The sequence below is a fragment of the Rhizorhabdus sp. GW822-FHT03C02 genome (assembly GCF_058801765.1).
This window is the reverse complement of record NZ_JBXANN010000002.1, coordinates 132,018-354,370: the sequence shown is the minus strand read 5'-3', so window position 1 is coordinate 354,370 and position 222,353 is coordinate 132,018. Positions and strand designations below refer to the sequence as shown.

Genomic DNA, 222,353 nt, shown 5'->3' with positions numbered 1-222,353 from the left:
CGATCTTCTGCTCGACGCCGCCGCCATAGCTATAGCCCCAGCCATCCTTGTTGGCGTTGCGCACGGTCACCGTGTTGACGGTGTTCGAGGTCGCGAAGCTGTTGTTGATCCGGCCATAGGCAAGGCCGCCGGTCAGAAAAGCGAGCGTGCCGGTGTCGAACGCATAGCCGGCGCGGCCGCGCAGGCCGGCGGTTTCCTTGAGCTTGGCGCCCATGCGGTAGACCGCGGGCGTCGTGCTGTAGGCGGTGACGGTGCGGGCGATATAGGCGCGGCCGGCCTCGAGCACGCCGCCGACGACGATGCCCGATCCCTCGAACTGATAGTCGTAGCCGCCATGGAGCTTCCAGGTGAAGGCGTTCTTGTCGTCCTTGCAGCCATCGGCCGGGGTGCGGCCTTTCGGGGTGCCGCCGCAGAAGCCCGGCGCGAAATTGGCGAAGGCATCGCCGAAGTTGCCGTCGAGGTTGCGATCGAACGACACCGCTTCCTTGTTGTTCGACGGCGTGAAATTATAGCCGATCTGACCGCCGGCATAGAAACCGGTCCAGTTGGTGTCGCTCTCCTGCGCGGATGCCGCGCCGGCCGCGAAGATGGTGACGGTCAAGGCCGTGGCGGCCAGGATATGAAGACGCATCCTGCGTTCCCTTCTGCTGTTTTGTTTCTAGGGCGAAAATGGTGAACGCCCGCCCCGGGCAGATAGATTGTGACCAACCGTAACGATGTGACCGGCGTCACATGTTTGTTATTTTCACGCAATGAGACGACGCGCCGCTGTCAGCACCGCGGGCTCAGCCCTGCGCGAAAGCGATGATCATCCGCGCCAGCGCGTCTTCGATCTCCGCTTGCGCCGGCACCGCCATGCCCTCGCCCAGGATCATCGCCCGCATCACCCCGGCGAAGGCGTTGGTCAGCACGAAGGCCTCGGCATGGCTGAACGGCCGGTCGCGCGCCTCGCCATCGGGCGGGCCGTACGCGGTCAGGAACGCCACCAACTGCTCGAGCAGCGGCCCGAGCCGGCCGGCGCCCCGATGCAGCGAATGCTCCATCACCAGCCGGTGGACCTGCTGCCGCCCGCCATAGCCCGACGCGACCGCGGCGATGATGGCGGCGATCCGCGCGTCGGGCGGGATGTCGCCCGGCGCGGTCAGCGCGGCGAGCACGCGTTCGGACAGCTCGGCGGTCTCGCGCTCGGCCAGCGCGTCGAGGATCGCCTCCTTGTTGGCGAAATATTGGTAGAGGGTGCCGATGCTCACCCCCGCGGTCTCGGCGACGGCATTGGTGGTCAGCGCCGCCAGCCCGCCCTTGGCGAGCAGCCGCATCGCCGCCTCCAATATGAGTTCGACCTTGACCTGCGCGCGCTGCTGGCGCGGCTTGCGGGGCATAAGCTTCTGAACTTTAGGGTCTTTCATGCCATCCTTCGCGCCCCGCGAATGCGAGTTTGATAATGTGAGCATCACTCATATTAATGTCGGCATCGGCGGCTGCAAGGCCGTCATCGAGGACCGACCCATGACCAGCTATTCGCCATCGATCGACCTGTCCGGCCGCAAGGACTGGCGCGCGGCCTTCGCCGCGCTCGGCCGCCTGCTGTCGAACCCCGACGACACCGCCCAGGTCTTCCGGATCATGCGCGCGCTCAACGCCGGCGCCGCGCGGACCGGCTATGACCGGCTGCTGCGCACTTCCGAGGGCGGCCGCATCGCCTGCCGCGGGGTCGAACTGGCCGAGCTTCTGTCCGATCCCGTCTTCGTCGGCGGCTTCGCGCCGGGCAGCGTCGGCGCCGCATATGCCGCCTTCCTGCAGGCGACCGGCTATTCGGCGCAGGGCCTCGCCGCGGTGAGCCGCAGCGACGACGACGGCCGCGAGGGGCAGCATCCTTATGCCTGGTTCGGCCGGCGGACCCGCGACGTCCATGACATCTGGCACATCCTCACCGGCTATCAGGCCGACGATCCGCTCGGCGAGGCCTGCCTGACCGCCTTCTCCTACGCCCAGACCGGCGGGCTCGGCTGGGCGATGATCGCGGCGGGCGCCGCGGTGCGCGGCCTGCGCGCGGGTTCGCGCCAGGTGGTGAAGGCGATCTGGGAAGGCTATCGCCACGGCCGCCGCGCGGCCTGGCTGCTCGGCGAGGATTATGAGCGGCTGCTCGCCGAACCGCTCACCGCCGCCCGCGCTCGCCTCGGCATCGCCGATCCCGCCGCCTATCGCGCTGCCCTGGCATGATCAGGGCATCGCAAAAGCCGGAATATATGCCGAATTCCGCACATGCCCGTTTTTCCGCCCGGGTCCCCGCAGGGAAAATCAGATTTTGACGGAAAAGATGCTGGTGCTGCCGGTGAGGATTGAACTCACGACCTCAGCCTTACCAAGGATGCGCTCTACCACTGAGCTACGGCAGCATCGCCAGCATGTTGCAGGCGCCGCGAGCGCCGGAGCGCTGCGGGGTGGCGGCCCTATGGACAATGCGAAGGGCCACGTCAAGGCAACTTGCATCGAAGCCGACAGGCTGCCAGTCAAAGCCATGGCCGGCCCGACCCCGACACCCCCCGATCCCCGCGCCGAACGGCTCGCGCAGCAGCTCCGCGCCAATCTGCGCCGCCGCAAGGCCCAGAGCCGCGAACGCGACGATGCCGGCGAGGACAGGCCCGCGCCGGGCGACTCACCGGATCAATAAGGCTTTTCGCCGATCACGTTGCCGCCTTCGAGATAGCGGCAGACGAGGATTTCGTCTTCCTTGCTCGCGGCGATCGCGCAGCCGACCTCGGTCGTCGATTTCCAGATCAGCTGGGTATAATGGCCGACGTCGCGCCAGCGGCCGTTGGTCGCATTCTTCGGGAAGGGGCCGTTGACGAAGATCTTGCGCTCGTCGATCCACAGCCCGACCATCTGCTCGGGGGTGTAATAGCCCTTGGTGCCGCGCCACAGATTCTCGCCCTCGACCTCCTGGCCGTCGTCATAATCGGCGTCCTCGGCATGTTCGAGGCCGTCCATCGAGGTGAGTTCCTCGGCCCATTGCGCGGCGCGCGCGGCGAGCTTGGGGTTCCATTTGAGCGGCGGAATGCCGAGACGGGCGCGTTCGGCATTGTGCGCGGAAAGCAGGCGCGAATCGACGTCCGCCGGAGTCCAGAGCGGCGCCGCTCCGCCCAGCGCGACCCATGCCACCGGCCCCACCAGTGCACGAGCGACAATATGACGCCACCCCAACCGCATTCAGACCGATCCCGCCCCTGACGAGCGACCTGCACCGGGCCGGCCGCCTCTCTTCTCGTCGTGGAAGAACAACGCCTGACCCTGACTTGTTCCGTCAGTCCTAAGCCCGGCGCGGCGCTTCATCAACTGGACATACGGCGATCATAGCGGCGCGGTTGCGGTCCCGAGCCAGGCCAGCGCATCGCCGTCGAGCTGCGGCCCGACAATCGCGGAAACCTGCGCATGATAGCCGTCGATCCACCCGATCTCGTCGGCGGTCAGCATCGCCTTGTCGATCAGCGCGCGCTCATAGGGGGCGAAGGTCAATGTCTCGAATCCGAACATCTGCTTCTCGGCGCCCTCGATCGTAAGCGCGGTGGTCAGGATCAGATTCTCGATTCGGATCCCATATTCGCCGGTCTTGTAATAGCCGGGCTCGTTCGAAAGGATCATCCCCGCCGCCAGCGGCTCGTCGCCGCCACCATAGGTCGCGATCCGCTGCGGACCTTCATGGACCGACAAATAGCTGCCGACGCCGTGGCCGGTGCCATGGGCATAATCGAGCCCGGCCGCCCACAGATATTGCCGCGCGAGGATGTCGAGCTGGCCGCCGCGCGTCCCCTTGGGGAAGACCGCGCGCGCGATCGCGACATGGCCCTTGAGCACCCTCGTATAGCGGTCGCGCATCTCGGCGGTGGGCGTGCCGATCGCGACGGTGCGGGTCACGTCGGTGGTGCCGTCCTGATATTGCCCGCCCGAATCGACGAGGTAGAGCGACCCCGGCAGCAGCGGCCGGTTGGTCTCCTCGCTCGCGCGGTAATGGACCACCGCGCCATTGGGCCCGGCGCCCGAGATCGTGTCGAACGACAGGTCCTTGAGCAGCCCGGTCGCGGCGCGGAAGCCCTCGAGCTTGTCGGAAGCGATCAGCTCGGTGAGTTCGCCCTTGGGCGCCTCGACCGACAGCCAGTGGAGGAAGCGGCTGAGCGCGGCGCCGTCGCGCGCCTGCGCGGCCTTGTGACCGGCGATCTCGGTCTCGTTCTTGATCGCCTTGGGCAGCACCACCGGATCGCGGGTCTCGATCAGGGTCGCACCGCCCTTTTCGAGCGATTCGAAGATCGCCGCGACCGCGCGCTCGGGATCGGCGGCGATGGTCTTGCCCGAAAGCGCGCGCAGCGCCGGCTCGAAATCCTTGCGGTCGTGGAGACGTACCCCGTTGCCGAGATGCTGGCGCACCGCATCGTCGATCTTGTCGGGGGCGACATAGAGGTCGGCGGTGGCGTCGGCATGGACCAGCGCATAGGCCAGCGCGACCGGGGTCCGGTCGACATCGGCGCCGCGGATGTTGAAGGCCCAGGCGATCGAATCGAGCGCGGACAGCACCGCGGCGTCGGCGCCCTTGCTTTCGAGCCAGTCGGCGATCTCGGCGCGCTTGGCCGCCGATCCCTTGCCGGTCAGCGTGTCGGGCTGCACCACCAGCCGCGCCAGCGATGGCGCCGGCTTGTCGGGCCAGACCGCATCGATCGGGTTGGTGTCGACCGCGACCAGCTCGGCGCCCTTGGCCGCGAGCGCCTTCTTCGCCGCGGTCACCCAGCCCTTGGTGTGGAGCCACGGGTCGTAGCCGATGCGGCCGCCATCGGGGGCGTTGCGCTCGAGCCATTCGCTGGTGCTGGTCTGCGGCACCGACTGATAGGACCAATGCTGGCCGTCGACCTGCTCGCGCACCTGCAGCGTATAGCGTCCGTCGACGAAGATCGCCGCCTCGGCCGGCAGCACCACCGCCGCCCCCGCCGACCCCTGGAAGCCGGTCAGCCAAGCGAGCCGCTGGGCATAGGCGCCGACATATTCGCTCATATGTTCGTCGGTCAGCGGCACGACGAAACCGTCGAGCCGGCGGCGGGCCAGTTCCTCGCGCAGCGCCTTCAATCGATCTTCATAGGTGGACATCGCGGACTCGCCTTCTATCTCTGTGCCACCAAGATAAGCGCGCGCGTTCCCGCGCGCCAGCCGGAGCGCCCCGTGCCAGACAATCTGCCCCCTGTTCCCGCCCGTCCCCCCGTCGCCGAGCGCCGTCCCCACAGCTACGAGCGGCACGGCATCAGCGTCGAGGACCCCTATTTCTGGCTCAAGGACCAGAAATATCCGGTGATCGACGAGCCCGACGTGCTCGCCTATCTGCGCGAGGAAAATGGCTATTTCGAAGCGGCGATGGCGCCGCACGCCGATCTGGTCGACACGCTGTTCGCCGAGATGAAGGGGCGCCTCAAGGAGGACGATGCCAGCGTCCCGCAGAAGGACGGCGACTGGCTGTACTGGTGGGCGTTCAAGCCGGGCGGCCAATATCGCATCTGGTACCGCAAGCCCGTCGCAGGCGGCGAGCCCCGGGTTCTGCTCGACGAGCCCGCCGAGGCCGAGGGCCATGACTATTTCCGGCTGCAGGTGCTCAGCGTCAGCCCCGACGGCAAGCTCGCCGCCTGGTCGAGCGACACCAACGGTTCCGAACGTTTCGTGCTCAAGATCCGCGATCTCGCGACCGACACCGACATCGAGACGGTCAGCGCGATCACCAACGGCGCGGTCGCGTGGAGCGCCGATTCGGCGAGCATCGCCTATACCGAAGTCAACGAGAACTGGCGGACCTACCGCGCCCGGCTCCATGTCCTCGGCACCGATCCGGCCGGCGACCCGACCCTCTATGAGGAGGTCGACGACATTGGTTTCAACGTCGGGGTCGGCAAGACCCAGGACGACCAATGGATCGCCCTGTCGACCCACGACCATCAGACCAGCGAAATCCGGCTGGTGCCCGCCGCCGATCCGCTCGCCGCGCCGATCCTGATCGCGCCGCGCCGGGAGAAGCGCGAATATTCGGTCGATAGCGCCCACGGCAAATTGTGGATCCTGACCAACGACGATCATGTCAATTTCCGGATCGCGGTCGCCGACCCGGCCCGACCCGGCGAATGGGAAACCGTGATCGCCGGATCGGACCATGTCTATCTGCGCGGGCTGACCAGCTTCGCGCAGCATCTGGCGATCAGCGAGCGGGTCGATGGGCTCGATCAGATCAGGCTGCGCGCCTATGACGGCAGCGAGCATCGCATCGCCTTTCCCGAGGCGAGCTATACCGCCGCGCTCGGCAGCAATCCCGAATATGATCCGGCCGCCTATCGGCTCGGCTATGCGTCGATGGTCACCCCACAGACGGTCTATGATTACGACCCCGCCGCGCGGACGCTGACCACCCTCAAGGTCCAGGAGATCCCGTCGGGCTACGATCCCTCGCTCTATGCGACCGAGCGGCTGATGGTGACCGCGCGCGACGGCAAGCAGATTCCGGTGTCGGTGGTCTACCGCAAGGCCTTCCCCAAGGACGGCAGCGGCAAGCTGTTCCTCTATGCCTATGGCGCCTATGGCCATGCGATCCCGCCGGGCTTCTCGACGGTGCGGCTGTCGATGGTCGATCGCGGCTGGGCCTATGCGATCGCGCATATCCGCGGCGGCGACGATCTCGGCTATGACTGGTATCTCCAGGGCAAGGCCGAGCAGCGCTGGAACACCTTCCACGATTTCTCCGATGCGGCGAAGGGCCTGATCGACGCCGGCTTCACCCGCGCCGGCAGCATCGCGATCAACGGCGGATCGGCGGGCGGCGAGCTGATGGGGGTGGTTGCCAACACCGATCCCGAGCTGTGGGGGGCGGTGGTCGCCGACGTGCCGTTCGTCGACGTGCTCAACACGATGCAGGACGAGAGCCTGCCGCTGACCCCGGGCGAATGGCCCGAATGGGGCAACCCGATCACCGACAAGGCGGCGTTCGAACTGATCCACAGCTATTCGCCCTATGAGAATGTCGCGGCGAAGGCCTATCCGCCGATGCTGATCACCGGCGGGCTCAACGATCCGCGGGTGACCTATTGGGAGCCGGCGAAATGGGTCGCGGCGCTGCGCCACGCCAAGACCGACGACAATATATTGCTGCTCAAGATCAACATGGGCGCAGGGCATGGCGGCAAGTCGGGGCGCTACGACAGCCTGCGCGAGGATGCCGAGGCCTATGCCTTCGTGCTGACCGAGATGGCATGATCCGATGAAACCCTCGTTCGAGATGAACTTCACCGCGGCGCCCGAGGACATCGACGAACTCGGCCATGTCAACAATGCAGTGTGGGTGCGCTGGCTGCAGGACGTCGCGGTCGCGCACTGGTACGCCGCCGCCGATCCCGAGCATCACGCCGCCTATATGTGGGTCGTGAGCCGCCACGAGATCGACTATCGGCGCCCGCTCAAGGAAGGCGAGACCGTGGTCGCGCGCACCTGGGTCGCCGATCGCCCGACCGGCGCGCGCTTCGACCGCCACGCCGAATTCACCCGCGACGGCGTCGTCCATCTGCAATCGAAGACGAGCTGGGCGATGATCGAGCGGGCATCGGGCCGGCTGAAGCGGATCCCCGACGAGGTGGTCGCGCCGTTTTTGGGCTAATCGCGTGCGGCCCTGAGCGCCGCGCCGGCGGCGAACGGGGCCATCGCGGTCAGCAGCAATGCCGCCGCCGCGAGCAGCTTCAAGGCGCCCATGCCCTGGTCGCCGAGCGATCCGGCGCCGAAGATCAGCAGCGGCACCGCGAGCGGCAGCATCACCAGTCCGGCGAGCGCGCCCGCGCCGCGCAGGCCGAGGGTCAGCGCGCTGGTCATCAGCCCGAGTGCGGCCAGCGCCGGGGTGCCGATGGCGAGGCCGATCTCGAGCCGCAGCAGCACCGCACCGTCGAGCCGCAGCAGCGCCGCGGCGGGGAGCGCCGCGATCATCAGCGGCGGCCCGAAACTCAGCCAGTGGGCGAGGATCTTGGCGGCGGCGACCCCCTCGTCGGCGAGGCCGCGGACGACATATTGGTCGAGCACCCCCGCCTCGGCATCGGGCGCGATCAGCCGGTCGACCGGCAGCAGCGCGGCGAGCAGCGCCGCCATCCACAGCGCGCCGCCGCCGACCTTCGCCAGCAGCGGCCCATCGGGGCCGACCGCGAACGGGAACAGGGTCGCGACCAGCAGGAAGAAGACCAACGGCAGGAAGGTCCCGCCGCCCTGATAGGCGCCGCGCACGTCGCGCCAGACGATGGTGCCCCAGCCGCTCACAGCCCGATCTCGCGCGCATCGCCGAGCCCCAGCGGCTGGTGGGTCGCGGCCAGCACGATGCCGCCGGCCTGCCGGTGCGCCGCCATCGCCGCCGCGAGCCGGTCGAGCGAGGCGGCGTCGAGGCCGTTGCCGGGCTCGTCGAGCAGCCAGATCTTCGCGCGCCCCGCGATCACCCGCGCCAGCGCCGCGCGCTTGCGCTGGCCGGTCGACAGCATCCGCACCGGCACGTCGGCGAGCCCGGCGATCCCCATCGCGTCGAGCCCGCGCGCGACATCGCCGCCGTCGAGCCGCGCCCAGAAACCCAGCGCAGCGGCGAGCGTCTGCCGGACGTCGAGCGCCGCCGCCTCGCCGGCGAAGGCGATGCCGCCGTCCTGCTCGACCGCCCCCGCGGACGGGACCAGCAGCCCGGCCGCGATCCGCATCACGCTCGACTTGCCGGCGCCGTTGGGACCGGTCAGTAACGCCGCCTCGCCGGGTGCGAGCGCGAAGCTCATCGCCTCGAACAGCAGCCGGCCGCCGCGCAGGCAGGCCACGTCGCGCAATGCCAGCCGGGCGGCTTCGCTCAAGCCTGCGGCTCCTGCACCATATCCTCCAGCGCGTGCATGTCGGCGTCGGACAGGCCGAAATGATGGCCGATCTCGTGGATGACGACATGCGATACCAGCGCCTCGAGATCGACCCCGGTCTCGATCCATTCGAACAGGATCGGCACCCGGTAGAGGTCGATCATGTCGGGCATCGCCCCCGAATGGTCGACCGACTTCTCACCGATCGGGCGCCCGCGATAGAGGCCGGTCAGCTCGAGATCATTCTCGATCCCCATCTCCTCGAGGGTCGCATCCTCGGCCCATTCCTCGATCCGCAGCACGACGCCGTCGAGATGCTTCGCGAACGGTTCGGGCAGCCGCGCGATCGTCGCGCGGGCGATCGCCTCGATCGCGTCCGCATCGGGAGCCAATTGCCCTATTGAAGCTGTCTGATTGTCTGCCATTGTCACCCGACATAACCAGACAAACCAGACAGGGCCAGCGATGCCGATACCCCAGTTGAACGACGAAGAACGCGCCGACGCACTCGATGGCCTGCCCGACTGGGATTATGACGAGAGCCGCGACGCGATCAGCCGGCGCTTCACCTTCGCCGATTTCTCGGCCGCCTTCGCCTTCATGACCCGGGTCGCGCTGCTCGCCGAAAAGAGCGACCACCATCCCGAATGGTCGAACGTCTGGAACCGCGTCGACATATTGCTGACAACCCATGACGCGGGCGGCCTGTCGCACCGTGACGTGGCGATGGCCGAAGCGATCGAAGCGCTTGTAGACTAGCGGGCGGCGCAATGGCCGGGGTTTCTGGATTGCCGTAGCGTGTCGGCGCCTTAAGCTGGGCGCAAGACCTCACCTGGGAGCCTCATGTCCGAACGCAAGCTCAAGGCCTGGCACGAAGCGGGACTGATCGACGGCGAGACGGCAGGCCGTATTCGCGCCTGGGAAGCCGCCCATAGCCGCCCGCTCGGCCTTTGGGCCCTGATCGGACTTGGTGCGCTCGCGGTCGCGCTGGGGCTGGTTTCCGTGGTCGCCGCCAACTGGGACGCAATCCCCGGCGAGGTCCGCCTCGGTCTGCATTTCGCGTTGATGGCGGGCCTCGCGACCTACCTATGGTGGCGGAAGCCCAACCCCGACTACGCGCCCGACCATTTCAGCGACGCGCTGCTCTTCATCCTGGGCGTGCTCGGCCTCACATTCCTCGCGCATCTCGGACAGGTGTATCAGACGAGTTCGCCGCTATGGCAGCCTTTGCTGCTGTGGCTCGCGCTTTTCTCGCCGCTGCTGTTGTCGTTCGGGCGCGGATGGCCGGTCGCCGCACTCTGGATGGCGCTGACGTTGGGGACCCTCTGGAGCCATGCCGAAGAACATGGCGACAGCTGGTGGATGGGCGTGCGGCATGCGGCGCAGCTTTCGCATCCCGACCTCTATTGGGGCCTGATTCTCTGCCCGCCGATGCTGATCGCAGCGCTCGCGGCAGTCTTGCGCAGCCACAGCGCACGACCGATGTTCTGGCGGCTGATCGAGCAGTTGGCGATCGCGACGATCCTCACCTTACTGAGCATCCTGATCATCTCGTGGGGATGGGAAAGCCGCGCGATGTCCGCCCCCGCCAGCGTCGCCATCCAGAGCCTGGCGCTGCTCGGAGCCGCAGCGGCGACATGGTTCGCCCGGCGTACCGCCTCGGGCCGCGCCACCGCCGCCATACTCGGCGTGGCGTCCATTCTCCATTTCGGCGAGGCAGTGATACCGCATGGCCGGCCGTCGGGCGAGGCATGGGACGACGGCGGCTGGATCAACGCGCTGTTCTTCATCGCGCTGTGGGGCGCGGTTGCCGGTGCAGCGCTCCATGCCCGCTGGCGGCCGATCTTCCAGATCGCAATCGGCCTGATCGCCGTACGCGTGATCGTCCTGAGCTTTGAACTCAACAACGACCTGCTCGGCAGCGGCCTCGGCCTGATCGTTTCGGGACTGCTCGCGCTCGGCATCGCCTGGCTGACGGTCCGGATCTCGCACCGTTATGCCCCGCGCACGGAGTCCCCATCATGATCGCGCGGCTATCTGCCCGCACCCTGCTCGCAGCGGCGCTCGCGGTGCCGCTGGCCGCCTCGGCCCTCATCTGGGGCACGACCCGGCGCACCGCGCACCAGGGGCAAGACTGGCTCATTCCGATCAAGGGCTATGACCCCGCCGATCTGCTGCGCGGCCATTACATCCAATATCGTTACGACTGGCCGATCGAGCAGCCGGCGGCGACGGGGGTCGAAGAGGTCATGCAGCGGTTCGATCCCGCTTATGGCGCGCTGTGCATCGTCGGCGTCGCGCCCAACATCACCCAGGTCCGCGCGCTCGATGGCAATGCAGACGCACGCGGCTGCGCCATCGTCGCCCGCGCCACCCTCGGTGCACGGCGCGAGGTCCGCGGTCTCGACACCGGAATATTGTTCACCTCCCAGGCGCGAGCACTGGCGCTCGCGGCAAAACTGGCCGATCCAAAGCTTCAGGGCATGATCCGGGTAAGAATTCGCGACGACGGCGTGATGCGTCCGATCGACATCGCGTTCAGGCCGCGCGAACGAAGCTGACTCATACGCGATCTCGAAGATGCTCACGCATCCTCGATCGATCTGCTCAAGCGTCGCACGGGCTGATACCAGGTCTCGGTGAGTCAGACTCACCGAGACTTGGTATCAGCGACTCCACCGCGCGAAGATCGCGGTCGGCAGCAGCAGCCCGCGCGTTTCCTCGCGCACCGCCATCTCGCCGACCTCGACGGTGCCGCCGAGATCGGCCATTGCGTGTCGCAGCAGTTCGCCGATCGCGATCGCCGACATGCGGACGGCGTAGACGGTGAGGACGAGGAATTTGGATTTCTCGTCGAGCAAAGCGCGGCAATCGGCGATCAGCGCGGGCAGATGTTCTTCGAGCCGCCAGATCTCGCCGGTCGGGCCGCGGCCGAATTTGGGGGGATCGAGGAAGACGCCGTCGTAGCGGCGACCGCGCCGGACCTCGCGCGCGGTGAACTTGGCGGCGTCGTCGATCATCCAGCGGATCGGGCGGTCGACCATGTCGCTGAGGAAGGCGTTCGCCTTGCCGGCCTCGACCGACTTCTTCGACGCGTCGACATGGGTCATCCGCGCGCCCTTGGCGGCGAGCGCAAGGGTGCCGACCCCGGTGTAGCCGAACAGGTTCATCACCTCGTCGCCCTCGGCGGTGCGGTCGCGCATCCATTCCCATTGCGGCGCCATGTCAGGGAAGAAGGCGAGATGGCGGAACGGGGTGTTCTGCGCGGTGAAGCGGACCTCGTTCCATTTCATGTGCCAGCCGCCCCGGGGCACGTCGCGCGACAAATGCCATTTGCCGCCGCCTTCCTCGTCCGACGCGCCGATGAAATCGCCGTCCGATTCCCAGCGGTCGGAGGCCGGCGCCCACATCGCCTGCGGTTCGGGCCGCACGAAGCGGAAGCGGCCATAGCGTTCGAGCTTGCGGCCATGGCCCGAGTCGACGAGGCCGTAATCGTCCCATGGCTCGGTGATCAGGGTGATGAGGTTCCCGGCCTCCGCCGGGACGACGGATTTGTGGCTAGCCATCAAGCCGCCGCCTTCAGTTCGGTCCCCACTGTCACGAGCGTCTCGCGGCCGCCGAGCGTCTTGGCCGCCGCGGCGCGGACGCGGTCGAGGTCGCAGGCTTCGATGCGGGCGACGATCGTCGCGGGGTCGAGCGGGGCGCCATGGGCGAGGGTCTGGAAGCCGAGCCGGTCGGCGCGGCCCTGGACCGATTCGAGCGCCATCAGGATCGCCGCGCGGAGCTGCGCCTTGGCGCGCGCCAGCTCGACCTCGGTGAGCGTCGAGGCGGCATCGTGGAGGATGTCGCGGGCCAGGCTCGCGGCATGCGCGGCTTCGCGCCGCGCGGTCGCCAGATAGGTGGTGAGCATGCCGGTATCGCGCCAGCCCGCGACCGAGCTGCCGATCGAATAAGCGAGGCCGCGATCCTCGCGGACCGCCTGGAACAGCCGCGACGAGGAGCCCTCGCCCGCCGCCGACGAGAACAGCATCAGCGGATAATAATCGGGGTCGAAATAGCCGACGCCCTCATGGCCGAACAGGATATGCGCCGATTCGAGCTTGCGCTTGTCGGCGAAGCTGCCGCCGCGATAGGCGGCGAGTTCGACCACCGGCTCGGGCGCCTCGGCGAGGTCCCCGAAGCGGCGCTCGGCCAGTTCGACCAGCGCGTCGAAATCGACCTTGCCCGCCGCCGCCAGCACCATCGCCTGCGGACGATAATGGCGTGCGGTCCAGCTGTGGAGATCGTCGACGGTGATCTCGGCGAGGCTGGCTTCGTCGCCGAGCACCGGCCGACCGAACGCCTGGTCGGGCCAGGCGGTCGAGTGGAAATGGTCGTTGATGATGTCGTCGGGCTGGTCGCGGGCCTCGCCCAGTTCCTGCAGCACGACATCCTTTTCGCGCGCCAGATCGCCGCCGTCGAAATGCGGCTTGCGGACCAGATCGGCGATCAGTTCGACCCCGAGCCCGAGATCCTCGGCGAGCAGCCGCGCCTGGAAGGCGGTCTGGTCGCGCGAGGTGAAGGCGTTGAGATAGCCGCCGACATTCTCGACCGCCTCGGAGATTTCACGCGCACTGCGGCCGCCGGCGCCCTTGAACACCATATGCTCGAACAGATGGGCGAGGCCGTTGAGCCGGGCTTCCTCGTTGCGGGCGCCGCAATCGACATGGAGCCCGACCGCGATCGTCTCGACCCCGTCCATCGGGTCGGCGACGACGGTGAACCCGTTGGACAGGCGATGCAGCCGCGGCGGGTTCATGCGATCAGGCGTCCACCGTCGCCGCGGTCGCGCGCTCGGCGACATAGTCCTCGATCGCGCCGATCTCGGCGGGAAGCACCGCGTAGAGTTCCTCGCGCTCGAACAGGCCGGCGATCCGCGCGGGCAGCTCGGGGCGAAGCCCGGTGGCGCGCTCGACCGCATCGCCGAACTTGGCGGGATGCGCGGTGGCGAGGGTGACGATCGCGACGTCGGCAGGCAGGTCGGCGTCCTGCGCCGCGGCCAGGCCGATCGCGCTGTGCGGATCGATCAGCTCGCCGGCGCGGTCATGGCCCCAGCGCATCGCCCGCTGCATCCGGTCGGGATCGATCCGGGTGCTGACCAGCAGTTCGGCGGCCTCGCCCTGCATGCCCTGGCTGAGGTTGAAACGCTTGGTCGCCTCGAATCCCTTCATCGACGCGGCGAGCGCCGCGCCGTCGCGATCGTGGAGATCGAACAGCAGCCGTTCGAAATTCGAGCTGACCTGGATGTCCATCGACGGCGCCGCGGTCGGGGTCACCGACCCGACCGAATAATCGCCGGCCGACAGCGCGCGGTGGAGGATGTCGTTGACGTTGGTTGCGACGATCAGCTTGGCCACCGGCAGCCCCATCTTCGCCGCGACATAGCCCGCGAACACATCGCCGAAATTGCCGGTCGGCACCGAGAAGGCGACAGGGCGATCGGGCGCGCCGAGGCGGACCGCCGCATAGAAATAATAGACGATCTGGGCCATCAGCCGCGCCCAGTTGATCGAGTTGACCGCCGACAGGTTGAAGCGCGACGCGAAGCCGCGGTCGGCGAACATCGCCTTCACCAACGCCTGGGCATCGTCGAAGCTGCCCTCTATCGCGATATTGTGGACGTTGGGCGCGAGCACCGTCGTCATCTGGCGGCGCTGCACCTCGGACACCCGGCCCTTGGGGTGGAGCATGAAGATGTCGACCTTGGCGCGGCCCGCGAGCGCGTCGATCGCCGCCGAGCCGGTGTCGCCGCTGGTCGCGCCGATCACGGTCAGATGGGTGTCGCGGGTCGACAGGAAGCGTTCGAACAGCAGCCCGAGCAGCTGGAGCGCGACATCCTTGAAGGCGAGGGTCGGACCGTGGAACAGCTCCATCAGCCACTGGCGCTCGTCGAGCTGCTTGAGCGGCACGACCGCGGCATGCGAGAACCGGCCATAGGCCGCGGCGCACAGCTCCCTGAGCGCGGCGTCGTCGAGCGCGCCCGCGACGAACGGCCGCATCACCTCGACCGCGGTGTCGACATAGGACAGACCGCGCAGTTTCGCGATCTGCTCGCGCGACAGGCTCGGCCAGCTTTCGGGGACATAGAGCCCCCCATCGCTCGCGAGCCCCGCGAGGGTGACATCTTCGAATCCGAGGCGGGGGGCCGAGCCCCTGGTGCTGACATAATGCATGACCGGCGGGCCTTAGGCTTTGTCGGCGCGGCGGGCAAGGAAAACGGCTCTTAAAAGCCCCTCCCTGCTTGCAGGGAGGGGCTAAGAAGGGAGCGCCGCTTCCACCGCCGCCATCGCATGCAGCGTGGTGGTGTCGAACAGCGGCACCGCGCTGTCGTCGTCGCCGACCAGCAGCATGATCTCGGTGCAGCCAAGGATGATCGCCTGCGCGCCGCGGTCGATCAGGCGGGCGATGATCGCGCGGTAGGCGGCGCGCGATTCGGCGCGGACGATGCCCGAGACGAGTTCGTCGTAGATGATCCGGTGGACGGTCGCGCGATCCTCGTCGGACGGGACAATCACGTCGCCACCGATCCCCGCCGCGATCCGTTCGCAGTAGAAGGGCTTTTCCATCGTGAAGGCGGTGCCGAGCAGCCCGACCCGGGTAAGGCCGGCCGCGCGGATCGCCGCCGCGACGACATCGCCGATATGGAGCAGCGGAATGGCGATCGCCGCCTGCACCGCGTCGGCGGCGAAATGCATCGTGTTGGTGCAGATCAGCAGCATGTCGGCGCCGCCCGCCTCGACCCGCCGCGCCTCGGCGACCATCATGTCCGACAGCGCATCCCAGTCGCCGTCATGCTGGCGCGCGGCGATCTCGGCGAAGTCGACCGAGAGCATCAGCGTGCGCGCCGAATGATGGCCGCCCAGCCGGGTGCGAACCGCGCGGTTGAGGATGCGATAATATTCGGCCGAGCTCTCCCAGCTCATCCCGCCGATCAGGCCGATCGTCTTCACCGCAGCCGCCGCCGCAGCGCGATCGCGTAGATCACCAGCGCGGTCAGCGCGAAGATGAACCATTGCACCGCATAAGCGCGGTGGTTGTTGGGGATATCCTCGACGCTGGGCGGCACGCTCGGCTGGAGCCCGGTCACCGGGACCTCCATCACCACCAGCAGCGGCAGCGGTTTCGCCGTCGCCGCGCCGAGCACCCTGCCCGCCAGCACCGTGTCGGGGACCAGCACCCCCATCGCCTCGACCCGGCTACCGACCGGCGGCAGCGCAGGCTTCGCGCTGACCGGGCTCCAGCCGAGATCGGCCATCATCGTCCGGCCGTCGATCAGCCGGCAGCCGGTGATGTTGCGGAAGCCCGGTTGTCCGGCCTTGTTGGCGCCGCCGATCTGGAGCGGCGCGGTCGCGACCTCGCACAGGACATGGCTGCGGCGGAAGGCGACCGCATCGACGCTCGGGCCCTCGGGCAGGCCATAGAGCGGCGGCTCGCCGGCAGCGGCGCGATACTGGGCGAGCAGCGTCTCTTTCCAATGCGCGCGCTGGATCTGCCAGAGGCCGAGGCCGATCATCGTCAGCACGGCGATCAGCACCAGCAGGGTCGCAAGGATCGGGACACGCCGCATCAGGGGGTGTCAGGCGTTGCCGACGCACCAGGGATCGGGTTGCATGTCGACCGCGGGGCCGCCGAGGCCGGGGGCGGGAAAGCGCGCCTTGAAGGTGAAGGCGTGGCCGCTGGGGCCGAAGCGATCGATCATCCAGAGCCGCGACAGCCCTTCCTCGATCGTCGGCACGCTGCCGGCCTCGATCCACCACAAGGCCTGATAGGCGCCGGACTGCGGTTCGAACCAGCTGCGGCGCTGCGCCATGACCGGGGTGTGGGCGCTGCGATAGACATAGGCGAACAGAGCGTCGGCGTCGGTCCAGACCGACATGTTGACGATGAAGCGCGGGTCGGGGGTGGGCTGGATCGCGGTCGCGTTGCCCGCCTCGTCCTTCAATCGCCAGACGAAGCCCGGCGAAGCTTCGGCAAGCGCGTTGATCCGGTCGAGTTCGACGAAGAAACCGGCAACCTGCGGATCGCCCTGGGGAGCGGCGAGCCGCCCCACATTGATCTGCGCAAGTTGCCAATTCTCCATCAAAACATCCTGCTCACGGGTTCAGCCTGCGTGGACTGGTGCGCCCCAGCCGCCCCAGACATAGACGACGATGAACAGGAACAGCCAGACGACGTCGACGAAGTGCCAGTACCAGGCCGCCGCCTCGAAGCCGAAATGCTGCTTCGGGGTGAAGTCGCCCTTATAGGCGCGGATCAGGTTGACGATCAGGAAGATCGTCCCGACCAGCACGTGGAAGCCGTGAAAGCCGGTCGCCATGTAGAAGGCTGAGCTGTAGTTCAGGCCTTTGAACGCGAACGGCGCATGGGCATATTCGTAGAACTGGATGCACGAGAACAAGGCACCCAGGATGATCGTCAGCCACAGGCCCTTCTTGAGGCCGTCACGATCGCCATGGATCAGCGCGTGGTGCGCCCAGGTCACGGTGGTGCCCGAGCAGAGCAGGATCAGCGTGTTGAGCAGCGGGAAATGGAAGGCGTCGATGACCTCGAGGCCCTTGGGCGGCCACAGGCCGGCAGCATGGGTGATGCTGTTCGGCCCCTCGATGATCGAGATCGCGCCGTCAACGACCTGCATCGGCTGCGGGAACAGCGAGAAGTCGAACCAGGCCCAGAACCAGCCGACGAAGAACATCACCTCGGAGGCGATGAACAGGATCATGCCGTAACGCAGGTGAAGCTGGACGACCGGGGTATGGTCGCCGGCATGCGCCTCGGCGATGACGTCCTTCCACCAGAAGAACATCGTCGCGAGCACCATCGCCACGCCGAGCAGACCGACCTCGGCACCATAAGGAGCATTGTGCATCCACATCACGAACCCGCCGAACAGCAGGAACGCCGAAACGGCGCCCATCAGCGGCCATGGGCTGGGCGGTAGGATGTGGTAGTCGTGGCTCTTGGCTCCGGCCATGGTCTTGCCCCTAATTGCTCTAGTCTAGTGTCGGCTTAGCCGTTCCTTAACCGCCTGCCGCCGGCGAATCCACAGCGGATTTGTCGGGGAAGAAGGTGTAGGACAGCGTGATTTCGTTGAACTTCGATGCTTCCTTGTCGTCGAGGATCTTCGGATCGACATAATAGACCACCGGCATCCGGACTGTCTCGCCGGGTTTCAGGGTCTGGCTGGTGAAGCAGAAGCACTGGATCTTGGTGAAATAGGCGCCGGCGAGCTCGGGCGTGACGTTGAACGCCGCGGTGCCGGTGATCGGGTGATCCGAGAGATTCGTCGCGGTGAAGAACGCCATCTGGCGCGCGCCGATCGCGACGCGGGCGACCTTCTTCTCGGGCTCGAAGGTCCACGGCAGCGCCGGCGCGACATTGGCATCGAAGCGCACGTCGATGATCTTGCCGATCACCTCACCGGGCGCGATCCCGGTCGCGCTGCGCATCGTGGTGCCGCCGAAGCCGGTCGCCTGGCAGAACATCCGGTAAAGCGGGACCGCGGCATAGCCGAGCCCGAGCATGCCGATCGCGATCGCCAGCGCGGCCCAGCCGACCCGCTTGTTGCGCTTGTCCTGCCCGACCGCGTGCGCGGTCAAAACATCATCGCGCGCGCCGGCGGTCACAGCATCTTCGCGATCGAGATGGCGTAGAACAGGATCACCAGCGCGATCAGGATCACGCCCATGACGATCGAGCGCGACCGTTGCCGGCGGCGGATTTCGGCGAGTTCCTCGGGGGGCATCTGGTTCATGCGAGCAGCATCCGATCGGCAACGAGGAAACCGAACAGCGCGAACAGATAGATGATCGACCAGGCGAACAGATAGCGTTCGGCCTTCATCTTCGCCTGATCGGCTTCGGTGCTGAAACCGACGCGAACCGCCAGCACCAGGAAGATCGCCGACAACAGGCCGGCACCGATTCCATAGATCGCACCGGTCAGGCCGAGCGGCCAGGGCAGGACCGCCGACACCACCATCGGCAGCGTGTAGAGCAGCACCTGGATGCGGGTCACCCGCGCCCCGGCGACGACCGGCATCATCGGCACGCCCGCATTGGCGTAATCGGTCTTCACGAACAGCGCCAGCGCCCAGAAATGGGGCGGCGTCCACAGGAAGACGGTCGCGAACATCAGCACCGGCAGCAGTTCGACCCGGTTGGTCGCCGCCGCCCAGCCGATCATCACCGGGAAGGCACCGGCGGCGCCGCCGATGACGATGTTCTGCGGGGTCCGGCGCTTGAGCCAGACGGTGTAGATCATCACGTAGAACAGGATCGAGACGGTCAGGATCGCCGCCGACAGCAGGTTCACCGCGAGCCCCATCAGGATCACCGAGAAGAAGGCGAGCCCGACGCCGAAATGCAGCGCCGCCTGGCGGTCCATCCGTCCCGCCGGCAGCGGGCGGTTGGCGGTGCGCTTCATCAGCGCATCGAGATCGGCCTCATACCATTGGTTGAGCGCGCCCGCGGCGCCCGCGCCCAGCGCGATGCACAGCACCGCGGTGAAACCGAGGATCGGGTTGATCGACTGCGGCGCGGCCAGCAGCCCGCACAGGCCGGTGAAGACGACGAGGGTCAGGACCTTCGGCTTGGTGAGGGCCAGAAAGTCGCGCCAGTCCGCGGGGACTGCGCTTGCCGGGGTATAAGCCTTACTCGCCATATCGGTCTTTCATACCGACACCGCCGCCCGGTGATGCGAGATCATCGGACGGCGGCGCTTCGGTTGTCGTTTCGGTTTCAGTGGCCGTGTTCGTCGCCGATTTGCGGCAGCTGTTCGAACTGGTGGTACGGCGGCGGGCTCGACAGCGTCCATTCGAGGGTGGTCGCGCCTTCGCCCCAGTAATTGCCGCTGACCTTCTTGCCGGCGAACAGCGACCAGAAGATGTTGACGAAGAAGAAGATCATCGACGTCGCCATGATCATATAGCCGATCGTCGCGACGTGGTTCCACTTCTCGAACGCATCCGGATAATCCGGGATGCGGCGCGGCATGCCGTCGAGGCCGAGGAAGTGCATCGGGAAGAACAGCACATTCACGCCGACGAAGAACATCCAGAAATGGAGCTGGCCGAGCACTTCGTTATACTGGCGACCCGACATCTTGCCGAACCAGTAGTAGAAGCCGGCGAACAGCGAGAACACCGCGCCCAGCGACAGCACATAATGGAAGTGGGCGACGACATAATAGGTGTCGTGCATATAGTTGTCGACGCCGCCATTCGCGAGCACCACGCCGGTCACGCCGCCGACGGTGAACATGAACACGAAGCCGATCGCCCACAGCATCGGGGTCTTGAACGACAGCGAGCCGCCCCACATCGTCGCGATCCACGAGAAGATCTTGATGCCGGTCGGGACCGCGATCACCATAGTCGCCGCGGTGAAGTACATCTTGGTGTCGACCGACAGGCCGGTGGTGAACATGTGGTGCGCCCACACGACGAAGCCGACGACGCCGATCGCGACCATGGCGTAGGCCATGCCGAGATAGCCGAAGATCGGCTTCTTCGAGAAGGTCGAGAGCACCTGGCTGACGATGCCGAAGCCCGGCAGGATCATGATGTACACTTCGGGGTGACCGAAGAACCAGAACAGATGCTGATAGAGGATCGGATCGCCGCCGCCCGACGCGTCATAGAAGGTCGTGCCGAAGTTGCGGTCGGTGAGCAGCATGGTGATCGCCGCGGCGAGAACCGGCAGCGAGAGCAGCAGCAGGAAAGCGGTGACCAGCACCGACCAGACGAACAGCGGCATCTTGTGCAGGGTCATGCCCGGCGCGCGCATGTTGAAGATGGTGGTGATGAAGTTGACCGCGCCGAGGATCGACGAGGCGCCCGCGATGTGGAGCGCGAAGATGCCCATGTCGACCGCCGGGCCCGCCGAGCCGCTGGTCGACAGCGGTGCATAGACCGTCCAGCCGGTGCCGGCGCCATGCCCGGTGCCGCCCGAGACGAAGCTCGACCCCAGCAGCATCAGGAAGGCGGGGATCAGCAGCCAGAACGAGATGTTGTTCATCCGCGGGAAGGCCATGTCGGGCGCGCCGATCATGATCGGGACGAACCAGTTGCCGAAGCCGCCGATGATCGCGGGCATCACCATGAAGAACACCATGATCAGGCCGTGGGCGGTGATCAGCACGTTCCACATGTGGAGCGAGGTGTCGAAATCGGGCGCACCGCCCATCAGGTGGGTCCAGATGCCGAGATACTGGATGCCGGGATGGGCGAGCTCGGCGCGCATCAGACCCGAGATCCCGCCGCCGACGATGCCGGCGAAGATCGCGAAGATCAGATAGAGCGTGCCGATGTCCTTGTGGTTCGTCGACATGAACCAGCGCTGGAAGAAGGCCGGCTTGTGGTCGGCGTCATGATGATGCGCATGATCGTCATGCGCATGAAACTCAGCCGGATTTGCGGTGGTATCGATCATCTTCTCAGGCCTTAGTTCTGCGCGGTCGCAGGCTGGGACGTGACTGGCGAGGCAGGCGCGGCGGCATTGTCGCCGGCGGGGGTGGCAGGAACACCCTCCGCAGGCGCCGCGGCGGCAGCGACCGGAGCGGCGGCGGGCGCAGCGGCCGCCTCCTCACCCTTCAGCTTGCCACCCTTCGAGTGGACCCACTCGGCGAACCGGGCCGGGCTGACGACCTCGACCGCGATCGGCATGAAGCCGTGACGCGCGCCGCACAGTTCCGAACACTGGCCATAATAGACGCCCGGACGGTCGACCTTGAACCAGGTCTCGTTCAGGCGGCCGGGAACCGCGTCCATCTTGGTCCAGAAGGCGGGCACCGCGAAGCTGTGGATGACGTCGTTCGAGGTCACGATCAGCTTGACGACGGCGCCGGCCGGAACGACGACGCGTTCGTCGACCGCAAGCAGGCGCGGACCGTCGGCGGGCTTGCGCTTGTCCTCGGGCAGCATGTTCGAGACGAGCTCGAAATCGCCATTGTCCGGATATTGATAGGTCCAGTACCACTGGTTGCCGATCACCTTGATCGTCAGGTCGGCCTTGGGCTGGGCATATTGGTGCGCGAGCAGCCGGATCGAGGGCACCGCGATCACCAGCAGGATCAGCACCGGCGCCAGCGTCCAGATGATTTCGATCAGGGTGTTGTGCGAGGTCTTCGACGGAACCGGGTTCGCGGCGGCGCGGTAGCGAATCGCCACCCAGGCCAGCAGACCGAGCACGAACAGCGAGATCACGACGATGATCGGCATCAGCAGGGTGTTGTGGAACCACTGCGCGCCGCGACCGATGTCGGTGACCTGCGGCTGGATCTTGAAGCCGCCCGGGATCGGCTGACCGATGTCGGCGTCCGGCAGGGCATGCTCGAACGCAGGCGCCGCGGGCGTTGCCGCCGGCGCGGTCGCCGCTGCGGCCGGTGCCGCTGCAGCGTCCTGCGCGAAAGCCGCGGCGGGAGCCACGGCCAGCGAGAGCGCCATCATCATCGTCTTGAACGTCTTCATCTCACCCCCGTAAAGCGCGGCGAAACCCACGACTTCCTGTTATCTGGCCCGTCGAAACCGTGGGCCTTATAGGCGCGCAGCCCCGGCGTCTCAAGCACTGTAGGCCGCGGATTGCAAGCACAGGAAGCTTTGGTTGAAGCGATAATCGCATCGGACTATCTGGGCCGATGCTGCAAAGCGGCAACCGAAGAAGGGTGACATCCATGACCGAAGACGAGGTATTGGCCGAATTTCGAGCTGCCGAGGCGCTGCTGGAGGGCCATTTCATCCTCTCGTCCGGTCTGCGCAGTCCGCGTTACCTGCAATGCGCGCGGGTGCTCATGAACCCGGCGCGCGCCGCGCGGCTGGCCGAGGCGCTCGCCGCGCAGATCCCCGCCGCGATCCGCGAACGCCTCCAGGCGGTGGTGTCTCCGGCGATGGGCGGGGTGATCGCCGGCCATGAAATGGGCCGTGCGCTGGGGCTCGATGCGATGTTCGTCGAGCGGCCCGACGGGGTTTTCGGGCTGCGGCGCGGCTTCCGGCTCGATCCCGGCCAGACGGTGCTGCTGATGGAGGACGTCGTCACCACCGGCCTGTCGTCGCGCGAGGCGATCAAGGCGGTCGAGGCGGCGGGCGGCCAGGTGATCGCCGCGGCCTCGCTGGTCGACCGCTCGAACGGCAAGGCCGATCTGGGAGTGCCGTTCTTCCCGCTGATCCGGCTCGACGTGCCGACCTATGCCGCCGACGCGCTGCCGCCCGAACTGGCGGCGATCCCCGCGATCAAGCCCGGCAGCCGGCAGATGGCGGCGTGAACAGGCTGCGCCTCGGCGTCAATATCGACCATGTCGCGACGATCCGCAACGCGCGCGGCGGCGCCTATCCCGACCCGATTCGCGCCGCGATGGTCGCGCAGGAGGCTGGCGCCGACGGCATCACCGCGCATCTGCGCGAGGATCGCCGCCACATCATCGACGATGATATCGGCCGGCTGATCGGCGCGATCTCGCTGCCGCTCAACATGGAGCTGGCGGCGACCGAGGAGATGGTCGCGATCGCGCTGCGCCACCGGCCGCACGCCGCGTGCATCGTCCCCGAACGGCGCGCCGAGCGCACCACCGAGGGTGGGCTCGACGCCGCCGGCCAGCATAATCATCTGAAGCCCCTGATCACCCGGCTGCGCGAGGCCGGCATCCGGGTCAGCCTGTTCATCGAGCCCGATCCGCGCCAGATCGAGGCGGCGATCGCACTCGGCGCGCCGGTGGTCGAACTCCACACCGGCCGCTACGCGCATGTCGAGGGCGAGGAACGCAGCGCCGAACTGCGCCGGATCGCCGACGCCGCGGCGCTCGCCGCCAAGAACGGGCTCGAGCCGCATGCCGGGCATGGGCTGACCTTCGACAATGTCATTCCGATCGCGGCGATCCCGCAGCTGGCCGAGCTGAATATCGGCCATTTCCTGATCGGCGAGGCGATCTTCGACGGGCTGGCGCCGGTGGTGCAGCGCATGCGCGCGCTGATGGACGCGGCGCGGTGAAGGACCCCCTCTCCTCTCTTTCTCCCTCTCCCTGCAGGGGAGAGGGAAGGGGCCCGCGCCGCAGGCGTGGGAAGGGCGAGGGCACGGCGCATTCCTGTCGCGCCGGTCCGGCTAGTGCCACACGCGTGCCCAGCCGCGGCTGCTTCGCAGCCGGCTCCGCGCTCTTGCCATGCCCCCGGCATGGCGACGCACTGCGCCCCTCCCACCGCTGCGCGGCGGGCCCCTCCCTCTCCCCTGCAGGGAGAGGGGTGTTTTGATTCTCGGCATCGGTTCCGACCTCTGCAATATCGAGCGGATCCAGAATTCGCTCGACCGGTTCGGCGACCGTTTCGTCCGGCGGATCTTCACCGATGTCGAGCGCGCGCGGGCGGACGGGCGCCAGGCGACGCGGGCCGGGGTCTATGCCAAGCGCTTCGCCGCCAAGGAGGCGTTCGCCAAGGCGGTGGGCACCGGGCTGGCCGGCGGGGTGTCGTGGCGGGACGTCGGGGTCGAGAATGATGAAGCGGGCCGGCCGATGCTGGTTTTGACGGGTGGGGCAAAAGCCAGACTTGACGCGATCACGCCGCGGGGCCACGCGGTGGACGTACATTTGACGATGACCGACGATCATCCCTGGGCGCAGGCGTTCGTCATCCTGTATGCGCGCCCCATTTGAGGAGAGGATCGCTGTGAGCGATCAGCCTGCCGAGACCGTTTCCCCCGCCGTGACCGCCGCCGAGACCGACGAGAGCGCGACGCCCCCTGCCCAGCCCGCCAAGGCGAAGACCGACTGGTTCGCCGAGATCCGTGGGATAGTGTGGCTGGTGCTGGCGGTGCTCGGTTTCCACAGCTTCATCGCCAAGCCCTTCTACATCCCGTCGGAATCGATGATGCCGACCCTGATCACCGGCGACCGGCTGGTGGTGACCAAATATCCCTATGGCTGGTCCTATGTCTCGCCGAGCTTCCACGTGCTGCCGTTCATCCGCGGCCGGCTGTTCGGGCGCCTGCCCGAGCGTGGCGACATCGTCATCCTCAAGCCGCCCCAGGCCGACACCGATTTCATCAAGCGGGTGATCGGCCTGCCCGGCGACCGGCTCGAGGTGCGCGGCGGGACGGTGGTGCTCAATGGCGTGCCGGTGAAGCGCGTCGCCGAGAGCCCGGCGATGATCCCGGTCGACACCAATGTCCCGTGCGACCAGGAACAGGTCGCGCCGTTCAAGGTCACCGGCCCCGACGGCGTGCTCTATTGCGCGCTGCCGCGCTTCCGCGAGACTCTGCCCAACGGCCGCAGCTACGACACGATCGATCTCGGCTATTTCTCGGAAGTCGACGATTTCCCGGCGATCACGATCCCGCCCGACCATATCTTCGTGATGGGCGACAATCGCGACCAGTCGGCCGACAGCCGCGTGCCGGCATGGCGCAACGGCCTCGACGGCCCGGTGCCGTTCGAGAATATCGGCGGCCGCGCCGAGTTCATCACCTTCTCGCTCGACGGCACTTCGAAGATCTGGAACCCGATCAGCTGGTTCACCGCGCTGCGCACCGGCCGGGCGGGCACGAGCCTGCATCCCGAGCGCACCAAGGGCTGAGGTTCGAGGGGGAAGCGGGCGCTTCCCCCGTCTGCTTTTACATTGTCCGGCTGTCACGCGTCGGCTCCGTCGCCCCGGCGGAGGCCGGGGCCGCCCAAGCCGGGAGCGACCGGCCAAGGCCCCACCGGCGAGATAGTTGACGGCCCCTTCCCCATTCCCTTCGACTGCCTGCCAGGCAGACACTCGGGACACGCCTAGGGCGAGACACATTCCGCCACCGCGCGGTGTCTCGACTACGCTCGACACGAACGGGTTGGGATTCTCCCCGGCAAGGCAAGCATGGCTGCGGCAATCGCTTCGACGGTCGCGAAAGAGACGTGCGCGGTCCGGTCTCCGCCGGGGCGACCGCATCGGACTGCGCCCTCCCCGCCTCAACCGACGATCGCGCGTCCATCCCACAACGAAAAGGGGGCCGCATCGCTGCGGCCCCCTGTGTCTCACAAAGCTGACGTCCGGCGTCACATGCCGCCGTGGCCGGCCCCCATGCCCATGCCGCCCATCGCCTGCGGCGGGGCGATCGCCACCAGCTTGACGTCGAAGATGGTGATCGCGTTGGGCGGGATCTTGCCGTTGCCGGCGCCGCGTTCGCCATAAGCGAGCTGGGGCGGGATCCAGAAGCGGTATTTGGCGCCCTGATTCATCAGCTGCAGCCCCTCGGTCCAGCCGGGGATGATGCCGCCACCGACCGGAAGCGCCGCCGGGCCGCCCGAACGGGCGCTGGCGTCGAAGGTCTCGCCGCTGACCAGCTTGCCCTCATATTCGACCAGGACGACGTCGCTGGGGCCAGGCTTGGGGCCGCTGCCCTGCTCGAGCACTTCATATTGAAGCCCCGAGGCGGTGGTGATCACGCCGCTATGCTTGCCGTTCGCGGCAAGGAATTCCTCGGGCGTCTGCGCCATCAGCACCTGCTTCTGGGTGCCATAATAAGCGACGCCGATGCCCGCTGCCAGAACAAGGGCGACACCCGCCCACAGCTTGACAAGCGACCCCTTCGCGATCGGGCGGAGGGGTACGGCGGTCACTTCCGACATGGGCGGGCTCGCTATTGTGAGGTGAAGGCAATTCAAATCCGCCGCCCGATCGGGCGGCGGGGTAGCGCAGTCTTACCGAACGCCGTCGCGCTCCATCCGCTTGCGCTCCAGCTTGCGGGCGCGGCGGATGGCAGCGGCGCGCTCGCGCGCGCGCTTCTCGGACGGCTTCTCGTAATGACGGCGCAGCTTCATCTCGCGATAGACGCCTTCGCGCTGCAGCTTCTTCTTGAGCGCGCGGAGGGCCTGATCGACATTATTGTCGCGAACGATGATCTGCATAAAAAAAATGGTCTCCAAACATCACCCGAGAGCGAGCCGTCCGCGCCGCCGATCCGACGAGCGTCTTCCTGCTCCCGCGCAATAAAAGCATGTCGCCGCGGAAAACCTCCGCGTCGGGAAGCAGCGCCCCTATCAAGACAAGGTTGATTCTTCAACCCCATCGCGCGCTTTTTGGGGCGGAGCGACCATGGACCGCCACCATAGCCTCAAAGCCGACGCCGAGGAACAAAAGCGTGTGCCCTCGCCGACATGGCGTTATGAAGGCGCATGACCCGGTTCACCGTCAACGGCCAGCCCGTGCATTACAAGATGGACGCCGCCACCCCGCTGCTCTGGGCGTTGCGCGACGCGTCGAACCTGACCGGCACCAAATATGGCTGCGGACAGGGACTTTGCGGCGCCTGCACCGTCCATGTCGACGGCCAGCCGATGCGATCCTGCCAGGTGCCGATCGGCAGCATCGAGGGCAGTTTCGTCACCACGATCGAAGCCTTGTCGCGCGATCGCAGTCATCCGGTCCAGCAGGCCTGGGTCGCCGAGAATCTGCCCCAGTGCGGCTATTGCCAGTCGGGGATGATCATGGCCGCCGCCGCGCTGATCGAGAAGAATCGCGCGCCGACCGATGCCGACATCGACGCGGCGATGACCAATATCTGCCGTTGCGGCACCTATCCGCGAATCCGCGCCGCAGTTCGCCGCGCCGCGCGGGTGATGGCCGGCACCGAGAAGATCGCCGCCGCCCCGCCACCGGGGATCGATCCGGCCGACGCCGCCACCGCGATTCCGGCGTTGACGGTACCGAAGGGTTAAAAGCTTTCTGGTTGCTGACTGGCCGGTTCAGCATTTCATCAGCCGAGTCGTGCGATTCGAGCGATGAGGCTGGCAAGAGGCCGGCCTTGGAGCGGAGAGTTTGAAATGCGTAGCCTGTCGAAATCGATGATCGGTCTGCTGGTCGCAGCCACCGCGCTGACGCCGGTTGTGGCCGAGGCGCAGGATGCCGGACAACGCCGCCAATATGGCGGCGACCGCGGCGAGCGGCGCGGCGACCAGGGTAATCAGGGCCGGCAGAATGGCGGCGAAGCGCAGCGTCAGCCCGCGGCCCAGGCGCCCCAGGCCGCGCCGCCGCAGGCCGCCCCGCCGTCACAATATAATCGCGCCGATCGCGACCAGCGCGGCTTCGGCGGAGACCGCCAGCGCGAGCAGGCGGTCCCACAACCCGCGGCCACCCCGGCACCGGCCGCCGAACCCACCTATCGCCGGGTCCCGCCCCAGAACCGGGCCGGTTTCCAGGATCGCGGCGGCGATCGCCGCAATGGGGCGGACGCCCCGAATCAGGGTGGCCAGAATCAGAACTGGCAGGGCCGCAACGGGCAGGACGATCGCCGCGGTGACGACCGCAACCAGAACGACCGCCGTGACGACAGGCGCGATGATAATCGGCGCGACGACAGGCGCGATTGGCAGAACGGACGCGGCAATGCCCAGGACGGCCGCCGCGACGACGGGCGCGGCAACTGGCAGAATGGCGACCGTCGCGACGACCGGCGCGACTGGAATCGCGACTGGCGCAACGACCGCCGCTATGGCTGGCAGGATTACCGCAATCAGAACCGCAACATCTTCCGGGTGCCGCGTTATGTGAGTCCGCGCGGCTATGGCTACAGCTATCGCCGCTGGTCGCCGGGCTACCGGATCGATCCCTGGTTCTACAGCCAGAGCTACTGGATCAGCGATCCGGGTTTCTACCGCCTGCCGCCGGTCTGGGGCGATTATCGCTGGGTGCGCTATTATGACGACGTGCTGCTGGTCGATCTGCGCACCGGCCAGGTCGTCGACATCATCTATGACTTCTTCTGGCGATAATAGCACCTGAAATCAGGGACTTGAAGAAAGGCCCGGTGACCCAAGCGGTCGCCGGGCCTTTTTCGGTTCCAAAGCTTTCATTTCGCTGACCGCGCCATTCCGGACGAATTCAGGCGGGCTGTGCGAATCAGGAACCGTTGGCGCGCCCGGACATTATGCGCCGGCAACGAAACGAGAATCGAGGAGTAGTTCGATGCGTAAGACTCTGATCATGGCACTGATCGCCGCAGCGGCGATGCCGGCAATGGCGCAGGCCCAGTCGGCCGCCGAGGTCCGCCACGACAATCGCGAGGTCCGCGACGCCCAACGCGACCTCGCGCGCGCCCAGGCTTATGGCGATCATCGCGACGTGCGCGATGCCCGCAATGACCTGCGCAACGCCCGCCAGGAGCGTCGCGAGGATTGGCGCGACTATCGCCAGGCGCACCGCGACGTCTATCGCCGCCCGGCCTATGTCGGCCCGCGCGGCTATGCCTATCGGCCGGTCAATGTCGGCTATCGCTTCCAGCCGCATTATTACGGCTCGCAATATGTGATTGCCGATCCGTGGCGCTACCGCCTGGCTCGCCCGGCCGGCTATAATCGCTGGGTCCGTTACGGCAACGACGTGGTGCTGGTGAACATCCGCACCGGCCGCGTCCAGCAGGTCTATAACGGCTTCTTCTGGTAACGCACGATCGGTGGCCCCGGCGTCCAGGCGGATGCCGGGGCCGCTTGCACATGGTGTGTTAGAACAATAGGTCAGGAGGCATCACTTCGTTCGAGGATGACCTTCCCATGACCCTGCGCACCGCCTTGCTGGCGACAGCTGCCCTCGCCCTGGCGCCGACACTCGCTTCCGCAGCCACCCCGGCCGCCGCGACCGTCGAAACCCAGAGTGCCGAGGACAAGAAATTGCTTCAGATCTTCACCGACAGCGACGAGGCGTCGCTCAAGCGCAACCCGATCAGCGGCATGTTCCGCGGCGACATGCGCTATGCCGCGCATCTCGGCGATTATGTCTCCGATGCCTATTATGCCGGCGAACGCGCGGCCGGCGAGGCCGACCTGGCGGCGCTGAAGACGATCGACCGCGCCAAGCTCAACGCCACCGACCAGATCGCCTATGACGTGTTCCAATGGCAGACCGAGCTCGGCCTGCGCGGGCTGCAGCCCGATATGCTGGCGCTGACCGCGGTCCGCCCGGTCGACCATTTCTACGGCTTCCACACCTTCTATCCGGGCTTCGCCTCGGGCGAGGGCGCGGCCCCGTTCAAGACGGTCGCCGACTATGAGAACAACCTCCAGCGCCACCGCGAATATATCGCGATGATCGACGCCTGGATCGTCCGCTTCCGCGAGGGCATGAAGACCGGGGTCGTCCAGCCCAAGCTGGTCGTCAACAACGTCATCGACCAGATGAACCTGCAGATCGGCCAGGGGGTCGAGGGATCGACCTTCTACGGGCCGGTCAAGAGCTTCCCCGAGGGCATTTCCGCCGCCGACCAGGCGCGGCTCAAGGCCGACTATGCGGCGATCATCAGGGACGGGATCATCCCGGCCTATACGCGGCTGCGCGATTTCCTGAAGACCGACTATCTGCCGGTCGCGCGCGACAGTGTCGGCCTGTCGGGGATGAAGGGCGGCGACAAGCTCTACGCCTATATGATCGAATCGAACACGACCCTGCCGCTCAAGGCCGAGGAGGTGCACCAGCTCGGCCTGAGCGAGGTCGCGCGGATCACCAAGGAAATGGAGACGATCAAGACCCAGGTCGGCTACAAGGGCTCGCTCGCCGACTTCTTCGTCTATCTGCGCACCGATCCCAAATTCCAGCCGCCGAGCAAGGAATGGCTTCGCGACACCTATTTTGCGATCGGCAAGAAGGTCGACCAGCGCATCCCCGAACAGTTCGCGCTGATCCCCAAGAGCCCGCTCGAGATCAAGGCGGTCGAACCTTACCGCGAGAAGACCGACGCCGGCGGCAGCTATCAGCAGGGAACCCCCGACGGATCGCGGCCGGGCACCTTCTATTATAACAGCTACGACCTGCCGTCGCGCACCACCCCGGGCATGGAGACGCTCTATCTGCACGAGGCGGTGCCCGGGCATCATTTCCAGATCAGCCTGGCGCAGGAAAACACGGCGCTGCCGGCGTTCATGCGGTTCGGCGGCAACACCGCCTTCGTCGAGGGCTGGGCGCTCTATGCCGAGACGCTGTGGAAGGATCTGGGCATGGAGACCGATCCCTATCAGCGGTTCGGCGGCCTGAGCGACGAGATGCTGCGGGCGATGCGGCTGGTGGTCGACACCGGCATTCACGCCAAGGGTTGGAGCCGCGACCAGGCGATCGATTATATGCTGAGCCATTCGAACATCGGCAAGACCGATGCCACCGCGGAGGTCGAACGCTATATCGCCATCCCCGGCCAGGCGCTCGCCTACAAGATCGGCGCGCTCACCATCCTCAAGGAAAAAGCCAAGGCGCAGAAGATACTCGGCGCCAGGTTCGATCCGCGCGCGTTCCATGCGCAGATCCTCGACACCGGCGCGCTGCCGATGACGGTGCTCGAGGCCAAGCTCGACGGGTGGATCGAGGCCCAAAAGGGAAAATAGGCCGAAAGGCGTGGAGCGCGCGCCGGCAGCGCGCGCTCCCATTCATCCTCTTCTCGACGCAACGACGCGGCCTGCCTCCCGGCTGGCCGCGCCGCTATGCTGGACGGCGCGGCCGGCATGCGCGGACGCATGCCAGTCCGAAAGGGGATGGACCAAAGCCCGTAACGCCGCCGTGCCGATTTGTTTCCGCAGCTGCGAAAAGAATCTGGGAATCGCGAAAAAGCGGCCGGAAGGAGCTGGTGGGGCTCCCTCCTCCGCGATCCTTCATCGTCATCCCGGCGGAGGCCGGGATCTCAGGAGGCAAGGGCGCTCCCGATTCTCACGAGATTCCGGCTTTCGCCGGAATGACGAGATTTTGATACGGGAAAGGCCTTCAGCCCAGCGCCTCGGCGATCAGCCGGCGGCTGTTGGCGATTCCGTAGAGCGCGATGAAGCTGCCCATGCGCGGCCCCTGTTCGGCGCCGAGCAGGGTTTCGTAGAGCGCCTTGAACCAGTCGCGCAGCGAGGCGAAGCCATAGGCCTCGTCCTTGCCGATCGCATAGACCTCGTTCTGGATATCCTCGGCCGAGGCATCGGCGGGCATCGCCGCCAGCTTCGCATCGAGCGCGGCTAGCGCGGCGGCCTCGTTCGGTTCGGGGCGGCGGCGCTTGAGCGTCGGCGCGACGAAATCGCGGTGGAAGGCGAGCGCATAGTCGATCAGCCGGTCGAGCTCGGGATATTTCTCGGCCGAGGCCTCGGGCACATAGTTGCTCAGATAGCCCCAGACCTGCTCGCGCGAGGCGTCGCCCATCACCCCGACAAGGTTGAGCAGCAGCCCGAAGGTCACCGGCATCGTTCCCTCGGGCAGCTTGCCCTCATGGACATGGTGGACCGGATTGCCGAGCCGCTGTTCGACCGGCTGGCTGGGATAATTGGCGCGGAACTGCCAATAATCGTCGACCGCGCGCGGGATCAGCCCGAGGTGGAGCGACTTCGCCTTGCGCGGCTCGCGGTAGATGTAGAAGCCGAGGCTCTCGATCGGGCCATAGGTCAGCCATTGCTCGAACGACAGGCCATTGCCCTTCGACTTGGAGATCTTCTCGCCCTTTTCGTCGAGGAACATCTCGTAGTTGAAGCCCTCGGGCGGGCGGCCGCCGAGCACGCGGGCGATCTTGCCCGACTGGATCACCGAATCGATCAGGTCCTTGCCGGCCATTTCATAATCGACGTCGAGCGCGACCCAGCGCATCGCCCAGTCGACCTTCCATTGCAGCTTGGCGCCGCCGCCGAGGATCGACTGCTCGATCGTCTCGCCCTCGTCGACGAAGCGGACGAGCCCGGCCTCGGCGTCGATGACCTCGACCGGCACCTGCAGCACGATCCCGCTCTTCGGCGAGATCGGCAGCACCGGCGAATAGGTCGCGCGGCGCTCGGCGCGCAGGGTCGGCAGCATGATGTCCATGATCGCCTGATAGTTGCGCAGCACGCCGCGCAGCGCGTCGTCGAAGCGGCCCGACCTGTAATAGTCGGTCGAGCTGACGAACTCGTAATCGAAGCCGGCCTGGTCGAGGAAGCGGCGCAGCGTCGCATTGTTGTGGTGCGCGAAGCTGATATCGGTGCCGAATGGATCGGGGACCTTGGTCAGCGGCATGCCGAGATAGTTGGCGAGCATCTCGCGCTCGGGGACATTGTCGGGGACCTTGCGCAGCCCGTCCATATCGTCGCTGAACGCGACCAGCCGGGTCGGGATGTCGGACATCTCCTCGAACGCGCGGCGAACCATCGTCGTGCGCAGCACTTCGTTGAAGGTGCCGATATGCGGCAGGCCCGACGGGCCGTAACCGGTCTCGAACAGGACATGGCCCTTGGCCGGCGGCGCTTTCTCATAGCGCTTGAGCAGCTTGCGCGCCTCCTCATAGGGCCAGGCCTTGGAGACGAGCGCGGCTTCGCGCAGGGCGGCGGGGGTGATCGGTGCGTCCATGATGCCGCCCCTGTAGCGGCAAGCCGACCCGTTTTTAAAGGGCTTTCGCACAATTCGGTGACAGTGCACTTTTAGCAAAGGCTGCCGCTAAAAGTGCACTGTCACCGAATTAAAGAGCGCTTGGCGCCATTACCGGTCAGCGATCAGACTCGCACCGTCTGCGCCGCGACCTTACGTCCATTCGTGCGCAGCGCGGCGCCGACCAGGCCCAGCCCGAGGATCATCATCGCCCAGGTCGCGGGTTCGGGGACCGCGTCGCCATAGAGCGCGAACGAGACGCTGCGGCCCATATAGCTCATCGGCAGGCCCTGCCACACGCCGTCGACCTTGGCGAAGGAGGGATAGGTGGTGAAGCCCGGGCTCGCCGCCCCGGCCTGGGTCATCAGCGTCGCGACCCCAGGCCCGGGCGTCGCGACCAGTGCCCAGCTGCCCGGTTGGAGCACCGCGCTGATCGACACCGAATAGCTGCCGAATCCGCTGCTGCCCGAGGGTATCGTGACCGGCGTGCTGAAGATTTCCTGGTCGGGCAGCCCGCCGCTGGTCAACGAATAGATCGAGAAGGTACCGCTGCCCGATCCCGAAAAGGTGCCGGCGATCGCGGTGAGGTTGAAGATCTCGGTCGTCGTGAACTTGATGCCGGCGGCGTTGATCGTGTGGCCGAAGATCGTCGTGTTGAGCGGCACCGCGACGCAGCCGGTGTCGCAGACGCCGGCGTCGACGATCGCCGCCGCCGAGGCGGGGGCCGCGACCGGCAGCGATGCCGCCAGCCCGAGCGCGGCGAACAGGATATGGAAAAGCCCCAGTTTCATCATGCTTTCCCCCGAAAGCCGCCGGACAAAAATGGCCGGTTTCACCCGATTTTAACCGATCGTACCGGCGGCGTCACCGAAAATTGTGCGACGCGGCGCATGGCGACCGTTCCCCTATCGTTCCACCTCGCCTAAATGGGACGGATATGGCGATCGACCTGCCCTATCACGCGCTCTACGCGACCCATGGCGGCATCTGGATCGCGCGGCAGGTCGACGGGCAAGGCGAGGTGCGTGGCCTGGGTCGCGGCGAGGCCGCGGCGCGCGCCGCCGAGACGCCGATGATCATGCTCAACGCCGCGGTGACCGCGACCCGGCTGGGGGTCGCCGAACTGGCGGGGCTCGACCTGCTCGAACTCTATGCCTTCGTCTATCCGGCGCAGTTCGTGGTGCCGACCCCGGCCGGGCTCGCCCGCGCGCTGGGCATCGAACCGCCGAGGGACGAGGCGCGCGCGGCGATCTTCCTGATCGAGGCGACCCAGGCGCTGCTGGCGCGGATGGAAAGGCCCGACGGCTGGGCCGAACGCAGCGGTGCCTATGACGTCGCCCAGTCGCTCGGCCGGTTGCGCTGGCCCTGGTACAAGGCGGTCGACGCGGTGCTGGCGCGGCCCGAACGCAACGAACGCGGGCTGTTCGCGCGGCTGCCCGAATGGGACGAGGGCGCCGGGCGCCCGCCGCCGCGCAACATCGTGCTCGACGATGCCGATACGATCGAACGGCTGGCGGCGCTGCTCGGCGAGCGCGGCGACAGCCGCGAGGGGCAGCGGCTTTATGCGACCACCGGTGCGCGCGCGTTCGATCCGCGGATCGCCGAGGACCGGCCGAACATGGTGCTCGCCGAGGCCGGGACCGGGATCGGCAAGACGCTCGGCTATCTCGCCCCCGCCTCGCTGTGGGCCGAGCGCGCGGCCGGAACGGTGTGGATATCGACCTATACCAAGGCGCTCCAGCGCCAGCTCGACAAGGAGACCGCGCGGGTGTTCCCCGATCCGGTCGAGCGGCGGGCGCGGGTGGTGGTGCGCAAGGGCCGCGAAAATTATCTGTGCCTGCTGAACCTCGAGGATGCGATCCAGGGCGGATTCCAGAATCGCGCCGCGATCCTGGCGCAACTGGTCGCGCGCTGGGCGATGTACAGCCGCGACGGCGACATGGTCGGCGGCGACATGCCGGGCTGGCTGCCGACCCTGTTCCGCCGGGCGGGATCGACCGCGCTGACCGACCGGCGCGGCGAGTGCGTCTATGCCGGCTGCCCGCATTACCGCAAATGCTTCATCGAACGCGCCGCGCGCGCCTCCGAACAGGCCGACATCGTCATCGCCAACCATGCGCTGGTGATGATCCTGGCGCAGCGCCGCGCCGGCGAGGGCCATCCGCTGGGCCGGATCATCTTCGACGAGGGCCATCATCTGTTCGATGCCGCCGATTCGACCTTCGCGGCGGCGCTGACCGGCCAGGAGGCGATCGAGCTGCGCCGCTGGATCATCGGCCCCGAATCGAAGGCGCGCGGACGCCGGCGCGGGCTTTCGGCGCGGCTGTCCGACGTCGCGAGCTATGACGAGCAGGGTGCGCTCGCGGTCGAGGCGGCGTCGGCGGCGGCCGCCAAGCTGCCGTCGGACGGATGGCTCGGCCGGCTGGGCGAGGATGCGCCGAGCGGCCCGATCGAGGGGCTGCTGGCGGCGGTTCGCGCGGCGGCGCATGCCCGGGCGAGCGCGCAGGACGCCGGCTATGGGCTGGAGACCGACGTCGGCGAGCCCGACCCGCGGCTGATCGAAAGCGCGCAAAGCGCGATCGAGGCGCTCGAGGAGCTGCGCCGGCCGCTCGCCCGGCTGCGCCAGCGGCTGACCGCGGTGATCGAGGAAGGCCCCGACTGGCTCGACGGCCAGGCGCTCGCGCGGATCGAGGGCGCGGTCGCCGGGCTGATGCAGCGCGGCCAGCTGATCGCCGCCTGGGTGGCGATGCTCGCGCGGCTGGGCGGGCCGGTCGATCCCGATTTCGTCGACTGGCTGGCGGTCGACCGGGTCGAGGGGCGCGAATATGATATCGGCCTGCATCGCCATTGGCTCGACCCCGCGCGCCCGCTCGCCGACACCGTGCTCAAGCCCGCGCAGGGGGTGCTGGTGACCTCGGCGACCTTGCGCGACGGCGAGGACTGGACGCTGGCCGATTCGCAGAGCGGCGCCAGCCATATCGACGGGCGGCTCCACCATATCGCGGTGCCCAGCCCGTTCGACTATCCCAACCATGCCGAGGTGCTGATCGTCACCGACCTCAAGCGTGGCGACGTCGCCCAGCTGGGCCAGGCCTATGCCCGGCTGATCGCCGCGGCGCAGGGCGGGACGCTGGGGCTGTTCACCGCGATCTCGCGGCTGCGCGCGGTCCATGCCCGGATCGCCGACCGGCTAGCGCGCGACGGGCTGCCGCTCTACGCCCAGCATGTCGACCCGATCGACACCGGCACGCTGGTCGACATCTTCCGCGACGACCCGCACGCCTCGCTGCTCGGCACCGACGCGCTGCGCGACGGGGTCGACGTGCCCGGCGATTCGCTGCGGCTGGTGGTGATGGAGGGGATTCCCTGGCCGCGGCCGACGGTACTGCACGGCGCGCGGCGGGCGGCCAATGGCGGCAGCGCCTATGACGACCGCATCGTCCGCGCGCGATTGCGCCAGGCGTTCGGCCGGCTGATCCGCGGCGTCGGCGACCGCGGCCAGTTCGTGCTTCTGGGCGCGGCGACCCCGTCGCGGCTGCTCGACGCCTTCCCGGGCGGGGTCGGCGTCCACCGCGTCACCCTCGACGAAGCGGTCGCGCGGATCGCCGCGGGCCGAATTTCCGCGCCGAGTGACTTTTCTCCGTCGCAGCTTTCGGGCATCACCTGAGCGACGGGGTGGAGGATTGCCTGGCAATGAAGACGGTTACATTGCTGCGCCACGCCAAATCGGGCTGGGACGATCCGGTCGCGCGCGACTTCGATCGGCCGCTCAACGCCAAGGGCAAGCGCGCGGCGTTCAGGATCGGCGAATATCTGCGCGCCCAGCATCTCGAATTCGACCATATCGTCGCCTCCCCCGCCGCCCGCGTCGTCGAGACGCTCGAGCAGATCGCCGAGGGGCTGGGCGAGACGATCGCGCCGCAATGGGACAAGCGGGTCTATCTCGCCTCGGCGCCGTCGCTGCTCGACCTGATCCAGGAGAGCAATGACGGCTATGACCATCTGATGATCGCCGGGCATAATCCGGGGCTCGAGGAGCTGGTGCTGATGCTGGTCCCCGACGATCCCGACGATCTGGTGCGCGACGAGATCGAGGAGAAATTTCCGACCGCGAGCCTGGCGCTGATCCGGTTCGAGGTCGATCGCTGGGAGGATGTCGCCCCCAACAAGGGCGCGCTCGCGCAGTTCATCCGCCCGCGCGACCTCGATCCGACGCTCGGTCCCGACCGGGGCTGAGGAAAGCCGACCGCGATGTGCGTCCTTGCGCTGGCCTGGCAGGCGCATCCGCGCTGGCAGCTGATCGTCGCCGGCAATCGCGACGAATATCATGAACGCCCCGCCGCCCCGCTCGCGCGCTGGGACGATCATGACCATCTGCTCGCCGGGCGCGACCTGCGTTCGGGCGGGACCTGGCTGGGGGTGTCCGACGAGGGCCGCTTCACCGTCGTCACCAATTTGCGCGGCCATGGCGATCCCGCGCCCGATCGCCCGTCGCGCGGCGCGCTGGTCACCGACCTGCTGACCGCGTCGGGCGACCATGGCGATCCCGACAGGATCGACGTCGCGGCGTTCAATCCGGTCAACCTGATCCTCATCGATCGCGCCCGGGCGCTGTTCCTGTCGAACCGGCCGCAAGCGGTTCGCACCGCGCTCGCCCCCGGCCTCTATGGCCTGTCGAACGGGCGGCTCGACGAACCCTGGCCCAAGACGATGCGGCTCAAATCGATCCTGCTCGGCTGGATGATGGGTGACGCGACACAGCCCGAGGCGCTGCTGGCGGGGTTGCGCGAAGAGGTCGTGCCCGACATCGGTCTGGGGCCGGCGGTCGCGTCGGACGTGCCGCAGGAACCGCGCGATTCGGCGATCTTCATCCGCGATTCGGTCTACGGCACGCGCTGCAGTTCGGTGGTCGCGATCGACCGCGCGGGCGAAGGCGTCTTCATCGAGCGGCGTTATGATGCCGAGGCGCAGATGGCAGGCGAGACGGTGCTGCGGTTTCGCTGGCCGGTGTGAAGCAGTTCGGGCCGGACCGCGCCTTCAATCCATGTCCGCGGCGAGCGCATCGACCAGCGATTCGCGGATCGCGATCAGTTCGTGGCGGAGCGAAGCGGGCAGCGCGGGGTTGCTGACCACCAGCACCGGCTGGGGTGCGATCGGCTGGCGCGCGGGCGCCGGTTCCACGACCGGATCGGGATCGGGCGCCGGCGCCTTCTGGGTCAGCAGCTTCTGCACGCCCTTGATCGTATAGCCCTGTTCGTTGAGCAGACTGTGGATGCGGCGCACCAAAGCGGCATCGGCCGGGCGGTAATAGCGGCGATTGCCGGCGCGCTGGAGCGGCCGCAGCTGCGGAAAGCGCGTCTCCCAATAGCGCAATATATGCTGGGGGATGCCAAGCTCGTCCGAAAGCTCGCCGATCGTGCGGAATGCGTCTTCCGCCTTGTCACCACCCATCGCCATCGAAATATCTGCGCCTTAACCGCCGGTCACGATCCGATCGCGCAGCATCTGGCTTGCCCGGAAGGTAAGCACGCGACGCGGTGCGATCGGCACCTCAACGCCCGTCTTCGGATTTCGCCCAATCCGTTCGCCCTTTTCGCGCAGGACGAAGCTGCCGAAGCCCGAAATCTTGACGTTCTCGCCCTCGGACAGCGCCTTGCAGATATGTTCGAGCACCTGCTCGACGATGGAGGCCGATTCGGCCCTGGACAGTCCGATCTGCTGATGCACCTGCTCCGACAGATCCGCCCGCGTTAACGTACCGCTGTCCACCGCCATCCCCACTCCCCCGACATGCAAATGAGCACTCGTTACCTTATCGATCTCGCAGGATAAGGCAAAGACCGATTTACAAGGGTTTGAGGGCTTTAGACATCGGCGGGAAACATCGCGGGGCAAAGTTTACAATGTCGCCGCGAGCGGGCGAAAGCGCCGCGCAACTCCATCGGCCGAACCGGCCGGGGCTCAGTAACGGATCGCCGCCGCGCCCCAGGTGAAGCCACCGCCCATCGCCTCGAGCACGAGCAGGTCGCCGCGCTTGATTCGGCCGTCCCTGACCGCGACGTCGAGCGCCAGCGGCACCGACGCCGCCGACGTATTGGCGTGCTGGTCGACCGTCACCACCACCTTGTCGGGGCTGAGGCCGAGCTTGCGCGCGGTCGCGTCGAGAATGCGGCGATTGGCCTGGTGCGGGATCACCCAGTCGATGTCGGCGGCATCGAAGCCACCGAGCGCAGCCACTTCGGTGACGACATTGGCGAGGTTGACCACCGCATGGCGGAACACCTCCTGCCCCTTCATCCGAAGCTTGCCGACGGTGCCGGTGGTCGAGGGACCGCCATCGACATAGAGGAGTTGGTTGTGGCGGCCATCGGCATGGAGCTTGGTCGCGAGCACGCCGCGATCGCCGTCCTCGGCGCGCAGCACGACGGCGCCGGCGCCGTCGCCGAACAGCACGCAGGTGGTGCGGTCTTCCCAGTCCATGATCCGGCTGAAGGTTTCCGAACCGATCACCAGCGCGGTGTCGGCGGTGCCGGCGCGGATCATGCTTTCGGCAACCGACAGCGCGTAGAGAAAGCCCGAGCAGACCGCCTGGACGTCGAAGGCGACGCAGTCGTCGATGCCGAGCGCCGCCTGGACCTTGGTCGCGGTCGACGGAAAGGTCTGGTCGGGGGTGGCGGTGCCGAGCACGATCAGACCGACCTCGGAAGCGTCGATGCCGGCAGCCTCGAGCGCCCGGCGCGACGCGTCGATCGCCAGCGACCCGGTGGTCTCGTCGGGATCGGCGATGTGGCGCGCCTTGATGCCGGTGCGCTCGACGATCCATTCGTCCGAGGTCTCGATGCCGAAACGCGCCGCAAGCTCGCCGTTGGAGACACGGGTGCGGGGAAGAGCGGATCCGGTCCCGGCAATGACGGCGCTTCGCATCTTCTCTCCCAGATATTTTTTTGTCGCGTCCGCGGCGATCACGCTGCTTCTTCGGGCAGGTCGGTGCGACTGCGGAAGCTTTCGAGATCTTCGGTGATGCGGCGGGTGATGTCGTCGCGCGCGATCTTGACCGCGACGTCGATGGCGTTGGCGGTGCCGCGCGGATCGGCGCTTCCATGGCTCTTCACGACGAGGCCGTTGAGCCCGAGGAATACCGCGCCATTATGGTTGTTCGGATCGAGATGGCCGCCGAGCAGGGTGAAAGCCGGGCGCGACAGCAGGAAACCCGCTTTCGACCGCAGCGAACTCGAAAAGGCACGCTTGAGCAGGTCGGTGATGAAGCGCGCGGTGCCCTCGATCGATTTCAGGGCGATGTTGCCCGAGAAACCGTCGGAGACGACCACGTCGACCTCGCCGCGGCCGAGCCGGTCGGCCTCGACGAATCCTTCGAACTTCCACTGGCCGCTGGTCTGGGCGCGCAGCATCGCCGCGGCTTCCTTGAGCTCGCCGGTGCCCTTGAGTTCCTCGGTGCCGATGTTGAGCAGCCGAACCCGCGGGCAGGCGACGCCGACCGCGAGCCGCGAATAGGCAGCGCCCATCACCGCGAACTCGACGAGGTTGCGCGAGTCGCAGTCGGTGTTGGCGCCGAGATCGAGCATCACCACGTCATTGTCGCCGAGCGTCGGCAACAAGGCGGCCAGCGCCGGGCGATCGATGCCGTGCATCGTCCGCAGCGTCAGCTTGGCCATCGCCATCAGCGCGCCGGTGTTGCCCGCCGACAGCGTCGCCTGCGCCTCGCCGTCTTTCACGGCCAGGATCGCACGCCCCATCGACGTGGTCTTGGTGCGGCGAATCGCCTGGCTGGGCTTGTCGTCGCCGGTCACCACCTCGTCGCAATGGACGATCGGGCAATCGGCGAGCGCCGGATGCTTCGCCGCCTCGGCGCGCACCTGGCCCTCGTCACCGAAGAAGATGAACGAAATCGACGGGTCGCGACCACGCGCTATCGCCGCGCCCGCAACCATCGTCGCCGGCCCTATGTCACCGCCCATCGCATCAATGGCGATTCGCGGCCCCTGCCCCGTCATCATGTCTTCAGGCCCGATCAGGCCTCGACGGAGACGATCTCGCGGCCGTTATAATGGCCACAGGCGTTGCACAGATTGTGCGGACGCTTCAGTTCGCCGCAATTCGGGCATTCCTGGAACGATTCCACCGCCAGTGCATGGTGGCTGCGGCGCATGTTGCGCTTCGAGGGCGAGGTTTTTCTTTTGGGGACGGCCATGTCGGCACCTGTTCCTGTACAATAAATAAAGCGACGAGTTCCCCGTCACCATGTGCCGACGGCCTATCTGGCCGCGGACCATAGCGGCCGGGGCTCGTCGCGAGCGGGGCCGTCCTATAGCGATTTTGCTCCGCGTTGCAAGTATGGCCTCAGCCTGTAGGTTGGCCGCCACGACCAAAAGCCGCGCCGCCGCCCGCCGACGGGAGGGCGCGCCGCAACCAACGGGGAACGAGATGATCCTGCCTGTGACGCTCACGATTGCCGGCGCCGCCGCCATCGTCAATTTCTGGCTCGCGACCCGGGTGGCCGCGCTCCGGGTCAAGGGCAAGGTGCTGATCGGCGACGGCGGCAATCCGCGGATGCTCGCGCGCATGCGCGCGCATGCAAACTTCGTCGAATATACGCCGTTCGTGCTGATCCTGATCGCGCTGATCGAGCTGGCGCAGGGCACCAGCACCTGGCTGTGGGGCGCGGGCATCCTCTATATCCTCGCCCGGATCGCCCATCCGTTCGGGCTCGAGCGCGGCGACGCCAATGCGCTGCGCGCCGCCGGTATCCTGGTGACCTTCGTCGTCCTGCTCGGCCTCGCCGGCTATGCGCTGAGCATTCCCTATGTGACCAAGAACGGCACGATCACCACGGTGACGAGCGACTCGCTGGCGGCGCCGGCGAGATAGGCAAAAAAGCTCCGGGAGGGGCTTACCCCTTTTCCGTTCGTGTCGAGCGTAGTCGAGACACGCTCCACCAGCGCGGGGTGTCTCGACTACGCTCGACACGAACGGATCGGATAGGTGAGTTCAGCTCAGCACCGAGTCGGCGACGAAGCCGTTGGTCTGCCGCTCGCGGCCGAAGGTCGACATCGCGCCATGGCCGGGAACGAAGGCGGTCTGGTTGCCGAGCGGCCAGAGACGCAGGGTGATCGAATCGATCAGTTGCTGATGGTTACCGCGCGGGAAATCGGTGCGGCCGATCGATCCCTGGAAGATGACGTCTCCGACCAGCGCGACCTGCGATTCGGGCTGGTGGAAGACGATATGGCCGGGAGTGTGCCCCGGGCAGTGGACGACGTCGAACGCCAGTTCGCCGACGGTCACCCGGTCGCCCTGTTCGAGCCAGCGATCGGGTTCGAACGGCCGGCCCTCGATCCCATAGGCGCGGCCATCCTCTTCGAGCCGTTCGATCAGGAACAGATCGTCGCGATGCGGCCCCTCGATCGGCACACCGAGCCGTTCGGCGAGGATCCCCGCGGCGCCGCAATGGTCGATATGGCCATGGGTGACGAGCAGCTTCTCGATCGTCACGCCATGCTGGCGGGCGACGCCAACCAACTTGTCGAGCTCGCCGCCGGCATCGACGAAGGCGCCCTTCATCGTCTTCGTGCACCACAACAGAGTGCAATTCTGCTGGAGCGCGGTCACGGGGACGATCACCGCCTGCATCGGCGGGGTGGGCTTGGCGTCGGTCATCCGCCGGAGATGAGCAAAAGCGCGCCGACATTCAAGCGAATGACGCTTTCGCCTTGAGTATCGCGCACGCGGGTAGCATCGCGCGGCGATGATCGATGGATCGGCCCCCTTCGTGCTGCTCGACGATGCCCGTCCCGGCGGGCGGGGCGCGACGCTCTATGCGCGGCCGGTCGAGACGATCCGGGTCGACGACCCCGTCGATGTCCCCGTCGCATTCGAGCGGATCCGCCGGGCCACCCGCGACGGCCTGCACGCCGCGGGGCTGATCGCGTTCGAGGCCGGGCATGCGATCGAGCCGGCGCTCGCCGATCTCGCGCACCCGCAGAAGCGGCTGCTGTGGTTCGGGCTGTTCGCCGACGTCGAGACGATCGCCGCTGCCGATGTCCCGACGCTGCTGCCTTCGCCGGCCGCGGCCTGGGCGGGGGCCCCCGAACCGCGGATCGACCGGCTGCGCTATGACGCCGCCTTCGCGCGGGTCCAGGCCGCGATCGCCGCCGGCGACATCTACCAGGCCAATCTGACCTTCCCGGCATCGGTGCCGTTCGCCGGCCATCCGCTCGCGCTCTACGCCCGGCTGCGCGCCACCGCGCGCGCCGGCTGGGGCGGGATCGTCTTCGACGGCGACGACTGGCTGCTGAGTCTGTCGCCCGAGCTGTTCTTCACGCTGAAGGACGGCGCGCTGGCGGCGCGCCCGATGAAGGGCACCGCGATTCGCCATGCCGATCCCGCGACCGATGCCGCGGCGATCGAACGGCTGCGCCACGATCCCAAGCAGCGCGCCGAGAATCTGATGATCGTCGACCTGCTGCGCAACGATCTGGCGCGGGTCGCCGCGGCCGGGAGCGTCGAGGTGCCCGACCTGTTCACGATCGAGAGCTTCCCAACAATCCACCAGATGACGTCTGGGGTGACCGCGCGGCTGCGGCCCGGGCTCGACGCGGTCGACGCGCTGGCGGCGCTGTTCCCGTGCGGATCGATCACCGGCGCGCCCAAGATCCAGGCGACCCGCATTCTCGACGCGGTCGAAGCCGGCCCGCGTGCCGCCTATACCGGATCGATCGGCGCGATAAATTGTAACGGGGATGCAACTTTCAACGTCGCCATCCGTAGCTTGGCGATCGCGAGGGGTGAAAAAACCGCCATGATTGGGCTAGGGTCTGGAATAGTTGCCGATTCGGTTCGGGACGACGAGTGGCGCGAATGTCTCGCCAAGGGGGGGTTTGTAGCGATGTCGGGGCGACCCTTCGACCTGATCGAGACGATGCACTTCGATGCCGACGAGGGATTTATCGACCTCGACCGGCATCTTGCCCGAATGAAGGCAAGCGCGCTCGAACTGGGTTTCACCTTCAACCGGCACGATTGCCGCAACGACCTGCAGGCGGCGACCTTCCGCCTGCGCGACAGTGCGCGGATTCGGCTGCTGCTGTCGCGCAGCGGCGCGCTGGCGATCGAGGTCCGACCGCTGCCCGAGCCACAGGCGGGCCCGGTGACGGTCAAGCTGGCGCCGCTGCCGGTGCCGCGCGACGATATCCGCCTGCGCCACAAGACCAGCGACCGCGCCTTCCTCGACGATGCCCGCGCCGCCGCCGGGACCTTCGAGGTCGCGTTCGTCGACGATGACGGCTTCCTCACCGAGGGCAGCTTCACCAACGTCTTCGTCGAGAAGGAGGGACGGCTGGTCACCCCGCTGCTCGGCTGCCTGATGCCGGGCGTGCTGCGCAGCCGGCTGATCGACGAAGGCAAGGCGATCGAGGGCGATCTGCGGCCCGAGGATCTGGGCGGCGGCTTCTTCGTCGGCAATGCGCTACGCGGTCTAATGGCGGCGCGGCTCGCCTGAGCGCGCGCCATATCGATTTTAGCCCGCGACAAAGCAAAGCTGTGGTTGCCGCATCGGCGGACGGACGTTTATAGCGCGCGCGTTTCCTCCCGGTCCTGTCGGGCCCCTCCGGTCACGAAAGCGCAAAAATGAGCCTCATCTCCTCGGCCCTCAACCGCATCTCGCCGTCGCCGACGCTCGCCATGACGAGCCGGGTGCTCGAGCTGACCGCAAAGGGCGTCGACGTGATCGGGCTGTCCGCCGGCGAGCCCGACTTTCCGACCCCCGACCATGTCAAGCAGGCGGCGATCGACGCGATCAACGCCAACCAGACCAAATATACCAATGTCGACGGCACCGCCGCGCTGAAGGCCGCGATCGCCGCCAAGTTCAAGCGCGACAACGGCCTGACCTACGAAGCGTCGCAGATCAGCGTCAATGTCGGCGGCAAGCACACCTTGTTCAACGCGCTGGTCGCGACGGTCGAAGCCGGCGACGAGGTGATCATCCCGGCGCCTTACTGGGTGAGCTATCCCGACATCGTCCAATATGCCGGCGGCACCCCGGTGTTCATCCGCGCGGGCGCCGACCAGCTCTACAAGATCACCCCCGAGCAGGTCGAAGCCGCGATCACCCCGCAGACCAAGTGGATCCTGCTCAACTCGCCGTCGAACCCGTCGGGCGCGGCCTATTCGGCCGACGAGCTGAAGGCGATCGCCGAGGTGCTGCGCCGCCATCCGCATGTCTGGATCATGGCCGACGATATGTACGAGCATATCGTCTATGACGGATTCAAGTTCGCGACGATCGCCGAGGTCGCCCCCGACCTCTACGAGCGCACGCTGACGATCAACGGCTGTTCGAAGGCCTATTCGATGACCGGCTGGCGGATCGGCTTCGCTGGCGGCCCGACCCCGATCATCAAGGCGATGGCCAAACTCCAGTCGCAGTCGACCTCGAATCCCTGCTCGATCGCGCAGGCGGCGGCGGTGGCGGCGCTCAACGGTTCGCAGGAGCATCTCAAGGACCGCAACATCGCCTTCCAGAAGCGCCGCGACCTGGTCGTGTCGATGCTCAATCAGGTCAACGGCATCCACTGCCCGCGGCCCGAGGGTGCCTTCTACGTCTATCCCGACGTGTCGGGGCTGATCGGCAAGGCGACGCCGGCGGGCAAGACGATCGAGACCGACGCCGACCTGATCGACTATTTCCTCGACGACGCCCGAGTCGCGGCGGTCCATGGCGGCGCCTTCGGGCTCGAGCCGGCGTTCCGGGTGAGCTATGCGACCTCGGAAGAGATCCTCACCAAAGCTTGCGAGCGTATCCAGACGGCGGCGGCGGCGCTCCGCTAAGCATCTGAAAATCATCGCGCTTTACCGCTGCAGCCTTGTGCTGCGGCGGAGGCGGCCCATATCCTACCGCAATAAGTCGTCGACATGACGCATTTTACTGTGGCAGATTGGTCACACGATGAAAAAAAGGATGCCCATTTGATGGACGCTCCGCGCCGGCCGATCGCAGCCGGTTTGCTCGCCGGTCTGCTGCTGCTCGGTGCCGCCGGCACCATGGCCACCCGCAGCCCTGCCATTGCTCCCGCCCCACGCGTCGATGCCGGCCCGATCGTCAAGGTTCCCGCCGCCACGATCGATCCCGCCGATCCCGCCGCCAAGGCCAGCGCCGTGTTCGCCGGCGGATGCTTCTGGGGCGTGCAAGGCGTGTTCCAGCATGTGAACGGCGTCTCGGCAGCGGTATCGGGCTATTCGGGCGGTGCGCAGAGCAGCGCAGAATATGAGACGGTCGGCAGCGGCACCACCGGCCATGCCGAATCGGTCAAGGTCACCTATGATCCGCGGGTGGTGAGCTATGGCACGCTGCTGCGCATCTTCTTCGCGGTGGTCGCGGACCCGACGACGCTCAACCGCCAGGGTCCCGATCGCGGCACCCAATATCGCACAGCGATCTTCCCGACGACCCCGGCGCAGAAGCAGACCGCCCAGGCCTATATCGCCCAGCTGTCGGCATCGAAGCTGTGGAAGGCGCCGATCGTAACCAAGGTCGAGGCGTATAAGGGCTTCTTCCCGGCCGAGAAATATCATCAGGACTTCCTGACCCGGCAGCCCGATTATCCCTATATCGTCTATAACGACCTGCCCAAGGTCGAGGCGCTGCGGGTCGCCTTTCCCCAGCATTTCCGGAACAAGCCGGTCACGGTCTACCCGGTAGGATAAGCGCTCAGCTACGCCCGGCGACCCCGGCGGCGAACTGCTCGGGGGTCGGACTTTCGGGCCAATTCGCCACGCCGTCGGGCAGGGTCAGCCAGGGCTGTTTGCGCCGGGTCCAGATATGCGCCATCGGCTCGACCCGGTCGCTGGCATCGAGCGTGCCGACGCGCAGCACCACCATGCCGGGGATCGCCTTGCTATAGTTGAACAGCCTCGTGTGGCAGCGCTCGCAGCCATGGTGACGTCCCGTGCCCTCATGCGCATAAGCGAACAGCGCGCCATCGACCGCGAACAAGCCCTCGGGCACGAAGGCATGGAGCGCGAAGGCGCTACCGCTCCACGTCTGGCAATAGAGGCAATGGCAGGCATAGACCGGCGGCATCGCCTCGACCGCCAGGCTGTAGCGCACCTCGCCGCAGCGGCAGCCGCCTTCGATCGTCATCGGATGGTCCCTTCAATTACGCCGCGAGCGGAAAGTTGAGCAGACGCTGTTCGACCGGCACCAGCGCGCGCGCGTCGCGGCCGACCGCCTTCAGGATCGCCGGATCGGCGGCGTCCATTCCGCCGGTGAGCGTACCGAACGCCGGCAGGATCAGCTTCGAGCGGCCGGCGACGAAACAGGGTCGCGATACCCGTCGGCCCCGCACCGTCAGTTGCAGCTTGGGGTGATAATGGCCCGAAATCTCGGGCCGCGGATCGGCGGCATCGGCCTCGTGCCGCAGCGTCACCCCGCCCAGATCGACCTCGCCAGCGACCCGACCACCGAACGGGTCGCCGATCTCGCGGTCATGGTTGCCGACGATCCACACCCAGTCGACCGCCGCGGTCAGCCGCAGCAGCAGCGCGCGTGCGCCATCCTCGAGCCGGGCAACCCCGCCGCGGTCGTGAAAACTGTCACCGAGGCAATAGATCGTCCGCGCTCCGGTCTTCGCCACCAATGCCTCGATCCGCCGCAGCGTCTCGATCGAATCATAGGGCGGCAGCATCTGTCCGCGCGCCGCATAGCTCGATGCCTTTTCGAGGTGGAGATCGGCGAGCAGCAGCGCGCCATGAGCGGGCGCGAACGCCGCCCCCTCGGCCAGCGCCACCAGTTCGAGCGAGCAGAACGAAAAGGGAACCATGGCCCAGCTATAGCGCGGCCATATCATCAGGCAAGCGATGCTTCACGCCGCATGCCCCGTGGCGATGGACGGCCCCGGCAGGCTTGATTAGGGATCTGGGTTCGGGAGGCGGATGATGCACGGCTGGGACGATTTCGGCGATTACGACTATATCGTCGTCGGTGGCGGCAGCGCCGGCTGCGTGCTCGCCAACCGTCTGAGCGCCGACCCGCGCAACCGGGTGCTGCTGCTCGAGGCCGGCGGCAAGGACGACTATATCTGGATCAAGGTGCCGGTCGGCTATCTCTACTGCATGGGCAATCCGCGCACCGACTGGTGCTTCAAGACCGCGCCCGAACCCCATCTCAATGCGCGCGAACTCAGCTATCCGCGCGGTCGGGTGATCGGCGGCAGTTCGTCGATCAACGGCATGATCTATATGCGCGGCCAGGCGGCCGATTATGACGGCTGGCGCCAGGCGGGCAATGTCGGCTGGGGCTGGGACGATGTCCTGCCCTATTTCATGCGCGCCGAGGATCATGTCGCGGGTCCCGGCCCGGTGCATGGCGCCGGCGGCGAGATCCGGGTCGAGAAGCAGCGGCTGCGCTGGGAACTGCTCGAGGCGTTCCGCGCCGCCGCCAGCCAATATGGCGTCCCCGAAATCCACGACTTCAACGCCGGCGACAATGAGGGATCGGGCTATTTCGAGGTCACCCAGCGCCGCGGGCGCCGCTGGAGCGCCGCCGACGCCTTTCTGCGCCCGGTCGCCAAACGCGCCAATCTGCGAATCAAGACCGGCGCGCTGGTCGACCATCTGACGGTCGAACAGGGCCGGGTCACCGGGGTCGCGTTCGTCGCCGAGGGCCGTCAGTTCGTGGCGCGGGCGCGGGGCGAAACGCTGCTGGCGAGCGGCGCGATCGGATCGCCGGCGATCCTCCAGCGATCGGGAATCGGCGACGGCGACCGGCTGCGCGCGCTCGGCGTCGACCCGGTCCACCATCTGCCGGGGGTCGGCGAGAATTTGCAGGACCATCTGCAGATACGCTGCGCCTACCAGGTCGAGAAGGTGTCGACGCTCAACATTCGCGCGGCGACGATGATCGGCAAGGGGCTGATCGGCCTCGAATATCTGCTGCGCCGGTCGGGACCGATGGCAATGGCGCCGAGCCAGCTCGGCCTGTTCGTGCGCTCGCACGAGCGCTTCGCGACCGCCAATCTCGAATATCATGTCCAGCCGCTGAGCCTCGCGGCGTTCGGCGGTGCGCTCGACCCCTTCCCCGCCTTCACCGCGAGCGTGTGCAACCTGCGCCCGCAGAGCCGCGGCAGCGTGTGGATCGCCTCGCCCGACCGCGCCGAGCCGCCGCGAATCCAGCCGCATTATCTGTCCGATCCCGAAGATATGCGGGTCGCGATCGAGGCGGTGAAGATCACCCGCGCGATCGTCGCCCAGCCCGCGCTCGCCGGCTACCGCCCGATCGAATTCCGCCCCGGCCCCGAGATCGACAGCGACGCGGCGATCGCCGAGGCGGTCGGCCAGATCTCGACCAGCATCTTCCACCCGGTCGGCACCGCCGCGATGGGCACCGGCCCCCGCGCGGTCGTCGATCCGGAGCTGCGGGTGCATGGGCTGGCCGGGTTGCGGGTGATCGACGCCTCGGTGATGCCGCGGATCACGTCGGGCAACACCAACGCGCCGACGATGATGATCGCAGAAAAGGGCGCGGCGATGATCCTGGCGGCGGGCCGCTGAGGGATCCAACATCCCGCTCCGACACCCCGACACCATGGTCTTACAGGTGCCGTTCGACATCGCGCTTGTTGTGCAGGATGCGGATAACCTCGCCCCAGTCGCCATCGTCGCGAAAATAGATCATATGCGCGCCGGCGGGATGCTTGAAATAACCGGGCCGAATATCGACCGTCCTGCCCCGCTTCTCACCGGAGGCCAGCGCCTCGAACGCCGCGACCAGATCGTGATGATAGCTATCGGCTTGGTCCAGCGACCAGTGTTTCAGCGTGTATAACCAGATTTCCTCCAGATCGACTTCGGCCAGCGGCGAAAGCCGGTAGCCCCTAGTCGTCATGCGGGGATGCATATTTCGAGCGCATCCGGGTCAGGAATGCGTCGCTATCGAAAGGACGCGGATCCCCGGACTGCTCTCCAGCGATCAGCGCATCCTGCAGCGCCCGGACCTTGGCTTCATGCTCTTCCAGCAGACGCAGCCCTGCCCGCACGACGTCGCTTGCCGAACCATAACGCCCTGTCTGCACCTGCTCGCTGATGAAGCCGGCGAAGTGGTCGCCGATCGTCACGGACGTGTTGCGCGCCATGCACAGTTCCTCTTTCGATGCGATCCCAGATATACCAAAAAGTATTACATCACAACGAATGCGGAACGAGGCATCCGCGCTCTGCTCCATCTTAAGGCATCGGCACCGCCCGGCCATGCGGACCCAAAAACCGGCTGTGGCGTTGACCGCCGATGAGTACACATGTGACCGACCTGATGCTCGTTTGGGGTGTGCGCATCGCATCCGCTGCCGCCGTCCTGATCGTCGGCATATGGCTGGCCTTCTTCCTGTCGAAATTCGCCAAGGTCCAGGCGCAGAAGAATCCGCGCATCGACACGACCCTCGGGACGTTCCTGGCGCGCGCGATACGCTATGCGATCATCGCCATCGTACTGGTGGTCGTGTTGCAGATGTTCGGCGTGCAGACCGCCAGCCTGGTCGCTATCCTCGGTGCCAGCGCGCTGGCCATCGGCCTGGCACTGCAGGGCACGCTGAGCAACGTCGCCTCGGGCATCATGATCGCGCTGATCCGGCCTTATCACATCGGCGACTTCGTCGAATTGAACGGCAAGGAAGGCACCGTCACCGATCTCGATCTGTTCTTCACCGAAATCAGGACCTCCGAAAACAGGCGCGTCCTGATTCCGAACGGCCAGGCGATCTCGAACCCGATCACCAACTTCACCACGAGCGGCAACCGCTGCTGCGTCCTGCCGTTCGGGATCGGCTATGAAGACGATATCGACAAGGCGCTCGGCGTGCTCGAATCGGTCATGCTGGGCGATACCCGCGCGCTGACCAATTTGGAGCCGTGGTTCGGCGTCGTCAGCCTCGGCGACTTCGCGGTCAATCTCTCGGCCAGGGTCTGGGTGAAGAAGGCCGATCACAAGCGCTATCGGTCCGACATGCTCAAGCTGGTCAAGGAAGCCTTCGACCGCGAAGGCATCGAACTGCCCTATCCGCACTCGGTCGAGATCAGCAAAGGCGAGATCGAGCTGCGATCACCCACCATCAAGCCTTCGCCGCGCTGAATACGCGTCGCGCTGTCGCTCCAGCGAGGCCCCTAAAGGCGTCGACACGCTCTTATGCTGCAAGGATGAAGAGTGGTGCGGGCGGTCGGAATCGAACCGACACTCCTTGCGGAACCGGATTTTGAGTCCGGCGCGTCTACCAGTTCCACCACGCCCGCATCCGGGGTCGCCTTATAACCAGCAGCATCGGGGACGCAACCTCCACACCGGTTTTCTTGCGCCTTTCGCGCGCAAGCCCTGCGCAACCCAGCGAGACCGACCCTTTCGACATTCGCTGCGGCGATCACTATGCGTGCGTGGCGCACAGCGGTCGACTTCGCGCGCGCCCTCCCGCAGATTGCGCACTGCACGGGCTTCGCAGGGGATAACGATATGGCCAGGCTATCACCCGAGCCGACCCCCGAGACCGCCTTCTTCTGGGAGAAGGCGATGGCGCACGAGCTGTGGCTACCACGCTGCGTCGACACGGCACGCGTCTTCTTCCCGCCGCGCGCCTTTTCGCCCTTCACCGGCGGTGCGGTCGACTGGCAGCGCGCGAGCGGCCGGGCGCGGCTCGCCTCGTTCGTGATCTCGCACCGACCGGCGCCGGGGTATGAGGACAAGCTGCCCTATATCATCGCGCTCGCCGAGCTCGAGGAGGGGGTGCGGATGATGACCAACCTGCCGGGGTCGCCGCCCGATCCCGCCGCGCTGACGATCGGCGCCGCGCTGGAGCTGACCTTCGAGACCGAGGACGGCATCGCGCTGCCGCAGTTCCGGGTGATCGGCGCATGAAGGAGGTCGTCATCGTCGGCGCCGCCGAATCGGCCCGGCTGGGGGTGATCCCCGACCAGTCGGCGATGGCGCTCGCGATCGAACCCGCGCTCGCCGCGCTGGCGGAGGCGGGGCTGACGATCGCCGATGTCGACGGCATCGCCGGCACGCTGCCGGTGGTCGACCTGGCCTTCACGCTGGGCGCGCGGCCGCGCTGGCTCGACGGGACGATGGTCGGCGGCTGTTCCTATATGCTCCATGTCCGCCATGCGGTCGCGGCGATCCAGGCGGGCCAGGCCGAGGTGGTGGTGATCGCCCATGGCGAATCCGGCCGCTCGCGGGTCGGCGCGCCGGGCTGGGCCCGGGATGCGGCGAGCATGACCGGGCAGTTCGAGCTGCCTTATGGGGTGTTCGGCGCCTTTTCGAACTTCACCTTGCCGGTGATGGCCTATCTCCACAAATATGGCCTCGATCCCGCCGACCTCGCCGAGGTGCCGGTCGCGCAGTCGCGCTGGGCGAACCGCAATCCGCGCGCGACCCGGCCCGATTTGCTCAGCGTCGCCGACGTCCAGGCATCGCCGCTGATCGCCTGGCCGTTCCACCGGCTCGCATGCTGCCCGGTCAACGACGGCGGCGGCGCGCTGGTGCTGACCTCGCGCGAACGCGCCGCCGATCTCGACCTGCGCCACCGGCCAGTGGCGATCGTCGGATCGGGCGAGTCCTGCGAGGGGCCGGGCCCCGTGTTCATGGAGGATCTCACCAGCTTCCGTGCGTTTCGCGACGCATCGGCCGAGGCGATGCGCGGCGCCGGCTGGACGCATAGCGATGTCGACCATCTGATGATCTACGACGCCTTCGCGCATGTGCCGCTCTACGGGCTCGAGGATATCGGCTTCGTCGGCCGCGGCGAGGCGGTCGACTTCATCCGCAGCGGCGCGACCGGCCCGGGCGGGCGACTGCCGATGAACACCAACGGCGGCGGACTGCTCTACGCCCACACCGGAATGTACGGCATGTTCGCGCTGCTCGAGGCGGTCCGCCAGCTCCAGGGCCGCGCCGCCGCGCAGGTCGACAATGTCCGCACCAGCCTGGTGCTCGGCGCCGGCGGGATGTTCAGCGCGGGCGCCGCGGTCGCGCTGCGCAACTGAAGCTCAGTTGAGCGCGGTCTCGATGATCGCCGCATAGATATCGGTGAGCGCGTGGAGGTCGGGGATCGCGACCGCCTCGTCGAGCTTGTGCATCGTCGCGTTGCACAGGCCGAATTCGACCACCGGACAGATGCGCGACAGGAAGCGTGCGTCGGAGGTGCCGCCGGTTGTCGAGAATTCAGGGACGACCCCGGTGACTCCGGTGATCGCCGAGGCGACCAGCGCCGACAGCTCGCCGGGCGGGGTGATGAAGCTCTCCCCCGAGATCGTGGCGCGCACCGTCGCGTTCGGGGCATGGTCGGCGACGACCGCGCGGACCATGTCGACCAGCGTCGCGCCCGAATATTCGTCGTTGAAGCGGATGTTGATCCGCGCCGAGGCGCTGCCCGGGATCAGGTTGGTCGCGGGGTTGGCGACGTCGACCGTGGTGATCTCGAGGTTCGACGGCTGGAACCAGGCATTGCCGTCGTCGAGCTTCAGCCCCGCCAGCGCGTTCAGTGCGGCGATCAATGCGGGGACCGGATTGTCGGCGAGATGCGGATAGGCGACATGGCCTTGGGTGCCGGGATTGTCGATCCAGATGTTGACCGATCCGCGCCGGCCGATCTTGATCATATCGCCCAGGCGCTGCGACGAGGTCGGTTCGCCGACCAGGCACAGATCGGGGCGGATGCCGCGTTCGGCCATCCAGTCGATCAGCGCGACGGTGCCGTGGGTCGCCGGCCCTTCCTCGTCGCCGGTGATGATCAGGCTGAGGGTGCCGTCATGGTCGCGCACCCGCGCCGCCGCCGCGATGAACGCGCCGATCGCCCCCTTCATGTCGACCGCACCGCGGCCATAGAGCAGCTCGCCGCGGATCTGCCCCTCGAACGGATCGCCGCCCCAGCCGGCGCCCGGCGGCACCACGTCGCTATGCCCGGCAAAGGCGAAATGGCGGCCGCCCTGCCCGCGCACCGCGAACAGATTCTCGATCGGGCCGTCGGGCGGTCCGCCGGCGGCAAAGCGGTGGACCTCGAAGCCGATACCGGTCAACGCATCCGCGATCACCGCCATCGCCCCGGCATCGGCCGGGGTGACGCTGGGACAGGCGATCAGGCGCCGGGTGAGGTCTACGGGGTCGATTGTGCCGCTCATCGCGCCCGCCTACCCTCGCCGCCGCCGCTTGCAAAGGGGAAGCCATGCCGAAGATCGACATCGACGCGATCGCGCCGACCAACCGCACCGGCTATCCGGCGCCCTATGACGCGGCCGTGCAGGGGCGCTGGTATCGCCGGCTGGCGACGGCGGGCGGCCTGAGCGATTTCGGGATCAGCCATGTCGTGCTCCAGCCCGGCGCCGCCTCGTCGCAGCGCCACTGGCACGAGGGCGAGGACGAGTTCTGCGTGATCCTATCGGGCCATGCGGTGCTGATCGACGATCAAGGCCGCACCCCGATGGGGCCGGGCGACTGTGCGGCTTTCCCGAAAAACGACGGCAATGGCCACCAGCTGATCAACGAGAGCGACGCCGACTGTGTGCTTCTGGCGATCGGCGTCGCCGGCGATACGCCGTGCCATTATCCCGACATCGACGTCTATATCGATGCCGAGGGGCGCTATTGGCGCAAGGACGGGACGGCCTATTGAGTTACACCGTCGCACCAGCGTGCCTATGTCTAAGACGTCAAGCGATGCCGTTTGTGGACAGGGACATCGGCACCAGCCTTCGCTGGTGTGACGATGAGGAGTTGAGCGTCGGAAACGACCTCAGACCGCCTTTTCCGCTTCGCGCTCGAACTTGTCGATCACCCAGTTCTCGCCCGCGGCACCAGCGGTCCATTCGACGACGAAGGGATGTGCCTGCACCGCCGCGCAATAGTCGGCGGCGACCGAGGGGAGCGCGATCGAGTAAGTGCGGAAGCGGGTGACGACCGGCGCGAACATGATGTCGGCGGCGCCGAACGCGCCGAACAGATAATCGCCGCCCTGGCCGTAGCGGGTGCGCGCCTCGTCCCACAGCGAGGTGATCCGCTGAACGTCGGCGGCGACCTCGGGGGTCAGCGGCTCGGGCGGATAGACATGGCGGATGTTCATCGTGTGCTGCTGGCGCAGCGCCTGATAGCCGGCGTGCATCTCGGAGGCGATCGAGCGGGCGAAGGCGCGCGCCGCGGGATCGGTCGGCCAGAAACGATCGAGCCCGACCTTGTCGGCGAGATAGTCGACGATCGCCAGGCTCTCCCAGACCGCGGCGTCGCCGTCCCACAGGATCGGCACCTTGCCGTTCGACGGCGCGAATTCGGGCTGCTGCCGGGTATCGTCCCAGGCGTCGCCGTAGAGCGAGGCGACATGCTCCTCGAACGGCAGCCCCGACTGCTTGACCGCGAGCCAGCCGCGCATCGACCAGCTGCTGTAGACCTTGTTGCCGATATAGAGCCTGAGGGTCATGTCGTGCCTCCCTGATGAAGACCACCGGATTCACGCATCGGGTCGCGTCCTGCAGATCCTCCCCATCGCAGATGGGGAGGGGGACCGCGCAGCGGTGGAGGGGTCTGCGCAACGTCGACAGCGCGGAAAACCCCTCCACCATCCTGCGGATGGTCCCCCTCCCCACGCTACGCGCAGGGAGGATCGACAGCGGCACGGTCGACATCCCGACATGTGCATTCGATAGCTGTAAAGGGCGGCATAGCGCGGGCAGGTCGCGAGACAAGCCCGGTTGGGCTTGTCAGCTGATAAGGTCGGCTATTGAACCGCCTCGAGGATCGCGGCGCGCAGTTCGGCGATGCCCATGCCCTTCTCGCTCGACGTCACCAGCAGCGCCGGATGCGCGGCGACATGCTTGCGGGCCACCGCGGACGTGCTCTCGATCACCGCGTCGAGTTCGCTCGCCTTGATCTTGTCGGCCTTGGTCAGGACGAGATGATAGGTGACGGCTGCCTTGTCGAGCATCTCCATCACCTCCTGGTCGACCTCCTTCACGCCGTGGCGGCTGTCGATCAGCACCAGCGCGCGCTTGAGCACCACCCGCCCGCGCAGATAGTCGTTCACCAGGAAGCGCCATTTCTTGACGATATCCTTGGGCGCCTTGGCGAAACCATAGCCCGGCATGTCGACCAGCCGGATCGCCGGCGGTTCCTCTTCGCTGCCGCCGACGTCGAAGAAGTTGAGTTCCTGGGTGCGCCCCGGGGTGTTCGAGGTGCGCGCGAGGCCGTTCCGGTTGGTCAGCGCGTTGAGCAGCGACGACTTGCCGACGTTCGACCGGCCGGCGAAGGCGATTTCGGGCACGGTCGGATCGGGCAGGAAGTTGAGGCTGGGCGCCGACTTCAGGAAGGTGATCGGCCCCGCGAACAGCTTGCGCGCGGGCTCGATCCAGTCCGCATAAGGATTGGCGTCGTCGGGATCGATCCCGGGAGCGGGGCCGTCAGTCAGTTCTGGCACGCGCTGGCACTCACTTCTTGGCCGGGACCGCGGCGGGCGCGACCTTCATGCCGGGGTGGCGGCTGTAGAGATAGGCCTGCTGGGCGATCGTCAGGAAGTTCGAGGTGATCCAGTAGACCAGCAGCCCGGCCGCGAACGGCGCCATCACGAACATCATGATCCACGGCATCAGCGCGAAGATCTGCTTCTGCGAATCGTCCATCGGGGTCGGGTTCAGGCGGAACTGCAGGAACATCGAGATGCCGAGCAGCAGCGCCAGCACGCCGATGCCGAGGAACGCCGGCGGGGTGAAGTTGAGCAGCCCGAACAGGTTGAGGATGTGGAGCGGATCGGGCGCGGAGAGATCGCGGATCCACAGGATGAACGGCTGGTGCCGCATCTCGATCGTCAGCATCAGCACCTTGTAGAGCGCATAGAAGACCGGGATCTGGATCACGATCGGAAGGCAGCCGGCGAGCGGATTGACCTTCTCCTCCTGGTACAGCTTGAGCATCTCCTGCTGGAGGCGCGGCTTGTCGTCCTTATGCCGTTCCTGCAGTTCCTTCATCTTCGGCTGGACAACGCGCATGCCGGCCATCGAGCGGAACTGCTTCTGCGCGATCGGGAACATCAGGCCGCGGATCACGAAGGTCAGCAGGATGATCGACACGCCGAAATTGCCGACGAGCTTGAAAATCTGGTCGAGCACCCAGAAGATCGGCCGTTCGAACCAGTAGAACCAGCCCCAGTCGATCGCATGGTCGAAATGGACGATGCCGAGCGACTTTTCATAATGGTCGAGGAGCTTGACCTCCTTGGCGCCGGCGAAGAAATGCTGGGTGACCGAAGCGGTCTTGCCCGGCGCGATCACCACCGGCTTGCCGGTCTGGACCGCCTGGTAGACCTTGGCCGAGGGCGACAGGAAGCCGGCGTCGATCGTCGCCGCCGGATCCGGGATCAGCGCGGTCAGCCAATATTTGTCGCCGAATCCCAGCCAGCCGCCGGTCGTCGCGAAGCGGTTGCCCGCCTTGCCCGATTCGTCGAGGGTCTTGAAATCGATCTTGTAGTTGGCGCTGCCGTCGAACACCCCGATCGGACCGGTGTGGTTGGTCCAGCTCGACACGTCCTTCGACACGCCGTCGCGCGACACCAGACCATAAGGCCGGGCGGCGACCGCGCCGGTGCCGGTATTGGCCAGCTTCTGGGTGATCGTGAACATGAAGTCGGCATCGACCGCGATCACGGTCTGGAAGCGCTGGCCGCGGACATTGCTCCAGCTCAGCGTCACCGGCTTGGCCGGGGTCAGCACCGTCGCGTCGGCGGTCCACTGGCTGTTCGGGCCGGGGGCATCGACGCCGTCGCCGGTCCAGCCGAAGCCCGCGAAATAGGCGTCGGTGGTGCCGGCCGGCGACAGCAGCCGGATCGGCGCCGAATCCCTGGCGATCGTTTCCTTGTAGGTCTTGAGCACCAGATCGTCGATCCGCGCGCCCTTGAGGTTGATCGAGCCCGCGAGCTTCGGCGTGTCGATCGCGATCCGCGGCGTCTCCTTCATCACGACCGCGCGGTCGCGGATCGTGCCGGGGGTCTGCAGCACCGGCCCGGCCGCCGGATCGGCGACGACGGTTTCCTTGCCGCCCGCGATCCGGGTGACGGGGGGCTTGGCGACCGGAAAGAATCGGTCGCTCAGAGCAGTCCAGCCGAACAACACGATCGCAGACAAGACGATCGCGAGGATCAGATTACGCTGGTTATCCACAAAAACTCCCCGGTATCATGGGCTTGGTCACGGAACTGGATCATGGCCCGAGCCACCCCAAGGGTGGCACCGACAGATGCGGCGAACGGACAGCCACCCGCCCTTGAGCGCGCCATAGCGCGTCAGGGCCTGTATCGTATAGGCCGAACAAGAAGGGACGTAACGACAGGTCGGCGGCAGGATCAGCGATGGCCCCAACTGCCAGGCACGGGCGACGAGGATCAGCAGCCGGGCGATCATGACGATGCGCGGGCGCCGCGATCCGCCGGGGCGCCGCCGCCGCTGGCAATCCTGCCGAGCGCCTTGACCAGTTGCCGGCGCAGATCGTCGAAATCGCGCTCGATGCCGCCGGCCCGGCCGATGATCACATGATCGGCCCCCGCCACGCCATGATCGCCCATCAGCTCATGCGCAAGCGCACGAAAACGCCGTTTCATGCGGTTGCGCACGACGGCGTTGCCGATCTTCTTGGTGACGGTCAGGCCCAGGCGCATGACGGGATCATCGTCCCCGCGCGGCCGCACGAGCAGGACGAACCCCGGCATCGGGGCGCGCCTGCCCTGGTTGGCGGCCAGAAAATCCGCGCGGCGCGACAGCACCGCGTAGGACATCGGTTCAGGCAGACAGCTTGTTGCGGCCGCGCGAACGGCGAGCGGCAAGAACCTTGCGGCCACCCACGGTGGCGCTGCGCGAACGGAAGCCGTGGCGCCGCTTGCGGACCAGGTTGCTCGGCTGGAAAGTGCGCTTCATCGAAATTGCCTCAAATTCTAAACGTAAAAAGGCCACCGAACGGGCGGCGGCCACTGACGAAGGCGGCGCTTAGGCAAATCGGCCACGGGAGTCAACCATCGCCCGCCGATCCGCCGGCCCTGATCATCCTCGACGGCGCCGCGCAGGATTGGCATGATGCGACGCACGAAGGGGGAATAGCAGACGTGAACGACGCGATCGATGGCCTGGGCATGGCGGCGACCGGCGGCATCATCGCCCGCGAGGTCGAAGGCGCGCACGCCCATGGCCGGGGCACGCCGAAAGGTGGCGACGGCCATGATCCGAGCGACGCCTGCGCCAATTGCGGTGCGGCGCTGACCGGCCATTTCTGCGCCGACTGCGGCCAGCATGGCCATGTCCACCGGACGATCGGCGCGCTGGGCCATGATATCTTGCACGGGGTCTTCCATTTCGAGGGCAAGACCTGGAACACGCTGCCGCTGCTCGCCACCCGGCCCGGCGAGCTCACCCGCCGCTACGCGCAGGGTGAGCGCGCCAAGTTCATGTCGCCGATGGCGCTGTTCCTGTTCTCGGTTTTCCTGATGTTCGCGGTCGCCGCCTCGCTCGCCGAGAATTGGAGCTTCGGCGGCGGCCTCGACCGCTCGGACCCGCGCGAGGCGCTGGTCAGCGAATATCAATATCAAGCCGAGCGGCTCGCCAGGGCCGACAAGCGGCTGGCACGGCCGGTCGACGCCTCGGAGTCGGATGACGTCACCGATCGCGCCGACGCCACTGCCCGCCGCGACAAGGCCGGCGCCGAACTGGCGCGGATCGCCGCCGCCGCCAAGGCGCTGAACGTCGATCTCGCCAAGGAGACCAAGGCGAAGGCCGCCGAGGCCAAAAGCGGGTCGAGCTTCGAAAAGAGCGTGAAGCACGTCAAGGATAACCCCGGCCTGTTCGCCTACAAGGTCAAGACCTATGCCTATAAATATAGCTGGGCGCTGATCCCGATCTCGGTACCGTTCATCTGGCTGCTGTTCCCGCTGCGCCGCGACGTCGGGCTCTACGACCATGCGATCTTCGCGACCTACTCGCTGTCGTTCATGCTGCTGTTCGCGACCCTGCTCGCGGCGCTCTTCTATGCCGGGGTGCCGCAATGGATGCTGTGGACCGCGTTCGGGCTGGTGCCGCCGGTGCATATGTACCGGCAGCTGAAGGGCGCCTATCAGCTCGGCACGGCCGGCGCGCTGTGGCGGCTAGCGCTGCTGCTGACCTTCACCACGATCACCTCAAGCCTGTTCTTCGCGCTGCTTATGTATCTGGGCGGCGCGGAATAGATTCGCCGCCGTCGAACCTTCCCGAGCTGCGTGCGTTGATGCGACAGCGAAGGAACATGTGATGACCGAAACCGAACTGCTGATCCACGAACTCGAAGACGAGCGCGCCCGCGCGCGCAGCGTGAAGGCGCGGATCGCCCAGACGGTCGGCGGCCGGCGGCAACTGCTTGCCGAGCGGCTCGGCGAGCATGAGCGGCGGATCGCGCTGATCCTCCACCGCTTCTGGCATGGCGGCGCGCAAAGCGAACGCCGACCGTCGGGCGCCTGAACGTCTGCCGAGCGAATTGCGTCGCGCGGACACTGAAACGGAGACGCCCCGACGCATCTGCCTGAGAGGCCAGGACCCAGTCTAAGCTCTCGCGCCATAGATATCGAAGTCGATCTTGAGTCGGCGTGCACCCAAGTCCTGCATCGAATTTGTCGACAGGCTTATGCCCTCATTGCCCTCGTGCATGAAAATGCCGCAGAAAAAGGTCGGCCTTGAAGCGCCCGGCCAGATTCTCCCAAATCGACAGATCATCGCTGAGCGATTCGAGAAGTTGGGCAATCTGGCCATCGAGGTCGCCGGGCCGGCGACCGCCAGCGGCGAGCCGCCACGATCCGGTGCGGGCGACTTTTTCCGCCCCCAGTTTGGTGGTCCATTTAGCGCCCTTCCTAACCCCGACCGAAGGCGCTCGACCGAGGCGCGCGCTAATCTCGTCGGGATCAAGGTCATCGCCGAAGAACCGGAGGCCGATCTTCGTCTCATATATCTCGCTCATCCTCTCGCCATATCGGCGGAGTTGTTCGCGATCCATCCCAAGTCCGTCCAGCACAACCCCTTCGGCGTTCTGTCTCAGCGCCCGGAATCGCCCGCGCCAGATGCTGGCACCCCGCTCGCCACCTCTCGACATCGCCATCCCCCGCGTTAGAACAGGCCGGGAACATCGGGGGACGGTGAATGGTGGCGCACGTCGCGACGGTGGCGTTTCTGGGGTTGGAGGCGCGCGCGGTCGAGGTGCAGGTGCATGTGGCGCCTGGGCTGCCCGCCTTCGTCGTCGTCGGCCTGCCCGACAAGGCGATCGCCGAAAGCCGCGAACGGGTGCGCGCGGCGATCTCGGCGATCGGGCTGGCGCTGCCGCCCAAGCGGATCACCGTCAATCTTTCGCCAGCCGACCTGCCCAAGGAAGGATCGCATTACGACCTGCCGATCGCGCTCGGGCTGCTCGGGGCGATGGGGGTGATCGATGCCGAGACCCTCGCCGGCTATCTGGTGGTCGGCGAACTCGGCCTCGACGGCCGCACCGCGCCCTCGCCCGGGGTGCTGCTCGCCGCGCTCCACGCGTCGGAGCGCGGGCTCGGCCTGGTCTGCCCGGTCGCGCAGGGGCCTGAGGCCGCCTGGGCGGGCACGGTCGAAGTGATCGCCGCCCCCGATCTTCTCCAGCTGATCGGCCATTTCAAGGGCGGATCGCTGCTCCCCACCCCGCGCCCCGGATCGGTCGAGCTGCCGCCGCGGATGGCCGACCTCAAACAGGTCAAGGGTCAGGAGATCGCCAAGCGCGCGCTCGAGATCGCCGCGGCCGGCGCGCATAATCTGTTGATGTGCGGTCCGCCCGGTGCGGGCAAGTCGCTGCTCGCGTCATGCCTGCCGGGCATATTGCCCGAGCTGACCCCGGCCGAGGCGCTCGAAGTGTCGATGGTCGCCTCGGTCGCGGGCGAGTTGCAGGACGGGGCGCTGCGCCGGGCGCGGCCGTTCCGCGCGCCGCACCACTCGGCGTCGATGGCGGCGCTGGTCGGCGGCGGACTCAAGGTGCGCCCGGGCGAGGTCAGCCTCGCCCATCTGGGCGTGCTGTTCCTCGACGAACTGCCCGAATTCCAGCGCGGCGTGCTCGATTCGCTGCGTCAGCCGCTCGAGACCGGCAAGGTCTCGGTGGCGCGCGCCAACGCGCATGTCACCTTCCCGGCGCGGGTCCAGCTGATCGCGGCGATGAATCCGTGCCGCTGCGGCCATCTCGGCGACGCCGGCCTCGCCTGCTCGCGCGCGCCGAAATGCGCGACCGACTATCAGACCAAGGTGTCGGGGCCGCTGCTCGACCGGATCGACCTCCATATCGACGTCGCCGCGGTCAGCGCCGCCGACCTCGTATTGCCACCGCCCGCCGAAGGATCGGCCGAGGTCGCCGCCCGGGTCGCCGCCGCGCGCACCATCCAGACCGAGCGCTATGCCGGCCGGGGCGTACGCACCAATGCCGAGGCCGATGGCGACCTTCTCGCCGCGGTCGCGACGCCCGACGAGGCCGGACGCAAGCTGTTGGCGCAGGCCGCGGAAGCGATGCGACTGTCCGCGCGCGGCTATCACCGGGTGCTCAGGACGAGTAGAACAATAGCAGATTTGGCCGGTTCTGAGCAGGTCATACGCATTCATGTGGCGGAGGCGTTAAGCTACAGACGCCGTCCCCTAGTGAGTTGAGGGAGAGATGGTGGCTCATTTCAAAAGCGCCGCTCGCGGGTTCCTGCTGGCGCCGCTTCCTATATTTCTTATAACCTGCCTGGTGATCGTGAAGCCAAGCCTGGGCGTGAGCGACATGCTTATCAGCCTGACCATCGCTTTTGCGGGGAGCTATGGCATCATGGCGCTCGTGGGACTTCCCGCCGACTTCTTGCTGCGACGACAGTGTATAACTGGCATGGGAGCATACCAGACCGTCGCGGTGTTTTCGGTATGGTTGATTGTTTTCGCCGTTGCGTTATTCGAACCAGTACCACCGCCCGTTGGCGTTGGTGATAATAGCCCATTTGCTGGAGCATCTTTGGTTGAGATGCTATTTAGCGCTTTTGGATTTCTAATCGCGGGGGTGAGTGCGGTTGCCGCGGCGGTGACAGCTGGGCTGTTCTGGTTTCTGGCGGTGCGGCCGCGCATTTCAAACGATCCTGCGATCTGAAGCTGGTTGCTCACCTATACACATATGCTGCGGGTGGCGCGGACGATTGCCGATCTGGCGGGGGTGGACGGCGTCGGGCGGGTGCACGTGGCCGAGGCGTTGAGTTATCGGCAGAGGGCGGCGGTGGGTTGAAACATTCGCGATACGCATCAAGCTGGTTATCATGCCGATATCGTGCGATCGGTGGGGCTGTATGTCTCAGCGCTATTGCCGCTCTCGGCGCCGCGCTGATTTTCACCAATGGCGATAAGCCGGCGCCGCTGGCGAAGCCGGTCGCGCATTTTGCCCGGTCGCGCCTCCCCGTCGTGTATTTTGAAGGCCTGCCTCTCTCGGGTAACCGCCGCCTCGCCGATCGTGTGGGTTTCACCGAATGCAACCCGAAGAATAGCCCTTTGGGCGAACGCTGCCGCCATCGAGGCATCTCATTGCTGGGTGTGAAGGGCCTTGTTGCTGATGTCGATTTTTCGGTCCTCGGCACGCCAGACGGAGAGCCGTGGTTCGACCGGATCATGTTCTGGGCGGACGGCGATGGAGAAGAGAAGATCGACCAACTCAAACGGTCGTTCGAAACGGCCGGTTTCCTGCCTTGCGCTGCAGAAGGCGCGACCTATTTTTCGAAGCCGGACTCGCAGGTCGAGGCTGTCATCCAGGATTCAAACCCCTTCCACAGATTGGTCACCGTTACCGCCAACGGAATCAACGCTCCGTTAAGCTGCGCGCCCAGGCCGCGATAATGGGATCAGTCTGAGGTGCAGCGATCATCGGTGAGTTCCACCAACTGCCGACCGTGAGGATGATCACGGATTCCGCGAGAGTACTAGCCTAATGCTCCCTGACAATAAGGGAGTAAAACCATGATCGAGCGGGTCGAGCAGTCAGGTGGCAATATTAGCGTCTATGATCGGCACGGCGCGGTGCTCGCCACCGTCGCCGCCGACGACGGGCTGATCGCCTGGTCGCCGATGCAGGTGCGCATCCGCCGCGGCATCTACACCTTCGCCTATGACGCCACCGGCGCGATCCGCAGGATCGAGCGGACCGATGCGCCGATGGCGCGGCCCGAAGCGATCCGCTGGGCGGCCTGAGCCGCTTTCCCGCCGCCGATGCCGACGATCGGATTAGGTAATGACCGCAAATATTTTGCGCAGGTCAAACTTTTTTACAATTTGGTAGATATCTGAAATATAGGGTTTTTAGAAGGGCCGGGCGATCGGGGGGTGGTCGGCGAGCCTCGTGCGGGTCGCATATCCGTGAGCGTAGGTTGGCGCATGTGGCGCCATGTCTGATCAGGAAATCTCGATGGCCGCGTCTCCGTCTTCCGTGCCTGTGGCCGTCACCGCCGTCGGCGACGCGCTGGGCCGCGACGAGGACGCACTGGGCCGCAACCTGCCCGAGGGCACCTATATCGAGCTGGTGCGGTCGCTGTTCGTACCGGTGATCCCGACGATCATCATGACGCTCAACTTCGCCGCGGCGGGCTATTATCTGATCCGGGTCAGCGCCGACCAGCCGCTGGCCTGGCTCTACGCCCTCGGCCTGTTCGCCTCGGCGGTGCGCATCGCCGTCCTGCTCGGCTATCGCCGCCCGGCGCTGTCGGCGCCGATCAAGGCCGCCGAGGCCCGCCGCATCGAGCAACGCTATGCGATCGCCTATCTCGGCTTCGCGGTGATGTTCGGGCTGTTTTCGGCGCGCGCCTTCGCGATCGCCTCGCCTTCGGCGCATATCCTGCTGGTCGCGCTGATCTATGGCTATGCCGCCGGCGTCGCCACCGGCATCTCGCTGCGCCCCTGGATCTCGATCCCGAGCGTGCTGGTCGCGCTGGTGCCGACGATCCTGGTGAGCCTGACGATGCCGGGCGTGCCCAATTGGGGGGTCGGCGCGATCTCGATCCTGTTCCTGATCGGCGGGATCGAAAGCATGATCCGCCGCTACCGCGCGACCTCGAAGCAGATTTCGATGCACCGGCTGCTGGCGACGTTGGCGCGGCATGACGAACTGACCGGGCTGCCCAACCGGCTGAGCCTGCGCGAGCGATTCGAGCAGTTCGCCGGCACCGCCCAGGGCGGCGACCTGATCGCGATCCACCGGCTCGACCTCAACCGCTTCAAGCCGGTCAACGAAGGCTATGGCCAGCAGGTCGGCGACGCGGTGCTCAAGGCGGTCGCCGAACGGCTCAACCGGATCGTCCGCGGCGACAGCTTCGCGGTCCGGCTCGCCGCCGACGATTTCCTGATCGTCCAGAGCGGGGTCACGCTGCCGCGCGAGATCGACCTGCTCGCGCGCCAGATCGCGGCGACGATCGAGAAGAGCTATTGGGTCGCCGGCAACATGATCGATATCCCGGTCACCGTCGGCTATGCCTATGCGACCCAGCAGGGCGCCGATCTCGACCCGCTGCTGGCGCAAGCCGACGAGGCGATGCGCCGCGCCAAGCGCGAGGCGAGCGGGGTGGCGGGGCATAGCCCCTCGCGCTGGACAAATCACGCCGTTGGCTGAGGATTTGGATCAGGCCGGGCTGCAAATGGCGCCCTTCTTCGCTTCCGGTGCTCACGTGCATGAAGCACGCTGCGCGCCGGGTCTCGAAGGTCACCATTTTCGCCGCGGCCTGACTCCAAATCCGATGTCGTGCCATGGGTTTGCCTAAGATACCGCCCCAACAAATCGTCATCCCGGCGGAGGCCGGGATCTCGTGAGGATAACGCGCGCGCTGACCTCCTGAGATCCCGGCCTCCGCCGGGATGACGAATGTTTGAACGTTGGCACCTGATGACCAGCAATGCTCCTTCAGCACTCGACGACGTTCACCGCGAGGCCGCCGAGGCTGGTTTCCTTGTATTTCGAGCGCATGTCCTCGCCGGTCTGGCGCATCGTTTCGATCACCGCGTCGAGGCTGACGATGTGGCGGCCGTCGCCGTGGAGCGCGAGATAGGCGGCGTTGATTGCCTTGATCGCGCCCATCGTGTTGCGTTCGATGCAGGGGATCTGGACGAGCCCGCCGATCGGATCGCAGGTGAGGCCAAGATTATGCTCCATGCCGATCTCGGCGGCATTCTCGATCTGGGCGTTGTTGGCGCCGAGCGCCGCCGCCAGCCCCGCCGCCGCCATCGAGCAGGCGACCCCGACCTCGCCCTGGCAGCCCATCTCGGCGGCCGAGATCGACGCGCGCTTCTTGTAGAGGAAACCGATCGCCGCGGCGGTGGTGAGGAACAGCCGGCTGCCGGCCGCGGTCGGGCTGGCGGTGAACACCTCATAATATTTAAGCACCGCGGGCAGCACCCCGGCGGCGCCGTTGGTCGGGGCGGTCACCACCCGGCCGCCCGCGGCATTCTCCTCGTTCACCGCCAGCGCCCACAGGCTCACCCATTCGAACACCGCCGACGGATCGCTGCGCGGACCGCGATCGAGCAGCCGCTGGTGGAGTTCGCGCGCGCGACGGCGCACCTTGAGCCCACCGGGCAGTTCTCCCTCCCCCTTCAGCCCGCGCACGATGCAGGCGAGCATCGCGGTACGGACTTCGTCGAGAAAGCCCTGGGTCTCGGCCGCCGGACGCCAGGCGAGTTCGTTCGCCTCGACGATCGCACCGAAACCGAGGCCGGTCGCCTCGCCCTGGGCGAGCAGTTCGGCGCCCGAGGAGAAGGGATGCGGCAAAGTGAAGTTGACCAGCGGCGCGGGCTCGCCCTCGCGCAGGATCGCGCCGCCGCCGATCGAATAATAGACGGCATGTTCGAGCGCGCCGTCGGCGAATTCGGCGGTGAAGCGCATCGCATTGGCATGGCCGGCCAGGAACTTGCCGCGGCGGAACAGCAGGTCGTTGTCCTCGTCGAAGCCGATGGCGGCGCCGCCCGCGAACGGCAGCCGTTGGTCGCTGCGGATCGCCGCGACCTTCGCCGCCATCGCATCGGGATCGACGGTCTCGGGCGCCTCGCCGCTCAGGCCCAGCAGGACCGCGATATCGGTCGAATGGCCGAGACCGGTCAGCGCCAGCGATCCGAACAATTCGCACTGGACCCGCACCACCGCGCCGCGCCCGATCATCCGGTCGGCAAAGTCGCGCGCGGCACGCATCGGGCCGACGGTGTGCGAGCTCGATGGCCCGACCCCTATCGTGAACAGCTCGGTCACGCTGATCGCGCGGGCGCTGTCGGGTTTCTCGGTGCCGGGGGTCGCGTCGCTGATCATCATGACAGTCCTAACCCAGTCCGAGACGATAGCCCACCTCCACCGCACGACGCGTCCAACCCCTTGCGCAACGCAGCATAATATCGAACGATCGCCGCCGGGGGTGATCGACGATGGACGAACAGGCAGCCGAACTCTGGAACGCCGATCTGGCGCCGACCACCGCCGCGCAGCGGGCCTGGACCTGGTATCATTTCGCGGCGTTGTGGGTGGGGATGATCGTCGCGGTGCCGAGCTGGATGCTCGCCGCGGGACTGATCGAACAGGGCATGTCGGCGCTGCAGGCGACCGCGATCGTCCTCGCCGGCAATGTCGTCATCCTGATCCCGCTGCTGCTGATCGGCCATGCGGGCACCCGCTACGGCGTGCCCTATGCGGTGCTGTGTCGCGCGGCGTTCGGGACGCGCGGCGCGCGGCTGCCCGCGCTCGCCCGCGCGCTGGTCGCCTGCGGCTGGTACGGGATCCAGACCTGGATCGGCGGCGAGGCGCTGCTGACCCTGCTCGGGGTGCTGCTGAAGGCCGACCTGCGCGGCGCGCCGATCCCGCTGCTCGACATCGGCCCCGGGCAGCTCGCCGGCTTCGCGACCTTCTGGGCGCTGCAGCTGATCTTCGTGCGCAAGGGGCTGACGACGATCCGCCGGCTCGAGACCTGGACCGCACCGGTCAAGATTCTGATCTGCGCCGCCTTGGTGTGGTGGGCGATCGACAAGGCCGGCGGGATCGGCCCGATCTTCGCCGCCCCGTCCGCCTTCGCCCCCGGCGGCGCGAAGGAGGGACAGTTCTGGTCGGTGTTCCTGCCGTCGCTGACCGCGATGGTCGGCTTCTGGGGGACGCTGGCGCTCAACATCCCCGACTTCACCCGTTTCGCGCGCAGCCAGCGCGACCAGATGATCGGCCAGGCGATCGGGCTGCCGCCGACGATGGGGCTGATCACCCTCGCCAGCGTCATCACCACCTCGGCGACGGTGGTGATCTACGGCAAGGCGATGTGGGATCCGGTCGCGCTGGCGGGCACGTTGTCGGGGCCGTTCGTGCTGCTGGGCCTGCTGGCGATCAGCATCGACACGATCTCGTGCAACATCGCCGCCAACATGGTCTGCTCGGCCTATGATTTCTCGTCGCTATGGCCGGCGCGGATTTCCTATCGCACCGGCGGGCTGATCACCGCGACGATCGGGGTGCTGATCATGCCGTGGAAGCTGCTGGCGACGACCGACGGCTATATCTTCACCTGGCTGACCGGTTATGGCGCGCTGCTCGGACCGATCGCCGGGATATTGATCGCCGATTACTGGCTGATCCGCAGCACCCGGCTGCATGTCGAGGATCTCTACCGGTCGGCCGGCCGCTACAGCTATGGCAATGGCTGGAACGGCCGCGCGCTGATCGCCTTCGCGGCCGGGGTGCTGCCCAACCTGCCCGGCTTCCTCCACGCCGCGGCGCCGCAGGCCTTCGCCGGGATCGGGTCGCCCTGGACCGATATCTATGCCTATGCCTGGTTCGTCGGGCTGATCCTGGCGGCGGGCAGTTACTGGGCGATGATGCGCGGGACCGCCGAGGCGCAATAGGACCGGCATCGGCCGGCCGGGAAAACGATAAGGAGGATGACGATGCATACCCCGATCCTCGGCGCGGTGATCGCGCTGGTCCTGTGGTCGTTCGTGATGTGGACATGGCTTTATGCGATGCGCATCCCGGCGATCACGAAGCTCGGCATCACATATGATCGCAACCAGCCCAATTCGGCCTTCACCGAACGGATGCCGCCGCGGGCGCGCTGGGCGGCCGACAATTACAACCATCTGATGGAGCAGCCGACGATCTTCTACGCGACCGCGATCACGCTGTCGCTGCTCGGCGCCGGCGGCGGCATCCACGCGCTGCTCGCCTGGGCCTATGTCGCGGTGCGGGTGGTGCACAGCCTGGTCCATGCGCTGAGCAATGTGGTGATGGTGCGCTTCGCGGTGTTCACGATCGGCTCGCTGATCCTGCTGGCGATGGCGATCGACGCGGCGCTGATCCTGCTGAGCGGGCCGGCGGCCTGACGCCCAATTCGGGTGAGCACGGCTCACCGAGACCTGGTATCAGCCCGTGCGGCGCTTGAGCAAATCGATCGAGGATGCGTCAGCATCTTCGAGATCGCGTACAACATGCCACCATGATCTAGAACACAGCCGGCCGCTGCCGAACCGCCTATCCCGAGTCCCGACAAGGACAAGCAAGGAGATGATGGTGATCGCACGACTGGCAATGGCCGGCGCCCTGATCGCGCTGGCGGGATCGGCGCAGGCCGCGGGTATCAAGCCCGGCAAATGGCAGATCAGCTCGACGGTCAAGTCGCTCGACATGCCCAATGTGCCGCCGCAGGTGCGCCAGTCGATGATCGGCAAGACCACGACGGTCAGCGTCTGCATCTCGCCCGAGGACGCCGCCCGCGGTCCGCAGGATATGCTCAAGGCCAATCCGAGCTGCAAGTTCACCAAGCAGCTGGTGGTCGGCACGACGATGACGACCGAGATGGTCTGCAACCAGGGCGGCAGCCGGATGACGATCAAGTCGACCGGCAGCTTCACCCCGACCTCGTTCAGCTCGACCGGAAGCTCGACGATGACCGGGCCGATGACGATGTCGTCGAGCGCCACGAGCAGCGGCAAATGGGTCGGCGCCTGCAGGAAGTAGATACGCGCCGACGCTCTGCGCGGTCAGCGCGCACCGACATCGGTGAACAAAAGCATGGCCGTTATCGCCGTACCGGTCGCCGCCGTGACATAAGCGATCCATGAACCGCGCCCATTGGCGATCACGGCATCGGCATCGTTCGCGCGATTGACCGCGATCAGCATCGGCAGCAGGAACAGCGGCGCCAGCAGGCTGGCGAGAAGCCAGGCGGAATCATGCCCGCCGATCCGCGTCCCGGCATTGGTCACCACCTCCCACAGGAAATAGCCGATCGCACCGAGCAGCCCGATCCAGCCGGGCACGGGCGGCAGGGCCCTGTCATTGGCCCTGTCGAACAGCGATTTCACCCAGAATATGCCGAAAACGCTGCGCCAGAACGGCATGATCCGCTGCTGGTCGGTCGCGGCATATTGCTTCCAGCAACGATATTGCCAGTAAGCGGCATAGAAACCGAGTGTCGTCAGCGACAGGATGACGAACTTGCCGATCCGCACCGGATAGAAATGCTGCCCTTCGGCGGCAAGCCGCGTCCTGCGCCGGGCGCGTATGACGGCAAGGCAGAAAAGCACCAGCACGGCCAGGCAAAGTAGCAGATAGATGACAGCGGTCGTGTCGGTTGCCGGCTCGGCATCGAGATTGACATACCAGCTCACCGCGTCGTTGAGCGCGACCACGTCCGCCCGATGGGCCGCGACATCGCTGGCCGGGATTTCAGGCCGCTTGCCGAACATCCGATAATCGACCAGCAACGTATCGCCGTGCCGCTGGACATCCAGCCGATACCGGAGCCCGGGTCCGTCGCGATGACTCTCGGTCGGCGCCCCGACATAGGCACCGGGATGGGTGATCTCGATCTGGTGGATGCGGTTGACCGGGAACGGCAGCCCGAACGGATCGTGGCGCGGGCCATTGGCCGGTGTCTTGTAAAGATCGTCGAGCGCCCAGCCGGCGATCGGAAAGCGCGTGCGCAGATCGCCCTTGTCGAGCGCCGACAGCGGCAGTCGATAGCCCGCCCGAAGGATCACGACATTGCGCCGCCGGTCGTCACCGACCCGCATCGGACCGGCGCTTTCGAGCCCCGGATAGCGGTCGCGATAATAATCGAGATAATTTTGTTCGACCGCCGCCAGCGATTTGGATGCGATCCGCCGCCGCTGGATATCGGCTTCGTCCATCGTCATCACGACGCGCAGCCCCAGCGTCATGCCATCGGGCCCGATGCGATAGCTTTCCTTGACGAATTCGGTCGGCTGGCGCGAAGGCCGCCAGGCGATGGGCGCGAGCGCGGTCTGGCCTGCGCGGATCGGCAATGCCCACCGATAGGGCAGATCGGCCAGGGTGGAGAGCGTGCCGCCTTCGAGCGAACCGGTCGGATCGACCCAATGGACCCTGCCACCGATCTCGATCCGGGTGATGACATGATCGAACGCGGACGGGGACGGGATGCGACCGGCCAGCGCAGCGCCACGATCGATGTCGGTGAGCGCGGGCCACGCCGCGATGCCCATGCGCCGCAAAATCACCGACAGGATCTGCGCCTTGTCCTTGCAGTCGCCGAAACCCGATCGCCAGATCGTGGCGACCGGTCGGGGATGATAGGCGCCGCTGCCGATCGACAGGCTGGTATAGCGGATCTCGTCCTGCACCATCCGCAGCGCGGCCAACGCGCGTTGCGACGGATCGGCGGTCGAGGCGGCGATCGCCGCCACACGCCTGTCGAGTTCCGGCGGAATCTCCCCGGGATCGGCATAGAGCGGCAGCGCCCAGGCAACGACTTCGGCCCAGCTCGCCATCGTCGAAACCTGCACCCTGGGCCAGGAGGAATACCAGTCGGGCGTGCCGCCATCGCCGGGAATGGGATCGGGATCGACGACACGCCATTCATAGATGGTGCGCGGGCCGTCACGCACGACCGATGGCGGCTTTGCACCGCGCAGGGCACGGAACCGGATCGGCCTGGTACCGGCGTTGATCAGCCGGACGTGGGTCAGCGCGACCGGCACGCTCCATCCCAGCTCATAGCTGCCGAAACTGTGACCAGGCCAGTTGCGCTTGACCGACTCCCAGCTCCAGTCGACATCGACGATGTCGCCGACCTTGAGGCCGGGAACGTTGACGACCGTGGTCATCACACCGGTCCAGATATCGTCGTCCATATCGGACTCGCGCCGGATCGTTTCGATCCTGGCATCCGGGAAGGCATCGATGGTGCGGCCGGCACGAAGAATTCGGATGTTGTGGATAACCAGCCGCTCGACCGCCGGGTCGAAATCGATGCTGGTCTTCGCCGCGCCCTCGAGGCCATTGCGTCCGATCGCCTTGCGGACGCGCCGACGGTAGACCGTCTCGTCACGATCGGCCGTCAGGACCTGCGTATCGTCGAGCAGTTCGTCGACGCCGCCTTCGACCGCACGCTGGCGTGCCGGATTGGCGGCCGGGATCGCCACCGGCACCACGAAGGCCGGCAATTGTGGCCGATGTCCCGGCCCTGCGGCCATCGCCGTGGCCGGCGACATCAGCATCAGCAACGCGAGCAACAAGACCCGCCCATAGTCACGCATATAGGTTAGCAATCGCCCGTTCCCCCAAGCCGCCACCTTGGCCAGCCGCCGCCACAAACGCCACCGCTTTCATCCCCGGCGCCATTTAGGCCGGATGGACGCTTACAGCGTTCGGGGCGTCGCGGAAAACGAACGGCGACGGGAGTCATCTCCATTTCGGAGATATCGAATCTTCCCCGGAAATCCGGTTATCGACAGATCATGCGGCCATATCAGCGATCGGCGCGCACCGCGCCGATGTGCATCTCGCCGCGCGCCTTCGCGAGCCGCTCCTGCCGGTCGCGTTCGGCATAGCGGGCGCGATCGGCGTCGGTGCGATCGGCGTGGCAGGCGGGACAGGCGACCCCCTCCACATAAGCGGGATGCGCGCGGTCTTCGGCGTTCAGCGGCATGCGGCAGGCACGGCATGTGGTGTGGGTGCCGGGCTCGAGGCCATGGCCGACCGCGACCCGCTCATCGAACACGAAACATTCGCCGTCCCAGCGGCTTTCGCCGGCGGGCACCTGTTCGAGATAGGTCAGGATGCCGCCCTTGAGATGATAGACCTCGTCGAGCCCCTCAGCCTTCAGGAAGGCGGTCGCCTTTTCGCAGCGTATGCCGCCGGTGCAGAACATCGCGATCCGCGGCGCTTCGCGGCCCGCGAGCAGTTCGTCGCGATGGTCGCGGAACCAGGCGGGAAAATCGCTGAAACTTTTGGTGTGCGGGTCGATCGCGCCGCGGAAGCTGCCGACCTGCACCTCATAATCGTTGCGGGTATCGATCAGGATCGTGTCGGGATCGTCGATCAGCGCGTTCCAGTCGGCCGGATCGACATAGGTGCCGGGATCGGCGGGATCGATGTCGGGCTCGCCCATCGTCACGATCTCGCGCTTCAGCCGCACCTTCATCCGATGGAAGGGCATCGACGGCGCCCGCGATTCGCGGCGATCGAACGTCTCGCAGCCGGGCAGCGCGGCGATATGCGCCAGCACCGCCTCGATCGCCTCGTCGGGCCCGGCGATCGTGCCGTTGATCCCCTCGTGCGCGAGCAGCAGCGTCCCCTTCACCCCGAGCGAGCAGCAGAGCCGCGCCAGCGGATCGCGCAAGCCCGCGGGATCGGCGAAGGGCGTGAAGCGGTAGAGTCCGACCACGCGGATGGGGGGAATCGTCTCGGTCATGGGCGGCGGCGCGATAGCACCAGAATGCCGCAGAGAACAGGACGCCGCCTAGAAACGATATCCGGCCGACATCTGGATCACCTTCTGGTGCCGGTTGACCGCGCCGCCTGCAGTTTCGATCGGCAGGCGGACGATGCTCGATCCGCCCATCCGCGACCCGTGGAAGAGCATGCCGACATCGGCGCCGATCGCGAGGCCTTCGGCGACCTGTTCGGAATAGCCGACGGTCATCACCGGGGCATATTGGCGGGTGCTCTCAGCGGTGCCCGGCGCCATCCGGCCGGCCGGATCGACGTCGCGGATCATCGTCGATCCCATCGTCGTGCCGCGCAGCAGCCGGCGATTATCGTCCTCGCGCACCCCCGCCGAAACCCGCAGCCCGGTGCCGAGCGGATAGACATCGCCCATCAGCGCATAGCCGGGCAGCCGCGGCCGCAGCGCGCCGTCGGCGTCGCGGTCCGCGACCGGATCGACCAGCTTCGCCTCGAGGCGGCGCGAATGGACGGTGACGACCAGCCGGCCGCCGGTGGTCAGCACCGTGCCCGCGCCCTGCGACAGGCTGGCGATGTTGAACGCCAGCCGCACCGGCGCGCGGTTGAGCGTCATCGCCGCCTGCGCCGACGGCGCGAGCGCGAATGCGATGGCGGCCGCTATGATCTGCCTGAGAGCCATGAAACACCTGTCGTCGGGGACGGGGCGACCATGCAGCACCAGGCGCAAAGATAGGGTTAACGCGCCGCTAGCCATGTTTGACCGCACCGGCACATTGTGTATTATTACAGCAATACAGTTAAGAGGTATCGATGCTGACCCTGATGATGCTCGCCGCGGCCGCCGCCACTCCTGCCCCGGCGATCACACTGCCCGAGGGGCCGGCGCTGACGCAGGCGGTGACCGACGCCGATACGCACTTCTTCTCGACCTATTTCGAGAAATGCGAGCCCGCCAGGATCGACGCGATGCTCACCCCCGACTTCGAAATGTATCACGACCGCGGCGGCGTGGTCGCGACCGCATCGGCACCGTTCGTCGCCGATTATGCCAGACAGTGCGAGGAGAAGAAGAAGCCCGACGCCTGGCGGTCGCGGCGTGAGCTGGTCGCCGGCACGCTGGTCGTCTCACCGGTGCCGGGGTTCGGCGCGATCGAACAGGGCGAGCATGTCTTCTACGAACGCAAGGGCGACGGACCCGAGAAGAAGGTCGGCTGGGCGCGCTTCACCCAGTTGTGGAAGTTCGACGGCACGAGTTGGCGGCTGGCGCGGGTGTTCAGCTACGACCACAAGGCATTGGCCGGCGAATAGCCGGTACCAAGGGCCCCTGATACCAACCCGTTCGTGTCGGGCACAGTCGAGACACCGCGCGGTAGTGGAGCGTGTCTCGACTACGCTCGACACGAACGGAGGGGGGAGTCAGGGATTCCGTCCGCTGGTATCAGGCGGTCGCTACCGCGAGAACGCCGCCACCAGTTCGACATGGGTCGACCAGCGGAACTGGCCGACCGGGGTGATGCTCTCGATCCGCCAGCCGCCCTCGATCAGCATCCGCGCATCGCGGGCGAAGGTCGACGGGTTGCACGAGACATAGGCGATGCGATCGGCGGTCGAGGCGGCGAGCGCGGCCATCTGTTCCTTGGCGCCGGCGCGCGGCGGATCGAGCACCACCGCGGTGAAACGGTCGAGTTCGGCCTTGTCGAGCGGGCGGCGGAACAGGTCGCGATGTTCGACCGCGATCGGGCGCTGGCCCCGGCCCGCCGCGACCTTGAGCCCGAGCGCGGCGTCGCGCGCGCCCTCGACCGCGATCACCCGCGCCGTTTCCGACAGCGGCATCGCGAAGGTGCCGAGCCCGGCGAACAGATCGACGACCTCGGTCGCGTCGCCGACGATCGCCAGCACCGCCGCGGTCAACGCCGCCTCGCCCTCGGCGGTCGCCTGGAGGAAACCGCCGGCCGGAAAGCCGACCGGCACGCCGCCCAGGGTGACGGTCGCGCCTTCGGGTTCCCAGCGCGCCTCGGCGCCATAGCCTTCGTCGATCGACAACCGCGCCAGCTTGTGCGCCTGGGCGAAATCGTTGAGCGCCTCGACCGCGGCGAAGCCCTCGACCTCGACCTTTTCGAGCAGCAGGTCGACGCCCTGGTCGACCAGGGTCATGCGGATGCCCGCCGGCCGCCGGTCGCGCAGCATCGGGTGGAGCAGCTTGCGCAACGGATCGACCAGCGCGAACAGCCGGGGATGCAGGATCGAGCACATCCGCATGTCGACGACGCGGTGGCTCTCGCCCTCGTTGAAGCCGACCAGCATCCGCTTGCCCTGCTTTTCGGCCCGCAGCGAGGCGCGGCGGCGGGTGCGCGGCTGCGACAGCAGGGCCGGCGCCATCGGCGGCGGATCGATCTTCTGCTGGCCGAGCGCGCCGAGGATCCGCTGCGCGAGGAACTCGGCATAGCTTTCGTCGTCGACATGCTGGAGCTGGCAGCCGCCACATTTGGGGAAATGGCGGCATGGCGGATCGACATGATGGGGCCCGGGCACCAGCGTGCCGTCGAGCATCAGCAGGTCGCCCGGCGCCGAATAAGGCGAGTGGCGGCCATCGGCGGTGATGCCGTCGCCGCGGGCGGCGATCCGGACGATCGGTTCGGCGTCGGTCATGCGCAGCTTGCGAGCGCGGCGGACAGATGAAGCGGCAGATCGTCCGCGATCAGCCCTGGGCCGGCGCGCCGCGCCGCCTCGGCATGGAGCCACACGCCCGCACAGGCGGCGTCGAAGGCGGTCATGCCGCGTGCGAGGCAGGCGCCGATCGTCCCCGCCAATATGTCGCCGGTGCCGGCACTCGCCAGCCAGCCCGGGGCCGGCGCGGCGATCGCGGCGCGGCCGTCGGGGGCGGCGACGACCGTGTCGGGACCCTTGAGCACCACCGCCGCCCCCGACCGGAGCGCCGCCTCGCGGGCGCGGTCGATCCGGCTCCCCGGCAGGTCGCCGAACAGCCGGACGAATTCGCCTTCATGCGGGGTCAGCACCGGCGGACGATCGAGGTGGCGCAGCCGCGCCGCGTCGTCGGCGAGCAACGCCAGCGCATCGGCATCGAGCACCAACGGGCGGATGCTGGCGAGCGCCTGGTCGAGCTGGGCCTGCGCGGCCGGACCGCGGCCGAGCCCCGGCCCGATCACGATCGCGCCGACCCGGCGATCGGCGATCACCGTGGCGAGATCCTCGTCGCGGCGCACCAGCGATGCGGGGCCCTTCGCCCAGGCGCCGACCAGCGTGACATAGCCCGCGCCGCCGCGCTGCGCCGCGGTCGCCGCGAGCAGGGCGGCGCCGGGCATCGCGCCCTGGACGACGACGACATGGCCGCGGGTATATTTATGATCGCGCGGGCCCGGCGCCGGAAGATGCGGCCGCGCGACCTCGACGAGACTCGATGTCCCGCCGATATCGATATCGGCAACGACAATCCGCCCCATCCGCGCCACCGCCGGCTGCAGCCGGTGCGCGGGCTTGAGCGATCCCAGCGCAACGGTCAGGTCGTAATCGATCGCCGGCCCGAGCAGCGCGCCGTCGTCGGTGCCGATCCCGCTCGGCAGGTCGACCGCGATCCCGCAGCGCGCGGCGCGCGCCAGCCGCTCGAGCGGCTCGGCATATTCGGCGACGAGCGGCCGGGTGAGCCCGGTGCCGAACAGCGCGTCGATCAGCAGTGGCGCCGGTCCGGCGTCCTCGAGCCTCTCGATCGGGCGCGCCCAGCGCGCATGCATCGCCCAGGCCGCGTCGGTGCGCGGCTCGCCGCTCGCCGCGACCCGCACCTTGACCCCGCGTTCGGCCAGCGCGCGTGCGATCACATAGCCGTCGCCGCCATTATTGCCGGGGCCGCACAGCACCAGCACCGGCGGCGCGCCGGCATAGCGCCACACCGCCTCGGCGACCGCCTGGCCGGCACGTTCCATCAGGTCGACCACTTTGGTGCCGCCCGCGAACAGCCGCTCTTCGGCGGCACGGGTCTCGGCCGCGGTGAGGATGAAGCGTGGGCTCATGGCGTCACCGTCGCGGGCAGGCGATAGACGACGCCACCGGCCTCGACATCGATATGCTCCTTGTCGGCGGCCTCGACCCGCACCGGATCGACCCCGTCGGCCGCGACCACGCCGCGACCGTCCCTGACGATCAGCAGCCGGCGAAAACCGCCATCGGGCCGCCGCACCGTCACCACCGTGCCGTCGGGACTCGCCATCCGCTCGGCCGAACAGAGCGTCTCGAACCCCGCCTTGCCCGGCAGCCGGCAGCCGATCGTCACGGCGCCGGCGGGCTTGCCGTCGCCCTGCGCATGGCAGGCGCCGAGCGCGAGCGGGGTCAGCGCCCAGAGCGCGGACGGGCGGCCGGCGGGCCGCGGCATATCGAATGTTGGGGTCATCGGACCGTCCCTGTTGCGTCTGGCGCGATAGGCCCGCGAGGGTGCCGATGGCAATCCTTCACTTCACCCCTCCCTTGCAAGGGAGGGGTTTAGAAGAAAGCGGCCGCCACCTTGGCGATCACCGGCGCCAGCCGCTCGGCCCAGCGCGCCACGCCCGCATCGCCGCCGATCAGGTCCTGCCGCACCTCGAGCCCGAGATAGGGAATGCCGTTCGCCTCGGCATGCGCGTTCATCGTCGCGTTGAGCACCTTGCCCGAATAGGGCTCGTTGTCGCCCGTCGCGATGCCGGCCTCGCGCAGCGCGTCGATGCCGATGCGCGCGGCGCGATCGTCCTGGTTGTAGAGGACGCCGACCTCCCAGGGCCGCCGTTCCTCGGGCCGGCTGGCGAGGCGAGGGGTGAAGCTGTGGAGCGAGACGATCAGCCGGGGGCGATCGGCGGCGATGCTGTCGGCGATCATGCCGTGATAGGGATGCCAGAAGCGCGCGACCCTGGCGGCGCGGCCGTCGGCGTCGAGCAGCGCGTTGCCCGCGATCGCAAAACCGTCGCTCGCGACCGGGACCAGCCCGGCGGCATCCTCCTCGCGGTTGAGATCGATGACGAGCCGCGACACCCCGGCGAACAGCCCCGCCATATCGAGCCTTTCGCAAAGCAGGCGGCCGAGCGGTTCGACGCCGATGTCGATCGCCATATGCTGGGTCAGCAGCGCCGGATCGATGGCGAGGTCGATATCGGCGGGGACATGGTTCGACGCATGGTCGGCGATCAGCAGCAGGCCCGCGTTGCCCGCGACGCGATGGACGACCTCGCTCATGCGCGGAACTCCGGCGCGCGTCGTTCGCGGAAGGCGGTCACACCCTCGGCAAAGTCGGTACCGCCAAAGGCATTATCGAACAGCGCGTCCGACGCCGGATCGGCGGCGAGGATGCGCTTGAGGCCGGCGATGCTCGACGGTGCATTGGCGGCAATCCGCGCGGCGAGCGCCATCGCGCCGTCTTCGGCGCTGTCGACCTGCTCGTCGGCCAGACCGATACGGACCGCCTCGGCGGCGTCGATCGTCATTGCCGAATAGAGCAGCCGCGCGGCCTGCCCCGGGCCGACCAGCGCCTGGAGCCGGGCGACGTCGCTGCGCGGATAGGCAATGCCGATCTTCGCCGGGGTGATCGCGAACTGCGCGGCGGCACCGGCGATGCGGATGTCGCACGCCATCGCCAGCGCGACCCCGGCGCCGTAGCAGCCGCCATCGATCGCGGCGATCGTCGCCATCGGCAGCGCCCCGAGCGCCCCGATCGCGGCGGCCATGTCGGTCCGGAAGCGGCTGCGCAGCGCGGGCTCGGCGCGCAGCCGGTCAAGGTCGCCGATATCGGCGCCCGCGCTGAAGATGCCCGGCACCGCCGAGCGCAGCAACAACACCCGGGCATCGCTTCCGGCCACGGCCGCGATCGCCTCGGCGAGCGCGGTCCAGCTGCCGAGCGGCACCGCATTGCGTGCTTCGGGCCGGGCGAAGCTGATCCGCGCGATGCGGCCGGCAGAATCGATCTGGAACATGGGCGCGACTGTTGCCGTTGCTGCGCGGAAATGTCACCACCGCTGCGCCAGTCCATACGGGAATTCATCTTGCCCACCCAATTTTCGCGCCGCCAGGCCGCGCTGATGCTCGGCGGCGGGGCAGTCGCGACCGTTGCCGCGCCGCCGCTGTTCGACCCGGCGTTCGGCGCGATCCGCAAGGCCCCGCCCTGCCCGATCACCAACCCGCTCGACACGATCTGCGACCGGGTGCTCGAACAGACCCCCGAAATCGCCACCTATGGCGGGGTACCGGCCGCGCTGGGCGGCGGCCGGCTGGCGCGGCGGATGGACGATTATTCGCCCGAGGGCGAGGAACGCTGGCGCACGACGCTGGCCGAAGCCGGCATCGCGATCGAACAGATCGGCTGTTCGGGCGACACGTTGAGCGAATTGCGGCTCAAGATTTCCGCCGCGGTGATCGAGAACGGCACCCGCACCGCCGCGATCAGCTATGGCCGGCCCAATCCCTTCTGGTTCTCGGGGCATGAACCCTATCTGGTCAGCCAGATCTCCGGCCCGCACATCAACACCCCCAATGTGATGATCGCCCAGCAGGCGCTGAGTTCGCCGATCGAGGTCGACGCCTGGATCGCCAAGCTCGACAGCTTCGCGCCCGGCTTTGCCGGGGTCGTCGAGAAGGTGAAGGCCGACGAGGCGCATGGCTGTATCCCGCCGAGGATTCTGATCGAGAAGACGCTGCCGGTGCTCGACAGCTTCCTGAACGGCCCCGCCGATGCGCATCCGCTGATCGTCGGCCTGCGCGACCGGATGGCGACCGCGGGCCTCGACGGCCAGACCCGCGCCGCCGCCGAGAAGCGCGCGATCACCGCGCTCGACAAGCGCGCCCGCCCGGCGATCGCGAAGCTGCGCGCGCATATGGCCGACCTCGCCACCCGTGGCCGGGGCGAAGCCGGGGTCTGGGCGCAGCAGGACGGCGCCGCACTCTACGCCGCCAATATCGCCTCGGTCGGCGACAGCCATTTGCCGCCCGACGAGATCCACAGGATCGGGCTCGACCAGGTCAGGCTGGTGAGCAGCCGGATCGACACGCGGCTCAAGCAGATCGGGCTGAGCAAGGGGACGATCCGCGAGCGGCTCGACGCACTGACCGCCGATCCGCGCCAGCAGTTCGCCGACAGCGACGCCGGCCGGGCCGCGCTGCTAGGCTATCTGCGCAGCCTGATCGTCGGCATGGAGGCGCGCCAGCCGCAATTCCTGCCCGCGGCGATGATCCCGACCCAGCATATGGAGGTCCGCCCCGTCCCCGTCGCGACCCAGGACGGCGCGCCCGGCGGCTATTATGACGGGCCCTCGCTCGACGGCTCGCGCCCCGGCATCTACTGGATCAACCTGCGCGACATGAAGGGGCTGCCGCGCTACAAGTTGCCGACGCTCAGCTATCATGAAGGCGTGCCGGGCCATCACACCCAAGGCGCGACCTCGCTGTCGCTGCCGCAGGCGCCGCTGCTGCTGCGGATCGCCAGCTTCAACGCCTATCAGGAGGGGTGGGCGCTCTATGCCGAGCGGATGGCGGCCGATCTCGGCGCCTATAAGGACGACCCCGCCGGCGATATCGGACGACTCGCCGACGACCTGTTCCGCTGCGTGCGGCTGGTCGCCGACACCGGGCTGCACCATCTGCGCTGGAGCCGCGAGGCGACGATCGCCTATATGCAGGCCAATACCGGATCGGCGATGAGCGAGATCGTCGCCGAGGTCGAACGCTATATGGCGTGGCCCGGACAGGCGCTCGGCTACAAGCTCGGCCAGTTGCGGCTGATCGACCTGCGCGACCGCTTCGCGCGGCGGATGGGCCGCAAATATGACCTGCGCGAGTTCAACGCCCGGGTGCTCGCCAATGGCGCGATGCCGCTCGACCTGCTCGAGACGGTGGTGCTGCCGGTGGCCACGAAGCGGAAAGCTTAGCGCAGCACCGTCGCCAGCTGCCACCAGTCCCGCCGCGCCGATGCGATCGCGGCCGCGGCCGCATCGCGATCGGCCAGCCGGTCGAACAGCGCGAAGCAGGTCGCGCCCGATCCCGACATCCGCGCGAGCCTGACCCCCGCCTGGCGGTCGAGCAGCCCGACGACCTCGCCGATCGCCGGGCAGAGCGACCGCGCCGGCGGTTCGAGATCGTTGCGCCCGGCGATCGCCGCCGCGAGCGGGTCGCCGTCGCCGAGCGCCCCGCGATCGACGCCGTCCCACGCCCTGAACACCGGCCCGGTCGCCAGCGGCACCCGCGGATTGACCAGCAGCAGCGGCATATCCTTCAACCCGCTGGCCTCGATCGCCTGCAATGCGTCGCCCCGGCCGTCGCCGCGCACGGTCACCGAGGCGACGCAGGCCGGCACGTCGGCCCCCAGACTCGCCGCGACCTCGAAGAGCAGCGGATCGTCGGCAGCCACGCCGATCTCGGCCGCCATGAGCCGCAGCACCGCCGCGGCATCGGCCGAACCACCGCCGATCCCCGCCGCGACCGGCAGCCTTTTGTCGAGGCCGATCGCCGGGACATGCCCCCGCCCCGCGCGCCCGACGATAAGCCGCGCGGCCCGCAGCACCAGATTGTCGTCGTCGGCCTCCCCGGCGAGCGCACCGGCAAAAGGCCCACTCAGATCGAGTCCGGACGGTCGCGCGAAATCGGCGGCGATCGCATCGCCGTCGGCGGCGAAGGCGAAGATCGTCTCGATCTCATGATAGCCGTCGTCGCGCCGGCGCCGGACATGGAGCGCCAGGTTGATCTTGGCGTAAGCGGTTTCGATCATCGCAGGAACGGGCTCACTTGGCGGAGGCGAGCCCGTCGGCGAGCTTGTGGTTGATGCGGTCGAGATCGGTCTTCTCGGCGCCGACCAGCGCCGCGCGCCAGGCATAGCGCGCCTCGATCCGCCGCCCGGTCGCCCAATAGACGTCGCCGAGATGCTCGTGCATCACCGGCTCGCCCGGCGACGCCGCGATCGCGCGTTCGAGCGCGGCGATCGCGCCGGGATAATTGCCGCGCTTGTAATAGAGCCAGCCGAGCGAATCGCTGATCGCGGCGTCGCCCGGGTCGAGCGCGCTCGCGCGCTCGATATAGGCCTGCGCCTCGGCGAGATCCTCGCCATGCTCGAGCATGCCGTACCCCAGATAGTTGAGCACGATCGCCTGGCGCGGATCGAGGTCGTTGGCCTTGTGGAGCGCGACCTTCGCCGCGGTCCAGTCGCCGGCCTGGTCGAGCGCACCGCCGAGCAGGTAGAAGCGCGACCAGTTGGGCTTGGCGTCGGCCTCGTCGAGTTCGATCGCCCGGCGATAGGCCTTCACCGCTTCGGCCGACTTGTGCGCCTCGGCATAGATGCTGCCGAGCTCGACGAAATCGCCGGCATCGGCATCCTTGCGCGACGTGGCCTTGATCGCCTCGGCGAGCGCGGTCTCGGTGTCGCCCTTGGCGACGAGGATCGACGCCCGCTCCTGGCGCGCCGCCTCCGACAACGGGTTATCGGCCGGAACGGTCGCAAGCAGCGCGAGCGCGGCGTCGCGATAATCGGCGGCGGCCATCTGGTCGGCGGTGGCGATCACAGCCGCGGCGTTGTCGGGGTCGAGATAGGTCGCGAGCCGGGCGAGCTGGAGCGAAACCGGCGACTGGTTGTCGCCCTTGATGTCGATCGCGATCTGGATCAGCAGCTCGGACAAGCCCTTGGCGGCGCTGTCGACCGCTCCCGGCAACGCCTTGCCCGCCTGCAGCGTCGTGCGCGCCGACACCAGTTCGGGCTCGCGCCCGTCGAGCAGCGACAGCGCGGTCGTGCGGTCGCCACGCTTGGCATAGAGCGCCGCCGCCGCCAGCCGCAGCCTGAGCGCGCGCCCGTCATTCTTGGCGATCAGTTCGCGCAGTTCGGCGAGCGCCCGGTCGCGGCTGCCGTCCTTCGCGCCCGCGAGCAGGCCGATCAATATGCCATGGTCGCGGACATAGCCGCCCGACAGCGGCACCTTGGCGCTTTCGGCGAGGATATGCTGCGGGTCGGTCCCCGCGCCGACCGCGAGCCAGCCGCGGATCACCGGCAGCAGGAAGGCGAACACCTCCTCGCGCTGGATCCGGTCGCCGACCGCGCGGCCCCGCGCCCAGTCCTTGTCGCGCACCGCCTCGGCGAGCAGCAGCAGCGTGGCGTCGGCGGGCAGCGATCCCTGGCGGTCGAGCGTCTTGGCCGCCTGCACCGCGAGCCCGAAATTGCCCGCGGTCATCGCCTGGCGATAGGTGCGCATCGCCAGCCGCTTGTCGGCCGGGTCGGCGTTCATCAACCGCGCATAGCTCGACGCCGCGGCATCGGGCAGGCCCGCGGCATCGGACAGCCGGGCATGAACATATTGGCGCAGTTCGGCCTGCTGGCTCGCCAGCGTCGATGCCGGCGTGGTCACCGTCGCATGGGCGGCACCCGCGAGCGCTGCCAACAGCACGAGAGCCCTTTTGTCCATCATTGTCTCCGCCTCGATGACGTCTATCTATGACAGACCGCCGCGCATGCGCCAGTGCGTTTCACCACATGGCAGGACGCTGAACGGATCGACGATGACGGCCTCGACCATGGCACCGCTGATCCTCACCGCCGCGCTCGGCGACGCCGATTTCGCCTGGGCCGATGCGCTGCGCCGCGCGCATTTCCCGCCCGATCGCAATGTCGTGCCGGCGCATCTGACGCTGTTCCACCATCTGCCGCCGTCGCTCGAAGGCGAGCTGCTCGACCGGATGAAGCGCGCCTGCGCCGGCGCGGCGCCCGAGGCGCGGATCGCGCGGGTGCTGAACCTCGGCGGCGGGGTGGCGTTCGGCATCGACAGTCCGGACCTGATGGCGCTGCGCGACGATCTCGCCGGCGCCTTCGCGACTCTGCTGACCCCGCAGGACCGGGCGACGCCGCGGCTGCACATCACCGTCCAGAACAAGGTACCCGCGGCCGAGGCGAAGCGGCTGGCGGAGGAACTGGCGCGCGGCTTCCGGCCGACGCCGCTGCGGATCGCCGGGCTGTCGGCGTGGCGCTATCGGGACGGGCCGTGGGAGGCGGTGAAGACGGTGCGGTTCCGCGAAAAATAAAGCCCCTCCCTGAACAGGGAGGGGCTTAAAACTCACCTCACATATTCGGGTAGTTCGGTCCGCCGCCGCCCTCGGGGGTGACCCAGTTGATGTTCTGGGTCGGGTCCTTGATGTCGCAGGTCTTGCAGTGGACGCAGTTCTGCGCGTTGATCTGCAGCGCGGGCTTGCCGATGTCCTGGCCGACGATCTCATAGACCCCCGCCGGGCAGTAACGCTGTTCGGGCGCGGCGTAGAAGGGCAGGTTGATGTCCACCGGCACGCTCGGATCCTTGAGCTGCAGGTGGACCGGCTGGTCTTCCTCATGGTTGGTGTTCGACAGGAACACCGACGACAGCCGGTCGAAGCTGATCACCCCGTCGGGCTTGGGATAGGCGATCTTCGGCGCGATATCGGCACGCCACATATCCTCATTGTCCTTGTGGTGCTTGAGCGTGAACGGCAGGCCGATGCCGAGCACCCGCATCCACATGTCGGCGCCCGCCAGCAGCGTGCCCGTGAACGGCCCGCATTTGGCGATGAACGGCTCGGCGTTGCGGACGGTCTTCAGCTCCTTGGCGATCCAGCTCGCCTCGAGCGTCTCGGGATAGCTCGCCAGTTCGTCGCCCTCGCGGCCGCCGGCGATCGCCGCGAACGCCGCCTCGGCGGCAAGCATGCCCGACTTCATCGCGGTGTGGCTGCCCTTGATCCGCGGCACGTTGACGAAGCCCGCCGAACAGCCGATCAGCGCGCCGCCGGGGAAGGTCAGCTTCGGGATCGCCTGCCAGCCGCCCTCGTTGATCGCGCGCGCACCGTAGGAGACGCGGCGGCCGCCCTCGAGGATCGCGCGGATCGCCGGATGCTGCTTCCAGCGCTGGAATTCCTCGAACGGATAGACGTGCGGATTCTTGTAGCCGAGCCCGACGACGAAGCCGAGCGCGACCTGATTATTCGCCTGGTGATAGAGGAAGCCACCCCCGACCTCCTCGGTCAGCGGCCAGCCCTGGGTGTGGATCACCCGGCCCGGGACATGCTTGTCGGGATCGATGTCCCAGAGTTCCTTGATGCCGATGCCGAAGGTCTGCGGCTCGCAATCGGCCTCGAGGTCGAAACGGCCCTTGAGCATCTTCGACAGATGGCCGCGCACGCCTTCGGCGAAGAAGGTATATTTGCCGTGCAGCTCCATGCCGGGCTGGTAATCGGGCTTGTGGCTGCCGTCGCGGGCGATGCCCATGTCGCCGGTGGCGACGCCCTTCACCGATCCGTCGTCATTGTAGAGGATCTCGGCGGCGGCGAAGCCCGGGAAAATCTCGACGCCGAGATTTTCGGCATAGCCGGCGAGCCAGCGGCACAGATTGCCGAGCGAGACGGTGTAGGTGCCCTTGTTGCTCATGAAGGGCGGCTGGATGATGTGCGGCAGCGCGAACTGCTTGTTCTTGGTCAGCACCCAATGGAGATTCTCGGTGACCGGCACCGTCAGCGGGCTGTCGAGGTCGCGCCAGTCGGGGATCAGCTCGTCGAGCGCGATCGGGTCGACCACCGCACCCGACAGGATATGCGCGCCGACCTCGGATCCCTTTTCGAGGATGCAGACGCTCAGTTCGCTGCCCGCTTCGTTGGCGAGTTGCTTGAGCCGGATCGCCGCCGCCAGACCCGCTGGTCCGGCCCCCACGATCACGACGTCATACGGCATCGATTCGCGTTCCGACATGCTGCTCATCCCTCTTAACCCTGTCCCCAGCTATCCAGTCGTCGTGTCAGAAAAACGTCACGCCCGAAAGCCGCTGACCGGAATTTGACATGCTCGTCAACCCACTCCTTTACTGACGGGTATGGAGCTGGGGGGAATTACCGGCCCATCCGCGGAGATCGCCAGCCTTCTCACATGGTGGGAACAGGCCGGTGTCGATGTCTTCGTCGATGAGGCAACACGCGACTGGCTGGCGCCCGTCGAACGCAGGTCGGCGCCCGTTCCGGCACCGCAGAATCTCGCGCCCGCCGCCCCAACGGCGCCGCAGCCCGCCCGCCCCACCGACGCCCTGCCGGCCAGCCTCGATGCCTTCCAGGCTTGGCTCGCCGACCATGGCGAGCTGCCCGTCCCGCCCGCGCAGCGTATCGCCCCCGCCGGCGACGCCACTTCAGGGCTGATGCTGCTGGTCGACCAGCCCGAGGCCGACGACACCGACATGCTGATGGCGGGCGATATCGGTGCCCTGTTCGACCGGATGCTCGCCGCGATCGGCCGCGACCGCAGCTCGCTCTACCTGGCGGCAATGGCGCCCGGCCGCCCCGCCGGCGGCTATATCGACGCGAGGTCTGCCGACCTGTTCACCCGGCTCACCCGCCACCATGTCGCCCTCGCACAGCCGAAGCTGCTGCTGCTGATGGGCGAAGGCCCGTCGCGCGCGCTGCTCCGGATGGGCTTCGTCGAGGCACGCGGGCGCGTGCACGAAATCGATCTTCCCGGCGGCCCCTACAAGGCGATCGCCACCTTCCACCCCCGGACCCTGATTCAGCATCCCGCGCAGAAGGCGCGGGCCTGGGCCGACCTACGACTCCTGATGAAGACGCTTGAATCATGACGCTGCGCCACATCCTACTCGGCCTCACCTGCACCGCTCTGCCCGGCATCGCCCTGGCGCAGAGCGCGGTTCCTGCCGCCGCGACGCTGAGCGTGTCGACCGCCGCGGCGACCAATAGCGCACCGACGCTGGCCGCCGCGACCCAGCCGCTGGTGATCCCGGCCCAGCTGAGCGCCGACCAGCGCACCGCCTATCGCACGATCTTCGCCGCGATCCGCGCCGGCGACTGGGCCAATGCCGGCGCGCTGATCGACGCGCAGCCGCAGGGACCGATGGCCTCGGTCGCGCGCGCCGAGCTGATCCTCGCCAAGGGGTCGCCCAAAGCCAGCGACGAGCAGTTGCTCGCCCTGCTCGCCAGTGCCCCCGACATGCCGCAGGCGCCGGCGATCGCGAAGCTCGCGCTCGCCCGCGGCCTTTCGGTGCCGTCGATGCCGGTGTCGCGCGATCTCGTCCGCTACGCCGGCCCGTCGAAGCGCCTCGCCGCCCGCGCGCTGCGCAACGACCGCGCCGCCGCCCTATTGGCCCAGACCGCCACGCCCCTGCTCAAGGCCGACCAGCCGAGCGAGGCCGAGGCGATCGTGATGGCGCGCCTGCCCGATCTGTCGCCCGAAGCGCAGGCCGAATGGCTGCAGCGCACCGCCTGGGCCTATTATCTGACCGGCGACGATGCCAATGCGCTGCGTCTCGCGCAGCAGGCGCGCACCGGCGGCGGTGACTGGGCGGTCCAGGCCGACTGGGTCGCCGGGCTTGCCGCCTGGCGGCAGAAGGATTGCAACGCCGCCGCCACCGCTTTCGATGCCGTCGCGTCGCGCGCCCGCGACGGCGAGATGGTCGCTGCCGGCCTCTACTGGACCACTCGCGCCGACATGGCCTGCGGCCGGCCCGAGCGGGTCGAACCGCGGCTGCGCTCGGCCGCCCGGCTCGGCGAGACCTTCTACGGCCTGCTCGCCCAAGCCTCGCTCGGCATGACCGACGCCGCCGATCGCGGCATGAAGCTTACCGCCAACGATTGGGCGGCGATCGGCGCCAAGGCCAATGTCCTGCGCGCCGCCGCGCTCGCCGAGATCGGCGAGGATGGACTCGCCGATCAGGCGCTGCGCTATCAGGCGCGGATCGGCGCCGCCGCCGATCATGAATCGCTGATCCATCTCGCCGCCCGGCTCGACATGCCCGCGACCCAGATCTGGCTCGCCCAGAACGGCCCGTCGGGCACCCGCCTGTCGATCAGCGCGCGCTACCCGATGCCCGCCTGGACCCCGGCGAGCGGCTGGCAGGTCGACAAGGCGCTGGTGTTCGCCCACGCCCTCCAGGAATCGCAGTTCCGCACCGACGCCACCAGCTCGGCCGGCGCGCGCGGGGTGATGCAGTTGATGCCGGCGACCGCGCAGATGGTCGCCCGCCACCAAGGCCGGACGATCGATCCCGCGACGCTCGGCCAGCCGACGATGAGCATCGACCTGGGCCAGGCCTATCTGCGCGAGCTCGCCGACAGCGGCAGCACCGGCGGCCTGCTGCCCAAGGTGATCGCCGCCTATAATGCCGGCCCCGGATCGATCGCCAACTGGAACGCGCGCGGTCGCAATCTCGCCGATCCGCTGCTGTTCATCGAATCGATCCCGTTCGGCGAGACCCGCGCCTATGTCACGATCGTGCTGCGCAACTACTGGATGTATCAGCAGCAATCAGGGGCGAAGCCGGCGAGCCTGACCGCGATCGCCCAAGGCCTGTGGCCGCGCTTCCCCGGCCTGCCCGGCCAAGGCGCGGTGCGGCTGACCTCGCTCGGCGGCCTGGCGGCGGCGCAGTAGGCGGGTCGCGACCTTTCCACGTCACCCCAGCGAAGGCTGGGGTCCATGGCTGGTTCGGCATGAGAACAGGCCGGATAGAGCAGAGCTGGTTTACAACCTCACGGCTCCCGCCCAACGCACCAGCAATGGACCCCAGCCTTCGCTGGGGTGACGGTGGATATTTGAGGATATTATAAATCCTCACCGCTGCTGGCAGGGGAGACGGATGTGACCGCCAATGAATGCCGCCCGCTCGCGCTGATCGCCGGCGGCGGCTCGGGCATCGGCCTCGGCTGCGCGCGCCGGCTCGCCGCCACGCACCGCCTGATCCTGCTCGGCCGCGACCGCGCCAAGCTCGACACCGCGGTCACCGACATCGCGGGCGCCGGCGGCGACGCCCGGGCGTTCGAAGCCGATGTCCGCGACTGGGACCGGCTCGGCGAGATCGGCGCGCGGCTCGAACCCGACGGGCTCGACCTGCTGGTCAATTCGGCCGGCGGCCAGTTCGCCGCCCCGGCCGCGCAGATGTCGCGCAATGGCTGGCAGGCGGTGGTCGACACCAACCTGTCGGGCAGCTTCCATCTCTGCCGCCAATTCTACCCCGCGCTGCGCCGCCGCCGGGGCGCTGTGGTGATGGTGGTCGCCAATCTCTGGCAACGCCCCGCCGCCGAACTCGCCCATTCGGCGGCGGCGCGCGCCGGCATCGTCAATATGATGCGCAGCCTCGCGATCGAATGGGCCGCCGACGGCATCCGCCTCAACGCGGTCTCGCCCGGCCTTACCGCCACCCCGGCGCTGCTCGACCGCTACCAGGCGCTGGTCGACCGCGTGCCCCTGCAGCGGCTCGGCACCGTTGACGAGGTGGTCGACGCGATCCTCTATCTGGCGGGCGCCGCCTATGTGACCGGCGAGGTGCTGACGATCGACGGCGGGCTGCATCTGGTGTGAGCGGTGCATAGCCTTCAGCTCTCGATGCGCTGGACCAAAGCAAGATCGTGGAAGGCTTACGTCAATCGTCTAAGATCGCGGTCATGCCAAACAGCAAGCCAAATTTCGTCGTGGAATTCTCAGGCGCCAGCGAGGGCCACTGCGCATGCTGCGGCAATGCGAGCCGATCCGTTTGGGGCCTCGTGTTTCAAGAAGAGTCGGCAACCGCCGCCTATTGGATGCATTGGACCGTCGGACATATGAGAGACCTCGGAGCCAATCTCGATCTGATAATCGGCGATTGGGGAGACCAGACCAATGCCGAGGATCGCATGGCGGTCTCACTTGTGCATCGAGAACAACCGGACGGAACGCCGGCCGTCATGGTGATCGATTCATCGAACCGGCCAGTGGCCGCCAGCGACCTGGCGAAACATGCGCTGCGCCGAGATGAGGTGATCGGTACGCCACTAGCGACCCATATATTCGCTCTTGTCGATGCCATCTATCAGCAGGACCATCGCTTTTTTTAAGTTCGAAACAGCCGACTGTTCTTATCCGGCGCCCGAGCCATTCGCTCGTGACCTGAACGGAGTCCCCCCATGCCGATCAAGGAAGACCTGCCCTTTCACCCCGTCCGGATCGCGGTGCTCACCGTCTCGGACAGCCGCGGGCTGGCCGAGGACCGGTCGGGCGACACGCTGGCCGCGCGGCTGACCGGATCGGGGCATATCCTCGCCGACCGCGCGATCATCGTGGACGATGTCGAACGGATCGTCGCGCGGCTCCAGGACTGGATCGACGATCCGACGGTCGACTGCGTGATCACCACCGGCGGCACCGGCGTGACCGGCCGCGACGTCACCCCCGAGGCGTTGAAAGCGGTGTGGGACAAGGAGATTCCCGGCTTCGGCGAGCTGTTCCGCTGGCTGAGCTACGCCAAGATCGGCACCTCGACGATCCAGTCGCGCGCCACCGCCTGCGTCGCGCGCGGCACCTATATCTTCGCGCTCCCCGGATCGACCGGCGCGGTCAAGGATGGCTGGGACGACATCCTGCAATATCAGCTCGATAGCCGGCACATGCCGTGCAATTTCGTGGAACTGATGCCGCGCCTGCTCGAGAAATAGACTCCCTTACCGCGATTTTGTTCTTTATTTGTTCTCATGCCCGGCGTAATTTCCGGCTATGGCTCAACAGCGCAAATCCGACGGGCGCGGCGCCACCCGCAACGCCGCCAGCAGCCGCTTCGACGATCTCGGCCGTGAAGCCGACGGCGACTGGCTCGACGAACGCGAGGGCGTAGACGGCGCGCCGCCGGTGCTGCGGACCGAGGTGACGATCGAGACCCCGCGCACGATCATCACCCGCAACCAGTCGCCCGACATCGGCTTCGACCGCTCGATCAACGCCTATCGCGGCTGCGAGCATGGCTGCATCTACTGCTTCGCCCGGCCGACCCACGCCTATATGAACCTGTCGCCGGGGCGCGATTTCGAAAGCAAGCTGTTCGCCAAGCCCGAGGCCGGCACGCTGCTCCGCAAGGAACTGGCCGCGAAATCCTACAGCTGCCGGCCGATCGCGCTCGGCACCAACACCGATCCCTATCAGCCGATCGAGGCGCATTACCGGATCACCCGCGACATCCTCCAAATCCTGTCCGACCATGATCATCCGGTAACGATCACCACCAAATCGGCGCGGGTGGTGCGCGACATCGACCTGTTGGGCCCGATGGCCGAACGCGGGCTCGCCGCGGTGATGATGTCGGTGACGACACTCGATCCGCAGATCGCCTCGCGGCTCGAGCCGCGCGCCTCGGCGCCGGCCAAGCGCATCGCCGCGATCGGCGCGCTGACCGCCGCCGGCGTGCCGACCTTCCTGTCGCTGTCGCCGGTGATCCCGGCGATCACCGACCATGAGATCGAGCGCATCGTCGAGGCCGCGGCCGAGGCCGGCGCGATCGGCGGCTTCTCGCTGATGGTGCGGCTGCCGCACGAGGTCGCGCCGCTGTTCCGCGACTGGCTCGACGCCTATTTCCCCGACCGCAAGGACAAGGTGATGAACATCATCCGCGAGGCGCGCGGCGGGAAGGATAATGATCCGGGCTTCTTCACCCGCATGCAGCCCAAGGGCGCCTATGCCGCCATGCTGCAGGCGCGGTTCAAGGCGGCGCTCAAGCGGCACGGCATCGAGGCGAAGCGGATGGACCTGCGCACCGACCTGTTCCGCAAGCCCGGCGGCGCGCAGCTCTCGCTGTTTTGAAGTCCTGATATTCGGCAAGTAGGCCGGCGCCGTCGCGCAAATCCCGCTCCGCTTAGGAAAGCATGTCCCCTTGGCGTCTCTTGCTATATGACAGTCGACGACCGACGGTGAACGCGGCGCGGAGGGGCATAAGATGACCTATTGTATCGGAATCAATCTGAAAGCCGGATTGATCATGATCGCCGACACCCGGACCAATGCCGGGATCGACAATATCTCCACCTATCGCAAGCTCCACATCCTCGCCGACAGCGACGACCGGCTGATCGTCGCGGCGAGCGCGGGCAATTTGTCGGTGACCCAGTCGGTGCTCGGCATGCTTCACGAAGGGCTGCCGCCGCTCGGCGACGACGAGCGCCCGCGCCGGATCGACGATATGCCGACGATGTTCCGCGCCGCGCAACTGGTCGGCGAGGCGGTGATGGCGGCCGGTCGCGAACTCAAACCCGCGCTCTATGCCGCTGGGGTCAGTTCGGGCATCTCGCTGCTGCTCGCCGGGCGGATCGGCGACGGCCCGATCAAGCTGTTCCTGATCTACGACGCCGGCAACTTCATCGAATGCCAGCCCGACAGCCCCTTCTTCCAGATCGGCGCGACCCAATATGGCAAGCCGATCCTCGATCGCGCGATGAACTATGATTCGACCCTCGACGAGGCGGTCAAGGTCGGGCTGCTGTCGTTCGATTCGACGATCCGGTCGGACCTGTCGGTCGGGCTGCCGTTCGACGTACTGGTGATCCGCGCCGATCCGACCCAGCCGGTGATCCGACGCCGGATCGAGATCGACGACCCCTATTTCGTCAATCTGTCGCAGCGCTGGTCGCTGCTGCTCAACGAATCACGCGCGGCGATCCCCGATCCGCCGTTCATGGTCGAATCGGGCTATGCGGCGGGCACCATCCGGGCCGTCGAATAGCCACCGCGCGGCCTTGTCAGCCGCGCTTGTCCTTCTTTGCGGACGCCACCGTCTCGGCGCGCTTCTCGGCCTTCGGCTCGGGGGCTGCCGCCGAGGCGATCCGCACCGCCAGCAGGCTGGCGAGCTTGGCCTTGAACCGCGACAGCTCGGCACCCGCCAGCTGCTCGGTGGTGGTGAACTTCATCGAGGCCGGGTTGATCGCGCGGCCGCCCTGGAACACCTCATAATGGAGGTGCGGGCCGGTCGACAGGCCGGTCGATCCGACATAGCCGATCAGTTGGCCCTGGCGGACATGCTCACCGGCGCGCGCGACGATCCGGCTCATATGGGCATAGCCGGTCTGGATATTGCCGGCATGGCCGATCCGCACATAATTGCCATGGCCGCCATGTGGCCCTGCGAAGATCACATTGCCGTCGGTGGCGGCGACGATCGGCGATCCGAACGGCGCGCCGAAATCGAGGCCCTGGTGCATCCGCGAGAAGCCGAGCACCGGGTGGAAGCGCATGCCGAAGCTCGAGGTCAGATGGCCCATGACCGGGCGGCTCATCACCCCCTTGGTCTCGCCGACGCCATTCGCCTCGAACCATTTGTCCTGGCCGCCGACCGTCCATTTGAGCATCTGGGTCTTGCGGTTGCCCTGGATGATGCCGGCATAGAGAAGCTGGCCCATCTCGACCTCGCCGGTCTCGGCGCGGCGATGGGCGATGATCGCATCGAATCGCGCGTCCGAACCGATCTGGCGGATCGCCAGCGTCCGGGTGATCGCGCGCAGAAAGGCCTGGATGGCATCGCCGGGAACGCCGGCGGCGCGCGCCGAACTGTAGAGGCTCGATCCGACCCGGCCCTGGATGCGCAGCGGGGTGTTGTCGACCGCGATCGGGATCCGCTTCAGCCGCAGCGCGCCGTCGACCCGCTCGATCGCCAGCTTGAGATCGAATCGGGCGCGAAAGCCTAGGCTTTCGAGCGGACGCGGATCGCTCTTGCGCTCGCGGCGCCCGAGCACCAGGTCCATGCGGGTGCCGGCGTCGAGTTCGGACAACGGTACCGCCGCCGCCACCATCGACGCGATGCTGCCCGCCTCGCCCTTGGCGACGCCGGCGCGTTCGAGCACGCGGGCGAAGCCGTCGCCCTGGCCGATCGTCGCGGTCAGGTCGATGCGCGGACGCTCAGGGGTGTCGGCGAGACGCTCGACCTGGTCGTTGGCCGCCAGCCGGCGACCGGTGTCGGCGCCGAGGCCGAGCGGCGCGATCGCCAGCGCACGCGATTCTTCCCATTGCGCCTGGCTCATCGGGGCTTCGGTCGACAGGACGACCGGTTTGAAACTTGGGGCGAGGCTGCCCGCGGCGACGCACAGCGCGGTGCAGGTCGCAAGCCCCCGCCACCATTCGCGCGATCCGATGCGGGCGCCGAGATCGACGACGAGGTCGGTGGCGGCGAGACGATCGCCGACGCCTTGGCCGACCCGCCCAATCGCGCCCAGCCGTGCCGGACGGGTGAGCGTCAGCGCGCCGGCACCGCCGCCCTGGCCTTGATGATCGGCACCGAAGCCCTGTTGCCCGTCCTGGAACAAATCCACGCGTCCCCTGATATACCGCTATCTTGTTGCCCTGGAGCGGTTTTCGGCGCTGTGGGCAAGAGGACTGTGCCCGACCATGGTTAATGTCAAACTAATGCGGGTTCAGAATATGAACCAATGCGACGAACCGAGTCCTTTCGGCCGTGAGTCGAGTCGCCTTTGTTAGGAAGACGGCACCAGCCCGCTCCCCCGCCCAACCTCCCGATACAGCATGACGATGTCGGGAGATTGGGCGGGGGAGCGGGCTGGTGCCGTCTTGGAAAGCGCTCTTTCGCGCTTTCCCGAAAAACATCCGCTTGCGTTCGGCCCCCGGCCTGCCAATCTCTGTCCCATGTCTCGTTTCGCCGAGCAGCCGGTCGTCGCCGTGCTGGGCCCGACCAACACCGGCAAGACGCATCTCGCGATCGAGCGGATGTGCGGCCATTCGAGCGGCATGATCGGTTTCCCGCTGCGGCTGCTGGCACGCGAAGTCTATGACCGGGTGGTCGCGATCAAGGGCAAGGAACGGGTCGCGCTGATCACCGGCGAGGAGAAGATCCTGCCGCCCGACGCGCAATATTATCTGTGCACGGTCGAATCGATGCCGATCGGCGACAGCATCCGCGCCGGCGGCACCAACAAGGATGTCCGCGAATTCGCCTTCGTCGCGATCGACGAGGCGCAGCTCGCCAGCGATCCCGAACGCGGCCATGTCTTCACCGACCGGCTGCTGCGCGCGCGCGGCCGCGACGAGACGATGATCCTGGGATCCGACATGCTGCGGCCGATGCTGCGCGCGCTGGTCCCCGATGCCGAGATCATCGGCCGGCCGCGTTTCTCGACGCTCAGCTATGCCGGCGCGACCAAGCTGTCGCGGCTGCCGCCGCGATCGGCGATCGTCGCCTTCTCGGCCGAGGAGGTCTACGCTGTCGCCGAGATGCTGCGACGGATGCGCGGTGGCGCGGCGGTGGTGATGGGGGCATTGTCGCCCCGCACCCGCAACGCCCAGGTCGCGATGTTCCAGGCGGGCGAGGTCGATTATCTGGTCGCGACCGATGCGATCGGAATGGGGCTGAACATGGATGTCGCCCATGTCGCCTTCGCCTCGCTCAGGAAGTTCGACGGCCGCCGCTCGCGCCGGCTGACCATCCCCGAAATGGCGCAGATCGCCGGCCGCGCCGGCCGGCACCAGCGCGACGGCACTTTCGGCACGCTCGCGCTCGAGGGAACCCAGGGCGCACGCTTCGAGGATGAGGAGGTCGATGCGATCGAGGCGCATGTCTTCCGGCCGCTCGACCATCTCTACTGGCGCTGCGGCACCCCGACGCTCGACAGCCTCGACGGGCTGATCGGCGATCTCGAACGCCGCCCCGACAAGCAGGTGCTGCGCGCCGCGCCGCAGGCGATCGACCTGGCGGTGCTCAAGCGGCTTGCCGAGGAGGACTGGGTCCGCGAACGCGCGCGCGGCCCGCGAATGATCGGCCGACTCTGGGCGGCGTGCGGCCTGCCCGACTTCCGCAAGACCGGACCCGAGCCGCATGGCCGGCTGGTCGGGCGGGTATTCCGCCATCTCAGCGAAGGCGACGGCCATCTGCCGGTGCAGTGGTTCGCCGACGAGCTGGCGCGTCTCGACAGCGTCCAGGGCGATGTCGAGACGCTCGCCGACCGCATCGCCGGGGTCCGGACGTGGGCCTATATCGCCCATCGACCCGAATGGCTCGACGATCCCGAGAAATGGGCCGAGCGCACCCGCACGCTCGAGGAGAAGCTGTCCGACGCGCTCCACCAGCGGTTGACCCAGCGCTTCGTCGACCGGCGCACCTCGGTGCTGATGCGCGACCTCGGCGCCAAGGGCGGCGACCTGCTGCTGCCGGTCAAGGTCGACGAGGACGGCATCGTCACCGTCGACGGCGAACCGATCGGCCGGCTGATCGGCTTCCGCTTCAAGGCCGACCATCTCGCGCGCCATGGCGACATGAAACGGCTGATGGCCGCGGCCGAACGCCGCCTCGGCACCGAGCTTGCCGCACGCGCACGCCAGCTCGCCGCCGACGAGGACAGCCATTTCAGCCTCGCGACCGACGCCGGACGGCCGGTCGCGATCTTCTGGCGCGGCGATGTCGTCGCCCGGCTCGAAAAGGGCCGCCACCTGCTCAGCCCGCGCATCCGCCTCCACCGCGCGCTCGAAGTTCTCGGCAATGCCGATCGCGCCGGCGTCGAGAGCCGGCTTGCCGCCTGGCTCGACGCCCGGATCGAACGCGAGCTCAAGCCGCTGATGCGCTATTTCGAGGCGGCGCGCGATCCCGCCTGCCCGCCGTCGCTGCGCGCGCTGCTGTCCCCGCTGGCCGAGGCCGGCGGCATCATCGCCCGTGGCCAGATCGGATCGGCGATCGACCATCTCACACGTGAGGACCGGTCGCGCGCCGGCCGGCTCGACGTCAAGATCGGCACGCTCGACATCCATTCGCCGACCCTACTCAAGCCCGAGCCGACTCGCTGGCGGCTGGCGATGTTCGCCGCCGCCGAGGACCAGCCGATGCCCGAGCTGCCGGTACCCGGCGCGGTCTCGATGGCCACCCCGACCGATGTCGCGACCTGCGAGGCGATGGTGCGCGCCGGCTATCGCCCGCTCGGCGCACAGATGCTGCGGGTCGATCTGGTCGAGCGGCTCGCGCGGCTGGCGCATGACAGCCGCGAGGGGCGCGGAGCCTTCTGCCCCGATCCCGGGCTTGCCACCTCGCTGGGGCTGCGCGGCGCCAGCTTCGCGCAGCTGATGCTCGCGCTCGGCTTCCGCTTCGTCGCCGGCGAAGAGGCCGACAGCTGGGTGTGGAAGGGCAAGCGGCCGCCGAAGAAGGCGGTGGCGGCGCGACCGGGCAATGCATTCGGGGCGCTTGCCGATCTATGGCCCGCCGCGCAGGCCCCCTCGGCCGGACGGCGGTAACGACGGAACGCGGTCGATGCGGCTCGACAAATATCTGTGGTTCATCCGCCTCGTCAAAAGCCGCGGTCTCGCCCAGCAGATCGCCGAAACCGGCCATCTGCGCATCGACGGTCGCCCGGTCGATCGCTCGCATGTCGCGATCAGGATCGGCAACGTCCTGAGCTTTCCGCTCAACGATCGCGTCCGCGTCATCCGGGTCGAGGCGATCCCCGTCCGCCGCGGCCCCGCCCCCGAGGCCCGGGCCTGCTATACCGATCTTGCGCCGCCCTCCTTGGAAGCCGACAAGCAAGCATATGTTGACGGCGGCCCGGGCGCGACCTAGGGAGCCGCGGTTCCGCCCGAGGGAGTTGAAATGACCTACGTCGTCACCGACGCCTGCATCCGTTGCAAATATATGGACTGCGTCGAGGTCTGTCCGGTCGACTGCTTCTATGAGGGCGACAACATGCTCGTCATCAACCCGAGCGAATGCATCGACTGCGGCGTGTGCGAACCCGAATGCCCCGCCGAGGCGATCCTCCCCGACACCGAGTCGGGGCTCGAGCAGTGGCTCGAACTCAACAACACGTTCGGCAACCAGTGGCCGAACATCACCCGCAAGCGCGATGCGCCGGCCGACGCCGACGAGTTCAAAGGCGTCGAAGGCAAATATGAGAAGTTCTTCTCGCCGGAGCCCGGCCAGGGCGACTGAGCCGATGGCTGGCGGTTGATCGCCCTATTTTTCAGCTGTTTATTGTCGGGGATCGGTGATTTTTCCGGTGGATCGAGCCGGTCGTGGGCGCTCGCCCGTCGCAAAAGCCGCGGATCGACAATGTCGGATCGATCCGATCGGCCTGCCGCAACCATGCCAACGGTTGCGAATCGGCACCGTAACGATTGGGACAAATGACCGCCGCGGGGCCGAAAAGCCCATGATGCTGGCGTTTCGCCTGATATTATGTTACAGAGTCGCCGATGGGCGCGACTCCTGACACGCGCCTGCAAGAAGGAACTGTTGTTTAGCTCGCCAGGATTGCCGACGGCCGCAATAAGGGGATTGGCGGGACCGGACGGGACCAGGCGCGCATTCCAGAAGAAAGGTCTTACTACATGGCTGCTAAGGCGCTGAGCTTCGTCGTCGGCGATTATGTCGTTTATCCCAAGCATGGTGTCGGCCGGGTCGTCGAATTGCAAAGTCAGGAAATCGCGGGCGCCAAGCTCGAACTCTATGTGCTGCGTTTCGAAAAGGAGCGGATGACGCTCCGCGTGCCGACCAACAAGGCCGAAGCCGTCGGCATGCGCAAGCTGTCGTCGAACGTGACGATGACCGAAGCGCTCACCACGCTGAAGGGCAAGCCCAAGGTCAAGCGCACGATGTGGTCGCGCCGCGCACAGGAATATGAAGCGAAGATCAATTCGGGCGACCTCGTGTCGATTTCCGAAGTGGTCCGCGACCTGTTCCGTGCCGACGACCAGCCCGAGCAGAGCTATTCGGAGCGTCAGATCTTCGAAGCGGCGACCAGCCGCCTGGCCCGCGAACTCGCGGCGATGGAAGCGGTCGACGAGCCGACCGCGCAGGAGAAGATTCTGGATATCCTCCGCAAGGCGGCGGCGATCCACAACAAATAAGCCGCAGGCCTCCGGGCCGGGCTGAGAAAAGGGCGGTCCTTCGGGGCCGCCCTTTTCTTTTTTGGGACAGCCAGTTTGGCAAGATGCCCCGCATCCGCATCGCCGCGGGCTTGCACCGCTCGAGCAGGGCTGTATTATCATCACAATACAGACCTTCCGAAGGATCGCCCGATGCGCCGTTCGCTCCCCCTGCTCGCCGCCTGCGTCGCCCTGACCGCCTGCCTGCCCGCCACCGCCGCCACCCGCAGCTTCTCGGTGCCCGGCTTCGAGAAACTGCGTGTCGAGGGGCCGTGGACGGTGCGCGTCCACACCGGCCCGCGCGTCGCGGTGACCGCCAACGGCCCGCAGGCGCGGCTCGACCGGCTGATCGTCGAGAATCGCAGCGGCACCCTCGTCATCACCAGCGAGAAGAGCTGGAACTGGAGCGGGATCAGTTGGACCAAGAACGACAATGTCGTGATCGACGTCACCGTGCCGACGCTGAGCGCCGCCGAACTGACCGGGTCGGGTGAATTGACGATCGATCAGGTGAAGGGACCGGCGTTCGCCGCGACCCTGACCGGATCGGGCGACTTCACCGTCCCGCAGCTCCAGACCGGCAAGCTGACCGCCAGCATCACCGGTTCGGGCGACATGACCCTGGTCGGCCATGCCGAGAGCGCAACCGCGGCGGTGCGCGGGTCGGGCGATTTCCACGGCGGCGGCCTCACCGCGACCAGCGTCGACGTCTCGGTCACCGGATCGGGCGATCTCGCCATGGGCGCTGCCCGGGCCGCCAATGCCAGCGTCACCGGCTCGGGCGACATCAACATCGCCGGCCACCCGCGCTGCACCACCCGCAAGACCGGATCGGGCGATATACGCTGCGGTTGAAGATCGCGTCGGTAGGGCCGGAACGACCTGCTCTATAGCAACCCCAGGCCCGCAAGCTCGGCTTCGAGCCCGGCGGGCAGGCGTCCCTCGGCATCGGCGCCCTTCGGCACGTCGCGCGGCGCATCCTCGCCGGTCAGGTAACGCCAGCCCTGATGCGCGCGGCGCGGGCGCGGTTCGACCTCGACCATTTCGGGGTCGAGGCAGATCAGCCAGCGGCCCGCCTCGCCTTCCTCAAAGCCCGTGATCACCTGCCGCAGGCCGAAGCGGTGCTGCGATATCCAGTAGAGCGAGCCGCCGACGATCTCGTCGGCGCGCTTGGGCTTGTAGCGGGTCGACAGCCGGATCGGCTCGCCCCGCGCGGTGCGCCCCTCGATCCGCTCGCGCAGATCGTCGAAACTGGCACAGCCGAAGGCGATCTTGGTGAGATGGAGGGCGCTCATAGGTCCCATATCGGGTGTAGCATCGCGCGGATCAACGCCCTCGCCTAACTGTGGAGTCCCCACAAGGCGGCGAGTCCGAGGAACGAGAAGAACCCCATCACGTCGGTCGCCGTGGTCACGAACACCGCCGACGACACCGCCGGATCGGCGCCGGCCTTATCGAGCCCGACCGGCACGAGGATGCCGGCGAGCCCCGCGATGATGTTGTTGATGATCATCGCCAGGCAGATCACCATACCCAGATCGCGATTGCCGTAGAGCGTGCCGACCGCCAGGCCGATCAGCGCGCCGAGGCAGAAGCCATTGGTGATCGCGATCCGCAGCTCGCGCATGACCATCCGCGCGGTGTTCGAACTGGTGAGCTGGTTGAGCGCGAGTGCGCGCACCGCCACCGCCATCGTCTGGGTGCCGGCATTGCCGCCCATCCCCGAGACGATCGGCATCAGCACCGCGAGCACCACAAGCCGCGAGATCGTCCCCTGGAACAGCCCGACCACCGAGGCCGCGATGATCGCGGTGCCGAGGTTGACGATCAGCCAGGACAGCCGGACCTTGACGGTCTCGAAGATGGGTTCGTTGATGTCGCCGTCGCCGGCGCCCGACAGTTTGAGGATATCCTCGCCGGCTTCCTGCTGGATGATGTGGACGACGTCGTCGACGGTGATCATCCCGACCAGCCGCCCCGACATGTCGACCACCGCTGCCGAGATCAGCGCATATTTCTGGAAGCGCAGCGCGACCTCTTCCTGGTCCATGTCGGCCGGGATCAGCGTCTGTTCGCGCTGCATCACGTCGCCGACGGTGACGCTGCGCGGGGTGCGCATGATCCAGCTGAGCTTGCAGGTGCCGATCGGGTGATGGGCATGGTCGACGACGAAGATTTCCCAGAAATCAGTCGTCAGATCCTCGTTGCGGCGCAGATAGTCGAGAACGTCGCCGATCGTCCAATGTTCGGGCACCGCGATCAGGTCGCGCTGCATCAGGCGGCCGGCGGTTTCTTCCGGATAGCTGAGCGCTTCCTCGATCGCGGCACGATCGTCGGGCTCCATCGCGCGCAGCACCGCGCGCTGATCCTCCTCCTCGAGCTCTTCGATCAGCGCGACCGCATCGTCGGTGTCGAGCTGGGTCGCCATTTCGGCGACTTGGTGCGGATCGAGCTGCTCCATCAGCTCCTCGCGCACCCACTCGTTCATCTCCGACAACACGTCGCCGTCGAGCAGTTCGGCGATCGCCGCGGCGATCGGCTTGCGCATCTCCTGCGGCGCGAGTTCGAACAGGTCGGCGATGTCGGCCGGATGGAGCGGGCGCACCAGCGCGCGCGCGCCTTCGTCGTCGCCCGCGTCGACCCGCTCGATGACGGCCTCGACGAACGACGGATTCAGGCGATCATCCTCGTCGAGCAGGGCGGCAGCGGCGGGCGCTTCGGCGGCGATGTCGGTCTCGGTCTCGCTCATGCCGTCCTCCGCCGATCGAGGTGAGCGCCCGCTCTAGCCAATTTGACCGGTCAGGCAACCCTTCGCAGCCGCGAAGAAGCGCCATTCCAATCGAATGCGCGATCGAGCTTGCCCGTGCCCCGCCTCGCGCGGACGGGCTGGCCTCGCGCGCGATCAATCGGTAGGAGCCATGCCCGAGTCCATTCCCAAGGAGAGTGCCCATGGCCGCCGATCCCGAAAACACCCTGACCCTGACGCTCGACAGCGGCGGCGATGTCGTCATCAATCTGCGCCCTGATCTGGCCCCTGGCCATGTCGAGCGGATCAAGGAGCTCGCCGGCGAGGGCTTTTACGACGGCGTCGTCTTCCACCGGGTGATCCCGGGCTTCATGGCGCAGGGCGGCGATCCGACCGGCAGCGGCATGGGCGGATCCAAGAAGCCGAACCTCCAGGCCGAATTCAGCAAGGAGCCGCATGTCCGCGGCGTCTGCTCGATGGCGCGCAGCTCGAACCCGCACAGCGCCAACAGCCAGTTCTTCATCTGCTTCGACGACGCCCGCTTCCTCGACGGCCAGTACACCGTCTGGGGTGTGGTCGAATCGGGCATGGAGCATGTCGACGCGCTGCCTAAGGGCGAGCCGCCGCGTACCCCGGGCAAGATCGTCAAGGCGACCGTTGGCGCTTAAGCCCCCGGCACGACACCCTCTTTCATCCGTCATGCTGAACGTGTTTCAGCATCCACCGTGCCCCAGGGGGCCGCTCCCCCGCGGAAGAGTGGATCCTGAAACACGTTCAGGATGACGGAGGAGAGGTGCGACGCGCGATTGTTCGCCGCCCCCTGGCCAACAACGCCTCAAAGCGTCGAGATCGAACTGAACAGCCAGTCGTGGAAGATCCGCACCGCGCGGTTCGACAGCGCGGGGCGGCGGCAGGCGAACCAGTAGCTGTAAGGGCTTTCGATATCCTCGTTGAGGATGTCGGCCAGCCGGTCGTCATGCGCTTCCTCGAAATGGCCGCGCAGCATGAAGGCCACCCCCAGGCCCTGCGCCGCGGCGTCGAGCATCAGCTGGCCCGAATCGAAATGATCGACCGCGGCCGGCTCGAGATCGGGAATGCCGAGCGCCTCGCGCCAGGCGTAGAAGAGTTCGGACATGTCGCGGTGGAGGAAGATCGTCATCCGTGCGAGATCGCCGGGGCCGCGCACCGGATAGCGTCCGTCGAGCAGCGACTTGCTGATGATCGCCGAAACGAAGTCGCGGTCGATCCGCCGCGAATAGAGGCTGGCGTCGATATCGCGCGCGAGCACGATCGCCGCATCGACCCCTTCGCCGAGCCGCGCCAGCGCATGCGCGGCGGTGTCGATGTCGATATGGAGTTCGGGATGGCGCTGGCGCAGTTCGGGCAGCCGTCCGATCAGCCGTTGCGACGCGAACAGCGGCAGCACCCCCAGCCGCAGCCGCAGCAGTTCGGTCTCGCCCGAGGTCGCGTCGATCGCCAGCGTCAGCGCGTCGAGCGCCGGCGCGATCCGGTTGAGCAGCATCTCGCCGTCACCCGACAGCACCATCGACTGGTGCCGGCGCTCGAACAGGTTACGACCGAGAAAACGTTCCAGCGCCTGAACCCTTCGGCTCAGCGCAGGTGAGGACAGCGCCAGTTCCTCGGCGGCGGCCTTCACCGATCCCAGGCGCGCGACCTGGACGAATGCCTCGATGGCGGTCAGCGGCGGTAGCCTGCGCATGATCGCATCCTCCCTGCGAGGTTCAACCCTGCATCGCCACCGCGATGCAGCGAGATAAGCCAATTGCCAAAAGGCGCGGATTACCCCCGTTTTTCGATGATTTTCAGGCTAATATAAAGTTGCAAGAAATGCAACCGCCTCGAACATGTTCGCATTTGCATGAAATCACGCCGCACTGCACAAAGAGCAGGCCTTTCAGGCATCCTCTCCTAAAACTTTTCGGCCGGCCCCTTGGGTCGGCCTTTTTTTTGCCCGCGCCGGATATTTCGACGCTTCCACACATTGGAAGACCGTCCTGGCGGATCGCGATGGGGGGCGCTTGCCTTTGCCCACCGCATTTGCCAACGGAACAGGGTGAAGAACAGAACCCCACAGGAGCGTCATGGGTGAATATTCGGCGGAGCGCGCACTAAAGGCCCGCAGGATCCGCAAAGCCGGACTCCGCAGCACCGGCCCTTCCCCGAACCCGTTCATGCTCTTCTTCGGCGAGTTTCTGCGTCATCCGGCGATGATCGGCGCGGTGCTGCCGTCGTCGCAAAGAACCATCGATCACATGTTGTCGAAGGTCGACTGGGCGAACACCCGACTGTTCGTCGAATATGGCCCCGGAGTCGGCACCTTCTGCGGCGACATCCTCGCCCGGCTGCCCGCCGACGCCACCTTGCTGGTGATCGACACCAATCCGGTGTTCGTCGACTATCTGCGCCGCCGCTTCGCCGATCCGCGCTTCCTCGCGGTCAATGGTTCGGCCGCCGACGTGAACCAGATCCTTGCCGATCATGGTTTCGACAAGGCCGACTATATCCTGTCGGGCCTGCCCTTCTCGACGCTGCCCGATGGGGTTGCGCCGGCGATCGCCGAGGCGACCCACCGCGCGCTCAGGGTCGGCGGCGCCTTTCTGGTCTATCAATATTCGCGCTTCGTCGAGGCGCTGATCGCGCCGCATTTCGCGCGGATCGACAATGAGCGCGAATGGATCAACCTGCCGCCGTGCCAGCTGTTCTGGGCCTGGAAGGGCGGCGACTGAGCCGCAAGCTCTAGGCCCGATTGGGCCTTTTTCCTTTACATCGCGGCATTCGCCTGATAGCCGCCCGCCTTTCCATTACTCCTGTTTACAAGCGGAGCGTTTGATATGGCGCGCGTCACCGTCGAGGATTGCGTCGACAAGATTCCCAACCGGTTCGATCTGGTGCTGATGGCCGCGCAGCGCGCGCGCCAGATCTCGGGCGGTGCCGAGCTGACCCTCGATCGCGATCGCGACAAGAATCCGGTCGTCGCGCTGCGCGAGATCGCCGAGGAGACGGTCACCCCCGCCGATCTGCACGAGTCCGTGATCGGTTCGCTCCAGCGCGTCCGCTTCGACGACGAGGATGCGCCCGACGAGATCGGTTCGCTGTCGGCCTCGGCCGAGGCGCTGCGCCTCACCGCCGCCGCGCCGCCGCGCAACCAGAATATCGGCGGCGACTACGAGTGAATTTCTCCCGCTGGGGCCGCAATCGGGTGCATTGACACCCGATCGCGACCCGGCGGGCCGGCTTTTGCGGCAATCCGAACGCCGCTTGTGGTAATCAGACCCAAACCCGACCAACTTTGCACGTCGTGATTGCGCTGGGAAGTTCGCTGGCCAGGAGGTCGGCGCAGGACGGGCTGATTGCCCCGTCCAAGCTGACCGACGCCGCCGGCGGGCTTCCCAGCGCAACCCCGCAGGGGCGGGCCGATTTTGGCCCAGCGCCGCGTCGGACGGGCTTGAAATAGCCCCGCTATTCCAGCGCCCCTCCTCCTCGCGCCGAGCCAAAATCGACTCCGTCACGACGTGCAAAGTTGGTCGGGTTTGGGTCTAAGCCACAAATCCCGCGCTTTGCCTGTTGCGCAAATGCCCCCGCCACCCCCATCATTGGGGTGTGCTGAGACAATATGAACTGGTCGACCGGGTCCTTGCTTATGACCCCGATGCGGATGAAGCCCTGCTCAACCGCGCTTACGTGTTTTCGATGCAGGCGCACGGATCGCAGAAACGCGCCAGCGGCGACCCTTATTTCAGCCACCCGATCGAAGTCGCAGGCATCCTGACCGACCTCAAGCTCGACGACGAGACGATCGCGACCGCGATCCTCCACGACACGATCGAGGACACGGTCGCCACCCCCGAACAGATCGAGAAGAGCTTCGGCCCCTCGGTCGCGCGGCTGGTCGACGGCGTCACCAAGCTGTCGAAGATCGAAGCGCAGACCGAAACCGAGCGCGCCGCCGAGAATCTGCGCAAATTCCTGCTCGCCATGTCGGGCGATATCCGGGTGCTGCTGGTCAAGCTCGCCGACCGGCTGCACAATATGCGCACCCTCCATCATATCCCGGCCGAGGCGAAACGGCGACGCATCGCCAAGGAGACGATGGATATCTACGCTCCGCTCGCCGAGCGGATCGGCATGTACGAGTTCATGCGCGAGATGCAGACGCTCGCCTTCCAGCAGCTCGAACCCGACGCCTATGCCTCGATCACCAAGCGGCTTCAGCAGCTCAAGGAGGGCGGCGGCGACCTGATCTCGCGGATCGGATCGGGCTTGCGGCTCCAGCTCGGCCGCAACGGCATCCCCGCCGAGATCCAGGGCCGCGAGAAGCATCCTTATTCGATCTGGCGCAAGATGGCCGAGCGCCACATCAGCTTCGAACAATTGTCCGACGTCATGGCGTTCCGGGTGATCGTCAAGGATATCGACGAATGCTACCGCGCGCTCGGCATCCTGCACCAGCGCTGGCCGATGGTCCCCGGACGGTTCAAGGATTATATCTCGACCCCCAAGCGCAACGGCTATCGTTCGCTCCACACCTCGGTGATCCATTCGGAGAAGGTCCGGATCGAGGTCCAGATCCGCACCGAGGAAATGCACGCCCAGGCCGAATATGGCCTCGCCGCGCACTGGGCCTACAAGCTCGGCAAGCCCGCCAAGCCCAATGGCGACAGCGGCTGGATCAGCGACCTCGTCGAGATCCTCGAACATGCCGACAGCCCCGAAGAGCTGCTCGAACATACCCGCATGGCGATGTACCAGGATCGGATCTTCGCCTTCTCGCCAACCGGCGAGCTGATCCAGCTGCCACGCGGATCGACCCCGATCGATTTCGCCTATGCGGTCCACACCAATGTCGGCGACGAGGCGGTCGGCGCCAAGGTCAACGGCCGGGTGGTGCCGCTGCGCACCCCGATCGAAAATGGCGATCAGGTCCAGATCCTGCGCTCGAAGGGCCAGGAGCCCCAGCCCGAGTGGCTCAACTTCGCGATCACCGGCAAGGCGCGGGCATCGATCCGCCGCTTCGTCCGGACCAAGGAGCGCGACGAAATGGTCGCGCTCGGCCGCAAATTCTACGACGAGATCGTCCAGCGGCTACCCACGCAACTGGCGCCCGACGCGATGAAGAACGCGCTCAAGCGGCTCAAGCTCGCCGACGAGGACGCGCTGATGGAGGCGATCGCCCGCAAGCTGATCGACGACGCGACGCTGATGGATGCGCTGATGCCGGGCAGCGCCGACACCACCGGCGCGAAGCGCGAGGTGCCCGCGCAGCGCGAGGCGATCTCGATCAAGGGGCTGACCCCGGGGGTCGCCTTCCAGCTCGCGACCTGCTGCAACCCGGTTCCGGGCGACCGCATCGTCGGCCTGCGGCGCGAGGACCAGCCGGTCGAGGTCCATGCGATCGACTGCCGCAAGCTCGCCGACAGCCAGGACGCCGACTGGGTCGATCTCGCCTGGGGCGACAAGGCCGACGGCGGGACCGCCCGGCTGACCGTGATCGTCAAGAACGAGCCCGGATCGCTCGGGGTGATGGCGGGCATCCTCGGCGCGCACCAGGCCAATATCGTCAACCTGACCCTGTCGCACCGCGACCGCAGCTTCCACACCTATGAGGTGACGGTCGAGGTCCATGACGTCCAGCATCTGATGAAGATCCTGGCGGCGCTGCGTGCGGCCGACGCGATCTCACAGGCCGAGCGCGCCTGAGGATCGGATGACGCTGACCGCGGCGCGCTTCGTCGACCGGATCCGTGCGAATCCGTTCAATGCAGAATTGCTCGAGCGCCTGCCCGAACTCGGCCTGCCGCAATGCCACCTCGTCGCGGGCTGCCTTTTCCAGACGGTCTGGAACCTCGAAAGCAACCGCGACCCCGCCGCGGCCATCCGCGACTATGACGTCTTCTATTTCGATTCGAGCGATCTGTCCTGGGACGCGGAGGATATCGCGATCCGCCGGGCCGAAGCGCTGCTGGGCGATCTTCCGATCCGGATCGAGCTGCGCAACCAGGCGCGGGTCCATCTCTGGTACGAGGCGAAGTTCGGCGGCTCCTATCCCGCGCTCGCATCGGCCATCGACGGCATCGATCGCTATCTGCTCGCCTGCACCTGCGTCGGCATCGATGCCGCCACCGGCACGCTCCACGCCCCAGACAGCCTCGACGATCTTCAAGCCGGAAGACTGCGCCTCAATCCGCGCAATCCGCGCCCCGATCTCTTTCTCGCGAAGGCGACCGACTATCGCGTGCGCTGGCCCTGGCTGACGATCCTTGATTAGCGCTTGAGCAGGAACACCGCATGTTCGGCGCGCAAATTGGCGGCCGCCGGGCTGCAGCGCCGGTCGCCGTTGAGGAACCAGGCACTTTCAACCGTAAGCCCGCGTTCGGCGACGAAGGCGCGGAAATCGTCGATCGTCAGATGATGGATATTGTCGGTCGCGTACCAGCTCACCGGCAGCGCCGGGGTTACCGGCATCCGTCCGCCCCAGGCGAGCGACAGCCGCACCCGCCAATAGGCGAAATTGGGGAAGGACACGAAAGCGTGACGGCCGATCCGCAGCAGCTCGGCCAGCACCCGGTCGGGTGCGCGCGCGGTCTGCAGCGTCTGGCTGAGGATCGCATAATCATAGGCGTTGTCGGGATAGTTGATCAGGTCGGTATCGGCGTCGCCCTGCACCACCGACAGGCCGCGCGCGACCGCGAGGCTGACATTGGCGGGATCGAGCTCGATCCCGCGCGCATCGCACCCCTTGGCGCGCAGCACGTCCATCAGCTCGCCATTGCCGCAGCCGACGTCGAGCACCCGCGCGCCGCGCGCGACATGGTCGGCGATGACCGCCAGGTCCGGGCGCAGTTCGCTGCGGGGAGCGGCAACCGTCATGACCGGTCCTCACGCGCATAGACGTCGGGATCGTGCCTCTGCATGAACATCTCGGGCGCCGCGATCGGCGTCCAGCCAAGCTGCGCATAGACGCCATGCGCGTCGCGGGTCGCGAGCAGCCAGCGGCGTAAGCCCTGCAGCGTCGGCGCCTCCTGCAGCTGCCGCACCATCGACCGGGCGATGCCCCGGCCCTGCCAGCCGTCGAGCACGAAGACGTCGGCGAGATAGGCGAAGGTCGCATGATCGGTGATCACCCGTGCGAAGCCGATCTGGGCGTCGCCGTCGAACGCGCCGATCACATGGCTGCCGGCGATCGCCCGTGCCACCGTCTCGCGCGGAATGCCCGGCGACCAGTAGCTTCGGGTCAGCCAGCCATGGATCATGTCGAGCTGCATGTCGTCATGCGCCTGCGAATAGCCGATCGTCATGCCGCCTCCCCCGCGCGCAGGAAGCCGTCGACCACCCGGTTGAGTTCGGGCACGTCGAGCAGGAAGGCGTCATGCCCGAATGGCGACGACAGTTCGACGAAGCTCACCGCCGCCCCGGCGGCGTTGAGCGCATGGACGACGACCCGCGACTCCGCGGTCGGATAGAGCCAGTCGGTGTCGAAGCTGACCAGGCAGAAGCGCGTCCTGGTTCCGCGAAAGGCGTTGGCGAGCAGCCCGTCCTGTTCCTCGGCGAGGTCGAAATAGTCCATTGCCCGGGTGATGTAGAGATAGGAGTTGGCATCGAACCGCTCGACGAAGCTGATTCCCTGGTGGCGCAAATAGCTCTCGATCTGGAAATCGGCGTCGAAGCCGAAGCTCTTGGCGTCCCTGGCCTGCAGCCGCCTGCCGAATTTTTCGGTGAGTCCGGCTTCGGACAGATAGGTGATGTGCGCGGCCATCCGTGCGACCGCGAGGCCCGCGACGGGCGGCCTGCCGTCGGCATAATAGTCGCCGCCGCGCCAGTTCGGATCGGCCATGATCGCCTGGCGGCCGACCTCGTGAAAGGCGATGTTCTGCGCCGAATGCCGCGCCGCCGCCGCGATCACCACCGCCGCCTGGACGCGATCGCCATAGGTCGCGGCCCATTGCAGCACCTGCATGCCGCCCATCGATCCGCCGACCACCGCGCGCAGCATGCCGACCCCGAGATGGTCGAGCAGCATCGCCTGCGCGCGCACCATGTCGCGGATCGTGATCACCGGGAAACGCATCGCATAGGGCAGGCCCGCCGGATCGGCCGAGGCCGGCCCCGAAGAGCCGAGGCATGAGCCGAGCACATTGGCGCAGATGATGAAATGGCGCGCGGGATCGATCGGCTTGCCCGCGCCGACCATCCGCGTCCACCAGCCGGGCTTGCCGGTGCGCGGATGGGTCGAGGCGACATGATGGTCACCGGTCAGCGCGTGGCAGATCAGCACTGCATTGCTGCGCCCGGCGTCGAGCGTGCCATAGGTCTCATAGGCGATCTCGACCGGGGCGAGTTCGCCGCCGCCGTCCAGCCGCAGCGGGCCGGGGAGGATGACGGAACGGGCTAGGCCGAAACGGCGATCGTCGGACATGGGCGAAGCGGGCTAGGACCCGCGCGGGCCGCTTGTCAATGATGCGCTCGCGAGCCGGACCGGCGGCGCATTGCGGCGATCTCGCTTATTGCGATCATCGCCACCGCAGCCTAGAGCCCACGGCCATGACGAAGCCCCTCCCCAAGCCGTGGATCGACGCCATCGCGCCCTATGTTCCGGGCCGCTCGACCACCGATGATGGCCGCAAGGTCGCCAAGCTGTCTTCGAACGAGAATCCGCTTGGCACCAGCGACAAGGCGCGCGCCGCCTTCGCCGCCGCCGCCGCCACGCTCGATCGCTATCCCGACGCCGGCGCGACCGCGCTGCGCCAGGCGATCGCTGCCCAGCACGGGCTCGATCCGGCGCGGGTGATCTACGGCACCGGATCGGACGAGGTGCTCCACCTCGCGGCAGGCGCCTTCGCCGGCCAGGGCGACGAGATCCTCTATGTCCGTTACGGCTTCTCGGTCTATCCGATCGCCGCACGCCGGGTCGGCGCCGAGCCGATCGAGGCCGACGACCGCGACTATGCGACCGACGTCGATGCGCTGATCGCGCGGATCACCCCGCAGACCCGGGTGATCTTCGTCGCCAACCCGAACAACCCGACCGGCACCTATAGCAGCCGCGCCGAACTCGCCCGGCTCCATGCCGCGGTGCCGGCCGACTGCCTGCTGGTGATCGACCAGGCCTATGCCGAATATCTCGCGCCCGAGGATGACGATGGCGGGCTGGAGCTCGCGCGGACCCAGCCCAATGTGCTGGTCACCCGGACCTTTTCGAAGATCTTCGGGCTCGCCGCCGAACGGATCGGCTGGGGCTATGGATCGGCCGAGGTGGTCGAGGCGATGCACAAGATCCGCGCGCCGTTCAACATCACCACCGCCGGCCAGCAGGCGGCGATCGCCGCGGTCGCCGATGCCGAATTCGTCGCCGCCAGCCGCGACCATAACGCCAAATGGCTGCGCTGGTTCGAAGGCGAGATCGCGGGCCTCGGCAATCAGGGGCTGCGGGCGGTGCCGAGCAAGGCCAATTTCTCGCTGGTCCTGTTCGAGGGCCGGCTGACCGCGGAGGCCGCCTATCACGGCCTGATGGAGGCGGGCTATATCGTCCGCTGGCTGCCCGGCCAGGGCCTTCCCAACGCGCTGCGGATCACCATCGGCACCGAGGACGAGGTGCGCGGCATCGTCGCGGCGCTGCGCGGCCTCGCGGAGAATGCGGGCTGATGCTGCCCTTCGCGCGTGTTTCGATCATCGGTCTGGGCTTGATCGGTTCGTCGGTCGCCCGCGCGGTGCAGGCGACGATGCCGACGGTGCGGCTGTCGGGCCATGACGCCAGCCCCGAGGTGCGCGAGCGGGTGCGGGCGCTCGGCTTTCTCGACGACGTCGCCGACACCCCGGGAGCGGCGGTGATCGACGCCGACCTGGTGATCCTGTGCGTGCCGGTCGGCGCGATGGGCGCGGTCGCCGCCGAGATCGCCGACGACCTGCCCGCCGATGCGATCGTCAGCGATGTCGGATCCTCGAAGGCGAGCGTGATCGCCGCACTGTCGCAGGCCTTGCCGGGGGCGACGATCATTCCCGCGCATCCGGTCGCCGGCACCGAGAATAGCGGCCCCGACGCCGGCTTCGCGACGCTGTTCAACGGCCGCTGGTGCATCGTCACCCCGCCCGAGGGCGCCGAGCCGGTCGCGGTCAGCCGGGTGGTCGAATTCTGGAAGCGGATCGGCGCCAATGTCGAGACGATGGACCCCAAGCATCACGACCTGGTGCTCGCGGTCACCAGCCATCTCCCCCACCTGATCGCCTACAGCATCGTCGGCACCGCCTCCGACATGGAGGAAGTGACCCAGAGCGAGGTCATCAAATATTCGGCAGGCGGCTTCCGCGACTTCACCCGCATCGCCGCGTCCGACCCGACGATGTGGCGCGACGTCTTCCTCAACAACAAGGATGCGGTGCTCGAGATGCTCCAGCGCTTCTCCGAGGACCTGACCGCGCTGCAGCGCGCGATCCGCTGGGGCGACGGCGACGCGCTGTTCGACCTGTTCACCCGGACGCGGGCGGTCCGCCGCAGCATCATCGAGCAGGGCCAGGACGACAGCCGCCCCGACTTCGGGCGCTCGCACTAGCAAGTCGGTTCCAGCCAGAATCCCTCCGACCATAGCCTTTCAAATATCATTCGCCTGAAAGCATCCGCTGCACATTGCGGAGTGTAGCTCCAGGAGCTATAATTTCGGCTCTCGATGACGACGCTGATGACCAAGGCCTTTGCGCGTTTCGCCCGGAAAGCGGAGCTATCCAGCGAAAGCCTTGCACGCGCGGCTGCCGACGTTGCCGCGGGCAATTTCGATGCCGACCTCGGTGGCCATGTCTACAAGCAGCGCGTTGCACGCGCAGGCGAAGGCAAGTCGGGCGGCTTCCGTACCCTGATCATCTTCAGGGTCGGTCGGAACAGCTTTTTCGCGCACGGCTTTGCCAAGAGCGAAAAACCCAATGTCAGTGCCAAAGAGTTGAAGGCGCTGAAGAAGCTTGCAGAAATCCTGCTCGATCTTTCGGATGACGATATCGGACGGGCGGTTCTGGCCGGCGAATTTGTGAAGGTGACGGACAATGGCGACAACCAAATACGGATCGGCTGAGAGCCCCATTCTCGCATCCGTGCGCGAAACCGCGATGGGCCTGCACGATGCCGGCATCATCGACAAGACCACGATGCGTGAGATCGATGCCCTGTGCCTGGCGCCGGTCGAGCCGCTCGCCCCCGATGAGATCCGCGCCTTGCGCGAGCGCGAGAATGTCTCGCAGCCTGTGTTCGCTCATTATCTGAACGTCCGAAAGGATGCCGTCAGCAAATGGGAACGCGGCGAGAAACGCCCGGACGGGCCGTCGCTCAAGCTCCTCAATCTCGTGAAGAACAAGGGTCTGGCGGCGATCGCTTGAAGCGATATGAGTCAGGTGTAATCCCACATATTGATCGCGGCCTTCACTCCAGTGCGTTCATCCCCGCATGCACCCGCGCCTCGACATCGGCGCGGGGGAGGCCCGGTGGCAGCACTTCGCCGAACCGCATCGTCACCACCCCGGGCCGCTTGATGAAGCTGCGCCGTGGCGAGACCAGGCCGCTGTCGAGCGCGACCGGGACCACCGGCAGGCCGAGCGCCTTGTAGAGCCCGGCGAATCCCGCACGCAGCGGCGGCTGTTCGCCCGGCGCGACCCGGGTGCCCTCGGGGAAGATCATCACCGACCGTCCGGTCGCGCGGGCGGCGGCGGCATCCTTGACCATCTGGCGCAGCGCCTTGGCCGATCCGGTGCGGTCGACCGGGATCGTGCCGTAGCGGCGCGAGACGCCGCCGAAGATCGGGATCGTATCGAGCTCGCGCTTGAGCACCGCGATCGGGCTGTTCGCGACCACCACCAGGTCGATCGTCTCGTACATCGACTGATGTTTGACCGCGAACAGATATTGGCCGGCCGGCACCGTGCCTTCGACGCGGGTGGTGATGCCCAGGATGGTGCGCGCGCACCAACGGTGGAAGACCGCCCAGCGCCGCCCCTGGCCGGCCATATGCCGGGGTCCGAACGGGATCAGCACCGCCGCGAACAGCACCATGAGGATCGTGCCGCCATAGAAGATGACGGCGAACAGCAGCGAGCGCAGAAAGGCCATCAGATCCCCACCAGCGCGGCGAAGCGCCGCAGCACATATTTGTTATATTCGCGCACCAGCTGCACGAAGCCCGGTTCGGTCGGCACCGCGTCGGTCACCACCTGCACCTTCGGACCGACCATCGCCCTGAGATCGAACCGGGCGCGCGCCATATGCCAGTCGGAGGTGACGAGGCGGATCGAGTTGTAATGGTGCCGGCGGATCCAGCCCGTGGCCTCGTCGGCGTTCGACCGGGTGTCGACCGATTCATGGCCGAGATCGACGCAGCAATCCATCAGATGCGCGGGCACATGGAATTGCAGCGCCAGTTCGTGCGGCTTGACCTGGCGATCGACCCCCGAGATCAGCAGGCGCTTGGCCTGCTGCGCCGCGATCAGCGCGAGACCGCGTTCGATCCGGCCGCTGCTGCCGGTCATCACGACGATGCCGTCGGTGGCGACATTGTCGGGGGCGGGCTGCGGCAAGAACAGCGCGAACACCATGAATCCGGCGATCCACAGCACGATCAGCAGCCCGGCGATCCGCGCGATCACAGCCTTTGCCTCAGCGCGAGCATGATCGTGATCCGTGCCGCCAACATCGCGAGCAGGGTGCCGCCGAGCGGAAACAATATCAACACCGCCCAAGCCAGCGGCGGCAGCCCGATCGATCCGAGCAGGTCCGATCCGACCTCGACGATCCGCTCCCCCACGCCCCAGATCACCAGCGCGGCGAGCGCCAGCCCGACCGCCCCGCCGAACAGCGCGTCGAGCGCGATCCGGCGCTGGAACAGCCGCGCGATCTGGGCATCGGTCGAACCGAGATGGTGCATCACCTCGATCGTCGCCTGGTGGGTGTTGAGCGCCGCGCGCGCCGCGAGCACCACCGTGAAGGCGGCCGCCGCCGCCATCATCAGCACCAGCACCCCCGCCAGCCAGCGCAGCGACCCGAGCAACCCCGCGAGCGGCCCGAGCCACTGCGCATGATCGTCGATCCGCGCCGCCGGGGCGATCCGCAGCACCGAGGCGCGCACTGCCGCCATCCGGTCGCGCTTGCCGCCCGCGAAGCGGACGTCGATCATCGCCGGCACCGGCAGGTCGGTGTCGGCCAGCCCGGCGCCGAGCCAGGGCCGCAGCAGGTCGGTCATCGCCTTCTCGCCGATCCGGTCGACCGCGACCACCCCCGGCATCGCCCGGATCACGGTGGCGACCCGGTCGGCGGCGGCGTCGCGGCGCACGCCGTTGGCATCGACGATCTGGATCGTGAACTGGCGCCCCAGCGTCTCGTCGAGCTCGTTCGCGGCGAAGCTGAGCGCCAGCCCGGCGGCGGCGGCGAGCACCATCAGGAACATCATGATCGCGATCACCCAGGGCATCGGCCCCGACAGCCAGCCTTCGGGCAGCAGCTTGCGGGCCGCCGAGCTTCCGAGCCAGTTCGCGCGCTGTCCGGCCATCAGTTGCGCTTCGGCGGATAGCGCAGCGCGCCGGTCGGGTCCGATACCCGGCCGCGATCGAGGCGGATTACCTGCGCATTGTTGACCCGCGGCACCAGATGGAGATCGTGGGTAGCGACCAGGATCGTGGTGCCGAGCTTGTTGAGCGCGTCGAACAGATAGAGCAGCCGCTCGGCCATTTCGGGATCGACGTTGCCGGTCGGTTCGTCGGCGACGAGGATCTCGGGCCGGCCGATCACCGCGCGGGCGATCGCGACCCGCTGCTGCTCGCCGCCCGACAGCGTCGCCGGCCGGGCGCTGGCGCGCCCCGACAGCCCGACCCATTCGAGCATCTCGCGCACCGGCGTGTCGATATCGGCCTCCGGCACCCCGTTCACCCGCAGCGGCAGCGCGATATTCTCATAGGCCGACAGATGCGGGACCAGCCGGAAATCCTGGAACACCACCCCGATCCGCCGCCGGAACAGCGGCATGCGATCGCGCGGCAGGGTGACGACATCCTCGCCGAACATCCTGATGAGCCCACGGCTCGGCCGCTGCGCCAGATAGATCAGCCGCAGCAGCGAACTCTTGCCCGCGCCCGACGGGCCGGTGAGGAAATAGAAGGCCCCCGCCCCCAGGCTGAAGCTGACGTCGGACAGCGTTTCCGCGCTCGTACCATAGCGCAGACCGACATTCTCGAACTGCACGATGCTGCCCATCGCGCCCGGATTCATTGCTGGATAATCCCCTGGCTGCGCATATCCCGGCCATGACACAGGCCCCGCCCACAAGGCAAAAGATTCCGCGATGGCGGGCCGGTGCCGGCCGCCGGATCCGGTGCGGTCGTCATGAAAATGCCTATCGTTGCAACGTTACGGAACCGATACACCTGCGCGGGGTTGCAGGGGCATGGTGGCCATGGTTAGTGATGTCATGCGCGGCCGCGCCAATAATGTCTGGGTCCAATGATACTTTCCTGCCCGTCCTGCAATACGCGCTATCTCGTCCCCGACACGGCGGTCGGCCCTACCGGTCGACAGGTTCGCTGCGCCAATTGCCGGCACAGCTGGTTCCAGGAGCCCCCCGAACTCGATCTGCGCGAGCCTGCGCCGGCGCCCGCCGCGCAGCCCGTGCCGCCCACAGCTGCCACGACGGCCACACCTGCGCCGTCGCCGGCATCTCCCCCGACCCTGGCCGAAGAGCAGGTCGTCGCCCATTATGACGCGCCCGACTTCGTGGCGCCGGCGCTGCCGCCGGTGGCCATCCGGCCGCGGCGCCGCAATGTCGGCAAGCTGCTGACGATCGCCGCGGCGATCGTCGCGCTGGTGCTGATCGCCGCGATCGGCGCGGTGATCGCGATCGGACCCGACACGCTCGCCCAGAAGCTGGGCCTCAACCCGGCGCCGGTGATGCTGCGGATCGAAATGACCCGCAAGCCCGACCGGCGCGAAACCGCGAGCGGCAACGAACTGCTCGCGGTCGCGGGACGGATCGTCAATCCGACCGCCAGCACCCAGACCGTCCGCGACATCCGCGCCGAGCTGCGCGACGTCCAGGGCCGCACCGTCTACAGCTGGACGATCACCCGCCCGGTCGCCCAGCTTCCGCCCGGCGGCGCCGCCGATTTCGATAGCGCCGCGGTCGATATTCCGCGCGGCGCCAAGAATCTCCATCTGAGCTTCATCGGCCCGACCGGCAGCTAAATCTCCTCCCGGCCGTTACGCCTGCGACCGGAGGCAAAGCGGAGGGAGCCTATATGCGGATCGGAATCCTGACCGGCGGCGGCGACGTGCCCGGACTCAACCCGTGCATCCGGTCGATCGCGCTGTCGGCGCTCGATCGCGGCTGGGCGATGACCGGGTTCAGGCGCGGCTGGCAGGGCTTCCTCGAGATCGATCCCGACGACCTCGACAGCATCGCCGCGCAGACGATCCCGCTCGATCGCGAGGCGGTTCGCGGAATCGACCGGGTCGGCGGCACGATGCTCCACACCTCGCGCACCGATCCGCGCACGGTAAAGGGCGGCGACCGGACCCCGCATGTGCTGGCGGTGCTCGCCAGGCTCGGCATCGACGCGCTGATCACGCTGGGCGGCGACGGCACGCTGCGTTTCTCGGCGCATCTGTCGTCGCTTGGCTTTCCGGTGATCTCGATCCCCAAGACGATGGACAACGACGTGTTCGGGACCGATTACTGCATCGGCTTCTCGACCGCGATTACCCGCTCGGTCGATGCGATCAACGCGCTGAGGACCACCGCCGAAAGCCATGAGCGGATCGCCGTGATCGAGCTGTTCGGCCGGCGCTCGGGCGAGACCGCGCTGCTCAGCGGCTTTCTCGGTCAGGTCGACCGCACCGTGATCTCCGAGGTCCCGGTCGATCCCGACATATTGCTGCCGCTGCTCGCCGCCGACCGCATGAGCCGGCCCGCGCGCTATTCGATGTGCGTCATCTCCGAGGGCGCGTCGATCATCGGCGAGGATCATGAGGCCGACACGCATGGGAGCACCGAGCGCGCGCTGTCGAACACCCAGCGCCAGATCGAGGCGGTCGGCCCGCGGCTCGCCCGGCTGATCGAGAAGCGCACCGGCCAGGGCACGATCGTCCAGCAGCTCGCCTATCTGATGCGCGCGGGCGATCCCGACGCGCTCGACCGGATGGTCGGCTTCGCCTTTGGCGGGCTGGCGATCCAGATGATCGCGGCGAAGCAGACCGGGCGGATGCTGGCGCTGCGCGACGGCAAATATACCGATGTGCCGATCGATACGCTGCTCGAGGCGACCAAGTCGGTCGACGTCGGTGCGCTCTACGATCCCGCCACCTATCGCGCCAAGCTGATGAATGTGCGCGGAATGCCGATGTTTCTTTATTGAGTCACATAGACGCGATTATGCCATTGCGCCCACCCGAACCCTTTGCTAGTGGCACCCGCCTACCAGCATCCCGGGCACCCGGGATCCTACTCGGTGTGCGGTCGTGGCGGAATTGGTAGACGCGCAACGTTGAGGTCGTTGTAGCCGAAAGGCTGTGGAAGTTCGAGTCTTCTCGACCGCACCACCCTGTCCCTTGGACACCCTGGAACCGCTGGCAAGGCCATGCTCCCGCGAAAGCGGGAGGGTTCCAGGGCGTGTCCATTTCCCCTTACCATACCACGATTTGCCCCAGCCTGATCGTCGCCGCGATGATTGGCGCCGGCGCCTGCCGCCCGGGATATTGATCTTGATCGCCCCCGGCGCATCCGACAGACCGACGGCAACAGGGCCTGCAGTGCGGGGCAACCGCGCGACGACGGCCCCATAGCCAGGATGCCCAGAGGAGCCTTCGCATGAAACTCGCATTGCCGGACGACAGCCAGCCCGTGCAGGAAATGTTCGAGCGGTTCTTCGCCGCCGAATCGACCTCGGTACGGATTCGCGCGGCCGAGCCGGTGGGTTTCGACCAGGCGCTCTGGGATGAGTTGCTCGGGCTCGAAGCGCCGCTGATGCGCCTCTCGGCCAATGCCGGCGGCGGCGAGATGAGCCTGTTCGACACCTGCCTGATGATGGAGCAGGCCGGCCGCCGGCTCGCCTCTGCGCCGCTCGCCGAAGCGATCGTCGCGGTCCGCATCCTCGGCGAGATCGGCGGCGACGCCGCGCGCGAATGGATCGAGAAGGTCCGCGGCGGCACCCTGATCACCCTCGCGCTCCACGATGCCGCGCCTGGCAAGCTCCAGCTCGTCCCCGGCGGCGCGGTTGCCGGTGCGGTGCTCACCTTCGACGGCAGCGAGGTCGCGATCGAAATCCCGGGCGCGCCGCTCGACGCTCCTTCGACCCTCGGCGGTGCGGCGATCGGCCTGTTCACCCCCGGTCAGGGCGAACGCATCGTCCTGTCGGGCAATGCCGATGCGGCGAAGATCTGGGCCGCCGGGATCGAGGAATGGAAGCTGCTGACGTCGGCAGCGCTGGTCGGCCTGTCGCGCGAAGCGCTGCAGATGGCCGCCGCTTATGCCAGCGAGCGCATCGCCTTCGGCCAGCCGATCGGTGCCAACCAGGGCATCGCCCACCCGCTCGCCGACGATGTGATCGACGCCGATGGCGGCGCGATGCTGCTGTGGTGGACGCTGCGCGCGATCGCCACCGGCCATGACGAGGCTGCGGCGACGGTGTCGATGCTGTTCTGGTGGGCCAGCCGCACCGCGACCCGCAGCGTCGCGCATGCGCTCCACACCTTCGGCGGCTATGGCCTGTCGAACGAATATGACATCCAGCTCTACCATCGCCGCGCCAAGGCGTGGGCGCTGGTGCTGGGCGATCCGAAGGTCGAACTGATCCGCGCCGGCCGCCGGCTGCTGCTCGGCGAGACCGCGGCCCTGCCCGATCCCGGCGTGGTCGACATCGATTTCGACCCGCCCGAAGGCGGCCAGGAGCTCGCCGACGAGACCCGCGCGCTGTTCGCGAAGATCCTCGATCCGACCAAGCACAACCTCGTCGACCATAATTTCGAATCGCACGACTGGGAGGTTCACCGCGCGCTCGGCGCCGCCGGCCTGCTCTATCCCGACTGGCCGGCGAAATGGGGCGGCCGCGATGCCGATGCGGACGCGACCCGCGCCAGCCTGACCGTCTGGCAGGAGGTCGGCTATGCGGGTCTCCCGCGCAGCACCACCGCGATGATCGGCCATGTCGTCCAGAAGACCGGCACCCCCGAGCTGCAGGATGAGGTGCTGCTGCGCATGGGCCGCGGCGAGATCAGCGCCTGCCTCGGCTATACCGAGCCGTCGGGCGGTTCGGACGTGTTCGCCGCCAAGACCCGCGCGGTCCGCGACGGCGACGACTGGATCATCAACGGCCAGAAGATGTTCACCTCGGGTGCCGAACTCGCCAGCTATGTCATCCTGATCACCCGCACCGATCCCGACGCCCCCAAGCACAAGGGCATCACCGTGTTCCTGGTGCCGCTCGACAAGCCCGGGATCGAGATCCACCCGGTCCACACCTTCATGGACGAGCGCACCAACGCGACCTTCTACCAGGATGTCCGCGTCGAGGACCGCTATCGGATGGGCGAGATCAATGGCGGCGCCAAGGTGCTCGCGGCAGCGCTCAGCATGGAACAGAGCGGCGGCTATTATCATATCCTGATGCGCGAGATGGCGCACTCGGTCGCCGACTGGGCGCGCGAGGAGCAGCGCGACGGCAAGCCGGCGATCGAGAATCCCGACGTCCTCGCCCGCCTCGCCGAGGTCCATGCCAGCGCGCGCATCGCCGAGACACTGTCGGGCCGGGTGCTCGGCGCCAAGCTCGCCGGCCAGCCCGATCTCGCCTACGGCCCCGCCGCGAAGGTCTTCTCGACCGAGGAGTTCATCAAGCGCTCGGCCGACCTGCTCGACCTCGCCGCCCCACGCTCGCTGCTGCGCGGCCAGCAGGGGCTCGGCCTCGTCGAAAAGGGCTATCGCCACTCGACCGCGACGACGATCTATGGCGGCACCAGCGAGGTGCTGCGCTCGATGGTCGCCGAACGACGCCTCGGCCTGCCGCGCAGCCGCGCGTAACGCTGTTGGTCGGGGCCGCGCGCGGGCGGCCCCGATCACGCTCTTGCCTAAGATGCCGCGTCGAAGTTGATCGCCGCGATCTCCAATATCTCCTGGCGGTCCTCGGCGAGCAGGTGGCCCGCCGCGATCGTCGCATCGAGCGCCTTTTCGAACTTCGCCAGATAGTCGGTCTTGCCGCCCGGATAAAGCCGCGCCAGCGTCGCCTTGTCGAACGGCTCGCCGGTGCCGACCAGCATCGCCACGAACGATCCGCCATTGCCGCCGCCGGTCAGCCGGATCGTCGGCACGTCGACCCAGGGCGACCGGATCCCGCCCTTGGCGAGGCCGTTGGCGTCGAGCGCCAGCGTCGCGGTCTCGCCCTCCTTGCCGCCGGTCGCGAGATCGAGCTTCGGAGTCGACGCCGGCGGCCTGCCGCTGCGCACCCATTTGTCGACCGCGGCGAGCGCCGCCTCGGTGATATAATGGTGCGGCATCCCCGGATTGCCGGGCTTGTCGAGCTTGCCGCCCGGCGCGTTGGTGCTCGGCACGAACACCTTGGCGAGCTGTGCGGCGGGGCGCGTCCCCGAATCGCCGAATGCGCCCATGAACAGATAATTGTCGGCGTGCGAGGTGCCGGCGATCTCCCACACCCGCAGCTTGTCGCTGTCGGGCTGGCGCGACGCATGATAGCCGGGCAGCCGCGCGCCGAGCAGGTCGGTCTCGGTGATCACCGTCAGCAGCGGTACGCGCAAGTCGGGTCGGAAGCGGACATGCGCAGGAACGATCCCCTCGCCACCCATCATCCGGGTGCCGTCGATCGCCGCGCTGCTGCCGAAACGCGAATGGATCATGAAGCCGTCATAGACCTTTGCCAGCCGGTCGACCGCGTTGACATAGGTGGTCAGGAACGCCGCCGACTGCGATTCGCCGATCGCGATCACCCTTTTGGGCACCAGCGGCCCGATCAGCCCGCCGGCCTTCGGCCCCTTCAGCGCCGCGCCGACCTGCGAGAAGATGTCGAACGAATAGGCATCGCCCGGATGCGCCAGCGTACCGTAGCGCTTCGGATCGGCCTTCTTGAGCGGCACCCCGCCCGCCGACATGATCGCGTCGCCGCCCTCGACCCCCATCTTCTGCGCCGACACCGCGACATAGGCATAGCCTTTGCGCAGCATCTCGCGATGCGCGACCATCCAGTCGGCCGGCGCATCCTGTCCCGCGGTGACGTTGAGCCACTCGACCAGCACCGTACCGTTGAACTTCGCGGGATCGGTCGGCCGCACCACCACCACCCGGGTGGCGAACGGTGCGGTCGCCGCGGCGGTCGCGTTCCAGCGGCCATCGGCGGGCGCGGCGCCGGGCAGACGATAGGAGGTCGCGGTTCCCGACAGGAAATATTCCTCGGTCTGATAGCCGAGCGGCGTGAGGTCGAACGCCCCGAGCAGCAGTACCGGCTTGCCCGGCACCGCGGCGATCGCAGCGGGTGTCGCGGCGGCCGCGGGCGGCGCCGCCACCGCCAGGCACAGGGCTGCGGCGCCGATCGCCGATCCGAAAAAGATGCTGTTGCGCATGCTGGCCGATCCTCTCCTGTCCGCGGCGTATCGCCGTCGGTTCCAGCCATGATTGGTAGGCAACTTACCAATTGTTGGCAACAGACGATGTCGATAGAGGATGGCCATGGCGACCGACCCGAAACAGCCTGAACTGCGCGATCCGCTCGACGACATGATCGGCTATCAGCTGCGCCGGGCGTCGCTGGTGACCTTCACCGCGTTGAACGAGCAGTTCGAGGCGCTCGGGCTGCGGCCGATGGAGGCGATCATCATCCGGCTGGTCGAGGCCAATCCCGGCTGCAACCAGGCCGAGATCAGCCGCTCGCTCGGCATCCAGCGCACCAACATGGTGCCGGTGATCGGGGCGATGGTCGATGCCGGGCTGATATCGCGCGCGGTCGCCGACGGCCGCAGCCATGCGCTCCACCTCACCGACAAGGGCCGCGCGCTCCACGCCAGGATCGCGCGGGTCGCGCAGGTCGAGGAGGATCGCTTCTTCGGCGATCTCGATATGACGACCCGCACGACCCTGCTCGGGGTGCTGCAGGCGATCAGGGCGCGGGACGCGAACTGATCGGCCCGAGTTCGGCCTGCGCGGCATCGAACTGCCGCCGGAACGCGGCATCGGCCATCAGCCGCTCGGCGACGATCATGCCGAGCACTTGGCCCGCGGCGACATCGCTCGGAAAATGCATCTCGCAGGTCAGCCGGCTGCGGCCATAGCCGGCGGCGCGCGCCATGATCGCCGGCGCCCGCGACGGCACCAGCCGGGCGAGGATCGCGCCCATCGAAAAGCCCATCGTCGTGTGCCCGCTCGGATAGGACGACAGCGGATCGTCGTCGGTCGTGCAGGCCTTGACCGACGGATCGACGATCCACGGGCGCTTGCGCTGGAACAGCGCCTTGGCGCGATCGGCATCGCGCTTCTCCTCGGCGCGGACCAGCGCGAACAGCGCCGCGGTCTGCGGCATCGCCCGCAGATCGACACCCAGGCCGACCGCCGCATTGAAGATCGACACATCCTTGGTCTTGTCGTCGGCGTCGGCCGCGTCGAACTCCGCTGGCGTCCGCTGCGCCTCGATCGCGTGGAGCACCGCCAGTTCGCCGACGGCGACCTTGCTGCCCTCGGCGGGCGGGGACGGCAAGATCAGTGCCGGGTCGATCGCGTCGGCGGGCAACGGCGGCGCCACCGTCGGCCCCTTCGCCGCGACCAATGCGACCGCGGCGACGCAGAGCAGCAGGGCGCGGCGCATCAGAACTTCACCGTGACGTCGCCGGTTATCGACCGGCCCGACTGGTAGAAATATTGATCGAACGGGGTCGTCTTGCCCTGGCTGATATTGGTCACCCGCCGCGAGTCGAACAGGTTCGACACCGCCAGACCGACCCGGGCGATGCCGAAATCATAGCTGCCGGTGAGATTGGTGAGGTTGTAGCCCTTCAGGCGATAGGCCGGCAGTTCGCCGTCGACCGCATATTGGGCGCCGGTGAACTTGTCGATCACCGACAGCCGGACCGGACCGCTCTTGAACAGCACACCGGCGGCGGCGGTCATGAACGGGGCATTGGCGACCTGGGTGTGCGCCGCGCCGGGATTGTCGGTCTTGGCGTAGTTGCGCGAGGCGTTGGCGAACACCGCCAGCCCATTGTCGAACGCATAGGTCGCCTGGCCTTCGACGCCCTTGTAGGTCACCGCGCCCTGGTTGATGAAGATCGTGCCCTCGCCGGGCACCGTCGAGGCGAACGACGCGAACTTGTTCTTGAACTTGATATAATAGCCGTCGACGTCGAGGCTCAAATGGCTGCCATGAAAGACCGCGCCGGTCTGATAGTTGGTCGACCGCTCGGGCGCGACCGTCGAGAGCGTCGGGTTGGCGACATAGAGCACGCTGAGCGGCGGCATCAGGAAACCGCGCGCATATTGGCCATAGACCGAAAGCCGGTCGGTCGCGGCATAGTTGACCGTCGCGAACGGCAGCGTCGCCGAATAGCTGTTGCTCAGCACCTGCGCGTAGCGCGTGGTCTGGTTGTAGTCGGCGTCGATCTTGCGGTTGAAATCGACATGCTTGACGCCGGGGGTGATCTTCAGCCCCTCGATCGGCCGCAATTCGAGCTCGGCGAACTCCTCGGTGTGGTTGATCTGCGAATGCTGGTCGAACTTGATGTCGGCCGGGGTCTTCGCGCCGGTGGTCGGGTTGGTCACCGCCTTTTCGACATAGTTGGGCTGGCCGGTGACCAGGTCGACGTCGCGCTGCTGGCGATAGGTGTGCGAATGCTCGAACCAGGCGCCCGCGGTCAGCGTGCCGAAGCCGAAATCGAGCCTGGTCTTGGCGATGTCGCCATAGACCCGATATTTGTTGGTCTTGGTATAGCCCGACACCCCGGTGACGGTGGCCCCGGTCGGCGCGAACAGTGGGGTCGCCGACAGCCGGACCTTGTTGGCGGCGGCGATCGTCGCGGCGTCGGCGGTACCGAACAGCGTCACGTCGGTCCCGCTGAGCGTCTCATTGTCATAGCTGTAGGTATAGGCGCGGTTCTCGAAGGTCGCGGTCGGCGACAGGTTGGCCTCGAACTTGACGATCTCGAAATCGGTCGTCTTGTGGGTGTGGTTATAGCCATAATAGGTCTGGCTGGTCGGATCGTCGTTCAGGCTGAAATTCTTGCCGAACTGCGCGACCTGCGCCAGCGTCGCACCATCCTTGTCGGGCTGGTTGAAGCTGTTCTCGTTATAGGTCGCGAGCAGAGTCAGCTTGGCGTCGGGCCCGATCGGGATCATCGCCTTGCCGAAGATGTTGTTCGCCCTGAACGGGCTGAAACTGCGCTCGCCGTCGGACTTGGTGTGCTGCGCGCTCAGCAGGAACTCGCTGCCGCCCAGCGCCGCGACCGCGCCGCTCTGCACGAGCCCGCGCAGCAGATAGGTGTTGAAGCTGCCATAAGTGCCCTTGAGCTCGGCGCTCGCATCTTCGCGGGTCTCGCGCGAGAACATGTTGATGTTGCCGCCGAAGGTCGCCTGGCCGAGCTGGCTGGCATTGCCCGGACCGCGATCGACGATCAGCGTCTCGATCGTATTCGACGGGAAGAAGGTGTTCGAATGATGGGTCGGGTCGTTGGTGTCGCCGAACGGCACCCCGTCATAGGTGATATTATATTCGCCGTCCTGGAAGCCGCGGATCTGCGCCTTGGACTCGCTCAGCCCCGATCCGTTCGACCCGCCATAGTTGGAGACGCTCGGCGAGATCAGCGCGATGCCGTTGAAATCGGTGGTCGCGGGCAGCGAATCCTCGATGAAGGATCGCGATATGATCGCCTGCGGCTGGGTGGTCGTCAGCGCGGTGGTCACCGGCGCGATCTCGTTCGCCTTGGTGGCCGTGACGATGATCTCGGACCCTTCGGCGATGTCGGCCGCGGCATCGGCTTCGGCGGCCTGGACCGGATGGCCCATGATCGCGAGCGGCGAAATTCCGAGCAGCAACGCGCTCAACGACAGTTTCTTCATATATCCACCCTTTTTTCCGATTTGGCTCGGCGGGTGGGGCTCTGCGCCTTGGGATGCGACAGATCGGCTACCGGTTCATGACGAAATCATGAATATATATGTCTGAATATTTCTTTTTTCCGACAGATGTTTCCAGCTGCGGGTTCGGCGCGGGCGCGGCGTCTTGCTCAATTCGCCCGCACCACGAAACGCCTGTTTTCAGGCATTTCGTGGCGTTTCGGATCGGTCAGGCCGCGACCGCGTCGGCGGCCGTGGAGGTGCGGTCGAGCGCGGCGAGGATCGCCGGCGACTCGGTCCGCTTCAGCCAGTCGGGGCTGATGTCGGCGAAGCGGACAGTCCGGTCGCGGTCGATCAGGATCACCGCCGGCTGCGGCAGTTCCCAGCTCCCGGTGCCGGTGAGCGAACCGATCCAGTCGCCCTCCTTCGGCGCCGGGCCGGCATCGACCGGCTCGAAGGTCAGCCCGAAGCGGCGGCCGAGCGCGTTGCCGCGATCGGAGGCGACCTCGAACGACAGGCCGTGGCGCTCGCGGATCGCATCGAGCCCCTTTTCGGGCAGATGCGGGCTGACCGCGACCAGCCTCACCCCGGCGGCGCGCAGCGCCGGCGCAAGGGTCCGATCATAATGAGGCAGCGCGATGTTGCACGCCGGGCAGCCGGCGAAACGGAAGAAGATCAAGGCGACCGGCCCGTCGGCGGTCAATTGGTCGAGGGTGACGCTAGCACCTGTCGACAAGTCGAGCGTGAACGGCTCGACGATATCGCCCTCGGCGACCACCGCCGCCGGATCGAAGGCGGCGACCAGCGCGCGGCGCTGCTCGACATTCTTCGCCAGCTTGGCGGGTTCCCAGCTGCGTTCGCGTTCGGCGTGCAGCGCCTCGAACGCCGCGGTAAGGCTCTCGGTCATGTCTCTATCCTTGCTTGTGGGTTCAGCGGACGCGGTGCGGGATGTCGTCGCTGGCGATCAGCACCCGGTGCATGACCCGCGGAAAATCGCCATAATCCTTGACCGCATAATGAAGGCCGGCGCGGTTGTCCCAGAAGGCGACCGATCCCTTGCGCCAGCGGAAGCGCACGCTGTGCTCGGGCTTCTTGACCTCGTCGTAAAGCCGGGCGAGCAGCGCGTCGCTCTCGGCGCGGTCGAGATCGACGAAGCGCGGCTTGAGGCTGAAATTGATCCAGAAAATGTCCTCGCCGGTTTCGGGATGGGTGCGGATCACCGGGTGCGAGACCAGCGGATAGATTTCGCCGGCCTTGGCGAGCGAACTCTGGAAATCGTGGACGACATAGAGCGTGTCGATCGCCGCGCGCAGATCGTCGGGCAGCCCGCGCAGGATCGCGGCACCGTTCGCCCAGATCGTGTCGCCGCCGACGTCGGGAATATGCTCGGCACGCAGCACCGCACCGAGCACCGGGTTCAGCCGCCAGCTCGTGTCGGTATGCCAGTGATTGCCACGATCGGCATATTCGCGCGCGGCCTCGGCCGCGATCGGCTGGATGATGCGATGGCTCTGCAGCCCGCCGCTCGGATGCGCATAAAGTTCGCCGAAATTGGCGGCGAAATCGAGCTGCTGGTCGCGGCCGATATCCTGATCGCGGAAGAACAGCACCTTGTGGCGCAGCAGCAGCGCGTAGAGTTCGTCGCGCAGCGCGCGATCGAGCGGCTGGGCCAGGTCGATGCCGCCGATCTCGGCGCCGATCACGGGGGTGAGCTGTTCGACCTGCAGGCGTCCGGTGGGCGGCGCGTCGAGCGGCGAACGGGTGGCGGCTGTGGCCATGACGGATCCTCGCTTTGGCCTCCGGGGAGGCGGGGCCTCCAGAGCTAGGCCCGGGCGCCCCCGCGCGACCAACGAGATTGCCGCATCAGCCGTCGAGAATCTTTTATAGTTGATTCAGCCCGTGCGGCGCTCGAGCAAAATTGATCCCGGATGCGTGAGCATCTTCGGGATCACAAAAGATCCCTGATCGAAACCACGATGTGCTAGGATCGGCGCTGCAGGGATACGTAGAGGCGCAAAGGCGGCTCCTCGGATACGCCCCTCGACCAGAGGAGATGCGGATGGCCCCGAGCGACATGACCCAGGACGATGTGATGACCGCGGATTTCTGGGCGGCACCGGCGCGGCTGATGCGCACCGCCGATCATGGCCGCAGCTGGCACGGCGCGCGCAGCGTCCCGCCCGAGATGATGGCCGGATCGGTCGCCACCCTCGTGCGCCATATCCAGGCGCAGGACAGCGAGGATCTGTGGCGGTTCGCGATCGTCACCGGCGACGATCATTATATCCGCAACGCCGAACTGCGCAGCCTGATCAGGCGCGAGGATGTTCCGGCAGACTGAAACGACGGCCCGAGGTCATGGTTTGCATAACGGCCTCCAGCCGGGTCACCACCAAGGTGCCCGGCACAAGACTACCGCTTTTCCAGTTGTTTAACCGTTGCGCAGGCGCGACGGGATCCGCGTCACCGGCCCGCTCATGACCTTGGCGCCATAAGCGCGGGTGACGACCGCGGTATCGTGCGCGTTGAGCAGGACGACGCGGGTGCCGCCCGACAGCAGCGGCTCGATCACGCTGATCGGCGCGCTGTGCTTGGCGCACATATCGGTGACATGCGCCACGGTGGCGTCGACGTTGATGGCTCGGGACATTGGGGGAAGGCTCCTGCACGACGCGATCGTGCCTGCCGAAATTAGCGGCGCCAGCCTAGCAGTATGGCGCCCGACTGTCGCCGTCGAAATCCATGCGGGGTTTTCGGCCCGGCAATGCTATGGGCAGCGCATCGCCGGTACGCGTCCGTAAGCGCCGGCGGCTGAGAGACCAGCGCGCTCCCGCTTACGTCCGATGGAATTTCAGCCGGGACCGCGACCCTCTTCAGGGTCGTCCCGATATATGGCCCCCGATATCGCCGGGGCCGATGCCGACGGTTCCCCAAGCCATTGCCCCCGCTCCAGGAGAGCCTCATGCCTGCCCAGCTCACATCCTTCACCATCGTCCGCACCGGCGACGACTATATCGTCCGCATCGGCACCCAGGACGGCGCGAACCACGAGATCGTCGCCACCTTCGAACAGCTCGACCTGCTCGCCGAAGAGATCGATCGCCAGCTCGACAGCGACGAGGAATCCGATCTGGCGTCCGGTCCGTTCATCGGGGCCAATGACCCCGACTGAGCGCGTGGCGACCCGGCATGGCATCGTGCCGGCCGGCATCCGCCCCCCCTGCAGGATCGAACAGGCCTATCTGGCGCTGATGCGGGGCAGCATGTTGCTGGGCCGGGTCAGCGGACGCGCCGACGCGGTGCTGCGCGACGATGCCCGGCTGCGCGCGCGGGTGCTGATGAACCGGCTGCGCGAACTCGACCGGCTGACCGCGATCCTGCTCAACGAGATTGCGGGTTCCGCAGGGCTCGACCCGGCCCAGACCGCGACGGTCCGCCGCCGGCGCAGCGTCGCCGCCAAGCTCGGCGCGGTCCGCGCCCTGCTGCCGCTCGACGCCGGCGACGAAGCCCGGCTCGATGCGATCCGCGACGTGCGCCGCCGGCTGGCGCGCGGGCATAACCCGCCGGCGTCCGCCCGGGATCTCGCCGCCATCTACCGCTTCTACGGCGAACTCGCCGACCGCCTGTTCGCGCGGCGGCCCGCCATGCCTGTAGCGGTTGCCGCTTAAGCCAAAAGTCTAACGGTCTTCGGACTATCGACCTCCCCGATCGGCTTGCCCCGTCCAATCGATGAAGAAATCTTAACCTTCTGTGATCGATAATCACGCACGGTTGGCGAATGATCGGGTGACGTTGCGTTGGAAGCCTATGGTGGCAGAATACCGAAGACCGATCGTCGCCGTCGCGACGTCGGGGTCCCCGCGGACGCTGCCCGCCCGGTCGACTGGATTTCGGTCGCCGCCGAACTGAACCAGGCCGCGGCGATGCGCGGCCGGGCCGACCCCGCCGATCCGGCGATGCCGCTCGACCTGTCCGAACTCGCCCTCACCCGCGCCGACCTCGAGGATGCCTGCGAGATCGCCCAGCTCGGGGTCTGGCGCTGGATCGTCGGCAGCCAGGATTTCAGCTGGTCGTCCGAGGTGTTCCGGATCGCCGGCCGCAACCCCGCCGATTTCGTCCCCACCCTCGACCGCACTTTCGACTGCCTCCATGCCGACGACCGCGCGGCGATGCGCCAGCATCTCTACGGCACCGCCCGCACCGGTCTACCGGTCGGCCGCGAATTCCGGATCGTCCGGCCTGACGGCGGCATTCGCCATTGCTGGGCCAAGATCCGGCCGATCCTCCACGATCGTATCGTCGTCGCGGTGCGTGGCGTGCTGCTCGACATCACCGAGCGCAAGGAGGCCGAAGGCGCGCTCCAGGCCAGCCAGCAACATTATCGCAACGCGGTCGCGCTCAGCCCACAGATCCCGTGGATGTCCGACGCCGAAGGCAATATCCTCGAAGTCGGGCCGCGCTGGCCCGAACTGGTCGGCACCAGCTGCGAGGAAGCGCTCGGCCAGGGCTGGATCGGATCGCTCCATCCCGACGATGTCGACCCGACCCTGACCGCCTGGGCGTATTCGCTGCGGACCGGCGCGCATGTCGACCTGCGCTACCGGCTGCGTCAGCGCGACGGCCGCCACACATGGTTCCGCGTCCGCGCCGACGCCTGCCGCAACGATCGCGGCGAGATCGTCCGCTGGTACGGGCTGGTCGAGGATATCCACGAACAGGTCACCGCCGAACTCGCGCTGCGCGAAGGCGAATATCGGCTGCGCAGCGCCCACCAGGCCGCCGGCATCGGCGAGTTCGAGCTCGATTTCATCGGCGGTGCCGCCCATCTGTCCGAACAGAGCCTGTTGCTGCACGGCCTCGCCGCCGACGCCGATCCGGTGCTGCCCGGCAAGGACAGCTGGTCGGCGCTCGTGCATCCCGAGGACGGGCCCCGCGCCTGGGCGGCGGTCGACGAGGCGGTGCGCACCGGCGGGCTCTACGACTTCACCTTCCGCGTACCGCAGCCGGACGGCGACATGCGCTGGGTCAACGGGCTCGGCCGGGTCCATTATGACGAGGCCGGCCAGCCGGTGCGGATGCTCGGCATCAATATCGACGTCACCGCGCGCAAGCAGGCCGAGATCAGCCTCGAAGGCAGCGAGGCGTTCAACCGCAGCATCGTCGAGGCCAGCACCGACAGCATCAAGCTGCTCGGCGCCGACGGCCGGATATTGTTCGAGAACGACGCGAGCCGCCGGGCGATGGAACTCGACGGCAATGCCTGCTTCATCGGCCGCGACTGGCTGAGCCTGTGGCCCGAAACCGCGCAGGTCGAAGCGACCGAGGCGCTGCGGACCGCGCTCGCCGGCGGCAGCGCCCGCTTCTCGGCCGCGCGCGCCACCGCCAAGGGCACGATCAAATGGTGGGACGTGGTGGTGTCGCCGGTGCTCGCGGGCGGCAGCGCGCCGATCCGGCTGCTCAGCATCGCCCGCGACATCACCCATCAGAAGCAGACCGAGGACCAAGTCCAGTGGAGCGCGACCCATGACGCGCTGACCCTGCTGCCCAACCGCCGCCTGTTCGAGACCCGGCTCGCCGAGGCGGTCGAAGAAGCTTTGGTCTCGGGCGAGGCGGTCGGGCTGATCGCGGTCGACCTCGACCGGCTCAAGCAGATCAACGACACGCTCGGCCATGACGCCGGCAACGCGATCCTCCAGACGATCGGCCAGCGGCTTCAGGAATCGATCCGCCCCGGCGACACCGCCGCGCGGCTCGGCGGCGACGAATTCGCGATCATCCTGCGCGGGGTCGAGGGCGAGGCCGAACTGGCGGCGATCGGCCAGCGGGCGCTGGCCCGGCTGCGCGAGCCTTTCGTCTATGCCGGCCAGACGCTCGACTGCCGCTCGAGCATGGGCGCCAGCCTCTATCCCCACGACACCGCCGAGCCGACCGAACTGCTCAAATATGCCGATATGGCGCTCTATTCGTCGAAGACCGCCGGCCGCGGCGGATTGCTGCTGTTCCGCCCGCAGATGCGCGCCGACCTGCAGCAGCGCGTGTCGATGATCGCGATCGCCCGCGATGCGATCGCCGCCAACCGGGTCGCGCCGCATTACCAGCCGAAGATCGACCTGGTGTCGGGCAGGATCGCGGGCTTCGAGGCACTGATGCGCTGGACCGACCGCACCGGCCGCCTGCGCCTGCCCGGCGCGCTCGCCGCCGCGTTCGAGGATCATGAGGTCGCGACCTCGATCACCGACCGGATGCTCGACCGCAGTCTCGCCGACATTTCGGCCTGGATCGCCGCCGGGGTCGATTTCGGCCATGTCGCGATCAACGCCTCGGCGGCCGACTTCCGCCGCCCCGACTTCGCCGAACAGGTGATCGAGGCGCTGCGCCGTGCCCAGGTGCCGGCCGAGCGGCTCCAGATCGAGATCACCGAGCCGGTGATCCTCGGCCGGTCGGCGGACTCGGTCGGCAAGGCATTGCGTCGGCTCGCCGATGCCGGGGTGCGGATCGCGCTCGACGATTTCGGCACCGGCTATGCGTCGCTCAGCCATCTCAAGCAGTTCCCGGTCGACGTTATCAAGATCGACGGCAGCTTCCTCGCCGATGCGCGCGACGATGGCGACGCCGCACCGATCGTCGAGGCGGTCGTCAATCTCGGCCGCAGCCTCGATCTCGATGTCGTTGCCGAAGGCGTCGAGACGGTATCGCAGGCGCGCCGGCTGCAGCGGCTCGGCTGCCGCTATGGCCAGGGCTTCCTGTTCTCGGCGGCGGTCGCCGCGGCCGATGTCCCGGCGATCTGCCGCCGCAGCTTCGACGCATTCGATCGGCCCTGACCGCGCCGCCGGGCGCCGCGGTCATCGCCACCCCGGCCGACCGGTGTCGCCGGCCCGCCACGCGCTGATACGCGTCGCATAGGCGCGCCCCGCCGCGGCGAGTTCCTCGGGCGAGGATTTGTTCGCACGAAACAGCAGGAACGGGTCCGCCCAGCGCAGCCCGCAACGATAGGCGGTCGCCTGCAACGGCCGCAGCAGCGCCTCGAGCGCAAAGAGGTTGGCGCCGTCGGGCGTGTAAGCCGATCGGTCGTTGCCCGCGGTCGCGGCGACCATCAGCGGCAGGTCGCGGATCGATTCGCCTTCCTGCGGACGGATATAGAACATCCGCGTGAGCACCAGATCCTGCCATGCCTTGAGCAGCGGCGGGGTCGAATACCATTGTACCGGAAATTGCAGGATCAGCCGGTCGGCGGCGACCAGCCGCGCGACCTCGACATCGGCATCGATGCTGTCGACCGACGGATAGAGTGCCGCCATGTCGACGATCTCGACATCGGCGAGCGCGCTGGCCGCCATGGCGAGCGCGCGATTGGCCTGCGAACGGGCAGGCTCGGGATGGAACAGCAGGATCGATGTGGACATGGTCGGTCTCCTTCGCCGACCGGCCTAGGCGCGCATCCCATCATCCTTCCAATCGATAATATATATACCATAATATCCATCTGATGAATTTGCGCGGCATCGATCTCAACCTGCTCGTGATCCTCGACGCGCTGATCGACGAGCGCCATGTCTCGCGCGCCGCCAACCGGCTCGGCCTGTCGCAGCCGGCGACGTCGAGCGCGCTCGAACGCTGCCGGCAGCTGTTCGGCGATCCGCTGCTCGAACGCGCCGATCGGGCGATGCGGCTGACGCCGCGGGCCGAAGCGCTGCGCGAACCGCTTCGGCACATCCTCGCCGGGGTCGAAGCGCTGGTCTCGGTCGCCCCGCCCGCCCTCGCCGACATCCGCCAGACCGTCCATGTCATGATGGCCGACATCCTCGGCGCGCTGCTCGCCCGCCCGCTGGTCGAGGCGATCGGCGCCGTCGCCCCCGGCATCGACCTGGTGCTGCATGCGTGGCGCGGCGGGCGCGAGGCGGTCGCCCGCGCCGCGAAAGGCGGCATCGACCTGATCGTGTCGGTGCTGCCGCCGGTCGATCCGCGCGATTTCCATGTCGAGGCGCTGGTCGACGAACATTATCGCGTGGCGATGCGCGCCGATCATCCGGCCGCCGCCGATTTCGATCTCGATCGCTGGCTCGCCTGGCCACACATATTGATCTCGTCCGACGGATCGACCCATGGCCCGCTCGACGAGGCGCTGGCGGGGATCGACCGCGAACGGCGGATCGCGCTGGTGGTGCCGAGCTTCATGCTGGTCCCTGACCTGCTCCGCGAAACCGACATGATCGCGATGCTGCCGAGCCTGTGCCTCGGCGACCGCACGGCGGCCGGGCTGGCCGGCTTCGCGCCGCCGCTGCCGATTCCCGGTTTCACCCTGCACATGGCCTGGCATCGCCGCCGCGACCGCGACCCCGCGGTCGGGCTGGTCGCCGACCGGATCCGCCGGCTCGTCCGGGATGTCCCGCAGCGCTGATATCGACGATCGCAGACCTGGTCCATCGGCAAGGGACACATCGGCGCCGCCGGCTTATTCCTCCTCGGTCGGGTCCGACTTGCGCCACAGGACATAGACCATCGCCGCCAGCAGCAGGGTGCCGCCGACCAGCAGCCCCCACAGCGCATAGGTCCGCAGCGGGATTCCCCCTCCCTTGGAGGCCGCCAGCACCAGCAAAGGCGCCGCGGGTTCGGTCACCGACGCCACCGGCAGCGCATGTTCGGCCCCGGCTCGCCAGCCGGGCATGAGGTCGCCGATGTCGAGATAGCGGTTGCCGGCTTCCGCCGCCCCGGCCGCCAGCGTGAACGGCCCACCGTCGCCGAACTGCGCGACCAGGTCGAGCGGGGTCAGCGTCAGCCGGAGTGCCGGCGCGGCCGAGAAACCGTCGGAGCGCGGATCGGCGACGATGCGATATTGGCTGAACGCGCCGCCCGACAGCGCGATCGGCCGGTTGCCCGGTCCGCGCCGCACCGTGCCCGTGCCGATTTCGATCCACGGTGCCTCGTCATTGTCGCGCGCCTGGATCCGCACCGGCACGATCAGGTCGTCGCGCGCGGGATCGAGCGCGAGCGCGGCGATCGCGATCGGGTGGGACAGCGCGAACTCGACATGATGATCGTCGGTCAGCGTCGGCGGGCTGGTCGCGATCGCGGGTCGCCCGTCGTGCCCGTCGCCATGGCGGACGATCAGGGTCGCGGCGCGGATCTCGACCGGTCCGAGCAGCTTCGACCCCGCGCTCCAGGTGATCCGAAGATAGGCGCCGTGCAGATCGGCCCGGTCGAGCGCGATTGTCTCCGAGCCCAGCGCCTCGGCACGCCCCGCCTCGCGATAGATCGTCTTCTCGGCGAGCGGCCGCCAATGCTGGAGGTCGTCGCCGATCGCGACGGTGAAGCGGATCGGCTGGCGCGCCGGCAGTTCGGCATCGAGCCGGATCCCCTCGACCGGATCGGCGATCGCACGGCTGTCGATGAAGGCGCCGAGCGGAACGACGTCGCGCCCCTCGCCAGCGACCGCGCCTTCGACCCTCACCACCCGGGCATGGTCGAGATCGTCGAGGTCGAGGGTGACCCCCGATAGCCTGAGCGCGCCGGGCGTCCCCATGATCGGGAAGGCGGGGAGCCGCGTCTCGCGCCGTTCGCCGACGGCGGCCGGCGACGCCACCACCGCCAGCGGCAACGCCCGTCCGCTGCGATCGAACAGCCGGACATCGCCGCGGTCGGCGCGCGCGATCGCGGCGAGCAGCGCCGCCGGCAGCACGATCCGCTGCAGCTTTTCGCCCGGCGCCGGGGTCACCGGCAGCCGGATCGCGAAATCCTTAGGCTCGGCCGGCCTTGCCGCGTCTCCGGCGCCATGGTCGCCGAGAACCAGCAGCGCCAACGCCAGCAGCGACGCACGTCTGTTCATGCCAGCGCCTCCCGTTCGCCCTCGGCGGGCTGCGCGGGCGGCAGCGGCGCGAAATAGCCGACCACCAGCATCAGCACGCCGACGACGATGAAGGTGACGATGCGCTCGCCGCCGCTGGCGTTGGACAGGTCGACGAAGAACAGCTTGAGCACCACCGCCCCGAGCAGCACCGCGCCCGCCAGCCAGGCCGGGCGGCTGGCCCGGCGCCGGGCGATCAGCATCAGCCCGAGCGCGAGCAGCGTCCACATGATCGCAAGTCCCGCCTCGACGGCATAATTGCCGAGCAGCGCCTCGATATCCCATGGTACCCCGATCAGATGATGCGCGAACCGCAGCCACATCATGTTGAGATGAACGAAGCCGAGCCCCGCGAGCGCCAATATCGCCCGCGGATGCGCGATCCAGTCGCTGCCGCGCGGCCGGGGATCGGCCGAGGCGATCATCCGCCCCCACAGCAGCAGCGCCGCCGCAGCGAGCGCCACCACCAGGTCGACCGGATTGACCAGCGGCAGATAGGGCAGCGGATCGGCACGCCCTTCGGCGATCATCGTGGTCACGAACGCCCCCAGGAAGAGCGCGCCGGCAAAGGGGAGCGCGGCCTGCCAATAATAGCCTTTGGCGTGAATGTTCAGCGGCCAGCCGAGCGCCGCCCGCTGCGCAGGCCGCGCCGCACGGCCCGCCCACAGGGTCAGCGCGAGCAGTGCCACGACCAAGCTGGCGAGCGTCGCTACGCCCGACCAGCTGCTGTTCCACAACCGGCCGATATCGATCCAATAATATAGGCAATCGGCGAACAGGGCGGCGAGCAGCCAGACGCTGCCGACATGGATCGACCGCGAAATTATTCTGAGCGGGCTGCCCGCGACGGCGTCGCCCGACCGGTCGTTGATGAAGAGCAGCCGGTAATGCGCGACCAGCGCGAGCGGCCAGACGATCCACCCCGGCGTGTAGAGCAGCCGCTCGCCGATCGCGACCTGCCCGATCAGTGTGGCGACGAGCACCGCCAGCGTCGCGTGCCCCGGCCAGCGCGCGACGCTCCATGCGAACCGCCGCGCGATGCCCGCCGACAGCCAGGCGCTCGCGAGCAAGGCGACCATCGCCAGCAACTGGCGATCGCCGGTGCCGAACACCGCGACCGGACCGATGCTCGCGTCGAGCGACGGGACCGCGCGGCAGATCTCGGCGATCCAGGCGAGGCACCAGAACAGGAAGGCATAGAGATAAGCGGCCCTGCCCAGCGCCGCCTCGGCCTCGGCATAGCCCCGCGCGAGCGCCGAGCCGCTGTGCGGCAACGGCGCGGCGCGCAGCCACCACGCGATCGCGAACCCGGGCAGCGCCACCAGCATCGCCCCGAGGAACATCGCATTGGCGAACGGCCAGCGCGCGACATTGTCGGCCAATGTCCCGATCAGCAGCAGGGCGGCGACCGGCTGCAGCAACAGGCCGAACAGCCGCGGCAGCCAGCGCGCCTGGCGCATGCCGACCCAGAATGCGCCGGCGCCCTCGAGCGCCCAGGTCGACGATGTCCAGCGCATGTCGAAGGCGAGCGGCACCGCGAGAGTGACGAAACCGACCCCGATCGCCAGCATCGCCTCGGTCATCAGCCGGAAGCCGGTCCGGTCGCGGCGGATCAGCAATGCCGCGACGAGGATGTAGAAGGCCGCGAAGCCGAGCGCCGACAGCGCCGCGCCATAGTCCCATCGCCCGACCAGCCCGACCTGCAGCCCGAAACCCGCAAGCGCCGATCCGAACAACAGGCTGCTGTCGACGGTCTTGCCGAAGCGGTTCGGCGTGTTGTCGGCATGGAGGATCGCCGCCAGCACATAGATCAGCACCGAGACGATCAGATAGGCTTGGCACACGCCATAATAAGTCGGGTCATAGCGCATGCCGCCCCAGGCGGCGCCGACCCCGAAGGTCGCGGCGAAACCGATCAGGTTGATCGCCCGCCACGACCGGCGCCACGCGATCGTCAGCACCGCGAGATTGAGCAACGTATAATAAGCGAACAGCGCGGTCGGATCGGGGCTGGCCTTGCCGACCAGCAGCGGTACCGCGAAACCGCCGGCGAAGGCGACCGCGGCCATGCCCTGCGCGTTCTGGAGCAGCGCCAGCGCGCAGCCGAGCGCGCAGACCGCGATCATCACCCCGAACACCGCCATCGCCGGCAGCACCCCGAACAGCGGCCCCGCGGCATAAGCGGTCAGGTAGAGCACCGCGACGCCCCCGCCCTGCAGCGCCAGCGCGAAGGCCGGCCTGGCCTCGCGGCGGACGAAGCCGACCCCGAGCAGCGCGATCCCCGCCGCCGCGACCAGCGCCAGCCGCACCTCGATCGGGAACAGCCCCGCCCCCGCCGCCCAGCGCGCGAGGAAGGACAGGCCGACGAACAGGATCAGCAATCCCAGCCGGACGATACTGTTGCCGCCGAGCAGCCAGTCCTTCGCCTTGGCCAGGACATCGTCGAACGGCGTGTGCTGATCATAGGACGAGCGCTCGAGCAGCGCGAAACCCGACGCGCTTGGCTCGGCCGGGCGGACCGCCATCGCCACCGGCTCGGCCCGCGCCACCCGGGGCGGCCGCGCCTCCGCGACCGGCGGCACCGGAGCGACCGGCTCGGATATCGGCTGGTCGGCGCGCTGCGGGACGACAACCGCGGCGGATCGTGCCGGCGGATCGACCGCCGCGCCACGATATTGGGCGATGACCGCTTCGAGCTGCGCGATCCGTTCGTCGTTCGCGCTGCGCACCGCCGCGCGCAGCCACGCCCCCATCGCCGCACCGACGACCGCGCCGGCGACCAGCCCGAACTGTTCGAAATCGGCGAGGCACCAGCCGATGATCGCGCCGGCCACGAGGGTCCATAGGATCATGCGCGCGCTCCCCTGCCTCTTCGGCCAAGCGTCTAACCATGTTCACGGTTCGGGCGAAAGGCCGAATTTCCGTGACTTGGCCCAAATCGATTGCCGCGCCTTCTGCCCTCAGCCCCTTCGAACCTCACCCGCGGCCACCTCACCCGCCACCGTTCGTGTCGAGCGTAGTCGAGACACAAGGCGCAACGTCGAGAACGGTGTCTCGACTACGCTCGACACGAACGGCTGTGGTCGGGTCTGGGTCCTGGACCTACTTCGCCCCCAACCGGTAACGATCGAACCAGGCGATGATCGCCGAGGCCTTCGCCGCCGATTGCGACGGCCGGCCGGCGAGCCAGTGGTGCGACGCCTCGGGCACCTTGACCAGCGCGGTCGGCACCCCGCGCAGCTGAAGCGCGGCATAATATTGCTCGGACTCGCTGTCGGGGGTGCGATAATCCTCGCTGCCGACGACGACCAGGGTCGGGGTCTTGACGTTGCCGACCAGCGACAGCGGCGAGCGCGACCAGTAATCCGCTTGGTCCTCCCACGGATATTTGGCGAACCAATATTTCGACGTGAACGGGGTCATGTCCATCGTCAGCGCCTCGCTGGTCCAGTTGATCACCGGCTTCTGGGTCGCCGCCGCCTTGAAGCGGTCGGTCTTGCCGACGATCCACGCGGTGAGCAGACCGCCGCCCGAACCGCCGGTGACGAACAGATTGGCGGGATCGACATGGCCGTCGGCGATTGCCGCATCGACCGCGGCCATCAGGTCGTCATAATCCTCGCCCGGATATTTATGGTGGATCAGATTGGCGAACTCGGCACCATAGGAGGTCGATCCGCGCGGGTTGGTGTAGAGCACCGCATAGCCCGCGGCGGCATAGAGCTGGACGTCGGTCGAAAAGGACGGGCCGTAGGCGGAGAACGGCCCGCCATGGATCTCGAGGATCAGCGGATATTTCTTCGCCAGGTCAAAATCGGGCGGGGTGACCAGCCAGGCGTCGATCGGGCGCTTGTCGGGCGCGGTGACCGGCAGTTTGCGCAGCGCGCCGAGCGCCTTCGACCCGAGCAGTTCCTCGTTGAGCCGGGTCAGCCGGCGGCTGGCGCCGCCGGCGGCGATAGAGACGTCGGCGGGGCGCTGCGCGCTACCGCTGACGAACGCCACCGCGCCGCCGTCCGACACCGAAAAGGCGCCGCCGGTATAGGGACGGTCTAGTTCGGACTGGACCAGCCCCTCGGCGACGTCGCGCAACTGGCCGTCGAGCGCGACGCGGGCGACCTTGGTCGCTGCCTTGTCGTCATATTGGACATAGATCGCCTTGCCGTCCTTCGCCCAGACCGGGCGGCCGAGCGAGCGATCGAAACCGGCGGTGAGCGCGCGCGGTTTCCCGCCGGCGATATCCATCACATAGAGGATATTGCCCTGATAGCCGAGGAAGCGGTCGTCATAGCCGACGAACGCGATCTGGCGGCCGTCGGGCGAGACCGCGGGTGCCTCGTCGGGACCGGCGCGGTCGGTGAGCCGGCGCAGCGTCCCGCCGGCGAGATCGACCGCGAACAGATCGCTGTTGTTGGGGTTGCGCTCCCAATCGGCATTGCGGTTCGCACTGAAGATGATCGAGCGGCCGTCGCGGCTCCAGGCGAGCGGGCCGTCATCTTCATAGGCCCCGAAGCTCAGCTGGCGCGGCGCGCCGCCATCGGCCGAGACGACGAAGACATGGCCGAAACCGGGCTTGAGATAGCCGGCATCGTCGGCACGGTAGGTGACCTTGTCGATGATCTCGAGCGGCGGCGCCCATTTGGCGCCTTCGGGCTTGGCGGGCGCCGACCCGAGCTTGACCCCGTCGTCGGGAACCTTGGCGACAAAAGCGATACGGGTGCCGTCGGGCGACCAGGCGAGCGCGCCCGGCGCATCGGGCAGGCCGGTGATCCGGGCGCTCGCGCCGCCATCCATCCAGCGCACGAACAGCTGGGCCGAACCCTCGCTGCTCGACACATAGGCCAGCCGCCGGCCATCGGGCGACCAGCGCGGGCTGCCATGCGATCCAGCGCCGGTGACCAGCGGGGTCTGAACACCGGTCTTCGTATCGATCAGCCAGATCGACGCGCGCATCCGATCGGTCATGATGTCGCCCGAACGGCGGACATAGGCGATCCAGCGGCCATCGGGGCTGATCTGCGGATCGGCGGCGACCTCGAGCGCGAACAGGTCGGCGCCGGTCAGGGTGCGCGCGGGGGCGGTCGGCGCCGCGGCGGCGAGTGGCGCGGTCGAGGCAAGCAGGAAGACGGCGAGAAGCGGGCGGAGCATCGGACGATCCCTGTTCGGAGAAGGCCTTAGCTTGACCGATTCCACCCGCCAGGCAAGCGGGTTTCGAAAAGGGAAATTCCGCAGCCGAACCGATTTGCAAGCGGCGCCGGCCATGCGATGTCGGATATCCGCCATCCGGAGACCCGCATGAAGACGACCAGCCGCCTTGCCCTTGTCCTCGCGCTCGGTGCCACCACGGCGCATGCCGCCCGGCCGATCGGCCCCGACGACATCGCCCGCATCCGCACCGTCGGCGATCCGCAGGTCGCCCCCGACGGCGCCTGGGTCGCCTATACGATCTCCGAGAGCGATGTCGCCGCCGACAAGAATGTCAGCCATCTCTGGATGAGCCGCTGGGACGGCAGCCGCACCGTCCAGCTCACCGGCCGCAAAGGCGAGAGCGAGAACACGCCGCGCTTCAGCCCCGACGGGCGATATCTGGCCTTCATCTCGTCGCGCGGCGATTCGCATGACGACGACCAGCTCTGGCTGATGGACCGGACCGGCGGCGAAGGCGTGCGGCTGCCCGGGATCAAGGGATCGGTCGGCGACATCGCCTGGTCGCCCGATTCGAAGACGATCGCGCTGATCGTCCAGGACCCCGACCCCGACGAAAAGGCCAACGCCGCCGCGCAGGCGGCCACCGCCTCGCCGGCGAAGCCCGGCGCCTCGACCCCGCCGACCACCGACGCCGCGGTCGCCGCCCCCGCCGCCGAAGCCGGCGCGACGGAGAAGGGCGACGACAAGAAGCCCAGGCCGATCGTGATCGACCGCTTCCAGTTCAAACAGGATATCGACGGCTATCTCGGCACCCGCCGCAGCCGGATCTGGCTCTACGATCTCGCCACCCACAGCGCCCGGCGCCTGACCACCGGCGACTATGACGAGGCGTTGCCGGCTTGGTCCCCCGATGGAAGCAGCATCGCCTTCACCTCGAAGCGGCTGCCCGATCCCGATCGCAGCTATGATTCGAACCTGTTCGTCGCCGCGGTCGGCGCGCAGCCGGCCGAGCCGCGGGCACTGACCAACTTCGCCGGCGCCGACAACGACGCCGAATGGTCGAGCTATCCGGCGTGGAGCCCCGACGGCCGCCGCATCGCCTATCTCCAGGGCGGCCCGGTTGAGCTCTTCTCTTATGGGGTGCAGAGTCTGGCGGTGGTCGAAATCGCCGGCGGCGCGCCGACGATCCTGACCGGCAAGCTCGACCGCAACGTCCACGACCCGATCTGGTCGGCCGATGGGCGCGCGATCCGCTTCGTCGTCGAGGATGACGGCGTCGAACGGATCGCCGAGATCGCCGCATCCGGCGGGGCACCGAAGTCGGTAGCGGCCGGTTTCAGGGTGTTCTCGTCACCGGCGGCGGCCCCGCGCGGCGGCCTGGCGGTGCTGGTCTCGACCCCGGCCGCGCCGGCCGAACTCTACGCGCTCGACAGAAGCGGCGCGCTGCGCCAGCTCAGCCATGCCAATGATGCCTGGTTGAAGGAGGTCGCGATCGCACCGGTCGCACGGACCGTGCTGACCTCGAAGGACGGCACCGAGGTGCATGGCTTCACGATTACCCCGCCGGGCGCGGTCGCGGGCAAGCCCCTGCCGGCCGTGCTGTTCAACCATGGCGGCCCGCAGTCGCAGTTCAACGCCGGCTTCAACATGAACTGGCAGATCTTCGCGGGACATGGCTTTGCGGTGGTCTCGACCAATCCGCGCGGCAGCACCGGCCGCGGCGAGGCCTTCGCCAAGGCGCTCTATGCCGACTGGGGTGGTCCGGCAGTGCCCGACGCGCTCGCCGGCGTCGACGATGCGGTGCGCCGCGGCATCGCCGATCCGGCGCGGCTGTTCGTCGGCGGCTGGTCCTATGGCGGCATGCTCACCGACTATCTGATTGCATCCGACACCCGCTTCAAGGCGGCGGTCAGCGGCGCCAGCATCGGTAATGCGCTCGCCGGCTACGGCACCGACCAATATATCCGCGACTATGAGATGGAACTCGGCACCCCCTGGACCAGCCTCGATCGCTGGATGAAGATCAGCTACCCCTTCTTCCACAACGACCGGATCGTCACCCCGACCCTGTTCATGGTCGGCGACAAGGACTTCAACGTCCCCCATCACAACAGCGAACAGCTCTACCAGGCGCTCAGCAGCCGCGGAATCTCGACCCGGCTGATCATCTATCCGGGCCAATATCATGGGCTGAAACGGCCGAGCTTCCTCAAGGACCGCATGGAGCGCTGGCTCGACTGGTATGATCGCGGCGGGGTGAAATAGCGCCAGCCATCCCCGTCATCCCGGCGCAGGCCGGGATCCATGTCTCGCCCGGCAAAAGATGCCATCGCGGAGGAAAAAGACATGCGCCCCGCCGCTGCTCGGTGACGCATGAATGGACGCCAAATCCGATTTTACATCTGATTTTTCCCGCCGGTGATCTGCATCACAACGCCCCCTCCGCCGAGCGCCTAAAGGAGTCGTGTCGGGCAGCGATGCCCTAAGCCAGTATGCATTGCGTTTTCGCAGAGCCGGGAGGGCCCCCACCCTCCCGGCTTTTCGCGCTCGTAAGATGTTCGAACAGATCGATCGCGGATGCGTCGGCATCGTCGAGATCAGCTTCAGCCGCGGGTCAGGCCGCCTGTCGCGGCCAGCCGAACGATCCCGCCTGGATGTTGCCGATCTGCGACGCCAGTGCCGCCAGCCACCGGGCATCGGGCTCGGCGCGGTGCCGCTGTGCCACGCTGCGATCGGCGATCGCCACCGCCTGTTCGACCTGCCATGGTTCGGGCCGGTGCAGGTCGAGCCATTCGGCGACATGCGCGATATCGAAGGCCGGCGCGATCGCGGCGGCTTCGGCGAGCGTCGCGAGCCAGCGGCGATCGAGATCATGATCGGCATAGACCCGATGGCCACCCGCCGCCGCGTTGAGTTCGGCCATCACCGACGCCACCGACTGCCCGTCGCGCAGCAGCGTCTCGCGCGTGAGCCCGTGCAGGCCCTCGGCCTCGGCGGTCCAGCCCCAGTCGGCCCAGCCGGGTTCGGGCCGGATCAGCCAGGCGCGCGACCAGCCGGCGCCGTCGGCGAGACCGACCTCGATCGGGAAGGAACGGCCGTCGCGCGGCAGGCACGAGGCCTCGAAGTCGATGAACAGGGGAGTAAGCATGAAATTTCCGGGGTCGTGACGGCCACGAACGACGCACGTCATTGCGCGTTCCCTGGCCTGTGAAATATTTTTCGGCGGGTCCGGCGCCTCAGGCGCAAGGATGGTTTTTGTCGCTTTCCAGCCTGTCGTTCGTCATCCGGAGCCTCCTTTCGAGTCCCCTCCCGCCGCCGCCCTGATGCACCCGCCGCGCGACGGCACGATGACAGCCGGGACGAAATTGCGTCCGCCGTCGGCAGATTTCCGCCGCGCACGAAAATTTCCGGCGGCTCATCGATCCGCCGCCGGACCGTCGCCGAATCGTCATCGAACCAAATTACGGCACGCGACTGTATCGTAATTCCATTCAGGGAGATTGCAGTGGTGAATTTGTCGAGCGCGCGGCGCCGGTGGCGGCGCGCGGCGCTTCGTGGCGTGCTGGGTATGGCCGGTCTCACGGCGGCCGCGGCGCATGCGCAGGACACCGCGCCTTCCGCCGATGCCGCCGACGCGGCGGAAGCGGAGACCGCAGGATCGGGGGATATCGTCGTCACCGCGCGCAAGACCCGCGAGCGGATGCAGGACGTGCCGGTCGCGATCACCGCGATCGGCAACGATCAGCTCCGCCGCAACGACCATATCCGGCTCGAGGATCTCAACCAGCTCGCGCCGAGCACCGTCGTCGTGATCACCAACGGCCATCAGGCGAGCGTCAGCATTCGCGGCCTCGGCAACAATCCGGGCAGCGACGGGCTCGAGAACAGCGCCGGCATCTTCGTCGACGGCGTCTATCTCGGCCGGCCCGGCATGGCCGCGATGGACCTGATCGACATCCAGCAGGTCGAATTGCTGCGCGGACCGCAGGGGACCCTGTTCGGCAAGAACACCACCGCCGGCGCGCTCAACATCACCACCGCGCTGCCCAGCTTCGACTTCGGCCTGCGCGCCCAGGCGACCTATGGCAATCATGACTATCAGCAATATCAGGCATCGCTCACCGGCCCGATCAGCGACACGCTGGCGTTCCGCGCGACCGGCTATCGCACCACCCGCGGCGGGCTGATCGACAATATCACCACCGGCAAGAAGACCAGCACGCTCGGCCGCGAAGGCGGCCGGCTGCAACTGCTCTACAAGCCGGGCGACGATTTCAGCATCCGCCTGATCGGCGAATATGCCCGCGAACAGCAAAGCTCGGGCGCGGTCACCGTGCTGCCGACCACCGGCACCAGCTATGCGCTGATCCAGGCGAAGCTCACCGCCACCGGCGCGAAGATCGCGATCGACCCCGACGGGCGCACCACCGCGGTCGACGGACCGGTCGAAACCGGCACCCGCCAGGCGGCGGGATCGGCCGAGATCAACTGGTCGCTCGGCGACTTCACCCTCACCTCGATCAGCGCCTATCGCTACTGGCAATATGATTCGCGCTCGGACACCGAGGGCAGCAGTGCCGACGTGCTGTTCGGCGGCTATCATATCAAGAACGACCAGTGGACCCAGGAGCTGCGCCTCGCCTTCCCGCGGATGGGCAATGTCGATGCGATCGCCGGCCTTTATTATTTCCGACAGAAGGTCGATACCGACCAGCATACCGAATATGGCCGCGACGCCGCCGCCTGGCTTTCGGGCATCCCCAACAGCCTGCTGCCGATCTACGCCCAGGCATCACCCGCGCTCGCCGGCCTGCTCGCCTATAACAATACGCGCTGGGACACCCGCGCCGCGCCGCTGACGAACAGCTATGCCGCGTTCGGCCAGGCGACCTGGCACGTCACCCCCCAATGGAACATCACCGGCGGCATCCGCCTGACCCATGAGACCAAGTCTGAGGACGTCTCACGCGCGGTGCCGATCAGCCGGCTCACGGGCCTGCCGGTGACCGCGCTCGCCAGCCAGGCCGCGGGTCCGATCCACGCCGCGATCTCGAACACCGCTCCGTCCTTCCTGCTCGGCACCGACTATCATGTCACGCCGGGGATCATGGCCTATGCGCTGGTGTCGCGCGGCCAGAAGGCGGGCGGGCTCAACACGACGCTGCCGCCGGCCGGCCTCGGCAGCGACGCGCTCAAGGTCCAGCCCGAGGTGGCGACCAACTATGAGGTGGGCCTCAAGAGCGATCTGTTCGACCGGCACCTGACCCTCAACCTCAGCGCCTATCGCACCGACGTGCGCGACTATCAGGCCAATGTCCTGCTCGAGGTGAACAGCCAGGTCGTCCAGCTGCTGACATCGGCGGGCAAGGTCCGGACCCAGGGCGCCGAGGCCGAGGCGACCTTCCGCCCGACCTCGAACCTCTCGATCCACGGCTTCGTCGCCTATAACGACGCCAAATATCTGTCCTATGTGAACGGCCCCTGCCCGCTCGAGACGACCGGCCGGCCGACCTGCGACCTGTCGGGCCGCCCGGTCGCCGGCGCGCCCCACTGGACCACCGGCATCAACGGCACCTTCGAGCAGCCGCTGGGCACCCGCTTCGTCGGCTATGTCTCGCCCGAATATTCGTGGCGATCGCATTATTTCGGTTCGCTCGACGATTCGCGCTACTCGCTGACCGGCGGCTACGGCCTGCTCAACCTGCGCGCCGGCATCCGCACCGCGGACCAGCGCTGGGACTTCTCGGTGTGGGGACGCAACGTCGCCAACAAACATTATGCGTCGAACTACTTCAATTACGGGTCGCTCGTGCCGGGCATCTACGTCGCCTTCTTCGGCGACCCCGCGACCTATGGCGCAACCGCGCGCGTCACCTTCTGATCGTCCTCCAGGGAGTTCCCGACATGCCGCTTCTCCGTACCCTGCTGACCGCCGCCGCCACGATCGCGCTGGCCACCACCGCCGCGATCGCCGCGCCCGCGCCCAGTCCTAGCCTTGCCAACGATAGCAGCTTCACCATCGCGGTGATCCCCGACACCCAGAATTACCTCGACTATACCCACCAGACCGAGGCCGGCTTCGCGTTCGACGCGCGCACGATGTTCCTCGACCAGCTGCGCTATGTCGCCGCCAACCTCGAAAGCCAGGGCGGCGATATCGCCTTCGTCAGCGCGCTCGGCGACATCTGGCAGCACCAGTCGCTGCCGATCGACCCGGCGCACGCCGCGCGGGGCTTCAAGCGGGTTGCCAATCCGATCATGGACCCGATGTTCGCGCCCAGCCGCAGGGTCATCGAGATCGAGATGCCGGTCGCGAAGCAGGGCTATGACCTGATCGCCGGCAAGGTCCCGTTCGCGGTGGTCCCGGGCAATCACGACTATGATGCGATGTGGACCGACGCCAGCCATCCGCCCGCGGCCAAATTCGTCGACATGTCGAGCCTCGGCATGCTCCACGCCGGCGGCCTCGACAATTTCCGCAGCGTGTTCGGCGCCGACTCGCCCTATTTCAAGGGGCAGAAATGGTATGTCGCGTCGCATGACGGCGGCGCCGACAGCGCCCAGATCTTCACCGCTGGCGGCTATCGTTTCCTCCACATCGGGCTGCAGTTCGACGCGCCCAACGCCTCGCTGGAGTGGGCGGCGACGATCGTGAAGAAATATCCCGGGCTGCCGACGATCGTCACCATGCACGATTATCTGCAGACCGACGGCTCGCGGCTGCCCAATCCGATCATCGACAACCATGCGGTCGATCCGCTCGACAACAGCCCGCAGATGATCTGGGACAAGTTCCTGAGCAGGCACGACCAGATCTTCATGGTGCTGTGCGGCCACGAACATGCCCAGGCCTTCCGCACCGACGCCAATGCCTTCGGCCACAAGGTCTATCAGATCCTGTCCGACTATCAGGACCGGCGCCAGACCGCGGTCGATGCCGGCGCGAAACTGCAGCAGGGCGAGGGTATCGGCGACGGCTGGCTGCGGCTGATGACCTTCGACATGGCCCCCGCCACCCCGGTCGTCCATGTCCGCACCCGCTCGACCCACTACAAGGCGCTGAGCACCGAGGCCCCCGACTATGCCGCCTGGTACCGCAAGCAGGAAAAGCCGAAGCTGACCGACGAACAATATCTCGCCGAAGATGATTTCACGATCGATCTGGACGATTTCCGGGCTCGCTTTCGCAAGACCGGCCAGTAGGATCGCCGACCAAACCGGCCGCCGCGGACATCACCGCGGCGGCCCTTCACGACAAGGGAGCGGAATGCCGGAAACGATCGACCGCGGCCGCGGCCGACCGCGCGACAGCGAAAAGGACGAGGCGATCCGGGCCGCGGTCTGGGACGTGCTCGCCCGGCGCGGCTATGGCGGGCTGACCTTCGAGGAGGTCGCCGAGACCGCCGGCTGCAGCCGGTCGACCCTCTACCGCCGCTACACCACCAAGCTCGAGCTGATCGCCGCAGTCTTCGACCAGACCTCGCGCTCGATCGAAACCGGCATTCCCGCCGGGCTGTCGCCGCGCGACCTGTTGCTCGCGCATATGGCGGGCACCGTCACCTATATGTCGGGCGGGCGCGGCCCCGCCCTGCTCAGCCTCACCGCCGCCACCATCCGCATCCCGGAGCTCGAGGCGGTCACCGAAGCCTTCAAGGAGCAGGAGCGCGCGCAGTGGCGCCTGATGTTCCGGGCGCTCGTCCCGACCGCGAGCGAGCAGCGCATGGCCTTCGTCTTCGACACCCATGTCGGCATCATGCTCCAGCATGTCGTGATAGGCCGCACTCCGCTCGGCCAGCGCGACCTCGAGATGATCGCCGACATGCTGATCGCGATGCTCGAACGCCCGGATTGACCGCGGCGCATCAGATCGCCTGCAATTTTCCCCAGAAGGCATAGAGTCCGACCGCGAGCAGCACGATCACGCAAATATAGAAGATGATGTCCTTGGTGCGCTGGTCCATCATGCCGCCTCCCGGGACAGTCATAATTTCGTCATGCGCGCACGCGCCTCCACCATTTGGGGGAAAATGGCGGAAATTCGGGCCCCGATCCTGCAATCGGGCGTAGATCCGGAAATCATTTCCGCAAGCCCATGCTTCCGCTAGCTTTGCGCCGAGGGGGAACGTCATGCGCAACGAAGACAGGTCGGAGATTTCCTGGATCGGGCTGGCGCTGGTCGTTCCTTCGACGATGACATTCATTCTCACGGATATGATCTTCGCCCTGTTCGCCCGTCATGTGCCGCTACTGGCCCATGGCCTCTCCGCCACCACCGCCCAGGGCTATTTCGAGGGCGCCGGCCGTCTCTATATTCTGGCCGCGCTGCTGGCCGCATGGGGCATCGCTTTCCTCACGCTGCTCCTGTTTCTCAACGACCTGGCGGAAGAATTCGGGCCGAAGATGCGCCGCAAGCTGGTCCTGACCCTGGCGGTCGGGCTGGCGATCGGATTGTCGTGGACGATACGTTCCGCGTCGCTGGGACCGGCTTTCGCCGCCGAGACGCCATCGGCGATGATCGGCGCGGATTTCGTGGCAGCGGTCGCAGGCCCGAGCGAAAGCGGGTTTGCCGACCTGTTCGACCATTTGACCGGAGCGGGCAGCCTGACGTTGATGGTCGGCGCCGCGATCGTGATCGTCGGCGGCGTTTCCTGCCTTGCCCGACCGCTGGCAGGATTGACGGCAATCGAGGAGGCCGCATTCATCGCCCGGCAGCATCGCCGCTTGCGATCCTATGTCGATGCCGGCGCTGCCTTGATGGTGGCGGGCCTGGCGCTGTCCTTCGCCTGGATGCGCTGGCCGCTCGCACTGCTGAGCGGACCGGACGCGACCGCCTACCAGGCGCAGGTCAATGCTTACGGGCTCTTCTCGGGCGTATCGCACACCCTGGTCATCGCCTTGTTCTCGCTGCCGGTCGCGACGGCGTTGCGCAACCGTGCCGCCGCACTCCCGCCGCTCGCCGATTCACAGGACGCGCAAACGGCGGGCGGAGGCGCGCTCGGGGCGATCGGGAAGGTCCTGGTGGTGCTTGCCCCGACGCTTGCCGGAGCCTTGCCGGCGCTCATCGAACTGATGAAAAATCTCGGCGGCGCGGCATAGCCGGCCGCGCGAGCGCTCAACCGTTGTCGGCGGTGGCGCACGACCGGATCAGCACCCGGGCGACTTCCGCCATGCGATCGCGATCGGCGACCTTGCCATAATAGAGATAGATGTCGGGATTGGGCCCGCTGGGCGCGTCGAGCTTGAAGAACACAGTGCGGCTGCCGGGCTTGGGCGGGACCGGAACCACCGAGGCGACCGTCGCCCAGTCGATGACGAGGTCCTCCAGCTCGGCCTTCGGATCGCGGATGAAGCTGCCGACATCGGAATCGAAGCGGATCCCGCGGCCGGTGAACACCGTCCGGCACGGCGCGTCCGCGACGACCTTCTCGAGGACGCGATAGCGGCCGATCCACAGCATCGTCGGCGGCGTGGCGACGAGTTGCGCCTGCGCCGCGCCGGCCGGCGCTTCATCCGCCATCGCAGGCACAGCGGCGACGAGCCCGGCCAGCAAGATCGTCATCGGCAATGTCATGGCGCCCCCTCCCCGCGCGGGTAACAGGGCGCCGGACCGGTTTACAACCCTTCGATCAACTCGGTGGCGAGTTCGGCGAGATGGCGTGGCGCCTCCCCGGGATTTTCGGCCCGAAGCAGCACGCAGGCGACATCGGGCAAGGGGGGCAGCGCCGGGCCGTCGAGCACCGCCAGGTCGCGCATGAACAGCGACGTCCGGCTCGAAATGCCCAGGCCTGCGGCGACCGCGGCGCGCAGCGTCGACAGGTTCGGGGTCTCGACCGCGATACGCCACGGCCGGCCGGCGGCGTCGAGCGCGGCGATCGCCGCCTCGCGGAAGCGGCAGGGCTTTTCGAGCACCGCCAGCGGGATCTCGCGCTTGTCGGCGAGCGCCTCGTCGCCGAACCAGTTCGTCGGTGCCTGGCGGACCGAAGCCGGATCGCCCGCCGCGGCATAGCCGATCACCAGGTCGAGCTGGCCGCGACCGAGCATTTCCTGAAGCTCGGCGGTGCCCGCGACCCGCGCGAAGATCTGCGCATCGGCATGGAGCTCGGCGAAACGCGCGAGCAGGCCCGACAGCAGCAGGTCGGCGAAATCCTGGACCATGCCGATTCGCACCGGCCCTGCGAACCGCCCCGCGCTCACCGCCGCCAGCGCCTCGTCATGGAGTGCGAGCACCCGGCGCGCATAGCCGAGCAGCAGGTCGCCCGCCGCGGTCAGGTTGAGGCGCCGCCCCTCGCGGACGAACAAAGGCTGCTGGACCAGTTCCTCGAGCCGCTTGATCTGCAGGCTCAGCGCCGACTGGGTGACGAACACACGCTCGGTCGCGCTCAGCATCGATCCGGTGTCGACGATCGCGACGAAACTGCGCAGCATGTTGGTGGGGAGATTGACGGCCATGACGATCTCCTATCGCGCGATCGCGGCGCTTTGCCGCACAGCCAAAGTTTCAGTGGCTAAAGCCTTTCTGCGAATGCGGGTTTCCGCCCGATGAAATCCCATATTTCCAGCCCCTTAGCTGTCGATAAAGCTTTGCTAATAGGTGATAGCAGCTAAACTCTATTGAACCGATAGAGATTTAGCCAATCCTGAAAAGCATGAACGCCCATAGCTCCACTTCACCCGCCCGCACCGTCGAGCGCTCCCGTCCCCGGCGCTCGGTCGGCGCCCATCTGCTGCGCTCGCGCTGGCTGTCGCCGATCGTCCTGCTGCTGGTCTGGGAAGCGGCGTCGCACGCCGGGCTGATCCCCGAGCATATCCTGGCCGCGCCATCGAACGTGCTGCTGACCCTGCTCTCGATGATCCAGTCGGGCGAACTGCCGCACAACCTGCTGGTCTCGTTCGGCCGTGCGGCGGCGGGCTTGGGCATCGGCGTCACCCTCGGCATCGGCTTCGCGCTGGTCGCCGGGCTCTCCCGGCAGGGCGAGGTCGTCATCGACCCGCTGATGCAGATCAAGCGCACCATTCCCGCGGTCGCGCTCGCGCCCTTGTTCATCGTCTGGTTCGGGATCGGCGAGACCCCGAAGGTCGCGCTCATCGCCTTCGCGACGCTGTTTCCGGTCTATCTGAATTTCTACCAGGGCATAAGAGGGGTCGACCGCCGGCTGGTCGACGCCGCGCTCAGCTTCGGGCTCAACCGGGTCCAGCTGATCCTCCATGTGATCCTGCCCGGCGCGCTGCCGTCGCTGCTGACCGGGCTGCGCTATTCGCTGACGATCGCGATCGTGATGCTGGTGATCGCCGAGCAGATCAACGCCAGCGCGGGCCTCGGCTATCTGATCAACAATGCCCGCGACTTCATGCGGACCGACATCATCGTCGTCTGCCTGATGGTCTACGCGCTGCTCGGCCTGGGCGCCGACCTCATCGTCCGCATCGTCGAAGACCGCGCCCTCGCCTGGCGCCCCAAGCTGGTGGAGGCCTGAACCCCATGACCGTTCTTTCAAACGCCGCGCTTTCGAACAACGTCGCCTTCTTTCCCGCCGCGCCGCGCAGCGGGTTGCCCGAAGACGCCGACGGGCCGCCGGTCGTCCGGCTGCGCGGGCATAGCCGCCGCTTCGGCGACAATCTGATCCTCGACGATCTCGACCTCGACATCGCCCCCGGCGAGTTCGTCGCATTGCTCGGCCATTCGGGCAGCGGCAAGACGACGCTTCTGCGCACCCTCGCCGGGCTCGATCCGGTGGTCGGCGAGGACGTCACCATCCCCGCCAAACGCGCGGTGGTGTTCCAGGATTCGCGGCTGCTGCCGTGGAAGCGGGTGTGGAAGAATGTCGGGCTCGGCCTGTCGGGCCGCGACGTCCGCGATCGCGCCGAGGCCGCGCTGGCCGAGGTCGGCCTGTCGCACCGGCTCGATGCCTGGCCACTGACCCTGTCGGGCGGCGAGGCGCAGCGCACCGCGCTCGCCCGCGCGCTCGTCCGCGAGCCCCAATTGCTGCTGCTCGACGAGCCCTTCGCTGCGCTCGACGCGCTCACCCGGCTCAAGATGCACGAACTGGTGCTCAACCTGTGGCGGGTCCATCGCCCGGCGGTGATGATCGTCACCCATGACGTCGACGAGGCGATCGCGCTCGCCGATCGCATCCTCGTCCTGTCCAAGGGCCGGATCCTCGCCGAGGAGCGGATCGAGGCCGAACGCGGCCAGCGCACCGCGACCGTGCGCGACCTGCGCCGCCGCCTGCTCGGCCATCTCGGCGTCACCGCCCACACCGGCAGCTATGCCGACACCGTCGCCGGCCACCCCGACATGGCCGAGGCGGCCGAATGAGCGCGCTCTCGCCCGATGCCCAGCAGCAGTTCGCGCCGGTGACCGGTTCGCCCCGCCTCCACCAGTTCGTCGCCGACTTCGCCGCGCTGATCGAGGACAGCGACGTCGAGGGCGAGATCGTCGCCCGCGGCGGCCGGCTGCTCGGCGACCTCGTCCGCCACGACGACTGGCTGCCCGACGCCTATGCGGCGCCGTCGCGCGACCGCTATCAGCAATATCTCCTCTACCGCGACCCGCGCGATCGCTTCTCGGTGGTCAGCTTCGTCTGGGGACCCGGCCAGGCCACCCCGGTCCACGACCATCGCGTCTGGGGGCTGGTCGGCGTGCTGCGCGGCGCCGAACTCGCCGAGAGTTTCGTGCGCGACGGCGAGGCCGGCCTGCGCTCGACCGGGCCCGCCCAGCGGCTCGATCCCGGTGCGGTCGATGCGGTCTCGCCGCGGATCGGCGACATCCACCGCGTCGCCAACGCGCATGATGACCGCGTGTCGATCAGCATCCATGTCTATGGCGCCGATATCGGCGCGGTGCGGCGTGCGACCTATGACGGCAGCGGCCAGGAAACACCCTTCATCTCGGGCTATGCCCCTTTGCCGGCGCTGATCGCATGACCGATACCATCACCCCCCAGGATATCCGTGCCGCGCTGATCGCGCGCGACGAGATCGCGCTGATCGACCTGCGCGACGAAGCCGCCTTCGCGACCGCGCATCCGCTGTTCGCGTCGCAGATCCCGATCGACCGGATCGAGATCGAGGCCGCCAACCGGCTGCCGCGCAAGGATGTGGCCATCGTCCTCTACGACAATGGCGAGCATCTCGCTTATGTCGCCGCGGGCAAGCTGCGCGCGCTCGGTTACACCGGCGTCCGCATCCTCGCCGGCGGTCTCCAGGGCTGGAAGGATGCCGGTTACGAGCTGTTCGAGGACGTCAACAGCTACTCGAAGGCGTTCGGCGAACTGGTCGAGCATCGCCGTGGCACCCCGTCGCTCCCCGCCCCCGAGGTCCAGGCGCTGATCGACGGCGCCGCCGACATCGCGATCCTCGATGCGCGCCGCTTCGACGAATATGCGACGATGAGCCTGCCCGGCGGGATCAGCGTCCCCGGTGCCGAGCTCGTTCTGCGCGCGCCGAGCATCGCGCCGAGCCCCGAGACGACGATCATCGTCAACTGCGCCGGCCGCACCCGCAGCATCATCGGCGCCCAGTCGCTGATCAATGCCGGGCTGCCCAACAAGGTGGTGGCGCTGCGCAACGGCACGATCGGCTGGACCCTCGCCGGCCAGACCCTCGCCCATGGCAGCGAGCAGCGCTTCCCCGAGGTCGACGAGACCGAAGCCGAGGCCGCCCGCCACCGCGCCCGCAACGTCGCCTATCGCGCCGGGGTCAAGCAGATCGACGCCGCCGAGCTCGCGCATCTCGGCGCCGATCCGCGCCGCACCCTCTACCGTTTCGACGTGCGCACCCCCGAGGAATATGAAGCCGGTCATCTGCCCGGCTTCCTGTCGGCGCCCGGCGGCCAGCTCGTCCAGGAGACCGACCATTTCGCGCCGGTGCGCGGCGCCCGCATCGTCCTCGCCGACGATCGCGGCGCGCGTGCCGACATGAGCGCGAGCTGGCTCGCCCAGCTCGGCTGGGAGGTCTATGTGCTGACCGGCGCCTTCGCCGCCGACGCGACCGAGACCGGCAACCCCCATGCGGTGCCGCCGCGCTCGCGCGAGGGCCGCTACCGGCGTCCCTATGAGGGCACCGACAATCCGGCGGCGGCGATGCAGGCCTATCTCGAATGGGAATATGGCCTGGTCGACCAGCTCGCCCGCGACGGCACCCACGGCTTCTTCGTCATCTGACATCGCCTCCCCAGGAGACTCCCCATGACCGTCAAGTTCATCGGCTATATCGGCTTCAACAACGAGAGCGAGATCCACGGGCTGCGCACCCTGCGCCCGCTCGACAAGGACTATGTCGAGGCCGCCGCGATCGCGCAGGAGAAGGGCGGCTTCGACCGGGTGCTGGTGCCGTTCGGCTCCAACTCGCCCGAGAGCCAGATCGTCGCCGCCCATGCCGCCGCGATCACGACGAAGCTCGGCTTCCTGATCGCGCACCGCCCCGGCTTCACCCAGCCGACCCTCGCGGCGCGCCAGCTCGCGACCCTCGACCAGCTCTCGGGCGGCCGGATCGCGGTCCACATCATCACCGGTGGCGCCGATGCCGAGATGGCCAAGGACGGCGACGTCTCGAACAAGGTCGAGCGCTACGCCCGCACCGACGAATATCTCAAGGTGCTGCGCCAGGAATGGACCGCCGAGAAGCCGTTCGATCATGACGGCGATTTCTACCGCATTCGCCAGGGCTATGCCGCGGTGAAGCCGACGAACCTGCCGGTGTTCTTCGGCGGATCCTCTCCGGAGGCGATCGACGTCGCCGGCCGCCATGCCGACGTCTATGCGCTGTGGGGCGAAACCCAGGCGCAGGTCCGTGAGGCGGTGTCGACGATCCGCGCCTCGGCGGCGCGCTATGGCCGCCGCCCGGGCTTTTCGCTGTCGCTGCGCCCGATCATCGCCGACACCGAGGAAGCCGCGTGGAAGCGTGCAGACGAGGTCGTCGAGATCGTCCGCGAGATCCGTGCCAAGGCCGGGGTCGCGACCACCGATCACAGCCCGGTCAACGCCGGCTCGCAGCGGCTGCTCCAGACCGCCGCGCAGGGTTATCGCGCCGATACCCGGCTGTGGACCGGCCTCGCCGCGGTCGGCGGCGCGGGCGGCAACTCGACCGGACTGGTCGGCACCCCCGAACAGGTCGCCGATGCGCTGCTCGACTATTACGACCTCGGCATCGACCATTTCCTGATCCGCGGCTTCGAGCCGCTCGACGACGCGATTCTCTACGGCGAGCAACTGCTGCCGCTGGTCCACGCCCGCGTCGCCAAGCGCGATGCCGAGCGTGCGGAACGCAAGGAAGTCGCGTGAAAAAAAGGCTTTTTGCCCTGACGATGTTGCTGGCGCTCGCGGCATGCGGGCGCGGCGCCGGCGACGATCAAGTGCTCCATGTCGGCAGCCAGCGCGGCGGCACCAAGGCGGTGATGCTCGCCAGCGGCGCGCTCGAAGGTGCGCCCTACAAGGTCGAATGGTCCGAATTTCCGGCCGCACAGCCGCTGCTCGAGGCGATTGGTGGCGGTGCGGTCGATGTCGGGCTGGTCGGCGACGCGCCGTTCATGTTCGCCTATCAGAGCGGTAGCCCGATCAAGGCGGTCGCCGCGCAGATGGTGCCCGAACGTCCCGCCGGCGCGCTCGCGCTGGTGGTGCCGCCGAACTCGACCGCGCGCTCGCTCGCCGATCTCAAAGGCAAGAAGATCGCCACCACCCGCGGTTCGGTCGGCCATTATCTGGTGATCCGCGCGCTCGCCGACGCGAAGCTGCCGCCCGACTGGGTCCAGTTCACCTTCCTGCCGCCGGGCGACGCCAAGGCGGCGTTCAGCTCGGGTTCGATCGACGGCTGGGCGACCTGGACGCCCTATCTCGCCGCCGCCACCGCCGACCATGCCCGGATCATCGTCGACGGGCAAAGCCTGGTGCGCGGCTATGGCTTCGACGTCGCCAATGAGGGCGCGATCCGCGACAAGCATGCGCTGCTCGCCGACTTCGTCCAGCGCGAGGCGAAGGCGCTCGCCTGGAAGCGCACCCACCGCGCCGAGTTCGCGGCGGTGATGGCGAAGGAAACCGGCCTGCCGCTGGCGATCGCCCGCGACTATGCCGACAAGAACCGGCGCGAGACGGTGCCGATCGACGACGCGGTCGTCGCCGACCAGCAGCGCGTCCTCGACGATTTCCGCAACGCCGGCGCGGTCGCGGGCAAGCGCGCACTCGCCGACGGCTTCGACCGCAGCTTCGCGATCGCCCCGACCAAGGTCGCGGTGCAGTAAGCTACCGCCTCCAGCGCGAGCGCCATTGCCTCCGACCGGTCGCGCGTTTACGAAAATCCCGCGCCCGGCGAGGTGCGCATCTGGGCGGCCTGGAGTGTTCATGACGGCAGACGGCGGACCGCCACGGATCGAGCATGTCGCGATCGTCGGCGCGGGTTTTTCGGGAACGCTGCAGGCGATCAACCTGCTGCGCCATCATGGCCCCCGCGTCACCCTGATCGAACGGCGCGGCGCCTTCGCGCGCGGGGTCGCCTATTCGACGACCAGCCCGGCGCACCTGCTCAACGTCCGCGCCGCCAATATGAGCGCGCTGCCCGACGATCCCGGCCATTTCGTGCGCTGGCTCGCCGAACATGGCCGCGGTACCGCGACCTGCTTCGCCTCGCGCCGCGACTATGGCGCCTATCTCGCCGAACTGCTCGAGGCCGAGATGCGCGCCGCCCCCGGCCGGCTGACCCTGCTGCAGGACAGCGCGACCGAGGTCGCCTGCACCGACCGGGGCGTGACGATCGGCCTCGACAGCGGCGGCAAGCTCGCCGCCGATGCCGCGGTGCTCGCGCTCGGCAACCTGCCGCCGCGCGATCCGCCCGGGGTCGCCGCCGCCAACCTGCCGGCCGATCTCTACGCCTCGGACCCGTGGAGCGCCGACTTCGCCGCCGGGCTGACCGATGACGACACCGTGCTGGTGATCGGCACCGGGCTGACGATGGTCGACGTCGTGCTCAGCCTCGAGGCGCAGGGCTTTGGCGGCCGGATCGTCGCGCTGTCGCGCCGTGGCCTCACCCCGCACGCCCATGGCGACCCGGCGATGCCGCGCTCGTCGCTGTCCGAACGGCCCGCCGCGACCGGCGCCGATCTGGTCCATGTCGTCCGCCGCCGCGCCGAGGCGGTCGGCTGGCGCGCCGCGATCGACGAGCTGCGCCCCTATACCCAGGCGATGTGGCTCGCCGCCCCCTATGCCGAACAGGTCCGCTTCATTCGCCATCTGCGCCCGTGGTGGGACATCCACCGCCACCGCCTCGCGCCCGAGGTCGCCGCCCAGGTCCAGGCGCTCAAGGACAGCGGACGGCTGCAGGTGCTCGGCGGCAAGCTGACCCGGATCGCCGCCGCCGACGACCGGGTCGATCTCGCCTTTCGTCCGCGGCACGAGGATCGGGTCGAGCGGCTGTCGGTGCGCCGGGTGATCAACTGCACCGGCCCGCAGGGCGATCTGCTGCGGACGAAGGAGCCGCTGCTGCACCTGCTGCTCGCCGCCGGCCATGTCCGTCCCGACCGCCACCGCTTCGGGATCGACGTCAACGCCCAGGCCGAGACGATCGACGCCAATGGCCGCGCCAATCCGCGGCTGTTCGCGCTCGGCCCGATGACCCGCGGCGCCTTCTGGGAGATCGTCGCGGTCCCCGACATCCGCGTCCAGACCTGGTCGGTCGCGCGCCGGCTGGCGCACGCGCATTGGGTCGAAGGCGAAGGACTCTGATGTGTTAGGCCCTCAGACGCCGGGCGGGACGCATCCGCGTCCCTGGGCTTCCTCGCAATAAGCTCGGGCGGCCGTTCGGCCTTGCGGGCCCTGCGGGCCCGTCGAAAAAGAGCGGGCGACCGGAAAAGGGCCGCCCGCTCAGGTGCGTTCTGCTGCGGGGATCGTGGAGCAACAGGACGGATCGCGGAAGATCAGCCGGCGCGCGGAACCACCGCCCCGACCAGCAGGATATGCGCCGCGCGGTCGATGAAGGCGGGATCCTGCGCATGGGTGCGTTCGAGCCGTTCGAGCGCGGCGTCGAAGCCGGCGCCCGGGATGATCGCGGGATTCCAGTGGCGGTTGGGCGCGAAGCGGCTGTGGAACAGGTCGACACCCGCCAGTTCGGCGATGCGGGCATGCGGCGCGAAGATCGCCCGCAGCTCGGCGGCGCAGAACAGGTGCGAGCTGAAGCCGATATGCCGCCCGTCGACCAGGTCGATCTCGAGCCGGTCGGCGTCATTGTCCTGGTGGAACGCCCGCGCCCGGTCGAGCGCCTCGACATAGATGCTCGGCAGGCTACCGACGCTGCGAACGGTGACGATCAGGGTTCCCGCGGTCACCCGGGCGAGCTGGAAGGCGATGCCCTCGTGCCGCGCCGCCGGCAGATGGTTGAGCACCCCGTAGAGGCACAGCGTCAGGTCGAACGGTGCGCCCTCATGCGCGGCAAGCGCCTCGGCGATGTCGGCGACCGCGAAGTGGAGCGCGATCCGGCTGTCGCACAGGCCGCGCGCCGCGCCGGCGGCCAGCACGATCATCTCGGGCGAGATGTCGAAACCCCAGCCCTCGATCCGAGTGAAGCCGAGCTCGCGGGCGCGGATCGCGGTGCGGACCAGCCAGGTGCCGGGCCCGCAGCCGGCGTCGATCAGCCGCAGGCCGTCGCGCCCGTCGGCGCGCAGCGCGACCAGCGCGGCCTCGATCCGCGCCCAGATCGCGCGGTCGGCAAAGCCATAAGCGCCAGCAAAGGCGAAGGGTTCGGCGACGTCGCCATCGGCATAGGCACGATAGCCCGCGCCGACCGCGTCATAGGCCAGTGCGGCCTCGGGCGGTCGGATGGCGGGTGGCAGGATGGTAGATGGCAGGGGGTCGGTCGAAAGGTCGTGGCGCGAGGCCATGGTCATGCTCCGGGAACGAAGGACGGTCGATGGACCGCAATCAATGGGTGGTGTGGGACCCACCGGCGAGCTCGACGAGGCGGGCACCGGGAAAGGCATGGATCTCGGCCCGCGCGAAGCCGAGCGCGGCGGCGCGGCTGACGAATATCCCGCCGAGCAGGCCGTGATTTTCCTCGACCAGCCATTGTCCATGATCATCGACGCCGATCGTGATGATCGTGTCGTGCGAAAGTGCGGCGTCATACGCCCTAGCCATGTTTGTCGGCCTCCAGCCGTCGGGTTGACGCGAGGCCTGGATGGCCTCGCCGCATGCTGGATAAGCCGCGCACCATAGGCATTCGAGACGCACCCCCGGCAGGCCGCATAGGGATCGCATATGCAAAGGCCCCGCCGCCCGGGTCGGGGCGACGGGGCCTGCTATCGGCCGATCAAAGGCGGTCGGTTACGCGATCGTCGGCACCAGCCCGCCTTCGACCCGGATCGCGGCGCCGTTGGTGACCGCCGCCAGCGGGCTGGCGAGGAAGCCGACCATCGATGCGACCTCTTCGGCCTCGATCAGCCGGCGGATCAGCGAGGACGGGCGGAACTTGGCGAAGAATTCGGCTTCGCGCTCGGCCTCGGGAGCATCCTTGTTGTCGACCACCGACTGGATGAACCCGACAATGCCTTCCGACCGGGTCGGCCCGGGTAACACCGAATTGACGGTGACGCCGGTGCCGCGGGTCTGCTCGGCGAGCCCGCGCGCGACCGCGAGCTGCGCGGTCTTGGTCATCCCGTAATGGATCATCTCGCCCGGGATCATCAGCGCGCTCTCGCTGGCGATGAAGATGATCCGGCCCCAGTCCTGCGCGATCATCTGCGGGAAATAATGGCGCGAAAGACGGATGCCGCTCATCACGTTGACGTCGAAGAAGTGCAGCCAGTCGGCATCGGCGATCTCGGTGAACGGCTTGGCCTCGTAGATCCCCAGATTGTTGATCAGGATATCGACCGACGGCACCGCCGCGATCAGCGCCGCGCTGCCCTCTGCGGTGCCCGGATCGGCGAGGATCGCGCGCACCGCTCCGCCGGCCTTGGCGACCTGCGCCGCCGCCGCGTCGAGCTTGTCCTGGCTGCGCCCGGTGACGATCACCTCGGCGCCTTCGGCCGCCAGACGCTCGGCGATCGCCAGGCCGATGCCGGCGGTCGATCCCGTGACGAGTGCGGTCTTGCCCTTGAGTTGCAGGTCCATGTCAGTCTCCTGTTCCGAATGTGTGAAACGAAGATAGGCGATGCCGCGATTGATGATTAGATCGTAAAACTGTATTTCAGAAGTGATTTGAAATCACGAGTAACAGCACATGGACAATCGCTATGGCGACATGGAGACCTTCCTCGCGGTCACCGCCGGGGGCAGCTTCGCGGCGGCGGCCAAGACGCTGCGGCTGACCCCGTCGGCGGTGAGCCGCAGCGTCGCCCGGCTCGAGGCGCGGCTCGGGATCGTGCTGGTCCAGCGCACCACCCGGTCGCTGACCCTGACCCCGGAGGGCGAATCCTATCGCGACCGCATCTCGGCGCTGCTCGCCGAAGTCGACGAGGTCGAAACCAGCCTCGGCCGTGGCGAACGCGGGCCGCGCGGGCCGCTCCGGGTCAATGCCTCGGTGCCGTTCGGGGTGCATTGCCTGCTGCCGATCCTGCCGCGCTTCATCGATCTGTATCCGGCGGTGACGGTCGACCTCGCGCTCACCGACACGCTGGTCGACCTGATCGAGGAGCGCGCCGACATCGCCATCCGCATCGGCCCGCTGCGCGACACCCGCCTGCGCGCCAAGAAGCTCGGCCGCAGCGCGATGGTGGTCGTCGCCAGCCCCGATTATCTCGCGCGCCACGGCACCCCCGCCGCGCCGGCCGACCTCGCCCGCCATGTCTGCCTGCGCTTCAGCTTCCGCCGGGCGATCGACAGCTGGCCGTTCCGGGTCGGCGGCCGTATCGTCCAGCGCCCGGTCGACGGCCCGTTCATGGGCAATTCGGGCGAGGTGGTGCGGCTGATGGCGGCCGCCGGCGGCGGCATCGCCCGGCTCGGCCGCTTCCACGCCGCGGCCGACCTCGCCGCCGGCCGGCTGGTCGAGATCCTCGCCCCGTTCAACCCCGGCGACCATGAGGACCTCCACGCCCTCTACAACGGCCAGGACCGCCTCGCGCTCAGGGTCGGCGCCTTCCTCGACTTTCTCGGCAAGGAGCTGGTGCTGCCCGGCTAAGGTTTCGGGACTAGCCCCTCCCTTTCAAGGGAGGGTTCGTCAGGTCGGGAGCGCCCCCGGCGCTCCCTCAACCATGCCGGGGGCATGGTTGACCTGAAGAAGGTGGGTGCGAGCGTAGCGAGCTTCTACGCTCGAACTGGAGGTGCCGTCAGCGGCAAGGCACCATCCGGGTCAATCTCAACGAGGCAGCCCCGCCACGATGATCAACCCCATCACCGGCGCGCCGAGCGCGATCGCACCGGCCAGCCTGCCCGGCCCCACCAGCCGCTCGCGCAGCGCCGCCGACCACAGCCCGAGCGACAGCGGCAGATAGACGAGGCACGCGCTGATCAGCCCCGGCGAATTGCGGTCGTAGAGTTCGACCAGGGTCAGGTGGAAGACGAAGTTCCAGAACAGATTGCCCGCCGCCCACGCGAGCAGCAGGAAGGTCGACAGCGGAGTCTTCGCGCGGATCGTCCAGACCGTCAGCCCGACCAGCACCAGCCAGAAGATCAGATTGTTGAACAGGAAGCCCGACACCGGCATCGGATTGCCGGTCACCTCGCCGACATAGCGCGGAAAATGGGTGAGATATTCCTCGCCGACATGGACGATCACCGCGAACGGCAGCAGCCTGACCAGGCGATCATAGGTCATGAGTCCCTCCCCTTTGGCCCGCCCCCCACGCTGATCTGGATTCGGCGCGGCGGCAAGCGCCGTCGTTCAGCCCGCCGGCGCCGAACGCAGATGGATCAGCGGATAGGGCCGCCCCTGCCCGTCGACCGCCGAGCGACCGGTGCGCACGAAGCCCAGCCGCTCGTAGAAGCCCACCGCCTGGCCGTTCTGCTCGTTGACCTCGGTGGTGATGACGGGGTGCAGCGCCAACGCATGCGCAACCAGCGCGCGGCCGACGCCGGTGCCGCGATAATCGGGATCGATGAACAGCGCCTCCATCTGGGCACCATCGAGCAGCATGAAGCCGATCGGCCGGTCCCGCGCATCGACCGCGAGCCACAGCGGCGCCGACGGCAGGAACCCCGCCACCTCCGCGCCGATCGCGATCCGGTCGGCAGGATCGAGAAAATCATGGGTCGCATCGACCGCCCTTTGCCAGATCTCCACCGCACGGGGCCCGTCGTCGGGACGCGAAGCGCGGATATCGGTCATCGGCGGCACGCGTCCTTCGGCCATGCCCGTCGCGCCATGCGACGAGGCTTCGGCGACGAAGCTATGAAACGCCGCCGGTCCGCCGCAACCTGAAAATGGCGCGCGCGCCCTGCAGATCCTCCCTAAAGCGCAGCTTTTGGGGAGGGGGACCGCGAAGCGGTGGATGGGTCTACGCAACACCGATGGCGGCTCAGCACCTTCGCCACGCCGGGGCATGATGACGCGCTAAGTGCAGGGAGCATTCGACGCTCCCCGCACACTCACCCCTTCGCCGCGTTCTTCCGCCGCGTGTCCCAGCCCTTGCGCGCCGCCGCCGATCTCTGCTCGGCCGATCCCGATTTGTGCGCCTTTCCGCCGCGCGACGACGAGACATGGCTGTCGGGCTTGCCGCGGCCCGATCCCGACCTGTTGCCGCCGCCCGATTCCTTGTTCACCGTCGCCCAGGCCCGCGCCTCGGCGGTCTTCTTCGGGACGCCGCGATCCTCATAGCCCTGCTCGATATGCGCGGCCTTGCGCTTCTGCTTGTCGGTATAGGCGTCCTTGTCGCCACGGGGCATCGCCGCTCTCCTTTCCTTTGCAGCATTTGCCGGCAATAATCCGCATCGGCGGACACCGGTTCCGGACGCCGCACGGAGAAGCGCCTCATGAGCCTGCGACCATGAACTCGGCGCTCCCCGCCCCCTGCGACGGTGCCGGCCTGCCCGACGATGGCGGCACCCGCCACCCGCGCTGGACGCTCGCGGCGACGATCCTCGCGTCGAGCCTCGCCTTCATCGACGGATCGGTGGTCAATGTCGCGCTGCCGTCGATCGGCCGCGATCTCGGCGGCGGGCCCGCCGACCTGCAATGGACGGTCAACGCCTATCTGCTGCCGCTCTCGGCGCTGCTGCTGATCGGCGGCGCCGCCGGCGACCATTTCGGACGACGGCGGATGCTGATCGGCGGAATCGCGCTGTTCGCCGGCGCCTCGATACTGTGCGCGCTGGCGGGTTCGCTCGACCTGCTGCTCGCGGCGCGGGCGATGCAGGGGATCGGCGCGGCGATGCTCATGCCGAACAGCCTCGCGATCCTGGGCAACGCCTTTGCGGGCGAGGCGCGCGGCCGGGCGATCGGGACATGGGCCTCGGCCGGCGCGATCGCCGCCGCGGTCGGGCCGCCGCTCGGCGGCTGGCTGGTCGGCGCGGTCGGCTGGCGGTCGATCTTCTTCCTCAACCTGCCGGTCGCCGCCGCGGCGATCGCGATGGCCTGGGCCTGGGTCGGCGAGAGCGCGAAGGGCGAGCAGCCGCTCGACGCCCCCGGCGCGGCGCTGGCGACGCTTGCGCTCGGTACGCTCACCTGGGCGCTGACATCCTGGTCGAGCCGCCACGCGCTGACGGCACAGATCTGCGCCGGCGTCGCGGCGGGCCTCGTCCTGCTGATCGCTTTCCTGGTCGTCGAGCATCGCCGCGGCGACCGCGCGATGATGCCGCTGTCGCTGTTCGGGTCGCGCGCCTTTGTCGGGCTGACCCTGCTGACCTTCCTGCTCTATGGCGCGCTCGGCGGCCTGCTGGTGCTGCTGCCCTATCTGCTGATCGTCGGCGGCGGCTATGCGCCGTTCCAGGCGGGGCTCGCGCTGCTGCCCTTCTCGATCGTCATCGGATCGGCGTCGCGGCTGATGGGGCGGGTTACCGAACATGTCGGCCCGCGCTGGCCGCTCACCATCGGCCCGATCGTCACCGGCGTCGGCTTCGCGCTGCTGATCCGGGTCGATCCCATGGCCAGCTACTGGACCGGCGCCTTCCCGGCGATGCTGGTGATCGCGCTCGGCATGGCCGGGGCGGTGGCGCCGCTGACGACCGCGGTTCTGTCCTCGGTCGACGGCCGCCACACCGGCACCGCCTCGGGATTCAACAGCGCGATCGCCCGCACCGGCGGCCTGATCGCGACCGCGCTCGCCGGCGCGGTGATCGCGCAATCGGGCGCGGCGCTGACCTCGGCTTTCCAGGCGGCGGCGCTGATCGGCGCGCTGCTCGCCGCCGCGTCAGGCGCGATCGCCTTCCTGACGCTGGGATGATCGCTCAGTTTTTCTCGGGCAGCGAATAAGCGAAGTCGTAGAAATGCTTCCCATCCTTGATCTCGATCGTCAGCGTCCCGCCGATCCCCTCGAGATCGCCGGTGCCGCTGTCGGGCGCAACCGTCACCGCCAGCGCGGCGCCGCCCGCCTTGGTCATCGTCCCGACATGGGCGAGGACGAAGCCGCCGCGCACCCCGTCGACGCTGCCCTGAAACTGGTCGATCGCGACATAGGCCGCCGCCGATCCCGGCTTCGGCGCGCCCGCGGCGATCATCGTGCCGGTCGCGGTGCCCGCGAGCCCTCCGGAAAAGATCTTCGACAGCCCCATCCGGCTGGTGGGGAGGCCGCCTTCGGGGCCGGCATCCTGTGCCTCGGGGCTGATCTTCACCTCGAAGCTGCCGGTGGCGTGACGGGTCATGAGCGGGACTCCAGACTGGACGGAAACGGACAGGATGAGGGCGAAGAGCGCAAGCGCGCCGCGCAGAAAGCCGGCGATCGGCGGCGCACGGTCGATCATCGGCATATCTCTCCCGCCAGCAGCGCGATCCGGACCTATCGGCGTCTATCCGACCGGTCAATCGCACCCGTCGGCGCAGATCGGGCGGAACATTCGCCCGCTCCCGAATGTCGTCGTGCCCGACGGCGAACCACGATAAGGGCGGACGATACGCAATGAAGGCCGACGCATGACCAGCTCCGACAAGATCGCCGGCTATGAAGATATCCTGACCGGTGAGCATGATGCGCCGCCCGCCGACGCCGGCGCCGCCCAGGTCGCCCCGACCTCGTCGCCCGAACTCAAGAGTCTGCTCGGCATCGCGGTCGGCACGCTGATCGTCGCCGCGCTCTATTGCGCCAAGGACGTGCTGATCCCGATCACCCTGGCGGTGATGCTGTCCTTCGTGCTGTCGCCGGTGGTCAACATGCTCCAGCGGCTGCGGCTGTGGCGCGCGCCCGCGGTGATTCTGACCGTGCTCGCCGCTCTCGCCCTGCTCGGCCTGATCGGTTCGCTGATCGGCAGCCAGGCCGCCGCCCTCACCGCCGATGCCCCGCGCTACGCCAAGACCGTCGAGGCCAAGATCGAGGGCGTCCAGGGCTTCGCGCTCGCCAAGCTCGCGGCGATCACCAGCCAGTTCGGCGGCAATCGCAAGCCGCCGCCCCATCCCGCCACGACCACCCCGTCGCCGACCGCGCCGCTCGCATCGCCGGTCCCAGCGGCCGAGAGCGCCCGCACCCCGGTCCCGGTCGAGATCGTCCAAGGGCAGACCTCGCCCTTCACGATCGCGCGCACGGTGCTCGAACCGGTGCTCGGTCCGCTCGAAACCACGGTGATCGTGCTGATCGTCGCGATCTTCGTGCTGATGCAGAAGGAGGATCTGCGCGATCGCTTCATCCGGCTGTTCGGATCGAGCGACCTTCACCGCACGATGCGGGCGATGGACGATGCCGGCCGCAGGCTCAGCCATTATTTCCTGTCGCAGCTCGCGGTGAACACCGGCTTCGGGGTGGTGATCGGCCTCGGGCTGTGGGCGATCGGCATCCCGTCGCCGGCAATGTGGGGGATCATGGCCGGGCTGCTGCGCTTCGTCCCCTATATCGGCGCGCTGCTCGCCGCGGTCGCCCCCGCCGCGCTCGCCGCCGCGGTCGATCCGGGCTGGACGATGGCGATCGAGGTGGTCGCGCTGTTCCTGATCGCCGAGCCGTTCACCGGCTATGTCGTCGAACCCTTGCTCTACGGCCATTCGACCGGACTCTCGCCGGTGTCGGTGATCGTCTCGGCGATCTTCTGGACCTGGCTCTGGGGTCCGATCGGGCTGATCATGTCGACGCCGCTGACCCTGTGCCTGGTCGTGCTCGGCCGCCATGTGAAGAGCCTCGAATTTTTCGACGTGCTGCTCGGCGACCGACCGGCGCTGACCCCGATCGAAAGCTTCTACCAGCGAATCCTCGCCAACAATCCCGACGAGGCGCTGGCCCAGGCCGAGACCCTGCTCGATGACCGGCCGCTGGTCGCTTATTATGACGATGTCGCGCTCGAAGGGTTGCGGCTGTCGCTCGAGGACATCGCCCGCGGGACGATCGATCCGCCGCGCGCTGCGCGAATGAACCGGTCGATGCTGTCGGTGGTCGAGGATCTCGACGAGCGGATCGACCGCGACCGGCCGTTCGCCGCCGACACCGGCACGGTGCTGTGCGTCGCCGGGCCGGGCCCATTCGACGAGGCGGTCGCCGCGATGCTGGTCCAGTTGCTCACCGAACGCGGCGTGCCCGCGCGGGCGATCGCCAACGCCGCGGTGTCGCGCGACGCGATCGCGACCCTCAACGTCAGCGGTGCGCCGACGATCGCGATCTGCTGCCTCGATCTCACCGGCTCGCCCGCGCAGCTGCGCTATATGATCAAGCGGCTGCGCAGCCGCGCCCCCGACGCCCCGATCATCGCCGGCCTGTGGTCGCACGGCGAGGCGGCGCTGCGCGACGAGGGGCTCCAGCGGGCGATCGGCGCCGACCATTGTGTCGGCTCGCTCGCCGCGGCGATCACTGCGGCCACCAACCCGACCGATCGGAACACTGCGATCGGCGCCTGACTTACGCCGCTCGGCAGTAACCCGTCAGGCCGCGAGCGGCAGCGGTATCATCGGCGACAGATTGGTCGCGAAGGTCGCCAGCCATAGTGCGTCGGACCGGGCCCGGTGCCGGATCGGGAATTTGGTGTTGGCGGCCGCCACCGCACGACGCGTGTCGTCCGGTCCGGTGCGATCGACCAGCTCGGCGATGTGGCGAATGCGGAAAGCCGGCGGGCGGCCGGCGGCATCGGCCAGGGTCGCGAGCCAGAGGCGGTCGAAATCATGATCGGCGATGACGTCGCGACCGCGCGCAATCGCGTTGAGTTCGGTCAGGACGTCGATGGCCGGCCGGCCGTCGCGTTCAAGCGTCGCCCGGTCGATGCCGTGGAGGCTCTCCGCTTCCTGCGCCCAGGTCCAGTCGGCCCAAGCCGGCGCCGGACGGATCAGCCAGGCGCACGACCAGCCCGCGCCGTCGGCGAGGCCAACCTCTATCGGGAAGGAACGCCCATCGCGCGGCAGGCACGAGGCCTCGAAATCTATGAACAGCGGCTCTGGCATGCGGTTTCTACGACAAGGCTTCGCGCAAAGGCGCACAGCAACTTCGACGATGCGGTATAGCCCATGTCGGTTAACAGGCCGTGAAGGTTAGATGATCAGCTCAGCCCCGCCAGCACCGCCGCCGGCAGAGCGACCAGCGCCCCCGAAAAGGCGGCCTGCGGCCAGCGCGACAGCAGCAGCACCATCACCGCACCGGCGAGGCAGAGCATGCCCGTCCACGCCGCCGGTCCCTGGGTCGCGCCGAACCGGACCAGCGATACCGCGAAGGACAGCAGCAGCAGCGCCGCGCCCACCCATCGATGGGCAGGCTGCGGCAGGAACGACAGCGCGCGCGCGTCGCGATGGCGATAGGTCGCCCGGGCCAGATGGGCGAAGCCGGCATAAGCGAGGAAAGCGCCCTCAAGCGGCATCGATCGCCTCCCGCGCCGACAGATCGACCTTCGGAACCGGCCGCGCGCGGCGGACACGCGCTACCGGTTCGCGCAGCTTCGACGCCCGCCATGCGGCGAAGCCCAGCAGCGCGGCCATCGCGATCATCACCGCATCGAACGCCACGAACAGCCCGTCGCCGCGCAGGATCGAGGGCAGCAGCCCACGGTCGGTGGTCAGCATGTTGACCACCGGCACCGCGGCGAAGCAGACCGCGGCGATCGCCAGCGTCTCGATCCACGCCCGCCGGACCGGGCGCAGCAGCGACAGCGCAGCGAGCCCGAACCAGGTCCAGAACATCGCCGCCACCTCGAGATCGGCCCGGCCGGCCAGCTGCGGCGGCACCAGCCGGTTGGCGAGCAGAAAGGCGGCCATCCCCCCCGGCAGGCAGGCGACCGCGGCGATGTTGAGCCGCTCGACGATCCGGAAGCCCATGAACGGGCGGGCGCCCGGCTTGCGCCGCTTCGCGGTCCACAGCAGCAGCCCGGTGCCGACCATCGCCGCGCCCGACAGGCCGAGCAGGAAATAGGTCCAGCGCAGCACCGGTCCCGCAAACATGCCCATATGCAGCCCCAGCATCACCCCGGCGGTGGCGATCGCCGGCCCCGGCGCGGGCGATGCGGACAGCCGCCGGCCGTCGCCCCCCGAATAGACGATTGACCGGCCGCGCGCGTTGAGCGTGTCCGCGCCGCTGCGTATGACCATGATCGTCGCCGAGGCATCGTTGGGATTGACCACGACGACGCGCGCCGGGCGACCGCCCTGCCATTCGCGCGACGCCGCCTCGACCAGCGGCGCCACTGCCACCAGCGGCGCGGGCCGCCCGAGAAAGGCCGCGCCATCCTCGGTGCCGAAGGCATCGGCGGCGAACGCCGCGGGCGCCTTGTAGTTGGCGACCACCGGCCACGGCATGTACATCGCCACCAGCGTGATCAGCCCGGTATAGGTGATCATCGCGTGGAACGGCAGCGCCAGCACTGCCGAGACATTATGCGCGTCGAGCCAGCTGCGCTGCCCCTTGTTCCAGCGCAGCGTGAAGAAATCGGCGAAGATGCGCTTGTGGGTGATCACCCCCGAGACGATCGCCGCCAGCATGAACATCGCGCACAGCCCGGCCAGCCAGCGCCCCCAGGGATGCGGCAGCTGGAGCTGGAAGTGGAAACGGTAGAAATGCTCGCCGCCGCGGGTGTCGCGCGCTGCGAGCGGCTCGCCGGTCGCCGGGTCGAGCCGCAGCTCGGGCTTGCGCGGCGGCTTGGGCACCTTCGGGTCGGGATTCGGGCGCGCCCGTGTGAAGATCCGGGTCGTGGTGGTGCGATCGTCGGGCAGCAGGATCGTCCACTGCTCGTCGTGCGGGGCGACGCGCTGCATATGCGCGACCGCGGTCGCCGCCGCCCGCGACGGCGCGACCGCCGCCACGTCGATCTCGGGCTGCATCCAGCGGGTGATCTCGGGGCGGAAATAGCTGGCGGTGCCGGTCAGGAACATCGCGAACAGGATCCAGCCGGCGAGCAGGCCCAGCCAAGTGTGGATCCACGCCATCGACTGGCGCCAGCCGCCGACCGGCTCTGGCGGATCGGGCCGCCGGACCTCGCTCGCGATCGGCTGCGCATTCATGGCCGCACCCCGATCAGGAACAACAGCCCGATCGATCCCACCGCTATGCCCCAGATCGCCGCCGCCACCACCACCAGCCGCCGCTCGTGGAACGCCCACAGCGCGATCAGCGCATAGAGCAGGAACGACATCGTCATCCCCCAGGCGGTCGCTTCGACCCGCGCGATCGGCAGCAGCCGGGCGCACAGCGTGGCGAGCCCGGCAGCCGCGGCATAGCCGCCCACCAGCGCGGTGGCACAGCGCCCCGTCATCGCCATTCGCCCGCCAGGGCGCCGCGTCGCTGTCCGCTTGGCCATTGTCCATCCCGTCTTGCATCGAACCGATCATGCCCGTAGCAGCCTTTGCGAATCATTATCAATATCAGCAAAGGGGAATATCTGTGTCTTCGCTTCGCCTCCGCCGCTCTCCGGCGCGCCTCTCGCAGGCGGCCTTGCTCGCCGCGATCCTCGCTGCCCCCGCGCCGGTGCGCGCCGCTGAGGCCGAAACCGCCGATGCCGCCGCCGAGGCCGAGGCCGACGAGACGCGCGACACGATCGTCGTCACCGGCGTCCAGGTGAAGGGCACCGGTTCGGGCACCAAGACCGACACCCCGCTGATGAAGACCGCCCAGACCATCACCGTGATCGACAAGGAGGAACTGGTCGCCCGCAACGTCCAGTCGATCAACCAGGCGCTCGGCTATGTCGCCGGCGTCTCGACCAACCAGCGCGGAGCGATGGTGACCCGCTACGATCAGCTGATCGTGCGCGGCTTCTCGCCGGGCCTCTATCTCGACGGCATGCGGCTGATCGCCGGCCCCTATTCGACCCCGCAGACCGATTTCAACCGGATCGACCATATCGACGTGGTCAAGGGCCCCGCCTCGGTGCTCTACGGCAACTCGACCCCGGGCGGGCTCGTCAACCTGACCAGCAAGACCCCCGAGGCGAACGCCTTCGGCCGGGTCGAGCTGCAAGCCGGCAACTTCGCCAGCAAGCGGGTCGCGGCCGATATCAACCAGCCGCTCGACGCCGCCGGCAAGCTGCGCTTCCGCATCGTCGGCGGCTGGCAGAAGGCCGACGGCCTGACCGATGGCACCTTCGCCGAACGCTATCATGTCAGCCCGATGCTGAGCTTCGTGCCCGACGACGACACCAGCCTGACGCTGATCGCCGCCTATCAGCATGCGCCGTCGGGCGGCGGCTATTCGGGGGTGCCCGCCTATGGATCGGTGCTGCCCAATCCGGCGGGCACCCTGCCCCGCGACGTCAACACCGGCGATCCGGGCTACGAGCGCTACAACCATCACCAGCGCTCGATCGCGGCGATGTTCCGCCACGACTTCAGCGAGCATCTGAGCTTCCGCTCGAACAGCCGCTACCAGAACAACGAGCTATCCTACCGCCAGATCTATGTCGGCGGCTTCGCGACCACCGGCACCGGGGTCAACCGCAACAGCAATTTCGCGATCATCACCCGTGGTGGCGGCGGCGCCGACGAGGATTTCGACACCTTCACCACCGACAATCATCTCAACGCCAAGTTCGACACCGGTCCGCTCAACCACAATATCCTGCTCGGCCTCGACTATCAGGACATCAGGGGCGAGAATTTTCAGCAGTTCAACACCGGCGTGACGACCAACCCGCTGACCAGCATTCCCAATCTCAGCCTGTTCGCGCCGGTCTATGGGCTCGGCCTGCCCAGCCTCGACCTGACCCAGCTGTCGGCCGCCTATGTCAACAGCTACACCAAGCGCGACCAGACCGGCCTCTACCTCCAGGACCAGATCGCGATCGGCAAGCTGCAGCTGATCGCGAGCGGCCGCTACGACTGGTACAATCAGACCAGTCTCAACAAGCGCGCCATCGGCACCGAAAATGCCGTCACGACCCTCAAGCAGACCGCGTTCACGATGCGGCTCGGGGCACTTTACGAGCTGCCGTTCGGGGTGTCCCCCTATGTCAGCTATTCGGAATCGTTCGAACCCCAGTCGGGATCGACCTATCTGGGCGTTCCCTTCGATCCGGTGACCGGCCGCCAATATGAAGCGGGGGTCAAATATCAGCCGGCGGGCACCAACGCGCTGTTCACGCTGTCGGCCTATGACCTGCGGCGCCAGAAGGTACCGGTCACCGATCCCAACGCCGGCAATGGCACGATCCCGAGCAACGCGCAGATCCAGATCGGCGAGGTGCGGGTGCGAGGTATCGAGTTCGAGGGCCGCGGCGAGGTGACGCCGGGGTTCGACGTGGTGGTCGCCGCCGCTTATACCGACGCGATCATCACCCAGGGCGCGCCCGCCGCCGGGATCAGTCCGACCACCACCGGCACCCGCCAGCTCGGTACCCCCAAATATTCGGCATCGACCTTCCTCACTTATGACTTCGATCGCGACGGCGCCGCCGGCGGCGCGCTCGCCGGGCTCAACCTGGGCGGTGGCGTCCGCTATGTCGCCGGGTCAGACGGCATCACCACCTATGCGGTGGTCAATGGCGCCTCGGTGTTCCAGCGCTTCCACACCAAGGGCTTCAGCCTGGTCGATGCGGTGATCGGCTATGATCTGGGCAAGGCCGACCCGCGCTTCGACGGGATCAGCCTCGCGGTCAATGCCGCCAACCTGCTCGACAAGCGCCATGTCAGCGCCTGCCCGTTCACCAACAGCTGCTATTTCGGCGCCGCGCGCACCGTGATCGGATCGGTGCGCTACAACTGGTAGCGCCGCCAGGGCCCTGCAGCGCCGATCGGTGCGGCGGGGCCTTTTCCCTGCGGCCGGCCTGCAGGACCAGCGCGAAAACAGTCCACCATAGAAAACACTCTATATCCATATTCGTACTAGAATCTCGCATCTATATTGCATATCAAGTCCCTTATACAAAAAACATGGTGCCCCTGCGCCATGGCCAACGAGAGGGACCTGAGAAGCGATGACCGCACAGCACCCCCATGCCGCGAACGAAGCCGATATCTTTTCCGGACGGACCGCGCTCGTCATCGGCGGCGGCAAGAATATCGGCCGGCAGATCGTCCTCGAATTCGCGCGGCGCGGTGCGCGGGTCGCCGCCGCCGACCTCGACCTCGACAGCGCGCGCGAGACCGCGGCGCTCGTCGCGGAGATCGGCGGACAGGGTTGCGCGGTCCAGTGCGACGTCGCCAGCGAGGCGTCGATCGGCGACTGCGCCGCGCAGGCCGAACGCGAACTGGGGCCGGTCGACATCCTGGTGAACAATGCCGGCATATTGAGCGGCGGCAACCCCGAGGACATCCCCGTCGCCGGCTGGCAGCAGATGATGGACATCAATTTCTTCGGGATGATCCGCGCGATCGAACATTGTCTGCCGGCGATGATCGCACGCGGCAGCGGCCATATCGTCAACACCGCATCCTTTGCCGGCCTCTATCCCTTCGCATCGAGCCGCATCCATTATGCGGCGTCGAAGGCGGCCGTGCTGTCGATGTCGCAAAACTTCGCGCTCTATCTGGCACCGAAGGGGGTGAAGGTCAGCTGCCTCTGCCCGGGTCCGGTGATGACCACCTCCAATATCGGCATGAAACATTATTCCGCGGACTATCTGATGCGGGGTCCCGGCAGCGGCCTCACCGTGATTTCGCAGGCGGACGCCGCCCGGATCCTCGCCGACGGGATGAAGGACGGCCGCATCATCATCCCGACCCATGACGAGCTCTGGGACACCCTGCCCGCATGGGCCGCCTCGCCCGATGCTTTCATCCGCGCCAAGGCCGCCGAGTTCGAAGCCGGCGATTCGGGCCGCCCGCAGGTCCCGGCGCATTTTCTCGAGGGACGGGGCTGACCACCGGACGCGCCGCGCGCGACCAGCATAGCGAGGAGACGATTATGACGACCCCAAGCGAGAAGGGCATGGAATTGTTCGAGACCTTTCATGGTCCCGAAATGGCCGACGGCCTGGCGCGCTATATCGAGACCGACAGCTTCGGCGTCGAATGCGCCCGCTGGTCGCGCGATTTCTCGTTCGGCACCGTCTGGGGACGCGAGACCATCGAGCGCAAGCTGCGCAGCAGCGCCATCCTCGGGATGACGATCGCGCTGCGGCAGTCCGACGAGATCCGGCACCACACCAAGATCGGCATCAAGAACGGCCTCACCCGCGCCGATATCGAGGAAATCCTCTACACCACCATCCCCTATTGCGGCTTCCCCGCCGCAAACGTCGCCAAGGCCGCGATGCTCGCCGCCTTCAAGGAACTCGACGAAGCCACTGCGTCCTCCGAAGGCTGATCGGCGCGATACGCGCTGACCGCCCCCCTCCGACCTGTCGGCCTATGCGCGACTTGGCCGGTCAGGCCCCTCTCCCATTTCTTGGGAGAGGGTAGCGAGAGGGCCTTCTTCTGCCTTCTTCGAGATTGATCCGGCAGAAGGCTTCCCGGCCCCCTGCCCGTACCGCCGCCTCAGAACTTCCCCTCGAAGCTCAACCCCACCACCCGCGGTTCGTACAGGCTGCCGCGCGTCCGGCCGTCGAAATCGACGAAGAACGACGCCGGCTTCTGGACGTTGAAGATGTTCGACACGGTCAGGAAGACGCCGAGATTGTCGCCCTGCCAGCCGAGCTTCGCATTGACCAGCGTGCGCGCCTTGATGTCGCGATATGCCTGGTCCTGGGTGTCCTGATAGAAGGCGCTGCGATAATTGGCGTTGAGGTTCGCGAACAGCCCGCTCGGCGCATGCCAGGTGGCGCCGCCCGACAGCGTCCAGTGCGGCGCATTGGTGAACTCATTGCCCTCCGCCCCCTGGAACAGCTGGCCGAGGCTGACATTGAACTCCTTGAACTTCGTATTGCTGTAGCCGAGCCCGGCATAGAGGTTGAGCGTCGGCGTCGGCCGGCCGCTCAGTTCGAGCTCGAACCCGTAGAGCCGCGACTTGCCGGCGTTGATCACCTGGGTGTCGAACACCGCCCCCGGGGTCAGCTGCACCGACACCTGCTGGTCGCGCCAGTCGATCCAATAGGCATTGGCATTGACCGTCAGCTTGCGGTCGAACCATTGCGAGCGCAGCGCCAGCTCGTAATTCCAGGTATATTCGGGATCGAAATCATAGGATTGCGCGCGCTGCTGGTTGAGGCCCGAGCCACCGGCGCGGTAGCCGCGCTGTGCCGTCGCGCTCAGCGAGACGTCCTGCGCGAAGTCATAGGTGATGCCCGCCTTGGGCAGCCATGCCTGATAGGTGACCTCGTGCACCGGCTCGACGCTGTTCGCATTGGCTGCGGTCGCGCGCAGCGTCGCGTTGAGCTGGGTGATGACCGGCCGCAGCGCCGCCGGCACCGCCGCCGGATCGGGCAGCGCCCCCGAGATCACCACCGTCTGGGTCGCCCCGCGCAGCTGGCTTTCATGATCGTAGCGCAAGCCCGCGCGCAACCGCAGCCGGTCGGTGATCGGGAAGGTCAGATCGGCGAAACCGGCGTAATTCTTGGTCAGCCGCGGCCGGGCGAGGCTGTTCTGGATCGGCACCGCGCCGCCGCTATAGAGGTTGATGACGGTATCGACGGTCGCCTGCGGCAGCCCGAGCGCGAGCAGCTGGCGATCGACCCCGAGCCGGCGCAACTGCAACACCTGAGTCGCCGCGAAATAATAATCGCGATTGTCGTCGCGCAGATAATAAGCGCCGATCAGCCCCTGCACCCAGCCCCGGTCGATGTTGAGGCGCAGTTCCTGCTGGAAGGTCTTGTCGGGATCGGTCACCCGGCTGATCGCCCCGGTGGTCGGGCTGCGATCCGAATCGGCGATCGAGACATAACGGATATCGCTGTAATTGGTCGTCGAACTGAGGCTGACCCCCTCGGCGAGGTCGTAGCTCACCGCCAGCGTGGCGATGTCGCTCTTGACCGTCACGACATCGGCGACATCCTCGGTCGCGATCCGGTCCTTGAGCGCATAGGGCGCGTCGAACTCGCTGTAGAGCGTGCCGCGGCGATGGCGGTCGTGCATGAAGGTGCCGACGACCTTCAGCCCCGGCAGCGCCTCGGGGGTGAGCAACAGCTTGCCGCGCACCGTTTCCGAACGGCGCTTGTCGGCATCCTCGTTGAGCGTCCGGTTGAAGATCAGCCCGTCGCTGCGCGCGACCTCGCCGGCCAGCCGGAACGCGATCTGCCCGTCGACGATTGGCCCGCCGACCGCGGCCCCCGCGCGCCGCTCCCCGGTCTGGTCGGTCATCAGCAACCGGAAGCAGCCACTCCAGTCATAGGTCGGATCGGCGGTGCGGATGATCACCGCGCCGGCCAGCGCGTTGCGCCCCTGCACCGTCGACTGGGGTCCGCGAAACACCTCGACCTGGGCGATGTCGTAAAGGTCGAGCGGCCCGACCGTCAGCGCGGTGCGCGGCAGCACCGCGCCATCGAGATAGACGCTGGCCAGCGCACCGTCGCCGCCGCCCGACACGTTGAACGCATCGATGCCGCGGATCGTGAAGCTGGTGCGATTGCCGTTCACCGCGAGGTTGGGGGTGCGTTCGAGAATGTCGTAGACGCTGGTGAGATTCTGGTTGGCGATCGTCTCGGCGGTGGTCACCGCGACGCTGGCCGGGGTCTTCTGCAGCGTCCGGTTCGACTTTTCGCCGGTGACGACGATCTCGCCGCCCTCGGGCTGGGCCTCGTCCGCGGCGACCAGCGTCGCCACCGGAACCGCCGCCTGCGCGAGCGCGATTGTCGACGAGGCGAGCAGAAGCAAGCCCGTAACCGGACGAATGATAAGCATGTGATGATCCCCCTTGTTGCCGGCCCGATACAATTGAAGGATATTGCGAGTCAATCGCACTATCGATAAGACCGCCCAAAAAGGGGACCTGATGACCGATATGTTGTTGATCGCGGTGGCGCTGCTGGCGTCGCTGGGCGGGCTGTTCCTGCTATGGGCGGGATGGCGCCGCGGCGCGCCGATGCGCGCGCGGATCGCCGGCGCGGCGTTGCTCTGGGCGGTGTCGACAACGATCTGGATCGGGCGCTTCGGCGCCGAGATCGGCATCCCGCTCGCACTCGAGACCGCCGCCCTAGTCGCCTTCGCTTTCATCCTGACCCGAATCGAACGACGCGAAAGCCGACCGCCGCGCGAACGCAGCACCGACGCTCCCCGGACATCGCGCTGGCGCTGGCTGGTCGGCACCGCGCGCACCCTCACCGCCGGCCCGCTCGGCCTGGCCGCGGCGATGGGGATCGCAGTGCTGTTCGCCACCCAGGCGCCGCTCGCCGAACAGACAAGGTTGATCCTCGCCGGGCTGATCGTCCCGTCGCTCTGGTCGGGCGCGATCGCCTGGACGCTGTGCCACCGGCGGCTGCCGCTGCAGGCGGCGACGTTCGCCGCGATCGGCGGCGCCGGCTTCGGCCTGACCCTGTTGACCGGAGCCTGATAAATGCGCCTGCCCCGCCTCTCGGCCGACTTCACCCGATCGCTGCTCGCCGGCCATGGCCTGATCGGCGTGACCTTCGGCGCGGTGATCTATGTCCTGTGCCTGTCGGGCGCGCTGATCGTGATGGTCGACCAGCTCAGCTTGTGGGAGCGGCCGCGGGTGCCGGTGGTCGAAAGCGTTTCGGCGGCCCGGCTCGAAACCGTCGTCGCCGATGCTTTTGCCCGCGCCAGGGCCGCCGGCGTCGCCCACGACATGTTCGTCAACACCCCGACCCCCGAACTGCCCCATTTGACCGTCGGCGCGTTCGGCGAGGGTGGCGAGGGCGGCAATCATCTCATGTGGAGCGTCGACGCTGCCGGCCGGCTCGGCCCGGAGATCGAGACCCCCTGGGTCGCCTTCGTCCAGCAGCTCCATTTCAACCTGACCGTCCCCGGCGCGATCGGCCGCTATCTGGTCGGGATCTTCGGTACCCTGCTGCTCGCCAGCCTGGTGACCGGCATCCTCGCCCACAGGCGGATCCTCAAGGATGCGTTCCGGCTGCGCTGGGGCGGATCGAAACGGCTCACCAACGCCGATCTCCACAACCGCATCGGAGTGTGGGCACTGCCCTTCCACCTGATCGTGTCGCTGACCGGATCGCTGCTCGGCCTGTCGGGGCTGATCATCATGATCCTCGCGCTGGTCGCCTTTCGCGGCGACCAGACCCGGGCGATCGCTGCGCTGCTCGGACCGCAGCCGACCGAGGATGCCCGCCCCGCGCCGCTGCCGGCGCTCGTGCCGATGCTCGCGCGCATCGACCGCGACATGCCCGGCGCGCGAATCAGCCAGTTGCGTTACGAGCATATCGGCACTGTCGGCCAGCAGGTGACGATATCGATGGCGGCGCCGGGCCATTTGTCGACCGCCGAATCCTATGTCTTCGCCCCCGACGGCCGGTTGAAGCACAAGGCCGGCTTCACCGACGGCAATGCCGGCATGCGTATCTACGGCATGGTCACCCCGCTCCACTACGGCACCTATGGCGGACTGCCGCTCAAGCTGATCTATGCCGTGCTCGGCGCCGGGCTGACGATGATCGTCGCCACCGGCGGCCAGGTCTGGCTCGCCCGGCGGCGCGACCAGGGCCGCGCGGCGCCCCGGCTCGAACGGCTATGGGCGGCGCTGGTCTGGGGCCAGCCGCTGGTGCTCGCGCTTGCCGCCCTCGCCGATCTGGTCGCCGCGGTGCCGGCCATACCGCTCTATTGGGGCGCGACCTTCGCGACCTGGATCGTCGGGCTGGCGCTGCGCGATGCCGATCATGTCACACGGATGCTGCGGATCGCCTGCGGTGCGACGCTGGTGGTGCTGGTCGGCAGCCATATCGCGCGCAACGGTCTGAACCAATCCGCGACGATCGGCGTCGACCTTGCCTTCCTCGTCATCGGGGCGGTGCTGCTGTTGCTGGCGAACGGGTGGCTGAAATCGGCGAGCGGATCGGGCAATCGCCCGATTCCCGCCGCCGCGGAATAGCAAAACGCCGACAGAGGCTTCGTCCCTCTGCCGGCGCCGCCCACCCCCTCTTCCTTCTGCCCCGAGGCAGGAGGAAAAGCCGGATCATATCTTCAGGCGGCGGGCGGAACCGGCCGCTCGCCGGTTCCACCCGCCATCGTCGCGTCAGAAGCCGTAGGAGAGGCGCAGATAGCCGAACTGCCCCGGCAGGTCATAGGTCGTCGGATCGAAATTGGCGCTGTCGCAAGTGTAGCAAGCCGGCGGCGCCTTGTTGAAGACGTTGTTGACGCCCAGCGTCAGCCGCAGGCGATGGTCCATCCAGTCGGGCGAGAAGTAGAGCTGGACGTCGCCGTAGAAGGTCGCCTTCATCGTGTGGACGCCGTCGCGCTCGTCGACCTTGCTGATGTAGCGGCCGGTGAAGGACGCGCCATAACCCGCGGTCGAGAAATCGAGCGTGCCGTTGAGCTTGAAGCGCGGATAGGCCTGGTCGGGGCTGCCGCGTTCGGTGCCCGCGAATTTGAGCGGCGGCGAACCCAGATCGGCCGGCGGCAGGACATTATATTTGAGCAGATAGGCCGCGTTGAGCGTCAGCCCGACGGTGCCGTCGGCGACCTGCGGCGATCGGTAGGTGAAGGTCCCATCGAGACCGTCGGTCTCGATGCCGTTAAGGTTGAGCAGCCGTCCGCTGATCCCGGCAATGCTGCCATTGGCGGTACGGGTGATCGCGGCACAGCTCACCGGATCGGCGTTGAACGCGCAGCGCGACAGCGTCAGCGACGCCGGCACCGAGTCGATCGCGTTCTTCAGCTTGATCTTGTAGTAATTGACCTCGAGGCTGAGCGCGCTCGACCAGCCGCTGCTGCGTGCCCAGCCGGGGCTGTACACCCCGCCCGCGGTCCAGGTCTTGGCGGTTTCGGGCTTCAGATTGACGTTGCCCTGCGAGAACACGCCCTGCTGGCCGCCGGTCGGCTCGGCATAGCTGCCGTTCGCCGGCACGCCGTTGGCGATGCAGTTGGCGCGCACGGTCGGATTGGTCTGGAACGACCCGCCCGCCGCGCTGGTGCACGGATCGTTGATCGTGGCGTCGGTGCGCGACAGCCCGGCATGGAGTTCGCCGATGCTCGGCGCGCGCAGGCTTTCGGCGAAGCCGCCGCGGATCAGCAGGTCGGCGGTCGGCTTCCACAGCCCCGACACCGTGAAGGTCGTGTTGCTGCCGAAGGTCGAATAGTTCGAATGGCGGACCGCACCGTCGAGTTCGAGCTTCTCGAAGAAGCTCTTGCCCGACAGCAGCGGCACGCGAACCTCGCCATAAACCTCGTCGACGTTGAAGCCGCCGCGCGACGGGCTGGTCGGAACGTCGGCGCCCAGGCCCGCGACGATGATCGCATCGGGATCATAGCTGGCATATTGGTCGCGATGCTCGAAGCCGATCGCGACCCCGACCGGGCCGGCCGGCAGGTCGAACAGCTCGCCCGAGAGGTTCGCGGTGAAATCGGCCAGCCGCTGATAGCTCTTGTCGCGTTCGTCGAACGTCACATAATCGAGCATCGCCTGGGTCACCGATCCGGCGCCCCCGAAGATGTTGAACGGCACGCAGGCGCCGGTGCAGGCCGAAACCGGGCCGAGCGCACGGGCGAGATTCGCCGCATTGACGTTGCCGGTGAACAACTGGTGCGCATCGTTGATGCCGTAGACGCCGTTGACGTCCCAATACCATTTGCGCTCGCCGATGTTGAACGAACCGTCGACCGTCAGCGTCGCCGACATCGTGTCGACGCTCTGGGTGAAGACGCGCTGTCCGGCCTCGACGAAGCGCCGGCGGATCGTCGAATAATTGGCCGGGGTGCCGTTGGCGCCCGACGACAGGGTCACGCCGAACGGATTGAACGGGTTGGTCGCGTCGACCGAGATCGTGTCGAGCAGATTGCCGTTGCCGGCATCGGGCCCGATGAACAACGGCAGGAACGCCGCCTCGGTGCGCGAATTGCGGCGGTTGTACAGCACCTTGGCGCGCATGTTGATGCTGTCGGTCAGCTCCTGCTTGAAATTGGCGAACGCGCCATAGCGCTCCGACGGGGTCAGCAGATAGTTGAACGGCGCGAAGTTGAACGAATCCGCGCCGGTATAATTGCGGAAATCGGTCGGGAAGACCGCCTTGCGGCCGAGCACGGGGGCGACGAGCGTCAGGCTTTGTCCCAGCACGTCGAAACGGCCGTTGGGAATCGCGCTGCTGCAACCCGATGCCGGGCCGCCGCAGGGGACATTGTCCGGGTTCGGGAATTGCGAGATCGACCGGTCGGCGGTGCGCACCGCCGACTGCTTGGCGTAGCTGCCGCCGAACACCAGCGAGGTGCCGGTCTCGGGCGACTGGATCCCGTAGCTCGCCTCGTAATTCTGGGTATCGCCGTCTCCGGCGCGATATTTGCCATATTGCGCCGACGCCCGGAGCCCCTTCTGCCCCTGCTTGGTGATGATGTTGACCACCCCGGCGACCGCATCGGTGCCGTAGAGCGGCGACGCGCCCGATTGCAGCACCTCGACCCGCTCGATCAGATTGGTCGGCAGCGTGTTGAGATCGACCGAGGCGGGGATGCCGCCCGCCGCCGAGCCGTTGACGAAGCGCAGCCCGTCGACCAGCACCAGCGTCCGCTTCGCCGCAAGATAGCGCAGGTCGATTTCGGCCGAACCCGAGCTGACCCCGGTGCCGTCGGGCGGGCCGCCGATATTACCGGCATTGTTGACCTTGGTGTTGAGACCGCCCGCGGCGCTGGGAAGACGCTGGAGCACGTCGGCGACCGAGGTCAGGCCGGTCTTGGCGATGGCTTCGGCATCGACGATCGCGACCGGCTTGTCCTGATCGAGCGGGTCGCGGCGGATGCGCGATCCGGTGACGACGATCATGTCGCCATCGGCGGCATCGACCGGCGGGGTGCTGGTCTGGGCGGCTGCGATCGAGCCGTCGAACAGGATGCAACAGGAAAGCAATGCCGCGCGCCGCGCCTTGGATCTCATCATGGATCAACCCCTTATTCTTCCCTCGGAAGGTCGCAGGATCGCTGCGCCGCAGCATCGGCGGCAAGCAAAATATTGCGATAACGTTACAATTTATTGCAATGTTGCAAAGAAGTCGCAGCCACTTGCGCAACATCCGGAAAGCGGCTTTAGGCCACGCCGCTAACGCCTGCGAAACGATTGGGGCCTATTCTCCAGCCATCGTACCGCACGGCCGGACATTCCTCGATTCGGGTTGGTCAGCTTGAGTTTCCCTTCCGAAAATACCGCCAGGGCCGGTTCGGCCCGTGCCGCCCGCGCGCATCGCCACAAGATCTTCCTGCCGGCGGTGCTCAACCAGGCCGGCACCACCACGCGCATCCATCTGCTCGACATCTCGCGCACCGGCGCCCGCGCCAACGCCCCGCATTTGCCCCCGGTCGGCGAGCGGGTCCGCATCGTCTGGAACGATATCGTCATCACCGGCCGCATCGCCTGGGGGCGCGACACGCGGATCGGGATCCGGTTCGACCTGCCGCTGGCCGACCGCCAGCTCGACGCGATCGTCGCGGGGCGATAGCCCCGGGGGAGACAAAACCCGTCGCCTGCGTTCAGTCGGGAAATCGACGGACCGGGATGATATTTTGACACTGCCCCAGATGCTGGCCTTCGCAATCCTGGCCGCGATGATGCTGCTCTTCATCTGGGGACGTATCCGTTATGATCTGGTGGCGATCCTGGCGCTGCTCGCTTCGATCGCGGTCGGCACCGTACCGCCCAAGAAGGCCTTCGCCGGGTTCAGCGACGACATCGTCATCATCGTCGCGAGCGCCTTGGTGGTGAGCGCCGCGGTCCAGCGATCGGGGGTGATCGAGATGGTGCTGGGACGCGTGTCGCAGCGTGTGACCCATGTCCGCGGGCAACTGACGATCCTGGTGATGTCGGTCACCTTCCTCTCGGCGCTGGTCAAGAATATCGGCGCTCTGGCGATGCTGATGCCCGCCGCGCTCAAAATGGCGAAGAAGTCGAAGGCGTCGCCCTCGGTCTTCCTGATGCCGATGTCGTTCGGCTCGCTGCTGGGCGGATTGATCACGCTGGTCGGGACCTCGCCCAACATCATCGTGTCGCGGGTCCGCGAGGAACTGACGGGCCAGCCCTTCGGCATGTTCGACTATGCCCCGGTAGGGCTCGGCCTCGCGATCACCGGGATCATCTTCCTGCGCTTCGGCTACCGGCTGTTGCCACGCGATCGCCGGGCCGCGGCGACGATGGGCGAGGCGCTCGACATCAAGGATTATACGACCGAGGCGGCGGTCGCCGAGGGGGCGGCTTCGGAGGGCATGACCGTGGCCGAGTTCATGGCCGCGAACGACGACGAGGTCGAGATCATCGGCGTCCTCCGTGGATCGAGCCGCTATCCGCTGCCGCTGGCCCGCACCATTTTCCACGAGGGCGATACGCTGCTGCTCAAGGGCGAGCCCGACGCACTCGAGCGCGCGATCGCCCGGGGCGGGCTCGAGCTGGCCGGTCAGGACCGCAGCGCGGTCACCGATACGGCGTCGGAGGATGTCGGGGTGATCGAGGCGGTGGTGACGCTCGATTCGGTGCTGATCGGCCGGGCCGCAGCGCAGATGGGGCTGCATGAACGCCACGGCGTGAACCTCCTCGCCATCTCGCGCGCCGGCACCCGGCGGGTCGAGGGGCTGGGCGACACGCGGATCGAGGCCGGCGACGTCATCGTGCTGCAGGGGCCGCTCGATATCCTGCCCGCGCAGCTCCGCGAACTGGGTTGCCTGCCGCTAGCCGAACGTCAGGTCCGGCTGGGCGGCGCACGGCGCGGCCTGCTGCCGATCGCGATCCTCGCGGCAGCGATGCTGCTCACCGCGCTCGGAATCGTGCCGGTCGCCGTCGCCTTCTTCGGCGCCGCGGCGCTCACCATGCTCAGCGGCGCGCTGCCGGTGCGCGACGCCTATGAGCATATCGAATGGCCGATCCTGGTGATGCTCGGCGCGCTGATCCCCGTCAGCGAAGCATTGCAGGCGACCGGCGGCACCGACCTGATCGCAGGCTGGCTGTCGGCGACCGCTGCGACACTGCCGCCGTGGGGCGCGGTGGCGCTGATCATGGTCGCGGCAATGGCGGTGACGCCGTTCCTCAACAACGCCGCGACGGTGCTGGTGATGGCCCCGATCGCGGCCATGTTCGCGCATGATATCGGGCTGCGCCCCGATGCGTTCCTGATGGCGGTCGCGGTTGGTGCCGGCAGCGATTTCCTCACCCCGATCGGCCACCAGTGCAACACGCTGGTGATGGGTCCCGGCGGCTATCGGTTCGGCGACTATGCGCGGCTTGGCGCCCCGCTCTCGCTGCTGGTCGTGCTGGTTGGGGTGCCGCTGATCATGATCTTCTGGCCGGTCCGCTAAGGCGCAGCTCGCCGGTAAGGTCGAGCCCGTCGAGAAAGGCGCGGTCGTGGCTCGCGACCAATAGCGCGCCGTCATATTGGGTCAGCGCATCTTCGAGAATCTCGATCGATTCCATGTCGAGATGGTTGGTCGGCTCGTCGAGCAGCAGCAGTTGCGGCGGCAGCGGCCCCGACAGGGCGCAGGCGAGCCCCGCGCGCAGCCGCTCGCCCCCGCTCAGCGTGCCGACGATCCGCTCCGCGGTGACGTTGCGGAACGCGAAGCGCGCGAGCGCGGCGCGGGCGTCGTGATCGGACAGGTCGCGATGCAGCTTCCGCAGATTGTCGAGGATCGTCGCGTGCGGGTCGAGCAGCCCGAGATGCTGGTCGAGCAGCGCCATCCGATCGCGCAGCGCCCAGACCGTCCCCGCCGATGGCGCCAGCACGCCGCGGACCAGCGCCAGCAGCGAGGTCTTGCCGGCGCCGTTGGGGCCGGTGAGCGCGATCCGCTCGGGCCCGCGCAGCTCGAGCGACAGCGGCCCGAGCACCCGGCGATCGCCGCGCCACAGCTCGACCGCCTCGCAGCGGATCAGCCGGCGGTCGGCGGGCAAGCCGGTCGAAGGCAGCTCGATGCGCAGCGGCACCACCCGTTCGATCCGCTCGCGCGCCGCATCGAGCCCGGCGCTCGCCTGCTCGCGCTGGCGCTCGGCGAGCGCGCCGTCGCGACCGGTGGTACGCTCGGACCGCTCCTTCTTGGCGTCGAGCAGCAATTTGCTGTTGCTGCCCTTGCGCTGGGCGAGCCGCCCGGCGGTGTCGCGGGTCGCCTTGCGCTCGCGCTGCTGCTGGATCCCGCGGTCGACCTGGCGGACGTCGCGCTCGGCGCGGTCCAGTTCGGCCTGGGCGCGCTCGCGCGCGGCATCGCGGGCCGCGCGATAGTCCGACCAGCCGCCCCCGAAAACCGTACAGCCGATCGGCGACAGCTCGACGATCCGGTCCATCGTCTCGAGCAGCGCGCGGTCGTGGCTCGCGACCACCACCCCGCCGCGCCAGTCGGCGATCAACCGCGCGATCAGCGCCTGGCCGGCGGCGTCGAGATTGTTGGTCGGTTCGTCGAGCAGCAGCAGGTCGGGCGCGGCGATCCGCATCCGCGCGATCGCGATTCGGGTGCGTTCGCCGCCGCTGAAGCTGCCGATCGGCCGCGGCAGCACCGCAGGATCGAGCCCGACCGCGGCGAACGCCCCGCCGATCCGCTCTTCGAGCGTCCAGTCGGCCTCGGCAATGTCGTCGGCGGTCCCCTCCCCGGCCACCAGCCGCTCCAGCCGATCGAGCGCATCGGCGACGCCGATCGCGGCCGCAGCGGAGATACCGTCGTCGGGCCAGTCCTGATGGAGCAGCCCGACCGATCCCGTGCGGGCGAGCGAGCCGGCCGCAGGCGGTGCTTCGCCGCCCATGATCCGGAGCAGGGTCGACTTGCCGGTACCGTTGCGGCCGACGATCCCGCTGCGCTCGCGTCCGAAGGCGAGGGTCAGGCCGGCGGCGAGCGGCCGGCCGTCAGGCGTTGCGAGCGAAAGCGAATCGAGCGTGAGGAAGGCGGACATAGGGCACCATGGCAAAGGGAACGGGTCGGGCGACGGGGTTCCGATTGTTCATGATGGCCTCCTCTTCGATGGACGCCGGACATAGGACGGCGGCACCGGCCGATCAAGCCGGGCCTTGCGAAACATGGGCGGCGGCCTAGGAACGTGCGATGGACTTCGACGATCAGATCCGCCGTTATTTCGGCACCGCCGACCTCGGCGCGGTCGCCCCCGAGGCGATGGCCGCGGCGGTCGAGCATATGCGCGTCGACCTCGGCCTCGAAAAGGACCGGCCGCGCCGCTTCGCGCTGTGGGCGCTGATGCACATGCTCGGGGTCGCGCCCGATCTCGACGTGGCGTTCAGGGACGAGGCCGACCGCGAGGCCGCGCGCAATTTCATGGACCTGGCCGCCGCCGCGGCGGACGAGCCCTGACCGAGACGCTGTCCCCCTCCGAGGCGCGGCGGATCGCGCTGGCGGCGCAGGGCTTCGGCCGCGCGCGCCCGGCCGGCGCGATCGGTCCGGCGCATCTCGCCAAGGTCATCGACCGGGTCGCGCTCCACCAGATCGACAGCGTCAACGTCGTGGTCCGCGCCCATTATCTGCCACTCTTCTCGCGGCTCGGCGCCTATCCGCGCGCGCTGCTCGACAAGGCGGCGTGGGGGCGTCCGCGGCGGCTGTTCGAATATTGGGCGCACGAGGCGTCGCTGCTGCCGCTCGAGCTGCAACCCTTGCTGCGCTGGCGGATGGCGCGCGCCGAGCGCGGCGAGGCGATCTGGGGCGGGCTGAAGATTTTCGCGGGCGAGAAACGCGGCGAAGCCGAGGCGCTGCTCGCGCGGATCGCCGCCGAGGGGCCGCTCGCCGCCTCGGACATCGCCGAGACCCGGGGGACGAGCGGCTGGTGGGGCTGGAGCGACACCAAGAGCGCGCTCGAATGGCTGTTCTGGGCGGGCCGGATCACCACCGCGACCCGGCGCGGCAGCTTCGAACGGGTCTACGATCTGCCCGAGCGGGTGCTGCCCCGCGCGATCGTCGACACCCCGACCCCGGCCGAGGCCGACGCCCACCGCGCGCTGCTCGAACGGTCGGCCCGCGCGCTCGGGGTCGCGACCGCGGGCGACCTGCGCGACTATTTCCGCCTCAAACCCGCCGACGCCTATCCCCGGATCGCCGAACTCGTCGAGACCGGCACGCTGCGGCCGGTCAAGGTCAAGGGTTGGACGCAGGATGCTTATATCCATATCGACTCCAAGCTTCCGCGCCGCATTTCGGGGCAAGCGCTGCTCGCGCCGTTCGATCCGCTGATCTGGGAGCGGTCGCGCGCCGAGCGGCTGTTCGGGCTGCGTTACCGGATCGAAATCTACACCCCCGCCGACAAGCGGGTGCATGGCTATTATGTCCTGCCCTTCCTGCTCGACGGACAGATCGTCGCGCGGGTCGACCTCAAGGCCGACCGTCAGGCATCACGGCTGATCGTCCAGCGCGCCCACCTCGAAGCGGGCGCGGCGGCCGACATCGTCGCCGAGCGGCTGCGCGACGAGTTGCGGACGATGGCCGCGTGGCTCGACCTCGAGGACGTGACGATCGCCGACGGCGGCGATTTCGGAGCAAGACTATGACGATCGAGATTCGGCCCGACGATCTGTCGGGCGCCCCGACCCGCGCGCTGCTCGCGCTCCACCTCGCGGGGATGCAGGCCAATTCGCCGGCCGAAAGCGTGTTCGCGCTCGACCTGTCGGGGCTGCAGACTCCCGACATCAGCGTCTGGACCGCGTGGATCGCTGGCGAGATCGCCGGTGTCGGCGCGCTCAAGCGGCTCGGCGACGGCAGCGCCGAGATCAAGTCGATGCGCACCCATCCCGACCATCTGCGCAAGGGCGTCGCCGAAGCGCTGCTGCGCCATATCATCGCCGAAGCGAAGGCGCGGGGCATCGCCCGGCTCAGCCTGGAGACCGGGTCGGGCGCGGCATTCGACCCGGCGCTCGCGCTCTACCGCAAATATGGCTTCACCGACGGCGAGGCCTTTGCCGATTATGTGCGCAGCGACTTCAACCAGTTCCTGCACCTGCCACTGTAACGCTCAGCGATACTCGACGCCGTTGCTGGCGCTGGCATTGTCGGACTCGGCGCCGGCCTTGCGGCGCTTGCCGACCCAGTCGACGATGGCGCGGCCCGAGGCGTTGAGCAGCGGATGGGTGCGCGAGTTGCGCATCCATTCGGGTCGCTCGGCCTGCCCGCCATAGACGGTGTCATAGCCGAGGTTGAACAGCAGATAGACGAGGGTGGCGACGATCAGCCCCTTGATCGCGCCGAAGCCGAAACCGAGCGCGCGGTCGAGCGGCCCCAGCACCGACGAGCGGGTCGAACGGCCGATCGACCCGGCGAGCATCTTGCCGCCGGCGAACACGATCAGGAAGATCAGCGCGAAGGCGAGCACGCTCGCCCCGCTCGGGGTGCCGACGACATGGATCAGCATCGCCTTGGCGGGCGCGTGGAGGAACTTGATCGCGAGGATCGCCGCGACCCAGGCGAGCAGCGACAGCACCTCGGTCACGAACCCGCGCATCAGCCCGAAGATCGCGCCACCGAAGATCGCGATGAGGACGATGATATCGAACGCGGTCAGGCCATGCATTGCTCGCAGCTAGTCCCGAGCGAGGATGTGGTCAACGAGCGCGCCGAGAGTCGCGAAGCGCGACGCGGCCATCCCCGCCTGCTTGACCTCGGCCGAGGCCGGCAGCCAGGCCTTGGTGAAACCGAGCTTGGCCGATTCCTTGAGACGCAGCGGCGCGTGCGCGACCGGGCGAATCTCGCCCGACAGCGCGAGTTCGCCGAAGACGACGCTCTCGGTCGGGACCGGCCGCTCGGCGAGCGCCGACACCAGCGCCGCCGCCACCGCCAGGTCGGCGGCCGGATCGACAACGCGATAGCCGCCGGCGATGTTGAGATAGACTTCGCAGGTCGAGAAGCTCAATCCGCAGCGCGCCTCGAGCACCGCGAGGATCATCGCCAGCCGCCCCGAATCCCAGCCGACCACCGCGCGCCTCGGGGTGGCGCCGCTCTGCAGCCGGACGACCAGCGCCTGAATCTCGACCAGAACCGGCCGGGTCCCCTCCATCGCCGGGAAGACGGTGGCGCCGCTCATCCCCTCGCCGCGCGCGGTGAGGAACAGCGCGCTGGGGTTGGCGACCTCCTCGAGCCCGGCCTCGACCATCGCGAACACGCCGATCTCGTCGGTGCCGCCGAAGCGGTTCTTGACCGCACGCAGGATGCGATATTGGTGGCTGCGCTCGCCCTCGAAGGCGAGCACGGTGTCGACCATATGTTCGAGCACCCGCGGGCCGGCGATCGCGCCGTCCTTGGTGACATGGCCGACCAGCACCAGCGCGGTGCCGCTTTCCTTGGCGAAGGCGATCAGTTCCTGCGCCGAAGCGCGGACCTGGCTGACGGTGCCCGGCGCGCCCTCGATCTGGTCGCTGTGCATCGTCTGGATCGAATCGATCACCAGCAGCCCGGGCGCCTCGCGCGCCATCGTCGTCAGGATATCGCGCACCGAACTGGCCGATGCGAGCTTGAGCGGCGCCTGGCCATAGCCGAGCCTTCGCGCGCGCAGCCGCACCTGGTCGGCGGCCTCCTCACCCGAAATATAGGCGACCGGAATCCCCGCCATCGACATCTTCGCCGCCGCCTGGAGCAGCAGGGTCGACTTGCCGATCCCGGGGTCACCGCCGATCAGGGTTGCCGACCCGGGCACCAGCCCGCCGCCGAGCGCGCGGTCGAATTCGGCGATCCCGGTCGAGGCGCGCTTGGGCAGCGGCACATCGGCATCGAGCCCGACCAGCGTGATCGCCCGACCGCCGGTGCGCAGATTATGCTTGGCCGAGAAGACGGTGACGTTGGTCGCTTCCTCGACCAGGCTGTTCCACTCGCCACAGTCGGTGCACTGCCCCTGCCAGCGCGTCGCGACGCCACCACAGGCCTGGCACACATAGCGTTTCTGCGGCTTGGCCATCGAGATCCCCGGGAGTGAACGTATCGGGAACATAATCGAGCTCACCGCCTTTTTCTAGCCCCTCCCTTTCAAGGGAGGGGTTGGGGTGGGTGCGAGCGAAGCGAGCCTCCCCAAGGTTCCGCAAGAAGCTTCGCCAGAGGCATCGAGCCTCTGGCTGCGCCACCCACCCCAACCCCTCCCTGAACAGGGAGGGGCTATGTTTGTTCTGCCCGATCCACCCGGGCCGCGTAGCAGCCGCGTCTGGCGTAGTGGGCGTGGAGATAGACGGTCCGTTCGTCGGCGAAGAAGCGGGCGATCAGCGGTGCGAGGTCGCGGCCGTCGGCGAGGTCGGCGTCGAGCATATCGCCGGTCGCGTCGAACGCGCGCAGCGAGATCGGGCGGATCGTCATCACTTCCGGGATCGCATCGACCAGGGTGACCGCACTCTCGGCGCCTTCGCGGACGAAGATCGCGTGCGATGCACGATAGGGCGTCGCGGCGGGTTGGTGGACGAAATTGAGCAGCAGCACCGCCTCGCCCGGTTCGGCATCGCGCAGCTCGATGCGATCGGGAAAACCCGGCTTCGCGTCGACCCGACAGCGCCGCACGCCGCGTTCGGCGAGGTCGGCATCGGCCAGGCCATAAAGGTGACGGAAGGGCGCCGGGTCGAGGCCGGAAATGCGGAAGGACATGGCGAACTCCATCGTGAAATGCCCGACCGCTCTGCAGGCCGGGGGCTCCGCCCACTTCCCGTTCCTTGATCCGCAATCGAGATTTCGTGGCCAAAGGCGGCGATAGCGATCGACAATCCGCGATTTCGCCCCAAGATCATCCGGATCGGGCGGAGGCGAAGGAGCGCGCATGATAACGCGGCTGGCGGTGGCGGGGTATCGTTCGCTGCGCAATCTCACACTGGATCTGGGACCGCTCAATATCGTCACCGGGGCGAACGGCACCGGCAAATCGAGCCTTTATCGTTCGTTGCGGCTTCTGTCCGAAGCGGCGCAGGGAAGGCTGATCTCGTCGCTTGCGGCGGAGGGCGGTCTGTCGTCGACCTTATGGGCCGGCCCCGAGAAGATCAGCCGCGAGATGCGCAGTGGCGAATATCCCGTCCAGGGAACGGTGCGATCGGGGCCGGTCAGCCTGCGGCTGGGATTTTCGAGCGCGGATCTGGGCTATGCGATCGATCTCGGCCTACCCGCACCCGGTGCCGCGTTCGGCCGCGATCCCGAGATCAAGGTCGAGGCGATGTGGACCGGCGAGATGCTCGGTCGCGTCAACCTGTTCGCCGAACGGCGCGGCCGGATCGTCCGCCTGCGACGCGGCGACACCGGCGAATGGCGGACCAGCCTCGACGATCTTTCGTCATTCGACAGCATGGTGACGCATTGCGCCGACCCCGACGACGGGCTCGAACTGCTGCTGATGCGCGAGCGGATGCGCAACTGGCGCTTCTACGACAATCTGCGGACCGACCAGGATGCCCCCGCCCGCCGCCCGCAAATCTCGACCTATACCCCGGTGCTGGCGAGCGACGGTTCCGACCTGGCGGCCGCGATCGCGACCATCCTGGCGATCGGCGATGCGGGGGCGCTCGCCGATGCCGTCGACGACGCCTTTCCCGGTTCGCATGTCGGCCTTGCCAGCGGGGACTATGGCAGCGTCGAAATGCACCAGCGGGGCCTGTTGCGTCCCTTGTCTGCGGCGGAGCTGTCGGACGGGACATTGCGCTACCTTCTGCTCGTCGCGGCGCTGCTTTCGCCCAGGCCGCCCGAGCTGATGATCCTCAACGAACCCGAGTCCAGCCTGCACCCTTCGCTGCTCGATGCGCTCGCCCGCCTGTTATCGAAGGCGGCACAGCGATGCCAGATCGTGCTCGTCTCGCACAGCGGCCAGCTGGTGCGGGCGCTCAGCCGGCATGACGATGCCGCCGAGTTCCTGCTCGAGAAGGATTTCGGCGAAACCAAGGTCAGCGGCAGCGTCGGATCGCGCTGGGTCTGGCCCACGCGCTGAGCCGATCGCCGCCCTTTTCGCTGGCAACCCACCGCAAAGGATGAAAAAGCAGCGCGATGCGGGAGAAGGAACTGCGGCTGGCGCTGGTCTGCTATGGCGGGGTCAGCCTGGCGGTCTACATGCACGGGATCACCAAGGAGCTGTGGCGGCTTGCCCGCGCCAGCCGGGCCTATCATGACGGCGAGGACAGTCTTTCGGGCGCGCTGCTGACCAGCGAGGCGGTCTATCGCAGCCTGTTCGAACGGATCGAGCGCGAGCATGGTATCAAGCTGCGCGCGCTGATCGACGTGATCGCGGGGGCGAGCGCGGGCGGGATCAACGGGCTGTTCCTGGGCCAGGCGATCGCATCGGGCCAGTCGCTCGAGCCGCTGACCGCGATGTGGCTCGACACCGCCGATGTCGAGGAGCTGATCGACCCGGACGCCCGCCCCTTTTCGATCTTCACCAAATTCTGGGCGCTGCCGATCGCGTGGATGCTCAGCCGCAAGCCCGGCGGCACCGTCGAGCGCACCGTCGCGCGCGGCGCCCGCGCCGAGGTGCGGCGCAAATTGTCGCTGTTCGTCCGCGCACGCTGGTTCCATCCGCCGTTCGGCGGCAAGACCTTCACCCGGCTGCTGCTCGACGCGTTCGACGCGATGGCGGCGGCGCCGGCGGGGCCGCCGCTGCTGCCGGCCGGCCAGCCGCTCGACATCAGCGTCACCGTCACCGATTTCCACGGTCACAACCAGCGGCTGCGGCTGCACAGCCCGGCGCTGGCCGAGGAGCGCGAGCACCGGCTGACGATCGACTTCACCGACCATGGCCGCGAGGGGCGCGACCTGGGCGATGCCGCCGAGCTGACCTTCGCCGCGCGCGCGACCGCGAGCTTCCCCGGCGCCTTCCCGCCGTTCAACGTCGCCGAGATCGACGCGGTGCTCGCCGAGCGCCGGCGCGACTGGCCGGGGCGCGAGCTGTTCCTCCACCGCATCTTCCCGCGCCATGCCGAGGGCAGCCCCGAGGATCTGGTGCTGATCGACGGATCGGTGCTGGCCAATGCGCCGTTCCGCCCGGCGATCGAGGCGCTGCGCAACCGCCCCGCCCGCCGCGAGGTCGACCGCCGCTTCATCTATGTCGATCCGACCGCCAATATCGAGGACAAGCAACGCCACCGCGACGGCGCGATCGCGGTGCCCGGCTTCTTCGCGACGGTGTTCGGGGCGCTGTCGACGATCCCGCGCGAACAGCCGATCCGCGACAATCTGGAGGCGATCCAGCAGCGATCGCACCGGATCGAGCAGACCAAGCGGATCATCGCGGCGATCCGGGCCGACGTGAATGCCGCGGTCGAACATGCGATGGACCGCACCTTGTTCATCTATCGCCCCAGCGCCGAACGGATCGGCGCGTGGCGGACCAAGGCGCACGAAGCCGCGGCGAAGCAGGCCGGCTTCGCCTTTTCGAGCTACGCCCATATGAAGCTGGCGATGATCGCCGAGGAACTGGTGTCGCTGGTCGCGCTGCTGACCGACGAGCAGGAGCCGGCCGGCCGCAGCGTGATCCGTCATGTGATCGATGCGCATCTCGGCCTCACCCGGACCGACGAGGCGTTGCCTGACGATGCGATCGCGTTTCTGCGCGCGCATGATCTCGGCTTCCGCATCCGCCGGCTGCGCTTCCTCGCCGACCGGCTGACCGAGATCGAGGATGGCGAGGGCGGCAGCGGCACCGACGGGCTGCAGGCGGCGCGCGACGCGATCTACGAATCGCTGGCGCCGTTCCTCGATCTGCAGATGCGCGATTTCTACACCAGCCCGGTGGTCGCCGCGGCGGCGCATGCGGTCGAGGCGCCCGACACCGCGCTCGCCAGCATCGCCTCGGCGCGCAATCTCGAGGCGCTCGACCAGGAGACCGATGCCCGGATCGCCGCAGCATTGCCCAAGCTGTCGCGTGCCGACCGACGCACGCTGCTGCTCGCCTATCTGGGTTTCACCTTCTACGATCTGGCGACGCTGTCGCTGATCCAGGAGCTGGGCGCGCAGGAGTTCCATGCGATACAGGTCGACCGCATCTCCCCCGACGATGCCGGTGCGATCCGCAAGGGCGGCGCCCGCGCGACCCTGAAAGGGATCGAGTTCAACTGTTTCGGGGCGTTCTTCAGCCGAGCCTATCGCGAGAACGACTATCTGTGGGGCCGCCTCCACGGCGCCGAGCGGCTGATCGACCTGATGCTGTCGACGCTGCCCGACGGCGCCGAGATCGCCGCCGAGACGGTGTTCGCGACCAAGCGCGCGATCTTCCGGGCGATCCTGGAGGAGGAGCGCGACCGGCTGACCGCCGTCCCCGAGCTGATCGAGACGATCGAACGGGAGGTCGAGGCGATGGGGCGGACACCGGCGCAGACTCAGGGCGGCGGCGCCTCCGCCCCTTGACCCGGAACGACAGGGGGAAGACAAGCACTGCCATGCGTTTCCTGAAGACCCTGTTCTGGGTGATCGCGGCGATCATCGTGCTGGCGTTCAGCCATGCCAACTGGACCGACGTTTCGATCAACCTGTGGGCCGGCATGGTGATGGTCACCAAGCTGCCGGTGCTGATGATCCTGTCGGTGCTGATCGGATTCCTGCCGACCTATGTCCTGCTGCGCACCGCGCGCTGGCGGATGCGGCGAAGGATCGACGCCGGCGAACGCGGTGCGCCGATCGTCGCCGACCCGCCGATCGCCACCGTGTCCCCGGCCCCCGCGCCGCAGCCCCCTCTTTCGACCCCATTGGAGTTCTGATGCGAAGCCCGATCTACGTTGCCATCGATACCCCCGACCTGGCCCGCGCGAAGGAGATCGCGGCCAAGGTGAAGAACCATGTCGGCGGGCTCAAGCTCGGGCTCGAATTCTTCTCGGCGCATGGCCAGGCCGGGGTGCGCGAGATCGCCGCGCTCGGCCTGCCGATCTTCCTCGACCTCAAGCTCCACGACATCCCCAACACCGTCGCCAAGGCGGTGCAGTCGCTGAGTCCGCTCCAGCCGGCGGTGCTGACGGTCCATGCCGCGGGCGGCCGGGCGATGATGGAGGATGCCAAGGCCTCGGCGCCGCTCGGCACCAAGGTGGTCGGCGTCACCGTGCTGACCAGCCTCGACGACGAGGACCTGACATCGATCGGGGTCGGATCCGATCCGCACGAGCAGGTCCAGCGGCTCGCACTGCTGGCGAAGGAATCGGGCCTCGACGGGGTCGTATGCTCGGGCAACGAGGTCGCGGCGCTGCGCAAGATCTGGCGCGACGGCTTCTTCGTGGTCCCCGGCATCCGCCCCGCCGACGGCCATGTCGGCGACCAGAAGCGGGTGATGACCCCGCGAATGGCGGTCGACCAGGGGGCGTCGATCATCGTCATCGGCCGGCCGATTACCGGCGCGGAGGATCCCGACGCCGCGGCTAGGGCGATCGAAGCGACGCTCTGACGGCGTTGCGGATCCTGTCATGGCGAATTTCCAACCGATCGACGAAACCGGCATCCTGCTGCGCGACGGCGGCGGTTTCGCGCTCAAGCGCGATGCCGGCGGCCTGTATCGGCTCGACCTGCACCGCACCCCGGTCGATCTGGTCGCGAAGCATGTGCGGGTGATCGGGATGCTGACCGGACCGGAACTGGTCGATGTCGAGGGCGTTCAACCGGCGTGAGCGGTTGGGGCAGGCCCAAAAATCGCGCAAAAATATTGCAACACCGAACCGATAGATTTTCTTGCTTCTCTTGCTGAGCGGTAGAGATAGCTATGCGGTGACAGCGGGGGAGATGATATGTCCAGGTGGCGCCTTTCGATATTAGCGGTTCTCGGCGCGGCGACGCTGACCGCGCCCGTGGTCGCGACGGCCGCTCCGGTCGAGCTGCTCAACGTTTCCTACGACCCGACCCGCGAACTCTACACCGCGATCAACACCGCCTTCGCCCGGAAGTGGAAGGCGCAGACCGGCCAGGATTTGACCATCCGCCAGAGCCATGGCGGATCCGGCAAGCAGGCGCGATCGGTGATCGACGGCCTGCCCGCCGATGTGGTGACGCTGGCGCTGGCCTATGACATCGACGAGATCGCGGCGCGCACCAAGGCGCTGCCGGCCAACTGGCAATCGCGCCTGCCGTACAACAGCACGCCTTATTATTCGACGATCGTCTTCCTCGTCCGCAAGGGCAATCCAAAGGGGATCAAGGACTGGGGCGACCTGGTGAAGCCCGGCGTCCAGGTGATCACCCCCAACCCCAAGACCGGCGGCGGCGCGCGCTGGAACTATCTGGCGGCCTGGGGTTATGCGCAGAAGACATATAAGACCCCGCAGGCAGCGCGCGACTATCTGGTCAAGCTGTTCCGCAACGTGCCGGTGCTCGACAGCGGTGCGCGTGGTGCCACCACGACCTTCGCCCAGCGCGGCCAGGGCGACGTGCTGCTGACCTGGGAGAACGAAGCCTATCTCGCCAATGCCGAATTCGGCGAGGGCAAGTTCGAGGTCGTCGTCCCGTCGGTGTCGATCCTTGCCGAGCCGCCGGTCGCGGTGGTCGACAAGAATGTCGACAGGAAGGGCACCCGCAAGGTCGCCGAGGCCTATCTGCGCTTCCTCTACACCCCCGAGGCGCAGGCGATCATCGCGAAGAATCATTACCGGCCGCGCGACCCGAAGGTCGCCGCGCAATATGCGGCGACCTTCCCCAAGCTGCCGCTGTTCACGATCAAGAATTTCGGCGGCTGGACTCGCGCGCAGACCGTCCATTTCAACGATGGCGGCCTGTTCGACCAGATCCTCCAGGAGGCCAAGCGCTAAGGCGCTCCAGCAGGGTTCCCCCTGGGGCGCGGCGTCCCAAATCCGCCGCGCCCCGACTTTTTTCGGCTGGCTGTGAGCTCCCCTGACCGGATCGATCCAAGCGGCGCCGCATAAGTGCTAACATAGCTTCTTCTGAGCCTTCTCCCGTTCTTCACGGGAGAAGGTTGGATGAGGGTCTTCTGTTTTTTCTTCCTCACGGCACAACAAGCAGAAGAAGAAGACCCTCACCCGGCCTCTCCCGCGAAGAGCGGGAGAGGGGCAGAAGAAGCGCCGTTGGTATGATATCCCGCAGCTTCAGTGGCGGCCTCCCTCACCGCCATCGCGCATCGTCGGCGCTGCCCGCCTACTCCTCTTCCGGGAAGACCGCGCCTTCGCGCTCGGCCTTGCGCCGCCGCAATTCCTCGATCCGCGCGCGGCGTTGGGCGCGCGCCTCGTCCGCGGCGGCGATCGCAGCGTCGTTGCCGACTTCGTCGGGCGGAGTCGCGCCGCCGCCGCGCAGGAAGTCGGGCATCATCCGCTCGAGGAAGCTGCCGAACGGCGCACCGTCCTGTTCTTCATCGGCCGCCTCGGCCGCTTCGAGTTCGGCCAGTTCGCGCTCCTCCGCGGCGACCAGCATCGCCGCCTGGCGCTGCTCGATCGCGGCCATCAACGTCGGCGGTACGTCGAGATCGCCGGCGCGCAGCCTGGCGGCGTTCATGAACCGCGCCCAGATCGCCGCGGGAAGGCTGCCGCCCGTCACCCCGCGCATCGGCGTATCGTCGTCATTGCCGACCCACACGCCGGTGATCAGCCCACCCGCGAAGCCGACGAACAGCGCGTCGCGGTGGTTCTGCGTCGTCCCGGTCTTGCCGAAGGTCGGAATCCCCAGCGCCGCGCCGCGGCCGGTCCCCTGGTTGGTCGCAGTCCACAGCAGGTCGAGCATCGCCTCGCGCACCCGCGGATCGATCGGCTGGCCGCCTGGCGGGGACGCATTGACGAGCCCGCTCGCCTTGACCGGAAATTGTCCGCGCGCGATCGCCGCATAGGCCGACGTCAGCTCGATCAGGGTCATGCCCGACGTGCCGAGCGCCATCGACGGCCCCGGCGCGATTGGCGCGGTGATGCCGAGCCGCTTCGCCATGGCAGCGACCTTGCCCAGCCCCACCCGCTCGGCGACCCGCACCGCGGCGACGTTGCTCGATTGCGCGAAGGCGCTGCGCAGCGGGATCGGGCCACCATAATGGCCGCCATAATTTTTGGGGCTCCAGCCATCGATCGTCAGCGGCGCATTGTCGACCAGCGTGTCGGGGGTCTCGCCATTTTCGATCGCGGCCAGATAGACCGCCAGCTTGAACGCCGATCCCGGCTGCCGCTGCGCCTGGGTCGCGCGGTTATAGGGGCTCGCCTTATAGTCGCGCCCGCCGACCATCGCGACGATACGCCCATCGGGGCGCATCGCCACCAGCGCCGCCTGGGTCGCATGCACCCCGTCGCCATAGCCGGTCAGCACCGATGTCAGCGCCTTGACCGCGGTCTCCTGCAGGTCGCGGTCGAGCGTGGTGGCGATGGCCAGCGGCCCGGCCTTCGCGCCAATGCCCTTTTCCTCGGCCCCGTCCTCGATCGCTGCCTCGGCTTGCGGGGCGACCCAGTCGACGAAATAGGTCCCGCCCGGCAATTCGTCGGGCGCGACGTTGGGCACCGCGAGCCGCACGCCGGCCACCCCGCCGATCATCTTCTCCTCGGCCATCGCCGCGATCACCAGCTGCGATCGCGCCTGCGCGGCCTTCAGGTTGACCGTCGGGTTGAGCCGGCTCGGCGCCTTGACCATCCCGGCCAGCATCGCCGCCTCGCCGACGCTCAGCCTGTCCGGTGTCTTCTGGAAATAATGGCGCGCGGCGGCGCGCAGGCCATAGACGCCGTCGCCGAAATAGATCGTCGACAGATAGCGCGAGAGGATCGCGTTCTTGCTCAGCCAGGCGTCGAGCCACAGCGCGAGCACCGCCTCCTGCAGCTTGCGCCCGACCTTGCGATCGGACGACAGGAAGGCGGTCTTGGCGAGTTGCTGGGTGATCGTCGAGCCGCCCTGGACCGTCGCGCCCGCGCGGAAATTCTGCCAGAAGGCTCGCATCAGCCCGCGCGGATCGATGCCGATATGGTCGGCGAAACGCCGGTCCTCGATCGCGATGAACGCCCCGCGCACATGGAGCGGCAGGGCCGCGGCATCGACCGCCGCCTCCCCGGCGCCGCGCCGCGCGATCGGCGTGCCGTCGGCGGCGAGATAGACGAAGCTCGGTTTCTGCGGGGGCTCCATCGGCCCCCATGGCGGCGCGACCGACGCCGCCCAGGCGATGGCCAGCACGATCAATCCGATGACGGCGACGCCCGACCACGCGCCGATGCGCCGCCACGAAGGGCGACGCCACCGTCCCGCGCCCACTATGTCCGGTGCTGTGTCCGGCGGCGCGTCGCCGACAGCGGGTTCCGCGGTGGGCGTCCTTGGCCAGCGCCAGCCTGCCCGAAGCCGCTCCCATCTCATCCGCAAGCGACCCATCGAACTGCCGAACCCATGTTGGCGGAGAGTTTTCCGCGCCGTGAGCGGCGGTCATAGGGCGATCGGGCAAAGCGGCAAAGCCACTCTTGCCGAAAGCGGACGCAGGTGGCGGCCGATGTCCGCCCGCGAAGCCGATGCGTCGATGTCCGGTTTCGAACTCGCTCTGGCCGTCACGCCTGGCGCTACGAAACGGCCAAAATGTCCCCTAAACCAGCAGCCCTCACTGCGCCGCCTGGAAGTCCGAGAAGGTTGCGCTGGTGTGCATCAGGCCGGATTTGCCCATGGCGGATCCCTTGATATCGCTGACCGCGTCGAGGGGCACGATGTTGCCGTCGGGCAACTGGCGATAACGCATCGTGTAGCTCATGCTGCCCATCGACGCGACCAGCATCATCTTGAACCCCCTGGTCGAGCCCAGGCGCAGTTCCTCAATGAACGGCACGGCGCCTTTGACGTTGACCAGGGCCTCGGCGCTCGTGTCGGCGGAGGCGTCGTGGGTTCCGAATTTGAGCGTGCCCGGCAGGAGACTGTCGAACCGGTAGGTAACGTAGCCCGGCGCGGTTTCGCTGCGCGTCGCCGGGCCGCCGAACCATTTCGACACGGCGAAATAGGGCGGGAACGGGTCGCGTCCCGCGTTGCGGGCATCCTCGACCTCCTTCGCCGTAGGCGCGCGGCCGTCGACGGTCACCAGGACCCATTGATCGCCCGGCGACCGGCGCGGATCATATTGCTGGAGCATGACCTTGCGCTTTTCGACATTGCTGTCGATCACGATCGTGCGGCGATAGCTGTAGGTGTCGGTGCGCGTCGCCCTGGCGACAGCCACGACCTGATCCTGCAGCGTGTCGGCATGGGCCCCGGTGCTGGCAAGGCACGCAGCGGCTCCGGCGATGGCGAGAAATGGACGAACCATGAGCAGTCTCCCAGAATGCCGTTTCAGTGTCTGCCCGATCCTCGGGACGGGAAAGCGGAACTGGGTTCAAAGCGGCTGTTTCGGGGAGGGGGCGCTGTGATGGTGGGGGTGAGCTGGCGCGGCGTAAGACGGAGCGAGAATAGGGGCTGATGAACGAAGCCACGCGCCCTCACCCTCCCACCGCTTCGCGGCGGGCCCCTCCTGTCAAGGGAGAAGGGTTGATCGATAGCCACAAAAATCCCGGCCATGGAGACCCATGGCCGGGAATATCCTTCGGCAATCAGATCCGGAAGATCGATCAGAACTTCGCCTTGATCGTCCCGCCGAAGGTGCGCGGGTCGCCGGGCTGGCCGGCGATCAGGCCGACATTGCCGGGCGCGACCTGGAGCAGTTCCATATAGTGGACGTCGAAGGCGTTGCGGACCCAGCCGAAGATGTCGAAATCTCCGGTGCGGAAGCCCGCGCGCAGGTTGGTCAGCGCATAGCCCTTGATCTCGGTATAGCGCGAGGGCGAGGCGTTCGACTGGAAGTGCGAGCGGAAATTGCCGTCGACGCCCAGATAGATCTCGCCTTCCTTGGCCAGCAGCGTGACCGGGGTGTTGGCCTCGGCGCCGTAGGAGAAGGCGAATTTCGACACGCCGGGCAGGTCCTGGCCCGAGATATCGCAAGACCGCGGGCTGAGCGCGCCGGGGACGCCGGCCTGGGTCAGGTCGGGGGTGACGCCGGCGGCGTAGAAGGTGCCGCCCGACAATTCGGGCGGGCACGGCGCGTTGGTGAACTTCTTGTACTTGGCGTCGGTATAGGCCGCGTTGGCATAAGCGTTGAGGCGCTCGCTGGGGCGGATCTTGAAATCGGTCTCGATGCCCTGCGACTGGACCTTCTCGGCATTGGCGAGATAGCCGCGGACGGTGCCGAACTGGCCGCCGTTCACCGTCGCCTGGAAGTTCTTGATGTCGGTGCGGAAGGCGGTGACGTTGAAGGTCGCCTTGCGGCCCCAGAACTGGGTCTTGATGCCGGCTTCGTAGTGATTGACCGATTCCGGCTTGACCGTGCTCGCGGTGAGATCGGGCTGGTTGGCGGTATTGAGCGGCAAGCCGTTCTGGTTGATGCCGACGGTCTTGAAGCTCTTGGCATAGGTCGCATAGGCCAGGATGTCCGACGTGACCTTGTAGTTCACGTTGAAATCATAGCTGAAGTTCCAGTCGCTGACCGACGGCCGGGTGCTCTGCGGCTGATAGACGCCGCACTGGGCCGCCAGCACCGTGCCCGCGGCAGGCGCCGGGGTGCAGCTGATCACCGCCCCCGCGCCGTTGGTGACGATCCGCTCGTAGAAGCCGGTCTTCTTGTCGTAGTTGACGCGGGCGCCGGGCTGGATGGTCAGCGCGTCGGTCACCTTCCAGCTGAGCTGGCCGAACAGCGCGCCGCTGGTGCTCTTGAGGAACTGGGTGTTGGTGGCGGTCAGGCCGTTGAGGATGCTGGGATCGTTCGCCTGGGCGCCGGTCAGGCTCCAGCGGCTGGCGTCGCGGCCCTGCTGTTCGGTGCCCTGGGTGTCGATCCGCTGGTTGAACCCGAACAGGCCGATCACATAATCGATCTTCTTGCCTTCGTAATTATACCGGAATTCCTGGCTATACTGGTCCTGCTGCGAGGGGTTTTGCGACTTGGCGACGATCGACAGACCGGTGAAGTCGCGGTCGTTCTCGGGCTTCCAGTCCCAGAAGCGCCAGGCGGAGATCGAGGTCAGCGTGCCGGGGCCGACATCCCAGACCGCCTTCAGCGAGGCGCCGCCGATCTTGTTGCCGGCGTTGAGGTTGCTGTCGAGGTCGCTCAGCCGGTCATAAGGGTTGCGGCTGGGGTTCACATAGTTGCGGCCGGCGGCGTTGGCGGCGGCGACCAGCGCGTCATATTGCCGGGCGAGCGCGCGCTGGGTGCGACCGACGCGGACGAACACGGTGCCGCAGCATTCGGGATCCTGCTTGCTGTAGTCGCCCGACAAAGTGATGCTGAGATCGTCGTTGGGCTTGAACAGCAATTGCCCACGCAGGCCGAGATTGTCCTGCTCGTTGATCCAGCGCTGGCTGGTGACGTTGTAGAGGGTGCCGCGGCGGGTGGTCGTGGCGACGGCGATGCGCGCGGCGACCTTGTCCGACAGCGGGCCCGACACGGCGGCCTTGGCCTGCTTGTAATTGAGATTGCCGACGGTCAGCTCGGCCTTGCCCTCGAAATCGAAGGTCGGCTGGTTGGTGGTGATGTTGATCGCGCCGGCGGTGGTGTTCTTGCCGTAGAGCGTGCCCTGGGGGCCGCGCAGCACCTCGACCTGGGCGACGTCGAGGAAGTCGAAGACCGCCGCAGCGACGCGCGAGTTGTAGACGTCGTCGACATAGATGCCGACGCCCTGTTCGAAGCCGTCGCTGGTCAGGCCGAACGGCACGCCGAGACCGCGGATGTTGACCGAGGTGTTGCGCGGGTTGGACGAATAGACCTGGAGGGTCGGCGCGAGCTGCTGGAGCTTCTGGATGCTGAAATTGCCGGTATTCTCGATCTGGTCGATACCGACCACCGAGATCGCCAGCGGCACCTGCTGCGCGGTTTCCTGACGGCGGCGCGCGGTGACGAGGATCTCACCTTCCCCCACGCTATTGCCGGCATCGGCACCCTCGGCGGCGGCCGGAACAGCCGGTGCCGACTGGGCAAAAACCGGTGTGCCAAGCGCAGCGGCCAGCGCCGCCCCCGCGAGAAGCGAATAACGCATATCCATCCCTTTCGAACGTCAGTGTTGTTGTTTTAAGCCCACCGGACAGAGCGGGATGGGCATCCGCTCTCTCCACCCCTGAAACTTCACTCAACCGGATCGTCACAGGCCCACCACTATGACTTACATATCTCTACTGTTGAGGTGGACAAATATGTCCACCAGATCGGAAGAGAAGAGAAGAAACTTATCCTTTCGGTGCCGAAAGGCGGCTTCTCCGATGATGCGGGGGCGGCAGGCGGTGGGTTACGGGGCCGATGCGGTCGGCAACGGCGCGATATACCGAATGTCGGCATCGATGCCGCGCGGTACGTTTAACCCGTCGCCCCGCACCTGTTGCGGGGTCCATGGCTGGTGCGTCGGACACTATGGCTGGTGGAAAGCGAGCCCGAGATGCTGCGTTCAGATCCTCGGCGATGGTCTGCGCGGCGATAGCCATGGACCCCGCAACAGGTGCGGGGCGACGAAGAAGGAACGAAGCACCTAACGTCGGCGCCGATGGGTGCGGCACAGTCCCGCAGGGCCGCCCAATTTTTGCTAAGCGTCCGGGTAGAAAATGCCCGGTGGCCGCCTGTGGCTTTCCGGCGGACAGTCTATTAACGGCGTAGAGATGAGCGGAGCGAGGACCCGCCCGGCTGCCCATGTGCTGCCGGGCTTTCATTTGACGATGGGCATCACGCTCGTCTGGCTGCTGGTGATCGTGCTCATTCCCCTGAGCGCGGTGTTCCTGCGGTCGACGGGCGAGGGTTTCGGCCATTTCGTCGCGACCGCCTTTTCGGAGCGCGCGCTCGCCAGCTACCGGGTGACCTTCGGAGCGGCGGCGATCGCCGCCGCGGTCAATGCGGTGTTCGGGCTGCTGATCGCCTGGGTGCTGGTCCGCTACAAATTTCCCGGCCGCCGGCTGCTGTCGGCGATGATCGACCTGCCGTTCGCGCTGCCGACGGCGGTCGCCGGCATCGCGCTGACCGCGATCTATGCGAACACCGGCTGGGTCGGCGCACCGCTGGCGAAGATCGGCATCGAGATCGCCTATCATCCGCAGGGGATCGTCGTCGCGCTGCTGTTCATCGGCCTGCCGTTCGTGGTGCGCACGGTCGAGCCGGTGCTCCACGACACCGGCCGCGAGGTCGAGGAGGCCGCGCTGTCGCTCGGCGCCAGCCGCATCCAGACCTTCCTGCGGGTGGTGCTGCCCGAGATCATGCCGGCGCTGGTCACCGGCACCGCGCTGGCCTTCGCGCGCGGGGTCGGCGAATATGGGTCGGTGATCTTCATCGCCGGCAACATGCCGATGATCTCCGAGATTTCCCCGCTGCTGATCATCACCAGCCTCGAGCAATATGATTATGCCGGCGCGTCGGCGATCGCGGTGGTGATGCTGCTGATCTCGTTCACGATGCTGTTCCTGATCAACCGCATCCAGGAGCGCAATCGCCGGAGGATCGGCCTGTGAGCGCAACCAAGAATGTGAGCAGGAAACGCTTCCGCGATCCGCTGGCCCCTGCCCCCGGCATCTTCGCGGTGCTGCTGCTGCTGACGCTGGGCTATGTCGGGCTGGTGATCCTGCTGCCGCTGGTGGCGGTGTTCGTCGAGGCGTTGCGCAACGGGCTGGCCCCGGCGATCGCGGCGGTCCGGGATGAAGACGCGATCGCAGCGATCAAGCTGACGCTGCTGGTCGCGGTCATCGCGGTGCCGCTCAACCTGATATTCGGGGTGTCGGCGGCGTGGCTGATCGCCAAGCATGATTTCCGCGGCAAGGAGATGCTGCTGACCCTGATCGACCTGCCCTTCTCGGTGTCGCCGGTGGTGTCGGGGCTGATCTATGTGCTGATCTATGGCGCACAGGGCTGGCTCGGCCCCTGGCTGCAGGCGAACAATATCGAGATCATCTTCGCGGTGCCCGGTATCGTCCTGGCGACGATCTTCGTCACCTTCCCGTTCGTCGCGCGCGAGCTGGTGCCGCTGATGGTGGCGCAGGGCCGCGCCGAGGAAGAGGCGGCGCTGTCGCTGGGCGCCAATGGCTGGCAGGTGTTCAGCCGGGTGACGCTGCCCAATATCCGCTGGGGCCTGCTCTACGGCGTGCTGCTGACCAATGCCCGGGCGATGGGCGAATTCGGCGCGGTGTCGGTGGTGTCGGGGCATATACGCGGGCAGACCAACACGATGCCGCTGCATGTCGAGGTGCTCTACAACGAGTATAATTTCGTCGCGGCGTTCGCGGTCGCGGCGCTGCTCGCCCTGCTCGCCCTGGTAACGCTGGCCATCAAATCCTATCTCGAATGGCGGCATGCCGACGCGCTCGCCGCTGCAGGACACTGACCGACATGACCATCACGATCGATAATGTCGCACGCCGCTTCGGCCAGTTCGCCGCGCTCAACGGGGTCAGCATCGACCTGCCAGAGGGCGAGTTCGTCGCGCTGCTCGGACCATCGGGATCCGGCAAGACCACGCTGCTGCGGATCATCGCCGGGCTCGAACATGCCGACAGCGGCACGATCAGCTTCGGCGGCGAGGACGTGACCGACACTCCGGTCCAGCATCGCGGCATCGGATTCGTGTTCCAGCAATATGCGCTGTTCCGCCACATGACGGTGGCGAAGAACATCGCGTTCGGGCTCGACGTGCTCGGCCGCAAGACCCGCCCGTCGAAGGCGGAGATCGCCGCGCGGGTCGAGGAACTGCTGGGGCTGGTGCAGCTGCCGGGGCTCGGCGACCGTTACCCGTCGCAATTGTCGGGCGGCCAGCGCCAGCGCGTCGCGCTGGCCCGCGCGCTCGCCCGCAACCCGAAGATCCTGCTGCTCGACGAGCCGTTCGGTGCGCTCGACGCCAAGGTTCGGCGCGAGCTGCGCGGCGCGCTGCGGTCGATCCACGACAATCTCGGCATCACCTCGATCTTCGTGACTCATGACCGCGAGGAGGCGTTCGCGCTCGCCGACCGGGTCGCCATCCTCAATCTGGGCCGGATCGAACAGTTCGCCGCCCCGGCCGAGATCGAGCGCGCGCCGATCAACGACTTCGTGCGCGACTTCATTTCGGATGAGGTGGAAGCCAAGGCACCGCTGGCGCTCGTGCGTTAAGAGGCTGCCCGGCTCGGGCGACTTCTTTCGATGCGACAAGCGCTGAGATAGAAGGATTTCGTTTCCTTTGCGTCGCCCCGGACTTGTGCCGGGGTCCATGGCTATCACCCCATGGGCCATCGCCGATGTTCGCGCGGGAGCTTTGCGGACGGCGCCATTTTCCGAAGACTTCCCGCGTGACGCACCAGCCATGGCCCCCGGCACAAGGCAGGGGCGACGATTGGGATGTAGCGCCCCCTTCGACTCGCACATTCGCCATTTTCGGCCGGCGTTCACCGTTTCTCCACCGTCTTTGGTCTAATGCCCGATTCATACCGAACGGGAATCCCATGCCACATCTTACCCGCGCCCTCGCGGCGACCAAATTGTCGACCAAGGTCACGCTGCTGATCGTGTTAGCGCTCACGCTGCTGTCGGCGGTCACGGTGCTCGTCACCGAATCGATCCTCTACGCCAATGCCGAGCGCAGGGCGGTCGAGCGACAGGAGGCCAATATGCGGGTCGCCTGGCACGTCCTCCATCTCGACGGCCGCGACTTCGCCGCCGCCGACGGCAGGATGACGGTCGGTAACCGGACGCTCAACGATTATTCGGAACCGGTCGACCAGGTGAAGACGCTGGTCGGCGGGACCGCGACGATCTTCCTCGGCGACACCCGCATCGCCACCAACGTCAAGAATGACGATGGCAGCCGCGCCACCGGCACCAAGCTGACCAGCGACGCGGTGCGCGAGACGGTGCTGCGCGAGGGCAAATCCTATCGTGGGCGCGCCGACATCCTCGGCCGGTCCTTCTTCACCGCTTATGATCCGATCCGCGATCGCGCCGGCCAGGTGATCGGCATCCTCTATGTCGGCATCCCCGCCGACGATTTCCTGGCCGACGTGCGCGCGGTGGCTTTACGGATAATCCTGATCGCGCTGCTCGGCACCGCGCTCGCCGCCGGCGCCTGCCTCGCGTTCACCCGCCGGATGTTCAAGCCGCTGGCGAGCATGTGCAGCGTGATGGACGAGCTGGCGCAAGGCCGCCACGATGTGCTCGTGCCGGGAACCGAGCGTCGCGACGAGATCGGGACGATGGCCAAGGCGGTGCTGGTGTTCCGCGACGCCGCGGTCGAGAAGGCGATGTCCGACGCCGAACAGCAGAAGGTGGTCGACCAGGTCGCGGGCGGGCTGATGCGGCTCGCCGGCGGCGATCTCACCGCCGAGGTGACCGGATTCCCACCCTCCTATGCGCGGCTCGAACAGGATTTCAACGCGACCGCGACCGAGCTGCGGTCGGTGCTCGGGGCGATCGCCGAGGGGGCCGAGAGCATCAACACCGGCGCGATGTCGATTCGTCAGGCGTCGGACGACCTGTCGCTGCGCACCGAGCAACAGGCGGCGAGCCTCGAGGAGACCGCGGCGGCGATGGACGAGCTGACCGCGGCGGTGCGCCAGACCGCCGAGGGCGCCGAGAAGGCCAACGGCCTGGCCGGCGAGGCCCGCGCCGATGCCGAGCGCGGCGGCGAGGTCGTGCGCCGCGCGGTCGAGGCGATGGGCGGGATCGAGCGCGGATCGGCCGAGATTTCGGAGATCATCGCGGTAATCGACGCGATCGCCTTCCAGACCAACCTGCTTGCGCTCAACGCCGGGGTCGAGGCGGCGCGCGCCGGCGACGCCGGCAAAGGCTTCGCGGTGGTCGCCGCCGAGGTGCGCGCGCTCGCCCAGCGATCGGCCGATGCCGCCAAGGACGTCCGCGCGCGGGTGATCGCCAGCTCGCAGCAGGTCGGCGCCGGGGTCGAACTGGTCGACGAGACCGGCAAGTCGCTCGAGCGGATCATCGCCCGGGTCGGCGAGGTCAGCCGGCTGGTGTCCGACATCGCCGATGCCGCGCGCCAGCAGGCCGCCGGACAGCAGCAGGTCAATACCGCGGTCGCCGAGATGGACGGGGTGACCCAGCAGAATGCGGCGATGGTCGAGGAAGCGACCGCCGCCGCGCGCACCCTCGCCAGCGAAGCCGACGGGCTGTCGCGCCAGGTCGGGCGGTTCAATATCGGGGTCCAGGCGAAGGCGCCGCCGGCGGTGCATCAGTTGCAGCGGCGGGTGGCGAAGGCCGCGCCGCGGATCGCGCGGTCGGCGGGGAATGCCGCGCTGGCGGTCCGGGGCGAGGACGACTGGTCGGCGTTTTAGGGTCGGTCGCCTTCCCTCGCCCGTCACACCAGCCCCCGGATCGGGGCTACGCCCCGTCCGAGGACAGGCTCCGGCTGGTGCCCATGTCTATCTCGTCAGACGGTGCCGTTTGAGGAGAGAGACATGGGCCCCAGCCTTCGCTGGGGCGACGGGGTTTGTGGGGGTGAGGGCCGCCTATTTCTTGGTATATTTGTCCATCCACCCCAGCACCTCATGATACCATTGGACGCTGTTCTTGGGCTTCAGGATCCAGTGATTCTCGTCGGGGAAGACCACCAGCCGCGAGTCGATGCCCTGGCGCTGGAGCGCGGTGAAGACGCCCAGACTCTGGGTGTAAGGGATGCGGAAATCCTTTTCGCCGTGGATCACCAGGGTCGGGGTCTTCCAGGCGGCGACATGGTTGACCGGGTTCCAGCGTTCGAACGCGGCGGGGTCCTCATAATAAGGGTGGCCGCCATGTTCCCACTCGTCGAACCATAGCTCCTCGGTCTCATAGGCCATGGCGCGCGCGTCGAAGACCCCCGAATGGGTGACGATGCACTTGAACCCGTCGGGCCAGTTGCCCTCGATCCAGTTCATCATATAGCCGCCATAGGAGCCGCCGGCGGCGCAGGCGCGCGATCCGTCGAGCCAGTCGAACTTCGCGGTCGCGGCGGCGAAGCCGGCCTTGAGGTCGGCGAGCGGCTTGCCGCCCCAATCCTGGTTGATCGCGTCGGTGAAGGCCTGGCCGTAGCCGGTGCTGCCATGGAAATCGACCATCACCGCGCCATAGCCGGCGCCGGTCCACAGCGCCGGATTCCAGCGATAGGACCAGCCATTGCCAAAGCTGCCCTGCGGCCCGCCATGGACGAGGAACGCCATCGGCACCTTCGCGCCCGACGCGATGCCGGCCGGCTTGACCGCATAGGCCCAGACGGTGTCGCCATTGGCGCCCTTGAAGCTGAAATGCTCCCATGTCGGCATGTCGATGCCGGCGAGCCTGTCGGCGTTGACGTTGGTCAAGCGCACGGCCTTGCCCTTGCCCGACAGGCGATAGAAATCATTGGGTGCGGTCAGGCTGTTGAGGGTGAACACCACCCCGGTCCTGGTCGGGATCACCGTGCCCGCGGTGCCGTCGCCGGTCAGCCGGGTCGGCTTGCCGGTCGCGACGTCGACCGCGAACAGCGGATCGTCGCCGGTGTCGCCCGCGGTGACATAGAGGGTCTTGCCGTCGGGGCTCCAGGCAAGGCTGGCGACCGAGCGGTCCCAGGCCTCGGTCAATGCCCGGGTCTCGCCGGTGGCGAGGTTGCGCAGCTGGATCACCAGCCGGTCGGCCTCGTAGCGCGGACGCTTCATCGCGGTGTAGGCGAGCCATTTGCCGTCGGGCGACACCGCCGGGCTCGTGTCGGTGCCCTCATGGCCCTTGGTCAGGTTGACCGGCGCCGCCGATCCGTCGGCAGGGGCGGCGAAGATGTCGAGATTGGTCGACAGCGATTCCATCCGTCCGGCCTCGCGCAGGGTGAAATAGACGGTCTTGCCGTCCTTGCTCCAGGCGAGCTCGCTGCCGTCGCCATAGGGTTTGGACGGCGAATCGCCGACCAGCCCGCCCTCGATCGCGACGCCGTTGCCGACCGCCTTGCCTGCTTCGAGCGGCAGCACGAACAGCTGCGAGCGCTGGCCGTCGCTCCATGTGTCCCAATGGCGGACGAACAGCTGGTCATAGGTGCGCGCGCTGCCGGCGGTGGCCGGGGCGGCCGGCTTGGTGTCGGCGAGCGATTTCGCGCCGACCGGGCGATCGGCCCAGACCAGCAGCCTGTCGCCGGTCGGGGCGATCTCGAACCCGCTGACGTCCTGCGCGAGGACCTGCTCGGGGGTGCCGCCGGCTATGGCGACCCGCCAGATGCCATCCTTGCCGCTATAATAGATCCATGCGCCGTCGGGCGAGAAAGCCGGCGACGATTCGTTGACCGCCGGATCGGCGACCAGCTTCTCGGGGACCGCGCCCTTCTTCGACAGGTCGAGCCGCCAGATGTCGGTGCGCCCCTTGTTGGCGTCCATGTCGGTCTCGCGCTGGTCCCAGACCAGCCAGCGCCCGTCGGGCGAGACATCGGCCGACCCGGTGCGCGAGAGTTTGACGACGTCTTCGATGGTGAGCGGACGGGCCTGGGCGGCATGGGCGCCGAGACCCGCGAGCAGCAGCGACGCTGCGATCGGAAGCTTGTTCATGGACGGCGACGCTAAAGGAAAGCGTAGCGGCCGCCAAGCTGGGGGCATGCAGATCCTCCCTAAAGCGCAGCTTTGGGGAGGGGGACCGCCCGTAGGGCGGTGGAGGGGTAGCGCAGAACCTAAAGAATGTCGTTGGCCCAACGGTTGGAGACCCCTCCACCGCTTTGCGGTCCCCCTCCCCATCTGCGATGGGGAGGATTGCGAGGATCAGCGCTTCTCGTCGCTCATGCGCTCGATTTCCTTCTGAACGAGCCGCTCGACCATCGCCGGAAGATGGGCGTCGATCCACTGGGCCAGCATCGGTTGCAGCATCTCGCGGACCAGCCCCTCGACGGTGGTGCCGCCGGAAATGTTCGGCGCGGGTCGCGGAGCCGGCGGCTCGTCGCGCGCATAGCTACGCGCCGGCTGGGGGGCCGGTTCGGGCGGCGGCGCCATCTGCGGCGGAGGCGGCGGCGTCCGGAGCGGCTGGCGCGGGGCGAGATCGGTCAGTTCGAGGATCGAATCCTCGTCGAGCGGCCGGGCGAAGACCGGCGGGGTCGCCGCGCGCGCCAGCGGCGGCGCGAAGGGTTGCGGCTGGGCCGGCGCCTGAAGCGGCGGATGGATCGGGGTCTGGGGCTGCAGCGAGGGCTGGGCGGCGGCCAGCGGCGGCAGCGGTGCCATCGCCGGGGCGGGCGCCGGCCGCGGCGGCAGGGCCGGGGCATGCTGCGACAGCGAAGAAGCCTGGCCGAGCTGCGGCGCCGGCGCACGCAAAGGCTGCCGCGGAGCGGGATTGTCGTCGGCTATGATTCGCTTGATGGAAGCGAGGATATCTTCCATCGACGGTTCGGGACGGGCATCGGCCATCCGCCCCTAATGCCTCATTTTTGCGGGGCTGTCACCGGGGGGAGCGGCACCACCGCCGAAACGCTCGGCTGGTTGCGCGTCGAGGTCGCGACCGGCTTCGGGCGGGGGTCGCTGTCCCAATCCCACAGGATGTTGCGGACGCGTTTATAGTTGGCGACCGGGTCGTACAGGGTGCCGCCGTCGAGCCCGAGATCCTTCGCCTGGGCGCGGCCCATCGCCGCGATCAGCGCGAAGCCGGCGACATAGGCGTCGCGCTTCGCCGAGATCAGGGTGACCCGCGAGTTGAGCAGTTCCTGTTCGGCGTTGAGCACGTCGAGCACGTTGCGGGTGCCGACGCTCTGTTCGGCCTTGGTGCCCTCGAGCGCGAGTTCGTTCGCGGCCACCCCGGTCTCGGACGACTGGATCACCCCGAGCGAGGCCTGGTAGCGCGAGAAAGCGACCCGCGCGTCGGCGATCACGCTGCGTTCGGTGAAGGTCACCTGTTCGAGGGTCTGGCTCTTGCGCGCCTGCGCCTGGCGGACGCGCGCGCTCGGCTCGCCGCCCTGATAGAGCGGGATGCTCGCCTGGAGGCCGATCGTCGCGGTCTTGTCGATCTGCTTGACCCCGGCGGCGCCGCCGGCGAGCGTGCCGCGATAATCGGTATAATCGCCGGTGCCGAACGCCGACAATTTCGGCATGCGCTGCGCCTCGGCGGCGCCGATGTCGTAATCGGCGGCGCGGCTCGCCTCGCGCGCGGCGATCAGCGACGGGTTGTTGGCGACCGCGATCTCGACCGCGTCCTCGGTCCCCGCCGGCAAGGGCGGCAGCGGCGGCGGCGGTTCGAGATTGTCGGGGAATTTGCCGACGATGCTCAGATAATTCTGCCGGCTCGCGTCGAGCTGCGCCTCGGCGGCCTGCAGCTGGCTCTTGGCCAGCGCGAGCCGCGCGTCGGACTGGGCGACGTCGGTGCGGGTGAGATCGCCGACCTGAAAGCGGTCCTTGCTCGCCTGGAGGTTGGTTTCGAGCACCTTGACCTGGCCGCCGTTGAGATCGACGATCGCGGTGTCGCGGATCACGTCCATATAAGCGGCGACGGTCGCGGTGAACACGTCCGACTCGGTCGACAGCAGGTCGGCGCGGCCGGCGAGGACGCGGGCGTCGGCGGCCTTGATGCTGTTGCGGACCAGCCCGCCCTGGTAGATCGGCACGCTCAGCGTCACGCTGCCGCCGAGCGCCTCCTTGGGCGAGGTGAAGCTGTTCGCCGAGCGCTTGACGAACTTGTTGTAGGACGCGGTCGCGCTGAGATCGGGCAGGCCCGGCGCGCGGGCGATCGGCACATTCTCGTCGATCGCGCGCAGATTGGCGCGGGCGCCGGTCAGGGTGGGATTGTCGGCATAGGCCTGGACGAAGGCATCGCGCAGCGTGTCGGCATGGCCGGGCACCGCCGTCATCATCAATGCGATCGCCGCAAGCGAAACCTTCGCTCCCACCCCTGTCTGCTTCACAATCCCACCTTTGTCAGAAACGAAATGCCGCCGGCGTGGCGAAGCCGGGCAGCGGCGCCGCATCGGCATCGGCGAACGACCGGGTGCCGAAGCCCTGGCCGACGCGGACGCCGGTCACCAGCCGGATGACGCCGTTTTCGATCAGCGCCCCGACCAGGCGGCCACCATCGGCGAGCTGGTCGACGAGTGCCGCCGGAATATGGTCGACCGCGCCGTCGATGACGATCAGCGCATAAGGCGCGCCGGCGGCATGACCCGCGGCGAGATCGCCCAGGACGCTCTCGACGCCCGTCGGCACCGTGGCGGCGCCGATGGCCTGCAGTGCAGCATCGGATTCGAGCGCGACGACGCGGGCGCCGAGCGCCGCGAGCACCGCGGCGGTGTAGCCGCCGGCGGCACCGACGAGCAGCACCTTGTCGCCCGACTGGACCTGCGCCTCGGTCAGCAGGCGGCCGGTCACCATCGGCGGGTTGAGCGCGCGTCCGGGCGCGATCGGCAAAGCGATGTCGAGATAGGCGAGCGCGGCCTTGTCGGCGGGCACGAACGCCTCGCGCGCGACCGCGCCCATCGCGTGGACGACGCGCGCATCGCTGACGCCGGTGGTGCGGAGCTGGCTCGCCACCATAGCCTTGCGCATCTGATCGAAATTCTGGTCGGTCACAGGCCACCCATAGAGCTAGTGTCTTAGCCATACAATACAGCAATGCAGGCTTCAAGGGCTTATCGCGTCGCCGCAATAACGCCAAGCGCGATATGCTCGGATGTGGGGGGATCGGCGCCGCCAAACGGCAATGAAAGGGAAATATGGAGGCCCGAGCCGGAATCGAACCGGCGTGCACGGATTTGCAGTCCGCTGCGTCACCACTCCGCCATCGGGCCATCCGGTGCCGAAAGGCAGCCTTCAAGTGGTCGGGCGGCTCTAGGGTCTGGTCCTTTCGCCGTCAAGCCGGCGACCGGCGATCCCGATCAACAAACCCCGCAGCTCAAAATCAGGGCGGCCAAAATCAGGGCACCCGAAAATCAAAGCGCCGACGACCTTGTCGGTCGCCGGCGCCTCTCCCCTGTTAACTCTTGCCCGCTCAGCTGGCGGGGGCGGGAATGATCTCGACCCGACGGTTCATGCCGTTGGTGGGCGCGAGGCCGCTGAGCGGCTTGTCGAAGCCATAGCCATGGGTGAGGATGCGATCGGGCGCGACGCCCAGGCTCTGCATATATTCGGCGACCGCCTGCGCCCGCGATTCGGACAGCGCGACATTATAGTCGCGGCTGCCGACGGCGTCGGTGTGGCCCTCGACCATGAACTTGCGCTCGGCGAGCTTGGGGTTGTGGACCAGCCGGTCGGCCACCGCCTCGACATTGGCGCGGCCCGCCGGCGTCAGCACCGCCGAACCATTGTTGAAGGTGACCCGCATGTTGAGCCCCGCGGGCTTGGGCGCCGCGGCGGCGCGCGCGGATACCGGCATCGGCGTGGGCGCGATCGACGCGGTCTTCACGCCGGCGGCGGGCTTGGCGGGCACATTCTGCAGCTTGCCGACGAAGGTCGCCGGGCGGATGCTGAACGCGGCTTCCTTGCCGCCCTGCTGCCCGTCGGTGGCCTCGACGCCGTAGCTGCCGCACACCCCGGTGAGCTGGCAGTCGATCTCGTCGGCCGACAGCGCAGCATCGGGGGCCTTGGCGGGCGCCTTGGGCGGCGGGGTGGGCGCGGTCTGCGCGACCGCGACGCCCGACAGCATGAGGGCCAGAACGGAAGCCGTGACGGCGACCCGATTACGCATCGTAACACTCCCCAAGTTTGCCGAGTCGGCACCCTATCCCAATGCCGTCCACCCTAATGGAAACTCGGGGTTTCCACAAGTTGACGGCGGCGACGAAACCCTTTTGCGCTGGGGGTTTTCCAGCCTGTCGAAAGTCTGTGACGAGCACGCGACGCTACCCGTTTCCGGCCCGCCGTCCTCTCCCAAATAGGGGAGAAAAGCGGGACTGCGGCGACGGTGCCGCGTCGCTCGTCTGCGACCTTAATGCCGATTGTCGCGGCGCGGCGATGTGATGCGGGTCACTGATGCAACAATTTTTTACCATCATCGATGGCGCGGCGCATCTCCGCCAAATAACCGCCGTATCTGTGGCCGAGGCGTGTTAAGCAACGCGCAAGGACCGGCCCGAAAGGCCGGTTTCAAGAGTGAAAGTCGAACGAAGATGTCCCTGTCCCGTCTGACCCTGTCGATTCGCAACTATGGTTCGCTCGCCAACGGGGTCGCTTCGCGGATCGACCTCGACCAGCGCGGCGCGGTGCTCGGCCGGTCGCCGACGGTCGACTGGAGCCTGCCCGACCCGCGGCTCTATGTCTCGTCGCGGCATTGCGAGATCCGCTATGTCGACGGCGACTATCATCTCTACGACGTCAGCACCAACGGCACCTTCCTCAACGGTTCGGACGACCGGATGGAGTCGCCGCACATCCTGCAGGAAGGCGATGTGGTGAAGGTCGGCCATTATGAGCTGGTCGCGACACTGAGCGTCGCGCAGGCGCTCGAGGTCGAGGTGGCGCCATGGGGGACATCGGCGCCTTTATGGGATCCGGCCCCGGGCGAGGAGCCCGCGCCGCTGCCCGAACCGCCGGCCGCCGAGGCGCAGGCCCCCGAATCATCGGCCCCCGCGGCCGAATCGGGCGGCTGGGCCGACCCTGCGCCGATCGCCGACGCACCGACTCCGGCGGTCGAGGACTGGCCCGAAATCGCCCCCGAACCGGTGGTTCCCGCCGAGCAGGTGTGGGGCAGTATCGAGGACACCAACCAGATCGAATGGTCGAAGGGCGGCTATGCCGACAGCCCCGACGACCGCCAGGCCGAGCCGGCGCCCGCGGTCGCCGCCGAGGCGCCGAGCGATCCGTTCGAGCGGTTCGTCCATGAGCTGGGGGTCGATCGCGCGGCGCTGAGCGGGACACCCGAAGAGGTGCTGGGCCGCGGCGGGCTGCTGATCCGCCGGCTGGTCGCCGGGCTGGTGGTGATGATCGCGGCGCGGGCACGCGCCAAGTCGCAGATGGGCGCGCAGTCGACGATGTTCAATCGCGACGGCAACAACCCGATCAAGTTCGCGGCGACCGCCAACGAGGCGATCGCGCAGCTCCTCAATCCGCCGGTCCGCGGCTTCATGAACGCCGAGCTGGCGATCGAGGACAGTTTCCGCGACCTGCAGGCACACCAGATGGCGACGCTCAAGGCAATGCAGGGGGCGCTGCGCGCGACCCTCGACCGCTTCTCGCCGGCGTCGATCGCGCAACGCGCCGAGAAGCGCGGCATCTTCTCGCGCATCCTCCCCGGATCGCGCGACGCGGCGATGTGGCAGGCTTACCAGCGCGAGTTCAGCGGAGTCGCCGAGGGATCGGACGAGGCGTTCATGGACGTGTTCGCCCAGGAATTCCGCCGCGCCTATGAGGACCAGGCCAACCAGTGGCAATAGTTTGATAAGCCCGAGCAAGCTCGGGCGGCCTCAAACGCCGGGCGGAACGCATCCGCGTTCCTTGGCTTCGCGCCAATAAGGCGCGGCGGCCGTTCGGCCTTGCGGACCGCTACGCGCCCCGTTCCACCTTTCCTTCTCACTGTCCAAACAAGGCGGAGAGAAGAATCAACGGAGGCGCAGCCTCCGCAAGGCCGAACGGCCGCTCGAGCTTATTGCGAGGAAGCCAAGGGAGGCGGATGCCGACCGCCCGGCGTCTGAGGGCGCCCGGCAAAGCCGGGCACACAAAAACAGCTCAGCCGTTCCTACTTTTCACGGCTGAGCGTATCGACGTCGGCCATGATCTGCTGGAGCGTGGTCGTCGACGGATCGGTCTTGTGATCGCGGCGCGATGGCAGCTGGCCCTGTTCGAGCAGCTGTTCGAGCGCGGCGCGGCCACGGGCGACGCGGCTCTTGATCGTGCCGACGGCGCAGCCGCAGATCTCAGCGGCTTCCTCATAGGCGAAGCCGCCGGCACCGACCAGGATCAGCGCCTCGCGCTGCGGCTGAGGCAGATGGAGCAGCGCGCGCTGCATGTCGGCCAGTTCGATATGCCGGTCCTGCGAGGCGGGCGCCGCGAGCAGCTTGCTGGCGGTCAGCTCGTCCCATTCGCCGCGGAAGCGGGCGCGCCGCATCTGCGACAGGAACAGGTTGCGCAGGATGATGAAGGTCCAGGCGCGCATATTGGTGCCGGCCTGGAAGCGCTTGCGCGCCGCCCAGGCCTTCATCAGCGTTTCCTGGACCAGATCGTCGGCCAGATCGCGGTTGCCCGACAGCGATCGCCCGAAAGCGCGCAGATGCGGGATCACCCGGGCCAGCTCATCCTTGAACTCGTCGTCGGACAGCGCGACCGGTTCGACCGCGGGCGATTCGATTTCGCCCTCGTCGCGTTCTTCATCGTCCATGTCGTAAGCTACCCCGCTGGCGTCGCCGGCCATAGATTCAGTGGCTAGGTGCACCTGTCGAAAACCCCTCTTCGTCCCTTGCCCGGCACATCGGCGCCGGGCTTCGGTTCAGACGGGTAACGACAGGCCAGACTCCGGGTTCCAACAAAAACGCATCCGTAACGATATCGATCAGGCGTCGACGGTCGCCGCGTCGAAGAACAGCGCTTGGCTGATCGCCGCCTTCACCGTCGAACGCTGGAACGGCTTGGTGATCAGGAAGGTCGGCTCGGGCCGTTCGCCGGTCAGCAGCCTTTCGGGGAAGGCGGTGATGAAGATCACCGGCACGCTGAATTCGGCGAGGATGTCCTTGACCGCATCGATCCCCGAACTGTCGTCAGCGAGCTGAATATCGGCGAGGACGAGGCCCGGCCGCTGGGCGTGCGCCTGGGCGACCGCCTCGTCGCGGGTGACGGCGACGCCGGTGACGCTGTGGCCGAGATCGCGCACGATCGTCTCGAGATCCATCGCGATGATCGGCTCGTCCTCGATGATCAGCACTTCGGTGCGGGTCTGGCGATCGATCTCGGCGATCGCGTCGGCGACCAGCGCCTCGACCTCTTCGGAGCTGCTGTCGATCAGATAGGCGGTGTCGGCGACGGTGAAGCCCTCCATCGCGGTCAGCAGCAGCGCCTGGCGCGACAGCGGGGTGATCGACGCGAGCCGCGCCTGGGCGATCGCCTCGCGTTCGGCGCCGAGCGGCGGAGCGGCGGCGTCCTCGTCGAAATTGGTCGAGGTCCAGATCGCCTGGAAGATCTTGTAGAGCCCGACCCGCGCATCGACGTCGCCGGGAAAATCGCCGGGCGAGGCGACGATCGCCTCGAGCGTGGCGCGCACATAATTGTCGCCATGGCTCTGGCTTCCGGTCAGCGCGCGCGCATAGCGGCGCAGGAAGGGCAGATGCGGAGCAAGTTTCTGGCCGAGCGACATGGTGATTCAAAACTCCCTATGGCTGCGCGGGACCCACCTGCACGGCAAGGAAGCCGAATAGCAACCCCGCCCGCCGCAAGGAAGCCGCCCGCAGCTTCCATTTTCGAATGTGCAAAAAGGTACATTCGGGGGTGGAACCATCATATGAGTTTTTTGTTTCATGCTCGACGGGCGCATTTTAAGGGAAGCCGAAAAAATTGTCCGCGGTTGGAACATGTGCATGTCAGGGAACGCCGGACGCGGTTGTTCCGTTGAGTAGCTTAGGCAGATAGAACATGATCAGGGGTGCGGGCAGCTTGGCTATCGACGACGAACCTAAGGGCGAGACCAACAAGGAAGCTGTGGCCAAGCCGACGAAGCGCAAGCGCGATTCGCAGCGCGACGCCAATGTCGGCAACGCATTGCGTTCGGTTTACACCCAGGCGGTGAACGAGGCCGTTCCCGACGAATTCATGGATCTCCTGAGAAAGCTCGATTGAGAATGAATGCGGGCGAAGCCTGGTTCGGGCAATCAGGCCCGACGGGCTGTCGCGCGCCGCAACAGGGCTGATTCATGACGTCGCGCTTTCCGGTGCTCGCACGGCTTTCGACCGGCACCAAGATGCTGCTGATCCTGTCGGCGGCGCTGCTGCCGCTGGGCTTCATCGCGCTGCTCACCTCGCTCGATACCGCGCATGTCGCCCAGGAGCAGCGCAGCAATGCCGCGCGGATGGCGACCGAAGCCTATGCCGCACAGGTCGGCAACGTCATCGACGCCCAGATCGAAGCGATGCGGGTGCCGCTGGCCGCCGACCGTGCCGACTATGTCTGCGCGGCGCTGTTCCGCGGCCCGCCCGAACTGGTCGCGGCGCGCCCGGCGATCGCGCTGTTCGACGGTGACGGCCAGCGCCGCTGCCAGACCCATGGCACCCCGATCGTCCGCGAACAGATCAGCGCCCCGCAGAATGAAGGAGTCTGGCTCGACCCCGCGCGGCGGCTGATCCGGATCGCCGCCGCCAAGGCCGACCGGTCGCTGACCGCCGAGACCGAGATCCCGCTCGACCGTATCCCCCTGCTCGTGCGTGACGAGAAGGGGCTCCCGCTGGTCTCGCTGACCCTGCGCACCGTGAGCGGCAGCAGGGCCGGCGCGGTGCTGGTGCGCCGCCCCGACACCCATCAGGGGCAGCTGGTCACGCTGTCGGCGCCGGTCAGCGGCGGCAAGCTGATGCTCGACGCGAGCTATCGCCCGCCGCAGGTCGGCGCGCGCAACGCGCTGCTCGTCGCATTGCCGCTGATGATGTGGCTGGCGGCGGCGGTGACCGGCTGGTTCATCGTCAGCCGGCTGATCCTGTTGCCGCTGACCCAACTGCAGCGCGCGATCGACCGGTTCAGCCTGGGCCAGGGGCCGCTCGAGATTCCGCGGCTGTCGACGCCGTCGCACGAGATCCGCGAGCTCGCCGAAAGCTTCGCGACCGCATCGGCGAAGATCCTGGCGCATGAGCGCGACCTCGAGGAAGGGCTGGTCCGCCAGACCAAGCTGACCCGCGAGGTCCACCATCGGGTGAAGAACAACCTCCAGGTCGTGTCGAGCCTGATCAACCTCCACGCGCGCGGCGCGACCGAGGCCGCCGCCACCGACGCCTATGCCGCGATCCAGCGCCGCGTCGACGCGCTCGCGGTCGTCCATCGCAACCATTATGCCGAGATGGAGGAGAATCGCGGGGTCGCGTTCCGCGCGCTGGCGGGCGAGCTGGCTTCCAACCTGCGCGCGTCGGCCCCGGCCGACGCCGCGGGGATGCCGATCGCGCTCAACATGATCAGCGCCAACGTCACCCAGGACGTCGCGGTGCCGGTCGCCTTCCTGATCACCGAGATCGTCGAGCTGATGATGCTCTCCAACCCGCACGGATCGATCCTGATCTCGCTCGAGGCGACCGCGGTGCCCGACCGGGCGCTGCTGCGGATCGAGACGCTCGGGCTCAGCCGCTCGCTCGACGATCATCCGTCGATCGGTCGTTTCGAGCGGGTCACCACCGGCCTCGCACGCCAGCTGCGTTCGCCGCTCGACCAGGACCGCGCGAGCGGACGCTTCCAGATCGAGATTTCGGTCCTCATCGACGCCGCCTGAAGGCGCTCGGTCACACCGCTTCCTACGCACCATCCCGGAGCGCGAAAAAGATTCGCGACGGACGGAACCTAATCCACGGCAGCCCGTTCTGGTCTTCGGATAGCGATGCTTTGCCCCCCCGCTCCCGCTATCCACCCAACAAGGGCCCGGCTGCGACTCCCCCCCCCCGCACCGGGCCCACATTGTTTTTGGGCCTTTTTTTCAAAATCTTGAGAGCATGACGCCGAACAACATTCGACGTTCATCCATTACGTGCGGGGAACAACGGGAACTCTCGAACATTGTGACACCGACCCTTCGCACAGGAGGGGATGCCATTCGAAAGGGACTTTCATGACCAAGCGCATTTTCGCCATCGCCCTCGTCGGCGCCAGCCTGCTCGCTGCAGCGTGCAACACCGTCGAAGGTGCCGGCAAGGACGTATCGTCGGCCGGCAAGGCCGTCGCCAACGCCGCCGACGGCGCGAAGTAACAGGAGAGGCACCGGGGCGGCTCGTACCGCCCCGGGCATCTTCACGACCCGACTATCTTAACGACGACACGGCCCGCCTCGCAGGCCATGAAACCGAACCGAAAGCTCCAGACCGATGCCGCTTCAAATTGAACCGCATCCGCTCTGAATATCTTTTGATTTCCGTGATTTCCGAGCCGGCAGATATTCTATCTGCCTCGAAATCACTTTAGCTTCTGACGATCTCGGTTCCGGCGGCTTCTTCCGCCTTGCGCTTCTTCTCGGTGAACCAGATCCCGATCAGCGCCAACTCATAGAGAATCACCAGCGGGATCGCGAGCAGCAGTTGCGATCCGATATCGGGCGGGGTCAGCACCGCCGCGATCGCGAAGGCGCCGACGATCGCGTAGCGTCGCGCCCCGATCAGCTGCTGGCGGGTGACGATACCGGCGCGTTCGAGCAGCATCAGCAGGATCGGCAGCAGGAACGACAGGCCGAAGCCGAACAGGAACTGCATGACGAACTTCAGATAGGAGTTCACATCGGGCAGCGCCTGCTGTTCGACACCCCCAAGGTCGCCCTGAAAGCCGAGCAGAAATTTGAGCGCGAGCGGGATCGCGATAAAATAGGCGAGCGAGGCGCCGGCGATGAACAGCGCCGGGGTCGCGGCCAGGAACGGCAGCAGCGCCTTCTTCTCGTTCTTGTAGAGCCCGGGCGCGACGAACTGCCAGAGCTGGTTGGCGATCACCGGGAAGGCGATCATCGTCGCGGCGAAGAAGGCGATCTTGATCTCGACGACGAAGCCGCCGAAGATTTCGGTGTTGATGATCTTGGTCTGCCCCGCCGCGAGCAGCGGGTGGACGAGGAAGGCGAAGATCGGCCGCGCGAAATAGAGGCAGCCGCCAAAGGCCACCGCCAGCGCCACCATCGACAGCAGCAGGCGGCGGCGCAGTTCGAGCAGATGGTCGAGCAGAGGCGCCCGGCTGTCGTCGATCTCGCTCATAGGGTCGCTTCAATCATGCGATATGCGTTCATGGAAGGGGCAGCGACTTC

General features: G+C 67.6%; 216 protein-coding genes, 4 tRNA genes and 1 pseudogene (2 of these 221 cut by a window edge). 111 read left to right on the top strand and 110 right to left on the bottom strand.

Annotated elements, in window-relative coordinates; genetic code table 11:
- A protein-coding gene (locus AC1RM6_RS08805; RefSeq protein WP_493100192.1) for an outer membrane protein crosses the window boundary here: on the bottom strand, positions 1–631 show its 5' portion. 188 nt of this gene lie to the left of the window's left edge; the window shows 631 of its 819 coding nt (coding positions 1–631); the start codon lies at positions 629–631; its stop codon lies beyond the left edge, outside the window.
- Positions 632–785: 154 nt separating this feature from the next.
- Entirely contained in the window at positions 786–1,379 is a 594-nt protein-coding gene (locus tag AC1RM6_RS08800) for a TetR/AcrR family transcriptional regulator (protein WP_493100190.1), read from the bottom strand.
- A gap of 127 nt (positions 1,380–1,506) precedes the next feature.
- Here AC1RM6_RS08800 and AC1RM6_RS08795 point away from each other — a divergent pair, with 127 nt between their 5' ends.
- Positions 1,507–2,220, top strand: a complete 714-nt coding sequence (locus AC1RM6_RS08795; protein WP_493100188.1) for a Coq4 family protein — start codon at positions 1,507–1,509, stop codon at positions 2,218–2,220.
- Positions 2,221–2,321: 101 nt separating this feature from the next.
- On the opposite strand, the gene AC1RM6_RS08790 is transcribed toward AC1RM6_RS08795, so the two are convergent.
- Positions 2,322–2,396: transfer RNA gene (locus tag AC1RM6_RS08790), tRNA-Thr, on the bottom strand.
- Positions 2,397–2,452: 56 nt separating this feature from the next.
- Between AC1RM6_RS08790 and AC1RM6_RS08785 the strand changes: the two genes are divergently transcribed.
- Positions 2,453–2,671: a hypothetical protein gene (locus AC1RM6_RS08785; RefSeq protein ID WP_493100186.1), complete on the top strand. Its 219-nt coding sequence runs from the start codon at positions 2,453–2,455 to the stop codon at positions 2,669–2,671.
- Here the strand turns inward: AC1RM6_RS08785 and AC1RM6_RS08780 are convergent.
- Entirely contained in the window at positions 2,665–3,159 is a 495-nt protein-coding gene (locus AC1RM6_RS08780; RefSeq protein WP_493100184.1) for a CAP domain-containing protein, read from the bottom strand. The genes AC1RM6_RS08785 and AC1RM6_RS08780 overlap by 7 nt on opposite strands.
- 189 nt (positions 3,160–3,348) lie before the next feature.
- Entirely contained in the window at positions 3,349–5,130 is a 1,782-nt protein-coding gene (locus AC1RM6_RS08775) for an aminopeptidase P family protein (RefSeq protein ID WP_493100182.1), read from the bottom strand.
- Between AC1RM6_RS08775 and AC1RM6_RS08770 the strand changes: the two genes are divergently transcribed.
- Entirely contained in the window at positions 5,038–7,269 is a 2,232-nt protein-coding gene (locus AC1RM6_RS08770) for a S9 family peptidase (protein WP_493100180.1), read from the top strand. The genes AC1RM6_RS08775 and AC1RM6_RS08770 overlap by 93 nt on opposite strands.
- A gap of 4 nt (positions 7,270–7,273) precedes the next feature.
- Positions 7,274–7,666 (top strand): acyl-CoA thioesterase, encoded by a 393-nt coding sequence (locus tag AC1RM6_RS08765; protein WP_493100178.1) that lies wholly within the window; start codon positions 7,274–7,276, stop codon positions 7,664–7,666.
- On the opposite strand, the gene AC1RM6_RS08760 is transcribed toward AC1RM6_RS08765, so the two are convergent.
- Genes AC1RM6_RS08760 through AC1RM6_RS08750 form a run of 3 tightly spaced genes read right to left on the bottom strand, consistent with a single transcriptional unit; the run spans position 7,663 to position 9,301 of the window.
- Positions 7,663–8,310, bottom strand: a complete 648-nt coding sequence (locus AC1RM6_RS08760; RefSeq protein WP_493100176.1) for a heme exporter protein CcmB — start codon at positions 8,308–8,310, stop codon at positions 7,663–7,665. The two genes, AC1RM6_RS08765 and AC1RM6_RS08760, sit on opposite strands and share 4 nt — an antisense overlap.
- Positions 8,307–8,876: a heme ABC exporter ATP-binding protein CcmA gene (gene ccmA / locus AC1RM6_RS08755; RefSeq protein WP_493100174.1), complete on the bottom strand. Its 570-nt coding sequence runs from the start codon at positions 8,874–8,876 to the stop codon at positions 8,307–8,309. The genes AC1RM6_RS08760 and ccmA overlap by 4 nt, the downstream gene beginning before the upstream one ends.
- Positions 8,873–9,301 (bottom strand): metallopeptidase family protein, encoded by a 429-nt coding sequence (locus AC1RM6_RS08750; RefSeq protein WP_493100172.1) that lies wholly within the window; start codon positions 9,299–9,301, stop codon positions 8,873–8,875. The genes ccmA and AC1RM6_RS08750 overlap by 4 nt, the downstream gene beginning before the upstream one ends.
- 40 nt (positions 9,302–9,341) lie before the next feature.
- On the opposite strand from AC1RM6_RS08750, the gene AC1RM6_RS08745 reads away from it, so the two are divergent.
- The 3 genes from AC1RM6_RS08745 (at position 9,342) to AC1RM6_RS08735 (ending at position 11,437) form a co-directional block, all read left to right on the top strand.
- Positions 9,342–9,635, top strand: coding sequence for a 4a-hydroxytetrahydrobiopterin dehydratase (locus AC1RM6_RS08745; RefSeq protein ID WP_493100170.1), 294 nt, complete (start codon positions 9,342–9,344; stop codon positions 9,633–9,635).
- A gap of 84 nt (positions 9,636–9,719) precedes the next feature.
- A complete protein-coding gene (locus AC1RM6_RS08740) occupies positions 9,720–10,901 on the top strand; it encodes a DUF2157 domain-containing protein (RefSeq protein WP_493100168.1) in 1,182 nt (393 codons plus the stop codon).
- The gene (locus tag AC1RM6_RS08735) at positions 10,898–11,437 is read left to right on the top strand and encodes a GDYXXLXY domain-containing protein (RefSeq protein WP_493100166.1); all 540 of its coding nucleotides are present in this window, start codon (positions 10,898–10,900) and stop codon (positions 11,435–11,437) included. Before AC1RM6_RS08740 ends, AC1RM6_RS08735 begins: the two co-directional genes overlap by 4 nt.
- 105 nt (positions 11,438–11,542) lie before the next feature.
- Here the strand turns inward: AC1RM6_RS08735 and AC1RM6_RS08730 are convergent, their stop codons facing one another.
- From AC1RM6_RS08730 to coxB, 12 genes are all read right to left on the bottom strand, one after another.
- A complete protein-coding gene (locus AC1RM6_RS08730) occupies positions 11,543–12,442 on the bottom strand; it encodes a class I SAM-dependent methyltransferase (RefSeq protein WP_493100164.1) in 900 nt (299 codons plus the stop codon).
- The gene (locus AC1RM6_RS08725) at positions 12,442–13,674 is read right to left on the bottom strand and encodes a M16 family metallopeptidase (protein WP_493100162.1); all 1,233 of its coding nucleotides are present in this window, start codon (positions 13,672–13,674) and stop codon (positions 12,442–12,444) included. The genes AC1RM6_RS08730 and AC1RM6_RS08725 overlap by 1 nt, the downstream gene beginning before the upstream one ends.
- Before the next feature lie 4 nt (positions 13,675–13,678).
- Positions 13,679–15,088 carry a threonine synthase gene (gene thrC, locus AC1RM6_RS08720; protein ID WP_493100161.1) on the bottom strand — a complete coding sequence of 470 codons (1,410 nt, stop codon included), beginning with the start codon at positions 15,086–15,088 and terminating at the stop codon, positions 13,679–13,681.
- Between the two features lie 81 nt (positions 15,089–15,169).
- Positions 15,170–15,865 carry an aspartate/glutamate racemase family protein gene (locus AC1RM6_RS08715; protein ID WP_493100159.1) on the bottom strand — a complete coding sequence of 232 codons (696 nt, stop codon included), beginning with the start codon at positions 15,863–15,865 and terminating at the stop codon, positions 15,170–15,172.
- Complete coding sequence (locus AC1RM6_RS08710) at positions 15,862–16,482, bottom strand: SURF1 family protein (protein WP_493100157.1); 621 nt, start codon at positions 16,480–16,482, stop codon at positions 15,862–15,864. Before AC1RM6_RS08710 ends, AC1RM6_RS08715 begins: the two co-directional genes overlap by 4 nt.
- A 9-nt stretch (positions 16,483–16,491) precedes the next feature.
- On the bottom strand, positions 16,492–16,995 hold the full coding sequence (locus AC1RM6_RS08705; protein ID WP_493100155.1) for a DUF3291 domain-containing protein: 504 nt from the start codon (positions 16,993–16,995) through the stop codon (positions 16,492–16,494).
- A 21-nt stretch (positions 16,996–17,016) separates the two neighbouring features.
- A complete protein-coding gene (locus tag AC1RM6_RS08700) occupies positions 17,017–17,886 on the bottom strand; it encodes a cytochrome c oxidase subunit 3 (RefSeq protein WP_493100153.1) in 870 nt (289 codons plus the stop codon).
- Positions 17,887–17,932: 46 nt separating this feature from the next.
- Positions 17,933–18,511: a cytochrome c oxidase assembly protein gene (locus AC1RM6_RS08695; RefSeq protein WP_493100151.1), complete on the bottom strand. Its 579-nt coding sequence runs from the start codon at positions 18,509–18,511 to the stop codon at positions 17,933–17,935.
- Positions 18,512–18,534: 23 nt separating this feature from the next.
- Positions 18,535–18,657 (bottom strand): cytochrome c oxidase system small membrane protein, encoded by a 123-nt coding sequence (locus tag AC1RM6_RS08690; protein ID WP_493100607.1) that lies wholly within the window; start codon positions 18,655–18,657, stop codon positions 18,535–18,537.
- Between the two features lie 5 nt (positions 18,658–18,662).
- Entirely contained in the window at positions 18,663–19,574 is a 912-nt protein-coding gene (locus tag AC1RM6_RS08685) for a heme o synthase (RefSeq protein ID WP_493100150.1), read from the bottom strand.
- 77 nt (positions 19,575–19,651) lie between these two features.
- The gene (gene ctaD, locus AC1RM6_RS08680; protein ID WP_493100148.1) at positions 19,652–21,343 is read right to left on the bottom strand and encodes a cytochrome c oxidase subunit I; all 1,692 of its coding nucleotides are present in this window, start codon (positions 21,341–21,343) and stop codon (positions 19,652–19,654) included.
- Between the two features lie 11 nt (positions 21,344–21,354).
- Positions 21,355–22,380, bottom strand: a complete 1,026-nt coding sequence (gene coxB / locus AC1RM6_RS08675; protein ID WP_493100146.1) for a cytochrome c oxidase subunit II — start codon at positions 22,378–22,380, stop codon at positions 21,355–21,357.
- A 203-nt stretch (positions 22,381–22,583) separates the two neighbouring features.
- Here coxB and pyrE point away from each other — a divergent pair, with 203 nt between their 5' ends.
- From pyrE to lepB, 4 genes are all read left to right on the top strand, one after another.
- Positions 22,584–23,171, top strand: coding sequence for an orotate phosphoribosyltransferase (pyrE, locus tag AC1RM6_RS08670; RefSeq protein ID WP_493100144.1), 588 nt, complete (start codon positions 22,584–22,586; stop codon positions 23,169–23,171).
- Positions 23,168–23,893 carry a pyridoxine 5'-phosphate synthase gene (locus AC1RM6_RS08665; RefSeq protein ID WP_493100142.1) on the top strand — a complete coding sequence of 242 codons (726 nt, stop codon included), beginning with the start codon at positions 23,168–23,170 and terminating at the stop codon, positions 23,891–23,893. Before pyrE ends, AC1RM6_RS08665 begins: the two co-directional genes overlap by 4 nt.
- A 253-nt stretch (positions 23,894–24,146) precedes the next feature.
- On the top strand, positions 24,147–24,548 hold the full coding sequence (gene acpS, locus AC1RM6_RS08660; protein ID WP_493100140.1) for a holo-ACP synthase: 402 nt from the start codon (positions 24,147–24,149) through the stop codon (positions 24,546–24,548).
- Entirely contained in the window at positions 24,532–25,467 is a 936-nt protein-coding gene (lepB, locus tag AC1RM6_RS08655; RefSeq protein WP_493100138.1) for a signal peptidase I, read from the top strand. Before acpS ends, lepB begins: the two co-directional genes overlap by 17 nt.
- A gap of 458 nt (positions 25,468–25,925) precedes the next feature.
- Here the strand turns inward: lepB and AC1RM6_RS08650 are convergent, their stop codons facing one another.
- Together AC1RM6_RS08650 and rpsU are read right to left on the bottom strand one after the other, a co-directional pair.
- Positions 25,926–26,498, bottom strand: coding sequence for an FKBP-type peptidyl-prolyl cis-trans isomerase (locus tag AC1RM6_RS08650; protein ID WP_493100136.1), 573 nt, complete (start codon positions 26,496–26,498; stop codon positions 25,926–25,928).
- 72 nt (positions 26,499–26,570) lie between these two features.
- Positions 26,571–26,777, bottom strand: a complete 207-nt coding sequence (gene rpsU / locus AC1RM6_RS08645; protein ID WP_029548939.1) for a 30S ribosomal protein S21 — start codon at positions 26,775–26,777, stop codon at positions 26,571–26,573.
- A 267-nt stretch (positions 26,778–27,044) separates the two neighbouring features.
- Here rpsU and AC1RM6_RS08640 point away from each other — a divergent pair, with 267 nt between their 5' ends.
- The 4 genes from AC1RM6_RS08640 (at position 27,045) to AC1RM6_RS08625 (ending at position 31,235) form a co-directional block, all read left to right on the top strand.
- Complete coding sequence (locus AC1RM6_RS08640) at positions 27,045–27,587, top strand: (2Fe-2S)-binding protein (protein WP_493100134.1); 543 nt, start codon at positions 27,045–27,047, stop codon at positions 27,585–27,587.
- Between the two features lie 105 nt (positions 27,588–27,692).
- Positions 27,693–28,640: an RcnB family protein gene (locus AC1RM6_RS08635; RefSeq protein WP_493100132.1), complete on the top strand. Its 948-nt coding sequence runs from the start codon at positions 27,693–27,695 to the stop codon at positions 28,638–28,640.
- 193 nt (positions 28,641–28,833) lie between these two features.
- Positions 28,834–29,310 (top strand): RcnB family protein, encoded by a 477-nt coding sequence (locus AC1RM6_RS08630; protein WP_493100130.1) that lies wholly within the window; start codon positions 28,834–28,836, stop codon positions 29,308–29,310.
- Positions 29,311–29,417: 107 nt separating this feature from the next.
- Positions 29,418–31,235 (top strand): DUF885 domain-containing protein, encoded by a 1,818-nt coding sequence (locus AC1RM6_RS08625; RefSeq protein ID WP_493100128.1) that lies wholly within the window; start codon positions 29,418–29,420, stop codon positions 31,233–31,235.
- A gap of 373 nt (positions 31,236–31,608) precedes the next feature.
- Here AC1RM6_RS08625 and AC1RM6_RS08620 read toward each other — a convergent pair whose 3' ends face one another.
- Positions 31,609–33,195, bottom strand: coding sequence for a lysine--tRNA ligase (locus AC1RM6_RS08620; RefSeq protein ID WP_493100126.1), 1,587 nt, complete (start codon positions 33,193–33,195; stop codon positions 31,609–31,611).
- A gap of 143 nt (positions 33,196–33,338) precedes the next feature.
- Entirely contained in the window at positions 33,339–34,004 is a 666-nt protein-coding gene (locus AC1RM6_RS08615) for a PEPxxWA-CTERM sorting domain-containing protein (RefSeq protein ID WP_493100124.1), read from the bottom strand.
- Between the two features lie 146 nt (positions 34,005–34,150).
- Between AC1RM6_RS08615 and AC1RM6_RS08610 the strand changes: the two genes are divergently transcribed.
- Genes AC1RM6_RS08610 through AC1RM6_RS08600 form a run of 3 tightly spaced genes read left to right on the top strand, consistent with a single transcriptional unit; the run spans position 34,151 to position 38,226 of the window.
- The gene (locus tag AC1RM6_RS08610) at positions 34,151–36,880 is read left to right on the top strand and encodes an ATP-dependent DNA helicase (protein ID WP_493100122.1); all 2,730 of its coding nucleotides are present in this window, start codon (positions 34,151–34,153) and stop codon (positions 36,878–36,880) included.
- A gap of 26 nt (positions 36,881–36,906) precedes the next feature.
- Entirely contained in the window at positions 36,907–37,449 is a 543-nt protein-coding gene (locus tag AC1RM6_RS08605) for a SixA phosphatase family protein (protein WP_493100121.1), read from the top strand.
- A gap of 15 nt (positions 37,450–37,464) precedes the next feature.
- Positions 37,465–38,226, top strand: coding sequence for an NRDE family protein (locus AC1RM6_RS08600; RefSeq protein ID WP_493100119.1), 762 nt, complete (start codon positions 37,465–37,467; stop codon positions 38,224–38,226).
- A gap of 24 nt (positions 38,227–38,250) precedes the next feature.
- Here the strand turns inward: AC1RM6_RS08600 and AC1RM6_RS08595 are convergent, their stop codons facing one another.
- From AC1RM6_RS08595 to rpmF, 5 genes are all read right to left on the bottom strand, one after another.
- Positions 38,251–38,670, bottom strand: a complete 420-nt coding sequence (locus AC1RM6_RS08595; protein WP_493100117.1) for a MerR family transcriptional regulator — start codon at positions 38,668–38,670, stop codon at positions 38,251–38,253.
- Positions 38,671–38,685: 15 nt separating this feature from the next.
- Positions 38,686–38,988: an integration host factor subunit alpha gene (locus tag AC1RM6_RS08590; RefSeq protein ID WP_493100115.1), complete on the bottom strand. Its 303-nt coding sequence runs from the start codon at positions 38,986–38,988 to the stop codon at positions 38,686–38,688.
- A 186-nt stretch (positions 38,989–39,174) separates the two neighbouring features.
- Entirely contained in the window at positions 39,175–40,137 is a 963-nt protein-coding gene (locus tag AC1RM6_RS08585) for a beta-ketoacyl-ACP synthase III (protein ID WP_493100113.1), read from the bottom strand.
- Positions 40,138–40,175: 38 nt separating this feature from the next.
- Complete coding sequence (gene plsX / locus AC1RM6_RS08580; protein WP_493100111.1) at positions 40,176–41,225, bottom strand: phosphate acyltransferase PlsX; 1,050 nt, start codon at positions 41,223–41,225, stop codon at positions 40,176–40,178.
- Positions 41,226–41,242: 17 nt separating this feature from the next.
- Positions 41,243–41,422, bottom strand: coding sequence for a 50S ribosomal protein L32 (rpmF, locus tag AC1RM6_RS08575; protein ID WP_493100109.1), 180 nt, complete (start codon positions 41,420–41,422; stop codon positions 41,243–41,245).
- Between the two features lie 233 nt (positions 41,423–41,655).
- Here rpmF and AC1RM6_RS08570 point away from each other — a divergent pair, with 233 nt between their 5' ends.
- A complete protein-coding gene (locus AC1RM6_RS08570; RefSeq protein WP_493100107.1) occupies positions 41,656–42,099 on the top strand; it encodes an MAPEG family protein in 444 nt (147 codons plus the stop codon).
- A 120-nt stretch (positions 42,100–42,219) separates the two neighbouring features.
- Here the strand turns inward: AC1RM6_RS08570 and AC1RM6_RS08565 are convergent, their stop codons facing one another.
- Positions 42,220–42,888, bottom strand: a complete 669-nt coding sequence (locus tag AC1RM6_RS08565; RefSeq protein WP_493100105.1) for an MBL fold metallo-hydrolase — start codon at positions 42,886–42,888, stop codon at positions 42,220–42,222.
- Between the two features lie 88 nt (positions 42,889–42,976).
- On the opposite strand from AC1RM6_RS08565, the gene pabB reads away from it, so the two are divergent.
- The 3 genes from pabB (at position 42,977) to msrA (ending at position 46,935) form a co-directional block, all read left to right on the top strand.
- On the top strand, positions 42,977–44,728 hold the full coding sequence (gene pabB / locus AC1RM6_RS08560; RefSeq protein WP_493100103.1) for an aminodeoxychorismate synthase component I: 1,752 nt from the start codon (positions 42,977–42,979) through the stop codon (positions 44,726–44,728).
- 128 nt (positions 44,729–44,856) lie between these two features.
- Positions 44,857–46,059, top strand: coding sequence for a pyridoxal phosphate-dependent aminotransferase (locus tag AC1RM6_RS08555; protein WP_493100101.1), 1,203 nt, complete (start codon positions 44,857–44,859; stop codon positions 46,057–46,059).
- A 141-nt stretch (positions 46,060–46,200) separates the two neighbouring features.
- Positions 46,201–46,935 (top strand): peptide-methionine (S)-S-oxide reductase MsrA, encoded by a 735-nt coding sequence (gene msrA / locus AC1RM6_RS08550; protein ID WP_493100099.1) that lies wholly within the window; start codon positions 46,201–46,203, stop codon positions 46,933–46,935.
- Positions 46,936–46,939: 4 nt separating this feature from the next.
- On the opposite strand, the gene AC1RM6_RS08545 is transcribed toward msrA, so the two are convergent.
- Both AC1RM6_RS08545 and pdeM read right to left on the bottom strand, forming a co-directional pair.
- On the bottom strand, positions 46,940–47,371 hold the full coding sequence (locus AC1RM6_RS08545) for a GFA family protein (RefSeq protein ID WP_493100097.1): 432 nt from the start codon (positions 47,369–47,371) through the stop codon (positions 46,940–46,942).
- 16 nt (positions 47,372–47,387) lie between these two features.
- Positions 47,388–48,050 carry a ligase-associated DNA damage response endonuclease PdeM gene (pdeM, locus tag AC1RM6_RS08540; RefSeq protein WP_493100095.1) on the bottom strand — a complete coding sequence of 221 codons (663 nt, stop codon included), beginning with the start codon at positions 48,048–48,050 and terminating at the stop codon, positions 47,388–47,390.
- A gap of 115 nt (positions 48,051–48,165) precedes the next feature.
- Between pdeM and AC1RM6_RS08535 the strand changes: the two genes are divergently transcribed.
- The gene (locus AC1RM6_RS08535; protein WP_493100093.1) at positions 48,166–49,779 is read left to right on the top strand and encodes a GMC family oxidoreductase; all 1,614 of its coding nucleotides are present in this window, start codon (positions 48,166–48,168) and stop codon (positions 49,777–49,779) included.
- 40 nt (positions 49,780–49,819) lie between these two features.
- On the opposite strand, the gene AC1RM6_RS08530 is transcribed toward AC1RM6_RS08535, so the two are convergent.
- Complete coding sequence (locus tag AC1RM6_RS08530) at positions 49,820–50,113, bottom strand: type II toxin-antitoxin system RelE/ParE family toxin (RefSeq protein ID WP_493100091.1); 294 nt, start codon at positions 50,111–50,113, stop codon at positions 49,820–49,822.
- Complete coding sequence (locus tag AC1RM6_RS08525) at positions 50,103–50,360, bottom strand: type II toxin-antitoxin system ParD family antitoxin (RefSeq protein WP_493100089.1); 258 nt, start codon at positions 50,358–50,360, stop codon at positions 50,103–50,105. The genes AC1RM6_RS08530 and AC1RM6_RS08525 overlap by 11 nt, the downstream gene beginning before the upstream one ends.
- 164 nt (positions 50,361–50,524) lie before the next feature.
- Between AC1RM6_RS08525 and AC1RM6_RS08520 the strand changes: the two genes are divergently transcribed.
- Positions 50,525–51,352: a mechanosensitive ion channel family protein gene (locus AC1RM6_RS08520; protein WP_493100087.1), complete on the top strand. Its 828-nt coding sequence runs from the start codon at positions 50,525–50,527 to the stop codon at positions 51,350–51,352.
- Positions 51,353–51,425: 73 nt separating this feature from the next.
- Here the strand turns inward: AC1RM6_RS08520 and AC1RM6_RS08515 are convergent.
- Positions 51,426–51,510, bottom strand: a tRNA-Leu gene (locus AC1RM6_RS08515).
- Between the two features lie 214 nt (positions 51,511–51,724).
- On the opposite strand from AC1RM6_RS08515, the gene AC1RM6_RS08510 reads away from it, so the two are divergent.
- Together AC1RM6_RS08510 and AC1RM6_RS08505 are read left to right on the top strand one after the other, a co-directional pair.
- Positions 51,725–52,126, top strand: coding sequence for a Zn-ribbon domain-containing OB-fold protein (locus AC1RM6_RS08510; protein WP_493100085.1), 402 nt, complete (start codon positions 51,725–51,727; stop codon positions 52,124–52,126).
- A complete protein-coding gene (locus AC1RM6_RS08505; protein WP_493100083.1) occupies positions 52,123–53,253 on the top strand; it encodes a thiolase C-terminal domain-containing protein in 1,131 nt (376 codons plus the stop codon). The genes AC1RM6_RS08510 and AC1RM6_RS08505 overlap by 4 nt, the downstream gene beginning before the upstream one ends.
- A 3-nt stretch (positions 53,254–53,256) precedes the next feature.
- On the opposite strand, the gene dapE is transcribed toward AC1RM6_RS08505, so the two are convergent.
- Entirely contained in the window at positions 53,257–54,387 is a 1,131-nt protein-coding gene (gene dapE / locus AC1RM6_RS08500; RefSeq protein WP_493100081.1) for a succinyl-diaminopimelate desuccinylase, read from the bottom strand.
- A 44-nt stretch (positions 54,388–54,431) separates the two neighbouring features.
- On the opposite strand from dapE, the gene AC1RM6_RS08495 reads away from it, so the two are divergent.
- Complete coding sequence (locus AC1RM6_RS08495) at positions 54,432–54,878, top strand: cupin domain-containing protein (protein WP_493100079.1); 447 nt, start codon at positions 54,432–54,434, stop codon at positions 54,876–54,878.
- A 120-nt stretch (positions 54,879–54,998) separates the two neighbouring features.
- Here the strand turns inward: AC1RM6_RS08495 and AC1RM6_RS08490 are convergent, their stop codons facing one another.
- The 6 genes from AC1RM6_RS08490 to rpmH all read right to left on the bottom strand — a co-directional run bounded on the left by AC1RM6_RS08490 (position 54,999) and on the right by rpmH (position 59,154).
- Complete coding sequence (locus tag AC1RM6_RS08490) at positions 54,999–55,676, bottom strand: glutathione S-transferase family protein (RefSeq protein ID WP_493100077.1); 678 nt, start codon at positions 55,674–55,676, stop codon at positions 54,999–55,001.
- Between the two features lie 297 nt (positions 55,677–55,973).
- The gene (gene yihA / locus AC1RM6_RS08485) at positions 55,974–56,660 is read right to left on the bottom strand and encodes a ribosome biogenesis GTP-binding protein YihA/YsxC (RefSeq protein WP_493100605.1); all 687 of its coding nucleotides are present in this window, start codon (positions 56,658–56,660) and stop codon (positions 55,974–55,976) included.
- Positions 56,661–56,679: 19 nt separating this feature from the next.
- Positions 56,680–58,404, bottom strand: coding sequence for a membrane protein insertase YidC (gene yidC / locus AC1RM6_RS08480; protein ID WP_493100075.1), 1,725 nt, complete (start codon positions 58,402–58,404; stop codon positions 56,680–56,682).
- A gap of 27 nt (positions 58,405–58,431) precedes the next feature.
- Positions 58,432–58,644 (bottom strand): membrane protein insertion efficiency factor YidD, encoded by a 213-nt coding sequence (yidD, locus tag AC1RM6_RS08475; protein WP_493100074.1) that lies wholly within the window; start codon positions 58,642–58,644, stop codon positions 58,432–58,434.
- Positions 58,641–59,015, bottom strand: coding sequence for a ribonuclease P protein component (rnpA, locus tag AC1RM6_RS08470; RefSeq protein ID WP_493100072.1), 375 nt, complete (start codon positions 59,013–59,015; stop codon positions 58,641–58,643). The genes yidD and rnpA overlap by 4 nt, the downstream gene beginning before the upstream one ends.
- A 4-nt stretch (positions 59,016–59,019) precedes the next feature.
- Positions 59,020–59,154: a 50S ribosomal protein L34 gene (gene rpmH, locus AC1RM6_RS08465; RefSeq protein WP_493100071.1), complete on the bottom strand. Its 135-nt coding sequence runs from the start codon at positions 59,152–59,154 to the stop codon at positions 59,020–59,022.
- 185 nt (positions 59,155–59,339) lie between these two features.
- Between rpmH and AC1RM6_RS08460 the strand changes: the two genes are divergently transcribed.
- Both AC1RM6_RS08460 and AC1RM6_RS08455 read left to right on the top strand, forming a co-directional pair.
- Complete coding sequence (locus tag AC1RM6_RS08460; RefSeq protein WP_493100069.1) at positions 59,340–60,452, top strand: DUF3667 domain-containing protein; 1,113 nt, start codon at positions 59,340–59,342, stop codon at positions 60,450–60,452.
- A 61-nt stretch (positions 60,453–60,513) separates the two neighbouring features.
- Complete coding sequence (locus tag AC1RM6_RS08455; protein WP_493100067.1) at positions 60,514–60,720, top strand: hypothetical protein; 207 nt, start codon at positions 60,514–60,516, stop codon at positions 60,718–60,720.
- A gap of 169 nt (positions 60,721–60,889) precedes the next feature.
- On the opposite strand, the gene AC1RM6_RS08450 is transcribed toward AC1RM6_RS08455, so the two are convergent.
- Positions 60,890–61,213 (bottom strand): DUF4279 domain-containing protein, encoded by a 324-nt coding sequence (locus AC1RM6_RS08450; protein WP_493100065.1) that lies wholly within the window; start codon positions 61,211–61,213, stop codon positions 60,890–60,892.
- A gap of 179 nt (positions 61,214–61,392) precedes the next feature.
- Here AC1RM6_RS08450 and AC1RM6_RS08445 point away from each other — a divergent pair, with 179 nt between their 5' ends.
- The 6 genes and pseudogenes from AC1RM6_RS08445 to AC1RM6_RS08420 all read left to right on the top strand — a co-directional run bounded on the left by AC1RM6_RS08445 (position 61,393) and on the right by AC1RM6_RS08420 (position 65,869).
- The gene (locus AC1RM6_RS08445) at positions 61,393–62,901 is read left to right on the top strand and encodes a YifB family Mg chelatase-like AAA ATPase (protein ID WP_493100063.1); all 1,509 of its coding nucleotides are present in this window, start codon (positions 61,393–61,395) and stop codon (positions 62,899–62,901) included.
- A gap of 7 nt (positions 62,902–62,908) precedes the next feature.
- The gene (locus AC1RM6_RS08440; protein ID WP_493100061.1) at positions 62,909–63,373 is read left to right on the top strand and encodes a hypothetical protein; all 465 of its coding nucleotides are present in this window, start codon (positions 62,909–62,911) and stop codon (positions 63,371–63,373) included.
- Between the two features lie 15 nt (positions 63,374–63,388).
- A pseudogene (locus AC1RM6_RS08435) lies at positions 63,389–63,505 on the top strand (magnesium chelatase subunit ChlI family protein); the annotation flags it as partial.
- Entirely contained in the window at positions 63,502–64,107 is a 606-nt protein-coding gene (locus AC1RM6_RS08430) for a hypothetical protein (RefSeq protein ID WP_493100059.1), read from the top strand. The pseudogene AC1RM6_RS08435 and the gene AC1RM6_RS08430, both read left to right, overlap by 4 nt.
- Before the next feature lie 120 nt (positions 64,108–64,227).
- A complete protein-coding gene (locus AC1RM6_RS08425; RefSeq protein ID WP_493100057.1) occupies positions 64,228–64,458 on the top strand; it encodes a hypothetical protein in 231 nt (76 codons plus the stop codon).
- A gap of 214 nt (positions 64,459–64,672) precedes the next feature.
- Complete coding sequence (locus AC1RM6_RS08420) at positions 64,673–65,869, top strand: diguanylate cyclase domain-containing protein (RefSeq protein ID WP_493100056.1); 1,197 nt, start codon at positions 64,673–64,675, stop codon at positions 65,867–65,869.
- 288 nt (positions 65,870–66,157) lie between these two features.
- Here the strand turns inward: AC1RM6_RS08420 and AC1RM6_RS08415 are convergent, their stop codons facing one another.
- A complete protein-coding gene (locus tag AC1RM6_RS08415) occupies positions 66,158–67,552 on the bottom strand; it encodes an L-serine ammonia-lyase (RefSeq protein WP_493100054.1) in 1,395 nt (464 codons plus the stop codon).
- Positions 67,553–67,665: 113 nt separating this feature from the next.
- On the opposite strand from AC1RM6_RS08415, the gene AC1RM6_RS08410 reads away from it, so the two are divergent.
- From AC1RM6_RS08410 to AC1RM6_RS08400, 3 genes are all read left to right on the top strand, one after another.
- On the top strand, positions 67,666–69,120 hold the full coding sequence (locus tag AC1RM6_RS08410; RefSeq protein ID WP_493100052.1) for an NCS1 family nucleobase:cation symporter-1: 1,455 nt from the start codon (positions 67,666–67,668) through the stop codon (positions 69,118–69,120).
- A 36-nt stretch (positions 69,121–69,156) separates the two neighbouring features.
- Positions 69,157–69,597 carry an MAPEG family protein gene (locus tag AC1RM6_RS08405; RefSeq protein ID WP_493100051.1) on the top strand — a complete coding sequence of 147 codons (441 nt, stop codon included), beginning with the start codon at positions 69,157–69,159 and terminating at the stop codon, positions 69,595–69,597.
- Positions 69,598–69,784: 187 nt separating this feature from the next.
- Positions 69,785–70,231, top strand: coding sequence for a DUF3617 domain-containing protein (locus AC1RM6_RS08400; RefSeq protein ID WP_493100049.1), 447 nt, complete (start codon positions 69,785–69,787; stop codon positions 70,229–70,231).
- A gap of 23 nt (positions 70,232–70,254) precedes the next feature.
- Here the strand turns inward: AC1RM6_RS08400 and AC1RM6_RS08395 are convergent, their stop codons facing one another.
- From AC1RM6_RS08395 to AC1RM6_RS08385, 3 genes are all read right to left on the bottom strand, one after another.
- Positions 70,255–72,792 (bottom strand): DUF3857 domain-containing transglutaminase family protein, encoded by a 2,538-nt coding sequence (locus AC1RM6_RS08395; RefSeq protein WP_493100047.1) that lies wholly within the window; start codon positions 72,790–72,792, stop codon positions 70,255–70,257.
- 212 nt (positions 72,793–73,004) lie between these two features.
- The gene (gene trhO / locus AC1RM6_RS08390; protein WP_493100046.1) at positions 73,005–73,949 is read right to left on the bottom strand and encodes an oxygen-dependent tRNA uridine(34) hydroxylase TrhO; all 945 of its coding nucleotides are present in this window, start codon (positions 73,947–73,949) and stop codon (positions 73,005–73,007) included.
- A gap of 48 nt (positions 73,950–73,997) precedes the next feature.
- Complete coding sequence (locus AC1RM6_RS08385; RefSeq protein WP_493100044.1) at positions 73,998–74,621, bottom strand: hypothetical protein; 624 nt, start codon at positions 74,619–74,621, stop codon at positions 73,998–74,000.
- A gap of 131 nt (positions 74,622–74,752) precedes the next feature.
- Between AC1RM6_RS08385 and AC1RM6_RS08380 the strand changes: the two genes are divergently transcribed.
- Entirely contained in the window at positions 74,753–75,250 is a 498-nt protein-coding gene (locus AC1RM6_RS08380; RefSeq protein WP_493100042.1) for a nuclear transport factor 2 family protein, read from the top strand.
- A 141-nt stretch (positions 75,251–75,391) separates the two neighbouring features.
- Here the strand turns inward: AC1RM6_RS08380 and AC1RM6_RS08375 are convergent, their stop codons facing one another.
- The 5 genes from AC1RM6_RS08375 to AC1RM6_RS08355 all read right to left on the bottom strand — a co-directional run bounded on the left by AC1RM6_RS08375 (position 75,392) and on the right by AC1RM6_RS08355 (position 79,890).
- Positions 75,392–76,591: a class I SAM-dependent RNA methyltransferase gene (locus AC1RM6_RS08375; protein ID WP_493100040.1), complete on the bottom strand. Its 1,200-nt coding sequence runs from the start codon at positions 76,589–76,591 to the stop codon at positions 75,392–75,394.
- The gene (locus AC1RM6_RS08370) at positions 76,588–77,967 is read right to left on the bottom strand and encodes an NAD(P)H-hydrate dehydratase (RefSeq protein WP_493100038.1); all 1,380 of its coding nucleotides are present in this window, start codon (positions 77,965–77,967) and stop codon (positions 76,588–76,590) included. Before AC1RM6_RS08370 ends, AC1RM6_RS08375 begins: the two co-directional genes overlap by 4 nt.
- Positions 77,964–78,344, bottom strand: a complete 381-nt coding sequence (locus tag AC1RM6_RS08365) for a hypothetical protein (RefSeq protein WP_493100036.1) — start codon at positions 78,342–78,344, stop codon at positions 77,964–77,966. Before AC1RM6_RS08365 ends, AC1RM6_RS08370 begins: the two co-directional genes overlap by 4 nt.
- Positions 78,345–78,433: 89 nt before the next feature.
- Entirely contained in the window at positions 78,434–79,156 is a 723-nt protein-coding gene (locus AC1RM6_RS08360) for an N-formylglutamate amidohydrolase (protein WP_493100034.1), read from the bottom strand.
- Complete coding sequence (locus tag AC1RM6_RS08355) at positions 79,153–79,890, bottom strand: enoyl-CoA hydratase-related protein (protein ID WP_493100032.1); 738 nt, start codon at positions 79,888–79,890, stop codon at positions 79,153–79,155. The genes AC1RM6_RS08360 and AC1RM6_RS08355 overlap by 4 nt, the downstream gene beginning before the upstream one ends.
- Before the next feature lie 69 nt (positions 79,891–79,959).
- Here AC1RM6_RS08355 and AC1RM6_RS08350 point away from each other — a divergent pair, with 69 nt between their 5' ends.
- Entirely contained in the window at positions 79,960–81,837 is a 1,878-nt protein-coding gene (locus AC1RM6_RS08350; RefSeq protein ID WP_493100030.1) for a DUF885 domain-containing protein, read from the top strand.
- On the opposite strand, the gene AC1RM6_RS08345 is transcribed toward AC1RM6_RS08350, so the two are convergent.
- The gene (locus AC1RM6_RS08345) at positions 81,834–82,673 is read right to left on the bottom strand and encodes a 4-(cytidine 5'-diphospho)-2-C-methyl-D-erythritol kinase (protein ID WP_493100029.1); all 840 of its coding nucleotides are present in this window, start codon (positions 82,671–82,673) and stop codon (positions 81,834–81,836) included. The genes AC1RM6_RS08350 and AC1RM6_RS08345 overlap by 4 nt on opposite strands.
- Before the next feature lie 13 nt (positions 82,674–82,686).
- On the bottom strand, positions 82,687–84,351 hold the full coding sequence (locus AC1RM6_RS08340; protein ID WP_493100027.1) for a tetratricopeptide repeat protein: 1,665 nt from the start codon (positions 84,349–84,351) through the stop codon (positions 82,687–82,689).
- 94 nt (positions 84,352–84,445) lie between these two features.
- Between AC1RM6_RS08340 and AC1RM6_RS08335 the strand changes: the two genes are divergently transcribed.
- The gene (locus tag AC1RM6_RS08335) at positions 84,446–84,964 is read left to right on the top strand and encodes a 2'-5' RNA ligase family protein (RefSeq protein WP_493100025.1); all 519 of its coding nucleotides are present in this window, start codon (positions 84,446–84,448) and stop codon (positions 84,962–84,964) included.
- Positions 84,965–85,001: 37 nt separating this feature from the next.
- On the opposite strand, the gene AC1RM6_RS08330 is transcribed toward AC1RM6_RS08335, so the two are convergent.
- Positions 85,002–86,651, bottom strand: coding sequence for an electron transfer flavoprotein-ubiquinone oxidoreductase (locus tag AC1RM6_RS08330; RefSeq protein ID WP_493100024.1), 1,650 nt, complete (start codon positions 86,649–86,651; stop codon positions 85,002–85,004).
- 121 nt (positions 86,652–86,772) lie between these two features.
- Between AC1RM6_RS08330 and AC1RM6_RS08325 the strand changes: the two genes are divergently transcribed.
- The 7 genes from AC1RM6_RS08325 (at position 86,773) to AC1RM6_RS08295 (ending at position 93,414) form a co-directional block, all read left to right on the top strand.
- Positions 86,773–87,522, top strand: coding sequence for a uracil-DNA glycosylase family protein (locus tag AC1RM6_RS08325; RefSeq protein WP_493100022.1), 750 nt, complete (start codon positions 86,773–86,775; stop codon positions 87,520–87,522).
- Positions 87,519–89,327, top strand: a complete 1,809-nt coding sequence (locus tag AC1RM6_RS08320; RefSeq protein WP_493100020.1) for a lytic transglycosylase domain-containing protein — start codon at positions 87,519–87,521, stop codon at positions 89,325–89,327. Before AC1RM6_RS08325 ends, AC1RM6_RS08320 begins: the two co-directional genes overlap by 4 nt.
- Before the next feature lie 207 nt (positions 89,328–89,534).
- Positions 89,535–90,254, top strand: a complete 720-nt coding sequence (locus tag AC1RM6_RS08315) for an SDR family NAD(P)-dependent oxidoreductase (RefSeq protein WP_493100018.1) — start codon at positions 89,535–89,537, stop codon at positions 90,252–90,254.
- Between the two features lie 83 nt (positions 90,255–90,337).
- On the top strand, positions 90,338–90,766 hold the full coding sequence (locus AC1RM6_RS08310; protein ID WP_493100016.1) for a hypothetical protein: 429 nt from the start codon (positions 90,338–90,340) through the stop codon (positions 90,764–90,766).
- A 69-nt stretch (positions 90,767–90,835) separates the two neighbouring features.
- The gene (gene moaB, locus AC1RM6_RS08305) at positions 90,836–91,363 is read left to right on the top strand and encodes a molybdenum cofactor biosynthesis protein B (protein WP_493100014.1); all 528 of its coding nucleotides are present in this window, start codon (positions 90,836–90,838) and stop codon (positions 91,361–91,363) included.
- Positions 91,364–91,421: 58 nt separating this feature from the next.
- On the top strand, positions 91,422–92,498 hold the full coding sequence (locus tag AC1RM6_RS08300) for a PA0069 family radical SAM protein (RefSeq protein ID WP_493100012.1): 1,077 nt from the start codon (positions 91,422–91,424) through the stop codon (positions 92,496–92,498).
- 133 nt (positions 92,499–92,631) lie between these two features.
- Positions 92,632–93,414 carry a proteasome-type protease gene (locus AC1RM6_RS08295; RefSeq protein WP_493100010.1) on the top strand — a complete coding sequence of 261 codons (783 nt, stop codon included), beginning with the start codon at positions 92,632–92,634 and terminating at the stop codon, positions 93,412–93,414.
- A gap of 16 nt (positions 93,415–93,430) precedes the next feature.
- Here the strand turns inward: AC1RM6_RS08295 and AC1RM6_RS08290 are convergent, their stop codons facing one another.
- A complete protein-coding gene (locus AC1RM6_RS08290; protein WP_493100603.1) occupies positions 93,431–94,987 on the bottom strand; it encodes a M23 family metallopeptidase in 1,557 nt (518 codons plus the stop codon).
- 217 nt (positions 94,988–95,204) lie between these two features.
- Between AC1RM6_RS08290 and AC1RM6_RS08285 the strand changes: the two genes are divergently transcribed.
- The 5 genes from AC1RM6_RS08285 to AC1RM6_RS08265 all read left to right on the top strand — a co-directional run bounded on the left by AC1RM6_RS08285 (position 95,205) and on the right by AC1RM6_RS08265 (position 100,394).
- A complete protein-coding gene (locus AC1RM6_RS08285) occupies positions 95,205–97,913 on the top strand; it encodes a helicase-related protein (protein ID WP_493100008.1) in 2,709 nt (902 codons plus the stop codon).
- 16 nt (positions 97,914–97,929) lie between these two features.
- The gene (locus AC1RM6_RS08280; RefSeq protein ID WP_493100006.1) at positions 97,930–98,235 is read left to right on the top strand and encodes an RNA-binding S4 domain-containing protein; all 306 of its coding nucleotides are present in this window, start codon (positions 97,930–97,932) and stop codon (positions 98,233–98,235) included.
- Between the two features lie 30 nt (positions 98,236–98,265).
- On the top strand, positions 98,266–98,604 hold the full coding sequence (fdxA, locus tag AC1RM6_RS08275; protein ID WP_493100004.1) for a ferredoxin FdxA: 339 nt from the start codon (positions 98,266–98,268) through the stop codon (positions 98,602–98,604).
- A gap of 398 nt (positions 98,605–99,002) precedes the next feature.
- A complete protein-coding gene (locus AC1RM6_RS08270; RefSeq protein WP_493100002.1) occupies positions 99,003–99,521 on the top strand; it encodes a CarD family transcriptional regulator in 519 nt (172 codons plus the stop codon).
- A 171-nt stretch (positions 99,522–99,692) separates the two neighbouring features.
- Complete coding sequence (locus tag AC1RM6_RS08265; RefSeq protein WP_493100000.1) at positions 99,693–100,394, top strand: head GIN domain-containing protein; 702 nt, start codon at positions 99,693–99,695, stop codon at positions 100,392–100,394.
- Between the two features lie 32 nt (positions 100,395–100,426).
- On the opposite strand, the gene AC1RM6_RS08260 is transcribed toward AC1RM6_RS08265, so the two are convergent.
- The gene (locus tag AC1RM6_RS08260; RefSeq protein ID WP_493099998.1) at positions 100,427–100,843 is read right to left on the bottom strand and encodes a DUF1489 family protein; all 417 of its coding nucleotides are present in this window, start codon (positions 100,841–100,843) and stop codon (positions 100,427–100,429) included.
- A gap of 35 nt (positions 100,844–100,878) precedes the next feature.
- Entirely contained in the window at positions 100,879–102,288 is a 1,410-nt protein-coding gene (gene mgtE / locus AC1RM6_RS08255) for a magnesium transporter (protein WP_493099996.1), read from the bottom strand.
- A 200-nt stretch (positions 102,289–102,488) separates the two neighbouring features.
- Between mgtE and AC1RM6_RS08250 the strand changes: the two genes are divergently transcribed.
- Complete coding sequence (locus AC1RM6_RS08250) at positions 102,489–102,953, top strand: peptidylprolyl isomerase (protein WP_493099994.1); 465 nt, start codon at positions 102,489–102,491, stop codon at positions 102,951–102,953.
- A gap of 167 nt (positions 102,954–103,120) precedes the next feature.
- Here the strand turns inward: AC1RM6_RS08250 and AC1RM6_RS08245 are convergent, their stop codons facing one another.
- Positions 103,121–104,005, bottom strand: a complete 885-nt coding sequence (locus AC1RM6_RS08245) for a LysR substrate-binding domain-containing protein (protein WP_493099992.1) — start codon at positions 104,003–104,005, stop codon at positions 103,121–103,123.
- A gap of 472 nt (positions 104,006–104,477) precedes the next feature.
- On the opposite strand from AC1RM6_RS08245, the gene AC1RM6_RS08240 reads away from it, so the two are divergent.
- The 4 genes from AC1RM6_RS08240 (at position 104,478) to AC1RM6_RS08225 (ending at position 108,571) form a co-directional block, all read left to right on the top strand.
- The gene (locus AC1RM6_RS08240) at positions 104,478–105,032 is read left to right on the top strand and encodes a class I SAM-dependent methyltransferase (RefSeq protein ID WP_493099990.1); all 555 of its coding nucleotides are present in this window, start codon (positions 104,478–104,480) and stop codon (positions 105,030–105,032) included.
- Between the two features lie 105 nt (positions 105,033–105,137).
- Entirely contained in the window at positions 105,138–105,479 is a 342-nt protein-coding gene (gene rpoZ, locus AC1RM6_RS08235; protein WP_493099988.1) for a DNA-directed RNA polymerase subunit omega, read from the top strand.
- A 427-nt stretch (positions 105,480–105,906) separates the two neighbouring features.
- The gene (locus AC1RM6_RS08230) at positions 105,907–108,003 is read left to right on the top strand and encodes a RelA/SpoT family protein (RefSeq protein WP_493099986.1); all 2,097 of its coding nucleotides are present in this window, start codon (positions 105,907–105,909) and stop codon (positions 108,001–108,003) included.
- Between the two features lie 7 nt (positions 108,004–108,010).
- On the top strand, positions 108,011–108,571 hold the full coding sequence (locus AC1RM6_RS08225; protein WP_493099984.1) for a nucleotidyltransferase family protein: 561 nt from the start codon (positions 108,011–108,013) through the stop codon (positions 108,569–108,571).
- Here AC1RM6_RS08225 and metW read toward each other — a convergent pair.
- From metW to metX, 3 genes are read right to left on the bottom strand one after another with little or no spacing between them, the layout of a single operon-like run.
- Positions 108,568–109,173, bottom strand: a complete 606-nt coding sequence (gene metW / locus AC1RM6_RS08220) for a methionine biosynthesis protein MetW (protein WP_493099982.1) — start codon at positions 109,171–109,173, stop codon at positions 108,568–108,570. The two genes, AC1RM6_RS08225 and metW, sit on opposite strands and share 4 nt — an antisense overlap.
- A complete protein-coding gene (locus AC1RM6_RS08215) occupies positions 109,170–109,601 on the bottom strand; it encodes a GNAT family N-acetyltransferase (RefSeq protein WP_493099980.1) in 432 nt (143 codons plus the stop codon). Before AC1RM6_RS08215 ends, metW begins: the two co-directional genes overlap by 4 nt.
- Complete coding sequence (gene metX / locus AC1RM6_RS08210) at positions 109,598–110,719, bottom strand: homoserine O-acetyltransferase MetX (RefSeq protein ID WP_493099978.1); 1,122 nt, start codon at positions 110,717–110,719, stop codon at positions 109,598–109,600. The genes AC1RM6_RS08215 and metX overlap by 4 nt, the downstream gene beginning before the upstream one ends.
- 125 nt (positions 110,720–110,844) lie before the next feature.
- Here metX and hisC point away from each other — a divergent pair, with 125 nt between their 5' ends.
- The 4 genes from hisC to AC1RM6_RS08190 all read left to right on the top strand — a co-directional run bounded on the left by hisC (position 110,845) and on the right by AC1RM6_RS08190 (position 113,661).
- Positions 110,845–111,945 carry a histidinol-phosphate transaminase gene (gene hisC / locus AC1RM6_RS08205; protein WP_493099976.1) on the top strand — a complete coding sequence of 367 codons (1,101 nt, stop codon included), beginning with the start codon at positions 110,845–110,847 and terminating at the stop codon, positions 111,943–111,945.
- A complete protein-coding gene (locus AC1RM6_RS08200) occupies positions 111,945–112,850 on the top strand; it encodes a prephenate/arogenate dehydrogenase family protein (RefSeq protein WP_493099974.1) in 906 nt (301 codons plus the stop codon). Before hisC ends, AC1RM6_RS08200 begins: the two co-directional genes overlap by 1 nt.
- A 114-nt stretch (positions 112,851–112,964) precedes the next feature.
- Positions 112,965–113,360: a type II toxin-antitoxin system RelE/ParE family toxin gene (locus AC1RM6_RS08195; RefSeq protein WP_493099972.1), complete on the top strand. Its 396-nt coding sequence runs from the start codon at positions 112,965–112,967 to the stop codon at positions 113,358–113,360.
- A gap of 19 nt (positions 113,361–113,379) precedes the next feature.
- Positions 113,380–113,661, top strand: a complete 282-nt coding sequence (locus tag AC1RM6_RS08190) for a helix-turn-helix domain-containing protein (RefSeq protein ID WP_493099970.1) — start codon at positions 113,380–113,382, stop codon at positions 113,659–113,661.
- 43 nt (positions 113,662–113,704) lie between these two features.
- Here the strand turns inward: AC1RM6_RS08190 and AC1RM6_RS08185 are convergent, their stop codons facing one another.
- Genes AC1RM6_RS08185 through ftsE form a run of 4 tightly spaced genes read right to left on the bottom strand, consistent with a single transcriptional unit; the run spans position 113,705 to position 116,521 of the window.
- Complete coding sequence (locus AC1RM6_RS08185; protein ID WP_493099968.1) at positions 113,705–114,388, bottom strand: lysophospholipid acyltransferase family protein; 684 nt, start codon at positions 114,386–114,388, stop codon at positions 113,705–113,707.
- Complete coding sequence (locus tag AC1RM6_RS08180; RefSeq protein ID WP_493099965.1) at positions 114,388–114,921, bottom strand: YdcF family protein; 534 nt, start codon at positions 114,919–114,921, stop codon at positions 114,388–114,390. Before AC1RM6_RS08180 ends, AC1RM6_RS08185 begins: the two co-directional genes overlap by 1 nt.
- Complete coding sequence (locus AC1RM6_RS08175) at positions 114,918–115,820, bottom strand: cell division protein FtsX (protein ID WP_493099963.1); 903 nt, start codon at positions 115,818–115,820, stop codon at positions 114,918–114,920. Before AC1RM6_RS08175 ends, AC1RM6_RS08180 begins: the two co-directional genes overlap by 4 nt.
- On the bottom strand, positions 115,820–116,521 hold the full coding sequence (gene ftsE / locus AC1RM6_RS08170; RefSeq protein ID WP_493100601.1) for a cell division ATP-binding protein FtsE: 702 nt from the start codon (positions 116,519–116,521) through the stop codon (positions 115,820–115,822). Before ftsE ends, AC1RM6_RS08175 begins: the two co-directional genes overlap by 1 nt.
- A 246-nt stretch (positions 116,522–116,767) precedes the next feature.
- Between ftsE and AC1RM6_RS08165 the strand changes: the two genes are divergently transcribed.
- From AC1RM6_RS08165 to AC1RM6_RS08150, 4 genes are all read left to right on the top strand, one after another.
- On the top strand, positions 116,768–117,505 hold the full coding sequence (locus tag AC1RM6_RS08165) for a zinc-ribbon domain-containing protein (protein WP_493099961.1): 738 nt from the start codon (positions 116,768–116,770) through the stop codon (positions 117,503–117,505).
- 53 nt (positions 117,506–117,558) lie between these two features.
- Entirely contained in the window at positions 117,559–118,674 is a 1,116-nt protein-coding gene (locus AC1RM6_RS08160) for a 6-phosphofructokinase (RefSeq protein ID WP_493099959.1), read from the top strand.
- A gap of 97 nt (positions 118,675–118,771) precedes the next feature.
- Positions 118,772–118,858 (top strand) — tRNA-Leu (locus AC1RM6_RS08155).
- A 268-nt stretch (positions 118,859–119,126) separates the two neighbouring features.
- Complete coding sequence (locus AC1RM6_RS08150; RefSeq protein ID WP_493099957.1) at positions 119,127–121,331, top strand: acyl-CoA dehydrogenase family protein; 2,205 nt, start codon at positions 119,127–119,129, stop codon at positions 121,329–121,331.
- A 47-nt stretch (positions 121,332–121,378) separates the two neighbouring features.
- Here AC1RM6_RS08150 and AC1RM6_RS08145 read toward each other — a convergent pair whose 3' ends face one another.
- Positions 121,379–122,881 carry an alpha/beta hydrolase domain-containing protein gene (locus AC1RM6_RS08145; RefSeq protein ID WP_493099955.1) on the bottom strand — a complete coding sequence of 501 codons (1,503 nt, stop codon included), beginning with the start codon at positions 122,879–122,881 and terminating at the stop codon, positions 121,379–121,381.
- A gap of 106 nt (positions 122,882–122,987) precedes the next feature.
- On the opposite strand from AC1RM6_RS08145, the gene AC1RM6_RS08140 reads away from it, so the two are divergent.
- Positions 122,988–123,437 (top strand): MarR family winged helix-turn-helix transcriptional regulator, encoded by a 450-nt coding sequence (locus AC1RM6_RS08140; protein WP_493099953.1) that lies wholly within the window; start codon positions 122,988–122,990, stop codon positions 123,435–123,437.
- On the opposite strand, the gene AC1RM6_RS08135 is transcribed toward AC1RM6_RS08140, so the two are convergent.
- The 4 genes from AC1RM6_RS08135 to AC1RM6_RS08120 form a co-directional block, all read right to left on the bottom strand.
- Entirely contained in the window at positions 123,415–124,116 is a 702-nt protein-coding gene (locus AC1RM6_RS08135) for a phosphatase PAP2 family protein (protein ID WP_493099951.1), read from the bottom strand. The genes AC1RM6_RS08140 and AC1RM6_RS08135 overlap by 23 nt on opposite strands.
- Positions 124,116–126,359 carry a TonB-dependent receptor gene (locus AC1RM6_RS08130; protein ID WP_493099949.1) on the bottom strand — a complete coding sequence of 748 codons (2,244 nt, stop codon included), beginning with the start codon at positions 126,357–126,359 and terminating at the stop codon, positions 124,116–124,118. Before AC1RM6_RS08130 ends, AC1RM6_RS08135 begins: the two co-directional genes overlap by 1 nt.
- 226 nt (positions 126,360–126,585) lie before the next feature.
- Positions 126,586–127,263, bottom strand: coding sequence for a peroxiredoxin-like family protein (locus AC1RM6_RS08125; protein ID WP_493099947.1), 678 nt, complete (start codon positions 127,261–127,263; stop codon positions 126,586–126,588).
- A 22-nt stretch (positions 127,264–127,285) separates the two neighbouring features.
- On the bottom strand, positions 127,286–128,134 hold the full coding sequence (locus tag AC1RM6_RS08120; protein ID WP_493099945.1) for a TauD/TfdA dioxygenase family protein: 849 nt from the start codon (positions 128,132–128,134) through the stop codon (positions 127,286–127,288).
- A 281-nt stretch (positions 128,135–128,415) separates the two neighbouring features.
- Here AC1RM6_RS08120 and AC1RM6_RS08115 point away from each other — a divergent pair, with 281 nt between their 5' ends.
- Positions 128,416–128,697 carry a hypothetical protein gene (locus tag AC1RM6_RS08115; RefSeq protein WP_493099943.1) on the top strand — a complete coding sequence of 94 codons (282 nt, stop codon included), beginning with the start codon at positions 128,416–128,418 and terminating at the stop codon, positions 128,695–128,697.
- Between the two features lie 90 nt (positions 128,698–128,787).
- On the opposite strand, the gene AC1RM6_RS08110 is transcribed toward AC1RM6_RS08115, so the two are convergent.
- Positions 128,788–129,006 (bottom strand): hypothetical protein, encoded by a 219-nt coding sequence (locus AC1RM6_RS08110; RefSeq protein WP_493099942.1) that lies wholly within the window; start codon positions 129,004–129,006, stop codon positions 128,788–128,790.
- 312 nt (positions 129,007–129,318) lie between these two features.
- Here AC1RM6_RS08110 and AC1RM6_RS08105 point away from each other — a divergent pair, with 312 nt between their 5' ends.
- From AC1RM6_RS08105 to AC1RM6_RS08095, 3 genes are all read left to right on the top strand, one after another.
- Entirely contained in the window at positions 129,319–129,528 is a 210-nt protein-coding gene (locus AC1RM6_RS08105) for a hypothetical protein (protein ID WP_493099940.1), read from the top strand.
- Positions 129,529–129,532: 4 nt separating this feature from the next.
- Positions 129,533–130,024 carry a hypothetical protein gene (locus tag AC1RM6_RS08100; protein ID WP_493099939.1) on the top strand — a complete coding sequence of 164 codons (492 nt, stop codon included), beginning with the start codon at positions 129,533–129,535 and terminating at the stop codon, positions 130,022–130,024.
- A 129-nt stretch (positions 130,025–130,153) separates the two neighbouring features.
- Positions 130,154–133,177: an EAL domain-containing protein gene (locus AC1RM6_RS08095; protein WP_493099937.1), complete on the top strand. Its 3,024-nt coding sequence runs from the start codon at positions 130,154–130,156 to the stop codon at positions 133,175–133,177.
- A 21-nt stretch (positions 133,178–133,198) separates the two neighbouring features.
- On the opposite strand, the gene AC1RM6_RS08090 is transcribed toward AC1RM6_RS08095, so the two are convergent.
- Positions 133,199–133,759, bottom strand: coding sequence for an NAD(P)H-dependent oxidoreductase (locus tag AC1RM6_RS08090; RefSeq protein ID WP_493099935.1), 561 nt, complete (start codon positions 133,757–133,759; stop codon positions 133,199–133,201).
- Between the two features lie 83 nt (positions 133,760–133,842).
- Between AC1RM6_RS08090 and AC1RM6_RS08085 the strand changes: the two genes are divergently transcribed.
- A complete protein-coding gene (locus tag AC1RM6_RS08085; RefSeq protein ID WP_493099933.1) occupies positions 133,843–134,754 on the top strand; it encodes a LysR family transcriptional regulator in 912 nt (303 codons plus the stop codon).
- A gap of 54 nt (positions 134,755–134,808) precedes the next feature.
- Here AC1RM6_RS08085 and AC1RM6_RS08080 read toward each other — a convergent pair whose 3' ends face one another.
- The 3 genes from AC1RM6_RS08080 to AC1RM6_RS08070 form a co-directional block, all read right to left on the bottom strand.
- On the bottom strand, positions 134,809–136,179 hold the full coding sequence (locus AC1RM6_RS08080) for a DUF3999 family protein (RefSeq protein WP_493099931.1): 1,371 nt from the start codon (positions 136,177–136,179) through the stop codon (positions 134,809–134,811).
- Positions 136,176–139,049, bottom strand: coding sequence for a DUF2339 domain-containing protein (locus tag AC1RM6_RS08075; RefSeq protein ID WP_493099929.1), 2,874 nt, complete (start codon positions 139,047–139,049; stop codon positions 136,176–136,178). The genes AC1RM6_RS08080 and AC1RM6_RS08075 overlap by 4 nt, the downstream gene beginning before the upstream one ends.
- 250 nt (positions 139,050–139,299) lie before the next feature.
- Positions 139,300–141,342: a S9 family peptidase gene (locus tag AC1RM6_RS08070; protein WP_493099928.1), complete on the bottom strand. Its 2,043-nt coding sequence runs from the start codon at positions 141,340–141,342 to the stop codon at positions 139,300–139,302.
- A gap of 147 nt (positions 141,343–141,489) precedes the next feature.
- Here AC1RM6_RS08070 and AC1RM6_RS08065 point away from each other — a divergent pair, with 147 nt between their 5' ends.
- Complete coding sequence (locus AC1RM6_RS08065) at positions 141,490–143,607, top strand: S9 family peptidase (protein ID WP_493099927.1); 2,118 nt, start codon at positions 141,490–141,492, stop codon at positions 143,605–143,607.
- A 349-nt stretch (positions 143,608–143,956) separates the two neighbouring features.
- Here AC1RM6_RS08065 and AC1RM6_RS08060 read toward each other — a convergent pair whose 3' ends face one another.
- On the bottom strand, positions 143,957–144,490 hold the full coding sequence (locus tag AC1RM6_RS08060; protein WP_493099924.1) for a hypothetical protein: 534 nt from the start codon (positions 144,488–144,490) through the stop codon (positions 143,957–143,959).
- Between the two features lie 420 nt (positions 144,491–144,910).
- On the opposite strand from AC1RM6_RS08060, the gene AC1RM6_RS08055 reads away from it, so the two are divergent.
- The 3 genes from AC1RM6_RS08055 to AC1RM6_RS08045 all read left to right on the top strand — a co-directional run bounded on the left by AC1RM6_RS08055 (position 144,911) and on the right by AC1RM6_RS08045 (position 149,194).
- On the top strand, positions 144,911–147,223 hold the full coding sequence (locus AC1RM6_RS08055; RefSeq protein ID WP_493099922.1) for a TonB-dependent receptor: 2,313 nt from the start codon (positions 144,911–144,913) through the stop codon (positions 147,221–147,223).
- A 23-nt stretch (positions 147,224–147,246) separates the two neighbouring features.
- Positions 147,247–148,545 (top strand): metallophosphoesterase, encoded by a 1,299-nt coding sequence (locus tag AC1RM6_RS08050; protein WP_493099920.1) that lies wholly within the window; start codon positions 147,247–147,249, stop codon positions 148,543–148,545.
- A gap of 64 nt (positions 148,546–148,609) precedes the next feature.
- Positions 148,610–149,194 carry a TetR/AcrR family transcriptional regulator gene (locus AC1RM6_RS08045; protein WP_493099918.1) on the top strand — a complete coding sequence of 195 codons (585 nt, stop codon included), beginning with the start codon at positions 148,610–148,612 and terminating at the stop codon, positions 149,192–149,194.
- A 10-nt stretch (positions 149,195–149,204) separates the two neighbouring features.
- Here the strand turns inward: AC1RM6_RS08045 and AC1RM6_RS08040 are convergent, their stop codons facing one another.
- Positions 149,205–149,327, bottom strand: coding sequence for a hypothetical protein (locus AC1RM6_RS08040; protein WP_493099916.1), 123 nt, complete (start codon positions 149,325–149,327; stop codon positions 149,205–149,207).
- Between the two features lie 142 nt (positions 149,328–149,469).
- Here AC1RM6_RS08040 and AC1RM6_RS08035 point away from each other — a divergent pair, with 142 nt between their 5' ends.
- Entirely contained in the window at positions 149,470–150,438 is a 969-nt protein-coding gene (locus AC1RM6_RS08035; RefSeq protein ID WP_493099914.1) for a hypothetical protein, read from the top strand.
- A 16-nt stretch (positions 150,439–150,454) separates the two neighbouring features.
- Here AC1RM6_RS08035 and AC1RM6_RS08030 read toward each other — a convergent pair whose 3' ends face one another.
- Both AC1RM6_RS08030 and AC1RM6_RS08025 read right to left on the bottom strand, forming a co-directional pair.
- A complete protein-coding gene (locus tag AC1RM6_RS08030; protein ID WP_493099912.1) occupies positions 150,455–150,901 on the bottom strand; it encodes a hypothetical protein in 447 nt (148 codons plus the stop codon).
- A gap of 53 nt (positions 150,902–150,954) precedes the next feature.
- Positions 150,955–151,791 (bottom strand): LysR substrate-binding domain-containing protein, encoded by an 837-nt coding sequence (locus AC1RM6_RS08025; protein ID WP_493099910.1) that lies wholly within the window; start codon positions 151,789–151,791, stop codon positions 150,955–150,957.
- Between the two features lie 197 nt (positions 151,792–151,988).
- On the opposite strand from AC1RM6_RS08025, the gene AC1RM6_RS08020 reads away from it, so the two are divergent.
- From AC1RM6_RS08020 to AC1RM6_RS07990, 7 genes are all read left to right on the top strand, one after another.
- Positions 151,989–152,816: an ABC transporter permease gene (locus AC1RM6_RS08020; protein ID WP_493099908.1), complete on the top strand. Its 828-nt coding sequence runs from the start codon at positions 151,989–151,991 to the stop codon at positions 152,814–152,816.
- 5 nt (positions 152,817–152,821) lie between these two features.
- Positions 152,822–153,658: an ABC transporter ATP-binding protein gene (locus tag AC1RM6_RS08015; RefSeq protein ID WP_493099906.1), complete on the top strand. Its 837-nt coding sequence runs from the start codon at positions 152,822–152,824 to the stop codon at positions 153,656–153,658.
- Complete coding sequence (locus tag AC1RM6_RS08010) at positions 153,655–154,266, top strand: cysteine dioxygenase family protein (protein ID WP_493099904.1); 612 nt, start codon at positions 153,655–153,657, stop codon at positions 154,264–154,266. Before AC1RM6_RS08015 ends, AC1RM6_RS08010 begins: the two co-directional genes overlap by 4 nt.
- On the top strand, positions 154,263–155,504 hold the full coding sequence (locus AC1RM6_RS08005) for a rhodanese-like domain-containing protein (protein ID WP_493099902.1): 1,242 nt from the start codon (positions 154,263–154,265) through the stop codon (positions 155,502–155,504). Before AC1RM6_RS08010 ends, AC1RM6_RS08005 begins: the two co-directional genes overlap by 4 nt.
- Positions 155,505–155,528: 24 nt before the next feature.
- Positions 155,529–156,623, top strand: coding sequence for an LLM class flavin-dependent oxidoreductase (locus tag AC1RM6_RS08000; protein WP_493099900.1), 1,095 nt, complete (start codon positions 155,529–155,531; stop codon positions 156,621–156,623).
- Positions 156,624–156,646: 23 nt separating this feature from the next.
- Positions 156,647–157,576, top strand: a complete 930-nt coding sequence (locus AC1RM6_RS07995) for an ABC transporter substrate-binding protein (RefSeq protein WP_493100599.1) — start codon at positions 156,647–156,649, stop codon at positions 157,574–157,576.
- Positions 157,577–157,676: 100 nt separating this feature from the next.
- Positions 157,677–159,053, top strand: coding sequence for an FAD/NAD(P)-binding protein (locus AC1RM6_RS07990; protein WP_493099898.1), 1,377 nt, complete (start codon positions 157,677–157,679; stop codon positions 159,051–159,053).
- Between the two features lie 191 nt (positions 159,054–159,244).
- Here AC1RM6_RS07990 and AC1RM6_RS07985 read toward each other — a convergent pair whose 3' ends face one another.
- From AC1RM6_RS07985 to AC1RM6_RS07975, 3 genes are all read right to left on the bottom strand, one after another.
- Positions 159,245–160,204 carry a class I SAM-dependent methyltransferase gene (locus AC1RM6_RS07985; protein ID WP_493099896.1) on the bottom strand — a complete coding sequence of 320 codons (960 nt, stop codon included), beginning with the start codon at positions 160,202–160,204 and terminating at the stop codon, positions 159,245–159,247.
- A gap of 40 nt (positions 160,205–160,244) precedes the next feature.
- Complete coding sequence (locus AC1RM6_RS07980) at positions 160,245–160,460, bottom strand: hypothetical protein (protein WP_493099895.1); 216 nt, start codon at positions 160,458–160,460, stop codon at positions 160,245–160,247.
- A 186-nt stretch (positions 160,461–160,646) separates the two neighbouring features.
- Positions 160,647–161,435, bottom strand: coding sequence for an SDR family NAD(P)-dependent oxidoreductase (locus AC1RM6_RS07975; protein ID WP_493099893.1), 789 nt, complete (start codon positions 161,433–161,435; stop codon positions 160,647–160,649).
- Positions 161,436–161,544: 109 nt separating this feature from the next.
- Here AC1RM6_RS07975 and AC1RM6_RS07970 point away from each other — a divergent pair, with 109 nt between their 5' ends.
- A complete protein-coding gene (locus AC1RM6_RS07970) occupies positions 161,545–162,441 on the top strand; it encodes a LysR family transcriptional regulator (protein ID WP_493099891.1) in 897 nt (298 codons plus the stop codon).
- Positions 162,442–162,618: 177 nt separating this feature from the next.
- Here AC1RM6_RS07970 and AC1RM6_RS07965 read toward each other — a convergent pair whose 3' ends face one another.
- The 3 genes from AC1RM6_RS07965 to AC1RM6_RS07955 all read right to left on the bottom strand — a co-directional run bounded on the left by AC1RM6_RS07965 (position 162,619) and on the right by AC1RM6_RS07955 (position 164,144).
- Entirely contained in the window at positions 162,619–163,077 is a 459-nt protein-coding gene (locus AC1RM6_RS07965; RefSeq protein ID WP_493099889.1) for an HXXEE domain-containing protein, read from the bottom strand.
- A gap of 66 nt (positions 163,078–163,143) precedes the next feature.
- Positions 163,144–163,611 carry an acetyltransferase gene (locus AC1RM6_RS07960; RefSeq protein ID WP_493099887.1) on the bottom strand — a complete coding sequence of 156 codons (468 nt, stop codon included), beginning with the start codon at positions 163,609–163,611 and terminating at the stop codon, positions 163,144–163,146.
- 236 nt (positions 163,612–163,847) lie between these two features.
- The gene (locus AC1RM6_RS07955; RefSeq protein WP_493099885.1) at positions 163,848–164,144 is read right to left on the bottom strand and encodes a plasmid stabilization protein; all 297 of its coding nucleotides are present in this window, start codon (positions 164,142–164,144) and stop codon (positions 163,848–163,850) included.
- Positions 164,145–164,245: 101 nt separating this feature from the next.
- On the opposite strand from AC1RM6_RS07955, the gene AC1RM6_RS07950 reads away from it, so the two are divergent.
- Positions 164,246–165,640 (top strand): MFS transporter, encoded by a 1,395-nt coding sequence (locus AC1RM6_RS07950; RefSeq protein WP_493099883.1) that lies wholly within the window; start codon positions 164,246–164,248, stop codon positions 165,638–165,640.
- Between the two features lie 4 nt (positions 165,641–165,644).
- Here the strand turns inward: AC1RM6_RS07950 and AC1RM6_RS07945 are convergent, their stop codons facing one another.
- Positions 165,645–166,157 (bottom strand): DUF3224 domain-containing protein, encoded by a 513-nt coding sequence (locus tag AC1RM6_RS07945; protein WP_493099881.1) that lies wholly within the window; start codon positions 166,155–166,157, stop codon positions 165,645–165,647.
- 169 nt (positions 166,158–166,326) lie between these two features.
- Here AC1RM6_RS07945 and AC1RM6_RS07940 point away from each other — a divergent pair, with 169 nt between their 5' ends.
- Positions 166,327–168,225 (top strand): AI-2E family transporter, encoded by a 1,899-nt coding sequence (locus AC1RM6_RS07940; RefSeq protein WP_493099879.1) that lies wholly within the window; start codon positions 166,327–166,329, stop codon positions 168,223–168,225.
- Positions 168,226–168,249: 24 nt separating this feature from the next.
- On the opposite strand, the gene AC1RM6_RS07935 is transcribed toward AC1RM6_RS07940, so the two are convergent.
- The 4 genes from AC1RM6_RS07935 to AC1RM6_RS07920 form a co-directional block, all read right to left on the bottom strand.
- Entirely contained in the window at positions 168,250–168,762 is a 513-nt protein-coding gene (locus tag AC1RM6_RS07935; protein ID WP_493099877.1) for a hypothetical protein, read from the bottom strand.
- Positions 168,763–168,857: 95 nt separating this feature from the next.
- The gene (locus tag AC1RM6_RS07930; protein WP_493099875.1) at positions 168,858–169,172 is read right to left on the bottom strand and encodes a DUF3325 domain-containing protein; all 315 of its coding nucleotides are present in this window, start codon (positions 169,170–169,172) and stop codon (positions 168,858–168,860) included.
- Positions 169,162–170,805, bottom strand: a complete 1,644-nt coding sequence (locus AC1RM6_RS07925; protein ID WP_493099873.1) for a PepSY-associated TM helix domain-containing protein — start codon at positions 170,803–170,805, stop codon at positions 169,162–169,164. Before AC1RM6_RS07925 ends, AC1RM6_RS07930 begins: the two co-directional genes overlap by 11 nt.
- Positions 170,802–171,056 carry a hypothetical protein gene (locus AC1RM6_RS07920; RefSeq protein ID WP_493099871.1) on the bottom strand — a complete coding sequence of 85 codons (255 nt, stop codon included), beginning with the start codon at positions 171,054–171,056 and terminating at the stop codon, positions 170,802–170,804. Before AC1RM6_RS07920 ends, AC1RM6_RS07925 begins: the two co-directional genes overlap by 4 nt.
- Positions 171,057–171,184: 128 nt before the next feature.
- On the opposite strand from AC1RM6_RS07920, the gene AC1RM6_RS07915 reads away from it, so the two are divergent.
- The 3 genes from AC1RM6_RS07915 (at position 171,185) to AC1RM6_RS07905 (ending at position 175,042) form a co-directional block, all read left to right on the top strand.
- On the top strand, positions 171,185–173,503 hold the full coding sequence (locus AC1RM6_RS07915) for a TonB-dependent siderophore receptor (RefSeq protein ID WP_493099870.1): 2,319 nt from the start codon (positions 171,185–171,187) through the stop codon (positions 173,501–173,503).
- A 208-nt stretch (positions 173,504–173,711) separates the two neighbouring features.
- A complete protein-coding gene (locus tag AC1RM6_RS07910; protein ID WP_493099868.1) occupies positions 173,712–174,596 on the top strand; it encodes an SDR family NAD(P)-dependent oxidoreductase in 885 nt (294 codons plus the stop codon).
- A gap of 44 nt (positions 174,597–174,640) precedes the next feature.
- Positions 174,641–175,042, top strand: coding sequence for a carboxymuconolactone decarboxylase family protein (locus tag AC1RM6_RS07905; protein ID WP_493099866.1), 402 nt, complete (start codon positions 174,641–174,643; stop codon positions 175,040–175,042).
- Between the two features lie 170 nt (positions 175,043–175,212).
- Here AC1RM6_RS07905 and AC1RM6_RS07900 read toward each other — a convergent pair whose 3' ends face one another.
- Entirely contained in the window at positions 175,213–177,510 is a 2,298-nt protein-coding gene (locus AC1RM6_RS07900; protein ID WP_493099864.1) for a TonB-dependent receptor, read from the bottom strand.
- A gap of 91 nt (positions 177,511–177,601) precedes the next feature.
- Between AC1RM6_RS07900 and AC1RM6_RS07895 the strand changes: the two genes are divergently transcribed.
- Positions 177,602–178,159, top strand: a complete 558-nt coding sequence (locus tag AC1RM6_RS07895; protein ID WP_493099863.1) for a hypothetical protein — start codon at positions 177,602–177,604, stop codon at positions 178,157–178,159.
- Between the two features lie 3 nt (positions 178,160–178,162).
- A complete protein-coding gene (locus AC1RM6_RS07890) occupies positions 178,163–179,668 on the top strand; it encodes a PepSY-associated TM helix domain-containing protein (protein WP_493099861.1) in 1,506 nt (501 codons plus the stop codon).
- 144 nt (positions 179,669–179,812) lie between these two features.
- Here the strand turns inward: AC1RM6_RS07890 and AC1RM6_RS07885 are convergent, their stop codons facing one another.
- Complete coding sequence (locus AC1RM6_RS07885; RefSeq protein ID WP_493099859.1) at positions 179,813–182,662, bottom strand: TonB-dependent receptor domain-containing protein; 2,850 nt, start codon at positions 182,660–182,662, stop codon at positions 179,813–179,815.
- Positions 182,663–182,903: 241 nt separating this feature from the next.
- On the opposite strand from AC1RM6_RS07885, the gene AC1RM6_RS07880 reads away from it, so the two are divergent.
- Together AC1RM6_RS07880 and AC1RM6_RS07875 are read left to right on the top strand one after the other, a co-directional pair.
- A complete protein-coding gene (locus AC1RM6_RS07880; RefSeq protein WP_493099858.1) occupies positions 182,904–183,218 on the top strand; it encodes a PilZ domain-containing protein in 315 nt (104 codons plus the stop codon).
- Positions 183,219–183,282: 64 nt separating this feature from the next.
- Positions 183,283–185,061, top strand: coding sequence for an SLC13 family permease (locus AC1RM6_RS07875; RefSeq protein ID WP_493099856.1), 1,779 nt, complete (start codon positions 183,283–183,285; stop codon positions 185,059–185,061).
- Here AC1RM6_RS07875 and AC1RM6_RS07870 read toward each other — a convergent pair.
- Positions 185,036–186,634 carry an ATP-binding cassette domain-containing protein gene (locus tag AC1RM6_RS07870; RefSeq protein WP_493099855.1) on the bottom strand — a complete coding sequence of 533 codons (1,599 nt, stop codon included), beginning with the start codon at positions 186,632–186,634 and terminating at the stop codon, positions 185,036–185,038. The genes AC1RM6_RS07875 and AC1RM6_RS07870 overlap by 26 nt on opposite strands.
- Positions 186,635–186,783: 149 nt before the next feature.
- Between AC1RM6_RS07870 and AC1RM6_RS07865 the strand changes: the two genes are divergently transcribed.
- Genes AC1RM6_RS07865 through AC1RM6_RS07855 form a run of 3 tightly spaced genes read left to right on the top strand, consistent with a single transcriptional unit; the run spans position 186,784 to position 188,689 of the window.
- Positions 186,784–187,047: a hypothetical protein gene (locus tag AC1RM6_RS07865; RefSeq protein WP_493099853.1), complete on the top strand. Its 264-nt coding sequence runs from the start codon at positions 186,784–186,786 to the stop codon at positions 187,045–187,047.
- The gene (locus AC1RM6_RS07860; RefSeq protein WP_493100597.1) at positions 187,044–188,231 is read left to right on the top strand and encodes a winged helix-turn-helix domain-containing protein; all 1,188 of its coding nucleotides are present in this window, start codon (positions 187,044–187,046) and stop codon (positions 188,229–188,231) included. Before AC1RM6_RS07865 ends, AC1RM6_RS07860 begins: the two co-directional genes overlap by 4 nt.
- Complete coding sequence (locus AC1RM6_RS07855; protein ID WP_493099851.1) at positions 188,228–188,689, top strand: GNAT family N-acetyltransferase; 462 nt, start codon at positions 188,228–188,230, stop codon at positions 188,687–188,689. The genes AC1RM6_RS07860 and AC1RM6_RS07855 overlap by 4 nt, the downstream gene beginning before the upstream one ends.
- A gap of 3 nt (positions 188,690–188,692) precedes the next feature.
- Here the strand turns inward: AC1RM6_RS07855 and AC1RM6_RS07850 are convergent, their stop codons facing one another.
- From AC1RM6_RS07850 to AC1RM6_RS07840, 3 genes are all read right to left on the bottom strand, one after another.
- A complete protein-coding gene (locus AC1RM6_RS07850; protein ID WP_493099849.1) occupies positions 188,693–189,247 on the bottom strand; it encodes a CvpA family protein in 555 nt (184 codons plus the stop codon).
- Between the two features lie 9 nt (positions 189,248–189,256).
- Positions 189,257–190,624: a DNA repair protein RadA gene (gene radA, locus AC1RM6_RS07845; protein WP_493099847.1), complete on the bottom strand. Its 1,368-nt coding sequence runs from the start codon at positions 190,622–190,624 to the stop codon at positions 189,257–189,259.
- A gap of 194 nt (positions 190,625–190,818) precedes the next feature.
- On the bottom strand, positions 190,819–191,295 hold the full coding sequence (locus AC1RM6_RS07840; RefSeq protein ID WP_493099845.1) for a DUF1203 domain-containing protein: 477 nt from the start codon (positions 191,293–191,295) through the stop codon (positions 190,819–190,821).
- 169 nt (positions 191,296–191,464) lie between these two features.
- On the opposite strand from AC1RM6_RS07840, the gene AC1RM6_RS07835 reads away from it, so the two are divergent.
- The 6 genes from AC1RM6_RS07835 to AC1RM6_RS07810 all read left to right on the top strand — a co-directional run bounded on the left by AC1RM6_RS07835 (position 191,465) and on the right by AC1RM6_RS07810 (position 197,399).
- Positions 191,465–192,616, top strand: a complete 1,152-nt coding sequence (locus tag AC1RM6_RS07835) for an AAA family ATPase (RefSeq protein ID WP_493099843.1) — start codon at positions 191,465–191,467, stop codon at positions 192,614–192,616.
- A gap of 56 nt (positions 192,617–192,672) precedes the next feature.
- On the top strand, positions 192,673–195,024 hold the full coding sequence (locus AC1RM6_RS07830) for a patatin-like protein (protein WP_493099842.1): 2,352 nt from the start codon (positions 192,673–192,675) through the stop codon (positions 195,022–195,024).
- A gap of 32 nt (positions 195,025–195,056) precedes the next feature.
- A complete protein-coding gene (locus tag AC1RM6_RS07825; protein WP_493099840.1) occupies positions 195,057–195,374 on the top strand; it encodes a hypothetical protein in 318 nt (105 codons plus the stop codon).
- On the top strand, positions 195,374–196,048 hold the full coding sequence (gene pyrF, locus AC1RM6_RS07820) for an orotidine-5'-phosphate decarboxylase (protein WP_493099838.1): 675 nt from the start codon (positions 195,374–195,376) through the stop codon (positions 196,046–196,048). The genes AC1RM6_RS07825 and pyrF overlap by 1 nt, the downstream gene beginning before the upstream one ends.
- 19 nt (positions 196,049–196,067) lie before the next feature.
- The gene (locus AC1RM6_RS07815; RefSeq protein WP_493099836.1) at positions 196,068–196,268 is read left to right on the top strand and encodes a DUF5818 domain-containing protein; all 201 of its coding nucleotides are present in this window, start codon (positions 196,068–196,070) and stop codon (positions 196,266–196,268) included.
- 117 nt (positions 196,269–196,385) lie between these two features.
- Positions 196,386–197,399, top strand: coding sequence for a sulfate ABC transporter substrate-binding protein (locus AC1RM6_RS07810; RefSeq protein ID WP_493099834.1), 1,014 nt, complete (start codon positions 196,386–196,388; stop codon positions 197,397–197,399).
- A gap of 343 nt (positions 197,400–197,742) precedes the next feature.
- On the opposite strand, the gene AC1RM6_RS07805 is transcribed toward AC1RM6_RS07810, so the two are convergent.
- From AC1RM6_RS07805 to AC1RM6_RS07795, 3 genes are all read right to left on the bottom strand, one after another.
- Positions 197,743–199,737 (bottom strand): transglycosylase domain-containing protein, encoded by a 1,995-nt coding sequence (locus AC1RM6_RS07805; protein ID WP_493099832.1) that lies wholly within the window; start codon positions 199,735–199,737, stop codon positions 197,743–197,745.
- Positions 199,738–200,149: 412 nt separating this feature from the next.
- Positions 200,150–200,842 carry a hypothetical protein gene (locus tag AC1RM6_RS07800; RefSeq protein ID WP_493099830.1) on the bottom strand — a complete coding sequence of 231 codons (693 nt, stop codon included), beginning with the start codon at positions 200,840–200,842 and terminating at the stop codon, positions 200,150–200,152.
- A gap of 298 nt (positions 200,843–201,140) precedes the next feature.
- On the bottom strand, positions 201,141–203,600 hold the full coding sequence (locus tag AC1RM6_RS07795) for a TonB-dependent receptor (protein ID WP_493099829.1): 2,460 nt from the start codon (positions 203,598–203,600) through the stop codon (positions 201,141–201,143).
- A gap of 604 nt (positions 203,601–204,204) precedes the next feature.
- Here AC1RM6_RS07795 and cysT point away from each other — a divergent pair.
- From cysT to AC1RM6_RS07775, 4 genes are all read left to right on the top strand, one after another.
- Entirely contained in the window at positions 204,205–205,044 is an 840-nt protein-coding gene (cysT, locus tag AC1RM6_RS07790; protein ID WP_493099827.1) for a sulfate ABC transporter permease subunit CysT, read from the top strand.
- Entirely contained in the window at positions 205,041–205,910 is an 870-nt protein-coding gene (gene cysW / locus AC1RM6_RS07785; protein WP_493099825.1) for a sulfate ABC transporter permease subunit CysW, read from the top strand. Before cysT ends, cysW begins: the two co-directional genes overlap by 4 nt.
- A 5-nt stretch (positions 205,911–205,915) precedes the next feature.
- The gene (locus AC1RM6_RS07780) at positions 205,916–206,671 is read left to right on the top strand and encodes a sulfate/molybdate ABC transporter ATP-binding protein (RefSeq protein WP_493099823.1); all 756 of its coding nucleotides are present in this window, start codon (positions 205,916–205,918) and stop codon (positions 206,669–206,671) included.
- 329 nt (positions 206,672–207,000) lie between these two features.
- Positions 207,001–208,842: a methyl-accepting chemotaxis protein gene (locus tag AC1RM6_RS07775; RefSeq protein WP_493099821.1), complete on the top strand. Its 1,842-nt coding sequence runs from the start codon at positions 207,001–207,003 to the stop codon at positions 208,840–208,842.
- A 174-nt stretch (positions 208,843–209,016) separates the two neighbouring features.
- Here AC1RM6_RS07775 and AC1RM6_RS07770 read toward each other — a convergent pair whose 3' ends face one another.
- The 6 genes from AC1RM6_RS07770 to AC1RM6_RS07745 all read right to left on the bottom strand — a co-directional run bounded on the left by AC1RM6_RS07770 (position 209,017) and on the right by AC1RM6_RS07745 (position 215,149).
- Entirely contained in the window at positions 209,017–211,047 is a 2,031-nt protein-coding gene (locus AC1RM6_RS07770; protein WP_493099819.1) for a S9 family peptidase, read from the bottom strand.
- Between the two features lie 207 nt (positions 211,048–211,254).
- The gene (locus tag AC1RM6_RS07765) at positions 211,255–211,890 is read right to left on the bottom strand and encodes a DUF2497 domain-containing protein (RefSeq protein WP_493099817.1); all 636 of its coding nucleotides are present in this window, start codon (positions 211,888–211,890) and stop codon (positions 211,255–211,257) included.
- Between the two features lie 14 nt (positions 211,891–211,904).
- Positions 211,905–213,359 carry a TolC family outer membrane protein gene (locus tag AC1RM6_RS07760; protein ID WP_493099815.1) on the bottom strand — a complete coding sequence of 485 codons (1,455 nt, stop codon included), beginning with the start codon at positions 213,357–213,359 and terminating at the stop codon, positions 211,905–211,907.
- A 28-nt stretch (positions 213,360–213,387) separates the two neighbouring features.
- Positions 213,388–214,035 carry a protein-L-isoaspartate O-methyltransferase family protein gene (locus AC1RM6_RS07755; RefSeq protein ID WP_493099813.1) on the bottom strand — a complete coding sequence of 216 codons (648 nt, stop codon included), beginning with the start codon at positions 214,033–214,035 and terminating at the stop codon, positions 213,388–213,390.
- Between the two features lie 144 nt (positions 214,036–214,179).
- A tRNA-Cys gene (locus AC1RM6_RS07750) sits at positions 214,180–214,253 on the bottom strand.
- Between the two features lie 200 nt (positions 214,254–214,453).
- Positions 214,454–215,149 carry an OmpA family protein gene (locus tag AC1RM6_RS07745; RefSeq protein WP_493099811.1) on the bottom strand — a complete coding sequence of 232 codons (696 nt, stop codon included), beginning with the start codon at positions 215,147–215,149 and terminating at the stop codon, positions 214,454–214,456.
- A gap of 421 nt (positions 215,150–215,570) precedes the next feature.
- On the opposite strand from AC1RM6_RS07745, the gene tagH reads away from it, so the two are divergent.
- Positions 215,571–216,833 carry a type VI secretion system-associated FHA domain protein TagH gene (tagH, locus tag AC1RM6_RS07740; RefSeq protein ID WP_493099809.1) on the top strand — a complete coding sequence of 421 codons (1,263 nt, stop codon included), beginning with the start codon at positions 215,571–215,573 and terminating at the stop codon, positions 216,831–216,833.
- A gap of 302 nt (positions 216,834–217,135) precedes the next feature.
- Here the strand turns inward: tagH and AC1RM6_RS07735 are convergent, their stop codons facing one another.
- The gene (locus AC1RM6_RS07735; protein ID WP_493099807.1) at positions 217,136–217,774 is read right to left on the bottom strand and encodes a sigma-70 family RNA polymerase sigma factor; all 639 of its coding nucleotides are present in this window, start codon (positions 217,772–217,774) and stop codon (positions 217,136–217,138) included.
- A gap of 171 nt (positions 217,775–217,945) precedes the next feature.
- Positions 217,946–218,743, bottom strand: coding sequence for a response regulator (locus AC1RM6_RS07730; protein ID WP_493099805.1), 798 nt, complete (start codon positions 218,741–218,743; stop codon positions 217,946–217,948).
- A 275-nt stretch (positions 218,744–219,018) separates the two neighbouring features.
- On the opposite strand from AC1RM6_RS07730, the gene AC1RM6_RS07725 reads away from it, so the two are divergent.
- The 3 genes from AC1RM6_RS07725 (at position 219,019) to AC1RM6_RS07715 (ending at position 221,321) form a co-directional block, all read left to right on the top strand.
- Positions 219,019–219,222, top strand: a complete 204-nt coding sequence (locus AC1RM6_RS07725; protein WP_493099803.1) for a NepR family anti-sigma factor — start codon at positions 219,019–219,021, stop codon at positions 219,220–219,222.
- Positions 219,223–219,296: 74 nt separating this feature from the next.
- A complete protein-coding gene (locus tag AC1RM6_RS07720) occupies positions 219,297–220,850 on the top strand; it encodes a sensor histidine kinase (protein WP_493099801.1) in 1,554 nt (517 codons plus the stop codon).
- A gap of 333 nt (positions 220,851–221,183) precedes the next feature.
- A complete protein-coding gene (locus tag AC1RM6_RS07715; RefSeq protein WP_493099800.1) occupies positions 221,184–221,321 on the top strand; it encodes an entericidin A/B family lipoprotein in 138 nt (45 codons plus the stop codon).
- Between the two features lie 208 nt (positions 221,322–221,529).
- Here the strand turns inward: AC1RM6_RS07715 and tatC are convergent, their stop codons facing one another.
- Positions 221,530–222,303 carry a twin-arginine translocase subunit TatC gene (gene tatC, locus AC1RM6_RS07710; protein ID WP_493099798.1) on the bottom strand — a complete coding sequence of 258 codons (774 nt, stop codon included), beginning with the start codon at positions 222,301–222,303 and terminating at the stop codon, positions 221,530–221,532.
- Positions 222,304–222,331: 28 nt separating this feature from the next.
- A protein-coding gene (gene tatB / locus AC1RM6_RS07705) for a Sec-independent protein translocase protein TatB (RefSeq protein ID WP_493099796.1) crosses the window boundary here: on the bottom strand, positions 222,332–222,353 show its 3' end. The gene runs 407 nt beyond the window's last position; only the last 22 of its 429 coding nucleotides appear in the window; the start codon falls outside the window, past its right edge; it ends in the stop codon at positions 222,332–222,334.

What these genes read in the sequence shown, in the direction of transcription:
- lepB (WP_493100138.1), top strand. Translation starts at nt 24,532, where the DNA reads ATGCGCGCCCCATTTGAGGAGAGGATCGCTGTGAGCGATCAGCCTGCC.
- rpmF (WP_493100109.1), bottom strand. Translation starts at nt 41,422, where the DNA reads ATGGCCGTCCCCAAAAGAAAAACCTCGCCCTCGAAGCGCAACATGCGC.
- AC1RM6_RS07850 (WP_493099849.1), bottom strand. Translation starts at nt 189,247, where the DNA reads ATGCATGGCCTGACCGCGTTCGATATCATCGTCCTCATCGCGATCTTC.
- AC1RM6_RS07810 (WP_493099834.1), top strand. Translation starts at nt 196,386, where the DNA reads ATGTCCAGGTGGCGCCTTTCGATATTAGCGGTTCTCGGCGCGGCGACG.
- AC1RM6_RS08620 (WP_493100126.1), bottom strand. Translation starts at nt 33,195, where the DNA reads ATGGACGCACCGATCACCCCCGCCGCCCTGCGCGAAGCCGCGCTCGTC.
- AC1RM6_RS08750 (WP_493100172.1), bottom strand. Translation starts at nt 9,301, where the DNA reads ATGGCAGACAATCAGACAGCTTCAATAGGGCAATTGGCTCCCGATGCG.
- AC1RM6_RS08725 (WP_493100162.1), bottom strand. Translation starts at nt 13,674, where the DNA reads ATGAACCCGCCGCGGCTGCATCGCCTGTCCAACGGGTTCACCGTCGTC.
- AC1RM6_RS08775 (WP_493100182.1), bottom strand. Translation starts at nt 5,130, where the DNA reads ATGTCCACCTATGAAGATCGATTGAAGGCGCTGCGCGAGGAACTGGCC.
- AC1RM6_RS08635 (WP_493100132.1), top strand. Translation starts at nt 27,693, where the DNA reads ATGCGTAGCCTGTCGAAATCGATGATCGGTCTGCTGGTCGCAGCCACC.
- mgtE (WP_493099996.1), bottom strand. Translation starts at nt 102,288, where the DNA reads ATGAGCGAGACCGAGACCGACATCGCCGCCGAAGCGCCCGCCGCTGCC.
- AC1RM6_RS07930 (WP_493099875.1), bottom strand. Translation starts at nt 169,172, where the DNA reads ATGCCGCTTGAGGGCGCTTTCCTCGCTTATGCCGGCTTCGCCCATCTG.
- AC1RM6_RS08135 (WP_493099951.1), bottom strand. Translation starts at nt 124,116, where the DNA reads ATGCGCCGCGCCCTGCTGCTCTGCGTCGCCGCGGTCGCATTGGTCGCG.
- AC1RM6_RS08240 (WP_493099990.1), top strand. Translation starts at nt 104,478, where the DNA reads ATGCTCTTCTTCGGCGAGTTTCTGCGTCATCCGGCGATGATCGGCGCG.
- AC1RM6_RS08490 (WP_493100077.1), bottom strand. Translation starts at nt 55,676, where the DNA reads ATGACCCTCAGGCTCTATATCGGCAACAAGGTCTACAGCAGCTGGTCG.
- AC1RM6_RS08320 (WP_493100020.1), top strand. Translation starts at nt 87,519, where the DNA reads ATGACGCTGCGCCACATCCTACTCGGCCTCACCTGCACCGCTCTGCCC.
- AC1RM6_RS08250 (WP_493099994.1), top strand. Translation starts at nt 102,489, where the DNA reads ATGGCCGCCGATCCCGAAAACACCCTGACCCTGACGCTCGACAGCGGC.
- AC1RM6_RS08115 (WP_493099943.1), top strand. Translation starts at nt 128,416, where the DNA reads ATGGCCCCGAGCGACATGACCCAGGACGATGTGATGACCGCGGATTTC.
- tatC (WP_493099798.1), bottom strand. Translation starts at nt 222,303, where the DNA reads ATGAGCGAGATCGACGACAGCCGGGCGCCTCTGCTCGACCATCTGCTC.
- AC1RM6_RS08525 (WP_493100089.1), bottom strand. Translation starts at nt 50,360, where the DNA reads ATGGCGCGCAACACGTCCGTGACGATCGGCGACCACTTCGCCGGCTTC.
- AC1RM6_RS08000 (WP_493099900.1), top strand. Translation starts at nt 155,529, where the DNA reads ATGACCGTCAAGTTCATCGGCTATATCGGCTTCAACAACGAGAGCGAG.
- AC1RM6_RS07855 (WP_493099851.1), top strand. Translation starts at nt 188,228, where the DNA reads ATGACGATCGAGATTCGGCCCGACGATCTGTCGGGCGCCCCGACCCGC.
- AC1RM6_RS08175 (WP_493099963.1), bottom strand. Translation starts at nt 115,820, where the DNA reads ATGGCCGGACAGCGCGCGAACTGGCTCGGAAGCTCGGCGGCCCGCAAG.
- AC1RM6_RS08545 (WP_493100097.1), bottom strand. Translation starts at nt 47,371, where the DNA reads ATGACGATCGAAGGCGGCTGCCGCTGCGGCGAGGTGCGCTACAGCCTG.
- AC1RM6_RS08595 (WP_493100117.1), bottom strand. Translation starts at nt 38,670, where the DNA reads ATGGCGATGGGTGGTGACAAGGCGGAAGACGCATTCCGCACGATCGGC.
- AC1RM6_RS08030 (WP_493099912.1), bottom strand. Translation starts at nt 150,901, where the DNA reads ATGACGATCTTGCTGGCCGGGCTCGTCGCCGCTGTGCCTGCGATGGCG.
- AC1RM6_RS07975 (WP_493099893.1), bottom strand. Translation starts at nt 161,435, where the DNA reads ATGGACCTGCAACTCAAGGGCAAGACCGCACTCGTCACGGGATCGACC.
- AC1RM6_RS08600 (WP_493100119.1), top strand. Translation starts at nt 37,465, where the DNA reads ATGTGCGTCCTTGCGCTGGCCTGGCAGGCGCATCCGCGCTGGCAGCTG.
- AC1RM6_RS07970 (WP_493099891.1), top strand. Translation starts at nt 161,545, where the DNA reads ATGGACAATCGCTATGGCGACATGGAGACCTTCCTCGCGGTCACCGCC.
- AC1RM6_RS08225 (WP_493099984.1), top strand. Translation starts at nt 108,011, where the DNA reads ATGACGCTGACCGCGGCGCGCTTCGTCGACCGGATCCGTGCGAATCCG.
- AC1RM6_RS08215 (WP_493099980.1), bottom strand. Translation starts at nt 109,601, where the DNA reads ATGACGATCGGCTATTCGCAGGCGCATGACGACATGCAGCTCGACATG.
- AC1RM6_RS07885 (WP_493099859.1), bottom strand. Translation starts at nt 182,662, where the DNA reads ATGATGAGATCCAAGGCGCGGCGCGCGGCATTGCTTTCCTGTTGCATC.
- thrC (WP_493100161.1), bottom strand. Translation starts at nt 15,088, where the DNA reads ATGCATTATGTCAGCACCAGGGGCTCGGCCCCCCGCCTCGGATTCGAA.
- AC1RM6_RS07920 (WP_493099871.1), bottom strand. Translation starts at nt 171,056, where the DNA reads ATGACGGGGCGCTGTGCCACCGCGCTGGTGGGCGGCTATGCCGCGGCT.
- AC1RM6_RS07980 (WP_493099895.1), bottom strand. Translation starts at nt 160,460, where the DNA reads ATGGCTAGGGCGTATGACGCCGCACTTTCGCACGACACGATCATCACG.
- AC1RM6_RS08440 (WP_493100061.1), top strand. Translation starts at nt 62,909, where the DNA reads ATGGTGGCTCATTTCAAAAGCGCCGCTCGCGGGTTCCTGCTGGCGCCG.
- AC1RM6_RS07735 (WP_493099807.1), bottom strand. Translation starts at nt 217,774, where the DNA reads ATGGACGATGAAGAACGCGACGAGGGCGAAATCGAATCGCCCGCGGTC.
- AC1RM6_RS07910 (WP_493099868.1), top strand. Translation starts at nt 173,712, where the DNA reads ATGACCGCACAGCACCCCCATGCCGCGAACGAAGCCGATATCTTTTCC.
- metX (WP_493099978.1), bottom strand. Translation starts at nt 110,719, where the DNA reads ATGTCCGACGATCGCCGTTTCGGCCTAGCCCGTTCCGTCATCCTCCCC.
- AC1RM6_RS07795 (WP_493099829.1), bottom strand. Translation starts at nt 203,600, where the DNA reads ATGGATATGCGTTATTCGCTTCTCGCGGGGGCGGCGCTGGCCGCTGCG.
- AC1RM6_RS08420 (WP_493100056.1), top strand. Translation starts at nt 64,673, where the DNA reads ATGGCCGCGTCTCCGTCTTCCGTGCCTGTGGCCGTCACCGCCGTCGGC.
- AC1RM6_RS08380 (WP_493100042.1), top strand. Translation starts at nt 74,753, where the DNA reads ATGCTGACCCTGATGATGCTCGCCGCGGCCGCCGCCACTCCTGCCCCG.
- AC1RM6_RS08060 (WP_493099924.1), bottom strand. Translation starts at nt 144,490, where the DNA reads ATGCTTACTCCCCTGTTCATCGACTTCGAGGCCTCGTGCCTGCCGCGC.
- AC1RM6_RS07745 (WP_493099811.1), bottom strand. Translation starts at nt 215,149, where the DNA reads ATGCGTAATCGGGTCGCCGTCACGGCTTCCGTTCTGGCCCTCATGCTG.
- AC1RM6_RS08050 (WP_493099920.1), top strand. Translation starts at nt 147,247, where the DNA reads ATGCCGCTTCTCCGTACCCTGCTGACCGCCGCCGCCACGATCGCGCTG.
- AC1RM6_RS08590 (WP_493100115.1), bottom strand. Translation starts at nt 38,988, where the DNA reads ATGGCGGTGGACAGCGGTACGTTAACGCGGGCGGATCTGTCGGAGCAG.
- AC1RM6_RS07935 (WP_493099877.1), bottom strand. Translation starts at nt 168,762, where the DNA reads ATGCCAGAGCCGCTGTTCATAGATTTCGAGGCCTCGTGCCTGCCGCGC.
- AC1RM6_RS08365 (WP_493100036.1), bottom strand. Translation starts at nt 78,344, where the DNA reads ATGACCCCAACATTCGATATGCCGCGGCCCGCCGGCCGCCCGTCCGCG.
- AC1RM6_RS08795 (WP_493100188.1), top strand. Translation starts at nt 1,507, where the DNA reads ATGACCAGCTATTCGCCATCGATCGACCTGTCCGGCCGCAAGGACTGG.
- AC1RM6_RS08295 (WP_493100010.1), top strand. Translation starts at nt 92,632, where the DNA reads ATGACCTATTGTATCGGAATCAATCTGAAAGCCGGATTGATCATGATC.
- AC1RM6_RS07720 (WP_493099801.1), top strand. Translation starts at nt 219,297, where the DNA reads ATGACGTCGCGCTTTCCGGTGCTCGCACGGCTTTCGACCGGCACCAAG.
- AC1RM6_RS08565 (WP_493100105.1), bottom strand. Translation starts at nt 42,888, where the DNA reads ATGACCGACGCCAAGCCCACCCCGCCGATGCAGGCGGTGATCGTCCCC.
- radA (WP_493099847.1), bottom strand. Translation starts at nt 190,624, where the DNA reads ATGGCCAAGCCGCAGAAACGCTATGTGTGCCAGGCCTGTGGTGGCGTC.
- AC1RM6_RS08375 (WP_493100040.1), bottom strand. Translation starts at nt 76,591, where the DNA reads ATGACCGACGCCGAACCGATCGTCCGGATCGCCGCCCGCGGCGACGGC.
- AC1RM6_RS08005 (WP_493099902.1), top strand. Translation starts at nt 154,263, where the DNA reads ATGACCGATACCATCACCCCCCAGGATATCCGTGCCGCGCTGATCGCG.
- AC1RM6_RS08360 (WP_493100034.1), bottom strand. Translation starts at nt 79,156, where the DNA reads ATGAGCGAGGTCGTCCATCGCGTCGCGGGCAACGCGGGCCTGCTGCTG.
- AC1RM6_RS08690 (WP_493100607.1), bottom strand. Translation starts at nt 18,657, where the DNA reads ATGCCCCCCGAGGAACTCGCCGAAATCCGCCGCCGGCAACGGTCGCGC.
- AC1RM6_RS08040 (WP_493099916.1), bottom strand. Translation starts at nt 149,327, where the DNA reads ATGACTGTCCCGGGAGGCGGCATGATGGACCAGCGCACCAAGGACATC.
- AC1RM6_RS07765 (WP_493099817.1), bottom strand. Translation starts at nt 211,890, where the DNA reads ATGGCCGATGCCCGTCCCGAACCGTCGATGGAAGATATCCTCGCTTCC.
- AC1RM6_RS08410 (WP_493100052.1), top strand. Translation starts at nt 67,666, where the DNA reads ATGGACGAACAGGCAGCCGAACTCTGGAACGCCGATCTGGCGCCGACC.
- AC1RM6_RS08010 (WP_493099904.1), top strand. Translation starts at nt 153,655, where the DNA reads ATGAGCGCGCTCTCGCCCGATGCCCAGCAGCAGTTCGCGCCGGTGACC.
- AC1RM6_RS08335 (WP_493100025.1), top strand. Translation starts at nt 84,446, where the DNA reads ATGACGGCCTCGACCATGGCACCGCTGATCCTCACCGCCGCGCTCGGC.
- AC1RM6_RS08615 (WP_493100124.1), bottom strand. Translation starts at nt 34,004, where the DNA reads ATGAAACTGGGGCTTTTCCATATCCTGTTCGCCGCGCTCGGGCTGGCG.
- AC1RM6_RS07775 (WP_493099821.1), top strand. Translation starts at nt 207,001, where the DNA reads ATGCCACATCTTACCCGCGCCCTCGCGGCGACCAAATTGTCGACCAAG.
- AC1RM6_RS08405 (WP_493100051.1), top strand. Translation starts at nt 69,157, where the DNA reads ATGACGATGCATACCCCGATCCTCGGCGCGGTGATCGCGCTGGTCCTG.
- metW (WP_493099982.1), bottom strand. Translation starts at nt 109,173, where the DNA reads ATGACGGTTGCCGCTCCCCGCAGCGAACTGCGCCCGGACCTGGCGGTC.
- AC1RM6_RS08280 (WP_493100006.1), top strand. Translation starts at nt 97,930, where the DNA reads ATGCGGCTCGACAAATATCTGTGGTTCATCCGCCTCGTCAAAAGCCGC.
- AC1RM6_RS07905 (WP_493099866.1), top strand. Translation starts at nt 174,641, where the DNA reads ATGACGACCCCAAGCGAGAAGGGCATGGAATTGTTCGAGACCTTTCAT.
- AC1RM6_RS07815 (WP_493099836.1), top strand. Translation starts at nt 196,068, where the DNA reads ATGGCGAATTTCCAACCGATCGACGAAACCGGCATCCTGCTGCGCGAC.
- AC1RM6_RS08260 (WP_493099998.1), bottom strand. Translation starts at nt 100,843, where the DNA reads ATGGGACCTATGAGCGCCCTCCATCTCACCAAGATCGCCTTCGGCTGT.
- AC1RM6_RS08300 (WP_493100012.1), top strand. Translation starts at nt 91,422, where the DNA reads ATGGCTCAACAGCGCAAATCCGACGGGCGCGGCGCCACCCGCAACGCC.
- AC1RM6_RS08450 (WP_493100065.1), bottom strand. Translation starts at nt 61,213, where the DNA reads ATGAGCGAGATATATGAGACGAAGATCGGCCTCCGGTTCTTCGGCGAT.
- AC1RM6_RS07995 (WP_493100599.1), top strand. Translation starts at nt 156,647, where the DNA reads ATGTTGCTGGCGCTCGCGGCATGCGGGCGCGGCGCCGGCGACGATCAA.
- AC1RM6_RS07965 (WP_493099889.1), bottom strand. Translation starts at nt 163,077, where the DNA reads ATGACCTATGATCGCCTGGTCAGGCTGCTGCCGTTCGCGGTGATCGTC.
- AC1RM6_RS08090 (WP_493099935.1), bottom strand. Translation starts at nt 133,759, where the DNA reads ATGTCCACATCGATCCTGCTGTTCCATCCCGAGCCTGCCCGTTCGCAG.
- AC1RM6_RS07870 (WP_493099855.1), bottom strand. Translation starts at nt 186,634, where the DNA reads ATGTCCGCCTTCCTCACGCTCGATTCGCTTTCGCTCGCAACGCCTGAC.
- AC1RM6_RS07770 (WP_493099819.1), bottom strand. Translation starts at nt 211,047, where the DNA reads ATGAACAAGCTTCCGATCGCAGCGTCGCTGCTGCTCGCGGGTCTCGGC.
- msrA (WP_493100099.1), top strand. Translation starts at nt 46,201, where the DNA reads ATGGACGCTCCGCGCCGGCCGATCGCAGCCGGTTTGCTCGCCGGTCTG.
- AC1RM6_RS07780 (WP_493099823.1), top strand. Translation starts at nt 205,916, where the DNA reads ATGACCATCACGATCGATAATGTCGCACGCCGCTTCGGCCAGTTCGCC.
- tagH (WP_493099809.1), top strand. Translation starts at nt 215,571, where the DNA reads ATGTCCCTGTCCCGTCTGACCCTGTCGATTCGCAACTATGGTTCGCTC.
- AC1RM6_RS08640 (WP_493100134.1), top strand. Translation starts at nt 27,045, where the DNA reads ATGACCCGGTTCACCGTCAACGGCCAGCCCGTGCATTACAAGATGGAC.
- AC1RM6_RS08325 (WP_493100022.1), top strand. Translation starts at nt 86,773, where the DNA reads ATGGAGCTGGGGGGAATTACCGGCCCATCCGCGGAGATCGCCAGCCTT.
- AC1RM6_RS08425 (WP_493100057.1), top strand. Translation starts at nt 64,228, where the DNA reads ATGATCGAGCGGGTCGAGCAGTCAGGTGGCAATATTAGCGTCTATGAT.
- AC1RM6_RS08705 (WP_493100155.1), bottom strand. Translation starts at nt 16,995, where the DNA reads ATGGAGAATTGGCAACTTGCGCAGATCAATGTGGGGCGGCTCGCCGCT.
- AC1RM6_RS08605 (WP_493100121.1), top strand. Translation starts at nt 36,907, where the DNA reads ATGAAGACGGTTACATTGCTGCGCCACGCCAAATCGGGCTGGGACGAT.
- ftsE (WP_493100601.1), bottom strand. Translation starts at nt 116,521, where the DNA reads ATGGGCAGCATCGTGCAGTTCGAGAATGTCGGTCTGCGCTATGGTACG.
- ctaD (WP_493100148.1), bottom strand. Translation starts at nt 21,343, where the DNA reads ATGATCGATACCACCGCAAATCCGGCTGAGTTTCATGCGCATGACGAT.
- pabB (WP_493100103.1), top strand. Translation starts at nt 42,977, where the DNA reads ATGATCGATGGATCGGCCCCCTTCGTGCTGCTCGACGATGCCCGTCCC.
- AC1RM6_RS08570 (WP_493100107.1), top strand. Translation starts at nt 41,656, where the DNA reads ATGATCCTGCCTGTGACGCTCACGATTGCCGGCGCCGCCGCCATCGTC.
- rpsU (WP_029548939.1), bottom strand. Translation starts at nt 26,777, where the DNA reads ATGCAGATCATCGTTCGCGACAATAATGTCGATCAGGCCCTCCGCGCG.
- AC1RM6_RS08200 (WP_493099974.1), top strand. Translation starts at nt 111,945, where the DNA reads ATGCTGCCCTTCGCGCGTGTTTCGATCATCGGTCTGGGCTTGATCGGT.
- trhO (WP_493100046.1), bottom strand. Translation starts at nt 73,949, where the DNA reads ATGACCGAGACGATTCCCCCCATCCGCGTGGTCGGACTCTACCGCTTC.
- AC1RM6_RS08140 (WP_493099953.1), top strand. Translation starts at nt 122,988, where the DNA reads ATGGCGACCGACCCGAAACAGCCTGAACTGCGCGATCCGCTCGACGAC.
- AC1RM6_RS08765 (WP_493100178.1), top strand. Translation starts at nt 7,274, where the DNA reads ATGAAACCCTCGTTCGAGATGAACTTCACCGCGGCGCCCGAGGACATC.
- AC1RM6_RS07890 (WP_493099861.1), top strand. Translation starts at nt 178,163, where the DNA reads ATGCGCCTGCCCCGCCTCTCGGCCGACTTCACCCGATCGCTGCTCGCC.
- fdxA (WP_493100004.1), top strand. Translation starts at nt 98,266, where the DNA reads ATGACCTACGTCGTCACCGACGCCTGCATCCGTTGCAAATATATGGAC.
- AC1RM6_RS08415 (WP_493100054.1), bottom strand. Translation starts at nt 67,552, where the DNA reads ATGATCAGCGACGCGACCCCCGGCACCGAGAAACCCGACAGCGCCCGC.
- AC1RM6_RS08075 (WP_493099929.1), bottom strand. Translation starts at nt 139,049, where the DNA reads ATGATCCTATGGACCCTCGTGGCCGGCGCGATCATCGGCTGGTGCCTC.
- AC1RM6_RS07840 (WP_493099845.1), bottom strand. Translation starts at nt 191,295, where the DNA reads ATGTCCTTCCGCATTTCCGGCCTCGACCCGGCGCCCTTCCGTCACCTT.
- AC1RM6_RS08055 (WP_493099922.1), top strand. Translation starts at nt 144,911, where the DNA reads ATGGCCGGTCTCACGGCGGCCGCGGCGCATGCGCAGGACACCGCGCCT.
- pdeM (WP_493100095.1), bottom strand. Translation starts at nt 48,050, where the DNA reads ATGGTTCCCTTTTCGTTCTGCTCGCTCGAACTGGTGGCGCTGGCCGAG.
- AC1RM6_RS07990 (WP_493099898.1), top strand. Translation starts at nt 157,677, where the DNA reads ATGACGGCAGACGGCGGACCGCCACGGATCGAGCATGTCGCGATCGTC.
- AC1RM6_RS07950 (WP_493099883.1), top strand. Translation starts at nt 164,246, where the DNA reads ATGAACTCGGCGCTCCCCGCCCCCTGCGACGGTGCCGGCCTGCCCGAC.
- pyrE (WP_493100144.1), top strand. Translation starts at nt 22,584, where the DNA reads ATGACCGAAGACGAGGTATTGGCCGAATTTCGAGCTGCCGAGGCGCTG.
- AC1RM6_RS08530 (WP_493100091.1), bottom strand. Translation starts at nt 50,113, where the DNA reads ATGACGACTAGGGGCTACCGGCTTTCGCCGCTGGCCGAAGTCGATCTG.
- AC1RM6_RS08495 (WP_493100079.1), top strand. Translation starts at nt 54,432, where the DNA reads ATGCCGAAGATCGACATCGACGCGATCGCGCCGACCAACCGCACCGGC.
- AC1RM6_RS08625 (WP_493100128.1), top strand. Translation starts at nt 29,418, where the DNA reads ATGACCCTGCGCACCGCCTTGCTGGCGACAGCTGCCCTCGCCCTGGCG.
- AC1RM6_RS08505 (WP_493100083.1), top strand. Translation starts at nt 52,123, where the DNA reads ATGAAGGAGGTCGTCATCGTCGGCGCCGCCGAATCGGCCCGGCTGGGG.
- AC1RM6_RS07960 (WP_493099887.1), bottom strand. Translation starts at nt 163,611, where the DNA reads ATGGCCGAAGGACGCGTGCCGCCGATGACCGATATCCGCGCTTCGCGT.
- AC1RM6_RS08110 (WP_493099942.1), bottom strand. Translation starts at nt 129,006, where the DNA reads ATGTCCCGAGCCATCAACGTCGACGCCACCGTGGCGCATGTCACCGAT.
- AC1RM6_RS08265 (WP_493100000.1), top strand. Translation starts at nt 99,693, where the DNA reads ATGCGCCGTTCGCTCCCCCTGCTCGCCGCCTGCGTCGCCCTGACCGCC.
- dapE (WP_493100081.1), bottom strand. Translation starts at nt 54,387, where the DNA reads ATGAGCGGCACAATCGACCCCGTAGACCTCACCCGGCGCCTGATCGCC.
- AC1RM6_RS08510 (WP_493100085.1), top strand. Translation starts at nt 51,725, where the DNA reads ATGGCCAGGCTATCACCCGAGCCGACCCCCGAGACCGCCTTCTTCTGG.
- AC1RM6_RS07715 (WP_493099800.1), top strand. Translation starts at nt 221,184, where the DNA reads ATGACCAAGCGCATTTTCGCCATCGCCCTCGTCGGCGCCAGCCTGCTC.
- AC1RM6_RS08535 (WP_493100093.1), top strand. Translation starts at nt 48,166, where the DNA reads ATGCACGGCTGGGACGATTTCGGCGATTACGACTATATCGTCGTCGGT.
- AC1RM6_RS07925 (WP_493099873.1), bottom strand. Translation starts at nt 170,805, where the DNA reads ATGAATGCGCAGCCGATCGCGAGCGAGGTCCGGCGGCCCGATCCGCCA.
- AC1RM6_RS08035 (WP_493099914.1), top strand. Translation starts at nt 149,470, where the DNA reads ATGCGCAACGAAGACAGGTCGGAGATTTCCTGGATCGGGCTGGCGCTG.
- AC1RM6_RS07895 (WP_493099863.1), top strand. Translation starts at nt 177,602, where the DNA reads ATGACCGATATGTTGTTGATCGCGGTGGCGCTGCTGGCGTCGCTGGGC.
- AC1RM6_RS08785 (WP_493100186.1), top strand. Translation starts at nt 2,453, where the DNA reads ATGGACAATGCGAAGGGCCACGTCAAGGCAACTTGCATCGAAGCCGAC.
- moaB (WP_493100014.1), top strand. Translation starts at nt 90,836, where the DNA reads ATGCCGATCAAGGAAGACCTGCCCTTTCACCCCGTCCGGATCGCGGTG.
- AC1RM6_RS08245 (WP_493099992.1), bottom strand. Translation starts at nt 104,005, where the DNA reads ATGCGCAGGCTACCGCCGCTGACCGCCATCGAGGCATTCGTCCAGGTC.
- AC1RM6_RS07940 (WP_493099879.1), top strand. Translation starts at nt 166,327, where the DNA reads ATGACCAGCTCCGACAAGATCGCCGGCTATGAAGATATCCTGACCGGT.
- AC1RM6_RS07900 (WP_493099864.1), bottom strand. Translation starts at nt 177,510, where the DNA reads ATGCTTATCATTCGTCCGGTTACGGGCTTGCTTCTGCTCGCCTCGTCG.
- AC1RM6_RS08105 (WP_493099940.1), top strand. Translation starts at nt 129,319, where the DNA reads ATGCCTGCCCAGCTCACATCCTTCACCATCGTCCGCACCGGCGACGAC.
- AC1RM6_RS08445 (WP_493100063.1), top strand. Translation starts at nt 61,393, where the DNA reads ATGGTGGCGCACGTCGCGACGGTGGCGTTTCTGGGGTTGGAGGCGCGC.
- AC1RM6_RS08710 (WP_493100157.1), bottom strand. Translation starts at nt 16,482, where the DNA reads ATGCGGCGTGTCCCGATCCTTGCGACCCTGCTGGTGCTGATCGCCGTG.
- AC1RM6_RS08080 (WP_493099931.1), bottom strand. Translation starts at nt 136,179, where the DNA reads ATGAACAGACGTGCGTCGCTGCTGGCGTTGGCGCTGCTGGTTCTCGGC.
- AC1RM6_RS07800 (WP_493099830.1), bottom strand. Translation starts at nt 200,842, where the DNA reads ATGGTTCGTCCATTTCTCGCCATCGCCGGAGCCGCTGCGTGCCTTGCC.
- AC1RM6_RS08340 (WP_493100027.1), bottom strand. Translation starts at nt 84,351, where the DNA reads ATGGACAAAAGGGCTCTCGTGCTGTTGGCAGCGCTCGCGGGTGCCGCC.
- AC1RM6_RS08070 (WP_493099928.1), bottom strand. Translation starts at nt 141,342, where the DNA reads ATGCTCCGCCCGCTTCTCGCCGTCTTCCTGCTTGCCTCGACCGCGCCA.
- pyrF (WP_493099838.1), top strand. Translation starts at nt 195,374, where the DNA reads ATGCGAAGCCCGATCTACGTTGCCATCGATACCCCCGACCTGGCCCGC.
- AC1RM6_RS08270 (WP_493100002.1), top strand. Translation starts at nt 99,003, where the DNA reads ATGGCTGCTAAGGCGCTGAGCTTCGTCGTCGGCGATTATGTCGTTTAT.
- AC1RM6_RS08730 (WP_493100164.1), bottom strand. Translation starts at nt 12,442, where the DNA reads ATGGCTAGCCACAAATCCGTCGTCCCGGCGGAGGCCGGGAACCTCATC.
- AC1RM6_RS08160 (WP_493099959.1), top strand. Translation starts at nt 117,559, where the DNA reads ATGCGGATCGGAATCCTGACCGGCGGCGGCGACGTGCCCGGACTCAAC.
- AC1RM6_RS08740 (WP_493100168.1), top strand. Translation starts at nt 9,720, where the DNA reads ATGTCCGAACGCAAGCTCAAGGCCTGGCACGAAGCGGGACTGATCGAC.
- AC1RM6_RS08700 (WP_493100153.1), bottom strand. Translation starts at nt 17,886, where the DNA reads ATGGCCGGAGCCAAGAGCCACGACTACCACATCCTACCGCCCAGCCCA.
- AC1RM6_RS08770 (WP_493100180.1), top strand. Translation starts at nt 5,038, where the DNA reads ATGTTCGTCGGTCAGCGGCACGACGAAACCGTCGAGCCGGCGGCGGGC.
- AC1RM6_RS08145 (WP_493099955.1), bottom strand. Translation starts at nt 122,881, where the DNA reads ATGCGCAACAGCATCTTTTTCGGATCGGCGATCGGCGCCGCAGCCCTG.
- AC1RM6_RS08310 (WP_493100016.1), top strand. Translation starts at nt 90,338, where the DNA reads ATGCCAAACAGCAAGCCAAATTTCGTCGTGGAATTCTCAGGCGCCAGC.
- yidD (WP_493100074.1), bottom strand. Translation starts at nt 58,644, where the DNA reads ATGATCGCCCGGCTGCTGATCCTCGTCGCCCGTGCCTGGCAGTTGGGG.
- AC1RM6_RS08165 (WP_493099961.1), top strand. Translation starts at nt 116,768, where the DNA reads ATGATACTTTCCTGCCCGTCCTGCAATACGCGCTATCTCGTCCCCGAC.
- AC1RM6_RS08015 (WP_493099906.1), top strand. Translation starts at nt 152,822, where the DNA reads ATGACCGTTCTTTCAAACGCCGCGCTTTCGAACAACGTCGCCTTCTTT.
- AC1RM6_RS08610 (WP_493100122.1), top strand. Translation starts at nt 34,151, where the DNA reads ATGGCGATCGACCTGCCCTATCACGCGCTCTACGCGACCCATGGCGGC.
- AC1RM6_RS08650 (WP_493100136.1), bottom strand. Translation starts at nt 26,498, where the DNA reads ATGTCGGAAGTGACCGCCGTACCCCTCCGCCCGATCGCGAAGGGGTCG.
- AC1RM6_RS08045 (WP_493099918.1), top strand. Translation starts at nt 148,610, where the DNA reads ATGCCGGAAACGATCGACCGCGGCCGCGGCCGACCGCGCGACAGCGAA.
- AC1RM6_RS08125 (WP_493099947.1), bottom strand. Translation starts at nt 127,263, where the DNA reads ATGACCGAGAGCCTTACCGCGGCGTTCGAGGCGCTGCACGCCGAACGC.
- AC1RM6_RS07825 (WP_493099840.1), top strand. Translation starts at nt 195,057, where the DNA reads ATGCGTTTCCTGAAGACCCTGTTCTGGGTGATCGCGGCGATCATCGTG.
- AC1RM6_RS07730 (WP_493099805.1), bottom strand. Translation starts at nt 218,743, where the DNA reads ATGTCGCTCGGCCAGAAACTTGCTCCGCATCTGCCCTTCCTGCGCCGC.
- AC1RM6_RS08370 (WP_493100038.1), bottom strand. Translation starts at nt 77,967, where the DNA reads ATGAGCCCACGCTTCATCCTCACCGCGGCCGAGACCCGTGCCGCCGAA.
- AC1RM6_RS07830 (WP_493099842.1), top strand. Translation starts at nt 192,673, where the DNA reads ATGCGGGAGAAGGAACTGCGGCTGGCGCTGGTCTGCTATGGCGGGGTC.
- AC1RM6_RS08630 (WP_493100130.1), top strand. Translation starts at nt 28,834, where the DNA reads ATGCGTAAGACTCTGATCATGGCACTGATCGCCGCAGCGGCGATGCCG.
- AC1RM6_RS07865 (WP_493099853.1), top strand. Translation starts at nt 186,784, where the DNA reads ATGGACTTCGACGATCAGATCCGCCGTTATTTCGGCACCGCCGACCTC.
- AC1RM6_RS08085 (WP_493099933.1), top strand. Translation starts at nt 133,843, where the DNA reads ATGAATTTGCGCGGCATCGATCTCAACCTGCTCGTGATCCTCGACGCG.
- AC1RM6_RS08025 (WP_493099910.1), bottom strand. Translation starts at nt 151,791, where the DNA reads ATGGCCGTCAATCTCCCCACCAACATGCTGCGCAGTTTCGTCGCGATC.
- AC1RM6_RS08745 (WP_493100170.1), top strand. Translation starts at nt 9,342, where the DNA reads ATGCCGATACCCCAGTTGAACGACGAAGAACGCGCCGACGCACTCGAT.
- AC1RM6_RS08065 (WP_493099927.1), top strand. Translation starts at nt 141,490, where the DNA reads ATGAAGACGACCAGCCGCCTTGCCCTTGTCCTCGCGCTCGGTGCCACC.
- AC1RM6_RS08800 (WP_493100190.1), bottom strand. Translation starts at nt 1,379, where the DNA reads ATGCCCCGCAAGCCGCGCCAGCAGCGCGCGCAGGTCAAGGTCGAACTC.
- AC1RM6_RS07945 (WP_493099881.1), bottom strand. Translation starts at nt 166,157, where the DNA reads ATGATCGACCGTGCGCCGCCGATCGCCGGCTTTCTGCGCGGCGCGCTT.
- AC1RM6_RS08120 (WP_493099945.1), bottom strand. Translation starts at nt 128,134, where the DNA reads ATGGCCACAGCCGCCACCCGTTCGCCGCTCGACGCGCCGCCCACCGGA.
- coxB (WP_493100146.1), bottom strand. Translation starts at nt 22,380, where the DNA reads ATGAAGACGTTCAAGACGATGATGATGGCGCTCTCGCTGGCCGTGGCT.
- AC1RM6_RS08195 (WP_493099972.1), top strand. Translation starts at nt 112,965, where the DNA reads ATGACGACGCTGATGACCAAGGCCTTTGCGCGTTTCGCCCGGAAAGCG.
- AC1RM6_RS08185 (WP_493099968.1), bottom strand. Translation starts at nt 114,388, where the DNA reads ATGGCCTTTCTGCGCTCGCTGCTGTTCGCCGTCATCTTCTATGGCGGC.
- AC1RM6_RS08735 (WP_493100166.1), top strand. Translation starts at nt 10,898, where the DNA reads ATGATCGCGCGGCTATCTGCCCGCACCCTGCTCGCAGCGGCGCTCGCG.
- AC1RM6_RS08130 (WP_493099949.1), bottom strand. Translation starts at nt 126,359, where the DNA reads ATGAAGAAACTGTCGTTGAGCGCGTTGCTGCTCGGAATTTCGCCGCTC.
- AC1RM6_RS08585 (WP_493100113.1), bottom strand. Translation starts at nt 40,137, where the DNA reads ATGCGAAGCGCCGTCATTGCCGGGACCGGATCCGCTCTTCCCCGCACC.
- plsX (WP_493100111.1), bottom strand. Translation starts at nt 41,225, where the DNA reads ATGACGGGGCAGGGGCCGCGAATCGCCATTGATGCGATGGGCGGTGAC.
- rnpA (WP_493100072.1), bottom strand. Translation starts at nt 59,015, where the DNA reads ATGTCCTACGCGGTGCTGTCGCGCCGCGCGGATTTTCTGGCCGCCAAC.
- AC1RM6_RS07985 (WP_493099896.1), bottom strand. Translation starts at nt 160,204, where the DNA reads ATGGCCTCGCGCCACGACCTTTCGACCGACCCCCTGCCATCTACCATC.
- AC1RM6_RS08395 (WP_493100047.1), bottom strand. Translation starts at nt 72,792, where the DNA reads ATGCGTGACTATGGGCGGGTCTTGTTGCTCGCGTTGCTGATGCTGATG.
- AC1RM6_RS08455 (WP_493100067.1), top strand. Translation starts at nt 60,514, where the DNA reads ATGACCGAAACCGAACTGCTGATCCACGAACTCGAAGACGAGCGCGCC.
- AC1RM6_RS08330 (WP_493100024.1), bottom strand. Translation starts at nt 86,651, where the DNA reads ATGTCGGAACGCGAATCGATGCCGTATGACGTCGTGATCGTGGGGGCC.
- rpoZ (WP_493099988.1), top strand. Translation starts at nt 105,138, where the DNA reads ATGGCGCGCGTCACCGTCGAGGATTGCGTCGACAAGATTCCCAACCGG.
- rpmH (WP_493100071.1), bottom strand. Translation starts at nt 59,154, where the DNA reads ATGAAGCGCACTTTCCAGCCGAGCAACCTGGTCCGCAAGCGGCGCCAC.
- AC1RM6_RS08685 (WP_493100150.1), bottom strand. Translation starts at nt 19,574, where the DNA reads ATGGCGAGTAAGGCTTATACCCCGGCAAGCGCAGTCCCCGCGGACTGG.
- AC1RM6_RS07955 (WP_493099885.1), bottom strand. Translation starts at nt 164,144, where the DNA reads ATGCCCCGTGGCGACAAGGACGCCTATACCGACAAGCAGAAGCGCAAG.
- AC1RM6_RS08020 (WP_493099908.1), top strand. Translation starts at nt 151,989, where the DNA reads ATGAACGCCCATAGCTCCACTTCACCCGCCCGCACCGTCGAGCGCTCC.
- AC1RM6_RS08355 (WP_493100032.1), bottom strand. Translation starts at nt 79,890, where the DNA reads ATGTTCCAGATCGATTCTGCCGGCCGCATCGCGCGGATCAGCTTCGCC.
- AC1RM6_RS08150 (WP_493099957.1), top strand. Translation starts at nt 119,127, where the DNA reads ATGAAACTCGCATTGCCGGACGACAGCCAGCCCGTGCAGGAAATGTTC.
- AC1RM6_RS07725 (WP_493099803.1), top strand. Translation starts at nt 219,019, where the DNA reads ATGATCAGGGGTGCGGGCAGCTTGGCTATCGACGACGAACCTAAGGGC.
- hisC (WP_493099976.1), top strand. Translation starts at nt 110,845, where the DNA reads ATGACGAAGCCCCTCCCCAAGCCGTGGATCGACGCCATCGCGCCCTAT.
- AC1RM6_RS07835 (WP_493099843.1), top strand. Translation starts at nt 191,465, where the DNA reads ATGATAACGCGGCTGGCGGTGGCGGGGTATCGTTCGCTGCGCAATCTC.
- AC1RM6_RS08345 (WP_493100029.1), bottom strand. Translation starts at nt 82,673, where the DNA reads ATGATCGAAACCGCTTACGCCAAGATCAACCTGGCGCTCCATGTCCGG.
- AC1RM6_RS08285 (WP_493100008.1), top strand. Translation starts at nt 95,205, where the DNA reads ATGACGATGTCGGGAGATTGGGCGGGGGAGCGGGCTGGTGCCGTCTTG.
- AC1RM6_RS08385 (WP_493100044.1), bottom strand. Translation starts at nt 74,621, where the DNA reads ATGGCTCTCAGGCAGATCATAGCGGCCGCCATCGCATTCGCGCTCGCG.
- cysT (WP_493099827.1), top strand. Translation starts at nt 204,205, where the DNA reads ATGAGCGGAGCGAGGACCCGCCCGGCTGCCCATGTGCTGCCGGGCTTT.
- AC1RM6_RS08555 (WP_493100101.1), top strand. Translation starts at nt 44,857, where the DNA reads ATGAGCCTCATCTCCTCGGCCCTCAACCGCATCTCGCCGTCGCCGACG.